This is a genomic window from Pleomorphomonas sp. NRK KF1, from assembly GCF_023721755.1.
Classification (GTDB): domain Bacteria; phylum Pseudomonadota; class Alphaproteobacteria; order Rhizobiales; family Pleomorphomonadaceae; genus Pleomorphomonas.
The window spans coordinates 115344-346029 of the sequence record NZ_JAMDLH010000003.1; the positions used below are offsets into that span (position 1 = coordinate 115344).

Below are 230686 nucleotides of genomic sequence, written 5' to 3' on the forward strand. Positions count from 1 at the left end.
ACCGTCATCTCGGAGAAGTCGTCATTGTAGATCGGCTTTTCCGAGGCCAGAGAATTGTACCACGGACCGTCGATGCCCTGGTCCGGGTCGATGTACCAGAGGGTATCCATCGTCAGCTGCTGCAGGCCGGTCGAAAGACCGCCGCCGCCGTTCACCCAAATGTTGAACCAGCCCGGGTTCTTGACGGTACCCTCCGGGTTTTCGATGATCACGGTCTCCTTGCGCGGCAGGTTGGATATATCCTGCGCCTGAGCCGTGCTGGCCAGAACCGCGAGTGCGGCGCCGGCAAGGAACGTTCTCCAAAGTTTCATGCGGTAAGTCCTCCCTCAAGAATGCCCACGTTGAACGGTGCGTCGCCAAAGCGGCGAACCATGTCCTCCAGACCAGCGGGATTGGGGTCCTCCTTCTGCTCGCCGCCGGGCACGCGGCCGCGTCGGCATGACATCGGAACCGGCCGCCGTTCCTCCGAAGGCGGCCGGTTGGTTCAAATCGATAGACGGATGACGTTGTAGGACAGCGGCGGCAGCTTGCTGCGGAGCGCGCCATCCTGGACGAGCGTTCCTCTAGCCGTTTTCGGGACAACGTTGTCCGGGTTGGCAGCCGAGTTGACGGCCTTGAGGTCGGGATGGGTCATCTGGATGTGCTCGACGACGCGCGCGGCCGGGAAGCCATGGAGCGCGGAGGTGAAATCGAGCGTTTCGGTAAGGTGACGGTTCACCACGAAGAAAGTCAGGGCGTCGCCCTCGTTCGCGCGGACCACCGACACGTCGAGATAGGGGATGTCGCTTCCGACGTCCGCAGTGTAGGTCGGCCCGTCGACGATGGCGCGCAGCGAGGTGCCGCGACCGTAGAGAGAGGCAAACAGGAACGGGTAGTAGATGGTCTGCTTCCAGGCCGGTCCGCCTGTCTCGGTCATGATCGGGGCGATGACGTTGACCAGCTGGGCGATGCAGGCGATCTTCACGCGATCGGCGCGACGAATGAACGTGTTGAGCACGCTGCCGACCTGCAGCACGTCCTCGAAATTGTAGATGTCCTCCAGAAGATGGGGGGCATCGGGCCAATCGTCTCCCTCGAGGATCTTCTTGTCTTGCTCGTTGCTGTGATACCAGACGTTCCACTCGTCGAATGAAATGGTGACGTTCTTCTTGGAACGCTTCTTCGCCTTGATGTAGTCTATGACGCCGGAAACCGACTGAATATACCTGTCGAGCGTCTCTGTCTGGGCGAGGTAATTCAGCGTGTTGTTCTCTTTGTTGGCGAAGTACATGTGCAAAGAGAGGTGGTCGATCGTATCATAGGTGTGATCGAGAACGGTCGCCTCCCAATCCGGGAAGGTCGGCATGTTGGAACTGGAGGAGCCGCAGACGACCAGTTCCACCGACTTGTCGAACAGGCGCATCGCCTTGGCGGTCTCGTTGGCGAGCTTGCCGTATTCGTCGGCCGACTTGTGACCGACCTGCCAGGGGCCGTCCATCTCGTTGCCGATGCACCAGAGCTTGACGTTGTGCGGGTCTTTCCAGCCGTGCTGCCGACGCAGGTCGCTCCAGTAGGACCCACCGGGATGGTTGCAGTACTCAATGAAGTTGCGGGCCGCGTCGAGGCCGCGTGAGCCGAGATTGACGGCCAGCATCGGCTTGGTGCCGGCCTTCTTGCACCAGTCGACGAACTCGTTGACGCCGATATGGTTGTTGTCGCGAGTGCGCCAGGCAAGGTCGAGGCGGGTGGGGCGGCTTTCCCTCGGACCGACGCCGTCTTCCCAGTTGTAGGCCGAAACGAAGTTGCCTCCCGGATATCGCACATAAGGCGTCCTGATGGCGCGCACGAGGTCCAGCACGTCGCCACGGAAGCCGTCGGCATCGGCCGTCGGATGTCCTGGCTCGTAGATGCCGGTGTAGATGGCGCGCCCCAAGTGCTCCAGGAAGGAGCTGTAGACACGGTCGTCGACCTGGGAAATCGTGAAATCCCGGTGGATGGTCACATTCGCTTTCACGTCGGCCCTCATACCCGCTGTAGTTTATATTATGTTTTATGATACATAACGGGTAGTATGTTTCGGACCTGAGAGGTTGTCAATTGGCCTATGGCCGCTCGCGACCAAAGGCTGAAAATGGTTCAAGAAGGCAACAGGGGCGTGTATTTCGTAGATGGGAGAAAGAATATATAAGATAGATCGGCGGACTTCAGCCTGTGCTCCGTGCCGGTCTTTCGGAAAATTAATAAACGTGAAGGTAGAGTAGCCTACTTCTCGGACCTATACAGGCGCATGACGATATCCTGGTCGTAATTTCCAAAGCCGCGACCGAATATGTTTATGCCGCCCGGATGCTTTGCCTCGTCGGAAATGCCAATCCGCATGCGGATGGAATGGTGGTTGTCGAGGTCGAGGTCGGCCAATTTCACATCGGAAATCCTGATACCGTCTATGAACGTCCCGCGTTCCGAGATCGTCCAGGTCTTGAGCTTGCCGTATTGGGAACCCTCGAGCTTCCACCAGCGCGGTGTGTATACGCCGCGCTTGTCGCCATAGTCGCCGGGCGATGTCCACGTGCCGACCAGGGTGTTGTTGACCCAGAGCGTGATGTCGGACGGCCAGTCGGCGTTGGTGCCCGGCACTTCCGACGACAGTTCCATCGAGAATTCGACGGCGCTGATCTCCTCGTTCAAGACTTTGGCATTGTTTGGAAATTTATACTCGACATAGCCTCGGCCGAACCAGATCAGCCCAGCCTGCATGCGGTTGGGGTCGAGAAAGAAGTTCGGCACGTCGAGCAGGCCGATGACGCCGTCGTTCGAGCAGAGACCGCAAGGCGCACGCACGTCGCAGCTGGTGTAAAGGCCGATCGGCATCGACACCTCGATCGTCTCGTCGCGCGGCAACTCTCCCGGATCATCAAACCTGATAACGATCTCGTCGTAGCGCGCCGAGCAGATCTTCTGGTGTCCCTTCTTGGCCTTTACCGTCTTGGTGTCGATCAGCTCCGCTTCCTCGAGCGCTTGTACCGACATGGCGACGGTCGACTGCGGCAATGACAGCTCGGCACTGATTTCATTGACATTCATCGGTCCCTTGCCATGCAGGAGGCGCAGGATGTCGAGCCGGGTCGGCGAGGCTATCCCCTTGAGCGTGGCGTGGCTGTCGGCGGCGTGCAGCGTAAGGAAGTTTCTGTTCAAGGGGAGTACTCGGAAGCAGGGTCTGTTATTTCATATCATCAATCTTGATAGAGTCTATCGCAAATCACCGCGTGCGATGGTCCGTTGGTCGCGGTCCGGTCGGGCGGCAAGTTCCTCCGGCTGGTGGCGCGACTACGGATCGACAGGATAGGCTGGGTCCGCTAGAGGACCCCTCGGTCAGGCTGAGCCGGTCTGCTCGGCGAACACTCCAGGTCGGCTGGGGACTGCCGAGAGAGCGCCCACAGAGGCGCGGCTTGCGCCTTGGCGTTGCGGGAGAAAGACATGCCCTATCGGATGATCGCCCTCGATCTCGACGGCACACTCCTCGATCCGGAAGGGCGCATCCGTCCGAGCACGATCGCCGCGCTTGGGGCCGCCAAGAAACAGGGGCTTGAGGTGGTGTTGGTCACCGGTCGACATCACTCGGTGACTCGCCCTTATTTTGAGGAGCTGAGGCTCTCCGGGCCGGCCATCTGCTGCAACGGCACCTATGTCTACGATTTTCCAACCGAGCGCGTGGTGAGCGGCGAGCCATTCGATCTCGCCGACGCGCGACGCCTCGTCGCATCCTGCCGCCAGCACCACGTCGATATGCTGGTCTATCTGGACGACGTTATGCTCTACGAGGTGCCGACGCCGCATCTTCAGAAGCTCGGCGCCTGGATCGACGGTCTGTCGACCCGCCCAAAGCCGGAGCTGCGACGGATTGAGTCGGTGGAGGCGGTGCTCGATGCAGCTCCCAATGTCTGGAAGTTCGTGGTCACCCACTCGGATGCCGACCGACTGGCCAACTGGTATGCGGAAGCCGAGGCCGTGCCGGCTTACGGCATCGAGTACTCCTGGCACGACCGCATTGATGTGATGCCGGCAGGACGCAGCAAGGGCAACCGTCTGGTCTCCTGGGCCGCCGAGCGTGGGGTCGGTGCGGACGACATCGTCGCCTTTGGCGACAATTTCAACGACCTCGCCATGCTCACCGGTGTCGGTCTCGGCATAGCAATGGGAAACGCTCCTGACGCGGTCAAGGCGAAGGCGGCCGAGGTGATCGGCGGCAATGACACCGACGCCATCGCCGAGCGCATCGAAAGCCTGCTTCGCGCCTGAAACGGGTTGCATCGGCGTTGGGCATGCCTGCCTATTGACCATCTTGTGGTGGATGGTTACGACTTTCCCTTCAGAAACAAGGCCTCCCGTCGCTGGTCGAGGCTTGTCGTTCGCCCCGCTGATCGAGTGGGGCGAGCGTTCGTACGCTGCCATTGGCGGGGTATGCTATGAAGGCGACGGCTCCGCGACTGCTTGCGAGCGGCACCGAGCGACCAAGGTGGAGAAACCACCGGTATATATGAAAAGGGGAATATCGAGATGAACATGCCAATCCTGGGAAAGCATCTGAGATATCTGTCGGCGGGCGCCGCGGTGGCCGTCTTCTTTGCATTGAGCGGACCGTCTTTTGCCGCCACGCCGGCTGACACGCTGGTCGAGGGCTTCGCCATCGACGACATCATCAGCCTGGACCCCGGCGAAGCCTTCGAGCTTTCCACCGCCGAGGTCACTGGTAACTCCTACTCTCTGCTCGTCCGGCTCGATCTGGACGACACGACCCAGGTCAAGGCCGATATCGCCGACAGCTGGACCGTCTCCGACGATGGCCTCACCTACACGTTCAAGCTCAAGCCCGAGCTGAAGTTTGCCTCCGGCAACCCGATCACCGCCGATGATGTCGTCTTTTCGGTCGAACGGCTGATCAAGATGGACAAGAGCCCCGCCTTCCTGTTCGGGCAGTTTGGCCTTACGGGCGACAACGTGACCGAGAAGGTCAAGGCGATCGATCCGCTCACCGTCAGCTTCACCGTCGACAAACCCTATGCCACGTCCTTCGTGCTCAATGTCCTGACCTCGACCGCCGGCGCGGTGCTCGACAAGAAGCTGGTCATGGAGCACGCCAAGGCGGTAACGCCGTCCGACGAGTACAAGTGGGACACCGATTTCGGCAACGATTGGCTGAAGACCAACTCGGCCGGGTCCGGGCCGTTCAAGGTCGTCACCTGGAAGGCCAACGAAGCCGTCGTTCTCGAGCGTAACGACGAGTATTTCGGTGAAGCCGCCAAGATGAAGCGGGTGATCTATCGGCATATGAAGGAAAGTGCCGGCCAGCGCCTCGCGCTTGAGAACGGCGACATCGACGTCGCCCGCAACCTTGAGCCGGGTGATTTCGAAGCGGCCACCGCCAATCCCGATCTCGCCACGATTTCAGCCCCGAAGGGCACGGTCTACTACATCTCTCTCAATCAGAAGAACCCCAACCTCTCCAAGCCCGAGGTGATCGAGGCCTTCAAGTATCTGGTGGACTACGACGCCATCGGCGCCACCCTGATCAAGGGAATCGGCGAGATTCACCAGTCCTTCCTGCCGAAGGGGCAACTGGGCTCCATCGACGACAAGCCCTACACGTTCGATGTTGTCAAGGCCAAGGATCTGCTCGCCAAGGCCGGCCTCGCTGATGGCTTCACCGTCTCGATGGACACCCGCAACACGCAGCCGGTGACCGGCATAGCGGAGAACTTCCAGCAGACCCTGGCGCAGGCCGGCGTCAAGCTGGAAATCATCCCCGGCGATGGCAAGCAGACCCTCACCAAATATCGCGCCCGTCAGCACGACATGTATATCGGCCAGTGGGGCTCGGACTATTTCGATCCCAACTCCAACGCCGAGACCTTCACGGCCAATCCTGACAACTCAGATGAAGGCAAGGTGAAGACGCTGGCCTGGCGCAACGCCTGGGATCCCAAGGACCTCGATGCCGAAACCAAGGCGGCTTTGCTCGAAAAGGATTCGGCCAAGCGTGCCGCCATGTACCAGGACCTGCAGCGCAAGGTGCTCGAGAGCGGGCCGTTCGTCGTGATCTATCAGCAGATCGAGGTGGCCGCCTACTCGTCCAAGCTGAAAGGCTTCAAGCTCGGTCCGTCCTACGACACGAACCTGGTCGCTCCCATCTCCAAGGAATGATTGGCGGGCTCCGCCTCCCCGAGGGAGGCGGAGCGTCCTCCATCCTTGCAAGTGAGGAGCGATCCAACTCGTGTTCCATTCGAGCGCCAAGCAAACCGCGGGGCTAAGGCGCGCCCGCGGCATCATGGTCAACATCGGCCGGTTCGCCGTCATGTTGGCGACCACCTATCTCGGCCTGCTCGCTGTCACCTTCTTCATTGGCCGCGTGGTCCCCATCGACCCGGTGCTGGCGATTGTCGGCGACCGCGCTCCGGCCTCGGTCGTCGAGCGCGTCCGCGAGGAAATGGGCTTCAACCTGCCACTTTGGCGGCAGTTCGTCCTTTACCTCCAGCAGGCCCTGACCGGCGATTTCGGCACGTCGGTGCTGACGACCAATCCGGTACTGGAAGACATCATCAGGGTGTTTCCGGCAACGCTGGAACTTGCCACGGTCGGAACGCTGATCGGCGCCGGGCTGGGTGTGCCGCTCGGTGTCATCGCGGCGGTCCGGCGCGGCTCGATCGCCGATCAGATCGTCCGCATCGTCGGGCTCATCGGTTACTCGGTGCCCATCTTCTGGCTGGGGCTGCTGTCGCTTCTGCTGTTCTATGCCAAGCTGAAGTGGGTCGCCTATCCCGGCCGCCTCGACATAGCCTACGAGTACACCTTTACCCCGATCACCGGTCTTTTTCTCATCGATGCCGCCTGGACGCGGCAATGGGACGTCCTTTGGGACGCCTTCCGGCATATCATCCTGCCCGGTGCGCTTCTCGGCTATTTCTCACTCGCCTACATCAGCCGCATGACGCGCTCCTTCATGCTGAACGAGCTTGGTCAGGAGTATATCGTCGCCGCGCGCGCCAAGGGCCTCAGCGAACGCCGAATCGTCTGGTTCCACGCGCTCCGCAACGCCGCCGTGCCGCTCGTCACCGTCATCGCCTTGTCCTATGCCGGCCTACTCGAGGGATCGGTCCTGACCGAAACGGTGTTCTCCTGGCCGGGCATAGGCCTCTACATCACCAACTCCTTGCAGAATGCCGACATGAACGCCGTGCTCGGTGGCACCATTGTCATCGGTTCGGTGTTCATCACCATCAACATGCTGTCCGACCTGCTCTATCGGCTGCTCGACCCGAGGACTCGCGCAAGATGACCGATCCCTCGTCACCGGCGCCCTCGACGGCGTCGAATGAAAGCTGGCGCGAGTGGCTGCTCACTGCCGAGCCGCATTCCCGCAATCAGGCAAGGCTCGGCCGCGCCTATGTCACATGGCGTCGCTTTTCGGAAAATCGGCTCGCCGTTACCGGCCTTCTGATCATTGTCGCCCTGGTGCTGGTCGCCATCTTCGCCGATCTCCTGGCTCCGCATTCGGCGACTGTCGGCGACCTGGCCGGCGCCCGCTTGCTGCCGCCGGGGTCGCCCGGCTTCCTGCTCGGCACCGACGACCAGGGTCGCGACATTCTGTCGCGCCTGCTCGTCGGCTCGCGCATCACGCTCGCCGTGGTGGCGCTGGTCGCCATCATTGCCGCGCCGGTCGGGTTGCTGATCGGCACCGTCTCCGGCTTCGCCGGTGGCTACGTCGATGCAGTGCTGATGCGTGTCACCGACATTTTCCTGGCCTTCCCGAAGTTGATCCTGGCGCTGGCCTTCGTGGCCGCTCTCGGGCCGGGTATCGAGAACGCCGTCATCGCCATCGCGTTGACGTCCTGGCCGCCGTATGCCCGCCTCGCTCGCGCTGAAACGCTGGGTGTCAGAAACTCCGACTACATCGCCGCCGTTCACCTGATGGGTGCTTCGCCGGCTCGCATCGTCATCCGGCACATCATGCCGATGTGTCTTTCCTCGCTGATCGTCCGCGTCACGCTCGACATGGCGGGCATCATCCTGACGGCAGCCGGCCTCGGCTTCCTGGGCCTTGGCGCCCAGCCGCCGCTGCCGGAGTGGGGCACGATGATCGCCTCGGGCCGCCGTTTCATCCTCGACCAGTGGTGGGTAGCGACCATGCCCGGCATCGCCATCCTCATCGTCAGCCTCGGCTTCAATCTGCTCGGCGACGGGCTACGCGACGCACTCGATCCACGGGGGGCTGGCCGATGAAGCCGCTGCTGACCGTTAGCAACCTGTCGGTCACCTATCCGACACGCACCGGCGTCGTCGAGGCGGTGCGCGGCCTGTCTTTCGAACTCGGGCGGGAGAGGCTCGGCATCGTCGGCGAGAGCGGCTCGGGCAAGTCGCAGACCGGTCGCGCCATCATGGGCCTTACGCCGCCCCCCGGCATTGTTCGCGCTGACGCTCTATCCTTTTCCGGCGTCGATCTTCTGAAGGCCGGGTCGTCCACCTGGCGCGAGATGCGCGGCAGTCGCATGGCGATGATCCTGCAGGACCCCAAGTTCTCGCTCAACCCGGTGATGACCATCGGCCGCCAGATCACCGAAACGCTGCGCCATCACGAGAATGTCTCCAAGCGCGAAGCCCGACGCCGGGCCGTCGAAATGCTGGAGGCGGTGCAGATCGAAGATCCGGAGCGGGTTTTCGCCCTCTACCCGCACGAGGTGTCGGGCGGCATGGGCCAGCGGGCGATGATCGCCATGATGCTGGTCTGTGGCCCCGAACTGCTGATTGCCGACGAGCCGACCTCGGCGCTCGACGTCACCGTGCAGCTCGAAGTGCTCGGCATTCTCGATCGTCTGGTGCGGGACAAGGGTATGGGGCTCGTCTTCATCAGCCACGATCTCCGTTTGGTCTCTTCCTTCTGCGATCGGGTGCTGGTGATGTATGCCGGCCGGATCGTCGAGGAACTCGCGACCGCCGATCTTGCCGGCGCCAAGCATCCCTACACGCGCGGTCTGCTCGACTGCACGCCGAAGATCGGCGAGAGTCGGCATCCCCTGCCGGTGCTCGAACGACAGAAGGAGTGGGCGGCGTGACCATCCGCATCGAAAACCTGTCGGTGACCTTCGACGGCTTTCAGGCGCTGAAGTCGGTGAGCGTCGCCGTCGGCAAGGGCGAGTCCTTCGGTCTTGTTGGAGAGAGCGGATCGGGCAAGTCGACGCTATTGCGCGCTGTCGCCGGCCTTGCGCCCGTCAGCGCCGGCGCCATCGAGGTGAATGGCGAAGCGCTCCTTGGCAATCGGCGCAGTCGTGCCTTCCGCCGCGCCGTGCAAATGGTCTTCCAGGATCCCTATGCATCGCTGCATCCGCGCCAGACCGTCGATCGCCAACTGCTGGAGCCGCTCGCCATTCATGGCATCGGCGACGGCGAACGACGCATCCTGAAGGCGCTCGACGAGGTTGGCCTCGGTTCGTCCTTCCGCTTCCGCTATCCACACCAGCTATCCGGCGGCCAGCGGCAACGCGTCGCCATCGCCCGCGCCCTGATCGTCGAGCCCGAGATCCTGCTGCTCGATGAACCCACCTCGGCGCTCGACGCCTCGGTGCAGGCCGAAGTGCTGAACCTCTTGGAAGACGTGCGGAGCCGCCATGGTCTCACCTACATCATGGTCAGTCATGATCTCGGGGTGGTCACCCATATGTGCAGCCGCCTTGCCGTCATGAAGAGCGGTGAGGTGGTTGAAACGCTCGCCGCGACCGATCTTGCCGGCGGCAGGATGGTGTCCGACTACACCCGACGGCTTATGGTGGCGAGCAAGGGCTTCTCGCGCGAGATGGAGCCGGGCTAGCCCACGCTTTCTTTACCGGTTGCGAGCGACGGTTTACCCTCATCGAGTCGCCTGATCGGAAGCCATCGCGTGGAAACCGACCTATACCTTCCCGTAAAGCATCACCTCGAAAGCCTCGGCCTGACCGTCAAGGGAGAAGTGAAGGGCTGCGACCTTGTCGGACTGTCGGATGACGAGCCCGAGTTGGTGGTGATCGGCGAACTCAAGCGCGCCTTCACTCTGGAGCTGGTGTTGCAGGCGGTGGACCGAACGGCGGCGGCCGACGAGGTGTGGCTTGCGATCGGCGCTTCCAAACGCGGCCGCGGCCGCGAGGGTGATCCGCGCGTCAGGAAGCTATGCCGTTTCCTGGGCTTCGGCCTGATCGCCGTCACACCCACCGGCCTGATCGAGGTGATCGTCGAGCCGGCGCCCTGGAAGCCGCGCCGCGACGGCCGCCGTCGATCGCGCATTGTCGAGGAGTTCCGCCGCCGCAAGGGCGATCCGATCGTTGGTGGTTCGACGCGGCTGCCGCAGATGACGGCCTATCGCCAACAGGCCCTGGCCGTCGCCCTCGCATTGCGAGATGGACCGCAGAGGCCGCGCGATCTCAAGCCGACTGCCCCCGACGCGGCGAAAATCCTCCAGGCCAATGTCTATGGTTGGTTCGAGAGGGTCGAACGCGGCGTCTACAGGCTGACGGACGGCGGCAACGCGGCGCTCGTCACATGGGCAGCCTATCTCGCCGTGGGCAAACCCGCGGCGGCGTAAGCCTCACATCTTTGTGTGGCAGGCAACCGCCCGAAGTCTCTGGCAGTTTAGGGAAGTAACGCCATATTGCCAGAACCTGCCTCCAGGCGCATCGGAGCGATCTTCCCGAATGAACCCCTATTACGATCCCGCCAAGACCCACCACACTCCGGAAGGCTTCCATGATCCGGACGTGGAGGCCGGCCGAGCCACCCTTCGCGACATCTGGGAGTGGAAGCGTGAGGCGCGTCGCGAGGGAAAGCCGCTTCCGCCGAGCAGCCCGACACCGACGATAGATCCCGATCTCGGGCGCATCGCCGGCCCGGAAACCTCGGCCACCTTCATCGGTCACTCCACCATGTTGCTCCGCATGGGCGGCCTTACGGTGATGACCGACCCCGTCTTCAGCGAGCGTGCATCGCCTTTCAGCTTCCTTGGCCCGAAGCGGTTTGTATCGCCGGCCATCGCGCTCGACGCGCTGCCAGAGATCGATGTCGTGCTCATTTCCCACGGACACTACGATCACCTCGACCGATCCTCGGTGCGCCGCATCAACCGACGCTTCGATGGTCGGACGCTGTTCGTCGTCCCGCTCGGTGTCGGTGCCTTGCTGCGGCGTTGGGGCATCAGCAACGTCGTTGAACTCGATTGGTGGGAAAGCCACACCTATCGCGGCCTCGACATGATGTTGACGCCGGCCCGGCACTGGTCCGCACGCAGCTTCAATGACCGAAACCGCATGCTGTGGGGCGCCTTTGCCATCTTTGCTGATGACTTCTCCTGCTATTTTGCCGGCGACACCGGCTATGGTCGTCACTTCCATGAGACGCATGAGCGCCTGAAACCGCGCGAACGGAATGGCGTGCTTTTCGATCTGGCGCTGATGCCGATTGGAGCCTACGAGCCGCGCCGCATCATGAAGGAGCACCACATGAACCCCGAGGAGGCGGTGCTCGCGCATCAAGCCATCGGGGCGCGGCGGAGCATCGCCATCCATTGGGGCTGCTTCCAGCTCACCGACGAGCCGCTCGACGAACCGCCGATGAGGCTTGCAACGGCGCGCGCCGCGGCGGGGTTGGACGATGGCGACTTCGTTGCCCTGCCGGTCGGCGGTTCATGGTGGCGGCCGTCGGCCTGATCAAGCGCCGCCGACCGCCCCAAGTTGCCCCAGCCGCCCCGGCAGAAAGCCAATGGTCTCTGCCGTCGCGTTGGCGAAGGCGAAGCGCAGATAGTCGTCCTGTCCGGGCCCGAAGTAGCTACCGGGCACGGTGACGATTCCGGCCCGCCGAGCAAGCTCTTCCGCAACATGGGCTGATTGTACGCCGGCAAAAGGATGGCGGACGAAGGCGAAGTAAGCCCCGACTGCGCCGATCTCCCAGCCGTCCGTCTCGGCGATGGCTGCTTTCAATGCATTGGCGCGACGGGTGATCTCGGTCCGGTTCGTCTCACGCCAGGCGCCGAGCCTCGGCAATGCTTCGGCAACGGCGATCTGGCCGACGCGTGGCGCACAGATCTGCAGGTTGTCCATGATCTTGGCGATTTCGGCCACGACCGTGGGGCTGGCCGTCACGGCGCCCAGTCGATAGCCGGGAACGCAAAAGCTCTTCGAGAAGGAATAGAGCGAGATGAGCCCATCGCCCCAGCCGGCGCGCAGGAAGAGCTCGTGTGGCCGCCTCGCCTCGGCGGGCAGGAAGTCTCGATAGGTCTCGTCCAGGATCAGCCAGATGCCGCGCCGCCGGCAGAGCTCCAGGATGTCGGCGAGAAGGTCGGGAGGGTAGACGGCGCCGGTCGGGTTGTTGGGCGAGACGACGGCGAAAGCCCTGACATCGGTCGTGATCGCGGCATCGAGCGCTTCGAGGCTCGGCAGGAATCCGCCCTCCGCCGGACAGTCGACCAGACCGATTCCGATGCCGAACATGCGCAGCGATGTCTCGTGGTTGAAGTAGAACGGGTTGGACAGCAGAACGCGGCTGCCCGGTTCGGAGACGGCCAGCACGGCGCAGATGAAGGCCTGATTGCAGCCGGCTGTGATGTGGATGTTGTCGGCGGCGATGGCAGCCCCGTAAAGGGCGCTTTCGTCGATCGCGAGCGCTTCGCGCAGGGAATGGTCGCCCTCGATCGGACCATAGGCGGCCGTTGATGGATTGGCTGCCGCCGCCTTCAACAGGGCGATCAACTCGGGATGGGGCGGATAGCCGGGCACGGCCTGCGACAGGTCGACCGTTGTGCCAAGGCTGCCGTCATAGGCGCGCGCCCAAGCCTGAACCGAGGGAATGGGCGGCGGAGCGAGATCGGCAACGAGCGGGTTGAGACGCGGCATGTCCGGGATCCTGTGGCGGCGCGGAGTTCAGGGGGCGGGCGATGGAGTGGTTGGCCGGCGCTGTGACGAGCGGGCCGACAGCTTGGGTTCGGGCAGGGCGTCGGCATCGAGCGTTGCGAACATCCAGTCGACGAAGGCCTTGACGATCGGAGCGGAGCGCATCTCGTTGCGGCAGGCGATGAAGAAGCTGTCGTTGGCCGCGACGGACAGGTCGAATGGCACCACGAGGTCGCCGTCGGCGATCAGCCGGGCGGCGGTGATGGTATCGCCCACCGCGACGCCTTGCCCGTGCACGGCTGCCTCGGTCGAAAGGCGTGCATCACCGAGGAAGTGCTGGCGGCCACGCGGCAGGTCGGCTGCGTCGGCAGCACTCAGCCAGGTGGTCCATTCGTCGCCGCGGTCGCCGTGCAGCAGGGTATGGTGACGAAGGTCCCGCACGGAGCGCAACGGTCGGCTGGCGATCAGGCTGGGCGACACCACCGGAAACAGACGAAGCGGGCTCCACAGGCGGCTCCAACAGCCCTCGACGTTGCCTCGCCCGTAAAGGATGACGAGATCGACTTCCGGATCGCCGACGCGTGCCGGATCGTTGCCGGCGGAAAGGTTCAGCGTGATGCCGGGGTAGGCGTCGGTGAAGCCGTGAAGGCGCGGCAACAGCCAGAAGGACAAGAGACCGGCAACGCACATGATGGTCAGCGTGCCGCTTGCCTCGGGGCGCTGCAGGCGGGCCGTCGCCGACGCGATGTCGCCGAAGGCCTGGGCGACGGCGGGAAGCAGCAAGGCGCCCTGCGCGGTCAGCCGCATGCGGCGGCTGCCGCGTTCGAACAGCGAAGACCCCAGCGTCTCTTCGAGGGTCCTGATCTGATGGCTGACGGCGCCGTGTGTGACGCCAAGCTCGCGCGCGGCCGCCGACACCGAACCACGGCGGGCCGTTGCCTCGAAGGCGCGCAGCGAGTTGAGCGGCGGTAGCCGGCTGGGAATTCCCTGGTCGCCCATCGGATCCGTCTGTGAGAAAAATTCACACGATTGGATAAATCAATGTGAGTTGCATTTCAAATGGATTTGCCTTTTGATTGGGCAAACAAGGGCGATCAGCGCCCTGGGGAACAGTTCATCAGGTGCACCTGGGCAATCGTGGTTGCACCGACAACCGTCACGAATGCGGTAAACCGCCGTGTGACGTGTCGAGGAGTCGATCATCTATGGTTTGGGATGCCGAGCGGCTCAAGGCGCTGCGGGAGAGATATACCGGCAAGCCGGGTGAAACCTACGACCCCCGTTACGCTCGGGTCGCGGCGCGCATTTTTAACGGCACCACCCGGGCTGCTCCCTTTGCGGGCATGCCTACTTTGCTATCGGCCGCCGCTCGATCCATCGACTGGAGCGCGCCTGACTTCGGCGATCTCGATGTTGCCCTTCTGGGCATGCCGATGGATCTCGGCGTCACCAATCGCCCCGGTTCGCGCTTCGGGCCCCGCGCGCTCAGGGCCATCGAACGCATCGGCCCCTACAACGAGGTGCTCGACACGGCGCCCATCCACGATATTTCCGTCGCGGACATTGGCGATGTACCGTTTCGTGGCCGTTTCCGCCTGGAGCAAAGTCACGAGGATATCGAGCGGACGGTTGCCGCCATTGTCGCGGCCGGCGTGCTGCCCCTGTCCGTCGGGGGCGATCACTCTATCACCCATCCCATCCTCAGGGCGGTCGGCGCGAAGGGGCCGGTCGGGCTGGTCCACATCGACGCCCATTCCGACACCGGTGCCCCGTTTGACGACACAAAGTTTCATCACGGCGGCCCGTTCCGCAACGCCGTTCTCGACGGTGTGCTCGATCCCACCCGCACCATCCAGATCGGCATCCGTGGCTCGTCGGAGTATCTCTGGGAGTTCTCGCGCGATAGTGGCATGACGGTGATCGACGCCAGGGATATCTCCCACCTCGGCATTCCCGCCATCATCGAGACGGCGCGGCAGGTGGTGGGCGACGGCCCGACCTACCTCTCTTTCGACATCGACAGTCTCGACCCGGCCTACGCTCCCGGCACCGGCACGCCGGAGGTGGGTGGCCTTACCAGTCGGGAGGCGCTGGCGCTTCTACGAGGGCTGAAGGGGCTCAACTTGGTCGGCGGCGACGTCGTCGAGGTCGCCCCGCAATATGATGCCACCAGCAACACCGCGCAGATCGGCGCACAGATGCTGTTCGAGATCCTGAGCCTGATGGTGTTCAGCCCGGCGCTGAAAAAGAGTAAATAAGCATTAACGAGGGGAACCGGTCGCGCATGCCGAATACGGTGGCGGCCAGATAAAAGGGGACCAATGAGATGACCAAGCTCACCGATTTGTCCGTCAGCCGGCGCGCCTTGCTAGCGGCCGGTGCTACGGGAGCCGCCGTGCTCGCCATGCCGAACGTGCTCCGCGCCCAGGATCGTTCGCTCAAGGTCGGCGCCTATGGCGGCTACTTCAAGGATTCCTTCGACAAGAACGTCTTCCCCGAGTTCACCAAGGCGACGGGCATCGCCGTGGAGTCGGTTGCCGAGCCGACAGGCGAGGCTTGGCTGGTCCAGCTGCAGCAGGCGGCGAACGCCGGCGAGGCTCCCGCCGACGTGTCGATGATCTCGCAGACCTCGATGCTGAAAGGTCAGGCGACCGAACTGTGGGCGCCGCTCGATGCCGCCAAGATCAAGAACATCGACGCCCTGATCCCGGCCTTCGTCAACAAGTACCCCGATGGCCGCATCGCCGGCATCGGTGCTGTCGCCTGGTACGTGACGCTGGTCTCCAACACCGACGTCTACAAGGAAGCACCGACGTCGTGGGCCTACTTGTGGGACGCTTCCAACGCCGACAAGCTCGGCCTGATGGCGTTGGTCTCGAACTCCTTCCTGCTCGAAGTGACGGCCAAGACCTTCTTTGGCGGCACCAACGCGCTCGATACCGAGGAGGGCATCCTCAAGGTGTTCGACAAGCTCGCCGAGCTCAAGGGCAATGTTCGCCTGTGGTATCGCGACGAGGCGCAGTTCGAGCAGGCCCTGAAGTCGGGCGAAATCCCGATGGGCCAGTATTATCATGACGTGACCGGTCTCGCGATCGCCGACGGCTTCCCCGTTCGCTCCACCTTCCCCAAGGAGGGCGGTATCCTCGATTCCGGCTGCTGGGCGCTTTCCAAGGCATCGAAGAAGGTTGAGGAGGCGCACCTCTTCATCGACTTCATGAGCCAGCCGTCGATCCAGGCGCTGGTGACGCGCAAGGTCGGCACCGCGCCGACCGTCAAGCGCTCGCTGACCGACCTGACGGACGCCGAGTTCGCCGCCGCGTCGTCGGAGATCGATCCGATTATCCCGCGCTACGACATGCAGGTGGAAAAGGCCGACTGGCTGAACGAGAAGTGGACCGAGCTGATCGTCGGCTGATCCACCCAGATATCTCCGGCGCTCCGCTTGCTCGCGGGGCGCCTCTTTTCCTGCCAGCTTGGAAACCTTCATGTCGGGTCTGGTACTCAAGGGTGTCAGCCGGGAGTTCGGCCCGGTCAAGGCAGTGAACGATGTCGATCTTGAGGTGCCCAACGGGCGCTTCGTCTGTCTGCTCGGGCCGTCGGGCTGCGGCAAGACGACGCTGCTCCGGATGATCGCCGGTCTCGACGTACCGACCGCCGGCACCATCTCGATCGATGGCGAGGACATAACCCGCCTGCCCACCCACAAGCGCAACCTCGGCATGGTGTTCCAGTCGCTGGCGCTGTTCCCGCATCTGACCGTCGGTGGCAACATCGCCTATGCGCTCAGGATTCGGGGGCTTTCCAAGGAGGAGCAGGCACGCCGCGTCGAGGAGCTTCTGGCTCTCGTACATCTTCCCGGCTACGCCGACCGCGCAGTTTCCAAGTTGTCGGGTGGTCAGCGCCAGCGCGTCGCCATCGCCCGCGCGCTCGCCGTCAGCCCCCGACTGTTTCTCCTTGACGAACCCCTCTCTGCCCTCGATGCCAAGCTCAGGGAGGCCATGCAGGTCGAACTGCGCCAACTGCAGCAGCAGCTCGGCATCACCACCATCGTCGTGACGCACGACCAGCGCGAAGCCATGACCATGGCCGACACCGTCATCGTCATGCAGGGCGGCGAGATCCGCCAGGCGGCGTCGCCGGTGGAAATCTACCGCAAGCCGGCCGACACCTTCGTCGCCGACTTCATCGGATCCACCAACCTGATCGACATTGCGCGCGACGGGGACCGTGGCGTGTTGCTTGGCCGCCCGGCGGCCATCGCTCTGCCATACGGTGTCTCGAAGGCGACCTTGTCTATCCGCCCGGAGGATGTCGAGCTTACGGCGCCCTCTCCGGATCTGCCGGAAGCGACCGTCACCTTCGTTCGCGACCTCGGCGGCACAATCGAGTTCTTTCTCGATGCCGGAGGCGCGCAGGTGGTCGCCGTCACCAGCCCACGCGCCCGTCCGGAGGTTGCCATTGGCGATCGTGTCGGCTTGCGCCTCGATCCCGGCCGTTCCGTGGTGCTCACCCGATGAGGCGCGAACCGGCCCGAGGCTTTGCCCAGCATATGCCGGTGATCTTTCCCGGCCTCATGCTGACGGTCTTCTTCATCGTGCCGTTCGGCACCATGGTCGTCGTGAGTTTCTTTCGGCGCCAGCAGGGCGGCTTTTATGTGCCGGATTTCGTCCTGGCCAACTACGCCCGCTTCCTGACGCCTTTCTTCGGCAACGTTCTCGCCTTTTCTCTCTACCTTGCCGTCGCCGTAGCGGTGGTATCGCTGGTCGTCGCCGTGCCCTTCACCTATCTGATCGCCCGCTCAAGGCGGCGAACCCAGGTGATCTGGCTGGTGGCGCTCCTCTCCATCCTGTCCCTGTCGGAAGTCATCATCGGTTTCGCCTGGTCGACGCTCCTGTCGCGCACCGCCGGCATCACCAACCTTCTCGTCCGCTTCGGCCTGATGGAGGCGCCCAAGGCACTGGTGCCGGGGTTCGGCGCCGTCCTTACCGGCATGGTCTACCAGGCGATGCCCTACGCGGTGCTGGTACTCTATCCGTCGATGGTTCGGCTTGATCCGACCTTGACCGAGGCGGCGCGCACGCTGGGCGCCTCGCCGCTCAAGGCCTTCTTCACCGTGGTGCTGCCCGCGCTTCGGACCACGCTGATCGCCACGCTGATCATGGCCTTCATCTTCGCGCTCGGCTCCTATCTTCTGCCGCAGATTCTCGGCCGCCCGAGCCACTGGACGCTGTCTGTGCTGATTACCGACCAAGCGCTCTACCAGTCCAACATGCCGTTCGCGGCCGCCATGGCGGTCTTCCTGGTGCTGGTATCGCTGGCGCTCGTCACCTTGACGATGTTCGTCGGCAAGAAGCTGGAGGCCTGAGATGGATCGCTTCCTCTCCCGCCTTTATCTCGCGCTGGTCGGCATCTTTCTCGCCGCGCCCATCGTCGTCGTCGCGGGGGTGTCCTTCAACGAGAAACAGAACCTCGCCTTTCCCCCGCAAGGCTTTTCGTTCCACTGGTTCGCCGAGATCTTCGTCAACCCCGAATGGTTCCGCGCACTCGTGGCCTCGGTGCTGCTGGCCATCACCTCAGCTGCGCTCGCCGTCGCCATCGCGCTGCCGCTTGCCTGGTTCCTCTGGCGTCGCGTCGCGCCCTGGGCGCAGGTCTTTCAGCTTCTCGGCGTCGCCCCCTTCACACTGCCGCCGGTGATCACCGCTCTGGGCTTCCTCACCTTCTGGGCTACGTCCGGCTTCTATGGTCAGGTCTGGACGGCGGTGATCGCCCACGCCATTTTCTTCGTGACGCTGCCGCTCGTCACGCTGACATTGGGCTTCTCGTCAATCGACCGCTCGCTGACCGAAGCCGCCGCCACCATGGGCGCCGACGACCGCACGGTGTTCCGCACTGTCGTGTTGCCGTTGATCCTGCCCTATGTGGTTTCCGGCTACGCCTTCGCCTTCGTGCTGTCGCTCAACGAATACATCGTCGCCTACATGACCATAGGATTCGTGCGCGAGACGCTGCCGATCAAGGTGTTCAACGCACTTCGCTACGGCTACACGCCCACCATGGCGGCGGTGTCGGTGCTGTTCGTGGCCGTCACGGCGGCGGTGTTCGGCTTGATCGCCCGTTTCGGCGACCTGCCGAAACTGATGGGCGCCATGTCTTCGAAGGACTGAGCCTTTCGGGGGGCGCCTATATGACCTTGCCGGGGTTGAGCAGGCCATGGGGATCGAGCGCCACCTTAAGGCTCCGGACCAGCGCTATCTCGGCCTGTGAGCGGCTGTGCCCGAGCCAGTCGCGCTTCAATGCGCCGATGCCATGCTCGGCCGATACCGAGCCCGTGAAACGTCGCGTCACGCCGTAGACCACGCTCTCGACGTCATGATGGCCGGTCGGGCCGGGCTCCTCGACCGATGCCATGACATGAATGTTGCCGTCGGCGGCATGGCCAAAGAAGACGGCTCGGCTTGCCGGTAGCCTTTTCGCCAGCTCCGAACGGCAGGCCTCCACGAACCGGCCGACCTCGCCGGGGGGCAGGCCGACGTCGAAGCTCTCGTGCTCGCCGAGCACCGGCTCGATCTCCGCCGAGGCGTCGCGGATCGCCCAGAAGGCTTCCATGTCCGACAGTGACTGTGCCAGCATCGCGTCCGCCACGAGCCCGGCCTCGAATATGCCCTCGAGAAAGGCCTCGAAGGTGGCCCCGTCGCGGGCTCCGTCGCGGCCGTGCCCCTCGACGAGCAGATAGAGCCCGTGTCTTTCGGCGAAGGGATCGCGGCGGCCGGCCACGTTCTCGGTCACCATCGCCCAGTAGTCCGGCCACATGACCTCAAAGGCGGAAAGCATCGGGCCGAGTTCGGCGCGGGCGCTGGCGAGAACGTCCGCGGCGTCCTCGAAGTCGCGGACGGCGATCAGCGCCAGCCCGGTCCAGCGGGGCAGGGGTTGCAATGCGAAGACGGTCCGCGTCACCACGCCGAGCAGGCCCTCGGAGCCGACGAACAGTTGCTTGAGGTCGGGGCCGGCGTTGTTCTTCAGCATCTTGTTCGGCGAACCGATTACGGTGCCGTCGACGAGCACCGCTTCGAGGCCCAGAACCGAAGCGCGCGTCATGCCGTAGCGTAGGACACGGTTGCCGCCGGCATTGGTCGACACGATGCCGCCGGCGGTTGCCGTGCCGCGAGCGCCAAAGTCGATGGGAAACAGGAAACCCTCGGCTTCCGCGGCCTGCTGCATCGCCTCAAGCGGCGTTCCGGCCCGCGCGGTGAGCGTCATGGCGCGTCCATCGATTTCCTCGATGCCGACCATTCGCTCGAGCGACAGCGCCAGTGAGCCGGGTGCGGGGGTGGCGCCGCCGCAGAGGCCGGTGAGGCCGCCCTGCGTCGTGATGGGAAGGCGGTGACGGTTGGCAATGGCGAGCGCGACGGACACCTCGTCAGTCGTCGCCGGTCTCAGGACGGCAAGCGGCTTCTGCGAACGGAGAACCGAGGCATCGGCGTGATTGCGAACGGGGATGTCGTCATCGGTCAGAAAGCCGACCGGGCCGAGCGCCGCCCGCAGTTCCGAAAAGGCCAATGTCTCGTCCTGTCCACCCATCTCGACGCCCCGTCACTCCGCGAGGACCGGCATAGCATGCGTGCCGGTCCTCGCGACAGCGTGTTCGGGCGTAGGGTCAGGAATAGACGCGCACCAGATGGTTCTCCCGGTGTTCGATCAGGTGTCCACCGGATCGAGCGGTGTCGGCGACGAGCCCCAGGTCCTTCAGCTCCTCCTCGCTCCAGCGCTCGTGCAAATGCGGCACGGCGTCGAGCAGCGAGCGGGTGTAGGGATGTTGCGGGTCGCCGAAAACCCGGTCGGTTGCCCCCATCTCGACGATCACGCCCTTCTGAAGGATGATGATCCGGTCGGAGATGTAGTTGCCCAACGCGAGGTCGTGAGTCACGAAGATGATCGACAGCCCCTGGCGCTTGAGATCGCCGAGGAGGTTGAGGACGTCGATGCGCGTCGAAGCGTCGAGCATCGAGATGATCTCGTCGGCCACGAGCAGCCGGATGTCGAGAACCAGCGCCCGGGCGATCAGCAGGCGCTGCAACTGGCCGCCGCTCATCTGGTGGGGAAACTTGTCGAGCGCCGCGGTTTCGAGGCCGACCGCGTTGAGCGCGTCGGTCAAGCGCGTTTCCCAGGTGGCCGCGTCAAGGTCGGAGAGGAACTCGCGCCGGATGGTCCGGAAGACGCGGCCGACCTTGAAGATCGGGTTGAAAGAGCTGAACGGGTCCTGAAACACGCCCTGGACACGGCGGTAATAGGATTTCAGGCTGGCGCCCTTCAGGGTGGAAATGTCCTCGCCGTCAAAGGTGATGCGACCTTCGCTGACCGACGTGAGGCGCAGGATCATGCGACCGACGGTGGTCTTGCCCGAGCCGCTTTCGCCGATCAGCGACACCACTTCGCCGGGTTTCACCTCGAAGTCGACGTCGTGGATCACGCGCTTCTTCTTGCCGCCGAAGGCTCCGGAGCGGAACAGCTTCGATACGTTCTCAACCTTGAGCATGGGCGTCCGCCTTCCAGCAAGCGACCTGATGGCCGGGAGCGATCTCGATGAAGGGAGGCTCTTCGACGCACTTGCCGAAGGCCAGCGGGCAGCGATCGCGGAAGCGGCAGCCCGTTGGCGGTGAGAGCAGTGACGGTGGCCGACCCTTGATGCCCGGCAGGCGTTGTTCCTCGAAGCGGATGCCGACTTCGGGCAAGGAACCGAGCAGCAGGCGCGTGTAAGGGTGCGCCGGAGCCTCGACGATGGTGCGTGTCGGCGCCTTCTCTGCCAGCTTGCCGGCATACATGATCATGATGCTGTCGGCGACCTGCGCGAGGATGGCGAGGTCGTGGGTGACCACGATCATCGACTTGACGTAGCCACGGTCGCGGAACTCGACCAGCGCCCCCGCCACCTTCTTCTGGGAGGCGACGTCGAGCGCCGAGGTCACCTCGTCGGCGATGAGCAGCGAGGGGTCGAGCAACGTCGACAGGACCATGACGACGCGCTGCTTCATGCCGCCCGAAAGCTCGATCGGGTACATGCCGAGCACGTCGGGCGTCAGCCCGAGAATGGCCAGACGCCGTTCGAGTTCGGGCCGGAGCGTCGACCCCTTGAGGCCGCGCGCATCCAGGAGCTCGTCGATCATCCGTCCGATGCGCCGCGTTGGGTTGAGCGCGCTCATGGCGTATTGCGGAACGATCGAAACCTCGCTGAAGCGATAGGGGTTCATCGCCCTGTCGTCGGCGATCGGCAGCACCTTGTCGTCGAGCACGACCTGCCCGCCGACATATTGCATGCGCTCTTCCAGGCGGATCAGCGCCTTGCCCAGCGTCGACTTGCCGCAGCCGGACTCGCCGGCCAGTCCCATGATCTCACCGTCGGCGACCGAGAAGCTGACGCCGTCGAGGGCTTTGACCGCGCCGGCGAGCGTCCGGTAGTGGATCTTGAGGTCGGATACCGCCAGCATGTCAGAGCGCCCTCAGCTTGGGATTGAATACCTCGTCGAGGCCGACGTTCATGACGTAGAGCGAACCGACGATGGCAGTGATGGCAAGGCCCGGCGGTACGAACCACCACCACATGCCCAGTTGCAAGGCAGCGTTCATCACCGAGAAGTTCATCATCAGACCGAGCGATATGGAATCGGTCGGCCCGAGCCCGATGAAGTCCAGTGTCGCGGCGGTCAGGATGGCGCCGCCGAACAGCAGGATGAAGGTCATCACCAGGTAGGAGCTCATGTTCGGTGCGATCTCGCCGAAGATGATGCGGAACGTGCTCTCGCCATTGAGACGGGCCATGCCGACAAAATCGCGCGAGGTGAGCGAGAAGGTCTGGGCGCGAATGGCGCGCGCCGCCCACGGCCAGGATGTGAGGCCGATGAACATCGCTTCCGTGCCGAGGCCGCGCACGCTGAGATAAGCCGCGACCACAAGCAGGACGGCGAAGGTGGGAATGACCAGCACGACGTTGGTCAGCATGTTCAGGACTTCGTCGACGATGCCGCCGCGATAACCGGCGAAGAAGCCGACCAGCATGCCGATCACCGCCGCGGTGATGCCGCCGAGGGCCCCGACGATGAAGCTGGACCTCAAGCCGTGGACGAACTGCGAAAACACGTCCTGACCGAACAGAGTGGTGCCGAACCAGTAGTCGGCCGACGGCGGCAGACCCGGAGGGGCATCGAAGGTCAGCGGCTCGTGGGTTGCGAGCATCGGTCCGAAGATCGCGCCGAGGAGAAAGATCAGGAAGACGACGGCGCCGATGACCAGCTTGGTGTTGCGAAAGGCGAAGTAGAGGATCTCGTTGCGGCCGCTCTTGGCGGCGGGAGCTGCCGGAGAAGAACTGGTGCTCGTCATGCTGCATCTCCTTGCAATCCGACGCGGGTGCGCGGGTCGACGATCACGTAGACGACGTCGACGATCAGGTTGGCGAGCAGCACGCCGACGATGATGAACAGGAACACGCCCTGGATCACGAAATAGTCCTGGTTCTGGATACCCGACAGCACCAGCCAGCCGAGGCCCGGGTAGGAGAAGACGATCTCGGTGACCAGCGCGCCGCCGACCACTGCGCCGAGCTGCAGGGCAAGACCGGTGATCTGGGGCAGCATGGCATTGCGGAAGGCGTATTTGCGAACGAGCCGCTGCGGAGCGCCCAGCGCCATCAGATAGTTGGCGTAGTCGCTTTCGAGCTCGTAGATGATCATGTTGCGCATGCCGATCGCCCAACCGCCGAGCGCCACCAGGAACAGCGAGGCAAATGGCAGGATCCAGTGGTAGAGAAGACTGCTGATGAACTTCCAGGTCCACTCGGCCTTGAGCGACTGGTCGTAGCCGAAGGCCAGCGGGAACCAGCCGAGCGACGAGCCGAGCACCCACGCCAGCAGGATGCCGAGCCACATGTAGGGCGTGGCGGTGAGGAGATAGCCGAGGGGCAGGACGGTGTTGTCCAGGAGCTTGCGCCGCGCCGCCAGCGCGCCGACGACGTTGCCGACATACCAGGAGAGCAGGATCGACGGCAGCAGCAAGCCCAGAGTGTAGGGCAGGGCGCGGCCGATCAGCGTCGTCACCGGGGTCGGGAACAGCATGATGGAACGGCCGAGGTCGCCGTTCAGCAGTGCCCACCAGAAGTTGAGGTACTGCTGCCAAAGCGGCTGGTCGAGGTTGAAGGCCGCCATGAAGTAGGATGTCAGCGCCGCGTTGGCGTCCGGCATGAGGGCGATGCGCGACACGAGCGCGTCGACGGGATTGCCCGGCATGAAGCGCGGGATAGCCCAGTCGATGGTCACCGCGACGATGAACGTCAGGAGATAGATGAATAGCTTCCGGGCGAGGTAGCGCAGCACGGTCGGGGCTCCGGAAAAAGAACAACGATTCCCCAGCCGGACCCGGGCGGCGACGTTTGTCGTCGTCCGGGTTCTGCGCAAGCGAGTCGTTTGTTCGGTCGGACGGAGGCGTCCCGGCGGCGCTAGCCACCGGGACGGGGAATCGGCGACTTATTCGCCGGCCGGCTCGAGATGGGTAATGGTGTCGAGTCCGGTCATTTGCAGCCAGCCGCGCCACGAGATCGGGATGAACTGACGATCGGTGCCGTCGGCAGGCCAATTCTTCCAGGTCGTGGTGCTCATCTGCGCCCAGGCGCCGTTGTACCAGAGCGGAATCATCGGCAACTGGTCCATGAAGCTGACCTGAAGCTTGGCCGTGATTTCCTTCATCTTCTCGATGTCGGTGCGCGGCGTCTTGGCGAGCTGCACGGTGAGGTCCCAGGCTTCCTTGTCCTCGAAGCGCGCAAAGTTGTAGTTGGTCTGCGAGCTCAGGATGGGCAGCTGGTAGAGGTAGCGGTAGTAGGTGTAAGGCGTGTCGCTGAGCGGCTGGGAATTCTCGATCATCAGATCGAAATTGCCGGTGTTGCGCTGCGACTGGTAGGTGTTGAAGTCAGGATATTTCGGCGTGATCTTGATGCCGACCGCCTTGGCGTCGGCCGAGATCATCTGCACGGCCTGCATCCAGTCCGACCAACCCGAGGGAACTTCGATCTTGAGGTCGATCGGCTCGCCCTTCGGCGTCTGGTAGAAGCCGTCGGGTCCCTTCTTGTAGCCGGCCTCGTCGAGGATCTCGGCCGCCTTCTTCGGGTCATAGCTGAAGCCGTGCTGCTTCACCGCTTCCTTGTCGATGTACTTGTCCCACACTGGCAGAAGGCCGGTCGGGCTCGCCGGCAGCACGACGTTGCCGTAGTCCACCTTGGCGATCTGGTCTGTGTTGATCGAGAAGGCCAGGGCGCGGCGGAAGGCCGCATCGTCGAGCGGGGCCTTCTTGGTGTTCGGCAACAGCCACGACGTCACGGCCGGTAGCATGTACGGCGGCTTGTCGTAGTAGGTGTGCAGGCCATAGCCGCCGCTGATCAGCGTCGCCACGCCCGGCAGGAAGTTGTTGTTGAGATCCTGCTTGCCCGAGAGAAGCAGGCCGAGCGCCACGTTGTTCGAAGAGTTGACGAGATCGATGATGTACTTGGGCTTCGGATCGGGCGAGATGCCCGCCTTGGAGGCCCACCAGCCGTCCGGCGTCTTGGTCCAGACGACGCGCGTCGTCGGGTCATAGCCGGCCTTGTCGAACACATAGGGGCCGGTGCCAATCGGCTCGTCCGGCGTCCAGGACGTGATCTCGGTTTCGTTGGCATGATCCTTCCACTGGGAAGGCTTCATCATCGGGATGTTCCAGAGGGCGTTCTGCCAGGCCTGGTAGTTGGGCGTACCCTCGAAGGTCACCGTCACCGTGTTGCCGGCCGCTTCGACGCTCTTGATGCTCTTGTAGAGGTCGGTCCACCAGATCGTCGGCAGCTTGCCGAGATCGATGTTCCACTTCACGTCGTCGGCGGTGAAGTCGTCACCATCGCTCCACTTGATTCCGGAACGGATGGTCAGCTTGAAGACGGTGGGGCTGTCCCATTCGCCCTTTTCGGCCAGCCAGTCGATGTACTTGTCGGCGATCGGATCGTAGCGGAACAGCGTCTCGTTGACGAGGCCGATCAGGCCGTTGGCGAAGTTGCCGAAGTATGGGTTGAAGCCGACAATGTTGCCCCACTGGGCGCCGCTCATGTAGAGCGTCTCGTTGCGCGGATACTCACCCGACTGCGCCAGGGCCGAGCCGGCCACCGTCGCCATCAGTGCAGCAGCCGACACGACCGTGAAGGTGCGGCGATTGATACCAAACGACATCTCGATCCTCCCTTTCCTCCTGCGGCGACAAGCTCCCCGCCGCGACCAAACGCTTCCCGCACGGCCTGCGCCGTAGGGTTGCACATCTTTCGAGAGGGTCATGGGCAAGTGCGGTCAGGAAAAGGGGACTACCCAAACGATCCGACCGTGCGGCCGATGACGGAACAGCGGCGACTGTTGGCTCCTCTCGCTCCACCCATCAGCAAGTCACTGAAATATCGCGACTATCTCCTCTGGAACTCGCGACATCACAGCTGGCGACCTGCCGGCGCGCCTTCCGCGGTTGCCCGCGGCATTCTTTCCTGTAACGTTACAGTAGCCTTACCCAAAGGCGCAACAATACGCAAGCCTCTGTTCTGTTACTCGCCCAAAGGATGTAGGGTGAGCGATTGGGAGGAGCAGCGCCGTCGGGAACGACCGGGGGATTTGCGCTGATTGGCAACATGGTATCGCACGACGAGACGCGCTCGGAAGACGCGCCCGCTCAGCCGCCCGTTCGGCCGACGCTCAAGACCATCGCCCGGCTGGCCGGCCTTGGCGTGACGACGGTGTCCCGCGCGCTTCACGATGCGCCCGACATTGGCGAGGAGACAAAAGCACGCGTCCGCCGGCTCGCAGAGAGCCTCGGCTACCAGCCGAACCGGGCCGGCGTCCGTCTGCGCACCGGGCGCAGTCACGTGATTGCCTTGGTGCTGGCTACCGAGGCCGAGGAACTGGGCATCAACTCGCAGCTCATCTATGGCATTTCCGAGGCCCTGTCGTCCTTGACCTATCAGTTGGTCGTCATGCTGCATGACCCGAGCGCCGATCCTCTCGGGCCGGTTCGCAGCATTGTCGAGGCCGGGGCCGCCGATGGCATCCTGTTTGCCCGTATCGAGCCGGACGACGCGCGCGTCCGCTTCCTGACCGAACGCGGCGTGCCGTTTGCGACGCATGGGCGAACCGACATGGGCATCGTCCATCCCTACTTCGACTTTGACAACGAAGCCTATGCCGAGAGCGCCGTGAAGCGTCTCGCAAGTCTCGGCCGGCGTCGTCTGGCGCTGGTCGGACCGCCTCCGCACCTTGCCTACGCCCGCCATATGGCGACCGGCTTTTGTCGCGGTATCTCAACCTTGGGTCTCGAGAAAGTATCTGTGGAGGGTATCGATACCGACAGCCCTCATGAGCGGATTCAGGCTGAGGTACAACGTTTGATGCAACGCGCCGATCGACCGGATGGAATCGTCAGTGGCGGTGCCGTGGCGGCTCTGTCGGTAACTGCCGGCGCCGAGGCGGCGGGCCTTGTTCTCGGCGGTGATTTCGACGTTGTCGTGAAGGAGTCGTCCGACCTGTTTCGGAAGTTCCGGCCGGCCATCGAGACGGCGCGCGAGGACTTTCGTGCCGCCGGACGCTGGCTGGCTCAGGCAATCGTCGGCCGCATCGAGGGCACGGCCGACGCCGACATCCATTTCCTGGATGTGCCACGGATCGAAGTGTCCGAGACTATGGACGAAAGGGTGGTTGCCGGCGGTATTCGATGATGCCATCGGCCAGATACGGCAAAGCGCCCGATCCGGTCAGGGAAATCGAGCGCTCGGCGTCGGCCGGGGTGGTCGGCCGGGGTTCGTGGGCCGCGATTGGCCCTGGGCTTCAGCAGCCGAAGGCGCGCTGGCGGCAGAGGCCGCGCGCCGCATGGCGCGTCCGGACCTCAAGATCGTAGCGATCGGCGGCGGTGATGTAGACGAGTTCGCGCTCGGCGGCAGCAGGGGCGCGGAAGGTCTTTGCGAGGTGCTTCAGGGTGCCGAACATGATCTTTGTCCTTTTCCGTTCCGGGCGTCTCCCGGAACCCGTTTCCACTCTTTTTCTTTGCACCTCGAATATAGCCTCGCGCCGCCCTCTCTCCAATGGGCTGAAGCCGCCGCTGCGAGTCGTATTTTCTTTGGGGATGCTTCAGTTTTCCTGAGAAAAGCCTTCCAGCACGATCTTGCCGCGTGCTCTGCCGGTCTCGATGATCGCATGGGCGCGGCGGAGGTTGTCGGCGTTGATCGGCCGCAGCACTTCGGTGAGTGTCGTCCGGAGCCGGCCGGCGTCGACAAGGCTGGCGACTTCGGTGAGCAGCTTCCCCTGTTCCTCCATATCCGGCGTCTCGAACAGTGAACGTGTGAACATCAGCTCCCAGTGAACCGACACCGCCTTGCGCTTGAACCCGATGATGTCGAGGCTGTCGGGATCGTCGATCAATCCGAAGCGGCCCTGCGGCGCGATGAGTTTCGCGATCTCCTGGAGATGGCGATGCGTCTCCGTGGTCGAGAAGACGAAAGCCGGCGCACCGATCCCGAGCGCGGCTACTTCGTCGGCGAGCGGACGCGAATGATCGACGACATGATGGGCGCCAAGCTCGATTACCCAACCTCTCGTCTCGGGACGCGATGCCGTGGCGATGACGGTGAGGTCGGTCAGCGCTCTGGCGAGCTGGATGGCGATCGAACCGACACCGCCCGCTCCGCCGACGATCAGAATGGCGTCGGCGGCGCCGGGAACCTTGCGCCGCACGTCGAGCCGATCGAACAGCATCTCCCACGCGGTAATGGCGGTGAGCGGCAATGCCGCCGCCTCGGCGTCGCTCAGCGTTCCAGGCTTGCGGCCGACGAGACGCTCGTCGACGAGATGGAATTGGCTGTTGGCGCCGGGACGGGCGATCGACCCGGCGTACCAGACCTCGTCGCCGGATTGAAATGTGGTCGCCTCGTTCCCCACGGCGACGACGCGACCCACTGCATCCCAACCGAGCACCTTGAATGTGCCGGGCGCCGGCACGGCGCTCTTGCGCACCTTGGTGTCGACAGGATTGACGGCAATGGCGGCGATCTCGACCAGGAGATCCCGGCCCGCTGCGACGGGCGTCGGCAGATCGACGTCGAGGAGCGAATCCGGGCGGTCGATGGCGCCGGCTTGACGATAGGCGACGGCTTTCATCATGAACTTCCTCTTCTGTTGATATACGCAATAATTGTCCTTACAGACGAAAGGTGCCAATACGCACAACGAACGCAGATACTGCAGAAAAGGATAGTGTCATGGCCAAGGTCCGGCATTCCCGCTTTGACTGCGTGCCGGGGTGTTCGGTTGAAGCGGCCATCGGACTGATCGATGGCAAGTGGAAGTCGGTGATCCTCTTTCATCTTCTGGCGAGGACGCTGCGCTTCGGCGAGTTGAGCCGAATTCTCGTCCTGGTATCGCCGCGCATGCTGACCAACCAATTGCGCGAGCTGGAAGAAGATGGGCTGGTGGTACGCACGGTCTATCCTCAGGTTCCGCCGAAGGTGGAATACTCATTGTCGCCGCTCGGCCGCTCGATGGAGCCGGTGCTGATGGCTCTGAAGACGTGGGGCGATGCGAACATCAGCCGCTTCGGCAAACCGAACGGGTTGGATCCCCGCGAAAGAAAAAACCCACCGGCGTCGGCCGGTGGGCATCAGTGGGCCAGGTTCGATCCGGAGCCGATCGAATAGATCGGCCCGGTTCCTCGCTAGGCCTGTTTCGGGGCGCGATCGAGCAGCGCATAGAGCAGGATGGCGCCAAAGGTCGCGGTGCCGATGCCGCCCAGCGTGAAGCCGCCGATGTTGAGCGTGAGATCGCCGGCACCGGCGATCACCGCTGCCGCGGTGGTGATCAGGTTCTTGGTTTCGGAGAAGTCGACCTTGTTCTCCACCCAGATCCGACCAGCCGTCGCAGTGATCAGGCCGAAGATGACGATGGACAGACCACCGATCACCGGACCGGGGATGGTGCCGATCAGCGCACCGAACTTCGGCGAGAAGCCGAGCAGGATGGCGATCACGGCCGCCACCACGAAGATCAGCGTCGAGTAGATCTTGGTCACCGCCATCACGCCCATGTTCTCGGCATAGGTGGTGACGCCGGTGCCGCCGAAGGAACCCGACAGCATGGTGGCAAGTCCGTCGCCGAGGAACGCTCGGCCGACGTAGCGATCGAGGCTGCGGCCGGTCATGGCGCCGATTGCCTTGATGTGCCCGAGATTCTCGGCGACCAGAATGATCGCCACCGGCGCGATCAGCGCCATGGCGCTGGTCGAGAAGGTCGGCGCGGTGAAGGTCGGCAGACCAAACCAGGGCGCGGCGTCGAGCTTGGCAAAATCGATCGGCGCGTCGCCGAACGAGGCGGCTCCCAGCCAATAGACCACATAACCGACGAGGCCGCCGATCAGCACCGGAATGCGGCGCAGCATGCCCGGCGCATAGACGGCGGCAGCGCCGACGGCGACGATGGTGATGAGGCCGACTGTCCGATCGAAGCCGGTCGCGGAGATGCCTTTGACGGCGATTGGCGCCAGGTTGAGGCCGATCGCCGCGACGATGGCACCGGTGACAACCGGCGGCATCAGCTTCTCGATCCACTGGTAGCCGATCTTGATGACGATCAGGCCGATCAGCGCGTAGAGCGCACCGGCCGCGATAATGCCGCCGAGCGCCACGCCGATGTTGACGTTGGTGCCGGTACCGGCATAGCCCGAGGCGGCCATCACCACGGCGATGAAGGCAAAGCTCGATCCGAGGTAGGAAGGCACGCGCCCACCGACCACGAGGAAGAAGATCAGCGTGCCGATGCCGGAGAACAGCACGGCGACGTTGGGGTCGAAGCCCATGATGATCGGCGCAAGCACCGTCGAGCCGAACATGGCGACAACGTGCTGGAAACCGGCGATCAGGGTCTGCGGCCAGGGCAAGCGCTCTTCCGGCGCGACGCGATCGGCGGTGGTCAGTTTCCAGTGCGGAAACCAGCCTTCGGTTGGGCTTGTTGTCATGATTGTCTCGTCTGTTGTCCCCGGTCCGTCCCCCCGTGGGCGGCCGCATGGGAAAGGCGAGATGGTCACTATCCCCAACACCTGCGCAGGCGAAAGAGCAGCCTTCTACTAGCATGTCGGACGGTCAGGCGCGTGACATGCTGATTTCTAAGACGAAAACGTACATTTTGACCAGATGGTCAGATTTCAACCCATTGACAATCCACAGAAAAATCAGTCTCGGCGATGCCCGGCCGCCAATGTTCCCGGGACCGAATCGGCTTGACAGTCGTTGCCGCTTGTCGGCAGGTGATCGTGTGCAAGGTGTTTCGGCGGCATTCGGCCGCCGAGATGAAACGGGAACGGGGAAGGATCACGATCCGAAACCCCGGCCGCCCCCGCGACTGTGCGCGGTGAGCCTCCGTCCGGAATGCCACTGGGATTTTCCCGGGAAGGCGGACGGCAGGCAGCGATCCGCGAGCCAGGAGACCGGCCTTGGACAAACATTCGGATTCCGTCGGGTGAGACGGAAAAGGAGACCGACATGCATATCGAACCCGGCCTGGTGGCCGATGGTAAACTGTGGCTCAGCTATCTCACGGCGACGGGCGCTGCCGGCTACGGCCTGACGCTCGCCTGGAAGATGGCGCGGGAGACCGGCGTTCTGTCGCTTGGCCTGCGCTCCGTGGCCACGACCGCGCTCGTCTTTTCCTTCTTCGAGGTGTTGCCGCACTATCCGGTCGGCGTCTCCGAGGTGCACCTCATTCTCGGATCGACGCTGTTCCTGCTGTTCGGCGCCGCTCCCGCGGCCATCGGTCTTGCCTTGGGTCTTCTGATTCAGGGGCTGTTCTTCGCCCAGTTCGATCTGCCGCAATACGGCATGAACGTCACCACGCTTCTGGTGCCGCTCTTCGGCCTCTCGGCTCTCGCCAGCCGCGTCATCGCGCCGGCAACGCCTTATGTCGAGCTGAAGTACCGACAGGCACTGGCTCTTTCCACCGCCTATCAGGCGGGCATCGTCGCCTGGGTCGGCTTCTGGGCCTTCTATGGCCAGGGTTTCACCGTCGACAACTTCGCCGCCATCGGTTCGTTCGGCGGAGCCTACATGCTGGTGATCATCGTCGAGCCGCTGGTCGATCTGGCCGTGCTGGCAGGCGCCAAGCTTCTTCATGGTCTGCGTGGCAGCTTCATGGTCGAGCGTCGCCTTTACGACGCCGCCTGACAGCCTCGATCAGAGCCTTTTCGCCGCGCCGTTCCGGACATCTGGAGCGGCGCGGTTTTCATTCGTGGAGCGCCCGGATTGGGGCCGCCGCACGGAGTCCCCCGTCTCCTTACACCGCTTCCGTCAGGTTTCGACCTTTTGGGCGGAACCTGACGGAAGCGGAAGCGCCCGACCGGGCGCCGGCCGGCCAGGCCGAAACCCGTTTGAGCTGGATGCAACCAGAGCAAACGGAACGCGTATTGTCTGTCCTCCCCGACATGCCGCACGGTCCAGGCGACCTCTGGCGGCTTGACAGTGGCAAGCCTTTCCGCATAACGTCGTAAACGTTTACGGGAGCGAGCAGGCAGGGAGGAAAGTCCTGTCCGGGCTGGGGCCTTCGAGCGTCATGACCGTGCTGGCGAGTACGGATGACGAACGCGGAACTTTGTCCTTTTGAGGCCGGACAACCTGTCGGAACGCCACCTGCCTGTCCTGGTCTCAAGGCCATCTTCGGCCCGGACCGGTCGGCCAACTGTGGAGGAGTAGGGAGCATGAAGACATCGGCAATCCTGGGGGCGGTGCTCTACGCCGGCGCCGCGACGTTCGGCATGGCGGCGCATGCCGCCGACCCCGTCACCATCACCATCTGGTGCCAGGACGACGAGCGCCAGCCGGGCCTCAACCTCGCCAAGGAATTCGGCGAGAAGAACCCCGACATCAAGGTCGTTTACCGGCAGATCCATTTCGATGACGTCACGTCCGAGGCCATGCGCGCCTACTCCACCGGTCAGGCGCCCGACATCATCGCCATCGACAATCCCGAGCATGCGCTGTTCGCCTCGCACGGCGTCTTCCTCGACCTCACCGATCGCATTGCCAAGTCCGACGTGATCCACAAGGAAGACTACTTCCCCGGTCCGCTTGCCTCCGTCACATGGGACGGCAAGATCTACGGCGTGCCCAAGGCTACCAACACCATCGCCCTTTACTACAACGCCGACATGTTCAAGGCGAAGGGGCTCGACCCGGACAAGCCGCCGCAGACCTGGGACGAGATGGTCGACGCCGCCCGCAAGCTCAACGACCCCGCCAACAACGTCTACGGCATCGCCTTCTCGGCCAAGGCCTCCGAGGAAGGCACCTTCCAGTTCCTGCCCTGGGCCCAGATGACCGGCGGCGGCTTCGACAAGATCAACACCGATGGCGCCGTTCGCGCGCTGACCATCTGGAAGACGCTGCTCGACGAGAAGCTGGCTTCGCCCGACACTCTGACGCGCGGCCAGTGGGATTCCACCGGCACCTTCAACTCGGGGAATGCCGCCATGGTCATCTCCGGGCCGTGGGAGCTCAACCGCATGTCGCAGGAGGCGAAGTTCGACTGGCGCGTGACGCTCATGCCCGTACCGGAAGCCGGCGCGCCGCGTTCGTCGGCCATGGGCGATTTCAACTGGGCGATCTTCAAGAGCTCCAAGAATCCCGACGCGGCCTTCAAGGCGCTCGAATACTTCGTGTCGCAGGATCCGCGCGTCTTCCCGGACTGGGGGCAGCTCGCCGCTCGCGCCAACATCGAGATCCCCACGACCGGTGACGCCAAGAAGGATGCCGCCGTCAAGGTGTTCATGGAGCAGCTGAAATACGCCCAGCCCCGTGGCCCGCATCCCGACTGGATGAAGATCTCCAAGGCCATCCAGGACGCGATCCAGTCGGCGCTTACCGGCCAGGCGACGCCCAAGGACGCGCTCGATCAGGCCGCCGCCACCATCCAGGGCATCCTGGGCTGAGCGGATTGAAGATTGCGCTTCGGCTTCGGCCGAAGCGCTGCCTTTTGTGTAGACCGCATTGCCCGGCAAGGGCGATGCTCCGTGCCGGCGGTCGGGCCGGACGCGGATGCGGGGAGGACCGATGCGACGCCTCTACTCAAGCCTTGTCGATGGCCGGGGATTCGATCTCTGCCTGATCGGCATCCCGCTCGCCTTTCTCATCGTGCTCTCCGGCGTGCCGCTCATCTATAACGTGGTCATGAGCTTCCAGGCCGTGGACATGTTCAGCCTCGGCAGCTTCATCCGCCCCTGGGTCGGCCATGAGAACTACCGCCAGCTGATCGCCCAGCCCGAGTTCTGGCCGATCATGGGCCATACGGCGACCTTTCTGGTTGCCTCCATCGCCGGCCAGTTCTTGCTCGGCTTTGCGCTTGCCCTTTTCTTCTGGATGAACTTCCCAGGCGCTTCCTGGCTGCGCGGCCTGTTTCTGGTGTCCTGGGTGATGCCGGGCCTCGTGGTCGGCGCAGTCTGGAACTGGCTGCTGTCGGGTGATTTCGGCGTCTTCAACTTCGTCCTGCACCAACTTCACATCATCTCGGACAACGTCTTCTGGCGCTCCGACCCGGCCTTTTCTCTGTGGAGCGTCATCATCGCCAACATCTGGCTCGGCGCCTCCTTCAACATGATCCTGCTGTCGGTTGGTCTGTCGTCGATCCCCGACGATCTCTATGAGGCGGCGGAACTCGACGGCGCCGGAGCCCTGACCCGCTTCTGGACGATCACGCTGCCGATGATGCGCTCGACCATCGGCGCTCTGATCTCGCTCGGCCTGATCTTCACGTTGCAGCAGTTCGACCTGTTCGCCGCCATTACCGCCGGCGGTCCCAACAACTCCTCCAACGTCGCGCAATACTGGGCCTGGGACCTCTCGTTCAAGCAGTACGACTTCGCCAAAGGGGCGGCCATTTCGGTGATCATGATCGTCGTTGTGATGCTCGCATCCGTCTACTACGTCCGGTCGACCCGCCACGAGGTGAGAGGATGAGCGAGACCTTCAGAAACCGGCTGCTGCTCGTCATCGCGCTGCTGCTTGCCGCCATCTACCTCTTTCCGCTCTACTGGATGTACATCACCGCGCTGAAGACCGGCTCGGAGATGTTCGCCACGCCGCCGTCCTTCTGGCCCGACGACCCCCAGTGGTCGATCTTTCCCTTCGTTTTCCAGCTGAAGGGCATGGGTCGGTTCCTGTGGAACTCGGCGGTGATCGCGTCGGGATCGGTGGCGTTGATCGCCGTGCTCGGCACCGGCGCCGCCTATGTGCTCGCCCGCTATCGCAACGCCTGGGTCGATGTCGGCCTGTTCCTGGTGCTGATGCTGCAGGTGCTGCCGGCCTCGCTGATGATCACGCCGATCTTCGTGCTGTTCACGCTGACCGGCATTCTCGACTTTCCTCGCACCGCAGTGATCCTGGCGATCGCCGCCAAGAGCATGCCCTTCTTCATCGTGCTGGTTCGCGCCACCTTCATGAGCGTGCCGATGGAGCTGGAAGAGGCGGCGCTCGTCGACGGCAACTCGCGCGTCGGTGCCTTCTGGTCGATCGTGCTGCCGCTCGCCCGCAACGGCATCCTCGTTTCCGCCATCCTGATCTTCATGCAGGCCTTCGGCGAGTTCGTCTATTCGAAGTCGCTGATCCAGGAGATTGAGCTGCAGCCGAGCTCGGTCGGCCTCAATGCTTTCATGGGCCCGAACACCAACGAATGGAACCGGATCATGGCCTTCGCCTCGATCTACGTGACCCCCATTCTGGCGACCTTCGTGCTGCTGCAGCGGCGCATCGTCTCTGGCCTGACCTCCGGAGCCCTGAAATGACCACGCAGATCGAATTTTCCGGCGTCAACAAGCACTACGGCGCCTACCATGCGCTGAAGGACATCAATCTTTCCATCGGCAAGGGCAGCTTCGTCGCCCTCGTCGGTCCCTCGGGCTGCGGCAAGTCGACGCTGCTGCGCTCGCTGGCCGGCCTGGAAAAGATCACCGGTGGCGACATCTCCATCGCCGGCGAGGTGGTGACGACGCTGCCGCCGCGCAAGCGCGACGTTGCCATGGTGTTCCAGTCCTACGCCCTCTATCCGCACATGACGGTCGAGGAGAACCTCACCTACTCGCTGCGGGTTCATGGCGTCTCTAAGGGCGAGCGCAAGAAGGCTGCTGCCGAGGTGGCCGCGACCACTGGCTTGTCCGATCTTCTGCATCGTTATCCGCGAGAGCTCTCCGGCGGACAGCGCCAGCGCGTAGCCATGAGCAGGGCGATCATCCGCAACCCCAAGGCTTTCCTGTTCGACGAGCCTCTGTCCAACCTCGACGCGGCCTTGCGGGTTCACATGCGCAAGGAGATTCGCGCCCTGCATGATCGGCTTGGCGCAACCTCGGTCTATGTGACGCACGATCAGATCGAGGCCATGACCATGGCCGATCACGTCGTCGTCCTGCGGGCCGGCATCATCGAACAGCAGGGGCGGCCACTCGATCTGTATGATAAGCCGGCGAATAAATTCGTTGCCGGGTTCATCGGCTCCCCCGCCATGAACTTCCTGCCGGCGACGGTGGCGGAGGGGCGCGCCGCGACGATCGATCTGGGCAAGGGGCCGATCCGTCTGACGATCCCCGTTGCCGCGCCCATCGGCTCCAGCGTGCTGATCGGTATTCGGCCGGAACACATCACCTTGACCGCGCCTGGAGAAGGCCGTTTCGACGCTCCCGTCGCCTTTACCGAATCCACCGGCTCCACGACCTTCGTATCCACCGCGACGAACCCAGAACTGATGGTGGTGGAGACCGGCCGCCGGATGGTCGCCAATGGCGATCTCGTCGGTCTGGCGTTCGCCGATACGGCTGTCCATGTCTTCGACGGGGCGACGGAAAAGCGCCTCTGACGGCGATCCTTCTCGATGGACCAAGAAAAACCCCGGAAGCCATGCTTCCGGGGTTCTTGCTTCGGATCGTCGCCGTGAATGGCGCAGCCATCAGGCCGGTGGGAGGGTGATCCGAAGCGAGCCGGCGGCGCGGAGGGTAACGCCGCCGGAACGCTGGTCGAAATCGTCGCTGCCGTCGACGGCGGCGACATGGCGGATGCCGACGAGGCGAAGCGCGTAGGTTTGGTCCCGATCGGGCGTCGCGGTGATCACGTCGCCGTCGCGGCGCACCGTCAGCGCCAGGGCCAGCGCGCCGTTTCGATAGTCCGGAACCGTTGCGGTGACGCTGGCGCCGTCGGCGAGTTCATAGAGGGCAAAGGTGACGCCGTCGGTGTAGTCGTAGTCTGGCCGCCGGTCGTTGCCGCCAAAGGCGACGAGACTGCCCGGTCGCACGTAAAGGGGCAGGCTCATGACGTCATGCGTCTCGCGCCGCCAGACAGGGCCCTCGACGACTTCGCCGGTGAGAAGCTGCGTCCAGCGTCCGGCCGGCAGATAGACGGTGACCTCGCCGTCCTTATCGAAAACCGGGGCGACAAGCAGGGCCGAGCCCAGCATGAACTGCCGGTCGAGCGTCTCGACGCCCGGGTCATCGGGAAACTCCAGCAGCATGGCCCTGAGCACCGGCACACCGGTTTCCGATGCCTCGACGGCGGCACCGTAGAGGTAGGGCATCAGCGAGCACTTGAGACGTGCGAAGTCCCTGAGCACCGCTTCCGCCTCCTGGTCGAACAGCCAGGGCACGCGATAGGATTTGGAGCCATGCAGGCGGCTGTGGCTGGAGAGGAGGCCGAAGGCGCACCAACGTTTGTAGACGTCGGCCTCGGCAGTATTCTCGAAGCCGCCGATGTCGTGGCTCCAGAAGCCGAAGCCGGAAAGGCCGAGCGACAGCCCGCCGCGCAGCGTTTCGGCCATGGCCGGATAGTCGGAGTAGCAATCGCCGCCCCAGTGCACGGGGAACTGCTGGCCACCGACGGTGGCCGAACGGGCGAACAGCACACTTTCGCCCCGCGTCTCGATCAAGGCGTCGTGGACCACCTTGTTGTAGAGGAAGGGGTAGTAGTTGTGCATCTTCTGCGGGTCCGAGCCGTCGTGCCAGACGACATCGGTCGGGATTCGCTCGCCGAAGTCGGTCTTGAAAGCGTCGGCACCCATGGCGACAAGGCGCTTGAGATGGCCGGCATACCATGTCGCCGCCTCGGGATTGGTGAAGTCGACAATGCCTTGTCCGGCCTGCCAGAGATCCCACTGCCAGACGCTGCCATCGGGCCGCTTCAGGAGGTACCCCTTCTCCGCCGCTTCGTCGAACAGCTTCGAGGCCTGGGCGATGTAGGGGTTGATCCAGAGACAGATCTTCAGTCCCTTGTCCCGGAGGCGCTTCAGCATGCCCTCGGGATCGGGAAACACCTCCGGATCCCACTCGAAATCGCACCAGTGGACGCCGCGCATCCAGAAGCAGTCGAAGTGGAAGACGTGGAGGGGAATGTCGCGCTGGAACATGCCGTCGACGAAGGAATTGACGGTACCCTCGTCGTAGTCGGTGGTGAACGAGGTCGTCAGCCACAGGCCAAAGGACCAGGCCGGGGGCAGGGCCGGCCGACCGGTCAGTCGCGTGTAGCGCTCAAGGACGGCCTTCGGTGTCGGACCGTCGATCAGATAGTATTCGAGCGCTTCACCCTCGGTGGCGAACTGCACCTTCGACACCTTCTCAGACGCCACCTCGAAGCCGACGCGGCCGGGATCGTTGACCAGCACGCCCCACCCCCTGTTGGTCAGGAAGAACGGGATGTTCTTGTAGGCCTGCGTGGTGGACGTGCCGCCATCCTGGTTCCAGATGTCGATGCTCTGCCCGTTCTTGACGAAGGGGGAGAAGCGTTCGCCAAGGCCGTAGACCAAGGTGCCGACCTCAAGGTCCAGTCGCTCGAACATATGGGGCGGTTCACCCGCGACGCTCGCGTGGCCCGTCTCGCGGAACCCGGTACCGGTCAGTCGCTTGCCGCCGCGCGTCACCTCGGTGCGCCAATCGCCATCCTTCGACACGGTGAGCGTGAGGCTTCCGGACGTAAAGGAGAGGGCGGTCTCGCCATCGGCGATCATTGGCCGGAATGTGTCGTCGGAAAACAGCTCGAAGGCAGGACCGCGCTTCGCGGCTCCCCTGTGGTGCTCGATGCGCACGCAGATGACGCCTTCCATCGGCGCGCTCAGCGTCAGGGTCAGCGTCGGCGCGTTGATCTGGTCGGCGCGACCGCGACCACGTACGGCAAGGGCCAGAATCTCGGCCTTGCGGGCATCCGTCCGCACCGCATGCACATGATGCGGATTGACGATGCTCATGCCTGCCGGCAGCAGCCAGTTGCCGTCGCTGAACTTCATTGTCTTCCTCCCCGGGCGCTCCGCCAACTGGGGAGCCACACGTCCGCCGCTCGTCGCCAAGACCTTCGTGGGGCTTGCGATTCCACGGCCTTCGTCTATTCCGTAAACGTTTACGACGATAGCGATGAAGGCGTCTTCTGTCAAAGGGCTTTTGTATCGGTGGATTGCCTCCCCTGTCGCTGGAGAACTGGAGGATTGCCTCGACGAAACCGGGCGTTCCGTCTATTGATCGCACGCCGGATTTTTTGCTGAAGACAGGGAAACGATTGGTCGCCCTGTGAGCTGGGCTTGAGCTGCGGGCGGGAGGATGAGGGATTGGGCATCAAGGAGCTGGCGCGCCATCTCAACATTTCCATCGGCACTGTGTCGCGGGCGCTCAACGGCCATCCGGAGGTCAACGCCGAGACTCGCAAGCGCGTGCTGGAAGCGGCGGCGGCGCTTGGTTATGCCCCGGATCAGGCTGGACGCAGCCTCCGCCAGGGCACGCTCAACGTCGTTGCCTTGTTGCTTTCCACCGACCTCACCTCCAAGACCGACACGATGTTCTTCATGGAACTGTCGCGCGGCATTCAGGACCAGTTCGCCGAACACGGCCTCGACCTCGTCATCCATCTGAACAAGCCGGGCATGGATATGCTCGATCGAGTGAAGCGCATCGTCGAGCGCCGGCAGGCCGACGCCATCATTCTTGCCGAGACGCGCGACAACGATCCGCGCCTCGATTATCTCGCAGGTCGCAATTTCCCCTTCGCCACCATGGGGCGGTCGTGGTCGGGTGGCAGCCATCCCTGGATGGATCTCGACTTCGACTTTGCAATGCGCGCCGCCATCGACCGTCTTGCCGGCTTTGGCCATCGTCGCGTGGCGCTGGTCACAGGCGATCCAGGCTACCGTCTCGACACCATGTTGCAGGACGCTTACCGGCGTGAACTCATGGACCGAGGCATCGCCGTCGACGAAGCGCTGATGATCAAGGCCGACACCCATGAAGAGGGCGGCTACAAGGCGATGACGGATTTCCTCGCCATGTCCGAGCCCCCGACGGCGGTGATCTTTCCCCATTATCGGGCGGTGGTCGGCGCTTATGCCTGTCTTTCCGAATCCGGCCTGCAGCCCGGCCGCGACGTGGCGATCCTCAGTTGCTCGGCCGACACGACCATCGCCCAGTTCATGGCGCCACCGCTCACCTGCTTCCGGCTTGACCTTTACGGGCTCGGGCGGCGTCTCGCTCAGGCGTTGCTCGCCTCAATGTCGCGCTTCGCCGAAAGCTATGGCGGCGCACTCGTCCAGGAGATCTGGCCGTGGGAACTGATCGGCCGCGACAGCGACGGCTTCCGCGTCGGCTGAGCATGGCTGTCCTCCAGGTATTCCGGGCGACGGCCGACCGACGTAGATCTGAGCGAGAGGCATCAATTCGATTCGCCCGCTTCCGGAGACGACCATGCGCGAGGAGAGCCAGTCCTTTCCGCCCTATCCGACAGAGACATCCGGACGCGACGAAACGGTCGATGTAAAAGTCGGGGTGTCCGGCGGGAAACGGGTATTCGAGCTGACGACGACGGCCGCCCGGCGCGACAACCCTTCGCGTCAGAGGCGCATCGAGGAACGGTCGACTGATCCACACCTTCTGACGGGGTCGCCGCTGTTCGATGCGCTTTTTGCCCAGGCTGTCGACGATGCAAGGCTCAATGCCGTTTCATCCATTCGCGATGGCGCCTATCGCCATGGCGAACCCATTCCCTGCGAGTGTTACCAGACCGGCGAGAAGTGGACCTACGTCTGGACCCGCGATGCTTCCTACGCCACTCATCTCGGCCTTGCAGTGCTCGACCCGGAGAGGGCAGCCACGACGCTTCTCTACAAGGTGAGCCCGTTTCGTGACGGTCTCGGCCTGCCGGAGGAACTGCCGGTGGGTAGTTTGCAAATCGTCCAGGATACCGGTTCGGGCGGCAGTTGGCCGGTGAGTACCGATCGCGTCTCTTGGGCTTTCGGCGCCGAAGCGCTGCTCGGAACGCTCCACGGCGATGCGCGCGCTGCTTTTGCCGACACGGCCTATCGCGCGCTGTCCGGCACCATCGAGGCCGACCGGCTCGCCGTCTTCGATGCTGCCGACGGACTTTATCGCGGCGAACAGTCCTTCCTTGATTGGCGCGACCAGACCTATGCGCCATGGGCGATCGACGACCTCACCACCATCTCGACATCCAAGGCGCTTTCCACCAACGTTTGCCACTACAAGGCGCTCGACCTCCTCGCTCGGCTTGCCTCAGAACGGGGCGACAAGGCCAAGGCCGATCGTTACGCCGGCTGGGCAGGCGAACTTCGTGCGGCCATCGACCGCGGCTTCTGGCTGGAAGGGAAGGGGCTCTACGTCTCGATCACCACACCCGACAGTCCGGCTCGGCCGGTCGAGAAGTTCGACATGCTCGGCCTCGCCCTTGCCATCCTGACCGGCGTCACCGGACGCGATCGGGCACGGCGCATTCTGGCATCCTACCCGCACGTGCCTTTCGGTGTGCCTGTCTATTATCCGGCTCAGCCCGATATCTTCTGCTACCACAACCGGGCCATCTGGCCCTTCGTCACCGCCTACGAACTGCTGGCCGCCGCTGAGACGCAGGCCGTCGCAGCGTTCGACCACGCCTTCGACTCGCTGGTTCGCGCCGCCGCTCTCAATCTCGACAATGTCGAGAACCAAGAGTGGCTGACCGGCCGCACCTTGTTCGACGATGGCCCGCGCATTTCCTCGGCCCGTCAGCTCTGGTCGGTCGGTGGCTATCTCGGCATGGTGATGAGGGCGATCTTCGGCTATCGACCGGAGAAGGAAGGCTTCCGCCTTGCCCCTTTCCTTACGGCGCACGTCCGGTGTCGACTTGGCGGCGACAGGGCCGTGCTCCATCGCCTTGACCATCACGGTCGGCGTATCGACCTCGTGCTGAACCTGCCGCCGTGCGCCAGCGCGCAGGGGTACTATGCCCTCCGTGAGGTGCATCTCAACGGAACGCTGGTGTCGGACTCCATCGTCGACTCACAACTGGTGGACGCCAATCTCATCGAGCTGTTCTTCGACGATCTTGTCGCCGATAGGTCCGATCTCATGCTGATTCCTGTCGTTGATGCTGCAACCCACGACGACCCGCAGATCTTCTCGCCGCGCGAGCCGGTGATCACTGACCTCGTCATCGAGGACGGGCGAGTACGGTTGAACTTTGAGGGGCAGCTTCCGCGCTCGGGGCGAAGTGATGCGCTCCTCTTCACCGTGCTGCGGGATGGGGAGGCAGCGGCGGTCGATCTGGCGGATGTCGTGTGGCGCGATCCCTTGCCGCTCCGGCCTGGCGTGCGTCGCGCCTATCGCGTGATCGCTCGCTTTGCCGACGGGGGCAACGCCTCGCACCCCTCGCGCGAGGCGGCCATCGAGACCGGCGCGGTTCTGACTGTCGGCATCGATGGTTCCGGCGTGGATCGTGTGGGTGACCGGCTGGTCTTCGCCGACGTCGTTGTGCGAGAGGCCGGCGACTACCGGCTGGCACTTCTCTGCCGGAACCACAGCTTTCACATCCAGACCGGCGTCACCAACGCGGTGAAGCGGGTGGCGGTGTTGGACGACGACGGGCGCCGGATCGCGTCGGGCATCGTCCAGATGCCTCACATGACGCCGGTCAACCCGCTCCGGCGTTCGACGACGCTGCCGCTGCATCTCCAGGCTGGCAGCTATCGGGTGGAAATCGCCAATTTCTTCAACATGAGCTGTCTTTCGGCAAATGAGACCTATATCAGCCCCGGCGGCATGGACGGGCCGCGCAACGAGGCTGATATCCGCGCTCTTGAGCTGATCCGGATCGGCTGATTTTTGGCGCGTATATCCCGAATTTACAGCTGGAAGTGTGTTGCCTCCCTACTTGGCTTTTGATGTGCCTAATTTTGTGCCCAACGATAACTTGACAAAAGTTTAGGCACTGATAGGGCTTTCAAAACACAATCAAAAAGCCAGAGGGGATCTCCATGAACAGGGACTTTCGTCTTTCCCGCCGCGCCGTGCTGGCCTCGGGCCTTGCACTCGGCGTCGGTGGCCTCGTGCTGCCGGTTCGGGCCGCCACGCCGCTGAAGGTGGCCGGCATTCACGCTTCGCCGGTCGAGAATGCCTGGAACTCTTGCCTGCACAAGGCCTTGCAGGATGCGGCCGCCGAGGGCGCCATCGAGTATACTTTCTCCGAAGGCGTTTCGGGCACCGACTATCCGCGCGCCATGCGCGAATATGCCGAAGCCGGCAACAAGCTGATCATCGGCGAGGCCTATGCCGTAGAGAAAGAGGCGCGTCAGGTGGCCGCCGATTACCCCGAAACGGCTTTCGTGCTCGGCTCGTCGGGCGAGGCGGCCGGCGACAACTTCGGTGTTTTCGGCACCTGGAATCATGACGGCGCCTATCTCGCCGGCATGCTGGCCGGCAAGATGACCAAGTCCAACGTCGTCGGTTCGGTCGGCGCCATGCCGATCCCCGAGGTCAACATGCTGATCAACGCCTTCGCCGCGGGCGTCAAGGCGGTCAACCCCGAGGCGAAACATCTCGTCACCTTCATCGGTACCTTCTTCGATCCGCCAAAGGCCCGCGAGGCCGGCCTTGCCCAGATCGATGCCGGCGCCGACATTCTGTTCGGTGAGCGCATCGGCACCGCCGACGCTGCCAAGGAGCGCGGCATCAAGGCCGTGGGGTCGCTGATCGATTACACACCACGCTATCCCGACACCGTCTTCGCCAACGCCCTCTGGGGCTTCCGGCCGATCCTCAACGCCGCCGTTGCCGATGCCGCCGCCGGCAAGCCCGTCGGCAAGGACTACACCGCCTTCGGCCTGATGAAGGAAGGCGGCAGCGATATCGCCTATGCCAAGGGCGTCGCGCCGGCCGATGCCGAGGCGGCGATGGAAGAGGTGAGGGCGAAGATCAAGTCCGGCGCCTTCGAGGTGCCGCGCGACACCGCCGAGCCGAAGTAAGTCGGCCGATGAAGGGCGACGCGACAGCACTGGCCGGGGCGATCCGTGACGGTCGCCTCACTGCCGGCGAGGCCATGGCGGCTTCGCTCGCCGCTGCCGCGTCGCATGCCGATCTCGGCGCGCTTTGCCATGTCGACGCCGAACTGGCGGAACGGGAGGCGAGCGCCGCCGATGCCGAGTGTCTTGCCGATCCAGTACGATTCGCCGCGCGTCCGTTTTGCGGCGTTCCGACACTCGCCAAGGATCTCGGCGGACCATTTGCCGGGCTGCCGGTTGTTGCCGGCTCGCGACTGTTTTCTCGCGATCGGCCCGACGCACCCGACTCCGATCTGGCGCGGCGCTTTCGGGCGGCCGGCCTGTTGCCTTTTGGGCTGACAACCGCGCCGGAGTTCGGTCTGGCGCTGGCAAGCGAGCCGGCGATCGGTCCGCTTGCTCGCAACCCCCTCGATCCTGCGCGTACGCCCGGCGGGTCGTCGGGAGGGGCGGCGGCGGCCGTAGCCGCGGGCATCGTCGCCATCGCTCACGCTACGGACGCCGGAGGCTCCATTCGGGTGCCGGCCGCCTGCTGCGGTCTGGTCGGGCTGAAGCCCAGCCGTGGCGTCATGCCGGCCGGGCCTGCCTTCGGCAACCACCTGGGGGGCATCGCCTCGGAGCTCTGCGTCTCGCGCAGCGTCCGCGACAGCGCCGCCCTGCTCGCGGCGGTCAGCGGCAGGACGCGCGGTCCTTTCGCCGATGTCGGCCTGGCCGAACCGAGGACCGGGGCTCTCAGAGTTGGCGTTCTCTGCGAAACGGGGGCAGACTTGCCGACGACGCCCGAGCGTTCCGCCGCCATCGAAACGGCTGGTCAGTTTCTGGAGACCCGCGGCCACAGGCTCGTGCCCGTCGCCTGGTCGGATGTCGAGGCCATGGTGAAGGCGTCCGCCGCGCTGTTTTACGATCTCGTCTGCACTAACCTCGCAACGCTCTCGGAGACGCCCGGCATCGACATCGCGCTCGCCGAACCTGTAACCCAGGCTTTTGCGGCGCGGGGCAGGGCCCTTTCCGCCGCCGATCTCTGGCGGTCGCAGACCGCGGGCGTTCTGGTGTCGCGCAACCTTTGGCGTCTGTTCGATCGGATCGACGTCCTGTTGACGCCGATGCTGGCGTCGCCGCCTCCGCCGATCGGTTCGTTCCCGTTCGACCACGCCGATACGGATCTTCATCTCAGGCGCATGGTTTCGCTGGCCCCGCTCGCCACGCTTGCCAACATCTCCGGCTTCCCGGCCTTGACGCTGCCGTTCGGCGTCGACGCCGATGGGTTGCCGCTACCGGTACAGATGTTTGCACCGCTTGGTGCCGACCTCCAGCTTCTGGCGCTCGCGGCGACGCTTGAAGCGGATGGCCGCTGGCAGCATGCCTTTCCCATCGCAGGACTGCCGTCATGACCGAAACCGTTCTGGAGATCGACGGCGTCAGCAAGAGCTTCGGTGACAACAAGGCCAACGACGCCATCTCGATGACACTGGCGCGGGGCGAGATCGTTGCCCTGCTCGGCGAGAATGGCGCCGGCAAGACGACGCTCATGAGCATTCTGTTCGGCCACTACATGCCCGACGAAGGGTGCATCCGCTTCTCCGGCGCCGATCTGCCCCCCGGTCGGCCGCGCGCTGCCATCCATGCCGGCATCGGCATGGTCCATCAGCATTTCTCGCTGGCCCCCAATCTGACCGTGCTGGAAAACGTCATGACCGGCACCGAGAAGCTTTGGTCGCTCCGCTCGGAAGCCGGCCGTGCCAGGGCAAAGCTTAAGGCGCTTGCCGAGCGCTTCGGCCTTGCCGTCGATCCCGATGCCCGCCTCGGCGATCTTTCGGTCGGCGAACAGCAGCGCGTCGAGATACTCAAGGCGCTCTATAACGACGCGCGCATCCTGATCCTCGACGAACCGACGGCGGTGCTGACCAATCTGGAAGCCGAGACGCTGTTCGGCACCCTGAAAGAGATGGCGCGGCAGGGCCTGTCCCTGATCTTCATCTCCCACAAGCTCGACGAGGTCATGGCGGCGGCCGATCGCGTCGTCGTGCTGCGGGGCGGCAAGGTGGTGGCCGAGCGTCGTGCGGCCGAAACGTCGAAGGCCGAACTGGCCGAGCTGATGGTCGGTCACAGGGTTGCCCGGCCCATTCGCGAGGCGCATGAACGCGGAGAGCCGGTGCTGGAAGCGGCGGCGGTGTCGGTTCGCATTGACGGCGTCGATCGCCTGAAGGAGGTCAGCTTCCGCCTGCATGCAGGAGAGATACTCGGCATCATCGGCGTCTCCGGCAATGGCCAGGCGGCGTTGGCAAGCCTGCTGTCCGGCACGCTCGCACGCAGTTCGGGCGACATCCTGCTTTACGGGGAAGCCATCGGCAATCTCTCCGTTGCCGACACCGTTGCCTCCGGCATTGGCCGCATTCCCGAGGATCGAACGCGCGAAGGGGCGATCGGCGAGATGGCGGTCTGGGAGAACGCCGTGCTGGAACGCATCGACGAGCCGCGCTTCTCCCGCCGAGGTCTCGTCGACAGGGCGGCGGCCATCGCCTTCGCCGAGACCATCGTCCGCGATTTCGACGTGCGTGGCGGCGGGGCTCGCACCCGTACGCGCCTCCTTTCCGGTGGCAACATGCAAAAGCTGATACTGGGCCGAAACCTTGCCGAGCGGCCGCGCATCCTGATCGCCGCCCAGCCGGCGCGCGGACTTGACGAGGGGGCGGTCGCCGCTGTCCATGCCCGCATTCTCGAAGCCAGAAAGGCGGGTACCGCCGTGTTGCTCATTTCCGAAGATCTCGATGAGGTCATCGGGCTTGCCGACCGTATCCAGGCCATCGTTGGTGGCCGCCTCTCTCCGCCGGTCTCGGCGGACGAGGTGGATGCGCGGGCGCTTGGCCTGATGATGGCCGGCGCCTGGAAGAAAGAGGCGGCCTGATGCGCTTTGAACGCCGCGAGCATCGCCCGCTTGCCCTGATCATTCTGACGCCGCCTCTTGCCATCGCCGCTGCTTTGGTCCTCTCCGGTTTGCTGATTGCCACCGCCGGTGCGCCGGTGATGGAGGCCTATTGGCGCATCCTGGTCGGGGCCTTCGGCTCTCGGCTGTCGGCCACCGAAACACTGACGCGGGCCACGCCGCTGATGCTGACCGGCCTTGCCGCCGCCGTCGCCTTCCGCGCCCGCGTCTGGAACATCGGCGGCGAGGGGCAGTTCTATCTCGGCGCCATCGCTACGGCCGCCGTCGGATCTCAGCTTTTGGCCGGTGCGCCCGGCTATCTGTCCATTCCCCTGCTCCTGCTCAGCGGTGCTGTTGCCGGAATGATCCTCCTGATCATGCCGCTGTGGCTGAGGCTGAGGTTCTCAGTCGACGAGGTGGTGACCAGCCTGCTTCTCAACTTCGTCGCCGTGCTTGTCGTCTCGATGCTGATCGACGGGCCGTTGAAGGACCCGCTGGCTTTTGGCTGGCCGCAGAGCCAGTCCGTCGCCGACGCGGCCATGCTTCCGAAGCTGGTGGCGCGATCGCGTCTGCACTGGGGCTTTGCCATTGCGCTCGTCCTCGCCTTCGTCGTCCACTTCGTCCAGAGCCGCACGGTATTCGGGCTGAAGTCCCGCGCTGCCGGCCTGAGCCCCGAGGGAGCCGTCTTTGCTGGCGTGCCGCTGGCCCGAACCCTCTTCCTGGTCGCCTGTCTGTCCGGTGGTCTTGCCGGGCTTGCCGGCGCTGTCGAGGTTCTCGGCGTCAAAGGATATGTCACCACGGATCTGTCGCCCGGCTTTGGCTATTCCGGCATCGTCGTCGCCATGCTGGCTGGGCTCCATCCCCTTGGCGTCGTACTGGCGGCGCTGTTCACGGCCACCATGTTCGTTGGTGCCGACGGCATGAGCCGGGCGCTGAAAATCCCGACCTATATCGCCGACGTCACCGTGGCCTTGTCGTTGATCACCATGCTGGTGGCGGTATTCTTCGCCCAATACAGGATCCGCCGATGAGCATCGTCCTCGACATCATCGCCTCGGCAGGCCTGTGGGCGGCCGTGTTGCGGATCGCCACGCCGCTGATCTTCGGCACCTTGGGGGCTCTGCTTTGCGAACGCGCTGGCGTTCTCAATCTCGGCATCGAGGGGATCATGACCTTCGGTGCCATGGCCGGTTGGCTCGCCGTCTATCACGGCGCGGATCTCTGGACAGGCTTGTTGGTCGCTGCGCTGGCCGGTGGCGTGTTCGGCCTCCTCCATGCGGCGTTGACTGTGACTCTCGGTCTTTCCCAGCACGTCTCGGGCCTGGGCGTCACGCTGTTCGCATCCAGCTTCAGCTACTATCTCTTCCGTCTGATCGTGCCGCTGTCTGGCAGTCCGCCGACCATCGAACCCTTCGCGCCGGTGACCGTGCCGGGTCTCGCCGACCTGCCGTTCGTCGGACCTATCCTGTCGGCGCAAACGCCGCCGACCTATCTTGCCCTTCTGCTTGCGCTCCTGCTTGCCTATGTCGTCTTCCGCACGCCACTGGGCCTCGCCATCCGGATGACCGGCGAAAATCCGCATGCCGCCGAAGCGCAGGGCGTCAATCCGATGGCGGTGCGTTATGGGGCGGTGATCGTCGGTTCGGCGCTGATGGCCGTCGGCGGCGCTTTCCTGACGCTGTCGGCGTTCAACAGCTTTTTCCCGACCATGGTCCAAGGGCGCGGCTGGATCTGCATCGCGCTCGTCGTCTTCGCGTCCTGGCGGCCGGGACGGGCCCTGTTCGGTGCGCTGCTGTTCGCTTTCTTCGATGCGTTTCAGCTGCGCTTGCAGACTGCGGTCGATGGCGTTCCCTATCAGGTGTTCCTGATGACGCCTTATATTCTGTCGATCGTGGCTCTCTGTGTCATGGCCCGGCGCGCTCGCGTGCCGCAGGCGTTGATGCAACCCTACCGCCGCGGCGAACGCTGACCGGCTCAGGCGTAGTGGTGCAAGGAAATCGTGCGCTTGGGCAGCAGGTAGGTCCAGGCCAAGGCGCTGAACAGGCTGCCCCGACGCTTGCCTTTCCGGAACTGCGGGTAGCTGGCGAAGCTGTAACTGGAGTTCAGACGGCCCGTGCGCGACAGCCAGTCTTCGAAATCGTTGAGGATCAGTCCGCGTGCCACATCTCGGTCACCCTTGGCCAGGCCAAGTGCCACGGTGGCGATCTCGTCAAGTCCATCCAAGAGCGATTGTCCGGTCTGCATGCGAGTCAGGCTGACGTCGATTCTAGCGACGAGTTCCCGGGGAAAAATCATCGGACTCTCCTTTCGCAGGGCCAGCCTACATCTGTGGAAATAGCATGTCTTTGCGTTATGACAACGTGGACATTCGGTCGATTCGACCAAAGCGGTGGCTTCGGTAAGCGAAAGGTTGCCGGCCTGGTCATAACTTCCCAGGCTGAAAGCGCCCTCGGCAGTCGGATGTGGTGCAGTCGATCCCCTCGTGCGAATCTCCGGGAAAGCTCAGCTGTTTTCCAAACGAAAAGGGCGCGGCAAACGCCACGCCCCGAAATCGAACCATGAACTGAAATTCAGAACTTTCCGCTGTCGCGAAGGGAATGCTCGACGCGCAGGATGCGTCGGGTGAGCCCAAACGACAGCACAAGGCCGGGGACTGCCATGATGCCGACGAAGATCAGGAACGTGGTCTCGCCGAGCCCGAGCATGCTGCCGATCGCCCAGGCAAAGGCGACGATGGCCGCAAGCATCTCCGAGACGATCAGCAAGGTCGCACCGACCGCAGAGATGATGGCATCGGTCTTGGTGTAGCGGATTTCGTGGGGCAGATCGTCGGTCTTGGCCAGCATGAATATCGTCCTGGATGCAGCCGCTTCGCGGCGCTCTCGTCGGCGCGCATCAAGGGCCAGCGGCGGCCCCCTGTCAAGTGCGGAAGGCTGCAAAGCACAGCGCGGAGCCGAGGTCAGGCGGCCGCGCATGACCGAATGAAAACGGCCGGTGGGAGATTCCCACCGGCCGTCAATATCCAAACCAGAGGCGAGGTTACTCGTCCTTCGGCTCGGCCTTCTCTTCCGCCTTGATTTCCTGGCCGGTGGCCTGGTCGACCACCTTCATCGACAGGCGCACCTTGCCGCGCTCGTCGAAGCCCATCAGCTTGACCCACACCTTGTCGCCTTCCTTGACGACGTCCTTGACGTTCTGGACGCGCTGCGGAGCGAGCTGGGAGACATGGACGAGGCCGTCGCGGGTGCCGAAGAAGTTGACGAATGCTCCGAAGTCGACGCACTTCACGACGGTGCCTTCATAGATAGCGCCGACTTCCGGCTCGGCGGCGATGCCCTTCACCCAGTTCATGGCGGCGGTGATCGCCTTCAGGTCCGACGAGGCGAACTTGACGGTGCCGTCGTCCTGGATGTCGATCTTGGCGCCGGTCTTCTCGACGATCTCGCGGATGACCTTGCCGCCCGAGCCGATCACTTCACGGATCTTGTCGGGGTTGATCTTCATCACTTCGATGCGCGGGGCATGCTCGCCGATCGAAGAGCGGGCGCCGGTGAGCGCCTTGGACATCTCGCCGAGGATATGCTCGCGACCACCCTTGGCCTGGGCGAGGGCGACCTTCATGATCTCCTCGGTGATGCCGGTGATCTTGATGTCCATCTGCAGCGAGGTGATGCCGGCGGCCGTACCGGCCACCTTGAAGTCCATGTCGCCGAGGTGATCCTCGTCACCGAGGATGTCGGACAGCACCGCGAAGCGGTCGCCTTCCTTGATCAGGCCCATGGCGATGCCGGCGGTCGGTGCCTTCAGCGGAACGCCAGCGTCCATGAGGGCCAGCGATGAGCCGCAGACGGTGGCCATCGACGACGAACCGTTGGACTCGGTGATCTCCGACACCACGCGGATGGTGTAGGGGAACTCGTGATGGGCCGGCAGCTCCGGATGGATGGCGCGCCAGGCAAGCTTGCCGTGGCCGATCTCGCGACGGCCGGGCGAACCGATGCGGCCGGTTTCACCGACGGAGAAGGGCGGGAAGTTGTAGTGAAGCAGGAAGCGTTCCTTGCGGGTGCCTTCCAGCGTCTCGATGAACTGCTCGTCCTCGCCGGTGCCGAGGGTGGCGACCACGAGGGCCTGCGTCTCGCCACGGGTGAACAGGGCCGAACCATGGGCGCGCGGCAGTACGCCGACTTCGGCCACGATCGGGCGGACGGTCTTGGTGTCGCGGCCGTCGATGCGCAGGCCGGTGTCGAGCACGTTCCAGCGGACGATCTTCGCCTGCAGGTCGTGGAAGACGTTGGACACCGTCTCCTTGTCGAAGCGCGGCTCGGCGCCTTCCGGGAACAGCTCGCCCATCACCTTGGCGCGGGCGGCGTCCACGGCAGCGTAGCGCTCCTGCTTGGCGGTGATCTTGTAGGCGTCGCGCAGATCCTGCTCGGCAATGGCCAGCACCGCCTGCTCGACCTCGGACACGTCCTTGGCGGCGAACTCGCGCGGCTCCTTGGCGGCGCGCTCGGCCAGGCGGATGATGGCGTCGATCACCGGCTGGAAGCCACGATGACCGAACATCACGGCGCCGAGCATGGTGTCTTCGTCGAGCTCCTGAGCTTCGGACTCAACCATCAATACGGCATCGCCCGTACCGGCGACCACGAGGTCGAGCTTCGAATCGACCATCTTGTCAACCGGCGGATTGAGCACGTAGGCGCCTTCGATCAGGCCGACGCGAGCAGCGCCCACCGGGCCCATGAAAGGCACGCCGGAGATGGTCAGTGCAGCCGAAGCGGCGACCAGGGCGAGAATGTCAGGGGCGTTCACCATGTCATGGCTGAGAACGGTGACGATCACCTGAGTGTCGCACTTGTAGCCATCGGGGAACAGCGGGCGGATCGGGCGATCGATCAGGCGCGAGGTGAGCACTTCGTGCTCGGCCGGGCGGCCTTCGCGCTTGAAATAGCCGCCAGGGATCTTGCCGGCGGCGAAGGCCTTCTCTTCGTAATTGACGGTCAGCGGGAAGAAGTCCTGACCGGGCTTCGGCTGCTTGGCGGAAACCACGGTGGCGAGGACCGACGTTTCGCCGAGCGTCGCGAGCACCGCGCCATCGGCCTGGCGAGCAACACGGCCCGTCTCAAGGGTCAGCTTCTGGCCGGCCCAGTCGATCTCGACTTTCTGGATATCGAACATGCGTTTGTTCCGTTCTTGTCTGGTCCGGCGCGCGGCCCACGGGCAAGACGACGAGACGCTCCTCTCCAGCCGAGGCGAGCGTCTGGCAATCCTGCCCCAGGGTGCGGAACACGCCGGAGCGGCGCTCGCCCCGGCGGGGCGACGGCGCCTGTCGTTCTTGCCCGCTTCTGCGGGCGGACCCGCGCCCTCGTCTCAGGGCGGCGGGAAACCGGAGCCGCCTCGGAGAAGAACCGAAGCGGCGAAGGGGAAGGGCGGCGGACCGCCCCTCCGGCAAACCGTCAGCGGCGCAGGCCGAGGCGGCTGATCAACGCGGTGTAGCGCGACGCGTCCTTGCGCTTCAGGTAGTCCAGAAGCTGACGACGCTGGCTCACCAGCTTCAGGAGGCCGCGGCGGGAATGGTTGTCCTTGGCGTGGCTCTTGAAGTGCTCGGTGAGGTTGGAGATGCGCTCCGACAGGATCGCGACCTGGACTTCCGGCGAGCCGGTGTCGCCCTCGAGGGTAGCGTATTCCTTGATGAGAGCGGCCTTGCGCTCGGCAGTGATCGACATCGGTGACTCCTTGTCGTTGAATAACAAAAATGGCCCGGCCGGGATGTCGTCCAGCCGGGTCGGCGCAACCTGTATCAGCAGGTTGCGGTTTCTCTACATGAAAACCCTTCCGAAAGCCAGCGGCAATGCGGAGCCGGAAAAGCTCCATTCGCCTATTCAGTCCGGGAGGATGAGCCTGATCGGCTTCAGTTCGCCGTGCTCCACCTTGGCAATCGCCATCAGCCGGCCACGTTCGAATACGCCAACGGCCGCCTCTTCGACGGGTGCATCGCGACCGCGCAACAGAACCGGATTGCCGTTCCTGAGGCGGACGGCCTGGTCGGAGGTGACATCGAGCTGCGGCAGGTTGGCAAGCGCGCCCTCGATCGGCGTCAACAGCGACAAGGCATCGCCGTCGGCCTCGAGCGCCCCCTGCAGCGCGTCGATGGTCACCATGTCTTCCTCGCCGAAGGGGCCGACGACAAGCCGCCTGAGTTCTATCACGTGCCCGGCGGTTCCAAGACGTCGGCCCATGTCGCGGGCGATGGCGCGCACATAGGTGCCCTTGCCGCATTCGGCTTCGAAGACGGCGGTATCCGCGTCGGGGCAATCGATCAGGTCGAGTCGATGAACCGTCACCGGCCGGGCTTCCAGTTCCACCGTCTCGCCAGCACGGGCGAGATCATAGGCGCGCTCGCCGTCGACCTTGATCGCCGAGAAAGCGGGGGGTGTTTGAAGGATCTCTCCCTCGAACTCGTCGAGCACGGCATCGATATCCTCGGCCGTCGGCCGATGATCGGAGGCACGGACCACCTCGCCCTCGGCGTCGTCGGTCGACGTCTCCGCCCCCCAGCGCACGGTAAACCGGTAGAGCTTGTCGCCATCCATCACGTAGGGCACCGTCTTGGTCGCCTCGCCCAGCGCGATCGGCAGCATGCCGGAAGCGAGCGGGTCGAGCGTGCCGGCGTGCCCCGCCTTGGGCGTGCCGAAGATGCGCTTCATGGCGCCGACCGCCTGCGTCGAGGTCATGCCATAGGGCTTGTCGAGCACCACCCAGCCGTGGACCGTGCCTTTTTTCTTGCGTGCCATACCTGGTTCCTGCGCTCGCCGGTCGGGGGTGGAACCCGGCGCGGCGGAAAAGACGGCGGACGTTTCGTCCGGAAGGCGCGCTCCTACACCGCTGGCCGGGGGAAGGCAAGGCCAGAAGATTGCGGCGATGCGGCGGGCGTGAAATGGTGCCGTCGCCGTCACAGGCGATTCTTCAGGAGCTCATATGTCACTCGGGGTCTTCGCAGCCGTTCTTGCCGCTGCCCTGGTGCATGCCGGCTGGAACGTTCTGATCAAGGGTGCGGCCGACAAACTCGCCATGACGGTTTCCGTTGCCATCGGCGCCGCCCTCGTCGCCGCGGTCATCCTGCCATTTCAGCCAATGCCGGCGCCGGAAAGCTGGCCATTTCTCTGCGCATCGGTGCTGCTCCAGAGCGTCTATTTCCTGTTGATCGCCCGTGCCTATCGCGTCGTCGACATGAGCCTCGCCTATCCCCTAATGCGAGGTGCGGCGCCGCTCGTGGTGGCCTTGGTGGGCGCCACGGTTTTCGGCGAGACGCTGAGGATCGGACAGTGGATGGCGATCGGCCTGATTTCGGCTGGTATCGGGGCTCTCGCTCTTGGCGCGTTTCGGCAGCCGTTGGCCACCGCCGGAACCGCCACGGCGCTCTGCAATGCCCTGGTCATCGCTGCCTATACGCTGGTGGACGCCAGCGGCGTGCGCCTTTCGGGGGCGCCGGTTGCCTACGCCTTGCTGCTGGCCATCTTGACCGGCGTGGTCACCACGGCCGTCGTCTTCGCCGGGCGGGCGCGTCCGAAGCTCAGTGTCCGAACGCTGGGGCTCGGGCTCGTCGGCGGGGCGGCGACCACGCTTTCCTATGGGGTCGCCTTGTGGGCAATGACGCGGGCGGCCGTCGCTCCGGTCGCTGCGCTCCGCGAGACGTCGATCATCTTCGCACTCGCGCTGTCGCGGCTGGTGTTTGGCGAGAGCATTGGCGGGCGACGGGTTGCCGCCGCCCTGCTGGTGATGGCTGGTGTTGCCGGCCTTCGGCTGTTCTGACCTTAGCCCGCGCGGTCGCGCGCGGCGACCAACGCCGCTTCGTCGGCCTGGGCCTTTCGGAAGGCGGGACGGCTCGTCACCCGTTCGATATAGGCTGCCACTCCGGGCGTCTTTTCGAAGATGCCGAAATTGGTGACCCAGAACAGCGCCGATCCCCACAGAGCATCGGCGACCGAGAAATCTTCGCCGAGCCAGAAGGACGACGTGCGACCGACATGCTCGTTGACGATGGCCACGACCGTTTCGTAGTCGGCGTAGGGAGAATTGTTTCGCGGCAGCGGCGGCCGCTTCATGGCGTGGTCGACCAGCGCCGGTTCGAAGCAGGAACCGTAGAACACCATCCAGCGCAGATAGTCGCCACGACGAGGATCGTTCAGGCCCGGCGCCAATCCCGCCTCCGCGAACTGATCCCCAAGATAAAGTGCGATTGCGGCCTGTTCCGTCACCACGACGCCTCGATGGCTGATCGCGGGCACCTTGCCCATCGGATTGACGGCGAGATAGTCGGGCTTCAGCTGGTCGCCGACCCGAGTGTCCATGACATGAAGCTCATAGGGCACACCAAGCTCTTCCAGAAGAAATCGGGTACCGAATGCGCGGGTCTGCGGGGCGTAGTGGAACGTGATGCGATCGTCGGTCATGAAGCTCCCTCCTTGCTGCCGCGTTTGCGGCGCACTGGAAGAAGCTTCGACTCGGGACCTGTCAGGATTTGTCAGTTGCACTGCTGACGGGATTTGTCAGTGGTCTGTGCCCGTACCGCCCTTGCCTGCGTCGTCTTGGGACTGTTTGCCCCCATCAAGGTCACGCGCCACGTCCGGCGAATGCAACAGCGCCTCGATATGATCGGTTTCGTCGAAACGGTCGTCGTAGCGGAAGACCAGTTCGGGCGCGAACTTGAGATTGATCCGACGCGCCACCTGGCCGCGCAGCCAGCGCGCGTTGCGGGACATCGACTTTTCCGCCTGTTTCGGATCGCCGCCGCCAAGCGGCGTGATGTAGACGGTGGCGTTGCGAAGGTCCGGGCTCACGCGCACCTCGGGTACGGTGATCATCATCCGGGTCACTTCGTCGTCCATCAACTCGCCGCGCGCCAGGATCTCGGCAAGTGCGTGACGAACCAGTTCGCCCACGCGAAGCTGCCGTTGAGAGGGGGCTCGGGCCTGCCCCTGGCCTTGTCCGTGCTGGACCATGATAGGAACCTCGGTTGGGCGTCTCTCGCTCGGATGACGACCGATCATAGGGATGTGCGTGGACCCGAGGCCATAGGGAATAGGTCCACGACGGTGCGTTTCAGTTCGTGCCGGCCAACCCTCGGAGCGTCCTTGCGAACCCGTCCATGTCGGCTCTGTCGGCAAAGGTCGAACGCGGCAGGATGATCGCCGGTCGGCCGTCGACGACAACAAAGACATGGTCCGCGTCGGTCTCGATACGGGCGCCCGGACTGACAGTGGCATCGATCCGGACATTCCCAATCGTGCCCTCGAACCGGCCGTCGGCATAGTCGACTTGCGCGGCTCCTATCGGGTGTCGCCGCGCCGCGCGGGATCGCTCGGCCTTCAGGGTGAAGCGCGACAATTGCCACGCCGCCAGTCCTGCAATTCCGAAGCTGGCAAACCATACCGGCCACTCGGCGTCTCGGGTCAGCCAGGACACGATGACAAGCGGCGGCAAAGCGAAGGCGTAACCAAGAAGCGAGCGCCAGCCACGATCCGCCGGTTTCAGGAGTGCCTGCAACGCAACTGCGTCTGCCTCCGTCGTCGTGAAGACGAAACGGCGCGATGTCGAGGTGGGGGAGGATGGTTCGGCGGCGTCGGTCATGGCTTACCGTCGAGAAGGCGTCCCCGGCGTCCCTGAGGACGCCGAGGTGGCCATTACAGCGTGCGGGCGATCTCCTCGACGCGGAAGCACTCGATGACGTCGCCGGCCCGCATGTCCTGGTAGGCCTCGAAGTTCATGCCGCATTCCTGGCCGGCATGCACTTCCTTGACTTCGTCCTTGAAGCGCTTGAGCGTCCCGAGCTTGCCCTCGTGGATAACCACGTTGTCGCGGATCAGGCGAACCGAGGCGCCACGCTCCACCATACCCTCGCTGACGCGGCAACCCGCGACCTTGCCGACCTTGGAGATGTTGAACACCTCCAGGATCTCGGCATTGCCGAGGAAGGTTTCGCGCCGTTCGGGCGTGAGCATGCCGCTCATCGCAGCCTTCACGTCGTCGACGAGGTTGTAGATGATGTTGTAGTAGCGGATCTCGATGCCGTCGCGGTCGGCCGCGTCGCGCGCCTGCTTGTTGGCGCGAACGTTGAAGCCGATGATCGCCGCGTCGGACGCGGAGGCAAGCGTGACGTCGGACTCGGTGACGCCGCCGACGCCGCCATGAATGACGCGCGCCGCCACTTCTTCGTTGCCAAGCTTTTCGAGCGAGGCGACGATGGCTTCGAGAGAGCCCTGCACGTCGGTCTTGACGACCAACGGGAACTCCTTCTTGCCGGCTGTCTGAAGCTTGCTCATCATCTGCTCGAGCGAGCCGCGCGAGCCGGAGGCGCGCTTGGCGACGTTCTCGCGCTTCTGACGGATGCGATACTCGGTAATCTCGCGGGCGCGGGCCTCGTTCTCGACCACCGCCACGCGGTCGCCGGCATCGGGCGTGCCCTGGAAGCCGAGAACCTCGACCGGCATGGCCGGGCCAGCGTTGTTGACGTTGGCGCCATGGTCGTCGAGGAGCGCGCGGACGCGACCCCATTCCGAACCGGCCACGATGATGTCGCCGACCTTGAGCGTGCCTCGATCGACCAGCACGGTGGCGACCGGGCCACGTCCCTTGTCGAGCTTGGCCTCGATGACGATACCCTCGGCGGCGCGATCTGGATTGGCCTTGAGCTCAAGCACTTCCGACTGCAGCAGGATGATTTCGAGCAGCTTGTCGAGGTTGGTCTTGGCCTTGGCCGAGACTTCCACTTCGAGCGTGTCGCCGCCCATCGATTCCACCTGCACTTCGTGCCGCAGCAGTTCGGTGCGCACCCGCTCGGGGTTGGCTTCGGGCTTGTCGATCTTGTTGATGGCGACGATGAGCGGAACGCCGGCCGCCTTGGCGTGGCTGATCGCCTCGATCGTCTGAGGCATGACGCCATCGTCGGCAGCCACCACCAGGATGACGATGTCGGTCACCTTGGCGCCGCGAGCGCGCATCGCCGAGAAGGCGGCGTGGCCCGGGGTGTCGATGAAGGTGATCTTCTGACCGTTCTGCTCGACCTGATAGGCGCCGATGTGCTGGGTGATGCCACCGGCTTCGCCGGCGACCACGTTGGCGTGGCGCAGCGCATCGAGCAGCGACGTCTTGCCGTGGTCGACGTGGCCCATGATGGTAACCACCGGCGGACGCGGCTGCGTGTCCGCGGCGTCGTCGGGCACATCGAACAGACCTTCCTCGACGTCGGCTTCGGAGACACGCTTCACCGTATGGCCCATCTCGGTGGCGATCAGCTCGGCGGTGTCGGCGTCGATCACGTCGTTGATCTTCAGCATCTGTCCCTGCTTCATCAGCAGGCGGATGACATCGACGGCGCGCTCGGCCATGCGGTTGGCCAGCTCCTGAATGGTGATCGCCTCGGGCAGGACCACCTCGCGCAACACCTTCTCACGCGGGCCGGACTGCTGGCCGCGCCGCTCCTTCTCGCGCCGGCGCTTCAGCGCCGCGAGCGAACGGGAGCGCTCACCCTCGTCGCCGGACAGGGCTGCGGAAATGGTCAGACGGCCCTTGCGCCGATCGTCCTCGCCAGCCTTCTTGACCGGCGTGGGCGCGGGCACGCGCACCTTCTTGGCGGCAAGCAGCTTGCCGCGCGGATTCTCTTCGTCGTCATCGCCGGCGAGCTTGCCGCGCGGGGCCGTCTCGGCGGCAGGACGCGGCGCACCGGCGGGAGCCGGCTTCTTGTCGGCGACGGGAGACTTGGCGGCAGCGACGGGTTCGGCCGGCTTCGGAGGCGCAACTTCCGCCGGAGCTTCCTTGGCGCGGGCCTCTTCCTCGGCCTTGAGGCGAGCTTCCTCGATGGCGCGGGCGGCGGCTTCTTCGGCCTCGCGCTTGGCGCGCTCTTCCTCTTCGATCTTGCGACGGGCCTCTTCCTCGGCGCGGCGCTTTGCCTCTTCCTCGGCGCGCTTGCGGGCCTCGGCCTCGCGAGCGATGGCTTCGGCTAGCGCGGCCTGGCGGGCCTCGATCTCATCCTGGCTGAGCGTGCGCAGCACCATGCCGCCGGGCGCGGGCCGGCGCTGTTCGCGCGGCGCGGCGGGTGCGGCGTCGCGGCGCGGCTTCAGGCTCTCGGAGATCGACTTCTGAAGTTGCGTCGTCTGCGTCGGCTGACCGCCCTCGGCCGGGCCGCCTTCGCCGTGCTTGCGCGACTTCTTGGTCTCCACCACGACGGCCTTCGTCCGGCCATGGCTGAAGCTCTGCTTGACCGTTCCCTGCTCAACGGTGCGCCGGGAAAGGGTCAGCGTCTTCTTGGGCGCCATGGACGTGCTCTTGTCGTCGGTGTTCTTCGTATCGCTCATGCCGTGCTCTATCCTCGCGGGCCGTCGCGGCACCCTTCAAAGGCGGCGCAATGGCCAATCGTATTGGCGAACCTCATGAAAGGCTCGCTGTCCAGTCCGTGTCCGGCGCTTCGCCCCTGTAGCGGGCCAGCGCTGCAGCGCATTTCAGGAAGCTGGTGCTCGCCCCACCGGCAAGCAGAGCAGCATGTATCACATTTGCGCCGCCGAATGCCAAATCCATTTCGCTCGAGGCGAAGATTCCGGCGATAACCTTTGGTCCGGAAGGTGGCGGTTGTTGCCATAATGCCGCATTTCCGGGCGTTTCATCTTCATCTCCGCCGCTTCCTGCGGCACGCAACCGCCGCCTTATCGCCTGCCCGATCTTGCGCCGTCCGTCGTCGGCCGCCTCGCGTGCATGCAGCACGGCGACCACGCCGCCCTTGCCGACCGCCTCGGTCACCTGGCCGAAACCGGTGACCACGAGGCCGGCCTTGCGCGCCATCGACAGGGCCGACAGCGCCGCCTTGAGCAACAACGCCTCGACCAGCTCCGGCAGGTCGTCTCCCGCCTTCGCCTCTTCCTTGAGGCCGCGCGAGAAGGCTCGCTTGCGCACTGCCTCGGCGACCACGTCGCGGCGACAGGTCACCCAGACGCCACGGCCCGGCAGGTTGCCGCGAACATCCGGCACCACAACGCCGCCCGGCCCGCAGACGAAGCGAACGAGGCCCTCGGGCGGCTGTGCGACGCGCGTCACGATGCAACTGCGCTCCGCCGTCTCAGTCCTCGGTGCCATCGTCCTCTTTCCGACTGGAAGGCCGCTTGTCGCGACCTTCGTCATTGGGTTCACTCCGCCTCTTCGGCGACCTCTTCCTCGGCGACGTCCTCTTCCTCGACCGGGGCTTCGATCCAGCCGGCGGCGACGCGCGCCGCCATGACGATCGCCTCGGCGTCGGCGCGGCTGATGTCGAGGTCGGAAAGGCTGCCCTTGTTGCGGATGGTTTCGCCGTTCTTGCGCTCGGTCCAGCCGACGAGGTCGTCCGTGGCGCAGCCGGCAAGATCTTCCACCGTCTTCACGCCGTCCTTGCCGAGGGCGACCATCATGGCGGTCGTCACACCCGGGACTTCGCGCAGCGCATCGTCGACGCCGAGCTTGATGCGCTCCTCGTCGAGCTCGCGCTCCTTGGCGTCGAGATAATCCTGGGCGCGCGCCTGGATTTCCTCGGCGGTCTCTTCGTCGAAGCCTTCGATGGCGGCGATCTCGTCGCGCTCGACCATGGTGAGCTCTTCGACGGTGGAGAAGCCCTCGGTGGCAAGCAGCTGGCCGACCACTTCGTCGACGTTGAGGGCGGCCATGAACAGCTCGGTGCGTTCGTTGAACTCCTTCTGGCGCCGCTCGCTCTCTTCCTGCTCGGTCAGGATGTCGATGGCCCAACCGGTGAGCTGGCTGGCGAGGCGCACGTTCTGGCCGCGACGGCCGATGGCGAGCGACAGCTGGTCGTCGGGGACCACCACCTCGATCCGCTCGGCGTCTTCGTCGAGCACCACCTTGGCCACTTCCGCCGGCTGAAGCGCATTGACGATAAAGGTGGCCGGATCGGGCGACCAGGGAATGATGTCGATCTTCTCGCCCTGCAGCTCCTGCACCACGGCCTGGACGCGGCTGCCGCGCATGCCGACGCAGGCGCCGACCGGATCGATTGACGAATCCTTGGAGATGACGGCGATCTTGGCGCGAGAGCCGGGATCGCGAGCCACCGACTTCACCTCGATGATGCCGTCGTAGATCTCAGGGACCTCGGAGGCGAACAGCTTGGCCATGAACAGCGGATGGGTGCGCGACAGGAACACCTGCGGCCCGCGCTGTTCGCGGCGCACGTCGTGGATGATGGCGCGGATGCGGTCGCCATAGCGGAAGCTCTCGCGCGGGATCAGTTCGTCGCGGCGGCAGATCGCCTCGCCACGGCCGAGATCGACGATGACGTTGCCATACTCGACGCGCTTGACGACGCCGTTGACCACTTCGCCGGTCCGGTCCTTGAACTCGTCGAACTGGCGGTCGCGCTCGGCCTCGCGCACCTTCTGCACGATCACCTGCTTGGCCGACTGGGCGGCGATGCGGCCGAAATCGATCGGCGGCAGCGGCTCGGAGATGAAGTCGCCGACAAGCGCGGCCGGGTTGCGGCGCTGCGCTTCGACGAGATCGACCTCGGTCGAGAAGTTCTCGACGTTCTCAACCACCTGCAGGAGACGCTGCAGCTTGATCTCGCCGGTGCGCGGGTTGATCTCGGCGCGGACGTCGGTCTCGGAACCGTAGCGCGAGCGAGCGGCCTTCTGAATGGCATCTTCCATCGCCGCGATGACGATCTGCCGGTCGATCGACTTCTCGCGAGCCACCGCGTCGGCGATCTGCAAGAGTTCCAAACGGTTCGCACTGACGGCCATTATCTTCGTCTCCTGCCCTCGATGGGGCTCCTAATCCGTCCTTCGGGGATGCCCCCGGGCTTCCTTCTGGCGGAAGACCGCCTCTCAGCTCTTGCCCGCCTTGAGCGCCTCGCGGATCAGCGCCTCGTTCAACACGAGACGCGCTTCCGACACGGTGTCGAGCGGGAATTCGATATCCTTGGTGCCATCCTCAAGCGCCTGCAGGAGGCGCATGCCGCCCTTGTCGTCCTTGACGCCGGTGAGCCAGCCGCGGAACCGTTTGCGTCCCATCAGGGGAACGGCAAGTTCCAGCTTGGTCTCGAAGCCCGACCAACGGACGAAATCCGACCGCCGCACCAGGATGCGGTCCATGCCCGGCGACGACATTTCCAGGCTGTAGGCCTTGCCGATCGGATCGTCGACATCAAGCAGCGGCGAAATCACGTTGCTTGCCGCCTCGCAATCCTCGACGCTCATGGTGCCGTCGGCCTTCTCGGCGAATATCTGCAGCGTCACGCCGTTGAGACCGGACATGCGCACGCGCACCAGGCGATATCCGAGGTCGATCAACGCCGGCTCGATGATGGCGGCAACCCGCGCCTCGACACCGGTTTCGGTCACGAGACGCGGCTCGTCGAGCGTCGTCTCGACACTCTGACCGCCAAGTGGCGGAAGGGGCGGTTGGTCCTCGGACGTCATCGGTCGGCGGTATCCCTCGCGGCGCATCATCGCGGGCAATAAAAAAGAGCGGGACCTCTCGGACCCACTCCCAACCCGCTTTATGAAGCGCATCAGAACTGATGCACCCCATATAGGCCGCTTTTGCGCGGAAATCAATGGCCGCCGATGATCTCGCCCGAAACGCGGTTTCCGCGCGCCAGACGTCGAAAGGTCAGATAGGCCGAGCCTCTTCCCTCGCGCCGCGCCTTGGCCTCGTAGCGGGTTCCGGGCCAACCCTCCCAAGGCTGGCGCCAGTCGTCGGGTGCCGAGGCGGTCCACAAGAAGTCGGAATTGGCGCGGACGTGACGCAGCGTCCAGTCGACGTAGGTGTCGATATCCGATGCAAACCAGAACTCGCCCCCGTCCTTCAACACGCGTGCGAAGCGGGCAACGGTGTCGGGGCCGACGAACCGTCGCTTCCAGTGGCGCTTCTTCGGCCAGGGATCGGGATAGAGCAGGAGCACGCGGTCGAGCGAGGCCTCTGGCAACCAGTCGAGAACCTTGACGCCGTCTTCGCCGCTGAGGCGGACATTGACGATCTCCTCGGCGGCGATCCGTCCAAGCGCCTTCGTCATGCCGTTGATGAACGGCTCGACGCCGATGAAGCCGACGTCGGGTCGTTCGAGCGAACGATGGATCAGGTGTTCGCCACCGCCGAAACCGATCTCCAGCCGTATTTCGCCCGGCGCATGGGGAAAAAGCTCCGCGAGGCTTTGGGGAGAGGGGGTCGCAAGGTCCAGCGAGAGCCTGGGTAGATCCGCCTCTAGGCGTTCGGCCTGCCCCTTCCGCAGCGTCTTGCCTTTGCGGCGGCCAAAAAAGGCGCTCTCGCGTGGCTCGCCGGGCCGGTGCTCCGGTCTGTGGTCGTCGTCGCTCATCGATGCCCGTTGCATGCATAACTCGGGCGGTCGGACCGCCCGGCAATGAAAAACCCCGGCAGCCGAGCTGCCGGGGCGGTGTCTAGCGTATTTCCGCGCCTCAGGCGAGGGCCGACTTCAAGGCGTCGACGAGGTCGAGCGCCTCCCAGGAGAAGCCGCCGTCGGCCTCGGCCGCCCTGCCGAAGTGGCCATAAGCGGCAGTCCGGGCGTAGATGGGCTTGTTGAGGCCGAGCCGCTCGCGAATGCCGCGCGGCGACAGGCGCACGAAATCGCGGTCGCCGAGCACCTTCTCGATCCGGGCCGGATCGACGTTGCCGGTGTCGTGCAGGTCGACGTAGATCGACAGCGGGTCGCTGACGCCGATAGCGTAGCTGAGCTGGATCGTGGCGCGATCGGAGAGGCCGGCGGCGACGATATTCTTGGCCAGCCAGCGGGCGGCATAGGCCGCCGAGCGGTCGACCTTGGTCGGATCCTTGCCGGAGAATGCACCGCCGCCATGCGGCGCCGCGCCGCCGTAGGTGTCGACGATGATCTTGCGGCCGGTGAGGCCGGCATCGCCGTCCGGGCCGCCGATCACGAACTTGCCGGTCGGATTGACGTGCCAGATGGTCTTCTCGTCGACCCAGCCGGCCGGCAGGGCGGCGATGATGTAGGGCTCGACGATGCGACGCACGTCGGCCGATGTGAGGCCGTCGGTGTGCTGGGTGGAGAGAACGATCTGCGGCGCCCGTACCGCCTTGCCGTCCTCGTAGGCGACGGTCACCTGGCTCTTGGCGTCGGGACCGAGCAACGGCTCCTTGCCGGACTTGCGAACCGCCGCGAGATCGCGAAGAATCTTGTGGGCATAGTAGATCGGCGCCGGCATGAGTTCCGGCGTCTCGCGGCAGGCATAGCCGAACATGATGCCCTGGTCGCCCGCGCCTTCATCTTTGTCGGCCGCCGCGTCCACGCCCTGGGCGATGTCGGACGATTGCTCGTGCAGCAGGATCTCGATCTTGGCGGTTTCCCAATGGAAGCCGTCCTGTTCGTAACCGATGTCCCGGATGGCCTCGCGCGTCAGCTTCTCGATCAGCGCGTTGTCGACGGACAGCGGACCGCGCGTCTCGCCGGCGATGACGACACGATTGGTGGTTGCCAACGTCTCCGCTGCCACGCGCGCCTGCGGTTCGGCGGCTAGGAAAGCGTCAACGATGGTGTCGGAGATGCGGTCGCAGACTTTGTCGGGATGACCTTCCGAGACGGACTCGGAGGTGAAAAGGTAGTTCTGGCGAGACATAGGGTTGACCCCTCAAAGAAGACGTCGACGCGGTCGACGGAAGACTGGTCCGCCGCGGGGTATGGTCCGTCGCGGCGCCTTCTTTTCGCAAGCCTCCGGGAAAAGCGCAAGCTCGGGCCATTCGCTCGCGCGCGTTTGCACGGCGCCGTGCGTTCCGTGCCACGGCAAGCGGGAATCCGTTCGTTGCGAGGGGCGCTCGGCGCCCTCGTTTCCGATGAAACGAGGGCGGTCAAAAAGCAAAACGGATTGTCTCGACCGGCATCGAGACAATCCGTCAGAGCTTGAAACCCAACTGCTCAGGCCTCGCCGTCCTCGGCAGCCAGAGTTTGCACGAGGTCAACGATGCGCCGACGAACACGGGCATCCTTGATGCGCACGAAGGACTTGTTGAGCGAAAGACCCTCGGTCGACGACAGGAAGTCGACGACGTAGGAATGGCTCGGAGTCTCGGCGAATCCGGCGGCCTCCTCCGGCGTACCCGGGGCATCTTCGAAGAAGAACGACACCGGCACCTTGAGGACGGTTGCAATGTGCTGGAGACGGCTGGCGCCGACCCGGTTGGTGCCCTTCTCGTATTTCTGGATCTGCTGGAAAGTGATTCCGAGCGCTTCGCCCAGTTTTTCCTGGCTCATTCCAAGCATCATGCGGCGAAGCCTGACGCGGCTGCCGACGTGCACATCGATGGGATTGGGGGACTTTTTGCTGGCCATGTTGGTCTCGTCTGCGGTTTGTTCCGCGGTTACCGATGAGGCTCGCAAGGCGCGGTCTTTATTTTTTGTCTTGCGGCCCATTCTTGGCAAACGAACCACAAAGGGATCGTTGCGCGCTGAGATTGTTGTCTCTGAACGAGAAGTTGTCAACTCCCGGATCTACGGTTTCCCTTTCCCAGAAGCGACAACAAGATGAAAAAGACGCTAAATATCAAGAGAAACGTCGAACCGCTTCGTTGAAAGTAAGACTTGGGCCGCTCAGATGGGACAAAACCGTCGAGCACCCCTTCCTCGCCAAGTGGTAAACTTGCAACCAGCCTGCCATAGGCATCGATGATTGCCGATACGCCGGTATTCGCGGCGCGGACCATTGGTATGCCCTCCTCGATAGTTCTCAGACGGGCGGCGTCGAGGTGCTGGTATGGACCGGCGCTGTGGCCGAACCAGCCATCGTTGGTGATGTTGACGAAGTAATCGGGACGGTCGCCTTGCGGCAGCACTTCGCCCGGAAAGATCGCTTCGTAACAGATCAGCGCCGAAAAGGATGGATGGCCGGCAATCGCGATGAGGTTGCGATGAGGACCGGGCGAAAATCCGCCGATGCCGCGAAACAGTTCGCCAACACCCAGCCGGCGGACCAGCGATCCGAATGGCATGTACTCGCCGAAGGGGACGAGGTGCACCTTGTCGTAGGCGGCGCGGATGGCGCCGGTGTCGTCTATGGCGAACAGCGAGTTGTAGTATCGGCGCCCCCCCTCGGCCTGATCGTCGGCCGGCTCGATGCGCGGCGCACCGGTAAGCAGGATCGTGCCCGGTGACAGCAGGTCGGCAATGCGGGCGAGCGCCTCCGGTTCCTCGGTCAGGAAAAAGGGCAAGGCCGTTTCCGGCCAGACGATTTCGGAAAACGACATGGCGCCCAGCGTTTCGGGATCGGTCCGCCGGTCGGAGAGCGTCGTCAGCTTGTCCAGCGCCTCCTGTCTCTTGTCGGGAGACCACTTGACGGCTTGATCGATGTTCGGTTGCACGATGCGAATGCGGGCGTCGGCCATCACCGCCTCGCCTGCCGGCGCTGCGTTCGAAAGCCTGTGGAAGCCCCAGCCGAGGTCGGCCACCACGAGTGCCAGGACCGATGCAAGGGTCACGCGCCGCAGCCAGGGTCGGCGCCCTGGTTCATCGACAAGGAGAGCCGGAGCGGCGAACACGGCGATGCCGGCGAACGTCAGCCCATAGACGCCAATCACACTTGCCGCCTGCGCGGTCACGTCGGTGAAGGCGACAGCCTGTCCGAAGAGGTTCCAGGGGAAGCCGGTCAGCACGTGTCCGCGCAACCATTCGGAGGCGCCAAGCCCGAAGGCCAGCGCGAAGATGCGTGTCGGGCCATCGCTCCAAAGGAGACGGGCCACGAGGGCGCCAAGGGCCATGAACAGTGCAAGGCCGGCGGCAAGCCCCACGACGGCGAGCGGCATAAGTGGAATAAGAGCCGACCGTCCCTCGGCGAAGAAGGCGATCCCCACCCAGTGGAGACCGGCGAGAAAATAGCCGAAGCCGAACCACCAGCCGGTAACCGCAGCAGGCCGCAACCGGCGAATGCCGCGCGGTCCCGCCACGACCGCACCGTCGATGAGGAGCACCAGAGCCGGCAGCGTGAGGAAAAGGATCGGCGCGGCATGCACGGGCGCGAGGGCCAGCGCCGAGATCGCGCCGGCCGCGAGGGCGGCAAAACGTCGCGGCCACCCCCAGAGGAGCAGGAGCCGATGGGCAAAGGTATCAAACATCGCGCCTCTTCCCTCGCCGGCGAATCGGTCGTTGCGTCCGAAGCAATAGCCGGTCGCCGTCGGAGAGGGAATGCCGGACGATCACCGGAAGTCGCTTTGGCGACTTCCGGCAACGTGCAATGCACGAGGCGGATTCAGTGGTCGATGCGACAATCGGACGCGGAGGAAATCCCTCAGGCCCCGACTTCGGAAGATTCGACCGTCTCTGCCGGCTCGTCGGGGCGCGCGAAGAGGCGCACCGTCTTGATGCGGCGTGGATCGGCATCGAGCACTTCGACCTCCCAGCCGGGCAGGTCGTCGGAGACGATCACTTCGCCACGCACCGGAATCCGGCCAAGGGCGGCGAACAGCAGGCCGCCGAGCGTGTCGACGTCTTCGTCGTAGTCCGCAAAGGAAAAGCTCGGGCCGATCGTCGCCCTGACGTCGTCGAGATCTGCGCGGGCGTCGGCGAGATAGACGCCGTCCTGCACCGTCTTGACCAGCGGGCCATCCTCGTCGTCGTGCTCGTCATCGATCTCGCCGACGATGGTCTCGACCACGTCTTCGATGGAAACGATGCCGTCGGTACCGCCATACTCGTCGATGACCAGCGCCATCTGGATATGGGTCGCCTGCATCTTCTGCAAGAGATCGGTGGCGGGCATGGACGGCGGCACGAACAGCACGGCGCGGACCAGCTTCGCCGCTTCGAGCGTGATGTCGAGGTCGACCTTGCCGACATCCAGCCGACCCTCGTCCGCCTCGGCGGTCGCATCGCTCCGCGCCTTGCCAGTAATGTGGGTGATGAGATCCTTGATGTGGACCATGCCGATGGCGTCGTCGAGCGTCTCCCGGTAGACCGGCATCCGCGAGTGTCCGGAAGCCTCGAACAGTCCGAGCAACTCGGCCAGCGTCGTGTCGGCGTCGACGGCGGCGATGTCGGCCCGGGGAACCATGACGTCGGCGACGCGCGTTTCCCTGAGACGAAGGATGTTTCGGATCAGCGTCCTTTCCTCGGGCGAGAAGGCGGCGTCGAGCGCATCCTCCTGGCTCAGCGCTTCTTCGAGGTTCTGACGGAGAGTTGCCGAGGTCTTGAAGCCGAAGGCCTCGCGCAAGCGCGCCAGCCAGCTCGATCCGGAACCTGTTGCACCCTCGGCCGAGACGCCCGGTTGGGCCGTCGCGGCCATATTCTGACTGCCCGTACTATGACTGTCGCTGTCGCTCATTGTCCTTCTTCCGCGCCGCCCGCCGGCCCTCCCGGCCGCTGGCGGACGCCCCGATAATGCCGTCCCTCAGCGGCCGGCGCCGCCCATCGGCGCGTCGGCATAGGGGTTGGCGATGCCGAGCCGGGCGAGAATGGCCGTCTCAAGGCCCTCCATCTCCTCGGCTTCGTCGTCGTTCATGTGATCATACCCGACGAGATGCAGGAATCCATGCACGATCATGTGCAGAAAATGGTCGCGGAAGGAAATGCCTTCTTCAACCGCCTCGCGTGCCACCGTCTCGTGCGCCACCACGATGTCGCCGAGCAGCGGTCCGTAGGCATCGGCCTCCGGGTCGTCCTGCGGGAAGGACAGCACGTTGGTCGGCTTGTCCATGCCACGGTGATCGTGGTTGAGCACTCGGATCGCGGCATCGTCGGTGAGCAGGAGCGACAGTTCCGCGTCGTCGGCGATCTCGGCATCGGCCGCCGCCGCCGCCATGGCGACGGCCGCCTCGACATCGGCGCGCCAATCCTCGGCCGCTTCCCACAGTGGGCTGTCGGCGAGGATATCGACGGCGATCACGCTCATGGCTTATCTCCGCGGGCGGCTAGCCGCTCCCGGCTGTCGTCATCATAGGCCTTGACGATGCGGGCCACCAACTCGTGGCGGACGACGTCCTCGTGGCTGAACCGCACCTGCACGATGCCGGGCGTCTCGGTGAGGATGCGGCTGGCCTCGACCAGGCCGGATACCTGTCCCGCCGGCAGGTCGACCTGGCTGGGGTCGCCGGTGACGATCATCTTCGAGCCGTCGCCGAGGCGGGTGAGGAACATCTTCATCTGCATCGACGTGGTGTTCTGCGCCTCGTCGAGGATGACGGCGGCATTGGCCAGCGTACGGCCGCGCATGAAGGCCAGCGGCGCGATCTCGATGGCGCCTGAGGTGAGGGCGCGCTCGACACGCTCGGGCGGCATCATGTCATAAAGGGCGTCGTAGAGCGGGCGAAGGTAAGGATCGATCTTCTCGCGCATGTCGCCCGGCAGGAAGCCAAGCCGTTCGCCGGCCTCGACCGCCGGTCGCGACAGGACGAGACGCGCCACCTCGCCGCGCTCGAGCAGCGCCGCCGCGTGCGCTACGGCGAGGTAGGTCTTGCCGGTACCGGCGGGCCCGAGACCGAACACCAGGGTCGAGCGGTCCATCGCGCGAATGTAGGCATCCTGCGCCGGGTTGCGGGCGACGACCGTCTTTCGGCGGGTGGAAATGGCGGCGAGCTGGAGCCGAGAGCCGGCGTCCATCGTCGGCAATGGAAGCTGGTCGCCGACCGCCAGCGCCATGCGGACCGCCCCCTCGACGTCGGCGGAGGTGATGGTCTGACCGGCCTGAAGTCGGCCGTAGAGCGCTTCCAGCACGTCGCGAGCGCGGCTGGCCGCTTCGTGCGATCCCCGGATCGTCACCTGATTGCCGCGTGCCGTGGCGTCGACGCCGAGCTTCTGCTCGATCAAGGCCAGATGCTGGTCGAACTGACCGTAGAGCGGGCCGATCAACCGGTTATCCTCAAAGACCAGCACCAGATGGGTGAGGTCGGACGCATAGGTCATGGCGTTCCCCGGATAGGTCGCGACAGTCGCGACGGCATGGTCGGTGCGTGTCCCGACGGCCTCATGCCGACCGTCGGGCCGGTACGGGCTCGCCTTCGAGCCGACCGATCAGACTGTGTCCGCCGGTCGCCTCGATGGTCACGTCGGCAATCTCGCCAATAAGCGACGACGGTGCCATGACGGCCACTGGCTGCAGGTAGGGCGATCGCCCGACGATCTGGCCGGGAAGGCGCCCTGTCTTCTCGAACAGCACCGGCAACGTCCGCCCGACAAGGCGCTCGGCAAAGGCCTTCTGTTGCTCTTCGAGCAGGGCCTGCAGCCGGTGCAGACGTTCGCTCTTCACCGCTTCCGGGACCTGATCGGCAAGCCCCGCCGCCGGCGTGCCGGGGCGCGGCGAATACTTGAAGGAGAAGCAGGCGGCATAGTCGACGGTGCGGACGATCTCCATGGTGGCGGCGAAGTCGTCCTCGGTCTCGCCCGGGAAGCCGACGATGAAATCGCCCGATATCGCCATGTCCGGCCGTGCCGATCGGATTCGCTCGATGAGCGCGACGTACTCCGCTGCGGTGTGGCGGCGGTTCATGGCCGCGAGAATGCGGTCCGAGCCCGACTGCACGGGTAGGTGCAGGTAAGGCATCAGTTTGGAGTTGTCGCCATGGGCGGCGATCAGCGCGTCATCGAGGTCGCGCGGATGGCTGGTGGTGTAGCGAATGCGGGCAAGGCGCGGCAGCTCCGACAGGCGCGCGAGGAGGCCTGCGAGGCCAACCGTTCGGCCCTCTTCATCCATGCCGTGATAGGCGTTGACGTTCTGGCCGAGGAGGGTGATTTCGCGCACGCCGGCCGCTACCAGGGTCCTTGCCTCGTCTACGATTCTCTCGACGGGACGCGAGGCTTCCGAACCGCGCGTGTAGGGCACGACACAGAAGGTGCAGAACTTGTCGCAGCCTTCCTGCACGGTAAGGAAGGCCGTCACGCCACGCGAGCGAACGGCTGCTTCGGACGGCGCTGCCAGATGGTCGAACTTGTCCTCCGCCGGGAACTCGGTCTCCACCACCTTCGGTCGGGCCGGCGCCTTGCCTTCGGTGGCCGCCGGTCGTTCGCCGGCACGAACCCGTTCGATCAACTCCGGCAGGCGGTGATAGGTCTGCGGCCCGAACACCATGTCGACGACCGGTGCGCGGGCGATGATCTCCTCGCCTTCCGCCTGGGCGACGCAGCCGGCGACGGCAACCAGCGTCTCGCGCCCTTCGGCGGCACGTTCCGCCTTCAGAACGCGAAGACGTCCCAGCTCGGAGTAAACCTTCTCGGCCGCCTTTTCGCGGATGTGGCAGGTGTTCAGGATGACGAGGTCGGCATTCTCGGGGCTGTCTGCGGTTGCGTATCCGAGCGGCGCCAGCGTGTCCGACATGCGGTCGCTGTCGTAGACGTTCATCTGGCAGCCGTAGGTCTTGATGAAGACAGACTTCTTATCCGTCACCGTTGCTCGCTTTCCCTCATGGGGGACGGCCGATCGGAACCGTCCCGTCAAAGATAACGGCATCTAGTGCATTTTGGGGAGCGGCGAAAGGCGGTTTTCCAACAAATTCGCGTGCAGATTGGCCGGCCGAGCTTTCTTGATGCTGGAACGATTAGTTGCCGGTCCACGTCCTGCTCCGACTTGATCGCTGGCGATCGGGTCTTACAAGTGATCCGGAATGCTTGATCATCACCGCCCGGGAACTCTCTCATGCCGATCTACGAACTCGACGGAATCGCCCCCGAACTGCCCGAAGATGGCGACTATTGGGTTGCCCCCGACGCCCACGTGATCGGTCGGGTAAAGCTGGGCTCGGAGGTGGGCGTCTGGTTCGGGGCGGTGATCCGTGGCGACAACGAGCCGATCGTCGTCGGCGCCCGGACCAACATTCAGGAAGGTGCGACCTTGCACACCGATCCTGGCTTTCCCCTGACCATCGGCGAAGGTTGCACCATCGGCCACCAGGCGATCGTCCATTCCTGCACATTGGGCGACAACGTGCTGATTGGAATGGGCGCCACCATCCTCAATGGCGCGAAGATCGGCGCCAACAGTCTGGTTGGCGCCAACGCGCTCGTTACCGAAGGCAAGGAGTTTCCGGAAGGATCGCTGATCGTCGGCGCGCCGGCGCGGGCCGTGCGGACACTTGATGATGCGGCCATCGAAAAGCTGCGGCGGTCGGCGGAAAACTACGCCGCCAACTTCAAGCGCTTCAAGGCGGGCTGCCGCAAGATCGCCGACTGAGCCGGTCCGCCGCCTCGTTCAGGCATGCGCCGTCTCGGCCGTCTCCGGCGAAAAGGTCGCGCTGAGATAGGGGGCGATGCCGTGAAGCGGCAATTGCCGCTCCACCGCGCCGATCTCGAAGGCGGCGCGCGGCATGCCGTAAACCACCGATGTCGACTCATTCTGACCAATGGTTCGACCACCGCCGAGCCGGATGTCGAGAAGACCCGAGGCGCCGTCGCGCCCCATGCCGGTCAGGATGATGCCGAGACTGTTGATCGGACAGATTCTGGCCATCGAGCGGAAAAGCACGTCGACCGAGGGTGCGTGCCCGGACACGCGTTCCTCGCCGCCGAGGCGGCAGGTGAGGTTGGGTCCGGCGTGGCCGAGCTCGAACTGGCGCCCTCCCGGTCCGACATAGACAGTGCCGGGTCGCAGAACTTCGCGATCCTCGGCCTCCTTCACGCGCAAGGCGCAGAGGCCGTCGAGCCGGCTGGCGAACGAGCCGGTGAACTGGCCGGGCATGTGCTGGACGATCAGGATCGGCGGCATCTGAGCCGGCAGATCGGTCAGCACGGCGCGGATGGCTTCGACACCGCCGGTCGAGGCGCCGATGCCGATCACCGTGCCGTTGCGCGAGCAGCCGATCGGCGGCGGCGAGGTGGACAAGCGGCTCGCTGTCTTCTCCGGCGTTCTCTCCGGTGTCGTGCGATGGGCACCGACATTTGCCGCCGCGGCGACCTTGATCTTGTCGATGAGCTCGGCGGCGATCCTGTCGAGGTCGGAGGCCTTGCTGGGTTTGCCGACGACGTCGATGGCGCCGATCTCGAGGGCGCGAAGGGTGCTGAAGGCGCCGGCCTGGGTCAGCGTCGACACCATCACCACCGGCATCGGTCGCAAAGCCATCAGCTTTTCGAGAAAGGAGATGCCGTTCATGCCGGGCATTTCGACGTCGAGCGTCAGCACATCCGGATTAAGGCGCTTGATCGCATCGCGTGCGGCGAACGGATCGGCCGCGGTGCCCACCACCTCTATGCCGGGGTCGCGGGCGAGGACACTCGTGAGCATGTCGCGTATCAGGGCACTGTCATCGACGATGAGCACGCGGATGGGCATTCCGGGCATGATGGTCCTCAGAAAAGATCAACCTCGCCTTCGACCTTCGTTCGTGCAAGTCGGTCCCTGAAGGAGTGCTCTTCGTCGACGAAAGCGGGGTGGGTGGCGGTGCCGAGCAGAAGCCTGTGCACGACACCGGTCGAGGGGTTGTAGTGGATGCGGCGGCCATAGCAGCCCCCGAGATCCGCGGAGGCAATCGGAAGCCCCTCGGCGCGGAGGTAATCGAGCACGAAGGACACGTTGGACGAGCCGATCAGAGACGGCCCGTCCGTGAGATCGGCGCCGCCGAACAGCTTGATCTCCAGGCCCCTCCGTTCGCAGCCGGACTTCAGGACCTCGTTGATCAGCACCTCCATGGCGTAGTTGCCGTAGCGAAGCGCGGCGCTGGCGCCGTTCCAGATGCCGGAATCGCTCTCTGGCAGCATGAAGTGATTGAGACCGCCAAATCCGGTTGCCGGATTGCGGATGCAGGCGGCGACGCAGGAGCCGAGGACGGTGACGATCATTTCGTCGGCCCGTGCCGTCACGTAGGCTTCGCCCGGCAGAACGCGCACCGCCTGTATGCCCCGCCGCCAGTCGTAGGATCGTGGAGCTTCATGTCGGTGCGAGCCGACGTTTTTCTCCGGAGACGCAGTTGCTTTCGGCTGACCGGCGAAGGACATCGCTCAGCTACCCTTTTGGTAGATCGTCGGACCGCGCAGGCGGAAAACCGTCTTCTGGTCGAGAATGGTTTCGGAATGGCCGATGTAGAGCCAACCACCGGGAGCCAGAAGGTCGGCAAAGCGCTGCACCAGTCGGGCCTTGGTCGGATTGTCGAAGTAGATCATGACGTTGCGGCAGAAGATGGCGTCAAACGGCCCCTTCATCGGCCACGCCTCGAGCAGGTTGAGCTGCTTGAACGCGATGAGCTGCCTGAGTTCGGGACGCACCTGCCATTCGCTTCCGCTGCAGGCCGTGAAATGGCGATAGCGCCTGCCTTTTCCGAGTTCGGCGACCGACTGTCCTCCATAGCGACCGGATGAACCACGTGCCACCACCGAACTGTCGATGTCGGTCGCCAGGATCCGGGTGTCGCATTGTACCCGCGACGCAGCCGTCTCGCGGTAGGTCATGGCGATCGAGTAGGGCTCCTCGCCCGTCGAGCAGCCTGCCGACCAAATGCGAAGGCGTGTTCGGCCGTTGATTCCGTCGGTCGACAGATCGGAGAGCAAGTTTTCTGCAAGATGGTCGAAGTGATGTTTCTCTCGGAAGAACCGGGTGAGGTTGGTGGTGAGGGCGTTGATCAGGTATTCGATCTCGTCTTCGCCCTCGGGGCTTGAGTAGTAGTCGCAGTACTCGGCGAAAGTCGAGAACCCAAGTTCCCGTAAGCGCCGCGTCAGCCGCGAGTAGACCATGTTGATCTTGTGGTCGGGCAGGGTGATGCCCGTCCGACCGTGAACGAATGCGGAGAGGCGCCTGTATTCCTTCAATGTGAAGGGAATCTCGCGATGTTCCGGGGCGGTCGTGCTGAGAGCGGCCATATTTACTCCGGGGGAACTGAGCCGCGGCGCTGCCGCCGCGGCCCGATTTCTCGTCGCGCTCAGAATTCCTTCCAGTCCGCATCGCTCTCAAAGGCCGCGTGCAGCTCCGACTGCAAGCGCTGCGCGGTGCGTCCACCCGCTGCGGCCACCTTCTTGGGCTGGGCCGGGCGAGGCGGGGTCTTGACGGCCGTCCGCGATTCGCGCCGCTCTTCGATGGCAGCCCGAGCCGATCGGGCGGCCTCGGCCAGTCGGAAGGCCGACATGCGGCCGTGCATGGCCTCGGCCTGCTCCTGCAGCATGCGCGTCGCCGAGGCATTCTCCTCGACCAGTGCCGAGTTCTGCTGCGTCATCTCGTCCATCTGGGTGACGGCCTTGTTGATCTCTTCGACACCGGCCGACTGCTCGCGGCTCGCCGCCGCGATGTCGGAGACGATGTCCGCCACCTTCTTGATCGATCCGACGATCTCGTTCAGTGCGGTACCGGCGTCGTTGACCAGCTTGACGCCGTCCTTCACCTGAGCACCGCTCTCGACGATCAGCGCCTTGATATCCTTGGCGGCGCCGGAAGAACGCTGGGCGAGAGAGCGCACTTCCGAGGCAACCACCGCGAAGCCCTTGCCGGCGTCGCCCGCCCTTGCCGCCTCGACGGCCGCGTTGAGGGCCAGGAGATTGGTCTGGAAAGCGATCTCGTCGATTACCGAGATGATGTCGGATATCTTCTGCGACGAAGTCTCGATGCGGCTCATAGCCTCGACCGCCTTGCCGACAACCTCGCCGCCGTCGGTTGCCGTGCCCCGCGCCGAGGCCGCCAGATGGTTGGCCTGCTGGGCGTTGTCGGAGTTCTGCTTGACGGTGGCGGCCATCTCTTCCATCGAGGCGGCGGTTTCCTCGAGGTTCGAGGCCTGCTGCTCGGTCCGCTGCGAAAGGTCGGTGGTACCCGAGGAAATCTCCGCGACGGCGTTGGAGATGGTGGTCGCAGCCTCCATCATGTCGGCGACGACGGTCGACATGGTATCGAGCAGCGTGTTGATCCCCTCGCAGAGACTGGCGATCTCGCCGGTCTTGCCATCGAGCGGCACACGACGGGTAAGGTCATTGCCACGCGCCGCCTCGATCACTTCCTTGGACTCGCGGACTGCCGCCTGGAGCGCCTCGGCGGAACGCACCTGTTCGGTGACGTCGGTGGCATACTTGACCACCTTGAAGGGCTTGCCATTCAAGTCGAGGATCGGGTTGTAGGAAGCCTGGATCCAAATCTCCCGCCCGCCCTTGCCGACGCGCTTGTACTGGTTGGTGTCGTGTTCACCACGACCGAGCTTTTCCCAGAACATCCGGTAATCGACCGACGCGCGATAGGCTGGGTCGACGAAGATGGAGTGATGCTGTCCCTTGATCTCGGCCAGCGTGTAGCCGAGCGTGTTGAGGAAGTTCTCGTTGGCGTCGAGCACCTTGCCGTCAAGCGAGAACTCGATGATGCCTTGGGCCTTGGAAATGGCGGCGATCTGTCCTTCGAAGTCGGCGGACTGCAAGCGCTGGGCGGTCACGTCTGTCGCGATCTGGACGATCTTGAACGGCTTGCCGTCAAGGCCGAGGATCGGGTTGAACGACACTTCGAGCCAGACTTCCCGGCCGCCCTTGGCGATGCGCTTGTACTGGCCGGTGACATGCTCGCCGCGCTGCAATCCCTCCCACATCAGTTTGTATTCGGCGCTTTCGCGGGCAACGGCATCGGCGAACATCGCCGCTGGCTTGCCGCGGATCTCCTCGATCGTATAGCCGAAGATCCGACAGAAGATGTCGTTGGCGTCGATGACGGTACCGTCGAGCGACAATTCCAGCACCGACTGCGACAGACGAATGGCATCGGCCTGTCCCTTGTAGTTGGCGGTGAGTTCGGCAACCTGTTTGCCATTCTCGCGGAAAATCGACACGGCGCCGGCGATGGTGCCGATCTCGTCCTTGCGATCGGTCCCGTCGACTTCGAACTCGTAATCGCCATCGGTGATCCGACGCATGTAGGCGATCATGCGGCCCACGCCACGCGTGATCTGCAGGGAGAAGAAGATGCTGGCGGCGAGAGCAATCAGAACGGCTGCGAGAACCACCGCAAGCGTGGTGAACAGGCCGCTGCGAAGCCCGGCGGCGTGATCGTCAAGCATGGCGGTGAGCGTGCTCGCGCCGCCGTGCCAGAGAGCCTGGCTCGCCTGCGCCTGAGCCTTGGTGGCATCCATGAAGCCGGAGATGCTCACGCTTTGCGGCGTGACGGCCGTCTCGAAGGCGGTCGCGACCGCCTCCGCTTCGCTCACGAAGCGCGGAGCGATTTCGTCGAACGCGCTGATCTGCCCGCCAAGACTCTCGACGCGACCATCGGTGCTGTAGGACTTGGCAACCTGCAGCGCCGCGGCGGCTCCGTCGGATGCCTCCTTGAAAAGGGCGATTTGCGATTTCAGCAGGCCGAGATCGGCGACCGAGACGGACGAGGAGCGCGACATCTCGCGGATCTTGCCGGTGATCGCCACGCGGTACCACAACACGCGCGGAATGCGGCTCATCAACGCCTGGCCGAGATAGTTGTGATCGACCTCGGTGTCGACGGCGATGCCCGATCCATTGGAGATGGCCGCCATGAGATCGAGGCCCGTGTTGACCGACTGGGTCAATCGCGCGTCGAACGCCACGTGACTGCGCGGCCAGTCGTAACTCGCCAGAACGTTGGTGAAGGTCTTGGCGGCTTCCTCGATGCCAAACGCGGCGTCATTTGCGCTTCCAAGGCCCTGCAGGTCGGGAATGCTGGGTAGCACCGTGGCCGGAGTGGCTGCATCGTCCAATGCCGAGACGGCGAGCCCGCGGATCGACTCCCAGACGGCGATCGCATAGGTGACGCCGTTGGCTTCCTTTCTGGCGGCGGCCACGCCCTCCTCGCTCTTGCTGACGTAGAGCCAGCCGAGGATGATGATCGGCAGGCTCATCAGCGCGACGATCAGGCCGATCTTGGTGCGAAGTTTCAGCGAGGTGAGTGACATGATGTCAGTTCCTGGAAAGGCCGTTCAGGCGGCGATGGCGGCGTTGGCCGGACCATGATTGGCGAAGAGGTTCTCGAGGCTGAGGAGCACGACCATGCTGTCGCCGACGGGGATGATGCCGGCGAGGAAGGCGTTGTCGATCGGCTGGTCGACGTCGGGTACCGGCCGGATGTCTGCCGCGTTGACGGTCAGGATGTCCGACACGGCATCGACCAGCAGGCCGAGGAGGCGGCCGCCGATCGCCACGATGATGACGACGTGACTGCGGGTGGCCGTGGTGAGGCCCAGCCCGAAGCGGCAGCGAAGATCGAAGATCGGGACGATCGTGCCGCGAAGGTTGAGGACACCGAGCATGTAGTCTTGCTGGTTCGGCAGGACGGTCGTCTCGGTCCACCCCTTGATTTCGCGAACGGCCATGATGTCGATGGCGAACTCGTCGTCACCGACGCGGAAGGATATGAATTGTCGTGCTTGCGCCGCGGCGGCGTCCGGGCCGACGTTGGGAAGGTCTTGCGGTTCTGCCATGGAGAAGTCTCCGTGAGGTCAGGCGTTTGCTGCGACCGGCAGCCGTGTCGCTTCGGCGATACGGGTAGACCGATCGTATAGGCGGGTGAGTTCTTCGATATCGACGATGAGGGCGACGCGCCCGTTGCCGAGAATGGTGGCGCCGGAAATGCCCGAAACCGGGTCGTAGTTGTCTTGCAACGACTTGATCACCACCTGCTGCTGGCCGATCAGCTCGTCGACGACCACGCCGAGTTTGCTGCCGTTGGCAAGCTCGATCAGCACGACGAGGCCCTGACACGGATCGGAAACGGCCTCGCTGACACCGAACACGCGAGCAAGATGGATCAGACGGACGAACTCGCCGCGAATGGAGACGACCTCGCCACCGCCGGGAACGACGCGGATCTGACCGCGTCCGGGACGGAAGGATTCGACGATCGAGGTGAGCGGCAGGATGTACTTCTCCCAGCCGACGGCCACGACCATGCCGTCGAGGACGGCGAGGGTCAGTGGGATCACCAGCGTAAAGCGGGTGCCCTTGCCGGGCGTCGACACCACCTGCACGCGACCGCCGAGCGCCTGGACATTGCGACGAACGACATCCATGCCGACGCCACGGCCCGACACGTCGGTGACGGCCGCGGCCGTCGAGAAGCCCGGCGAAAAGATCAGCTCGTCGATTTCCTCGGCTGAAAGCTTGGCGCTCGCCGGTACGATGCCTTTGTCGATCGCCTTGGCAAGCAGTCGATCCCGGTCGAGGCCCGCTCCATCGTCCTCGACGTGGATCAGGATGTTCGAACCTGCATGTTGGGCCGACAGGCGAATGACCCCTCCGGCAGGCTTGCCGGCGGCAAGGCGCGTGTCGGCGTCCTCGATGCCGTGGTCGACGGCGTTGCGGATCATGTGGGTGAGCGGATCGGCCAGTTCCTCAATGACCGTCTTGTCGACTTCGGTCTGCTCGCCGGACATTTCGAGCCGTACGTCCTTGCCCGTCTTGTGTCCCACATCGCGAACGAGGCGCGGCATGCGCGAGAACACCGATTTGACGGGTTGCATGCGGATCGCCATCACGCATTCCTGCAGCTCTCGCGTCAGTCCGGCCAGGTGTTCGAAGCCCTGAAGAGCGCCTGGATCGTCCTGCTTGCGGGTCTCGATGAACTGCTGGGCCAGCATCGCCTGGGCAATGACCAGCTCGCCCACCATGTTGACAAGGCGATCGACGCGATAGAGATCGACGCGGATCGACGAGATTGAACCGGTCTTGCCGGCAGTCTTGGCGTCGGCGGGCTTGGTTTCGTACGACTTGCTTTCGGAGGGCGAGTTCGTGGCCTCCGCTTCGGCGGCCGGAGGCGGAGCGACGACCTCCGGCTCGGCCTGAGCGTCGGCGATTTCCTCGATGATCAGTTCACACTCGTCGTCGACGAACTCGAATACCTCGGCGATGGCGGCCGGCGAACAGTCGGCGCGAAGCGTCATCGTCCAGCCGAGATAGGCGTCATCGACGTTGAAGGCCTCGAAGGCCGGCAGGCGCGCGAGATCGCAGTCGATCGTCAACGTGCCGAGCGCCTTCAGCTCGCGGATCAGATAGAGCGGTTCGTTGGCGTGTCGGAACAGCTCGGCATTGGGCCGGAAGACGATACGGTAGCTTCTGTCCACCGGCGGCGCTTCAGGGGCGCTGGCGGTCGGCCGTATGGGGACGGTCGTCTGTGTCTCGCCCTCAAGCAATGCACTGAGTTCCTCGGCGACATCGGCGCCGAAATCGTCGGCCGGGGTTTCGCCCTGGCGCGCGAGATCGACCAGGGCGGAAAAGACGTCGGCGGCGGCGACAAGGGCGGCGAGGGTGCGTTCGTCGAGCTCGGCCTTGCCGTCGCGCAGCCGATCGAGCAAGGCCTCGAAACGGTGCGCGAAGCCAACCAGTACGGTGTAGCCGAAGGCGCCTGCGCCGGCCTTTACCGAATGAACGGCACGGAAAATGGCGTTAAGCCCCTCGACGTCGCTGGAATAGGCAGCGAGCGCCCCGAGGCGTTCCTCAAGGTCGGCAAGCAGTTCCGTGCATTCCTCGAAGAATGTCCTGCGGAACTGGGCGAGTTCGTCGGAGCCGAAGCTGGGAGTTGACATGGCGGCCGTCCGGGAGGGTCAGGCTGGGCAAACCTTGTTGACGACGGAAAGCAGCTTATCCGGCGCGAAGGGTTTGACGATCCAGCCGGTCGCCCCGGCTGCCTTGCCGCTGGCCTTCCTGTCGTCGCCGGATTCCGTCGTGAGGATCAGAATCGGCGTCGATGCGTGGTTGCCACCGGCGCGCACACGCTTGACCAGCGTCACGCCGTCCATGTTGGGCATGTTGATGTCGGTGATGATCAGGTCGACGCGGGTGTTGGCGAGAACACCAAGGGCCTTCACCCCGTCCTCCGCTTCCAAGACCTCGAAGCCGGCTCCCTTCAGTGTGTAGGAGACCATGTCGCGCATGGTCCTGGAGTCGTCAACCGTAAGTATCTTTCTCGGCATTTAAGGGGCTCCGGGCATCGAGTTCGGCAGCAAGGCCGAGGTCGGCATAGGCTTCGCGAAAGGTTGGCGTGGTATTCACGATCGCGAGCCGGCCGCCGTTCATCTCGAGCGCGCGGGCGGTTGCAACAAGAAGCTGGACAGCCTGAGTCCCGAGGCGTTCGACAGCCGCGGCATTCAGGGTCAGGTAGATGGTCTCGGAAACCAGAGGTTCGATCTGCGCATGAAGGTCGCGGACCGCCGAGGCGTCGAGCACCGCGGCCAGGTCGTAAGAAATCTTGCGTGGTTCGAGCGACGGCAACTTAGACTCTCTACAATCTGCAGGCGTTGTTGGACACACCCGTCCGTGGGCCTGACGTATGGCAGTACACGCATGGATAGGTTACCGAAAACTGAAGTGAAATTTCCGCTTCATCGCCAATTCGACTGGGCCGGTCATTAAGGATACCGATTTCTATGAGTCTTCCTTGTCATTTGTTGAATCAAGGATTTCCGCTGCGCTGGGCTTGGGAAGTAGAGAGGCTAACCTATAAATGGCCGGCGGTTCAGTCAGTGGACGAAATAGAGTCTTGAAATGAATCGATGTTTCCGATCGTCTCGTCTGGACGGCGATCAGGCGCAGAGACTCGCTTGCCGATATTGTCGCCTTGAAAGCAACCACAGGTAGAAAATCATACATAAGTATTTGACCGGATCCTCAACCAGAGGGGCCAGGACTCTTCCGGAGGAGCGAGGAGGGCGAATCACGTGCCTGTTTGTGACCCCCAACCGCAGCTTTAGCGCCAAAGTGCCCGCCGATAGTTTCAGTCATGGGCGGACGCGCCGGGCAGCACGAAGACGATTGCAAAGGGATGCACACGCCGGGTCAGGACGCTCTCGTTCGGTCAGTACTCCACCAGGCACGCTTCGGCATGTCAGGCAAGCAACGCTTGACCACGGGGAGGCGGCGCACCATTTCCTCATCAGGATTCGCGGACTTCGCAGTTCTATTGGATGCGATCTCTCAGTAACGGTCGCCGTGCCATCGATGCGTGCGTGGATGGCGGCGCCAATAAAGGGCCAGCATTGAGGCACGTGCTTCGGTCAGGGTTGTCTATTGTTTTAATAGTACAGGCTTGGAGGTTCTAGTAGTTCAATCTGAAAGGTCGGTTATTCCTAAAAGCGCCCGTGCATAACTATGACTATTTCGAAATGGGAAGATATATATGGCGACGGATGAACATGGACTAGAGCGATCTCTTGCCGAAGCCACTCACGTTGCACCGGCGCCAACCATGAATGAGTTTCTGGCGCACACCCGGGACTGGGCAGTTTTCTTTGATGTAGACGGAACGCTTATCGATATTGCAGCCACTCCTGACGGTGTGGTGGTCCCAAACCTTCTACTCGACGACCTTCTGAAGCTTGAACGGATCGTCGGCGGCGCACTGGCACTCATCACCGGGCGCGGCATCGATTTCGTTGACCGGTTGTTCGCTCCTCACCGCTTCGCCATTGCCGGCCTGCATGGCGCCGAATGGAGAGAGCGCGACGGTCATACAATGCGGCCGCCGGCAGATCCTCAGTTTTCCAAGGTCAAGGCCATGCTTCAGCATTGGGCCTCACCGCTCCCTGGCGTTGGCTTCGAGGATAAGGGCGCGGCCGTCGCTCTCCATTATCGGCAGTCACCCGCGGCGGCCGACACAGTCGCAACATTGATGGACCGGGCTCAGGCAATGGCAGGGTCGGCATATGGCCTGCAAACCGGCAAGATGGTGATCGAACTGAGGCCACGGGCCGATAAGGGAGAAGCAGTCGCCCGCTTTATGCAAAGGCAGCCATTCAAGGGAAGATGCCCCATCGTTTTCGGAGACGACGTAACGGACGAATCGATGTTCGAAGCGGTCAACGATCTGGGCGGTCTCTCGGTCAGAATTGGAAATGAGGCGTGCCAGACGAAGGCGACGACCAGGTTGAACTCCCCCGAGCATGTGAGGGAACTGATCAAGGCGGCGACCGTTTGACCTACTCTTGCAGATGAAAGATCAAATGATGAACCGTCTCGTTATCGTTTCCAATCGCGTCCCACTGCCCGACGAGGATGGCAATCCTCCAGCCGGCGGCCTTGCCGTCGCCTTGCACGCCGCTCTCCGGAAACGGGGCGGGGGGCTTTGGATGGGATGGTCGGGCAAGGTGCAGACCGAGGCGGGCACCGAACAGCTCGAAGAAATGGAGATCGAGGGCATAACCTATGCGCTTACCGATCTCAGCGAGACCGATTACAACGAGTATTATGCAGGTTTCGCCAACCGTGTGCTCTGGCCGATTTTTCACAGCCGACTTGACCTTGCAGAATACGCCCGCAAGGAAATGAGCGGCTATTTTCGGGTCAACCGGCTCTTTGCCGATCTTCTGGCGCCGCGGCTTCAGGAGGACGACGTCGTCTGGATCCACGACTACCACCTCATTCCCCTGGCAGAGGAGCTGCGACAGCGCGGTGTTACCTGTCGGATCGGCTTCTTCCTGCACATTCCCTGGCCGCCGTCCGACATTCTGATCGCCATGCCGGTGTATGAGCGGGTGCTGAAAGCGTTGTGCGCCTACGATGTGCTCGGCTTCCAGACTGATCTTGACCTGGCAAATTTCAGCGAGTGCCTCCGTCGCGAGAACGTTGGCGGCCCGGTCGGCGAGCGTACGTTTCGCGCCTATGATCGGACGTTCGAGGCCGGCGCCTTCCCGATCAGCATTGAGACCGCCGATTTTGCCCGTCTCGCCGAGGCGGCCGATAGCGGCGACGAACTGGTTGAGAGCACGAAGAACAGTCTCACCGGCAAGCAGCTGATCATCGGCGCCGATCGCCTCGACTATTCCAAGGGCATTACCCACCGCATCGAAGCTTACGAACGGTTGCTCATCGAGCATCCTGAGCGTCGTGGCAACATCAGCTTCCTGCAGGTGACGCCGAAGTCGCGCTCGGATGTGCCTGAATATGCCGCCATGCAGAAGCAGTTGGCCGAACTGATCGGACGGGTAAACGGCGCGCTGGGCTCTGCCGATTGGGTGCCGACGCGCTACATCAACCAGTCGCTCGGTCGCTCGGTGTTGGCCGGCCTCTATCGCCTGGCCGACGTCGGTCTGGTGACGCCGCTCAAGGACGGGATGAATCTGGTCGCGAAGGAATATGTGGCCGCGCAGGATCCGGAAGATCCGGGCGTCCTCGTGCTGTCACGCTTCGCGGGGGCGGCGCGGGAACTCAAAGGGGCGCTGCTGATCAACCCCTATGACAGCGAGATGACCGCGCGCACCATCGAACGAGCGCTGTCCATGCCGCTCGACGAGCGGCGAGAGCGCTGGCGGGGAATGATGGATCATCTCCTTACTCACGACGTCAACCATTGGTGCGAAGATTTCCTGGCAGCGCTGAACGCTCCAAGATAACGGAGCCTGATGGGTAGCCGGTTGCGCGGTTTGGCGCTTCGAGCAGCTCCAGCAAAAGCGGGAACCGGTTTCTGCGTCCGGAGTCGCGTGAAAACAAAGAAATAGAGCACGTTGGCATGCGGCCTCGGTCATATCCGAGGCCGCGATTGCACCCAGTTTTCCCGCCTCTGACGATTGCCACAGAGACCGTATTACAGGACGCAATCTCAGGGTCGAACCGCCCGGTCCGAACCGCCGCACTCCTCGCCGGAAAGCAAATCCAGGGGATTATGCGATTTCGCGTTAGCGCTTGCATGGGAACGGGAGATAGCGAAGTCCAGAGCACCCGTCGATCAGGTTGAATCGACCTGATCGGCGGGTGCTCCAGCAAATGAATCTGGAGCATTCGCTGGACGACCAAATGTTTCAATTTGGTCGGCGAATGCTCTAGGGTGAACCCGCTGACTCCGAATTGCTCTCGAACGGCCATTGCTCCGGGCACAACGCTGATATGGCGCCTATAGAATTCCTCGTCATCGCTCTTCTGGCCCTCGGCTTCGAAGCCGTGATTGGCTATCCCGATCTCCTCTTCCGGCAGATCGGCCATCCGGTGACCTGGATGGGCGCGCTGATCGGCTTTCTCGACCGCACGCTCAATCGCGAGGATCTTGATGACGACCGGCGGCGGTTAAACGGCGTCTTGACCGCCGTGATCAACGTCGTCGCGAGCGCTCTTGTTGCCGCGGCGATCGGCTCGCTGGCCGGACTTGCCGGCCCCATCGCCGGCCCATGCATAGCCGCCGTCGTCGGCTCGACGCTGCTGGCCGCCCGAAGCCTGCACGTTCACGTTGCCGCTGTCGCCGATGCCCTGCGCCAAGGCGGCCTTGAGGCAGGGCGTCTTGCCGTTGGCCGGATCGTCGGACGCAATCCGGCCCATCTCGACGCCGCCGGCGTCTGTCGTGCCGCCATCGAAAGCCTTGCCGAAAGCTTCTCGGACGGGGTGACGGCGCCTCTGTTCTGGATGGCGGTTCTGGGACTGCCGGGAGCGGCCGCCTACAAGGCCATCAATACGGCCGACTCGATGATCGGTCACAAGACGCCGCGCCATCTCGCTTTCGGCTGGGCATCGGCCAGGCTCGACGATCTCGTCAACCTGCCTGCATCCCGTATCACCGCCTGGGCGATCGTGGCGGCGGCGCTCGCCGACGACGGCGCCTCGGCGGCTGCGGCCGTTCGCGCGATCGATCGTGACGCCCGCCGACACAAGTCGCCGAACGCCGGCTGGCCCGAGGCGGCGATGGCGGGCGCTCTCGGCCTGCGACTCAACGGTCCCAAGGTCTACGGCGAGGCGCGGGTCGAGGATGCCTGGATGGGCGACGGCCGCGCCGAGGTCAATGCCTACGACATCGACCGCGCGCTGAGGCTCTATCGGCGGGCTCTGTTGCTGATCTTCGCCCTGCTGGCGCTGGTCTGGCTTGGCCTCGTCATTCTGGCCTACGGCTGAGGTCGAGAAGACCGTCAGCATCGAGATGGGCGGCGAGATGGTCGGCGAGACCGTCGAGAACCCGATCGACTTCCGCTTCATAGGCAAGCGCCGACGGGTTGGCCCCGATCCAGCGGAGCAACCGCTCCCGTTGTCGATCGCCGGCGAACAGGCCGTGACAATAGCTTCCGGCCACATTGCCGTCCTCTGAGGTCGCACCCTCGTCACCACCATCCGAAAGGCGGGCGAACGGTCTGGAGCGATCCGGGCCGACGGTTGCGCCGACATGCATTTCATAGCCCGAAAAAGGCGTGCCGTCGGGCATCGATGTGCCGCTCACCGGTCGAAGGCGCTTGTCGCCGGTCATCGTGGTCTCGACATCCAGCAGGCCTAGGCCGTCGATGGCTTCGACGTCGCTCTCGATCCGCTCGGGGTCAAGCAGTCTCCGCCCGAGCATCTGGTAGCCGCCGCAGAGACCGAGCACCTTGCCCCCTCGCCGGGCGTGGGCGCGAATGTCGATATCCCAGCCTTCCGCCTTGAGTTCGAGAAGGTCGGAGATGGTTGCCTTGGAGCCGGGCAGAAGCACGAGATCGGCGCTCGGCAGGGAGCGGCCGGCTTCGGCGAGGATCACCTCGACGCCGGGCTCATGACGAAGCGGATCGAGGTCGTCGAAGTTGGCGATACGCGGCAGCACCGGCACGACAATGCGTTTGCGATCTCCGTCGCGGCCGGCCTCGTGACGGCTTTTGAGCCCCAAGGCATCTTCGGCTGGTAAGCGGTTGGCTTTCGGAAAATAGGGAACCACGCCGAAGGAGCGCCATCCCGTATGCCGGGTGATCAGCGTCAGTCCGGCATCGAACAGCGAGACGTCACCGCGAAAGCGATTGATCAGATAGCCGGCAACCAGCGCCGCGTCGTCTTCCGCCATCACTGCCTTGGTGCCGACAAGGCTGGCGATCACGCCGCCTCTGTCGATGTCGCCAATCAGCACGACGGGCGTATCGGTCGCCCGCGCAAAGCCCATGTTGGCGATGTCGCCGGCCCTGAGGTTGACTTCCGCCGGTGATCCGGCCCCCTCGACCAGCACGAGATCGGCGTCCGCTGACAAGCGCGCGAAGCTGTCGAGAACGGCCGGCATCAGGTCGGGCTTCATCGCCTGATAGTCACGCGCTCGGGCGTTGCCGACGACGCGCCCCTGCACCACCACCTGCGAGCCGATCTCCGACTGCGGTTTCAGCAGCACCGGGTTCATGTGGACCGATGGCATGACGCCGGCGGCGCGGGCTTGCAGCGCCTGCGCCCGGCCGATCTCGCCACCGTCGGCTGTCACAGCGGCGTTGTTCGACATGTTCTGCGGCTTGAAAGGCCGCACCCGGAGGCCTCGACGGGCATAGAGCCGGCAGAGGCCGGCGACGATCAGCGACTTGCCGACGTCCGAGCCCGTGCCCTGAAACATCAGCCGGCTGACCATCAGTATTCGATCCCCGGCTGCGCCTTAACGCCAGCCGCGAAATGATGCTTGGTCGCGACCATCTCTGTCACGCAATCGGCCGCCTCGATCAGCTCGGCCTTGGCGTTGCGCCCGGTGACGACGACGGTGAGGTCGGCCCGCCTTGCCTTGAGCCGGTCGACCACTTCAAGGAGGGGCAGATGCTCGTAGCGGAGCGCGATGTTGAGCTCGTCGAGAATGAGCAGGCGAACGGCGGGATCGTCCATCAGCGCCGTCGCCTTTGCCCAGGCGGCTTGCGCGGCGGCGACGTCGCGCGCCCTGTCCTGCGTTTCCCAGGTGAACCCTTCGCCCAGCGTGTGCCAGGAAACGCCCGGAAAGCCCTCCAATATGCGCCGCTCGCCGCTTTCCCAGCCGCCCTTGCCGAACTGCACCACGCCCACCTTCCAGCAATGCCCAAGGGCGCGGACGACAAGCCCGAAGGCCGCGGTCGACTTGCCCTTGCCGGGACCAGTGTTGACGATCAGCAGTCCCTTTTCGGTGATGGTCTTCGAGGCCACCTCCGCATCCTGCACCGCCTTGCGCTTCGCCATCTTCAGCCGGTGGCGTTCGGCATCTGCGTCGCTCATCAATGCGCCTCGTCCCAGTTCTGGGCGGCGCGGGCGTCGACGACCAGCGGGACGTCGAGCTTCACGGCCGGCTCGGCGGCGCCTTCCATCACGGCGCGCACCACGGGGATGGTCGCGTCGACCTCTTCGTCCGGCACCTCGAAAATCAGTTCGTCGTGCACCTGCAACAGCATCAGCGCCGACAGCCTTGCCTCGGCCAGAGCCGCTTCCATGCGCGCCATAGCCCGGCGAATGATGTCGGCGGCCGAACCCTGGATCGGGGCGTTGATGGCCGCGCGCTCCATGAAGGCACGCATCGACGGGTTGGGCGAGCTGATCTCCGGGTAGTGCGCCTTGCGGCCGAAGATGGTGGTGACGTAACCGTTTTCGCGCGCCTGCCGCTTGGTCGCCTCCATGTAGTCGCGGATGCCGGGGAAGCGCTGGAAGTAGCGCTTGATGTAGTCGCCCGCTTCCTCACGCCGAATGGAGAGCTGGTTGGCGAGGCCGAAGGCCGAGATGCCGTAGATGATGCCGAAGTTGATCGCCTTGGCCCGGCGACGGATCATCGGATCCATCCCCTCGACCGGCACGCCGAACATTTCCGAGGCCGTCATGGCGTGAATGTCGATACCCTCGGAAAAGGCGTTCTTCAGCGCGGGAATGTCGGCGACGTGGGCTAGGACACGGAGCTCGATCTGGCTGTAGTCGGCCGACACCAGCTTGCGGCCGGCCGGGGCGACGAAGGCGCGGCGGATCTTGCGGCCTTCCTCGGTTCGTACCGGAATGTTCTGGAGGTTGGGTTCGGACGAAGCGAGACGGCCGGTCGTTGTGGAGGCCAGCGAATAGCTGGTGTGGACGCGTTTGGTCTCCGGATGGATGTAGCCGGGCAAAGCGTCCGTGTATGTCGATTTCAGCTTCGAGAGCTGTCGCCAGTCGAGGATGCGGCGCGGCAGCTCATGGCCTTCGGCGGCGAGGTCTTCCAGCACGTCGGCGCCGGTCGCCCAGGCGCCGGTCTTGGTCTTCTTGGCGGCGGCAAGACCCAGCTTGCCGAACAGGATGTCGCCGATCTGCTTGGGCGAACCGATGTTGAAGGTCTCGCCGGCGACCTCGAAGATGCCGGCTTCCATGGCAGCCATCGACTGCGCGAAGTCGCCGGAGAGGCGCGACAGGATCTGCCTGTCGACGGACACGCCGCGCATCTCCATGCGGGCGATGACGTCGATGAGCGGCCGTTCGGCCGTCTCGTAAAGGGCGGTCATGCCTTCGGCGGCAAGGCGAGGTTTCAGCACGTGCCACAGGCGCAACGTGATGTCGGCGTCCTCTGCCGCGTACTGGGTGGCACGGTCCAGCGGCACGCGGTCGAAGGTGATCATCGACTTGCCCGATCCGCAGACGTCCTTGAAGGCGATCGGCTTGTGCCCGAGCAGCACTTCCGACAGCTCGTCCATGCCATGCCCCATGCGGCCGGCATCGAGCGCATAGGAGATCAGCATGGTGTCGTCGCACGGCGCTACGGTGATGCCGAGGCGCTTGAGGACGACCCAGTCATACTTGGCATTCTGCCCGATCTTCAGGACCGACGGATCTTCGAGAAGCGGCTTCACGACCCTCACGAAGTCGCGAATGGCGATCTGACCGGGGATCAAGCCGCCGCCCAGCAGGTCGCCGGCCCCCGAGACGTGGGCGAAGGGGATGTAGCAGGCCCGGCCCGGCGTGACGGCCAGCGATGCGCCGACGATTTCCGCCCGCATGGGGTCGAGACCGGAGGTCTCGGTGTCGAAGGCGACGCGGCCGGCCTCGTAGGCGTCCGCCACCCAGGCTTCCAGGCGGGCAACGTCGGTGACCGTCTCGTAGGCCGAGTAGTCCACCGGGACCGCCTGCATCCGGGCAAGCGCCTCGGCGGCGCGGCCGGCCGGAGTGAACTCTCTCGAAACAGGGGCGCCCGTCTCGCTCGCCGTCTCGGTCGAGATGAGCGAGGGGCGCGCATCCTCGGACGCGACCGCTTCTTCTCCCGCCTCGGACGAAGCCTCGCCGTCCGGCGGCCAGTGCGTCACCGGCACGACGGCAGGCTCCACCTTCGACGGCTCGACACCGGTCGCCTCCGACACGCGGCGAATGATGGTCGAGAACTCCATCGCCTTGGCATAGGCGATCAGTCGCTCGCCGATGATCGGCCGGACGCCGAGCGTGTCGATCGGCTGCTCAAGCGGCACGTCGCATTTCAGTGTCACCAAGCGGTGCGAGATGCGCGCCTGTTCGGCGAAGGCGATCAGGTTCTCGCGCCGCTTCTGCTGCTTGATGCCTGTCGCGGCGGCCAACAGAGCTTCCAGGTCGCCATACTCGAGAATGAGCTGCGCCGCCGTCTTGAGGCCGATGCCGGGCACGCCGGGCACATTGTCGACCGAGTCGCCGGCGAGCGACTGCACCTCGATCACCTTTTCCGGCGGCACGCCGAACTTCTCGATCACCTCGGGCACGCCGATCCGGCGATCTTTCATCGTATCGAGCAGTACGACGCGCTCGCCCACGAGCTGCATCAGGTCCTTGTCCGAGGAGACGATGGTGACATCGGCGCCCACTGCGGTTGCTTCGGCCGCGTAGGTGGCGATCAGATCGTCCGCTTCATAACCGAGCTGTTCGACGCAGGGCACGTTGAAGGCGCGGACGGCTTCCCGGATCAGGCCGAACTGCGGCCGGAGGTCGGCGGGGGGCTCGGGACGCTGCGCCTTGTAGAGAGGATAGATCTCGTTGCGGAAGGTTACCGAGGAGGCGTCGAAGATCACCGCGAGATGCGTCGGCCTGACGCCGACGGCGGTTTGCTCGGTTTCCTTGAGGAGCCGCCACAGCATGTTGCAGAAGCCGGAGACGGCGCCGACCGGCACGCCGTCCGATTTGCGCGTGAGCGGGGGCAGCGCATGATAGGCGCGGAAGATGTAGCCCGATCCGTCGATCAGGAACACATGGTCACCGGCCCGGACCGGACGCGAGGTGGGGCTCGAAGGGGATTCTGCATTCGACATGGTCGGACTATGCCCGCCCGCCGGCCGGAAGTGAAGACGCGCCTTCATCGCCCGTCGTCACTGCTGACGCTTTCCGGTCGATGTCCACCAGAGCCTGCGTCGGAGGTCGCGTTCGGTTCGGTAGCGAATGCCGATCGACTCATTCGCCGGTTTCTGGCCGGCGTGCGTCGATGCCGAGCCATCCCCGACCATCGACGGGGATGACACCTTGGCTTGTCCGGTCATCATGGGTGGCGATTCGCGGGTTGGGGGCAGCCATGAAGAGTAGCGGCGGCCGGTATTTCGAGGACTTCAGGGTTGGCCAGGTCTTTCGTCACGCCAGTCCTCGCACCGTGACCGACGGCGATGTCGCCTTCTACAGGGCTCTCACAGGCAGCCGTTTCGCCTTGCAGTCGTCGGACGATTTCGCGCGCGCGGTCGGGCATCCAATGGCCCCGATCGACGACATGCTGGTCTTCAACATCGTGCTCGCCCAGTCGGTGCCGGATGTCGGTCTCAATGCCGTCGCCAATCTTGGATATGCCGGCTGCCGTTTTCTCGCACCGGTCTATCCGGGCGAGACGATCTCGGCGGTAACCGAGGTGATCGGCCTGCGCGACACTGGTGGACGAACCGGCGTCGTCTACCTGCGGACCACCGGCCACAAGGAAGGCGGCGTCGAGGTGATCGATTTTGCCCGCTGGCAGACGGTGCGCAAGACCGAGGAAGGTGTGCAGCCCTTCTCCGAGCAGCTGGTGCCGCCCCTGCCGGCCGCGGTTCCCGCCGACGCGCTTGGCGTTCTCCTGCCCGTGCTTGATCTGTCCGCCTGGGATAGCGGGCTTTCCGGCAGCCGCTTCCGTTGGGGCGACTACGAGCTCGGCGAACGCATCGATCATGTCGACGGCGCCCTCGTGGACGAAGGCACCACCATGATGGCCGCCCGCTTCTTCGGCAATCCGGCCCGACAGCATCCGCTGCCCTTCTCCGATGAGCGCTCGCGCGGCCGTTGGCTGGTGTCCGGTGGCCTGGTCATGGCCATCGGTCGGGCGCTGATGTTCAATGGTCTCGGCAACGCCATCCATGTCGCGGCCATCAACGCCGGCCGCTATGTCGGGCCGCTGTTTACGGGTTCGATCATCCATGCCTGGTCGACCATTGTCGGCAAGGAACTGATCGATGGCCGCGACGACCTCGGGGCGCTGCGTGTCCGTCTGGTCGGCACGCGCGATCAGCCGGCGGCCGATTTTCCCGATCGGGACGAGAATGGCGCCTATCTGCCGTCGGTCGTGCTCGATCTCGATCTTTGGCTGCTGATGCCGCGCTGACGCCTGTCCGATCTCGCCTCAGCCCCTGAGTTCCGCGGCCAGCAGGCGGCGAACGGCCGTCTCAGCCTCGAGGGATACCTTCTTCCGATCGGTGTCGCGGTCGAAACGGATCGGCTCGCCGAAGACGATGCTCACGTCGAAGTCGGAGGCTGCGAGGAGCTCCTTTGCGTGTGGCACAAGGTCCTGGTCGCCAACCCAGGATACGACCGAGCGTCCCGAGCGACCGAGCGGCAGACCCAGCATGTGGGTGTAGGCGATGGCGACGGGCTGTACGAACACCGCTTCGATGCCGGCTTCGTTCAAGGCGGCGCGGGCGGCGCCGAACAGCGACGAGCGGAAGGGCAGAACCTGGTTGCCGTCGGACGTGGTGCCCTCGGGAAACAGCACGATGGCATCGCCTTCGGCCAGTCGGCGTCCGATACTGTCCGCCTGATCGGCGGTGGCTCCGCGTCGAGCCCGGTCGACGAAGACCGAATGCTGCAATCGGGCGAAGAAACCGATCAGCGGCCAGGTGCCCACCTCGCGCTTGGCGACGAAAGACAGCGGCATCACCGCGCTATAGGCGGAAATGTCGATCCAGGATGCGTGATTGGCGGCGAGAAGCAGAGGCCGTTCGACCGCCGGCCGCCCGCGGACGTGCAGCCTGATGCCGAGCGTCCACAACGCCAGCCGATGGAACAACATCTGAAGCAAGCCGGCAAGGCGCCAGCGGAATCGCCGAGCCGGCAGATAGAGAAGAATGAGAATGAAAGCGGCCACGGAAAACAGCGGCAGCGTCAACGCCGCCCTGACGTGGCCTGGTTTCACGCCTTGTCCTCCGTGCCGGCTTCGTCGAGCGGCACGCCATAAAGCTCAAGCCGGTGGTCGATCAGCTTGTAGCCGAGCTTGCGAGCAACCTCGCGCTGCAGCGCCTCGATCTCGTCGCTGTGGAACTCGACCACGGCGCCGGTACGGAAGTCGATCAGGTGATCGTGATGCTCGTCGGGCAGCGGCTCGTAGCGCGAACGTCCGTCGCGGAAGTCGAGCCGGGCGATCATGCCCGCGTCGTCGAACAGCTTGACGGTGCGGTAGACTGTGGAGATCGAGATGTTGTTGTCGATCGCCGAGGCGCGCCGATAAACTTCTTCGACATCGGGATGATCGACGGCCTGCTCAAGCACGCGCGCGATGATTCGCCGCTGCTCGGTCATGCGCATGCCGCGCGCCGCACAGGCTTCTTCCAAAGAGAGCGGAGTGGTTTCCTCGGTCATCGCGGGTACCCTCGAACTGTCTGGCCGCCGTCGCCGGCCAAATATGGGTTATTTGAGATCGGCTCGCATGACAAGGGCGTTCGCGGTACCGCCGGCATAGTAGTTGGCGCGGCGGCCGACCTCGCGGAAGCCGAAGCGGCGATAAAGCGCGAGCGCGGCGCCATTGCTCTCGTCCACCTCAAGAAACAGAGAGGCAATGCGCATGAAATAGAGCCGGCGGATCGCCTCGTCCATCATCAGGCGCCCTACGCCACGGCCACGTCGGGCCGGTGCGACGGCGACGGTCAGGATCTCGGCCTCGTCCGCGGCCGCCCTGATCATGACGAACCCGACCGGCCGGCGAGCAAAGGGCGTCCGCCCCTCGCGAGCAACGATCGTGGTCACCGTGGGGTCGGCGATCAGGGCCTCCATTTCCGTGGCCGGCCAGCCATGGCGGAAGGCATGTGCGTGCAAGGCTGCGAGGTCGTCGGCGTCGGTGACACGGCCGGGCTCGCAGATCGGACGAGGGGCGGCGAACAGGCGCGTGAGGTCGCAGAGCTTCATGGCGTCGGAGTTGATGCGAGAAGACCGGGTACGGGCGGCTGCGGCTTGGCGTCGGGCGCCCTGAGGTAGAGTGGGCGGGGCACGGCTGTGTTTGGTTCTGCGACGCTCCCGAGCCGTGCGAGGGCCAGCGGGTTCGTTGCAGACATCGTGTCGACGGGCGGCACTCGCAAACCGGAAATCGCCGCCTGATGCGCAAGGATCGCCGCACCCGAGCCGGCGATGACGGCGGCGCGGGCGCCCAGGCGATCCAGCACGCTCTCCGCATCGGCGGCGAAGGGAGGCTCCAGCACCTCGCCCTTCGGGCCGTAGAGAGCGGCATAGATCTCGCCGCGCCGCGCATCGACGGCGGCGAGTATGGGGCCGTCAGCCGGCTCTTCGAGCGATGCGGCGATGAGACGAAGCGCGTCGATGCCCACCACCGGAACGCCAAGTGCCAGGCCGAGGCCGCGCGCTGCCGCCACGGCGATGCGAATGCCCGTAAAGCTGCCCGGGCCGACATTGACCGCGATTCGCCCAACGCTTTCGATCTCGGCGCCGGCTGTTGTCAGGACGTCGTCGATCAGCGGGAACAGCCGTTCGGCATGGCCGCGCGAGATCGTCTCCGCGCGCATCATGTCCTTGCCTTCGCCCACGAGGGCGACGGCAATCCGGTCATTCGCAGTGTCAAGCGCCAGGGTCAGCATCGGCCCCGTTTATCCCGACCGGCGGTCCCTGTCGAGCAGCGAAGCCGCATCGTCCACCTTCCCATCGTCCAGGGCGCGCGCGGGGCTTGCACCGAAGGACGGGCGCGGCCAAATTAGCTCAGGCCTTAAGGGAGCTTGGGTATCGTGGTGACGACAGGTGGACAGGGCGGCTTGCGGGAACTCGACGCCCGATCGCGCGATATCTTCCGTCGCATCGTCGAGGCTTATCTCGACACCGGCGACCCCGTCGGCAGCCGCAACATATCGCGTCTTCTGGCCGCGCCGCTGTCGCCCGCCTCGGTCCGCAATGTCATGTCCGATCTGGAGGCGGCGGGCCTTCTCTACGCACCGCATACGTCAGCCGGCCGGCTGCCGACCGAACTCGGCTTGCGCTTTTTCGTCGATGCCATGCTCGAGATCGGCGATCTCACCGAGGGTGATCGATCGGCGATCGAAGGCCGTCTCAAGGCGTCGGGCATCGGCAAGAGCGTTGAAGACGTGCTGACGGAGGCCTCGCAGACGCTGTCCGGCCTGACGCGCGGCGCCGGTGTGGTGCTGACGCAAAAGGCCGATCCGCGGCTCCGCCACATCGAGTTCGTGCGCATCGAACCGACGCGCGGCATCGTCGTGCTGGTCGGCGACAACGGCACCGTCGAGAACCGGCTGATCGATCTGCCCCCGGATCTGCCGGCTTCCGCCTTGCAGGAGGCGGCAAATTATCTGAACGCCCGCATCCGCGGCCGCACTCTCAGCGAAACGCGCGCCGAGGTGGAGCGCCAACGCGCCGCCCGAAAGCTCGAACTTGATACCTTGACAGCTCGCCTCGTCGATGCCGGTCTGGCGTCCTGGTCGGGTGCCGACGGCAGCCGGCCACAGACGCTGATCGTTCGCGGGCGTGCCAACCTGCTCGACGACGTCAGGGCCGCCGAGGATCTGGAACGCATCCGGGCGCTCTTTGAGGAGCTGGAGAGTTCCGAGGATCTGATCGAACTACTCGGCCTTGCCGATGCTGGCGAGGGTGTCCGCATCTTCATCGGCTCGGAGAACAAGCTGTTCGGCCTGTCGGGTTCGTCGCTTGTGGTGTCGCCCTATCGCGACACGGAGGCGCGGGTGATCGGCGTCGTCGGCGTCATCGGTCCGACCCGGCTCAACTACGCGCGTGTCGTGCCTATGGTCGATTATACCGCCCGTGTGGTCGGTCGCCTTCTCGGCTAGCCGAGGAGGTTGTCAGTCGGTTGGAAACTCATCGAATTGTGGCAGAGCGTCCGAAATTTCGAACCAAGATGCCTTGGAGCCGGCAAAGATATGCGCGGTCGGCCTGATCGACGGTGGATCGACCAAGGTGCCAAGAGTGACATGCAGATAGGCCCCGTCGCGGACCTGCGAGTAGAGTAGGGAGCCGCAGTGCGCGCAATGGACATCGTGGTTGCCGTCGCCGAAGCGCATGACGTCATCTTGGCCGCGCACCAGGGCCAGTCGATCCGCCCGGATGCCCGCGAAGGGCTTGAAGGCGGATCCGGTGGCTCGGCGGCAGTTCGAACAATGACAGTTCATCGCATATTCGAAGGCGTCGTCGACCTCATAGCCTACCCGACGGCAAAGGCATTCGCCCCGAAGGCGGTTTGTTTCCAGCATCATCCGATCTCGTTCCCGTTCGGCAGAGGGGCGGATATCCTTCGCATGGTAAGGGCCAATCGTGGCATCTCACGCGGCTAGGACTGACATTGTCGCTCTGCCGCAGCATACTTGCAGGTCAGTGCGCGGGGAAAGCGGAGCCAAGGGTTGATTTTCGTGCCCGAAACCCTCAAATCCGGGGCACGTTTGGCGGCGGCAGCCGCGTTGAGATAGTATGAGGACAAGATGGCAGACGAGACAGCACAGACTCCCGACCCGGCCGCTCCCGAACTGGACCCGGTGGTCGACCAGGGGCTCCAGCGTATCGCCGCCCTCGAGAAGGAGGCGGGCGATCTCAAGGATCAGCTTCTTCGCACCCTCGCCGACATGGAAAATCTTCGCCGTCGTACCGAGCGTGAGATCGCCGATGCCCGCACCTATGCGGTGACTAACTTCGCCCGCGATATCGTCGGCGCTGCCGACAACCTGACGCGTGCCATCGCCGCCGTCGACGCCGAAGCGCGCGCGACCGGTGGCGAAGCGCTGATTTCCCTGGTCGAGGGCGTCGAACTGACCGAGCGCGAACTGATGAAGGCGCTCGAAAAGCATGGCGTCAGCCGCGTCGATCCCGCTGGCGAGAAGTTCGACCCCAACTTCCACCAGGCAATGTTCGAAGTGCCAGATCCCAGCGTGCCGAGCGGCACTGTGGTGCAGGTGATGCAGGTCGGCTTCAAGATCGGCGAGCGCGTTCTACGGCCGGCTCTCGTAGGCGTGGGTCGTGGCGGTCCGAAGGCGGCGCCTGCCGAGGAGGCCGCCCCTCAGACCGAAACGCCGGCCGAAAGTGGCCACAAGGTCGACAAGACGGTGTGAGCCGAAGCCGGCCGGAACACAAGAAAGGGCGTCCGTGCGGGCGCCCTTTTCCTTTTCTCAAGGTTGTTTGGACTTCGAGGCCCCCTTATACGCGCTTTCACGTAAAAGGGGCTGGCAATTGAACGCCATCGCGTCTAGCGTCGGACCAGGCCCCAGGAGGGGATGGTCGCCCTCGGGCGGCAATGTCGGAACGGCCCCGCGTCGCGCGCGGGGGACATTGCCAGCCCGGCGGCAGACGCGCCAAGGGCGCAGTCCCGCCGCCGGTGTTCGCTCAGTCGTCCATCTTGAGCGCGGCGATGAAGGCTTCCTGCGGAATTTCCACCTTGCCGAACTGGCGAAGCCGCTTCTTGCCTTCCTTCTGCTTGTCCAGAAGCTTGCGCTTGCGTGTCACGTCGCCGCCGTAGCACTTGGCCAGCACGTCTTTTCTCAGGGCCCGGATGGTTTCGCGGGCGATGATCTTGCCGCCGATCGCCGCCTGGATCGGGATCTGGAACATGTGCTGCGGAATGAGATCCTTCAGCTTCTCGCACATGGCGCGGCCGCGACGCTCCGCCTGGCTGCGGTGGACGAGCACCGACAGCGCATCGACCGGTTCGGCGTTGACGAGGATCTGCATCTTGACGAGGTCACCCTCGCGATAGTCGCTGAGGTGATAGTCGAAGGAGGCGTAGCCCTTGGAGATCGACTTCAACCGATCGTAGAAATCGAACACCACTTCGTTGAGCGGCAAATCGTATTGCACGATGGCCCGGCTGCCGACGTAGGAAAGATCGATCTGGATGCCGCGACGGTCCTGACAAAGCTTCAGGATGGCGCCGAGATAGTCGTCCGGCGTCATGATCGAGGCACGGATCCAAGGCTCGGAGATCTCCGAAATGCGCGTCACTTCCGGCATGTCGGCCGGATTGTGAAGCTCGATCTCCGAGCCGTCCGTCAGCGTCATCTTGTAGATGACCGACGGCGCGGTGGCGATCAGATCGAGATTGAACTCGCGTTCCAGGCGCTCCTGAATGATCTCGAGGTGCAAGAGGCCGAGGAAGCCGCAGCGGAAGCCGAAGCCGAGGGCGGCAGAGGTTTCCATCTCGAAGGAGAAGCTGGCGTCGTTGAGGCGCAGCTTGCCGACGGCGGCGCGCAGATCCTCGAAGTCGGCGGCGTCGACCGGGAACAGGCCGCAGAACACGACGGGCTGCGCCGGTCGGAAGCCGGGCAGCGGTTCGGCGGTCTGCCGGCGCTCATCGGTGATGGTGTCGCCGACGGCGGTGTCGGCCACTTCCTTGATCGACGCGGTGATGACGCCGACCTCTCCGGTCGTGAGCTTGTCGCAGAGCTGGAGCTTGGGCGTCATGTAGCCGACGCGCTCGATCTCGTAGACGGCGCCGGTACGCATCATTCTGACCTTCATGCCCTTCTGCAGCTCGCCGTCGATGATGCGCACGAGCACCATGACGCCGAGATAGGCGTCGTACCAGCTGTCGACCAGCATCGCCTTGAGTGGCGCCTCCGGATCGCCCTGGGGCGGCGGCAGGCGCTTGACGATCGCCTCCAGCACACCCTCGATGTTGAGGCCGGTCTTGGCGGAAATCTCCACCGCGTCGGAGGCATCCAGCCCGATCACATCCTCGATCTGGCTCTTGACCCTCTCGGGCTCGGCAGCCGGCAGGTCGACCTTGTTGAGGATCGGCACGATCTCGTGGTTGTTGTCGATGGCCTGGTAGACGTTGGCCAGCGTCTGCGCTTCGACGCCCTGGCTGGCGTCGACCACGAGCAGCGACCCTTCGCAGGCAGCAAGCGAACGGCTGACCTCGTAGGCGAAGTCGACGTGGCCGGGCGTGTCCATCAGGTTGAGCGTGTAGGTCTCGCCGTCCTCCGCCTTGTAGGCGAGACGGACGGTCTGGGCCTTGATGGTGATGCCGCGCTCGCGCTCGATATCCATCGAGTCGAGGATCTGTTCCTTCATGTCGCGCTGCGCGACGGTACCCGTCGTCTGGATCAGGCGATCGGCAAGCGTCGACTTGCCATGATCGATATGAGCGATGATGGCTAAGTTGCGGATGTGGGAGAGCGGCTTTGTCGTCATGGCCGGCTAGATATCATTACCCTGCTCCACCGCCAAGCACCTGACACTCGGCCGAAGCAAGGTTTTCCGAGCCATCGGTGATCCGGCAACGTGGCCGACGCGACTTATGTCGTGAACGCGATAAGTGTTTTTCTGAGCGGTGCCAGTCGCGGCCTTCGTTTATCAATGAGAAATGGTCGAATTTTCGGTGGCGTGAAGACCTCTTGGCAAAGAGGTACGGGTGCCGGGGAGACGGGGGTATACGTGGAGAAGCATCTGTCGAACAAGTTTGCCGCCCTGTCGCTTGCCGTTACCGATGCGACGATTTCCGGAGATGCCGCTCTGGCGCCGACGGCTGTCGCCGCCTTGATCACCGCCGCCAACAACCCTCCGGCGAGCATTGGCGAGATGGCCGCCATTGTCGGTCTCACCCATTCGGCCACTGTGCGTCTCATCGATCGGCTGGAGGCCGACGGCTTGCTGCATCGCCGTCGCCGGGTCGGACGCGAGGTGTTGGTGGAGATCACGCCGGCCGGACGGCGCCGGGCGGAGGGGTTGCAGGATCACCGCCTGGCCGAGAGCAACGGCTTCCTCGCCTGTCTGTCCATAGAAGAGCGCGTTCTTCTCGACCGGCTCGTCGACCGAATGCTGCGCGCTCATGCCGCGCGCGGTCATGATCGCCGCCGCTTGTGCCGCATGTGTTCGCGGTCCAGCTGCACGTGCTGCTTTGACGAGAACCTTGACGAGACCAAAGAGGCGTCGCCTGACGGCACCGCGACCTGCGAGGACGCCTGATCGCCCGCCGTGCTACGCCAATCCTGCCTTGCGATAGGTCCAGACGCGGGCTGGTGGCAGGTTTCGGACGATCCACCCACTGGCGTCGAGGGTCCATTTCCCGGCCTCGGCGGGAACCGGCGGCACGAGGGCATAAGAGAACTGGATGAAGGGCCGCCCCGGCTCGAGGGCCATCATCCCCTCATCGAGCAGCTGGCGTCGGCGAAGCGGAGGCTGCGTGAACAGGGGGAGCGAGGAGACGATAGCCGCAACCTTGTCGACGCTGGCGCGCCGCACCGTTTCGCCGAACTGGTAGGCATCGCCGACAGTGACGCCAATGCCTGGAAAACGGCTCCGGATATGCTCGGCGAAGTCGGGGTTGTACTCTATGGCCAGCAGGCGTTCGGGTGCGATGCCGCGCTGGAGGAGGGCGGCTGTGACCGCGCCGGTACCCGGCCCCAGCTCGATCACCGTTCCGTCCCAGGAAGGGTCGACGACGCCGGCCATGGCGCGGGCAAGCCATCGCCCCGAGGGACTTACGGCACCGGTCGTCAGCGGCTTTGCGGCCCAGCTCTTCAAGAACTTCAGGTCGTCCGAATACTGGCAACGCACGCGCTTTGCTTCGGCGACGGCCTCGTCCCGCCAACGGTGCACGAACATTCTCCACTCCCCAGTTCGGCGTGCAGACGTTGCGGGCCGCAGCTCGGGCGTCACATGCCGGGATTTTGACAGTGGGCTCAACCGCCCAGGTTGTCAAAGAAATCGCGCACGCGGGCAAAGAAGCCAGCCGACTCTGGATTGTTCTCGCCCGAAGATTCGCGTTCGAACTCCTCAAGCAGCTCGCGCTGACGGCGTGTGAGGCGTTGCGGTGTTTCGACCGTGACATTGATGTACATGTCGCCGACATCGCGCGAACGCAGCACGGGCATGCCCTTCGACTTGAGCCGGAACTGCTTGCCGGTCTGGGTACCCTCGGGCACGCGAACCTTGGTCTTGCCGCCTTCGATGGTGGGGACTTCGAACTCGCCACCCAGCGCGGCCGTGGTCATCGAGATCGGCACGCGACAGTGGAGATCGGCGCCGTCGCGCTGGAAGAAGGCGTGCGGCCGAAGAGAGATGAAGATGTAGAGGTCGCCGGCCGGGCCACCCCTCAAGCCGGCTTCGCCTTCGCCCGAAAGACGGATGCGGGTTCCGTCCTCGATGCCAGCCGGGATGTTGACCGACAGCGTCCGTTCCTGCGTCGTGCGACCGGTGCCCGAGCAGGCGTCGCAGGGGTTGGCGATAGTCTCGCCGCGTCCCTGGCAGGTGGGACAGGTACGCTCGATGGTGAAGAAGCCCTGGCTTGCCCTGACCTTGCCGCTGCCGCCGCACGTGCGGCAGGTCTGGGGGCTGGTTCCCGGCTTGGCGCCAGTGCCTGAACACTTGACGCAGGTGATCGACGTGGGAACGTGGATCTCGACGGTCTTGCCGGCAAAGGCTTCTTCCAGCGTGACGTCGAGGTTGTAGCGCAGATCCGCGCCCCGCTCGCGTCCGTTCGGCCGGCTGCGTCGGCCGCCGCTCATGAACTCGCCGAAAATGTCGTCGAAAATGTCGGCCATCGAGGCGCCGAACCCGGGATCGGCGCCGCGGCCACCCATGCCATTTTCGAATGCGGCGTGGCCGAAGCGGTCGTAGGCGGCCTTCTTCTGAGGATCCTTCAGGACCTCGTAGGCCTCGTTGGCTTCCTTGAAACGGACCTCTGCGGTGGCATCACCCGGATTCTTGTCCGGATGCAACTGCATGGCGAGCTTGCGAAAGGCGCTCTTCAGCGTCTTCTCGTCGGCGTCGCGGGGAACGCCCAGCACGTCGTAATAATCGCGTTTGGCCATCGTCTGTCCCGAGGTGGAGAACCCTGGGCGGCACGTCTCCGCCCGCTCTCAACAGGAAGCGGCTCCCCGGTTACTCGACCGGAGAGCCGGATGCGCAGGAAGCTCGGCCTCAGCCGTTCTTCTTGTCGTCCTTGACCTCTTCGAAGTCGGCATCGAGGACATCGTCACCCTCGGTGCTCGGCTTCTCCTCGGCGCCACCCTGCTGGGCGGCATACATAGCCTCGCCAAGCTTCATGGCCGCCTGGGCGAGGGCATTGGTCTTGGCCTTGATATCCTCGGCGTCGTTCGAATCGATCACCGCCTTGAGGTCGGCAATGGCGCTTTCGATGATCGACTTGTCCGAAGACGAGACCTTGTCTCCATAGTCGGCAAGCGACTTCTCGGTCGAATGGATCAGCGCCTCACCATGGTTCCGCGCTTCGACCGCCTCGCGGCGCTCCTTGTCGGCGGCGGCATTGGCCTCGGCATCCTTGACCATCTTGTCGATGTCGGCGTCGGAAAGACCGCCCGACGCCTGGATGCGGATCTGCTGCTCCTTGCCGGTGCCCTTGTCCTTGGCCGACACGTTGACGATGCCGTTGGCGTCGATGTCGAAGGTGACTTCGATCTGCGGCACGCCGCGCGGCGCCGGCGGCAGGCCGACGAGATCGAACTGGCCGAGCAGCTTGTTGTCGGCCGCCATCTCGCGCTCGCCCTGGAAGACGCGGATGGTCACCGCGCTCTGGCTGTCCTCGGCGGTCGAGAACACCTGGCTCTTCTTGGTGGGGATGGTCGTGTTGCGGTCGATGAGGCGTGTGAACACGCCACCCAGCGTCTCGATTCCGAGCGATAGCGGCGTCACGTCGAGCAGGAGGACGTCCTTGACCTCGCCGGCGAGGACGCCGGCCTGGATGGCGGCGCCAATGGCGACCACCTCATCCGGGTTGACGCCCTTGTGCGGCTCGCGGCCGAAGAACTGCTTGACGGTTTCCTGCACCTTCGGCATGCGCGTCATGCCGCCGACCAGCACCACCTCGTCGATCTGTCCGGCGCTGAGGCCGGCGTCCTTGAGGGCCGCCTTGCAGGGCTCGACGGTCTTCTGGACCAGATCATCGACCAGAGCCTCGAACTTGGCGCGGGTAAGCTTCAGCGTCAGATGCTTGGGACCCTTGGCGTCGGCGGTGATGAACGGCAGGTTGATCTCGGTCTGGGCCGAGGAGGACAGCTCGATCTTGGCCTTTTCGGCGGCTTCCTTCAGACGCTGGAGCGCCAGCTTGTCGCCGCGCAGGTCGATGCCCTGTTCCTTCTTGAACTCGTCGGCCAGATAGTTGACGAGCCGCATGTCGAAGTCTTCACCGCCGAGGAAGGTGTCGCCGTTGGTGGACTTCACCTCGAACACGCCGTCGCCGATCTCCAGGATCGAGATATCGAAGGTGCCGCCGCCGAGGTCGTAGACGGCGATGGTCTTGGAGTGGTCGGACTTGTCGAGGCCGTAGGCGAGAGCGGCGGCCGTCGGCTCGTTGATGATTCGCAGCACTTCAAGGCCGGCGATCTTGCCGGCGTCCTTGGTGGCCTGACGCTGAGCGTCGTTGAAATAGGCGGGCACGGTGATGACGGCCTGCGTCACGCTGGTGCCGAGATAGGCTTCGGCCGTCTCCTTCATCTTGGCCAGCGTCATGGCCGAGATCTGCGAGGGCGAGTATTTCTTGCCGTCGGCATTCACCCAGGCGTCGCCATTGTCGCCCTTGACGATGGCGTAAGGCACAAGATCCTTGTCCTTGGCCACCATCGGATCCTCGAACCGGCGGCCGATCAGGCGCTTCACCGCGAAGATGGTGTTCTCGGGGTTGGTGACCGCCTGCCGCTTGGCCGGCTGGCCGACCAGGCGCTCTCCGCCGTCGGCGAAGGCGACGATCGACGGCGTGGTGCGTGCGCCCTCAGAATTCTCGATCACCTTGGCATTCTTGCCGTCCATGATGGCGACGCAGGAATTGGTCGTCCCGAGATCGATGCCGATAACCTTGCCCATTTCGTCACTCCGTTCAGGCAGACCGTCCGAACCCCCTTGCGAGGCATTCGGCTAAACGCCGGATTCCCGGCCGGTCCCCGTTTTTACCTTGAATGCTGACCGGGGAACTCCCCGAATTCGGCCGGTATATAGGTTGCCGGCGAAGGCGGCGCAAGAAGCTGGATGCTGCGCAAAGGACGGTTGCAGCGAGAAAAGAAGGCTTCTTCCGCGAGCTCGTCATTTGTCATCGAGAGCATCGGGGCTGGGGCACAGCGGCTTCTCAACGGGCGGAGGGGCTGGAGTCGTTTTGTCGACGGCGTAAAGAGCGGCAAAACCGGCATCGGAAATTCTAGTCAACCCGTCTGGCATGACCGATCCGACATACCGGTCGGGATAGTCGGCGTTGACGACCAAAACGTAATCGAAGCGGTCTCTCCAGTCCGCAAGATAGGGCGCGAAGGGCAGGTATGCATTCCTCACGCTTTCACAAAGGAGCGCTCCGGTAGAAACCAGATTGCCTTCCGGCACCGAAATATCGCGAAATTTGTCAGTGACGACGAGAGGCTGTTTGCCGGTGGCCGTGAACAGGGTTGGCACAAATGCCCCCCTTTGAGACGTGGCGAGTGTTGGCAAGTGCCGGATGGTGTCCTGACCCCAGAAGAAGGATCGGCTGGCATGGAGCCAGGCCGTCGGGTTTGGGTGTTGGTGGGCCACGGGAAGAACACTGCTATTCGGCGGCAATGCGGCGATAGCGCGCTGAACGGCGGTGACATCTTGTTCGCCCTGCCACCAGAAGACAGCAACGGCAAGGGTCCTTGCAAACACTGCACTGGCGGTGGCCCCGATCAACCACCGACGCATCGACCCGTGAGCGTCCGGAAAAGGACGCACCGCCGCTGCCCCCGCGAGCAGGGTCATAATTGGAAAGCGCCAACTGATCCAGCCCGTCCCCATCGCATGGCGCGGCGCCAGCAACGACAGAACGAAAAGGAAGGAGACCGAAATGAGAAGACCGAAGTGAACGGCGATTTTGTGCCGACTGCGCGCTTCGACGATTATCAAGGCGATCGGTACGAACAAGGCGACGTCTAGAGGCGTAGAATACGATGTGATCGCGCTGAGGAAGTTGGAGAGAGCGAGAAGCGGGGTATTCCAGGTGAGATTTACTGCTTGGCCATCCCCGGGAAGCCCCTTGGCGCTGAAGACGAGAGCGACAATCGGCGCCAAACCGACGACTCCCGCAAGGACGATCCGCGACGCTGCCGCACCAAGTTTACGGCGGTTGGCGAAGTCACGAAAATGCCGCGGCAACTCAAGGCCCGCCGACAGCACTAGGTAAAATCCGGCCGCGAAAACATGGTCCAATGTCAACACGAAGCAGGCGACGGCTCGCCACAAACTGATGAACAGGAGCCGACGTTGGCCGACTCGCAGATCAAGGAGCGCAAACAGGAAGGCAAGACCGAGGCCTATCTGGAAGTTGATGAATCCCCCGATGAGCGTGGTCGACCATGCGAGAAACAGGATCGCTATTTGGAAGGGATGATCTTTGCCGAACAGCGCCCGATTGAGCATGATGGCCCCGAGCGGCGGTAGGACAATGGCCAAAAAGAGAAGCGACCGAGCCAGCACTTCCGGTCCGATGAGCGGACCTAGCCAATAAGCCAGAAGGTCTATTCCAATGTTGGTGCGAGCCTGACTCCAGTCCACTGCGTAAGCGCTGCTTAAGAATGGCTGATCGAGACCGCCGGCCAGCAGGAAGATTCGAGCAAGATGATTTGGATAGTCGAGTATCGGGGGAACGCGAAAGATCGCAACGAGCACCGCCACCGCCAGAACGAAGAGCGCAACATAGAACCCGGAGTGCATAAGCAGGGAGTTGTACGGAAGCTGCGCGCGAGGCAGGGCAGACTGTTCCTTAATCACGCGTTCCGGTCCGGTCGTCATGTGTATGAAGGTCAGGTTCAACGCCAATTGCCCGCTCCACGGCAGCTCTTCGCTCCGACGGGCGCATGTTTGCGGTCATCAGTTCGAGCGGGCGGCTGACGCCTCCCCGACTGACGGAGTCCACGGCGAACATTGGTCGCTGCTTGGCTTCCTCGACAAGGCGGCCGAGATACTCGCCCATTATGCCCATGCCAATGAACTGGATCGAAAAGAACCCGGCAACTGTCGCCATCAAACTGGACCAGCCTGCAACAGTGTGACCGGCGAACCACTGAACCAGTGTGTAGCCCACGAGGGCGACGGCGATCACAGCGGAAAGGAAGCCCACCCAAGTTGCGATACGCAGGGGCACCGTCGAGAAACTTGTGATGGCGTCCAGCGCGAAGCGAACCATCTTCCGCAAAGGATATTTCGTTTCGCCGGCAAAGCGAGCGTCTCGTTCGTAGGGCAACGCAACTTGCCGACCACCGACCCAACTGACCATGCCTCGAATAAACCGGTCGCGTTCCGGCATGGCGAGAAGGATGTCGACGACTCTACGGCTCATCAGCCGGAAGTCACCAGCGTCCTTGGGAATGGGGACCGACGTGAGACGACCAAGAAGACGATAGAATGCGGCTGCGGTCACCAGTTTGAAGCGTGTTTCTCCGGCGCGGCTGCTGCGTTGGCCATAGACGACATCGGCTCCTCGATCCATGATTGGTGTCATCAAGAGCAAAAGTTCTGGCGGATCTTGAAGGTCTGCGTCGATAAGCAGGACACGTTCGCCCCGCGCGACCGACAAGCCGGCAGTGGCCGCCATCTGGTGACCGTAATTGCGCATCAGCCGCACCCCGATGAGATTGGGCAGATCGCATGAGTGGGCGGTGATCAGGTCCCAGGTTGCGTCGGAAGATCCGTCATCGACAGCGATGATTTCATAATCCTGCCCAACCGCTTCGGTGGCAGCAAGAACCATTCGCCGCACGAACTCATCAAGCCCGTCCTGTTCGTTGAAGCAGGGTACGACAATGGATAGGCGGGGCGAGACGAGGCGGTCGTTCATGATGTGCTCAAGGTCGAGGCGCTGAAGGTTTATGATAGCAGCGACTTCTCAATCCTTGATTAAGGCTGCTCTCTCCTGACGAGGCTTCCGGCCAACTTGGACGTGAGGGGCGGCATGCCGCCGTTTGATGAACAAATTGTCACGAGACCGTCGGCGAAATGTCACTATCCTCGCTGCAAGGATGTGATGGTGGCTATGCATCTTGGCGGAGGGCTCACGATGTTCGGACTTCCCAGCACTTTCCCAGCGACACAAGCGAGGCTCAACCTAACGGACGGGGGCGCGACGCTCGGTCGCATGGGGGCGCTTGAAGTTCGGCTTGCCCGCTCCGCCGGCGAGGTTCGCGCCGCCCAGGCGCTTCGTTACCGCGTTTTCTATGGAGAGATGCAGGCGACCGCCGACCCGCGCACTCTCTTGCGCCGCCGCGATGCCGATGCGTTCGACCGTTACTGCGACCATCTGCTCGTGCTCGATCACGACGATGTCGAAATCCGGCCATTCCGCCGGGCCCGGCCTCGCATCGTCGGCACCTACCGACTGCTCCGCCAGAAGGTGGCCGAGCGTCATAGCGGCTTCTACACTGCCGGTGAGTTTTCCATCGAGCCGCTCCTTGCCCGCCATGCCGGCTTGGAGTTTCTCGAACTCGGCCGATCCTGCGTCATGAAGGCCTATCGCAGCAAGCGCACCGTCGAGCTCTTGTGGCAGGGGATCTGGGCTTACGTGTTGAACAACGGCGTCGATGCCATGATAGGCTGCGCCTCCTTCGAAGGCACCGATCCCAACGCTCTCGCCTTGCCGCTGTCCTTCCTGCACCACCATGCTTCGGCCGACACCGACTGGTTGGTCGAAGCGCGACCCGAACGGGCCGTTTCCATGAACCGGTTGCCGATCGAGGCGGTGGATATGCGCGCCGCTCTCGCCGGAATGCCGCCGCTTATCAAGGGCTATCTCCGCCTTGGCGCCATGGTCGGCCGCGGCGCCGTCGTCGATCGCCCCTTCGGGACCACCGACGTGATGATCGTGCTGCCGGTCGATCGCATCTCCGAACGCTACGTCAAATACTACGGCGCCGACGCCAGCCGCTACGCCGCCTGATCCTCATCGGTCTTGAACACGAAACGCGAGTAGCCGACGAAGTTCATCACCATGCCGACGCTGGTGCCGGCAGCCACGGCCAACACCGGCCGTAGCCCAGGCAGGAGCGCCAGGACCGCAGCAAAGACTAGGTAGTTCGCGCCGATCGAAGCGAGCGATACCGCAAGATAGCGCGCCCGCCGGCCGGATACCCGGGCACGCCGTTCCTTCCAGGTGAAGTTGCGGTTGATGGCATAGGTGACGGTGATGGCTATGGCGACTGCGAGGATACGGCCCAGATAAGGGCTGACACCAAACGCAGCCAGCGCCTCGGTCAAGCCGGCGTCGATGACAAAGCCACTGAGGCCCGCTATCGCGAAGCCGCCGAACCTTCTGACGACGAGGAGCATCTCAGCCAGCCTTGCGTCGGCCAGGTCGATCGCCAATCCGACGCAGAAGATCCCGGAGCACAGCTAGGTTCGCCGCCGTTTCCGCTTCCGCCGGCTCCTCCGTCGGACGGAGCGAGGGAATCGACAAGTAGAGAATACGCTTCTGCTCGACGCGGAAGCGCGCGAGACTGTCGAGCACCAGGCCGGCGGTCGCCAGAAGCGCCGCGAGGATCATCAGACCGGTCGACAGCAAGGCCGTGGGCAAGCGCGGGACCAGGCCGGTCTCGACATAGGTCGCGAAGACCGGTAGGGCGAGGATGAGCGAGGCGACTGCGAAAAGGCTCGAAAGCACGCCGAAGAACAGGCTCGGCCGCGTTTCCTTCACCAGCATGGCGAACATCATGAGAATGCGGAAGCCGTCGCGGAATGTCCGCAGCTTGGACGGTGCGCCTTCGACGCGGCGCCCGTAGTCGAGAGGCAATTCGACCGTGGGGATGTGGAGCTGGCCGGCATGCACCGCCATTTCGGTCTCGATCTCGAAGCCGTGCGATACGGCGGGAAAACTCTTGACGAAACGCCGCGTGAAAGCGCGATAGCCGGAGAACACGTCGCTGAAGTCTGGGCCGAACAGGCGGCGATAGAGGCCGTTGAAAAGACGATTGCCGAAGGCATGCCCGGAGCGACCGGCATCGATGGTGACGTTGCGGCGAACGCCGACGGCCATGTCGGCCCGCTCGGTGATCAACGCCCGCACGAGATCGACGGCGTCGCGAGGGTCGTAGGTGCCGTCGCCGTCGGCCATGACGTAGATGTCGGCGTCAATATCGGCGAACATGCGGCGAACCACATGCCCCTTACCCTGCCGGCCTTCACGGACGACCTCGGCGCCAGCCACGCGCGCCTCAATGGCGGTCCGGTCGGAAGAGTTGTTGTCGAAGACGAAGATGCGGGCCTCCGGCAGAGCGGTTCGGAAACCGAGCACGACGGCTCGGATCGTCGCCCCCTCGTTGTAGCAGGGAAGCACCACGGCGATGTCGAGGCCCGGGAAGGCGGCGTTGGAATCTGTTGCGCTGTCGCTTGCGGTCATGGTGCCATCCGGAGGATGCGGACCGCGACGGGCGGTGCGCCGCCTTTACCTTTTATCCATCGTGTTAAGGCAAAGCTAACGACGCTTCGCATGTGCCGGGCTTTCCTGCGTTCCGTCGTCGGCTTTGGTCAATGAATTCCAAACAAGGCGCCTTTGGCGCCGCACCTGTTCTCTTCGGTTTCGTCCTGCGCGCTCGGTTGGTCTTCGCTGTCGCGTTGGGACTGTTCGTCGTGGGACTCGTCGCGGTCAATCGGCTCGCCGACCTTGGCCCCGCCTGGGACGATCCCGACGCCATGATGCGACTGGTGGAAGTGCGCGATTTTCTTGGCGGCCAGAATTGGTTCGACCTGACGCAGCATCGGCTCGATCCACCCGGTGGCGTGCTGATGCACTGGTCGCGCCTCGTCGATTTGCCGATCGCCGCCATTGTTCTCGCGGCAACCCCTTTTGCCGGTAGTGCCGGGGCTGAACTCTTTGCCGCCACGGTCTGGCCGGTCCTGCTGGTGATTCCCTTCGCCTTCGCGCTCGCCTCGGTCGCCGGTCGTTTCGGCGGCGAGACCGCCCGTCTCGTCACGCTTCTGATGATCTTCCTGTCGCCGCAGGTGAAGGCCGTATTTGCACCCGGCAGCCTTGATCATCACAACGTTCAGGCGGTGTTGCTCGCCTGCGTCCTGATGGGGCTGGTGCGGGCCGACCAGGCCCGCCGCTGGCCGGTCGCCGCCGGGGCTGCGGCGGCTGTCAGCCTGGCGGTCGGCATGGAGACGCTACCCGCCATCCTGCTGGCCATTCTCGGCCTCGCCATAGCCTGGACCGTCAATGCCGATCGTTGGCGGCGCGGTCTGATGCTGTTTGCCGGCGCTTTGATCGCCGGCACGCTGCTGGTCGCCGCCGCGACCATACCTCCCTCGCGCTGGTTGGTGCCGGCCTGCGATGCGCTGTCCTTTGCCTACCTGTTGCCGGTGGTCATCGGCGGCGGCGCCGTGATTGCGCTGGCGGCCTTGCTTCGCGGCCACGGCGATGGTGTTCCGGGTCTCCTGATGCGTGGCGGAGCGTTGGTCGCTGTCGCTTCGCTCCTGGTGGCTGTGGCCGCCGTTTTGTTTCCGACCTGTCTTACCGGTCCCTACGGCGATATTGATCCGGCCATTCGGCCGATCTGGCTGGACCATATTGATGAGGCGCAAGGCTTTCTGTCGACGCTCGAGAACCGGCCCGGACTGGTGATGCCGGCATACTTCGCCCCGTTCGCCGCTCTCGTCCTGGGGGCGAGGGCGCTTCGCCGCATGCCGTCCGCCGACCGGCCGGCTTTCGTCATCGTGCTGTCCATTCTCGGTGGCTCGATCCTGCTCGGCGCGCTGCAGCTGCGCGCGCTCGTTGGCGCTCAGGTGGTCGCTTCGGCAGCCGTTGGCGTCGTCGTGGCCCTGGCCATCAAGGCAACGGCCGGGCGTGACGACGCCCGCGCGATAGCCCAGCGCTGGAGTTGGCTCGCTGCTGTCCCGGTTTTGTGGATGCTTCTCGTCACGGCGGTCGATCGCCTGTCCGGCCAGCCGGACGCAGAAGCGGTCAATGTTGCGACCATGACCGATTGCCGTGCCTTCTTTGGCGACGTGCTCGGCTCGCGCGCGCCGGGTCTCGTCGTGGCCACATCGAACTTCGGGGCCTTCCTGCTCAAGGCGACCCCGCATGCCGTGCTGGCGGCGCCCTATCATCGTGGCGCCCACGGCATCCTGGCTGTCGATGCCGTCTTTACGGGCGCCGATCCCGAGGCCGCGTTCCGGGCCACCGGCGCCACCTATCTTGCAGCCTGTGCCGGCGATCCCGAGCTGAACCAGATGGCCCAGCGCGCGCCGAACGGACTTGCAGCCCGCCTGATCGATGGCGTAAGGCCGCCTTGGCTTGCCGAGGTTGCCTCTGGGCCGGCCGGGATGATCTTTTCGGCAAGGCCGTCTGGGCTCGACGTTACCGGTTCGCTGCCGATGCTGAGGCTTCGCCCATCGATCCGCGATTGACGGGGGCTCCTGACTTGGACTGGGCCCGCCTATGCCGCTCCGTTTTGCGGCTTGGTTAATCTCCGGTTAATCGGCAGGGGCGCAGCATGGTCCGTCAACGAAGCCGGAATAGCCCATGTTCTCTCGTCTTGCCGCACTCGTCCTCCTAGCCACCGTCCTGCCGGCCGCCGCCGAGACGCCGGCCAAGCAGCTGTTCGGTGCCGTCGAGAATCCGGCGCCGCTTGCCGCCCGCTCCATCGGGTCCTATTCGCGCGGTTGTCTCGCGGGTGCGGCGCTCTTACCCGTCAATGGCCCGACCTGGCAGGTCATGCGCCTGTCGCGCAATCGCAACTGGGGCAATCCCGTTCTGGTCGGTTTCCTCGAACACCTCGCGTCCAAGGCGCCTGCGGTCGGCTGGAACGGTCTCCTCGTCGGCGACCTGTCGCAACCGCGCGGCGGCCCGATGTCGTCGGGCCACGCCAGCCACCAGATCGGGCTCGATGCCGACATCTGGCTGACGCCGATGCCGAAGCGCGAACTCACCTACGACGAGAGGGAGCGGGTGAGCGCTGTGTCGATGCTTGCTCCGGACAAGCTGACCGTCGATCCCAAGAAGTTTTCACAGCGTCAGTTCAACATCATTCGCCTGGCGGCAAAGCAGCCGGAGGTGGAGCGCATCTTCGTCAACCGGGCCATCAAGAAGGCGCTCTGCGAAGGCGCTGGCAGTGACCGCGCCTGGCTGTCCAAGGTCCGGCCCTGGTGGGGGCATGACTTCCATTTCCACGTTCGGATGGCCTGTCCGGCCAACTCGCCTACGTGCAAGCCCCAGGCCGCTCCGCCGTCCGGGGATGGTTGCGGCGCCGAGCTTCAGAGTTGGTACGCGCCGCCGCCCAAGCCGACGAAGCCGTCGAAGCCCAAGCCTCCGGCGCCGGAGATCACCCTGAAGGATCTTCCGCCGGAGTGCTCCCAGGTTCTTGTTGCCAAATAACGAAAAAGGGCCGCGACTTGCGCGGCCCTTGCGATGTTGGCTGCTGGCGTGCTTATCCGCGCAGTGCTGCGCCGGTCGCCTTCTGGACCGCGGCGACGATCGCCTTCGATACCTTCTCGATATCTTCGTCGGTCAGCGTGCGATCGCTCGGGATGAGCGTCACGGCGATGGCCACCGATTTCTGCCCGGCGGCCACGTGCTCGCCCTTGTAGATGTCGAACACGTCGACGCCGCCGATCAGCTTCTTGTCGGCGCCCTGCACGGCCTTGACGATCTTCGCCACCTCGACGCCGTCGTCGACGACGAAGGCGAAGTCGCGGCTGACCGGCATGAAGGCGGAGAGCGCAAGCGCCGGCTTGCTGCGGCCCGACTTCGCCTTGGCCACGGGGATGCGGTCGAGGATCACCTCGGCGGCAACGATCGGTCCCTCCGCGTCCAGTGCCTCGATGACGGCCGGATGCAGTTCACCGAAATGGGCGAGCACGGTCTGCGGCCCGAGCTGGATGCTGCCAGAGCGTCCCGGATGGAACCAGCTCGGCGCGGACCGGACGACCTGGACGCGCGAGATGTCGACGCCAAGGGCATCGAGCAGCGCCAACGCATCGGCCTTGGCATCGTAGACGCTCACGGCGGCGGCCGAGCCGTTCCAGTGGCGGCCTGCACCGGCAAGGCCGGCGCTACCTTCGCGCACTGCAGTCGCTGCGACGCTCTGATCCTGGGGGCGATCGCCGGCAAACACCTGACCGACCTCGAACAGGGCGAGGTCGGCAAGGCCTCGATCGGCGTTCCGCTTGACCGCCGCGACGAGGCCGGGGATCAGGCTCGGGCGCATGTCGCTCATGTCGGCGGAGATCGGGTTGGCGAGCTCGAGTTCGGGCGCGCCGCCGCCGAACAGCACGGCGATGGGCTTGGCCAGGAACGACCAGGTCACGGCTTCGACGAGGCCGCGCGCCGCCAGCGTCCGCTTGGCGCGGCGGGTGCGGATCTGCAGCGGCGTCAGCACCTTCTGGGACACCGAGGCGATGCGCGGCAGCGCCGTCGCCTTTACCTGATCGAGACCGACGATGCGCACCACCTCCTCGACGAGGTCGGCCTTGCCGTGCACGTCCGGCCGCCAGGACGGAACGGCAACCGAGCGGCTGTTGCCGGTCCCGCTCATCGAGAAACCGAGCTTCTCGAGCGTGCCGGTGATGGTATCGGCCGGAAGTTCGAGACCGGACAGGCGCTTCACCTCGGAGAGGGGGAAGTCGATGACCTTGTTGAGAAGCGGCTCCTTGCCGGCCACGACGACTTCCGAAGCGTCGCCGCCACAGAGGTCGAGCACCATTCGCGTCGCGAGTTCGAGGCCGGCGACGACGAAGCCGGGATCGATGCCGCGCTCGAAGCGGAAGCGGGCGTCTGAGTTGAGGCCCAGCCGGCGACCGGTCCGGGCCGTCCGCCCGGCATCGAAGAAGGCGCTTTCGATGAAGACGGACGTGGTGGCCTCTGTCGAACCGGTGGTCTCGCCACCCATCACGCCGCCGAGGCCGAGCACCGCCGCGTCGTCGGCGATGACGCACATGCTGTCGTCGACCGCGTAGGTCTTGCCGTCGAGAGCCAGCAGGCTTTCGCCGGACTTGCCGAGACGGGCGTGGATGGTGCCGGTCAGCTTGTCGGCATCATAGACATGCAGCGGCCGTCCCCGGTCGAAGGTGATGTAGTTGGTGATGTCGACCAGCGCGGAAATCGGTCGCAGGCCGATTGCCTTGAGGCGGTCCTGCAGCCACTTGGGCGACGGACCGTTCTTGAGGCCGCGCACCACCCGGCCGGCGAACACCGGACAGGGCGTGTCGTCGCCATCGAATGTCAGTGCAATCGGCACCGGCGAAGGGAACGTGCCCGGAACCGGCGCGAGCGGATCGGGCTTCAGCTTGCCGAGGCCACGCGCCGCGAGATCGCGCGCGATGCCGCGAACGCCCAGGCAGTCGGGCCGGTTGGGCGTGATGGAGATGTCGATCACCGGATCGGCGCCGCCGCGATAGTCGGCGAACGACACGCCAACCGGAGCGTCTTCGGGCAGCTCGATGATGCCGTTGTGCTCGTCGGAAAGGCCGAGTTCGCGCTCCGAGCACATCATGCCACGGCTTTCGACGCCGCGAATGGTGCCGACCTCCAGAACGTCGCCGGTGGCTGGAATGACGACGCCGGGCAGGGCGAACACGCCCTTGAGGCCCGCTCGCGCGTTCGGCGCGCCGCACACCACCTGCACCGGCCCCTTGCCGGCATCGACCGACAGCAGCTTCAGCTTGTCGGCATTGGGGTGCTTGTCGGCGGTGACGATCTTGGCGACGACGAAAGGCTTGAGCGGCGCCGACGGATCGGAAACCTCCTCCACCTCGAGGCCCACCATGGTGAGCGCCTCGACGACTTCGTCGAGCGAGGCTTCCGTTTCGAGATGGTCTTTCAGCCAGCTGAGGGTGAACTTCATTTTGGCAAATCCGTAATCGGAAATTCTGATTGGCTTGGTCCGGCGTGCGGACGGGGGAACATCGCGGCAAGGGCCGCCGACATCACCCCGTCAGGCCGCCGTAGAGGCTCGGCAGGTCGAGCGGACGGAAGCCGTAGTGCTTCAGCCAGCGGGCATCGGCGTCGAAGAAGGCGCGCAGGTCGGGCATGCCGTATTTCAGCATGGCGATGCGGTCGATGCCCATGCCGAAGGCAAAGCCCTGGTAGACGTCGGGATCGAGGCCGGCGGAGCGGATGACATTGGGATGCACCATGCCGCAGCCGAGGATCTCCAGCCAGTCGTCACCCTCGCCGATGCGGATCTCCGACCCCGAGCGACGGCAGCCGACATCGACTTCCATCGACGGCTCGGTGAACGGGAAGAACGACGGACGGAAGCGCGTCTTGACTTCGTCGACCTCGAAGAAGGCCTTCAGGAACTCCTCCAGCACCCACTTGAGATGGCCGAAGTGCGTCGTCTCGTCGATGACAAGCCCCTCCACCTGGTGGAACATCGGCGTGTGGGTGGCGTCGCTGTCGCAGCGATAGGTGCGTCCGGGCGCGATGATGCGGATCGGCGGCTTCTGCGTCTCCATGGTGCGCACCTGCACCGGCGAGGTGTGGGTCCTGAGCAGCAGGCGCGAGCCGTCTTCTTTGGGCTTCAGGAAGAAGGTGTCGTGCATCTCGCGCGCCGGGTGGTCCGGCGGGAAATTGAGCGCGGTGAAGTTATAATGGTCGGTCTCGATGTCCGGCCCTTCGGCCACGGCAAATCCCATGTCGGTGAAGATGGCGGTGATCTCGTCGATCACCTGGCTTACCGGGTGAATGCGCCCCTCGGCGAGCGGACCCGGGCGGACGGGCAGCGAGATGTCCACGGTCTCGCGGGTGAGGCGGGCATCGAGCGCGGCGGCTTTGAGCACGGCCTTGCGGTCGGCGATGGCAAGGGCCACCCGGTCTTTCAAGGCATTGATCGCCGCGCCGCGTGTGCGCCGCTCGTCCGGGCTCATGGCGCCGAGCGTCTTGAGCAACGCCGATACCGATCCCTGCTTGCCGAGGGTGGCGACGCGCACGCCCTCCAGGGCGGGTTCGTCGCTGGCGGCGTGAATGTCGTCGAGAATGGTGGCTTCGAGCTGTTCGATATCGGTCATGACGCGTGTCCTGGCGGATCTGATGGCAGGCTTCTAGCCGGTCTCACCGGCGAAAGCATCCCGGAAACGAAAAGAGCGGCGCACCGATCGGCGCGCCGCTCTCGCAATGTCGGGGCGGCCGATCGGCGATCGGCCCCGCGCTGTCACCAATTAGGCGGCAGCCTGGGCCTTCTCGACGATGGCCTTAAACGATGCCGGCTCGCTGATGGCGAGGTCGGACAGCACCTTGCGGTCGATGGCGATCCCGGCCTTGGCCAGGAGGTCGATGAAGCGAGCGTAGGTCAGCTCGCCACCCGTGACATCGCGAACGGCGGCGTTGATGCGCTGGATCCACAGAGCGCGGAAGTTGCGCTTCTTGGCCCGACGGTCACGCGTCGCATACTGCATCGCGCGATCGACAGCCGCCTTGGCGGTCTTGATGGTATTCTTGCGACGGCCCCGGTAGCCCTTGGCGGCTTCCAAAACCTTCTTGTGCTTGGCATGGGACGTTACGCCCCGCTTGACGCGCGCCATAATTCAGTCTCCTCGATAGTGAGTGCCGTTTGATCGCGCGGGATCAGGCGTAGGGCAGGAAGTTCTTCTTGATGATGATTTCATCCGGCTTTGAGAGCACCGTGGTGCCGCGAGCCTTGCGGATAAACTTGGTGGTCCGCTTGATCATGCCATGGCGCTTGCCGGCCTGAGCGGACTTGATGTGGCCACTGGCCGTCACCTTGAAGCGCTTCTTGGCGCCCGACTTCGTCTTCATCTTGGGCATTTTGCTCGTTTCCGAGTGTTTGGAGATCCCTTGCGGGCTCTCGCTGACCTTGTCTTTCCGGAAGACCCACGGCAATCGCGGAGATTCCGCGGCGGCCAAGACGGTCTGTCCAGGGTTGAGCTTCCACGGTCGCCACGGCATGCCCTTGGACACGGCAGAACCGTCTCCACGCCGGGCGACCTGAAGTGGCTGGGCTTCTAGACCAAAAGGTCGGCCGATGCAAGGCGGATTCGCCTTTTGCGCAGGATAGGCGGCACATCAAAACTCGCGCTGCAGCGCCCACATGCGGCTCTAAAAGAAAAAGCCCCGGCACGGATGAACCGGCCGGGGCCCTTTCAAACGGGATGTCGCTCTCAGCGCGGGGCGAGCAGCATGACCATCTGGCGGCCTTCGAGGCGCGGCTCGCTCTCGACCTTGGCAACGCTTACGGTCTCTTCCTTCACCTGCTGAAGCAGCTTGAAGCCGAGGTCCTGGTGGGCCATTTCGCGACCGCGGAAACGCAGCGTCACCTTGACCTTGTCGCCATCCTCGAAGAAGCGCAGCATGCTCTTCATCTTCACGGTGTAGTCGTTCGTGTCGATGTTGGGCCTGAGCTTGACTTCCTTGATCTCGACGATCTTCTGATTCTTGCGGGCTTCCGACGCCTTCTTCTGGGCTTCGAACTTGTACTTGCCGAAGTCCAGGATCTTGCAGACGGGAGGCGTCGAATTCGGGGAAATCTCGACAAGGTCGAGACCGGCCTCGGCGGCGGCAGCCAGGGCATCGGCGATCGCGACGACGCCGAGGTTGTCACCTTCCTCGCCGATCAACTGGACCTGAGGGACCCGGATTTCGCGATTGATGCGTGGACCTTCCTTGACGGGGGCGGTAGCTCGGAACGGGCGACGAATGGCTGTCAACTCCTCTGAAGTTCATGGAACCAGTCATTCCTCGGGATATGTCGACGCCCGACCATGTCAAGGACCTTGATCGTCGAACCGATCGCACCTTTGAAACAGGGGCGCCACCCATGGATGACCGGCTGTCCTCACGGCGAACCACATCTTGCTGTGAAGCGCGGACTCGCAAACTGGACAACGGCCTGAAAATCGTTGGAGAGTGCGAAAAAGTCAAGGTCGCACACGCCAATCGGCGGGGAAATGGGCTAAAGAAGCGGCATATTGTCCTGAAGGACGGCAAGACGCGACAGTGAATGCGAGGAGCGGAGAGATGGCGGACCGGCCGATCAGTGTCACCATGCCGGACGACGGCCGGATCATTCGCGGTCTCGTCAGCGATGGCGATGGCCCGACGATCGTCTGGCTCGGCGGCTTCCGCTCCGACATGACCGGCGCCAAGGCCGAGGCTGTTGCGGCCTGGGGGCGCAAACACGGCCGCAAGGTGGTGCGCTTCGACTATTCGGGCCACGGCGGTTCGGATGGTTCCTTCGAGGACGGTCGGATCGGCCGCTGGTTCGGTGAAGCGAAGGCCGTGGTCGCCGCCGAGGCCGGTCCTGAGTTCATTCTCGTCGGCTCGTCCATGGGCGGTTGGATGGCGTTGCTGCTCGCCCGAGAGCAACCGGTCGGTCTCAAAGGTGTGGTTCTCGTCGCACCGGCTCCCGATTTCACCGAGAAACTGTTCTATCCGGCGTTGCCTCCAGAGGCGCGCGCCTGCATCGAGGCCGGTGAAACCATCGAGCTTCCCGGCGAGTACGGCAGCCCGGCCTACAGGCTTGCCGCCGATTTCTTCCGCGATGGCGCCAGGCACAACCTTCTTGATGCGCCGCTTCGCCTCGGCGTGCCGGTCATCATCATCCAGGGTATTGCCGATACCTCGGTGCCGCATGCTCACGCGAGGCGCATCGTCGACCGCCTCGTCGACGACGACGTGGTTCTGACGTTGGTGAAAGATGGCGACCATCGGCTGTCGCGGCCGTCCGATATCGCCCTTATCCTCGATGCCGTCGGCCGCGTGACCGAAGAGTGACGCTGAAATCCGCGCCAATACGCGTTTTTTCCAGCATGATCCCGAGGCTTTTTTGCGACTAAAGGATTACCACGCGGCTCTCGCGTGATAGAAGGCCGCCATGGCAACGGTGTTCTCCCCTGAACCGCGAGGTCGGACATGTCGGACATGAAGCTCGTTGTGGTTGGCGCTGGCGGACGCATGGGGCGTACGCTGGTACGCATCATCTCCGAGACGGCGGGTGTTGCGGTCCATGCGGCCATCGAGCGGGAAGGCAGTCCGCTGATCGGAGAGGATGCCGGCGCGTTGGCGGGCATCGGCGAGATCGGCGTTCCCTTGACGACGGACCCGCTGGCCGCGGTGGTCGGTGCCGAAGGCATTCTCGATTTCACGAGCCCGGCCTCCACGATCGAGTTTGCCGAACTGGCGGCCCAGGCGCGCATCGTCCACGTCATCGGTACCACCGGCTGCTCGGCGGACGACGACGCGAAGATCGACGCCGCTGCTCGGCATGCGACCGTGGTCAAATCCGGCAACATGAGCGTTGGCGTCAACCTTCTGGCGGTATTGGTCGAGCGGGCCGCCAAGGCCCTCGGGCCGGATTTCGACATCGAGATCCTGGAAATGCACCATCGCCACAAGGTAGACGCGCCGTCCGGCACGGCGCTTCTGCTCGGCGAAGCCGCCGCGCGCGGCCGCGACATCAAGCTCGACGATTACGCCGTCCGCTCCCGCGACGGCTACACCGGTCCGCGTCCGCAAGGCGCCATCGGCTTTGCCACGCTGCGCGGTGGCTCGGTCGTCGGAGAGCATACCGTCTACCTCGCCGGCGCCGGCGAGCGGCTGGAGCTGAGGCACGTGGCCGAGGATCGGGTGCAGTTTGCCAAGGGGGCGGTTCGTGCCGCGCTCTGGGCGCGCGGCCGAAAGCCGGGCCGCTACGACATGGCCGACGTCCTCGGCCTCAAGGATTGACCAATCCCGTCCCCGCTTCCTGGGGGAGGCGTGGTCGGCTGCAGAAAGATCCGGGACCGACGGTCGGTTCCGGCACGTAACGAAGCGATCAACTGGAGAAAAGCCCATGAGCCGCATTCTGGTCCTCGTCCGCCACGGCCAGTCCGAGTGGAACCTGCTCAACCTGTTCACCGGCTGGAAGGATCCCGACCTCACCGCCCAGGGCGTCAAGGAAGCCACCGCCGCCGGTACCCGCCTCAAGGCCCTCGGCTACAAGTATGACGTCGCCTACACCTCGGTTCTGACGCGCGCCCAGCACACGCTGCGCCTGATCCTCGGCGAAGTTGGCCAGCCCGACCTCGAGACCATCCGCGACCAGGCCCTCAACGAGCGCGACTACGGCGAACTGACCGGCCTCAACAAGGACGACGCCCGCGCCAAGTGGGGCGAGGAGCAGGTGCATATTTGGCGCCGTTCGTTCGACGTTCCGCCTCCGGGCGGCGAGAGCCTGAAGAATACCGCCGAGCGCACGCTGCCCTATTTCAACGCCGAGATCCTGCCGCGCGTGCTGAAGGGCGAGAACGTGCTGGTCGCCGCCCACGGCAACTCGCTGCGCTCGATCATCATGGACCTTGAGAAGCTCACCGGCGACGAGATCGTCGCTCGCGAGCTGAACACCGGAGAGCCGATCGTCTACGAGCTCAACGAAGATGGCTCGATCAAGTCCAAGAAGGTGCTGGCGGCCTGATTTCCGCCCCCTCTGAGAAAAGTTCAGCGCCGCGATGGTTCCCCATCGCGGCGCTTTCTTTTCCTGAAAGAGGTTGGGGCGCTCAGCCTCTTTCCACTTCGGCGCCGCCGAGCCGACGCGCCAGGCCGGTTTCCCAGCCGAGAATGGCCTTCTTGCGTGTGAGGCCCCAATGATAGCCGCAGAGGTCGCCTTCGCGTCCGAGCACGCGGTGGCACGGCACGACGAAGGATAGGGGGTTTCGCCCAACGGCCGAGCCGACGGCCCGCGCCGCATTCGGATTGCCGATGTGGCGGGCGATGTCCGAGTAGGTCGTCGCCTTGCCGAGCGGAATTCGCAGCAGCGTCTCCCAGACCCTGACTTCGAAGTCGGAGCCGATGAACACCAGCCGGATCGGTCGGTCCTGCGACCATACCGTGGGATCGAACACCTGTCGCGCATAGGGTGCGGTCACCACCTCATCCTGAACATAGGTGGCGGCCGGCCAGCGAGCCGACATGTCGCGGAAGGCTTTCTGCTCCTCGCCGGGGTCGGCGAAAGCGATGCCGGCAAGTCCCCGGTCGGTGGCCATGACCAGCGCGGTGCCGAAAGGCGATGAATGGAAGCCGTAGGCGATGGTCACGCCGGCTCCCCGCGCCTTGTAGGCCCCCGGGCTCATCGCTTCGTGCGTGACGAAGAGATCGTGCAGGCGGCCCGGACCGGACAGGCCGACCTCGTAGGCGGTGTCGAGGATCGACGACGACTGGTCGAGCATTCGTCGTGCCTCGTCGAGCGTCAGCGCCTGAACGAAGGCCTTCGGCGTCAGGCCGGCCCAGCGCGTGAACAGGCGATGCAGATGGCCGGCATCGGTGCCGACGGCGGCGGCGATCGTCTCAAGTTCCGGCTGGTCGCGCCAGCGCTCGGAAATGAATCGAATGGTATCCCGCACGAGAACATAATCGCTGTGCTCGCGATCGAGGGATACCTCGCCCGCCATGCGCAGCCCTTCGTGCAGCCAGCTCGCCGACATCGGCGGGCAGGTGAGGTTGTCGGTCAGCGTAATGGCGTCCATCGCGTCCTCCATCAAAGGGTGCGATGCAAAGTTAGGGAGGGGTAGGCGACACAACCACCCGATTCTCGCACGTCGGAGGAAAAAGAGCAAAAAAACGATCCCGACGGCTGGAAAGCGACGCTGCTGACGCCGTCAGGCACCAAATCCGGCTATAGAAGGCGGCATAGCGCCTTGCCCGGAGTATTGCCCGTGCCGAGAAAGCCTGCCGCCGCGTCCGAAGACATCGACAAGCCCATTCCGCCGACTCGTCCCTTGAGTCCGTCGGAAATCGAAGAGCTCTTCGCCACCTTCCAGGCGGCCAACCCCGAACCGAAGGGCGAGCTCCACGCCGTCAACCCCTACACGCTCCTGGTCGCGGTGACGCTGTCGGCCCAGACCACCGACGCCGGCGTCAACAAGGCGACGCGGCCGCTGTTCGAGACGGTCGATACGCCCGCAAAGATGCTGGGGCTCGGAGAAGACCGCCTTCGGGAGGCCATCAAGACCATCGGCCTCTATCGCAACAAGGCGAAGAATGTCATCGCGCTGTCCGAGATCCTCGTCCGAGAGCACGGCGGCGAAGTTCCGCGCGACCGAGCCGCGCTCGAAGCCTTGCCGGGCGTGGGTCGGAAGACGGCCAATGTCGTCCTCAACATCGCCTTCGGCGAGCCGACCATCGCGGTGGATACGCACGTCTTCCGCGTTTCCAACCGGCTCGGCCTCGCGCCGGGGCGCACCCCGATCGAGGTCGAACTCGGCCTCGAACGGCGCGTGCCGAAGACCTATCTCCTGCACGCCCATCACTGGCTGATCCTGCATGGCCGCTACGTCTGCAAGGCCCGGCGGCCGGAATGCGAACGGTGCATCGTTGCCGACCTCTGCCGAAGCCCGGAAAAGCGCCTGCCGATGATGTGACTTTCCGGACGCTCGAAACGCAGAGCCCCGCCGTTGCCGGCGGGGCTCCGTTTTGCCGATTCGAAACAGGTCAGGCGATGCGGGCGTATTCCTCGAAGGCAAGGCGCGGCAGGCGCGGGAACAGCGACGACTTGTCGCCGTAGCCGAGGTTGACAACCAGGAAGGTCTTGATGCGGCTGTCGGGGAAGAAGGCGGCGTCGATGGCGGCGGCGTCGAAGCCGGCCATCGGGCCGACGTCGAGACCCAGCGCCCGCGCGGCCGTGGTCAGGTAGCCGACCTGCAACGAGGCCGAGCGCAGCGCCGAGAACTGCAGCCGCTCGTCCGGCGAGCCGACATACCAGGAACGGGCATCGGCGTGGGGGAAGGTCTTGGGTAGGTTCTCGTAGAAGTCGAGATCGTATCCGGCGATGACGGACACCGGCGCGGTCTTCGTCTTGGCCTGATTGCCCGGCGCCATGGCGGCCAGCAGCTTTTCCTTGGCCTCGGGCGACTTCACGAAAACGAAGCGGCCGGGCAGGGTGTTGGCCTCGGTGGGGCCGAGACTGGTCAGCTCGGCCAGCGTCTTCAGCGTTTCGTCGGTAACCGGCTTGTCGAGGAAGCCATTGTAAGAGCGACCGTCGCGGAACAGGCGGTCGAGGGTGTCGTCGGCAAGGAGAGCGGACATTGGAAAGCCTTTCGGTAGAGAAGCAAATTCGCTCCCGACTTAGGCTCCGCCAACCGGCCGGCATAGTCAGCGATCGACTGACAAATTGTTCGATAAAAGTGACCGATCGAGGAAATCTGCAGCAGATTGCCCTCACATCACGAGCTTCTCACGGCATCTTGAAGGCGGTCTGGAGACGATACCCCGGAAATGACAACGCCGCCGGCGGGACCGGCGGCGTCTGAAGGCTGCTTGATGGGCGACAGATCAGGCGACGGCGCGAACCTCGCGCACGTCCGGCAGGAAGTGACGCAGGAGGTTCTGGATGCCATTCCGGAGCGTCGCCGTCGACGACGGGCAGCCGGCGCAGGCGCCGCGCATGTTGAGATAGACGATGCCGTCCTTGTAGGCGCGGAAGGTGATGTCTCCGCCGTCGGCCGCCACGGCCGGGCGCACGCGCGTGTCGAGAAGTTCCTTGATCGACGACACCGTCTCGGCGTCGGCCGGATCGAAGTCCTCGGCTCCGGCCGTCGTCTCGGTGGTCGTCAGGATCGGCGCCCCGGACATGAAGTGTTCCATGATGACGCCGAGCACCGCCGGCTTCAGGTGCGCCCAATCCTCGTCCCGGCTGGTCACCGTAATGAAGTCCGCGCCGAAGAACACGCCGGTCACGCCGGCGATTTCGAACAGGGCGGCGGCGAGTGGTGAGACCGTCGCCTGTTCGGGGGTCAGGAACTCGCGCGGGCTGCCTTCGAGGACGACCCGCCCGGGCAGGAACTTGAGCGTTGCCGGATTGGGCGTGGACTCGGTCTGAATGAACATCGTATGGGGCTCCTCAGGCTCGCCTGATTGGAACATGTCTAAACTTGATCTTTAGAGGATAGTTCCGACTTTGCAAATGAACAATCGGTGAACCTGCGGACATAAAACGATCAGGCAGGTCAGGCGACGGCGGCGATGTCGTCGTTGCTCATGTCCCCGGGCACGATGGTTACCGGAATGGGAAACGGCGGCCCCGAGCGAGCGCCGATCGACGTGACCAGCGGTCCCGGTCCCTCGCTGCCGGTACCGGCTGCCAGAACCAGGATGGCGATGTCGCGATCCTCCTCGATGAGGCGGTGGATCGCTTCGGCCGCCTGTCCCTCGCGAATGACGAGCTCCGCCTCGATGTCGGCGGCGAAGGCATGCACGCGCTCGGCGGTGGCGGCAAGGCGCTGGCGGGCCTCGTCCATCGCCTCGGCCCGCATCATTTCCTCGACGCCGCGCCAGTGCTGAAAGTCGCCCGGCGGGATGACATAGAGCAGTACGAGACCTCCCGCCGTATGCCGGGCGCGCGTGGCCGCATAGACCAGCGCCCGGTCGCATTCGGGCGTGTCGTCGATGACGCAGAGGAACTTGCGGCGGTGGCCCTCTTCGCGGGCAAGGCGGCGTGAAACCATGATGACAAATTAGCAGAAGGCCGGCGGCGGACAAGCCGCGCCGGCCTTCAAGTTTTCGAGCGTCGAGCGCTTCAGCGCCGCTTGCGGCTCTGGATAAAGCCGACGATGTCGCGCACGTCGTCCATCACCTTGCCGGCGATGGCGCCGGCCCGCTCCGATCCATCGGCGAGGACGGCGTCGATGTGGTCGGGCTCGGCCATCAAGGCCTTCATCCTGTCGTTGATTGGCGACAGAACGGACACGGCGAGATCGGCCAGCGCCGGCTTGAAGGCGGAGAACTGCGAACCGCCATGGTCCTTCAGCACCGCTTCCCTCGTCGTGCCGGCCAGCGCGGCGTAGATGGTGACGAGATTGTCGGCGTCCGGCCGCTCCTTGAGGCCTTCGACCTCCGACGGCAACGGTTCCGGATCGGTGCGCGCCTTGCGGATCTTCTGGGCGATGGCGTCGCGGTCGTCGGTCAGGTTGATGCGCGAATAGTCCGACGGGTCGGACTTCGACATCTTCTTGGTGCCGTCACGAAGCGACATGACGCGCGGCGCCGGTCCCTGCGTCAGCGGTTCGGGCAGCGGGAAATAGCCCTCCTCCGCGCTGTGGCCCTGGGCGACGATCGAGGTCGCGAAGTCGTTGTTGAACTTCGTCGCGATGTCGCGGGTGAGCTCCAGGTGCTGCTTCTGGTCTTCTCCGACCGGCACGTGCGTCGCCCGGTAGACGAGAATGTCGGCCGCCATCAGGCTGGGGTAGGCGAACAGGCCCACCGACACGTTCTCGCGGTCCTTGCCGGCCTTCTCCTTGAACTGTGTCATGCGGTTGAGCCAGCCCATGCGGGCGACGCAGTTGAACACCCAGGCGAGTTCGGCATGCTCGGGCACCTGGCTCTGATTGAAGACGATATGCGTCTTCGGATCGATGCCGGCGGCGAGAAAGGCGGCGGTCACCTCGCGAATCTGGCGACGCAGCTCGAAGGGATCCTGCCACACGGTGATGGCGTGCTCGTCGACGACGCAATAGATGCAGTCGTGCGTCGATTGCATTTCAACGAAGCGCTTGATGGCGCCGAGATAGTTGCCGAGATGAAGATTTCCGGTCGGTTGAACGCCGGAGAACACGAGAGGCTTGAAGGGCATCGGTTTGGACCCGAGGATAGAGTTTCACGCGCGCCGGTGGTGAAACCGGGCGACGGACTTATGGACCCGCCATGCGGTCACCGCAAGGCGCTACAACAGGGCCGACGAACAAATGCGGTGGGTCATGTCTGGATGCCGGGGAGGACGCCGTCAGCGGCGATGCGTTCAGCCGGTCTTGCCGCGGGCGGCAATCGCCTTGACATACCGGCGGACATCGACGGCACCGGTCAGCACGGTCGCCAACCCGTAGACGATCATCCCGAAGGCGCAGAGACCGAGAAGCCAGAGGATCTGGATCACTTCGCGCCCGCTGTGGAGATGCGCGTCCACGAGGCCTTCGCCCAGGAGCAGTGCGGCTCCCATCACGAGGCTGGCAACGGCGAGCAGTACGAGACGGCGGAAGAGCAGGGCGTCGGCCCGGAAGTGACCGCGCCGGTGGAGTTCGATGACCAGCATCAGCGCATTGACCCAGGCGGCGAGCGAGGTCGCCGCGGCAATCCCGACGTGGCCGATGAACGGGAACAGCGCCAGCGAGGCCGCTACGTTGACCGCCACCGATATGCCGCCCTGTATGGTGGGCGTGCGGGTGTCTTCGCGCGCATAGAAGGACGGCTGGAACACCTTGATGGCGACGAAGGCCGGCAGCCCCGCAGCGAAGGCGATGAGCGCGTCGGCGGTCGCCACAGTGTCGGCGGTGGTGAAGGCGCCGCGTTCGAACAGCACGCGCATGATGGAGTAGGGAATGGCACAAAGCGCGACGGTGGCCGGCAGCGTCAGCGCCATGGCGAACTCCAGCGCCCGATTCTGTGTGTGGAAGATGCTCTCGGCATTCTCCGTCCGGACGCGGCGGGTGAGGTCCGGCAGGAGCACGACGCCGATGGCGACGCCGATCACCCCGAGCGGAAGCTGGTAGATGCGATCGGCAAAATAGAGCCAGGACACGGCGCTCGCCTGCATCGAGGCGATGATTGTGCCGACCACGATATTGATCTGGGTGATGCCGCCGGAGATCACGCCGGGGATTCCGAGCTTCACGAAGCGGCGGACATTGTCGTTGTAGCGCGGCCGCTTGAGCGACATCGGAAAGCCGATCCACCACAGCGAGCCACCGACGGCGATCAGTTGCGCAAAGCCGGAGATGCAGACGGCCCAGGAGAGCGCGTACGCGGCGTCCGGCGTGCCGGCCCAGCCCTCCCACCAGATGAGGACAAGGGCGGCGACCAGGACGACGTTGAGCAGCGACGGCGCAAAGGCGGCGACCGCGAAACGCCCGAAGGATTGCAGCATGCCGGCCGCCATGGCCGTCAGCGACATGCAGGCGAGATAAGGGAACATCACCCGCGTCATGAACTCGGCGGCTGAGAACTTCTGCGGGTCGTCGATGAAGCCCGGCGCCAGCACGCCGACGAGCCAGGGGGCGCCAACCTCGGCCAGCGCCGTGACGATGACCAGCGCCAGCAGGAAGACGGCCAGGATGTCCTCGGCCAGCGCCCGCGCCGACGTCTTGCCACCTTCGGTGAGCGCACGGGCGAACAGCGGCACGAAGGCGGAAGAGAAGGCGCCTTCGGCAAAGAGACGACGGAACAGGTTGGGCAGGCGGAATGCCACGAAGAAGGCGTCGGCGATCGGGCCGGAGCCCAGCATGTTGGCCATGAACACGTCGCGGATGAAGCCGAGCAACCGCGAGGACAGCGTGGCGCCGCCCACGGTCACGAAGTTTTTGACCAGACTCATGACCGGTTGCCTTCCTCAGGCTGCCTTCTTGGGCGGATGCGGCTCTTCTCCAGTCACGGCCGCGAGGATGCGTCGGCGGATCGCCGCCTGCTTGGAGCCGGACTGGATCTTCAGCTTGGTGAGATCGGTGACGTAGAACACGTCGACCACCCGCTCGCCGAAGGTGGCGATGTGCGCCGAGGCGATGTTGAGGTTGAGATCGCTCATCGCCGTCGTCACGTCGTAGAGAAGACCCGGCCGGTCGAGGCAGGACACTTCGAGGACGGAAAGGGTCTCCGACAGCGCATTGTCGAACTTGATATCGGTCGGCACGCTGAATGCCTTGGTCGCCTTGCGTTGACCGACACGGCGGGCAACGATCTCGGGCAGTCTCTCGCGCCCCTCGAGTGCCGCCTCGATCATCTTCAGCACGCGGTCGGCGCGGCGGAACTCGTCGGCGTCGTCGGGAAACTCGCGATTGATCAGGATGGTGTCGAGGGCGAGGCCGTCGGTGGTGGTGTAGATCTGGGCGTCGGCGATGTTGACGCCAGCCGCCGCGCAGGCGCCGGTGATGGTCGACAGAAGGCGCGGATGGTCGGGCGCCACCACCACCAGTTCGGTGATCGCCTCGAACTTCTTGGTCGAATACGCGGTCGCAAGACGCCTGCCGGTGCCCTCCATCGATTTCAGAAGGCGGGCGTGCATCACCTTCTCGGGCAGGTCGACGCGCAGCCAGTAGGGCGCGAAATGGCGGCGGCCATAGTCGGAAAGCTCCGCCTCGCTCCAATCGGTCAGCTCGGCGGCAAGTTCCGCCTTGGCGGCGGCGACGCGCTGGTCGCGCGACAGCTTCGAGTGACCGCCGAGGAGATAGGGCTCGGTCTCGTAGTAGAGCGTCCTGAGGAGCTGCCCTTTCCAGCCGTTCCAGACGCCCGGACCCACTGCCTTGATGTCGGCGATGGTCAGCATGAGCAGCATGCGAAGCCGTTCCACCGTCTGCACCACGGCCGCGAAGTCGCGAATGGTCTGGCGGTCGGACAGGTCGCGCGACTGGGCGATGATCGACATCACCAGATGGTTTTCCACCAGCCAGGCGAGCTGGTCAGTCTCTGCCGGCGAGAAGCCGAAGCGCGGTCCGAGGCGGCGGGCGATCTTGGCGCCGGCGATCGAATGATCCTCGACGCGGCCCTTGGCGATGTCGTGCAGGAACAGGGCGAGATAGAGCACGTTGCGGTTGGCGACGGACGGAAACAGCTCCGTGGCGAGCGGATGGTCGCCCTGCTCTTCGCCGCGCTCGATCTGCGCAAGTAGGCCTATGGCCCGCAGCGTGTGTTCGTCCACGGTGTAGTGATGATACATGTTGAACTGCATCATCGCCACGACGCGGCCGAACTCGTTGATGAAGCGGCCGAGTACGCCGGTCTCGTTCATCGCCCTCAGCACCGCCTCGGCATGCCTCTTCGAGGTCAGCACGTCGAGGAAGATGCGGTTGGCTTCCTCGTTGTCGCGCAGGCTGCCGTCGATCAGGCGCAGCGAGCGGGTGATAAGCTTCAGCGCGTCGGGATGGAAGTCGAGGTCCTTTCGGGCGGCGACCGCGAAGATGCGCAGGAGGTTCACCGGGTCGCGCTCGAACACGCTGTCGTCGATCACCGACAGGCGATCGTTGTCGATGATGAACTGCGGGGTTCCGGGAAGCGACTTCTTGCGGCGCCGGAAGGTATGGCGCAGCACCCGGTCGAGCATCGGCTTGGGCTTGGCGTGCGTCTCCTCAAGGGCGGCGCAAAAGATGCGCGTGAGGTCGCCGACATCCTTGGCCACCAGGAAATAGTGCTTCATGAAGCGTTCGACGGGCTCAAGGCCGGGATGAAGCTGATATCCCAGCAGCTCGGCGATCTCTCGCTGGTTCTCGAAACCGAGCCGGTCGTCGGCCCGATTGGTGACGAAGTGGAGATTGCAACGCACCGCCCAAAGGAACTCCTCGCACTTGTGAAAGCGATTGAGTTCCTTGCGCGAGAACACGCCATGCTTCACGAGTTCGTCGGCGGTCGAGGCGCGGTAGAAGTATTTGGCGATCCAGAACAGCGTATGGAGGTCGCGAAGGCCGCCCTTGCCGTCCTTGACGTTGGGCTCGACGAGATAGCGCGAAGTCCCGGCCCGCCGGTGCCGCTCGTCACGCTCGGCCAGCTTGGCCTGGATGAACTCGGGCCCGCTTCCCTTGATCACCTCGTTGTCGAAGCGGGCGATCATCTCGGCATAGAGCTCCTTGTCGCCGAGAATCCAGCGCGCCTCGAGCAGCGCCGTGCGGATGGTCATATCGGCGCGACCGAGCTTGATGCAGTCTTCGACGCGACGGGTCGAGTGGCCGACCTTGAAGCCGATGTCCCAGAGATAATAGAGGATGTGTTCGAGGATCTTGTCGGCGAGCGGCTGCGCTTTCGGCGGCAGCAGAAACAGAAGGTCGACGTCCGACGACGGAGCCAGCGTGGCGCGGCCGTAGCCGCCGACGGCGACGATGGCGATCTTCTCGTCGCGCCCCCCCGGAAAGACGCGCGTCACCGTGTGCTCGTAGATCACGTTGATCAGCGAATCCACGAGCGCCGAGAGGCGACGGGCGCAGGCGACGCCATCCCGGTCGCGGCGGAGAATGTCCCGGGCCGTCGCTCGTCCGTCCAGATTGGCGCGCTTCAGCACGGTGAGCAACTCGGGGCGCGGATCGGTGCCGGCGGCTGCCGCACGATCTGCGATTTTGGCCATTTCCGCGCCGAGCGCCGTCTCGTCGATCAAGATGGCGGTTTCCGGGAGCTTGGTCATCGACGGCAATCACCTTCGGACGAGGGAGGCGCGGCAGTTTGGTGCGAGTACGCAGCCGGCAACAAGATCGAATAGTCGGCGGAAACCGAACAATCAACCATGTGCGCGTCCGATTCCGATCCTGAGGGCCTTCAGCCGGTAGATGGCCTCAAGCGCCTCGCGCGGGCTGAGTTCGTCGGGCGCCAGCGCGTCGATCGCTGCGAGCAGTTCGGCTTCCGCCGGATCGGGCGCTGATTCCGCCGGTGCCGACGGGGTTGGATGACGGGCAAGCGAGAACAACGGCAGGTCGTCCAGCATCGAGGCGGCGTTGTTCCCGCCGGACTTCTCAAGCTCGGCAAGTACGGAGCGCGCCCGCTCGATCACCGGACGGGGCAAGCCGGCGAGCTTGGCGACCTGGATGCCGTAGGAGCGATCGGCCGAACCCGGCACGATCTCGTGCAGGAACACGACGTCGCCACGCCACTCCTTCACCTTGACAGTGGCGTTGACGACGCGCGGCAGGCGTTCTGAAAGCGCGGTCAGCTCGTGGTAGTGCGTCGCGAACAGCGTGCGGCAGCGATTGGCTTCGTGCAGATGCTCGATGGTGGCCCAGGCGATGGACAGGCCGTCGTAGGTGGCCGTGCCGCGGCCGATCTCGTCGAGGATGACGAAGGAACGCGGCCCCGCCTGGTTGAGGATGGCCGCCGTCTCGATCATCTCCACCATGAAGGTGGAGCGGCCGCGCGCCAGGTCGTCGGCGGCGCCAACGCGCGAGAACAGGCGATCGACCACGCCGATATGCGCCGACTTGGCCGGCACGAAGGAGCCGATCTGGGCGAGCACGGCGATCAGCGCGTTCTGCCTCAGGAAGGTCGACTTGCCGGCCATGTTGGGGCCGGTGACCAGCCAGAGCTTGCCGGCCGCCTCGCCACCGACATCGCAGCCGTTGGCGACGAACGATCCGCCGTCCTCGCGCAGAACCTGCTCGACCACCGGATGGCGGCCGCCATCGATGCGGAAGGTGAGGCTGTCGTCGACGCGCGGGCGGACATAACCCTCGGCGGCTGCGAGTTCGGCGAGCGCGGTGGCAACGTCGAGCGCGGCCAGCATGTCGGCCGCCCGCTTGATGGCGGTCCCGGCTTCCATCGTCTCGCGGGTGAGCTCGGCGAAAACCGAGAGTTCCACGGCCAAGGCCCTCTCCGCCGCCGAGGCGATGCGGCCTTCGAGCTCCGACAGCTCCGTGGTCGAGAAACGCATGGCGCCGGCCAGGGTCTGCCGGTGAATGAACAGCCGGTTGAGCGGCTCGCTGGTCATCGCCTGGGCGTAGTTCGGCGCCACCTCGATGAAATAGCCGAGCACGCCGTTGTGCCGCACCTTCAACGACTTGATGCCGGTCGTCTCGGCATAGGTCTGCTGCAGGGCGGCAATCACCTGACGGCTTTCGTCGCGCAGGGCGCGCGCCTCGTCGAGGTCGGCACGGAAGCCCGGCCGCACGAAACCGCCATCACGCTTCAGGAGGGGCAGTTCATCGTCGAGCGCGGCGGTCAGCCGTTCGGCGAGGTCGGCCGGCGCGGCTTGGAGGCCATGGGCGATACGCTCGATCTCTGGTCCCGCGCCGCCGGCCTCCCTGAGATCGCCAGCCAGTTGCGCGGCAGCGGCGAGTCCTCCGGCGATGGCGGCGAGGTCGCGCGGACCGCCCCGGTCGAGGCTGATGCGGGTGAGGGCTCGGGCCATGTCCGGCGCACCGGCCAGATCCCGGCGCAGCCTGGCCCGAAGCGTTGTCTCCGAGACGAAGAAGTCGACCGCATCGAGACGGTCGCGGATGCCGTCGGGGTCGGCGAGCGGCGCGGCGAGACGGTCGGCGAGGAGACGCGCTCCGGCGCCCGAAACCGTACGGTCGATGGCATGAAGCAGCGAACCGCGCCGTTCGCCGGACAGCGTGCGCGACAGTTCGAGATTGGCCCGGCTGGCGGCGTCGATGGCCAGTGCACCGCCCAGACTCTCGCGAGCCGGCGGGTCGAGTAGCGGCCGGTTGCCGACCTGTGTCTTGTCCACATAGGCGACGATGGCGGCGGCGGCGGTCAGTTCCAGCCGAGTGAAGCTACCGAAAGCATCGAGAGAAGCAACGGAGAAGAAGTCGGCGAGCCGGTGCTCGGCGGTGGCGGCGTCGAAGAACGCGCGTGGCAGCGGCACCACGGCCTGGCTTGCCGCCTTGAAGGTTCTGCGGAGTTCGTCGTCGTCAAAAAGTCCGTCGGCGGCCAGGAGCTCGCGCGGCTCGATGCGCGCAAGTAGCGCCGGCAACGCGGCGGCGGTGGTTTCCGCCAGTCGGAAGATGCCGGTCGACATGTCGGCCCAGGCGACGGCGAAGCTGTCGGCGGCGCTCTCGGTTCCCTTCTGGCGGGCGACCGCCGCGAGATAGTTGGAACGGCGCGCGTCGAGAAGGTTGTCCTCGGTCAGGGTGCCGGGCGTGACGAGCCGGACGACGTCGCGTCTCACCACCGATTTGGAACCGCGCTTCTTGGCTTCCGCCGGATCCTCCATCTGCTCGCAGACGGCGACGCGGTGACCGAGCGCGATGAGGCGCTGAAGGTAGTCGTCGGCAGCATGCACCGGCACGCCGCAAAGCGGAATATCCTCGCCGCGATACCTGCCGCGCTTGGTCAGCGTGATGCCGAGAGCCCGGGATGCCACCTCGGCATCCTCGAAGAACATCTCGTAGAAGTCGCCCATCCGATAGAACAGAAGGCAGTCGGGATTGGCCGCCTTGATCTCGATGAACTGCGCCATGGCGGGCGTCGCCCCGTCGGCGGTCCGGTCGTCTGGAAGGGCTTGAACGTCGGTCATGGGGGCGGAAGCTAACAAAGCCCGCGACGCTTTTCACGCGTCAAATGACCGACGGTTCAGGTTATCCAGCCCGTCATTCCGGCACGGGCGACGGGCGCGTCAGGACGCCTTCGCCATAGTTGGCCTTGTCGCGGTTGCGATGAGAGCCGAGGTTCTCGGAGGCAAGATAGGTCCAGATATCCTCCGCCGTCTCGGCGAAGTGGACCAGCCCGATGTCCTCCCGATTGATCATGCCGTAGTCGGCCAGCGCGTCGAAATTGATGACCTTGTGCCAGTATTCGCCGTCCACCAGCACCACGGGAATTCGGGTGCCCTTGTGGGTCTGGGTCAGCGTCAGGAGCTCGAACAGTTCGTCGAAGGTCCCGAAGCCGCCGGGGAAAACCACCAAAGCATTGGCACGCATGGCCAAATGCATCTTGCGCATGGCGAAGTAGTGGAACCGGAAGGTGAGCTGCGGCGTCGTATAGGCGTTGGGTTCCTGCTCGTGCGGCAGGGTGATGTTGAAGCCGATGGTCGGTGCGCCGGCGTCGCGGGCGCCACGGTTTGCCGCCTCCATGATTCCGGGACCGCCTCCGGTGGCGATCACGTTGTCGAAGAAGCCGTCGGTCCGATTGACGGCGCCGCCGCGTTCGGAGGCGATACGGCCGAACTCGCGCGAAGTGTTGTACCAGCGATTGTGCAGGGGATCTCCGTTTTCATGGACACGGGCCGAGCCGAACACTACGAGCGTGGAGCGGATGCCCCAGGCCTTCAACGTCTGCTCGGCTTTCGAATACTCGAGCATGAATCGGACGCCGCGCATCGAGTCCGAAAGAAGGAACTCGTCGTCGATGGCTGGCAGGACGAAGGCCTTGGAGGTCTTCTGGGCGGTGTTGTCGGCAATGTCGGTCATGCGGTCAGTCCAGGATTTCCGGCCAGAAGCGGCGATAGCGAGGATAGGGATAGGCATCTTAAGGAACGCTGAAACACGGCCGCACTGTGGCACGAAGGCGTCTAGGGGCGCCCTGCGTCTGCGTGAGGACCGGCGGCAACGGATATAATCGTTCCCGAATCAGACCGTTCGCTTCATGGAAAGGCGCTTGAACCGACGGCGGCAGCTGGAGCTGAAACTGGACGAAGACCTGACGATCGACGAGGCCCGCCATTCCCAGGCGCCGGATGCCGCCGCATCCTCCCGCCTCGATGCCGCACGCCTGCTGCTCGCTCGCGGGAACTGGGCGGAAGGCTTTGTCGACTTCGAGCACCGGGCCTTTGCATCACCGTCAGACCGGCCGCTTTGGAGCGGCGCGCGCTTGCCGGCGGCCCGTCTCGTCGTGCTCGCCGAGAGCGGCGAATGCGACACGCTTGCCTTTGCTCGCTTCCTGCCCGAACTCGCCGCCCGTGTGCTGTCTCTGACGCTTGCCGTGCCAAGCGAGCAGATGGAGCGGCTCGCGCCCTTCGCCGGCGCCTTCGGCGGCGTGCCGCTCGTCGACGCGGCTTGCCTGCCGCCACACGATCTCGTCCTGCCGCTCGCGTCCGCCCCGATGGTGCTCGGCCTGTCACCGGATGAGGTGCCGCCGCCTCGCCTTGCGCAGCGAACACGGAGGAATGCGGGGGCGATTGGCGTGGCTTTGGCGTCCTCGCCCTGGAGCGCCAGGGACGAGATGGCGCCGGAGCGTGTCGTCGATGCGCTTCGCCAGGCCTTTCCCGGCCAAAGATTGATAGCGCTCGATCAGGCAGCCGCCTCGCAGTTGGGCGACAAGGCTGTCGAAGCCGATCCTGCCGCGCTTGCTGAGCTTGACCTCGTCGTTGCCACCGATGGTCCGGTGGCTCATGCCGCAGGGGTGGTCGGCACACCGCTCTGGCTGCTGCTCGATGATGAGCCGCACTGGATGTGGGGGTGCCAGGGGCTGTTCAGCCGCTGGTATCCCACCGCACGCCTCTTTCGCGCTGATGGGCCGGGTTGGCTGGGCGTGGCCGATGCGCTCGCGGCCGAGGCCAAGGCGCTTGTCATTCCCGGTCTTTCCGACATCGCTGCTCTTGATCGGCTTGCCGCGGCAGCGGAAGGTGTCGACGGCGAGTCGGCAGCCCGTGCCGCTCTGCCGTTTGCCGCCCGTCTGGCGGCGCTCGAGCCGACCGCGCCTGCCCGATGGGCTCGGCTTGCCGGGCTGCTGCTCCGCTTCGGCGACGTGGAAGACCTCGATCGGGTGTTGGGTATCGGCTTGTCCACCGGGCCGCGTCACGCGCCACTGCTGCTGTTTGCCGCCCACCGCGATCTTGATCGAGGCAAACCCGCCGCAGCCCTCCGATACGCCGAACTGGCATTGAGCGCCGACCCTGCTTCGACGGATGCGTTGACGATCCGTGCCGATGCCTTCCTGGCGCTCGGCGATCTTTCCAAGGCGGAGTTCGCACTTCGCCAGGCGGTGCAGGCAGCTCCGCGCCGAGCCAGTCTTCTGGTCGCCTGGGGCGAAATGCTGAGAAAGCTCGGTGACGTTCGCGGAGCCTCCAGGGCCTTCGAACGGGCCGTCATCATCGGTGACGATGCCGATGCGCGACTGGGGCTCGGACGTTTGGCCGAAGCGGCCGGAGAGACCGGACTAGCCCTGCATTTCCTGGGGTCCGCCCTGGCTCGCGATGGCGGCCACACAGAGGCGGCAATGGAGTTTGCGCGCATTCTTGTCGCGGCCGGCCGCATTCGCGAGGCCATCGGTGTTCTGCGCCGCCTCATCGTCCATCGTCCTTCTCCTCCAGTCCGTGCCTTCCTCGGGGAGTTGCTTCTGGCCTCCGGGGACTTTGCGGCCGGTCTTGCCGAGTTCGAATGGCGCAACGGCGTGTCCCGCACGCTTCCAAGGGCAACCGATCTCGTCGACCGGAACGTCGTTCTCGTTGCCGAGGGCGACGTCGGCGCGTTGATTCGCTTTCTGCGGTTTGTTCCTATGCTCAAGGCAGCCGGCGCGGCCGGCGTTCGCCTCTTCGGTGCGGACGAGTTGGCGCCGATCCTCGCCGCTGTCGACGGGCTCGACGGCGTAGGGGAGCCTGAAGAGGGCGATCTGGTGCTGCCGATCATGAGCGTGCCCGCGCTGCTCGGCCTCACCGTGGACGATCTGTCGGTTTCGCGCGCTTATGTCACGGTCGAGTCCGTGGCGGTGACCAATGCGGCGCGGGCGTTCGCCCACCTCGACGGCTTTCGTGTTGGCTTTGCGCTCGATGGCATGAGCGCAGCCGATGCCGCCGCCCTTGCCACCGTCACCGGCGCTGCATTTGTCGCCCTCGACGCGGGAGCGGCGGCACGCTTCCACACGGCCTGGCCGCTTTCCGTCGATCAGGCCGGTCTCGACAGGATTGCCGCCGCGCTGCCGAATCTCGACGCCGTGGTCGCCATGGCGTCGAGCCCGATCGCCGCGCTGGCTGGCGCCATGGGGCGGGCCGTCTTCGTCATTGGGCCGGACCGCGATGATTGGCTCTGGCTGGAGAAGGACGGGCGCACGCCCTGGTTCCCGACCGCCCGTCTCTTTCGCCGGCGGCCCGGCGACGAAAAGGGCGCTTCGCTTTCCCGGCTGACCGATGCGTTTACCTCTTTCGCGGCCGGCGACCGAGCCATTCCGTTTCGTGCCGATCCGGTGCCGACCGCCATGGCATTCTCCGAAAGTGAGGCTTCCCCTCGCCCCAGCGGCGTGCTCGCTCAAGCCGGCCTTGCGGCGTCCAGAAGCCGCGACGACTATCGTGCCGCGCTGTTGCTCGGCGATGCCATTGCGGCTGGGGCCAGCGAGCCGGAGCTGCGCGAGATGCTTGCCGCCGCGCTTCTGAGGATCGGCGAACGTGACCGGGCCGGACGCCTGCTCGCCGCGCTGGTTGCCGAGGCTCCCACCGCCGATCGGCTGGTCGAACTGTCGGAAGTCGATCGCCTGGGCGGCCGGCTCGAAGAAGCGCTCGCTCATGCCGATCGGGCGGTCGAACTTCGACCCGACGCCGCAAGGGGCCATCGAGCCGTCGGCAAAGCCCTGGTGGCGCTCGGCCGTGCAGGAGACGCGCTCGCCGCCTATGGTCGCGCCTTGGCGCAGGCCTCGGCCGACCCCGAGCTCTTGATGGACGAAGCGGAAGCGTTGCTGATTGCCGGCGATTACAAGAACGGCTTTGCCCGCGCAGAAATACGGTGGCAGGCGGCCGAACTGCTGCCACGACGCTTCTCGGCGCCACGCTGGACGGGCGAGGACATCGCAGGCAAGACTCTCCTTGTTCATGGCGAGCGGGACCTGGGGCTCGACATCGCCTTCGCACGCTTCTTGCCGCAGCTTGCCGAGCGTGGTCCGCGACTTGTCTTGGAAGTCCGCCCCGCACTCACGGATCTGTTCCGGAGGCTCGATCTCGGTGGAGACGTGACGGTGGTCGAGCAGGGACGCCGCCTGCCGCCCCATGACCTGGAAGTCCCGCTTCGGAGCCTGCCGAACGTGTTCGGCACCGAGAGGGACGGTTTGCCGCCGTCCGCCCGCTTCCAGCCCGATCCCTTGCGGGTTGATGCTTGGCGTCGACAATTCGCCGGTGGTGACGGTCGGCCCGCCATCGGCGTTTATTGGCGAAACGCCGAGGATGCCGCTCTGTTGGCATCGCTTGCCGACGTTCGCGATGTCCGCCTGTTTGCTCTCGATCGCCGCGCCGGCAGGGCCTCGCTCGCCACGCTGCCGAACGGACTGGGGGTAGAACCGCTCGGCGATCGGCTTGGCGGCTTCGTCGAGATGGCCGCGACCATGACGGCGCTCGACGCGGTGATCGCCCCCGTATCGGCTACCTGCCATCTCGCCGCCTCGCTCGGTCGGCCGACGATCGTCTTGGCTCCGTCGGCCACCGATTGGCTTTGGATGGGAGAGGACCGCACGCCCTGGTATCCCGATGCTCACCTGTTGCGTCGGGAGGGCGATCTCGCCGGGCTCTTGCGCGCCCTGGTTCTCGAAAGGGCGGCGACATGACCGAAACGGTCGTCGATCAACTGCTGGCTCGCGCCGCCGCCGCCGAGGAAGCCCACAGGTGGATCGAGGCGGTGGCTCTCTACGAGGTGGCGCTCGTTCGGTCGCCGGACCATGTACCGGCAATGCTCGGCGCCGCCGCCGCCGCGCGTGCCAATGGTGACCACGCGCGCGCCGTTGTGTTCCTGACGCGCGCCGACCGCACCGCGCCCGGCCGTGCCGACATTGCCCTGGCCCTCGGCGAAGCGCTCGCGGCGACTTCGCGCCTGGCGGAAGCGGCTGCGGCTTTCGAACGAGCTCGTGCCGCCAAACCGCTCGATGCGGGCCTCGCCGCCCGCCTGGGCGCAGCCCGTCTCGCGGCGGGCGATGCTCCTGGGGCGGTCTCGGCGTTCGAAGCGGCACTACGTCTCGATCCTGCCGAGCCCCGCGCCGTTGGTGGCCTCGGTCCGGCGCTGGCCTCCGCCGGTCGCCCTCTGGCCGCGGTCGAGGCATTTCGTCGGTCTGGAGACCCTCGCCCGCGCGTCGAGCGTGCAGCGGCGCTGCTGGCGCTCGGCGACATGGCCGGAGGCTTTGCCGATCTCGATGCCATCGCCGCCCGCCCGGTCTGGGCGACGAAGCTTCAGGCTTGGGACGGCTTTCCGCTCGACCGTCCGCTTCTCGTCTGGGCCGGGGGCGATCCGCTTGATCTCGCCGCTTTCGCCGCGGCCCTGCCGCTCGCCCGGTCGCTGGTGGTCGATCTCGTCCTGGTGGTTCCCAAGCCTTTCGTCCGCCTGGCTTCGGCGCTCGCCGGGGTTAGCCGCGTCGTCGCCGACAATGACGATCTCGGCGGCTTGGTCGAAACGGCCGGCGCAGCGGCCCCACTCGTCGGGTTGCCGCATCGGCTCGGCCTCACCGCCGGTAGTTTCGCCGCAACCAGCCCGCTGCTCGCCGCCGAGCCAATGCTCGCCGATCGCTGGAGTGCCCGGCTCGATCTCGGACGAGGACGACCCGCCGTCGGTCTTGTTTGGGGCGGTGGTTTGCCGCTTGCCGATCTCACGCCGCTTGCCGGCATCGCCGACCTGAGGTTCGTTGCCCTCGAACGATTGCCTTCGGCCACGCTTGCCCGTTCGTCGTCGCCATCGGGATGGGAGGTTGCTGGCGCGCCGATCCGCGTCGAGCATCCCGGGCCCGATTTCGAAGCCGGCATCGACGCCCGCGTCGACTGCGCCGCGCTCATCAGCCGGCTGGATGCCGTGATTGCCGTCGACGGCCTGCCGCTTCGCCTGGGAGGTCTGCTTGGGCGTCCCGGTGTCGCGCTCTTGCCCATGGCCACCAGTTGGATATGGCGGGTCGAGGGTGGCAAGACGCCCAGCTATCCGTCCCTGTCACTGTTGAGGCAGACGTCGGGAGGATCGCTCTCGGCCTTGTTGCCCGAAGCGGTCCAACGCATCCGCAGCATGGTCCATGACTGACCGCGAGAGAAAAATCCCACCGGAAATCAGCTGGTTCCGGGAAGCATGTTGCCGCAGAATGCAAGTCGGACGACAATAGGGGAATGATATTTTACAAACAGGCCATTCCCTAGGGAATGGTATCTCTTGCCAATTGCACTCGTCCTTTTAGGATTTCAACCTGTCGGGAGATGCTGAGGCGCCGGAAAGGCCGCCGAAGCTTCCGGACAGGTGCGATGCCTAGCATTGCCTAGGGCTGGAGACTGGAAGCATGAGAGGCTTTAAACGTCTGGGATTGTTCGCCGCTCTCGTCGCGGCACCCCTGGCCCTTGCCGGTCCCGTCGCGGCGGTGACGCTGACCAACGTCTCCTATGATCCGACCCGCGAGTTCTACGAGGCCTACAACGCCGCCTTCGCTGCCCACTGGAAGGCGGAAACCGGTGAGGACATCGCCATCCGCGCTTCACACGGCGGCTCCGGCAAGCAGGCACGTGCCGTCATCGACGGTTTGCCGGCCGATGTGGTAACCTTGGCCCTCGAAAGCGACATCAACGCCATCGCCGAGAGGACGGGCAAGATTCCGGCCGATTGGCGCGGCAAGCTGCCGCACAATTCCGCGCCCTACACCTCGACCATCGTTTTCATGGTCCGCAAGGGCAACCCCAAGGGCATCCTCGATTGGGGGGATCTCGTCAAGGATGGCATCGAGGTGATCACGCCCAACCCGAAGACATCGGGGGGCGCTCGCTGGAACTACCTTGCCGCCTGGGCCTGGGCCGCCGGGCAGTATGGTGGCGACGAGGCGAGAATCCGCGATTTCGTCGCTACGCTCTACAAACATGTACCCGTACTTGATACGGGCGCCCGTGGCGCCACCGTCACCTTTGCCCAGCGCGAACTCGGCGATGTCCTGCTTGCCTGGGAGAACGAGGCCTTCCTGGCGCTCGACGAGTTCGGTGCCGACAAGTTCGATATCGTGGTGCCACCGCAGTCGATCCTCGCCGAGCCTCCGGTCGCCGTCGTGGAAGGCAATGCCGAGGCCAACGGGGCCGAGAAGGAAGCCCGCGCCTACCTCGAATATCTCTACTCGGCCGAGGGGCAGACGCTCGCTGCCAAGTTCCACTATCGTCCGTCCGAGCCGAAGCTGGTCGACCCGGAGCTCTTGAAGGCCATCCCGGAACTCAAGCTGGTCAGCATCGACGATCCGCTGTTTGGCGGCTGGGCCAAGGCGCAGCCTTACCACTTCGGCGATGGCGGCGTGTTCGACCAGATCTACAGGCCGGGACAGTGAAGGAACCCGCCGGCGACAGCACACGTGCCGGCTATGCCGAATCTGGGGAATGCCATGTGGATCGCGACGGCGCCGCTTGGCTTTCTCTTCCCTTGATCGAATGAGACCTTGCCGCCGGCGGACCGGGATATACCGATCCGCCGGCTTCCCCTGAAAGCGAGGCCGATGACCCTCAACGTGCCTTTCGTCAAACCGAGCATCCTGCCGGGCTTTCGCCTGACGATCATCTTTACGCTCCTCTACCTGACGGCGATCGTGCTCCTGCCACTCGGCGCCCTTCTTTTCAGGGCGTCTTCGCTGGGGGTGCATGAGATCGTCGCCCTGGCGCTCGACAGCCGCACGCTGTCGGCGCTGAAGCTGTCCTTCCTCACCAGCTTCGCCGCCGCCGCTTTCAACGTCCCCTTCGGTCTGCTGATCGCCTGGGTGTTGGTCCGCTACGATTTCCCCGGTCGTCGCTTCTTCGACGCCATCATCGATCTGCCTTTTGCTCTGCCGACGGCGGTAGCCGGCATTGCGCTGACCGCGCTCTATGCGCCGAAAGGTTGGATCGGATCCGTGGCCGCCGTCTTCGGTCTCAAGATCGCCTTCACGCCGCTTGGCGTCTTCCTGGCGCTGGTGTTCGTCGGTCTGCCCTTCATCGTGCGTACGGTGCAGCCGGTGCTGGCCGAGGTCGACCGCGAGCTTGAGGAGGCCGCCGCCACTCTCGGCGCGGGACGGCTCAGAACCGTCGCATCCGTGGTTCTGCCGGTGCTCAGCCCGGCCATCCTGACGGGCTTCGCCCTGGCGTTTGCCCGAGCGGTCGGCGAATACGGCTCGGTCATCTTCATCGCCGGCAATATCCCCTATGTGTCGGAAATCGCGCCGTTGCTCATCGTCATCAAGCTGGAAGAATTCGACTATGCCGGCGCCACGGCCGTGGCCGCGATCATGCTGATGATCAGCTTCGGAACGCTGCTTCTCATCAATCTCATCCAGGCCCGGGCGCGCGCGAGGTATGGTCATGTCTGACGGTTCCATCGCGGCGGCCGTGTCGCTCGATGAGGCGACGTCCACCGGAGGCGCCGCCGCGCGCCCGGCGCAGCGACGCCTGCCGACGGAGGAGGCTCCGTGGGTCAGGCGCCTGCTCATCGGTCTGGCGGTGGGCTTTCTCGGCTTGTTCCTGCTGCTGCCGCTGATCACGGTCTTCATGGAGGCGTTCCGCAAGGGGGGCGGCGCCTTCCTCGCCGCTTTCGCCGATCCTGCGGCCATCGACGCCATCCTCCTCACCTTGATGGTGGCGGCCATTGCCGTGCCCGCCAACCTCGTCTTCGGCATTTCGGCGGCTTGGGCAATCGCCAAGTTCGATTTTCGCGGCAAGGCCTTCCTCGTCACGCTGATCGACCTGCCGTTCTCGGTATCCCCGGTGGTCGCCGGTCTCGTCTATGTCCTGCTCTACGCCAGTCACGGCCTCCTGGGGGGGCTGGTTCAGTCGGCTGGCATTCAAGTCATCTTCGCCCTGCCGGGGATCATCATGGCGACGATCTTCGTCACCTTCCCCTTCATCGCCCGTGAATTGATCCCATTGATGGAAGAGCTCGGCGATACCGATGAAGAGGCGGCGTTGACGCTCGGCGCCTCCGGATGGCGCATGTTCTGGACGGTGACCTTGCCCAACGTCAAATGGGCGCTTCTCTACGGCGTGTTGCTCTGCAATGCCCGCGCCATGGGCGAGTTCGGCGCGGTCTCGGTCGTGTCGGGCCATATCCGCGGCTACACCAACACCATGCCGTTGCACATCGAGATTCTCTACAACGAATACCAGTTCGTCGCCGCCTTTGCCGTCGCCTCGCTGCTCGCCGCCCTGGCGCTGGTGACTCTCGGCATCAAGTCCTGGCTGGAACACCGCTATGCCGGCGATCTCGCCGCCGGCCACCGCCACTGACGGAGTCCTCGATGGAACTCGACATTCGCAACCTCACGAAGACGTTCGGCAGCACGGCGGCTCTTCATGGCGTCGACCTCAAGGTCGCCTCTGGCGAACTCCTGGCGCTGCTCGGACCGTCCGGCTCGGGCAAGACGACGCTTCTGCGCTGCGTTGCCGGCCTCGAAATCCCCTCCGGCGGCCAGATCCTGTTCGGTGGCGAGGATGCCAGCTTCAAGAGCGTGCAGGAACGGCAGATCGGCTTCGTGTTCCAGCACTACGCGCTCTTCAAGCATCTCACCATTGCCGACAACATCTCCTATGGCCTGAGGGTGCGCCCGCGCCGGACGCGACCGTCAGCGGCTGCCATTTCCGACAGGGTCGAGGAACTGCTCGCCCTGATCCAGTTGCCTGGCTATGGTGGTCGATACCCGAGCCAGTTGTCCGGCGGTCAGCGCCAACGGGTGGCGCTCGCGCGGGCACTTGCCGTCGAGCCGCGCGTGTTGCTGCTCGACGAGCCCTTCGGGGCTCTCGACGCCAAGGTGCGCAAGGAGCTGCGCCTGTGGCTCAGGGAATTCCACGACCGTACCGGCCACACTACTCTGTTCGTGACCCACGACCAGGAAGAAGCACTGGATCTCGCCGATCGCGTCGTCGTCATGAGCAATGGCAAGATCGAGCAGGAAGGAACGCCAGAAGACGTCTATGATCGACCGGCGACCCCCTTCGTGTTCGACTTCATCGGCGAGTCGGTCCGCCTCGACATCCGGGTCGACAAGGGGCGTCCTTTTGTTGGCCAGCAGGAGGTCTCGATCCCCCGGCTGCCACCGCTTCTCGTCGACGGGCCGGCAAAACTCTACGTCCGGCCCGAGCACGTTGCTTTCCGCCGCGACGGGGAGGGGCTCTGGGCGACGGTGGTATCGCTGCATCGGTCGGGATCGTCGCGCCGGATCGGTTTTCGCGCCGACGGGACCGACGCGGTGATCGAAGCGCTGACGCCGGCCGACCGCGAACCGCCCCGCATAGGTGACCGCGCAGCGTTGGAAATACGAGCGGCAGGTCTGTTCGCGAACTGAGACCGACGCGGCGCAATTGCCGTTCTCCGCAACCGGTGATACCAGTTACATTCGGAAACATCACGGATGCGCATTGCGCGCATGAATTGCGTCGAGAATCTCATGCGTTCATTTATTGTTGCTGCGGCGCTTCTGCCGCTTGTCACTGCCGTCCATGCCCAAGACCTCGTCTACAACGTCAGGTCCGGCGAGACGGTGTCCGAAGGGTTGTACCTCTCTACCGATCACTGCGTTTCCGTCGGCCAGTACAGGACCAAGGTCCTTAAGGAGCCGTCCCACGGCAAGCTAGTCATCCGCCCCGAGACCTTCGTCATCAATGAGCCGCCCTGCAAGGGGCGGAAGTTCGTCGGCACCAGGTTGTCCTACACCTCGGCCAAGGGCTTCCGTGGCACCGACCATCTGTCGGTCAGCGTCGGCTATCCCATCGATACGTCCCAGATGCAGTACACATACAAGACCTACGACGTCACTCTGAACGTCCGCTGATCAGGCGCCGCGCGGCTTGGCGCGTCGGGTTGGCTCGGCGGCGAGCGGGTTGTCCGGCCAGGGATGCTTGGGGTAGCGCCCCTTGAGATCCTTGGCGACGTCCTTCCACGAACCGCGCCAGAAGCCGGGCAGATCCCTGGTCGTCTGGATCGGTCGGTGAGCTGGCGACGTCAGCACGAGGGTCAGCGGCACACGGCCGCCGGCAATGGCCGGATGGCGATCGAGGCCGAACAGCTCCTGCACCCGTATCTCCACGGCAGGTCCACCGTCGGCCCCATAATCGATGGGGACCCGGCTGCCGGTCGGCGCCTCGAAGTGGCTTGGCATCAGCCGGTCCATGTCCTGCCTGAGGCCATAGGGAAGAAGCCGGTCGAGCGCGGCGCCAAGCAGAGCCGCATCAATGTCGTCGAAGCGGGTCACGCCGTCGACGAACGGACCGAGCCAGTCGTCGAGGCTATCGGCGAGCCCGTCATCGGAAAGATCCGGCCAGGGTTCGCCCACGGTTTGGTTGAGGAAACTGGAGCGCTCTCTAAGCCGCCGCTGGTCCTTCGACCAGCCGAGACGGTCGACGCCGATGCGCCTGACGCCGGACAGAAGTGCGGCCACGGTCTCTGCTTCGGCCGGCGCGGTCACGGGCTCCTCGGTGAGCTTCACCGCTCCAAGTCGACGGATGCGGCGAGCCCGAACGGCGCGGGCCGCCGCGTCGAACAGCACGGTTGTTTCCGCGACGATCCGGGACGCAAACAGCATCTCGATCTCGTCGCGGGAAATGGCCGCGGCCAGCCGGATGCGCGCGCGCTCGGCCTTGCCGGCGAGATCGGCAACGACAATGTAGCCTTCCTTGGCGAGCCGGTCGTGCTCCTCCAGCACCCCTCCTCGACCGCTGGCCAGACGAAAGGCTCCCGGCTGTCCGCGCGCCTCGGCGACACGGTCGGGATAGGCGAGGGCGAGGACGGCGCCCGGAGCAAGCGGCGCCGAGGACTGCGCGAGGGCATCGCCTCCGCTCGCCAGTTTCGCCCACTTGGCCGCCATCGCCCGAGCGTCGGAGGCCCGCTGTCCTCGGTCGGCGCGAAAACGCTGGAGGCGGTCGGCGAGGTCGGTCGCGTCGCCGCCGAGACCCTGCTCGGTCAGGATCGCGGCGATGTCGGCCGCCATCCGCCCCGCGCCAAACTCGGCGGCGCGATGGACCATGTGGGCGAGGCGTGGTGGCAAAGGCAGGCGTGCCAGCGCCTTGCCTTCCGCAGTGATGCGACCGTCCTCATCGAGCGCCTCGAGACCGCGCAGCAGGTCCACCGCCTCGTTCCAGGCAGGCTTTGGTGGCGGGTCCAGAAAGGCGAGGGTGGCCGGGTCGCAGATGCCGACGGCGGCGAGGACGAGGGCTAGCTGGCTAAGATCGGCTTCGAGAATCTCGGGTGTCGAATACGGCTGCAGCGCCGCCGTCTGCCCCTCGTTCCAGAGTCGCCAGCAGACACCCGGCTCGGTGCGGCCGGCGCGGCCGCGCCTCTGGTCGGCCGAGGCGCGGGAGACGCGCACCGTCTCGAGTCTCGTCAGGCCGGTGTCCGGCTCGTACTTTGGTACGCGGGAGAGGCCGCCATCGATGACAAGACGCACGCCGTCGATGGTCAGTGACGTTTCGGCAATGGCCGTGGCGAGCACTACCTTGCGCTCCGGCGCCCAGCACGGACGAATGGCGAAATCCTGTTCGGCGGCGGTCAGCGCGCCATAGAGCGGCGCGAGGCGGATCCCGACCGGCAGGCGACCCTCGAGCCGCTCGGCGACACGGCGTATCTCCGCCTGGCCCGGCAGGAAGACGAGGGCCGAACCATCTTCTTCCCGCAGCGCCCGCAGCGTCACGTCAGCCACTTGATCCTCGAACCGGAGAAGCGGGTCGCGGTCGACATGGCGGGTTTCGACCGGAAAGGCCCGTCCGGCGCTTTCGACAACCGGTGCGCCGCCGAGAAGGGACGCCACGCGTCCACCGTCGAGCGTGGCGCTCATCACCACGATCCTCAGGTCGTCCCTGAGAGTCGCCCCGTCGAGCGAAAGCGCAAGGCCGAGATCTCCGTCAAGCGAGCGTTCGTGAAACTCGTCGAACAGCACCGCCGACACGCGCTCAAGAAGCGGGTCGTCGACGACCATGCGCGTGAACACGCCTTCGGTGATCACTTCGATCACCGTGGTCGCCGAGACCTTCGAGTCCATGCGGACCCGGTAGCCGACCGTCTGCCCGACGCTCTCGCCAAGGCTCTCGGCCATGCGTGCCGCCGCGGCGCGGGCGGCGATACGGCGTGGCTCGACGACGAGCAACTTGCCCTGCCGCCAGGGCGCGTCGAGCAGCGCCAGCGGCACCCGCGTCGTCTTGCCGGCGCCGGGTGCGGCGACAAGAACGAGGCGCGGGTTGGCTTCAAGCGAGACGCGGACGTCATCCAGCACCGCGTCGATGGGCAGCGGTGGCGAGAAACGGTCCGGAATGGAGATCACCTGAGGGCCCGGATCAGCGCCGAGTCCGGCCAGCCGTCGGCCGGCAGGCCAGCCTTCAACTGGAAGCCTCGCACTGCCTCGCGCGTCCGCTGGCCGAGCTTGCCGTCCTTGGGGCCGGCGTCGAAGCCCTGTGCCGTCAGGGCGCCCTGGATGAAGGCGATGTCGGAGGCGCCCAACGCCTCGACCTTACCGCTGCCGGGACCGACCGGCGGCGCGCCGGCGAGCCTTGTGGCGAAGTAGGCGGCGGTCGTCGAGTAGACCAGCGACTCGTTCCAGCCAAGGTAGACATCGAAGTTGTGATAGGCGAGGAAGGCCGGCCCGAAGCGCCCCATCGGCAGGTAGAGCGCGGCAAGTCCGTCGGGAATCGAGCCGTTGGCGGCGCGTACGCCCATCGCTTGCCATTCGGCGACCGGCTTCTTGATCGGCAGGTCGGCCTGATCCCACGGCAGCTGGGCGGGGATGTCGACCTCAACGAGCCAGGGCTGCCCCTTCGCCCAACCGAGCGACTGCAGGTAGTTGGCGGTGGAGGCCAGAACGTCGGGCGCGCTCTTGATGAGGTTGCGGCGGCCGTCGCCGTCGAAGTCGACGGCGTAGCGAAGATAGTTGGACGGCAGGAACTGCGTCTGGCCGAGTTCGCCGGCCCAGGCTCCCTTCATCTCGGCCGGGCTAAGGTCGCCCCGCGCCACGATCTGGACGGCATCGAGCAACTCGTTCTGGAACATGACCGGCCGGCGGCAGTCGTAGGCCAGTGTCGCCAGAGATTGCAGGGTCGGGAAGTCGCCGGTATTGGCGCCGAAGTCGCTCTCCAACCCCCAGACGGCGACGATCACCTGCGGCGGCACGCCATACTGAGCCTGAATGCGGCCGAAAAGATCGCCGTTCGCCTTGATCTTCTGAGCGCCGACCGTCAGGCGATTCTTGTTGACCATGCGGCCGGCGAACTCGGCGAAGGTCTGCGAGAAGACACCCTGCCCCCGATCTTTCCTGATCACCGCCGGATCGAAAGAAATGCCCGAAAGCGACGACCGTACGGCGTCAGCCGGAAGACCGGCCTCTACCAGTGTCTTCGAATAGCCCGCGAGCCACGCTCCAAAGCCGTCGCCCTTGGCGCTGCAGCTTGCGGCGAGACCGGACGTGGCGAATGTCGGCAGTCCGAGAACCAACGCTGCAAGGACGGGAACCGAAGACCGCATGAAGACAACCTCCTGAAAGGACTTGACCTGTTGAAACGGATCATAGCGGCATTCGCCGGCAACCGACAGGGTGTCAGTCGGCATCTGCCCTCGCGCCGTTGTGCCGGTTGCGCCCGCCCACCACCGTCAGCCCGGCGACGACGATGACGGCGGCGCCGACCAGCATCGACGGGTGCGGCCGGTCGCCGAACACCAGCCAGCCGAACAGGATCGCCCACAGCAGAAGCGTATACTGGATCGGCGCCACAACGGCAGCTGGCGCCAGCTTGAGCGAGCGGGCTATGCAGAGGTGGGCCGTCATCGAGATGACGCCGAGGGCCGCGAGCATCGCGAGGTCGACGGGGCTCGGGGTTACCCATCCGAAGGGGGCAAGGACGGCGCCGACGACGAGAGCGCCAACGGTCTGCCAGAACACGAGCACCCGATCGGGCGTGGCTCGGAGCTGGCGGCTTTGCACCACCATCATGGCGTAGCAGAGCGAGCCTCCGATGGAGACCAGCGCCGGCCAGGAGAGACTGCCCGAGCCGGGGCGCAGCACGAGAACGACCCCGACGAAGCCGACCGCGATCGCCAGCCATTGACGGACGCTCACCCGCTCGCCGAGTAGCAAGGGCGACATGGCGGCAATGTAGATAGGCCCGGCCAGATAGAACGTCATGACGTCGGCGAGCGGCAGGAAGCGGACGGCCACGTAGAAGAACACGAGTTCCCCGGTTGCCAACACGACGCGGGACAACTGCAGTCTCGGCTTCTCGACTTTAAAGAGATTCGGCGCGCCACCCTTCAGGAGCAAGGGAGCGAGTATGGCGAGCGCGGCAAGCGACCGAACCAGCACGATCTGCCCGGCCGAATAGGTGTCCGCCAGCCATTTGCCCATGATGTCGTTGACGGCGAACATGAAGTCGCCGAAGAACATCATGAAAATGCCGAGACCGATGGTGGAGCCGACGGTACGGCGAGTCAGAAGCGCGACGGACAATGGGATCTCCGCAGACATCTACGAATGCTGGGATTCGATAGCTGATCCCCATGCTCTTGGCGAGAATGGCCGGGCAATTTCCCGGCACCGTCTCTTATTTGTCCGCTTGGCCAAGCGAGCGTGGCAAGGCTAACCTCGTTTCGATCGTTCCCGTTCTGGAGACATGATGCGGAAGCTCGATATCCTTCTCTACACCCGCGCCTCCGGCGGCGGCGGTGCCGAACGCGTCTGGGCCATTCTCGCCAACGGCCTTGCGGCCCGCGGCCACCGCGTCACCTTCGCTTTCGATGAAACCACGGCCAACGATGGCGTCGATCCGACCGTCGAGACGATCGAGGTCGGCGAACGCCACCCGGTCGCCGTGTTGCGTCTCGCCCGCTTGCTCCGTACCCGCCATTTCGACGTGATCGCTGGTGCCGTATCGGTTTCCTGCGTCAAGCTCGCCCTTGCCAAGGTTCTTGCTCTGTCGCGAACGCCACTCGTCTTTTCCTATCATGGGTTTGAGGAGTACAAGACGGGCCGCCTGTCGGCTGTCGGCTTTTACGCCTTGCCGGCGCTCGCGCCGCTGGTTCGTCGCTTCGTCGGCGTCTCCGATGGCATCGTTCGGGCCCTGGTCGAACGTTGGCACGCGCCGGAGGGGCGGACGGAACGCATCTATAACCCGGTGCCATTGCTCGCCGCCGCCTCCGCCGAGGAGATCGCCGCACGGCCTCCGATTGTCGGCGCCGTCGGCCGCCTGTCGCGGGAAAAGGGCATGGACGTGCTGGTCGATGCCTTCGCCCGTCTGACGACTCCTGGCGCGATTCTCGTCGTCGGCGGCGACGGACCGGAGAGAGAGAGGCTGGCCGAGCAGGTGGCGGCCCTCGGCATCGACGACCGGGTCCGCTTTCTCGGGCGGGTTTCGTCGGCGGCAGAAGTCTACGGTCAGTCGCGCGTCGCGGCCGTGCCATCACGCACCGAAGCCTTCGGCATGACCACCGTCGAGGCGCTTTCCGTCGGTCTCGGGGTCGTCGCATCCGATTGCGAAGGGTCGCGGGAGATTCTGGCCGGACGTTACGGCACGCTCGTTCCGGTCGGCGACGCCGCCGCGTTGGCGACAGCGCTCGACCGGGCGTTGGCAACGGCGCCGGATCCCGGTCCGGGGGTGTCCCGGGCCCGAGAGTTTTCGGCCGAGGCCGGTCTCGATCAGTGGGAGCGACTGTTCACCGGTCTGGCGGCGACGGACTGACGGCGCGGCGCGGCGGCCCGGCCGAGCGCGATATGCCGTTCGAACAGCTTCGGCATCTGCACGGCGACCGAGTAAGGCGTTACCTTGGCGCGGATCGTCGCGGGGTCGAGCAGACCGGCCGCGATGTCCGCCGCCAGCCGCGCAAAGTTGCTGGCCATGGCCTCGGCGGCGGCCTCGCGGTCGTCGGACCGTTCAACGAGGAAGCCGGACACACCCGTTTCGATCAGCGGATCGTACTGCGGCAGCCGGATCGCACCCATCGGACGACCGCTCGAAAGCGTCTCAAGAAGATAGCAAGGCATGCCTTCGAAGTAGGAGGTGAGGATGCCGCTGTGGCAGTTGCGCATGATGGCCGATACGCCGTCGCCCGTCTGGAAGCCGTGGCGAATGGTGAAGGGCTCGATGGCCGCGAACTCCTTGTCGCGGTGCGGATCGGATGTTCCGACGTAGTGAAACTCCAGCTTGCCGTCGAGCTTGGCATGGAGCCGCCGCAACGTCTCGAACATCAGCGGCGGATCCTTGAAGGCGTCGAGCCGGCCGGCGAACACCACGCGAAACACGTCGCTTGAGGGGAAGGGGGCGACCGGGAAGCGCTCGGTGTCGACCGACACGGTCATGAACTCCGCCTTGCGGGCGACCCTCGGCATTTCGCGCTCGTAGCGGGCAATGATGTTGGGATTGACGCCGACGACGCGCGTGGCAAGCGCCAGGCCGATCTTCTCGCTGAGGCGGTGAAGCCAGAAGTGACGGCCGAGAAGGCTGTCCATCTTGTCGCCCTTGGTCTCCTCGTTGTGCACGAGCTGCACCACCGGGTGGCCGAGCAGACGGGCCGGGATCGCCTGTTCGAAGCGCTCGATCTCGGTCGAGGCGGTCTCGCCGGCGGCGAGGCGACGAATGGTCAGGAGATGACGCATGATGCCGAGGGTAAAGCGCAGCGTCACCGAGTCGGTGATCTTCTTCGCCGCCGCGTGCATTGTCTCGCCGGGGATGTGCACCACCGGAAGGAAATCGATACGGCGCCCCTCGAAGTCGATCTGCACCGGCCTGCCGATTTCAAGGTCACCGCGTTCGTCGATGCCGACGAGGAGAACCGATACGTTGTCGGGGTGACGCGACAGCATCAGCCGAACGTGAGTTTCGACGCCGCCGACCTTGCCGCCGCGCGGATCGATCGAGTGGAAGAGCGTTATGCGATGCGTCATCGTACGGTCACCCCTCTCCGATCGTCTTGTCGGGAACCGGCGTCGAGCGCCGCCACGACAGCCGGGCTGCCATCTCGCGGGCGTTGTACCGCATGAGATAGAGCGCCGAGAGCGCATAGCGTTTGCTGAGGCGGCGTGGATCGTGAACGAGTCGCCACAACCATTCGAGACCGATTGTCTGGAGCACTTCCGGTGCCCGGCTCTGGCGGCCACCGATGAAATCGAGCGCCGCGCCGATGCAGACGAAGGTGACGCCGGGCGCCCAACGGCGGGCAAACTCGGCGAAAATCTCCTGCTTGGGGGCGCCAAGCGCCACGAAGCAGATCCGGGCGCCGCTCGCTGCGATGCGTTCGGCGGCGGCTCGGGCGTCCACGCCGAAAGGACTGAAGCCGTAGGGAGGACTCTCGAAGTCGGCAACGATGAGACGCGGGTACTCGCAGCGGAGCACCGCCACGCTGGTGGCGAGCGTCTCCGGACTCGTGCCGAAGAAATGCACGGGAACACGGGCAAGCGCCGCCGCCCCGCAGAGTGGGCGCACAAGATCTGCGCCGGTGACGCGAACGAGGCTCGCCCCCTGTCGGCGCGCCATGGCCACCACCGGAGCGCCATCGGCGGAGACATATGTCGCCTGATCATATGCTGCGCGGAAGGCCGGATCGTGCTCCAGCTTGACGAGATGGTCGAGGTTCAGCGTGAAGACGGTGCCGCCCCGGCCGGTCAATGCGTCGAAGGTGACGAGATGGACGAGGTCGACCTGCTTTCCGATGTTGACGCGTATCGTGTCGATCGTGGCGATCGGATCGGGCGTGCGGCCGGACTCTGCAGATTTTGCGGCTTCGGTCGAAACCGGACGATCGATGAACAGACCTGACATTGGCGACTCTCCGGCGCGTCACGCGCCATCCCGACGCCGGAGACGCGCGACGGACCATCAAGGCCCCATCCCCGCCTCCCAGCGAATTGCGTTTTCCGGCAAGGGCCAAGCTGTCGGCATGGCCTTCCCTTCGACGCAACCTAGACCGGTCGCGGTTCAATACGGATTTATCCGATCCCTCAAATTGTAATGAAATGCCGTTTTGTTTCGAGCGGAAGGAGACGCGCGGCGTGTTTGCAGCCGATCCATCGTCGCCCGAGGTGGGCAATGTCGAAGCGGCGGGCCGGTCTGTCTGCTGCAGGGCGAGCTCAGGCGCGCTCCGCCATGGCGAGGCTGTCCGCGCGTTCGTGAACCAGTACCACGCCGGCGAACGCAGGCAGGATGCCGGCCAGGTCGCGCACCATTTCCGCAGCCTCGTCGTCCTGTTCGATGATGGCGTCGGCGACGATCAGAACGGCGTCAACCCGGCCGAGAAGTGCCTGGAACAGCTCGGGCGAGTGGCGGTGCCCGCAATGCAGGATGATGCGGCCAAAATCCTGGGACAGCTTCTCGACGAAGTCGGCGACGCGGGTGACGTCGGCGGCGATGTCGGCTGCCAAGTCCGGGCCTCCGACGCCGATGAGGGTCAGATCCGGTCCCTCCTCGCAGAGCGCGATGCCGGTCGCGTCGGCTCTGCCGGCTATCACGTCGATAACGCCCGGGATCGCCTCGTCGACATAGGCGCGATGCAACGGAAGCTCATCCCAGGATGCATCGATGAGCAGAACGCCATCCCTGGTCGGCACATGGGCGAGTCCGAGAGCGATGGTCGCCGCCGCCGGGCCGTGGTCGGCACCGAGCACGAGAACCAGACGCGATGCGCCGGCTGCCGCCGTGATCTTGCGAACAAGTGCTCCGAAAGCCTCGGCGGAAGCCTGGCTCGGCAGGCCATCGTCATCGGTCAGGGCGCTGGTCAGGATGGAGTGCGGCGTCCGCTCGGTGGGCCGGCCGCGGTGGTCTGACTCAAACGAGCGCGTGGCCACCGTGAACTCGGCGAGGACCGATGGCGCCGCCGGTTCTTCGGCCGTTGCGCTGCCTGGCAGACTGTCGCTCTCCTCCAGAACGGCCGGTGGCTGCGTGCCGGGAAGGTCCTCTTCCGGTGAGAACGCCGCGTCTTCCCGGGTGCGGAGCGAGCCGGTATCGCTGGGCGCCGCGAATGCCTCTTCGTCGGCTTCCGCATATTCCGGCAAATAACGGCGGCCGCGATAGACTGCGATGGTCAGGGCAAGACCGAGACCGGCGATGCCGCAAAGAGCAAGGATAAGGGTCTGGCGTGGTGCATAGGGAGACAGCGGAATGTTGGCCGGTGCGATGACGCGCGCGTCCGACACCTGCGTGTTGGCCTGCAGGGTGATTTCCTCGGTGCGCGCGACATAGGTCTTGTACATGTCGGCACGGAGCGAGGCTTCGTTCTCGAGTTCGCGCAGCTCAATGGTTCGTTCGCTGGTGTCGGTGACCACGGCGCCGGCATCGTCGAGCGCCTTTCGTGCCGCTGCTTCGGCAGCCGCCGCCACCTGATACTCCGCGTCGGCGCTGACGGAGAGCGTCTTGAGTTCGCCCTCGATCTGGGATTCGGCGCGGACGAGATCGGCGCGCGCCGCCACCATGCGGGGATGGTTCGGGCCGAGATCCTGGCCAAGCTCGCCGACGGTGCGAGCGGCGAGTGCCCGTTCGATCTTGAGACGGCTCAGAACCGTGGAATCTATGCCGGTCAGAGCGGCGTCCGATCCGCCGGCTCGGGCTGCGGCGATCTTGTCGCGGCGGGCCTTGGCATCCTGGGTGCGAACGCGGGCGGCGACATAGGCGTCGTTGAGCTGGCGTAGCGTATCCTCGTCCACCGAACGGCCGTTTGCCGTCAGGATTCCATGATTGCGGCGGTAGGCTTCGAGCTTTTCCTGAGCGGTGCGTGCCTTGGCCCTGAGGTCGTCGAGCTGCCGGTTGATGAGGTTGCTCGCCTCGCGGACCGCCGCCTGCTTCACCTCGACCTGATTGGCGACGAACGCCTCGGCCAGTTCCTGGGCAATGCGAACGGCGCGATCGGCCGATTTGCTGCGAACCGAAATGTCGAGCACGTAGGTCTGGTCGGCGCGCTCCACCTTGATCGCCTTGACGAGCGCCCTCAGTGTCTGGTCGCGGCTACCGCCGAACTCCGGGTCGCTTTGGAGCCCCAGCGTATCGATGACCGTCGAAAGGATCGCGGCGGATGTGACGACGTTGGCCTGGGTATCGATCCATACGGCGTCGACACCCTGCAACGGCTGTGAAAGGCCGGGACCCGCCACGACCTGCTTGTCGCGAGGGTCGAGCAAGACTCTGGCCGTCGATTGCCAAACCCGAGGGGCAAACGTCGCGTAGGCAAAGCCCGCGCCGACAACCAGCAGCGTGACCAACGCGATCAGTCGCCACTGGCGGAACAGGATGGAAAGCAACAGGCCGATGTCGACCTCGCCCGGGCGGCGCGTTTCCTCGGTCATCGGCCTAACGATTCTCTGGTCGTCGGATATGATGAGGCTGTTCAACTTGCTTGTCCGCCCGTGTTTGCAGCTTGTTAACCATAGGGCGGTGCGCTTAAGGAAACGTGAACGATGTCGGTCGAAATAGAGGCACCGATCCTCCTCACGAAGACCGCGAGTTAACCATGCAGTCGCGACGATCCCACTCAGGTTTTCGGAAGGTTTCAGTCTCGGGATCGATCTCGGTATGGCATTGCGGGCATTTCTGCTTCCCGTTTCCTATCGCACCGGCAGCGTCGGCTTTGCGATCGATGTACGTCCGTTTGCGGCCGGCCTGACGGTCCTTTCCGTTCTTGCTCTCTTCCTTCTGTCCGGACCGATGCTCAACCTAATCGGCATCCCCTATGATGCGGCGGGCGGCAGTCCGCTCCTCAAGATCCATCCGGCGAGCTACCTGTCCGTGCTGGCGCTGGCCACCTGGATTGTCGTCGACGGCGGCCTCGGGCCGTTTCTTGGCCGCAGTTGGCGCGACAGCCCTGGCTTGGTGGCCCTTTTCCTCGCCATCGGTCTTCTCGCCTTCCAGGTCATCGGCGTTCAGAAAACGCCGATTTCGCAGGTGACCGACAACTTCGTGATGACCGCCTGCCTGTTCGCGTCTCTTGCTCGTCTGGACTCTCGCGAGATGCGTTTCGTGGCGCTGCTCGTGCAGGCCATCCTTGCCGTCAACAGCACCCTTGGCTATGTCGAGGGGCTCAGCGGCTTCCGTTTGACCCCTCTCTATGTCAACGGCGAGTTGCTAACATGGGAGTGGCGGGCAACGGCACTGCTCGGCCATCCCCTGATGAATGCCATGATCACGACGGTTTGCCTGGTGTCGCTGGCCTTGGGCGCCGGACCGTTCCGACAGGGACCCCGTCTCTTTCTGGTGTTGTTCCACTTCGGAGCGCTGTTCTTCTTCGGCGGCCGTACCGCCATCGTTCTGTCGGCCGCTTCCCTGTTCGCCATCGCCGCCTTCTCGGGCGCCCGCCTGCTGCTGGGGCGCCGTTTCCCGCTCCCGGTGGCCGCCGCCGCCATCTTCGCCGCAACGTTTTTGGTGATCGGCGCCGTGCTCGTCGTCGACGGTGGCATGGTCGACCGTCTGATTGGACGCTTCATCAATGACGACGGCAGCGCCATGGCCCGCGTCGCCATGTTGTCGGTCTTTCGGGACATGTCCTGGCCGGAGGTGGTCTTCGGGCCGGACGTCGCCTCGGTGAAGGCGATGCTGCCGAGGATCGGCACCCCGATCGCCATCGAAAGCGCCTATGTCGGCTTCGTCGCCTACTACGGCGGTTTCGTCACTCTGTTCTTCCTGATGGGGCTCGCCGCCTTTTTCGCCGAACTGATCCGCCGCTTCGGGGCGGCCGTCCTCATGCCGCTCGGCATCTATTTTCTGATATCAACGGCGGTGTCCTCCTTCTCCACCAAGTCGATCGAACTTGGCCTGCTCACCACGCTCATCATCACGGCCTTTGCCAGTCGCCTGCGGACTTCGGAAAGGTCGCCGCCATGCTGATCCGCCAGACTCTTCTCTACCTGCCGGCGCAGTTCCTGTCGCCGGTTTCTCAGTTCCTGTCGGTAATGATCTGGACCTGGTGGCTGCCGCCGGCCGAGATGGCCACGTTCGTGCTCGTCACCTCGACGCAGGAACTGGCCTACATGTTGAGTCGGTCCTGGTTCTCCTTCTACACGCTGCGCTTCCTGCCCCCGCCGGAGGACGTTGCCGGTCGTCGTCGCTACCTTGAGACCGAGACGTCGCTGCTGGTTCTGATGACGCTTCCCGAACTCGCCGCCGCCGCTCTCTCCATGCATTTCTTTAGCGGGCACAGCGACCCGCTTCTCGTCTTCCTGATCATCGCCGCCTATTACGTGACGCGCGGTCTCAACAACCATTTCGGAGAGCGGGCCCGAGCGCAGGATAAGATTCTTGCTTACACGCTTTTGCTGACGTCGGGCCCGGTGGGCGGCCTCGTGGCGGGAGTTGTCTCTACCGAGGTTTTCGGTGCTTCCGCTGGCCAGCTTCTGATCGTTTACGCGGCCATGCAGGCGCTGGGCACCGCCGTGGCGCTCCCGATGATCGGAGCGAGCCTCCGGACGGCGCGCCTCGACCTTGCCATCTTCAAGGACGCCGTCCTGAACGGCGGACCGATGCTGGTGGTCAACGGGATCGGCTGGTTTGGCGAGAACGGCATTCGCTATGTCGTCGATCACATCGGCGGCTCGGCCGCTTTTGGACTGATGGCGGTCGGCTGGGGGCTTGGCCGACGCTCGGCCTCGGTCGCCTCGATGCTGGTGTCCGTGGCCGCATTCCCGATCGCCGCCCGCATGATCAACGCCGGCGACCGGAACGCGGCGCTTGAGCAGCTCAAGGTCAATGCCGCCCTGCTCACCGCCGTATTGCTTCCGTCGGTGGTGGGCCTTTGGCTTGTCACCGACATTCTGGTCGACTTGGCGGTTGCCGAAACCTACCGCGACGTGACCCGCTCCATTCTCGGGCTCGCTGCTTTCGGCGGCATGATTCGCGCCTACCACGCCCACGCCACCGGACAGATGCTGACGCTCGACAGCCGTTATGGCCTGCTCGTCATCATCGGCCTGTTCGAGATCATGGCCACCACCGGCCTTGCCGTCGTCGGCTTCTCCATGAACTATCTCGTCGGGGTGGTGGTTGGCGCGCTGATCGCCTCAGGTCTGACGCTGGCCCTTTCGGCTACCATTGCCATCAGGCTCTGCGGTTTTCGCTTCCCCATTGTCGATACCGCTCGCATTGCACTTGCGACAACCGTCATGGGACTCGTCGTTCATTCGATAGACTGGCCGCATACCGCCCTTGGTCTTGTGGGCGCCACGCTGATCGGCGGTCTTTCCTATGTCTTGGCGCTCGCCGCCGTCTATTATAGGCATCTGCCGCCGTTGGTCGGCCTCATCACGGCAAAAATCGCGGGGACGCGACCATGACCTTCATTTCCCAGGAATTTCTCGACGATCTCTTGGCCCAGGAAGACCGTCTGCAGTTTCCCTCCTTCGACAACGACACGGCCATCGCGCTCGGCCTTCTTCTGGTGGAGCTCGGTCGGTCCCGCAGCCTGCCGATCACCGTCGACGTGAGGCGCGCCGGCCAGCAGCTTTTCCATGCCGCGCTCCCCGGAACCAGCGCCGACAATGACGAATGGGTGATCCGCAAGAGTGCCGTCGTCATGCGCTTCGGCCATTCCTCCTACTACATGGGACGGCGGGCAGCCCTGAAGGACGTGCCGTTTCATGAGGCGATGCTTGTCGATCCACGCGAATATGCCGCCCATGGCGGCGCCTTCCCGATACGCGTGATCGGCACCGGCCTCATCGGCACCGTCACCGTGTCGGGGTTGCCACAGCACGAAGATCACGCCCTCGTCGTCGAGGCCATCGAAGGCTTTCTCGCAAGGCAGGGCTGAACCCCTCCCATCGGCGGGCGACGGATCGGATTTGGCCCGTGGCATCAGGGCCAGCCGGGTCTGATCGGCCGACGGTGCATTCCCGCGATTGCCCCGGCGACGGGGCTCGACTTTGCCTTCCGTCTGCGTACATAACGAGCGTGACCTTTTTTCGGGCGCGCCGTTGGGCGTCGAGGCTGAGAGCCTCGTATGGGAGTGCCAGTTCGTGGAGATCAAGTGGCTCGAGGATTTCGTGAGCCTCGCCAACACGCGCAGTTTTTCGCGCTCGGCGGTGGAACGCCGCGTAACGCAGTCCGCCTTCAGTCGTCGTATCCAGCAGCTCGAGCAGTGGCTCGGCGTGCCGCTGGTCGATCGCTCTACCTACCCGACCACGCTCACCGCTGAAGGCCGCCGTTTCCGCGAGACCGCCGAGGAGGTTCTGCGCCTCATCCTGCTCGAACGCGCCGAACTGCGCTCGGGGCGGGCGCAGGGTCAGGGCATCCTCACCTTTTCGACGCTGCATTCCCTGTCGATTTCCTTCTTCCCCTGGTGGCTCAAGGATGTCGAAGCGGGCTTCGGACCGATCCATGCCAGGCTGATCACCGAGAACTTCCACGACAGCATTCGGATGTTTGCCGAAGGCGACTGCGATTTCCTGCTCACCTACGAGCATCCGCGCGTGCCGGTGCTGCTCGACCCCGAGCGCTTTCCGTCCCTCGACCTTGGCGGCGACCGGGTGATCCCGGTTTCGGCGCCCGATGAAGCGGGGGCGCCGCTGTTCCCGCTGCCCGGTGGGTCCGACAAGCCGGTTCCCTATCTCGCCTACGCGCCCGAGACGTTCCTCGGCCGGTTGGTGTCGGTGCTGCTCGCCGAGCGAGGCGAAGCGCTGAATCTCGCCAAGATCTACGAGAACCCTATGGCCGAGGCGATCAAGACCATGGCGATCACCGGGCGCGGCGTGGCCTGGCTTCCGGCCAACACCATTCGCGCCGAGATCGAGGCGGGAAAGCTAGTGGCCGTCGACCCCGAGGCGGTGATCGAGATGCGCATCCGCATCTACCGCAACATGGACAAGGTTCGCGCGCGCGTCGAGCGCCTCTGGACCTATCTCAAGGACCACACCGACGCGGCTCCGACGGCCAAAACGTCCTCCTGAACTTCGACGAGGCCAGCCATGCTTGATCTGCTCATTGAGAACGCCAATCTCGCCGACGGCCGCACCGGCGTCGACATCGCCGTCAAGGATGGTCGCATCATCGACATCGGGCCGGCCATCGGTGGATCGGCCCACGCGACCATCGACGCGTCCGGGCGGCTGGTCACGCCTCCCTTCGTCGATCCCCACTTCCACATGGACGCGACGCTGTCGCTCGGCCTGCCGCGGATGAACCGCTCGGGCACGCTCCTGGAAGGCATCGCGCTCTGGGGAGAGTTGAAGCCGCTTCTGACCCAGGATGCGGTGGTGGAGCGGGCGCTGCGTTATTGCGACCTCGCCGTCAGCCAGGGGCTGCTCGCCATCCGCAGCCACGTCGACGTCTGCGACGACCGGCTTCTGGCCGTCGAAGCGCTGCTGGAGGTGAAGAAGCGGGTCGCTCCCTACATCGACCTTCAACTCGTCGCTTTCCCGCAGGACGGCTTCTATCGGTCGCCGACGGCCGAACGCAACCTTCTCAAGGCGCTCGACATGGGCGTCGACGTTGTGGGTGGCATTCCGCATTTCGAGCGGACGATGGCCGATGGCGCCGCCTCGGTGCGTCGCCTGTGCGAGATCGCCGCCGAGCGCGGCCTGATGGTCGACCTCCACTGCGACGAGAGCGACGATCCCTTGTCGCGCCACATCGAGACGCTGGCCGCCGAGACGATCCGCACCGGCTTGCAGGGCAGGGTGGTCGGCAGCCACCTGACCTCCATGCACTCCATGGACAATTACTACGTCTCCAAGCTGATCCCCCTGATGCGGGAGGCCGGCGTGCACGCCGTCGCCAATCCGCTGATCAACATAACGCTTCAGGGGCGCCACGATACCTATCCGAAGCGGCGTGGCATGACCCGGGTGCCCGAGCTTCTGAAGGCCGGCGTCAACGTCGCCTTCGGCCACGACTGCGTGATGGATCCCTGGTACTCGATGGGCTCCGGCGACATGCTGGAGGTGGCCTCGATGGCCGTTCACGTTGGCCAGATGACGGCGCTCGACGCCATCGACACCGCCTTCCACTGCGTCACCGACAGGGCGGCGAAGGCCATCGGGCTCGACGACTACGGCCTTGAAGTGGGCAAGGCGGCGAACCTTGTGATGCTGCAAGCCCGCGATACGGTGGAGGCGATCCGCCTGAAGCCGACTCGCCTCGCCGTCATTCGCAACGGCAAGGTCATCGCCGAAACCGAGCCGCGCGTCGCCCGCCTCGACCTTTCCGGTCGTCCCGGGGAGGTCGATCCGTCGGCCTATGCTCCGCCGCGTGGAGAGTGAAGGCTCACCGTCAGCCCTCGTCATCCCAATAGCCGAGACCGGTGCCGTGCCGCCCGATGAAGCGGAACGGCTCGCTGTGTGCGTCGTCGCCGGCCGGCAACCGCCCCTTGACCAGGAATTTGCCCGAATCCGGGTAGTCGATGACGTCGGGTTCGACCATGGTCGATACGGCGAGGTAAATGAGGACCGCGCCTGATGTGTTCTCGATCTGGTGGGCGCTCTCAGGGCCGCCGGGCGGACAGGCAATGATATCGCCGGCGCGAATCGAATGCCGCTCGCTGCCGATGCGGACGGTGCCTTCGCCATCGAGGATCAGGAACATCTCTTCGTTGCATCGGTGATTGTGCAACGGGGAGGCGCGACATCCCGGCGCAACCTCGATCAGCGAATAACCGAGCATCCGGGCGCCGAGGCGCTTTCCGATGGCTGCGAATCGCGCCGCGTATCCCTTGGGAGCGGTCCGATCGAGGTCGTCTTCGGGATCGAAGGCGGTCTCCGTGAGGTTGAGAATTCTCGGCAACCTCGCCTCCCGTCAACCTTGCTTGCGGGCTTCTTTCCAGGTGTTGGTCTGGCTCAGCATCGACTTGAGATAGGCGACATTGGCTTCCGCCTGCGCCGGGTCCAGCTCCTGCCGCGCGATCGCGTCCGCTTCCTTGAACTTGCCCTGCAGCCCCAGGACGAGCGCCAGGTTCTGGCGGATGCGGCTAGTCGCTCCAGGCAGCGCCGCCGCCTTCCGCAACGTCTTCTCGGCGTTGGCGATGTCACCGGCCAGAAGGTAGGACAGTGCAAGGTTGTTGTAGACCGACGCTTCGCCCGGCGCGATCTGCAGCGCCTTCTGATAGGCGGCGCGAGCCTCGGCCGGATTGCCCTGCTGATCGAGGATGGCTCCCTCGGCGGAATAGAGCTTCCAGTCAGGCTGGTCGGGCCGTTGGGTCTGGCGGATGACCCTCAGCGCCTGGTCGAAGTTGCCGTTGGCGGCGAGCGCCTTGCCATAGGCGGCGCTCATTTCCGGATCGTTCTGCGAGGCGACCATGCCCTTTTCAAGGACGGCAACGGCTTGATCGGTACGCCCCCCGAGGCGAAGGGCGGCGGCGTAGTTGAGAATGTTGGTCCGATTCTTCGGATCGGCATCGTAGCGCTGACCCCAGGACGACGCGGCAGCGGTGATCTGCGCATCCGTCATCCGATCTACCGAGCCGGTCACCGAGACGTCGCCACGGGTGGTCAGTACCGGCCGGTTGCTGGAACAGCCGGCGGTGGCGAGGGCAAGCGGCAGCAGCAGGGCGAGAAACGCGGAACGTCGGGCGAAAAGCGGCATCGATCATCACCGTGATGAGGGCGGCTCGGCCGCCTCGGGTCCGGTCTTTGATAGTCTGTTAACCTTACCGCTCAGTTAACCCGGGGCCTCACGAGCTGCCGCGTTTGCCTTGCCGCCACCCGTCCGTCTCTCTACATTCGGGAAAATGCCAACCGGAGTTTGCCGCCTTGCTGTCCGCTTTTGCCGCTGCCGATGAAGCCGCCATTCCCATCCACGCCGTCACCGCCGACGGGCTTGATGTCCGGCTTGCCGAACTCGGCGCCACGGCATGGGCGAAGGCCAACGCCTTCACCGCCGACGAAGGAGCCGTCCTGTTGCTGCCGGACGCCGACGGCAATGTTGCAGCGGTCCTCTTTGGCCTTGGCCGCAAGGAAGCCGCCCGTCCGCCACTGCTTGCCGGCAAGCTCGCGACCGCTCTCCCCGCCGGCACTTATCGCCTCGAAGGCTGGCCGGGCAATGTCGGCGAAGCGGCCCTGGCCTTCGCGCTCGGTTCCTACCGCTTCGAGCACTACCTGAAGCCAAAGACAAATGCGCCACGCCTCGTCCTGCCGGAGGGCGAAGAGGGGGCGGAGGCCGAACGGATCGCCGCCGCCGTCTACATGGTGCGCGACCTTGTCAACACGCCGGCCAATGACCTTGGTCCGGCCGAACTGGCCGCTGTCGCCCGAGAACTGGCAACGGCCCATGGCGCCGTGTTCGAGGAATACCTCGGCGACGACCTGCTCGCCCGCGAATTCCCGCTTGTCGAGGCAGTGGGACGCGGCTCCAGCCGTCCGGCCCGCCTGATCACCTTCACCTGGGGGCGGGCCGATGCGCCGAAGATATCGCTCGTCGGCAAGGGCGTTGTCTTCGATACCGGGGGTCTCGACATCAAGGGCGGCAACTACATGCTGCTGATGAAGAAGGACATGGGTGGCGCGGCCAACGTGCTCGGCTTGGCCCGTCTGATCATGGAAGCCGGTCTCGATCTACGCTTGCGCGTGGTGCTGCCGATCGTGGAAAATGCCGTGTCTGGCTCCAGCTATCGTCCGGGCGACGTTTTCCCGTCCCGCAAGGGGCTCACCATCCAGATCGGCGATACCGATGCCGAAGGGCGTCTGATTCTGGCCGATGCCCTGGCTTTCGCCGATGAGGAGGCTCCGGATCTGCTCATCGACCTGGCAACGCTCACCGGGGCTGCCCGGGTCGCGCTGGGGCCGGACATTCCGCCCTTCTATACCCGCGACGACAAGTTCGCCGCCGACCTCGCATCTGCGAGTCTTGCAGCTGGCGATCCGCTCTGGCGTTTGCCGTTGTGGGCGCCCTACGAGGACGGCCTGAAGTCGAAGATCGCCGATCTCAACAATGTCTCTCCCGGCGGCTTTGCCGGTTCGATCACCGCCGCGCTGTTCCTCGGCCGCTTCGTCGAAAAGGCGAAGACCTGGATGCATGCCGACATCTTCGCCTGGGTGCCGGCGGCGCGACCGGGCCAGCCGGAGGGCGGTGAGGCGCAATCGATCCGTGCCCTATACCTCTACCTCAGGGACTTGTTCGGGCGCGCCTGAGCGCGGTCCAGAAATCCATCGCGGTAAAAAAGCTGTTCGGCGGCGCATACTTATGCCGCTGCCGGGCGGCTCGTCTGCGTCTTGCGCATTGCTCTTGCCCGAGCTATTCCGTGAGTGCGGGGGATAGTTTTTGTTAAAGCCATGAAAAGAAAATATAAATTGGCTTGCGCTAAGGTCGACGATGTTTCGTCGGCATCGGTGGTCGAAATTCCGGTACGGGGTGGGCCGCATACCAAATCCTCCCGATCTCGGATATTCGCCGCAAATCCACGAGATTTGGTATGACGGGGGCGCCGCCGCTCGCCGTATCCTCGGTCAATCCAACGAGAATCGATAGAGTATCGCCGATGTCGACATCCTCCCCCCTGATCCTGGTCATCAACAGCGGCTCGTCGTCGTTGAAGTTCGCCATCTACCCGGTCGGCGAACGCCAGCCGCTGGCCTCCGGCCTTGCCGAACGTCTCGGCCAGAATGATGCCTCGATCCGCTTCGATGTCGACGGCACCAAGAACAAGGCGCCGCTGGCGTCCACCGACCACCAGGGCGCAGTCGATGCGCTGATGGCTTTCCTGAAGGAGCGCGGCTGGTTCCAGCGCGTGGCCGCCGTCGGCCATCGCGTCGTCAACGGCGGTGAGCGCTTCACCGAAAGCCGTATCGTCACCGACGACGCCATGATCGAGGAAATCGGCACCTGCCCCTTCGCGCCGCTGCACAATCCGGCCCACGCCATCGGCATGCGCGCCGCCGTCCACGCCTTCCCGTCGCTGACGCAGGTTGCCGTGTTCGACACTGCCTTCCACCAGACGATGAAGCCGGAAGCCTTCCTCTACGCCCTGCCGCGCAAGTACTATCGTGACCTCGGCGTGCGCCGCTACGGCGCCCACGGCACCTCGCATCGCTACGTTTCCGGCGAGACCATCCGCCTGCTCGGCCTTGACCCGAATGACAGCGGCGTCGTCGTCTGCCATCTCGGCAACGGCTCGTCCGCCACCGCCGTTCTCAACGGCAAGTGCGTCGATACCTCGATGGGCCTCACCCCGCTGGAAGGCCTGGTCATGGGCACGCGCACCGGCGACGTCGACTACGGCGCGCTTGCCTACATCGCCAAGAAGACCGGTCTTGATGTCGACGGCCTTGAGAAGATGGCCAACCGCGAGAGCGGCCTGCTCGGTCTGTCGGAGCTCTCCAACGACTGCCGTACGCTGACCGAGGCGGCCCAGGCCGGCAACCATCAGGCCGAAGAGACGCTCGACGTCTTCGTCTTCCGCCTTTGCCGCTACATCGGCGCCTTGACCGCCGCTCTGCCGCGTCTCGACGCTGTCGCCTTCACCGGCGGCATCGGCGAGAATTCCGCCTATATCCGGGCCAAGACGCTGAAGCGCCTGTCCGCCCTCGGCCTCGACCTCGACGAGGAAGCCAATGCCAAGATCTACGGTGGCAAGAGCGGCATCGTCTCTCTGTCGAAGAAGCCGGTAGCCATTGTCGTGCCGACCGATGAAGAGCGCGTGATCGCCGAGGACACGGCCCGCCTCGCCGGTCTCCTGCCTGCCAACGCCTGATGCGAAAGGGACGAAGACCATGACTCCGAAACCCTCATACCGCACGTTCTTCCTGGCGCCGACGTCCAGTCAGCAAGGCATCTCCTCCGTGGCGCTCGGCCTTGTCCGCGCCTTCCAGCGCGAGGGCTTTGACGTCGGCTTCGCCAAGCCGGTCGCCGATCCCGAGGCCTATCCCGACGGGCTCGACCGTTCGGTTCACTTCGCCCGTACGCTGCTCGGCCTCAACACGCCCGATCCCATTCCGGCCGAACGTGCCGAGGAGATGATCCGCACCGGCAATCTCTTCACGCTGCTCGAAGAGATCGTTGAGCTGGTCGAGGAAGCGCGGGGCAACCGGTCGATGGTCGTCGTCGAGGGGCTGCTGCCCTCGACGACCCATCCGTTGACCATCGACCTCGATATCGCCATGGGTCGCTCGCTGTCGGCCGAGATCATTCCGGTGGTGCCCGGCCTCGATGCCACGGTGAAGTCCATCGTCGGCGATCTCGCCGACGCCCAGCATCGCTTCCTGGCCGAAGGGCGCCCGTTCGCCGGCCTGATCGTCGGTCGCGCTCGCGGTGGCGACGTCAAGGCCGAGGAGTTCGCCAAGGCGCTCGAAGCGGCCAAGATCGGCGTGCCCGTGCTGGCCGTCACCTCCGACGAGCCGGCCCTCAACGCGCCGCGTCTCGTCGACGTCGCTTCGGATCTCGGCTTCGGCATCCTTCGGCCCGGTGATATCAAGAAGGCGCGCGTCGGCGAGATCGTCATCGGCGCTCGCAGCCCGGACAAGGTGGTGAAGGCGCTCAAGCCCGGAACACTGGTCGTCACTCCCGGCGACCGTTCCGATATCATCATCACCACGACGCTGGCCCGTTCGTCGGGCATGCCGATCGCAGGCCTGTTGCTGACCTGCGACGAGCCGATGGCGCCGTCGATCTCCGAGTTCCTGTCGCCGCGCTTTGGCGATCTGCCGGTGCTGACCACCGAGCTCCAGACCTATGACGTCGCCGTCCGCCTCAACTCGATGGACCGTCGTGTCCGTCACGAGGATGCCGAGCGCATGGAGAAGCTGCTCGAGCACGTCGCCGATCATATCGATCTCGGCCCGCTGGCCCCGGCGACGGCGCGTTCCAATGGTGGCCTGATGACGCCGCCGATGTTCCGCCACCGCATGATCCAGGAAGCGCGCGCTGCCAACCGCCGCATCGTGCTGCCGGAAGGCGACGAGCCGCGGACTATCAAGGCTGCCGTCATCTGCACGCAGAAGCGCATTGCTCGCTGCGTTCTGGTCGGCGACCCCAAGGCGATCAACGATGTCGCGGTCAGCCATGGCATCGAACTGCCACCGGAGCTGGAAATCCTCGACCCGGTCAAGGTGCGTGCCAGCTACGTCGGACCGATGGTCGAACTTCGCAAGTCGAAGGGGCTGACTGCGCCGCAGGCCGAAGCGCAGCTGGAAGACAACGTGGTGCTCGCCACCATGATGCTTGCCATGGGCGATGTCGATGGCTTGGTCTCCGGTGCCGTCCATACCACTGCGTCGACGGTGCGTCCGGCGTTGCAGCTCATCAAGACCGCGCCGGGCAATTCGATCGTGTCCAGCGTGTTCTTCATGCTGATGCCGGATCAGGTCCTGGTTTACGGTGATTGCGCCATCAACCCCGATCCGTCCGCGGACGAACTGGCGGAAATCGCCTGCCAGTCGGCCGAGAGCGCCCGTTCCTTCGGCATCGATCCGCGCGTTGCCATGATCTCCTACTCCACCGGCACGTCCGGCACGGGTAGCGATGTCGACAAGGTGCGCGAGGCTACGCTGAAGGTCATGGAGCGCCGCCCAGACCTCTTGATCGACGGCCCGATCCAGTACGACGCCGCCTCGGTGGAAAGCGTCGGCAAGCAGAAGGCGCCGGGCTCGCCGGTCGCCGGCCACGCCAACGTCTTCGTCTTTCCCGACCTCAACACCGGCAACACCACCTACAAGGCGGTGCAGCGTTCGGCCAACGTCGTATCGGTCGGCCCGATGCTGCAGGGTCTCCGCAAGCCGGTGAACGACCTGTCGCGCGGCGCCCTCGTCGACGACATCGTCTACACCATCGCGCTGACGGCCATCCAGGTTAGCCAGAGCGAACAGCCGTCGCAGGCCGCTGCTGCCGAGTAAGGTGGCGGAACCCGTACTGAACAGCAAAACCGGCGATCTTCGGGTCGCCGGCTTTTTGTTGCCGAGCCGATGGTCATGAGCCGAGAGACGGGCAAAAGGCCGGTTTAGATTTTATAGTAAGCCGACTAATTATATAGCTGGTCGCTTGCAGGCGGCCCAAACAAAAGCCGCCGGGAAACGACCCGGCGGCCTTGAACGAGAGACGTTGGATTGCTTCAGTCCGCAACGGCCAGCTCGCCCCTCAGCCGCTCCGTTTCGAACGAGGCGTCGAGGATGCGTTGCAGGTCGGCGGCTCGGCGGAAGCTTGGCTCCATGGTTTGACCGGCTCTCACGGCGTCGACGAACCGCTTGTAGTTCATCGGTACCGGTTTTGCGGTCACCGGACGCCATGTCTGGCTGTTGATGTCCTTCGCGCCCTTGCAGGCGCGCAGCCATGTGCCGTCGGAGCCGTTCTGGATTTCTATGGCGCCCTTGTCTCCGAAAACGCGGACACGCAGCGTATTGGCGTAGCCGGTGGCAAAACGTGAGGCATGGATGACGCCGATGGCGCCGTTCTCGAACTCCAGCGTGCCGGCGAAGCTGTCGTTGGCATCGAGGGTATACTCGCCGATCTTGTCGTCGGGCGCCTTGTGAAAGGTCTTGAGACGGCCGAACAGCCGCGTCACATCGGTACCGGCGCCGTAGGAGGCGAAGTCGAGAATGTGGATGCCGACGTCGCCGATCACGCCCTTGGAGCCGTGATTTTCAGAAAGCCGCCATAGCCAGCGGCTTTCGGTCCGCCAGTCGCCCCAATGGGTTCCGGTTAGCCAGCTCTGGAGATAGCTGGCCTCCACGTGCTTGACGTCGCCGATGGCTCCCGAGGTGACCATCTGGTGCATCTTGTGAATTTCGGGCACGTTCCGATAGCTGAGGTTGACCATGCCGACGAGGCCCGCCTTCTCGGCCGCCTCGGTCATTTCCAGCGCGTGAGCGTAGTTTGTGGCCAGCGGCTTCTCGCACAGCACGTGCTTGCCGGCGGTGAGCAGGGCCATGGTCGTGGGATAGTGGGCGAGATCGGTGGTGACGTTGGCCGCCGAGTCGAACTTGCCCCAGACGATGGCGTCCTCCACCGTGGCGAACGTGCGGGGGATGTTGAAATCCTTGGCGAAGGCGGTGGCCAGCTCGGGGAAGATGTCGACGCAGCCGACGATTTTGACGCCACGAATCTTGGCGAAATGCTGGGCATGATGGCGGGCCATGCTGCCGGTGCCCACGATGATGAGACGCATGTTGAGGGGTCCGATGGGAAGAGGGTGGTCAGAGCTTAGGCCGGCGGGAAACCACCGGCCTTTTCAAAGCGCTCAACGAAGGCCAGGGGCACCCTTGGCATGGATGGTCAAGCCGCGCTCCTTGATCGGCTCCAGCGCCTTGTCGACCGGCACGTTGGGCGCGTCGGTAACCGCCGTCCAGGCCGGACCCGGATTGTAGGCCCATTTGACAGCGTTGCGCAGCACCGTCAGCACGTTCTCGTCATGATAGGTGGGATAGGCCTCGTGACCCGGACGGAAGTAGAAAATCTTCCCGGCGCCGCGCTTGTAGCAAAGGCCGGAGCGGAATACTTCGCCACCCTGGAACCAGGAGATGAATACGGTTTCATCGGGCTCGGGTACCGAGAAGGGCTCTCCGTACATCTCTTCCATGTCGAGTTCGATCTTCTCCGGCAGGCCGGCGGCGATCGGATGGTTGCGATTGATCACCCAGAGGCGCTCGCGCTCGCCCGCTTCGCGCCACTTGAGCGCGCAAGGGGTGCCCATCAACCGCTTGAAGATCTTCGAGAAGTGGCCGGAGTGCAGAACCAGAAGGCCCATCCCCTCCCAGACGCGCTTGGCGACGCGCTCGACGATCTCGTCCTTCACCTCGCCGTGGGCGGCATGACCCCACCAGACCAGAACGTCTGTCGCGGCGAGCTTCTCGACCGTCAGGCCGTGCTCGGGCATCTGCAGCGTAACCCAGCTCGCCTCGATGGACGGGTCGACATTGAGAGCGTCAGCAATGGTGCTGTGCATGCCGTTGGGATACAGGTCGCGCACGACTTGGCTGGTCTGCTCGTGCACATTCTCGCCGAAGACGGTGGTGCGGATAGTCATGGAAGTCCTCCCGGGATGAGCGGCCCGGCGCCGCTGACGTGCGCACCGCCGATTCCGCGGCAAGACCCGGGTCGTCGGCCTTCCTCAAGGCTGGAAACGAGGCGCGGCATCTTGCTTCGGAAGCATTCAAAGCGCTTTTAATGGTGATTGTCAAGAGTCGCCGACCGCAGTGGGTAGTTCTCACAATCGCTTGTTTCGTCAAAGATATTTTGAACGGCGAAATAATAAAAGCGCTTTGAATGAATCGAAGCAAACACTTGATCCGCGCAGGCGTCACCGACGCGTCGTCACGAGGCTGGAATGCCATACGAATTCGGACGGTTACCAGACGTTATGATAGAAAACGATCGCGCGTTGTTCGTGGCGACGATCCCCGGTCGCTATGATCCCGCCCCGGTGGCGACCACGCCGCCACCGGGGCGTTCGGGATTGGTAAGCGCGCAGGCGGTCGAACGCCGTGTCAGTGCTCGATCTGGCTGACGTCCCGCACAGCACCCTTGGCGGCCGACGTAGCCATCGCGGCATAGGCACGTAGCGCGGCCGATACCTTTCGGGGACGCGGGGCAGCGGGCTTCCAGGCTGCCTTGCCCTTGGCGTCCATGGCGGCACGCCGGTTGGCGAGGGTTTCGTCCGACACCAGAAGATTGATGGTGCGGTTCGGGATATCGATGCGGATACGGTCGCCCGCTTCGACAAGGCCGATGGCGCCGCCTTCGGCCGCTTCCGGCGAGGCGTGGCCGATGGAAAGGCCCGAGGTGCCGCCGGAGAAGCGGCCATCGGTCAGAAGCGCGCAGGCTTTGCCGAGCCCCTTCGACTTCAGATAGCTCGTCGGATAGAGCATCTCCTGCATGCCCGGTCCCCCCTTGGGGCCTTCGTAGCGGATCACCACGACGTCGCCAGCGGTGACCTCACCGCCGAGAATGCCCTTCACCGCCGCTTCCTGGCTCTCGTAGATCCTCACCTCACCCTCGAAGACAAGGATGGACTCGTCGACACCGGCCGTCTTCACGATGCAGCCGTCGAGCGCGATGTTGCCGAACAGCACGGCGAGGCCGCCATCCTTGGAGTAGGCGTTCTCCGCCGAGCGGATGACGCCCTTTCTGCGATCGATATCGAGCTCGTCCCAGCGCCGATCCTGGCTGAAGGCCTCGATCGACGGCACGCCGCCGGGCGCGGCTGCGAAGAAAGTGCGGACGGCGATCGAGTTCGACTGGACGACGTCCCACTCGCGGATCGCTTCCTTCAGCGTCGGGGTGTGGACCGTGGGCACGTCTGTATTGAGGAGGCCTGCGCGATCGAGTTCGCCCAGCAGGCCGAAGATGCCGCCGGCCCGGTGCACGTCTTCCATGTGGATGTCGGCCACGGCCGGCGCCACCTTGGACAGGCAGGGCACGCGGCGGCTCAGGCGGTCGATGTCGGCCATGGTGAAGTCGACGCCGGCTTCCTGCGCTGCGGCCAGCAGGTGCAGCACCGTGTTGGTCGATCCGCCCATGGAGATGTCGAGCGTCATGGCGTTCTCGAAGGCGGCGAAAGAGGCCACCGAGCGCGGCAGCACGCTCTCGTCGTTGCCTTCGTAGTAGCGCTTGCAGAGGTCGACGATCAGCTGACCGGCCCTGAGGAACAGCGCCTTGCGGTCGGCATGCGTCGCCAGCATCGAACCGTTGCCCGGCAGGCTGAGGCCGAGCGCCTCGGTGAGGCAGTTCATCGAGTTGGCCGTGAACATGCCCGAGCAGGAGCCGCAGGTCGGGCAGGCCGAACGCTCGTAGGAGCGCACGTCGGAATCCGAAACCTTGTCGTCGGCGGCGGCGACCATGGCGTCGATCAGGTCGACCGACTTGGTGACGCCCGATGACAGCAGGACCTTGCCGGCCTCCATCGGCCCGCCGGAGACGAAGACGGCAGGGATGTTGAGGCGCAGCGCCGCCATCAGCATGCCTGGCGTGATCTTGTCGCAGTTGGAGATGCAGACCATGGCGTCGGCGCAATGGGCATTGACCATGTACTCGACACTGTCGGCGATGAGGTCGCGCGACGGCAGCGAGTAGAGCATGCCGTCATGACCCATGGCGATGCCGTCGTCGACGGCAATGGTGTTGAACTCCTTGGCAAGGCCGCCCGCTTTCTCGATCTCGCGGGCAACCAGTTGGCCGATGTCCTTGAGATGCACATGGCCGGGCACGAATTGGGTGAAGGAGTTGACCACGGCGATGATCGGCTTGCCGAAATCGCTTTCCTTGACGCCGGTTGCGCGCCACAGGCCGCGTGCGCCGGCCATGTTGCGGCCATGGGTGGAGGTGCGGGAACGATAGGCGGGCATGGGTTCGATCCATCTCACTGCAAGGCGTATTACCTGACGGATGGGACCGTTTTGCCGAAAAAGCAAGGGCGGCAGCGGCGCAAAGCGTTCGCTGCCGCCCCTTGAAAGGGCCTGGAGGGGGCGTCAGGCGGCGCGTACCTTGGCCAGGAAACCCTTGATCTCCGACCGAAGGCGGGCACAGGTTTCGTCAAGATCCGCCGTGCCGACCTTCATCCGCTCGGTGGCGACGACGGCGGCGGCATTGGCTTGCGATACGCCATCGATATGTTCGGTCACCTCGGCCGTGCTGGTCGATGCCTGGTTGAGATTGCGCGAGATGTCCAGCGTGGCGGTGCCTTGTTCCTCGACGGATGCGGCAATGACGTTGGAGATCTCGCTGAGGCGACCGATGACGCCGGAAATGGTGTTGATCGCCGCCACGGATTGCTCGGTCGACGACTGAATGCCGTTGATCTGATCGGCGATCGTCGACGTCGCCTTGGCGGTCTGGTCGGCCAGCTGTTTCACTTCGGCAGCGACGACCGCGAACCCCTTGCCGGCCTCGCCGGCCCGAGCCGCTTCGATCGTCGCGTTCAGCGCCAGAAGGTTGGTCTGGGAAGCGATGTTGTCGATGAGGTCGACGACGTCGCCGATCTTCTTGGCGGCTTCCGAGAGGTCCCTGATCTGCGTCGAGGTGCGGGCGGCATCGGCGGCGGCCTCGGCGGCGACGCGGCTCGATTCCTCGACCTGACGGGTGATCTCGGCGACGGAGCCAGTCAGTTCCTCGGTGGCGGCGGCGACGGTGGCAACATTGGCCGACGCCGTCTCGGCACCGCGCGTCACGCTCTTGGCTCGCTCGGCAGCGCTGTCGGTGGCCTGGTCGAGGTCGCGCGTCAGCGCGGCCATGTCCTTGGCAGAGGAGAGAACCTTGTCGGCAATGGCGCCGACGGACGACTCGAACTCCTTGGTGACGTGGTCGATCAGGCTATGGCGCGCCGCGCGCTCGGCGTCGATGTAGACGGAAATGGCGAAGTCCATGTCGACCATGACGGCCTTGCTGAGTGCCTGCAGCAGCTTGAGGCGCGTCTCATCCCGGCCGCCTTTCATGAAGCCGCCGGAGTAGTCCTTGTTGATGCGCGCGATCAGCGTATTGAGCAGGAAGTCGTAGCCGCCGATGTACCAGGTGGGGGACAAGCCGATCCGGTGGTGCGTCTCTCCGATCTTTGAGACCGACTGGAAATAGGCCTCGTCGAAACGAGCTTCCAGCACGCGCTCCCAGTGCTTGATCTGCGCCGCCTTGGCATGGGCCACGTGGTCGGGAGAGCGGAAGAAGCGCTTGGTTTCGGGGAACTCCGCGATATGTCTGTAGAAGGCGTCGATACCCTCGGCAAGTATGCTGGAAATATAGGAGCGGTGTTCGCGAAGGGTCGCGGCGACACTGTCATCGATGGCGTGAAAACCGAGGCGCTGACGCATGTCAGAGGCAATGATCGAGGGAGCGGACATGCCGGTTCCTTTATGCTGCGGGGTCGGCGCATTGGATGCGCCCGACGCCGACTATGTCGCGTCAAACACCTTACCCCTTCGTAAAAGAATTAGGAAAACCATCGATATTTAAGGAACTTACGGCAGATTGAGATGCGATATACTACCTATATGCGCAACAATCATGAGAAATTCTCTCAATATTATACATGCCACCTGCCTCAGGCGCCGGTGGCCTACGACTGGGATGGTTCGTCGACGGAAGCTTCCAGGCTGGCATAGCCCTCCGGGCGGAAGCGCGGATGGCAGAGGCAAAGGAAGACGAGATCGGTGGCCCCGTCGTTTTCGATCCGCTGGGGCACTCCTCGTGGAATGCGGACACTGTCGCCCGGACCGACGCGAAAGCGGTCGCCACCCACCTCCATCATGCCACCCCCCATCTCGATCACATAGGTTTCCTCGACATCGAGGGCGTGTAGCTCGGTGACCACCCCAGGGGTGACGCGGGCTCGTGCCAACGACACATCCGGCCGCGTCGGGTGGTTGAGAAGTTCGGTGATGAAACAGCGCTCCGACGTCGCGAACTCCCGAAGGCCGCCGCTCGGAGCAAGAAATGGATGGGTCATGATGGCCTCGCCGATTGGAGAACGGCGAGTTTGGGACAAGGGACGTGGGCCGGCAACAGTCTCTTTACGAGGCACGGCCCATCGGCGATGAATGGATGCCTCCCGGAGAAAAAGAGAACATGGCCCGTTCCGATCTCGTCATTCGCGCCGACCATGTCGTCACCTGCGACGATGCCATGACCATTATCGACAATGGCGCGGTTGTCGTCCGCGATGGCCGCATCGTCGCCGTCGGGCCTGCGGCGGCGGTTTCGTTGGAAGGTGCCGATGTGCTGGATGCCAAGGGACGCATCCTGATGCCGGGGCTGATCAACATGCATTGCCACGCCGGCGACAGCCTGTTTCGAGGCCTCGTCGAGAACTTGCCGCTGGAGTCCTGGCTTCAGACGGTGTGGAAAGCCGAACGGGCCATCCTCGACCCGGCCACCTGCCGGCTCGGCGCCGAGCTCGGCCTCGCCGAGCTCCTGCTGTCCGGCGTGACCACCGTCATGGACATGTTCTGGTTTCCCGAGGAAACGGTTCGGGCAGCCAAGGCGCTGGGAATTCGCGTTGCCACCGGTGGCATTTTCTTCGATCCGCCCGGCATGGACGGCCATCTCGCCGATCGACGGCTTGCCGACGCCACAGCCTTCTTCGACGCCGTCGAGGACGAGCCGTTGATCTTCGCCGGTTGTTTGCCCCACGGCACCTATACCGTATCGCCGCAGCATCTTCAGAACGCCGCCCGCCTGTCCCGGTCGCGTGGTGGTTTCTGGTGTACGCACGCGGCCGAAACCAAGACGGAACAGGCGACGATCGTCGAGCGCTATGGCCGCCGGGTCATCGCCCACCTTGCTGAACTCGACCTGCTCGGCCCCGACGTGGTGCTCGCCCACTGCGTCCACCTTGATCGGGCGGAGATCGACCTGCTCGCCGCTTCCGGTTCGAATGTCGTGCACAATCCGATGTCGAATCTGAAACTGGCGTCGGGTTTTGCGCCGGTGCCGGCGCTCCTGGCGGCCGGTGTGAACGTGACGCTCGGCACCGACGGCGCCATTTCCGGCAACGATCTCGACATGTGGCTCGCCGTCCGCCTTGCCGCCACCCTGCACAAGGCGACGACCGGGAACGCCGCCGCCGTCACCACCGGTGAGGCGCTTGGCATGGCAACCCGCAACGGCGCTCGCGCGCTTGGCGCCGGTGATCGGCTGGGGTCGATCGAAGTGGGCAAGGAAGCCGACCTCATCCTGGTCGATACCGGTCGCCTGCACGCCGCGCCGCTGTTCGATCCCGTCACCCACCTCGTCTATTCGGCTGGACGCGGCGATGTCACTGATGTTTTCGTCGCCGGGCGGCGTGTCGTCGAGGCCGGGCGGCTTGTCAACGCCGATGTTGGCGCGCTGGTTGCGGCGGCCGACGCCCTTCGCCCGACCATCGCCGTATCGATCGCCTGATTCGCGGCGAGGTCCCTGTCGCTTCGCATCGTCCGGTCTCTTGGCAAAAGGACGCCCTTCAGAGTGTGATCTGGGGTAAAAGTCATTGCCGGTGCGCAGTTTTCGGCCTTTCATCGCCTTCTCAGATGGCGAGTGCTGAGCTACATTATTCTCGCTGCGGTTTCGTCATGAAACCGTCGGGTCGAAGGGTCCAGTTTCTTGTCCCGAACGCCCCTGAGGGGATGCCTTGTGCGGCATCCGCTGGCCGGGTTCCGAACAAAAGAGGATTTCGACATGTCCGATATCGAAGCCAAGATCAGGGAAAAGGCGCGCGAACTGTGGCTGGCCGAGGGGCAGCCGGAAGGCAGGGCCGATCAGCACTGGCTTGAGGCAGAGGCGATCATTCGCGCCGAAGCCGAAGCGGCGGCGAAGCCCAAGGCCGCTCGCAAGCCGCGCACCGCCGCCGCCAAGAAGGAACCCGCCGAGGCCAAGGCTCCGGCTGCCAAGAAGCCGGCCGCCAAGAAAGAGACGGCCAAGAAGCCATCGCTCAAGGTGGTTTCCGGCTGAGGTCGTCGTAGCGAGGCAATGGACAGCTTGTTGACAAGACCGGCCGGCGCCGTTGCGCCGCCCGGACGGGATGCCTAATGTCGCGACCTTCTTGTCTTGGAGCCGTGACATGACCCTTTCCGCAGCCGTCGAAGCCCGCATCGTCGAGGCCATCGCCAGCGAGATCGGCTGCCGGTCGGCGCAGGCCGCGGCCGCCGTCGGACTGCTCGACGAGGGCGCGACGGTGCCTTTCGTTGCCCGCTACCGCAAGGAAGTCACCGGCGGTCTCGACGATACGCAGCTCCGCAAGCTGGAGGAGCGGCTGGCCTATCGTCGCGAGCTCGAGACCCGTCGCGCCGCCGTCCTGACGGCCATCGAGGGGCAGGGCAAGCTGACGCCGGAGCTGTCCGAAAAGATCGTTGCCGCAGTCACCAAGGCGGAGATCGAGGATCTCTACGCGCCCTTCAAGCCGAAGCGCCGCACCAAGGGTGAGATCGCCAAGGAGAAGGGCCTGGAGCCGCTGGCCGACGCGCTCTTTCTCGATCGCACCCTGGAGCCGGCGACGGCTGCCGCCGCCTATGTCAACGACGCCGTGCCGGACATCAAGGCAGCGCTCGACGGTGCCCGCGACATCCTTGCCGAACGCTTCGCGGAAACGCCGGAACTCGTCGGTCGGCTCCGTGCCTATATGCGTGATCGCGCCGTGCTGCGCTCGGCGGTGATCGCCGGCAAGGAAGTGACGGGCGAGAAGTTTGCCGACTATTTCGATCATCGCGAGCGCTGGGCAAACGTACCCAGCCACCGCGCGCTCGCCATGCTGCGCGGTCGCAACGAAGAGGTTCTTGCCCTCGAGCTGGAGATCGATGCCGACGACCCGGCGCCGGTTAAGCCGGTGGAGCGCATGGTGGCGGAGGCCTTCTCGATCAACGTTCCGGCCAAGTTGCCGGCCGAGGGCTTCCTGTTCGACGTCTGTCGGTGGACCTGGCGGGTGAAGCTGCAGCTTTCCCTGTCCCTCGATCTGATGGGGACGCTGAGGGAAAGGGCCGAGGCCGAGGCGATCCGCGTCTTTGCCGACAATCTGAAGGACCTGCTGCTCGCGGCTCCCGCCGGTGCCCGCACCACCATGGGCCTCGATCCCGGCATCCGCACCGGCGTCAAGGTGGCGGTGGTCGATGCCACCGGCAAGCTGGTCGATACGGCCACCGTCTACCCGTTCCAACCGAGAAACGACGTGGCAGGGGCGCTTGCGACGCTGGCTTCTCTGGCCCGCAAGCACAAGGTGGATCTGATCGCCATCGGCAACGGCACGGCAAGCCGCGAGACCGACCGCCTCGCCGCTGCTCTGATTTCGGATCTGCCGGCGCCAAAGCCGACCAAGGTGGTGGTGAGCGAGGCCGGCGCGTCGGTCTACTCGGCGTCCGAGTTGGCTGCCCGTGAGTTCCCCGGTCTCGACGTCTCGTTGCGAGGCGCCGTTTCCATCGCTCGCCGCCTTCAGGACCCGCTGGCCGAACTGGTCAAGATCGAGCCGAAGTCCATTGGCGTCGGGCAATATCAGCACGACGTCGATCAGGGGCATCTCGCCAAGGCGCTGGATGCGGTGGTCGAGGACGCGGTGAATGCCGTCGGCGTCGATCTCAACACGGCCTCGGCGCCGCTCCTGTCGCGTGTGTCCGGCCTTGGCCCCTCGCTTGCCGAAGCCATCGTCGCCTATCGCGATCTCTCGGGCGCCTTCCGTAGCCGCAAGGCGCTGATGGAGGTGCCCCGCCTCGGCGCCAAGACCTTCGAGCAGGCGGCCGGCTTCCTGCGCATCCGCGACGGCGACGAGCCGCTCGACGCCTCCTCCGTGCATCCCGAGGCCTATGGCGTCGCGCGCCGCATCGTCGCCGCCTGCGGTCGCGACATTCGGCAGCTGATGGGCGACAGCGCCACGCTGAAGGCGCTCAACCCGGCGAAGTTCGTCGACGAGCGTTTCGGTCTGCCCACCGTACGCGACATTCTGAGCGAGCTGGAGAAGCCCGGCCGCGATCCGCGTCCCGAGTTCCGGACCGCCAGTTTCGCCGAAGGGGTCGAGGAGATCGCCGATCTCAAGCCCGGCATGATCCTCGAGGGGACGGTGACCAATGTCGCCGCCTTCGGCGCCTTCGTCGATATCGGCGTCCATCAGGACGGTCTCGTGCACGTCAGCCAGTTGGCCGACCGGTTCGTCAAGGACCCGCGCGACGTGGTGAAGGCTGGCGACGTGGTGAAGGTTCGCGTCGTCGAGGTCGACGTCAAGCGCAAGCGTATCGCCCTGTCCATGCGCAAGGACGATGACGGCGCGCCGAAGGGTGCCGGCGGCGGTCGACCGGACCGGCGGAGTCCTCCACCGCCATCGACCGGCAATAACGCCATGGCCGCCGCCCTGGCTGCTGCCATGAAGCGGCGGTGAGGCGGCGTCCGTCGTCAGCGACAGTATATTTCCCGGTGATTGATACAATCTTGCCGATTATGCCGGTGGATTTGGTGTAAGCTCCGCTCCGTTAACCACCGCGGGAGTCCGCCATGGCCAAGCAGTCCACCGGTTACACCGTTCTCCAGCTTTCGCTCCACTGGTTGATCGTGCTTCTCGTCCTGTTCCAGCTGATCTTCGGCGAAGACATGGGACGCTACAACTACTTCTTGCGCTCCGGGCAGGACGTCACCCCGCTCCTGACGGGCTACTATCTGCATGTCGGCGTCGGTATCGCCGTCCTGGTTCTGACGCTGTTCCGTCTCGGCCTGCGTCTGGCGGTCGGCGTGCCGCCGTCGGTGCCCGGTCCAACCCTGCAAGTGAGGGCCGGCGAGGCGCTGCACTATCTCTTCTATCTCATGCTGATCGTCACGCCGATCACCGGCCTGCTCGCCCAGTATGTCGACATGGGTACCTTTGGCGAGATCCATTCCGCCAACAAGCCCGTGTTCATCCTGCTGATCCTGATCCACGCGGCGGCGGCGCTTTACCACCATTTCGTGCTGAAGGATTCCACCCTGCGTCGGATGATGGTGCCGGGAACTCGCTGACAGCCCCGCGCGCAACAAAAAGCCCCGCGGAAGAGGTCTTCCGCGGGGCTTTGCATTCAAGCCGGTTGATCGTGAGATCAGGCAGCCGACAGATTGTCAGCCGAGGACTTGCCGGAACGGCGGTCCTGCACGACCTCGAAGTTCACCTTCTGGCCGTCGTTGAGCGAGCCAAGGCCCGAGCGCTCGACGGCGGAGATGTGAACGAAAACGTCCGGACCACCAGCGTCCGGAGCGATGAAGCCGTAGCCCTTGGTGGCGTTGAACCACTTGACGGTACCTAGAGCCATGATGAGATCCTTTCCTCAGAAAGTCACTTGAAAGAAAGCCGCGCGCCCGCACCGGAGCACGTGACAGGTGGTTACCGAGTTTGGAAAGGTCGTCACGTCGCGGGGGAATGACCCCAGGCGTTCAGGGCCGATGGTCTGGCCAAAATCGATAAGGCTTTATACTACGGGAAGCATCCCTCTTGCAAGCAACTTGTGGATGTAGATCCTAGCCCGGTCGGAATGCCTGACAAATGGCCAGGTCGGTCTCGATGCGTCCGGCGCCGATCAGGTCGAGGCAATAGGGAATGGCAGGGAAAACCGCGTCGAGGCACACGGCGATCGAGGCCGGTTTGCCGGGAAGGTTGACGATCAGCGTCGAGCCGCGCGTCCCGGCGGTCTGGCGCGACAGGATGGCGGTCGGCACCTTCTGGAGGCTGATGCGACGCATCAGTTCGCCGAAGCCCGGCAGCTCTTTCTCCAGCACTACCTTCATCGCCTCCGGCGTGAGGTCGCGCGGCGATGGTCCCGTTCCGCCGGTCGTCAGAATGAGATCGACACGCTCTTCGTCGCAGAGGCGCACCAGTTCGCCGCCGACGCTGTCCACGCCATCGGGGACCACCTGCGTCAGGATCTCGTAGGGCGAGGTCACGGCGCGACCGAGCCAGGCCGCGATCGCAGGCCCCGACAGGTCTTCATACTCGCCGCGCGAGGCGCGGTCGGAAACGGTGAGAAGCGCAATTCGGACCATGGTCGAAGCTCCAGCCTGTGAATCACGGGAGAAGACAGCGTTAGCATCTTGCTTCGCCCTTGGCCAAGGCGGCCGAATCGGTCGACAGAAGATGTGCCCGCGACGGCGGGCCGTGTTTATCGGTGCGTGGGACAAAGATTTCGGGATGACCTTCAGCGTGGACATCGGCAACAGGGCGAACGGCACGCGTGCCGCTTTCGACCTTGAGGAACTGCTGGCCACCCGTCTGCTGGTTCAGGGCAATTCCGGTTCCGGCAAATCGCACCTTCTGCGTCGTCTTCTCGAGCAGAGCGCCGAGTGGGTGCAGCAGGCGATCATCGACCCCGAGGGCGACTTCGTGACGCTCGCCGATCGTTTCGGCCACGTCGTGGTGGACGCCAACTGTTCGGAGCGTGATCTGGCGCTGATCGCAGCCCGCGTTCGCAAGCATCGTGTGTCCGTCGTGCTCAACCTCGAAGGGCTGGACGTCGACGGCCAGGTTCGTGCCGCCGCCGCCTTCCTGAATGGCCTGTTCGACGCCGAGCGTGATCACTGGTATCCGATGCTGGTGGTGGTCGACGAAGCGCAGCTGTTCGCACCGGCCGCCTCCGGCGAGGCTGACGGCGAGGCGCGTCGCGCATCGCTTGGCGCCATGACCAACCTGATGTGTCGTGGCCGCAAGCGCGGCCTTGCTGGCGTCATCGCTACCCAGCGTCTCGCCAAGCTGGCCAAGAATGTTGCCGCCGAGGCGTCCAACTTTCTGATGGGGCGCACGTTTCTCGACATCGACATGGCCCGCGCCGCCGATTTGCTCGGCATGGAGCGCCGGCAGGCGGAAATGTTCCGCAATCTCCAGCGCGGCGAGTTCGTTTCGCTCGGCCCGGCGATCGGCCGCCGGCCGGAACCGGTCAGGATCGGTCCGGTGGAGACCATGGGACGCGGCGGCGGTCCCAAGCTGACTCCGCTGCCCGAGCAGGGCGGCGAGGCGGCGCGCGAGCTGATCTTCCGTCCGACAACGGGGGAGGAGGCGCCGCGCGTCGCCGCCGCGCCGGTTTCCACCGCCGATATCCTGTCGGAACTGTCGCGTTCGCGCGCGGCGCTGGCACCTGCGCCAGAGGACAATCCGGCCCAGGCCGACCTGCTGGGCCGCATTGCCCGTGACGAGGCGATCGAGGATATCCTGGTGGAGATGATGGCCGAGCCGGATGCCGCCTTCCAGCCTGTGTCGATGCTCTATCAGGACTTCCTCGTCCGCTGCCGCATCAAGCGGGTGACCGGCGACAGTCTCGATCTGCAGTCGTTCCGTCAGCGTCTGTCGCTGGCCCGCGCCGGCGTCGAGACGGAGGCGGTCGACGAGGACGCCTGGCAGCAGGCCACGCTGATTTCGGCGTCGCTGCCCGAAGACATGCGCGGCGTTTTTCTGCTGGTCGCCAAGGCGGCGCTCCAGAAGGCGCCATGCCCTTCCGATGCCGAGATCGCACGAGCTTACGGCACCCGCTCGCCATCGCGCGCGCGCCGCCTGCTTGCCTACATGGAGGAGCGCGGTTTTCTCGTCTGCGCGTCCGACCTGCGCGGCCAGCGGATGATCCAGCTTCCCGATCTCGGCTGGCAGACGGCGCCCGGCTCGGCGACGGCGGCGGCCGCTGCCGAATAAGACCCTGACAATACGCTCTATTGCTGTGTCTCCGCCTCTTGGAGCGCCGGCGAAAACGCGACAGACTGCCGCTCCGACGGGTGCCGACTCGGGAGGAGATCGGTCGCCGCGCGGGAGGATGGTATGACATTGGCGAAGTTGGGCGAAGGGGCGGCTGCTGCCGTCGACCTTCGCGGTGTTGCGTTTTCGGAAGCCGAGCGGGTGATTTTCCGCGCCGGACCGCTCTCGGCCTCGGCCTTCCGATTTGCCTCCGGCGTCGACGCCGTCAGGCTGTCGAATGGACACGACGAGGTGGTGGTGCTGCCTTTCCAGGGGCAGCATGTCTGGTCTGCCCGTCTTGGCGGCCGCGACGTCGGCATGAAGTCGATGTTCGACATGCCGCGCCCGACGCAGAAGTTCTTCGAGACTTATGGCGGCTATTTCCAGCACGCTGGCATCACGGCGATCGGCGCTCCCGGCCCGATGGAGCGCCGCGAGCAGCATGGCGAGTTGCCTAACGCCCCCTATCGTGATGCAGCCGTCCTGATCGGCGAGGACGCAAGCGGGCGCTACATCGCCGTCACCGGCCGCTACAACCACACGGTTGCCTTTGCCACCAACTACGAGGCGGTGCCGCTCCTGAAGCTCTACGAGGGACGGTCGCGGATCTCGATTGGCATCACCGTCACCAACCTGAAATCGTCGCCGCTCACGGTCCATTATCTCGGCCATCTCAACTGGCGCGCCCGCGAAGGCGGCCGGTTGGTCGGCACGGTGCATGAGACGGCCGAGAGTTTGCGTGTCCGCCAGGAAATCCCGCCGCATATCAAGCCTGGGCCGGGCTATGTCGAATGGATTGCCGAACTCGCCAAAGATCCCAGCAAGGCCGGCACCCTGACGTCGGACAAGATTTTCGCGCCCGAAGTGGTGTTCGCCTTCGATCCTCTGACCGACGACGAAGGCAGATCGCATTTCATGCAGATCCATCCGGACGGGACGGCCGACTACACCTCCTTCAGGCCCGAGGACACTGGTGCCGCGGCCCGCTGGATCTGCCGGACCGGCGATCAGGAGGCGGTCGGAATGGCCTTCCCCGTGCGATCACCCGACGAGGCGGCGCGCGTCAATGGGCAAGAGGTGACCCACGCCCCGCTGGCCCAAGGGGAACGCTTCACGACGGAGATCATCGCGGCCGTCTTCACACCGGCGGAAGCGGAGGCTATGGCCCGCCATATAGAGGCGGTGAAGCGCCAGCGCGCCTGAGGGAGCGTGGAGTTCAGCTGAAGGCGTCGAGTGTCGTCTTCATCATGTCGTTGGCCACCTTCATGGTCTTGGCGGAGGCCTCGTAGCTCATGCGGGCGGTCATGACGTTGACCAACTCGCTGGTCATGTCGACGTTGGGGGTAGCTACCATGCCCTCGGCGTCGGCATCCGGCGACGACGGGTCATAGCTCGGAACATAGGGATCGCCGCCGGCGTTGACGATGCGCGCGGATACGCCGCCGCCCTTGACGTCTGACTGTTTCACTGTCACCGGCGCATAAGCGGACGTCCCGCCTGAAGCGCTTGGTAGCGGACCCGATGATTGGGCATTGGCAATGTTTTGTGCCGAAGCTTCAAGGCGTGTCGTGGCGGCCTGCATCCCCGACGTGGAAATCGACGATTTGGGCGAAATGGACATCGGGGCGGCTCCAGGCACTCGAAGTCCTACATTATGGGGCGAAGACGCTAAGCCCGCCTTGCCGCGATGGAGAGAATTTGAATCATTGCCCGCTCCAGGTGTCGCCGGGACGATTTATCTCCATTTCCGGGAATCTTTGGACGGCGGTTCCTAGAAGAATGCCCTCTTCCGATGCCAAATGAAGAGGCACCCGGACACGGGTGCGGCGGGATTTGACCAGTAGCTTGCGACCGCCGGATCAATCGCTAAAGCGCCATGCCCTCGGCATGGTGGGGCCTTTTCCAGGAGGCGACCATGACCGTCACTCACCCGACAATGCCTATCCACGCCGCCGGACGATGCTGTCGTCGATTTTTTCGAACGTGGCTGAAACCAAACGCTCTCGAACGGGTTTGATGGGTGGCCGGTGCGCGCCGGCCCTGGAGGCAGGAAATGGATAGCGGATATATCGTCGAACTGGCCGGCGAAGCGGCCGGTGTGTTGGTTGGCGCCGGTGGCGTCTATGAGTTTCACGCGGTGGATCCCCGCTTTCGCTCTCTTGAGGGAGCGGTCTTCGACAATGGTTTTGCTGCCGAGCGCGCAGTACGGCGCCTCGCCCGTCAAGGGGCGGGAAAGACGACGCAACGCGGCCGTCGCCAGTATTCCCTCTTCCGCGATGGACTTGGTCTGTCGGGGCGCCCGACGATCGAGGCTTTCAGCACGTAATCCTAGTCCAGACCTTTTCTTGAATCTCTTCTTAAGTCCTTTAATTGACCTCTGTTTTGCCTTGGTTGTCCTTCTCGGCCGTTACCCTTCCAGACGCGCCGATCAACTTCCCCGGGAGCGTTGGCTCCCGGGGCTTTTTGTTTTCGTTGGTCACACGGACGCGGCCTGGGCCCTGCCGGCGATGAGGTCGCGATACCAGAGGGCCGAGGACTTCGGCGTTCGCACCTGTGTCTCGTAATCGACGTAGACGACGCCGAAGCGCTTCGCATAGCCGTGCGACCACTCGTAATTGTCCATCAGTGACCAGACGAAATAGCCGTCGACGCGGATCCCCTTGTCGCGGGCGTCGGCGAGGACCGTCAGATGCTTGTCAAGGTAGTCGATGCGGCCGGGATCGTCGCATTTGCCGTCGATGAGCTCGTCATACTGGGCGCAGCCGTTTTCCGCGATGTAGATGGGCGGCAGCTTGTAGCGGGCATCGAGGTCGGTAAGCAGGCGATCGAGGGCCGGCGCATGGATCTCCCAGCCCATGGCTGTGCGCGGCACGTTCTCCGCCTGAACGGAACGGGCGCGCGGGAAGGGCAGGGCGGGGTCGGCAACGATCCGCTCGGGCGCGTAGAAATTCAGCCCGAGGAAATCGATCGGCGTCGAGATGATCTTGAGATCGTCCGGCTCGATCGTCGGCATGATCGGGCCGAAGGCGTCCAGGACATCGGCGGGATAGTGGCCGAGAAACACCGGGTCCATGAATACGCCGTCATGGAAGGCGCGGTAGCGCTCGGTGGCGGCGATGTCCTCGGGACGGCCGCTGGCTGGATAGAGAGCCTTGGCGTTATAGACGATGCCGGACGGAAGGTCTGCGCGACGCGCCTTGATCGCCTGCATGGCAAGGCCATGGGCAAGGTTCAGCGTATGAATGGATGCGAGCGCTGCGGTCAGATTGCGTTCCCCGGGGGCATGTTCGCCGATGAGGTAGGACAGATGGCCGGAGCACCAGGGCTCGTTGAGCGTCATGATGCCCGACAGACGGTCGCCGAGGCGGGCCATCACCACGTCGGTGTAGTCGGCGAAGGCATAGGCGGTGTCGCGGGCGCACCAGCCGCCGCGACCGTGCTGCTCGATCGGCAGATCCCAGTGATAAAGGGTTGCGTAGGGCTTTATCTCCGCCTTCAGCAACTCGTCGATCAGCCGATCGTAGAAGTCGATGCCCTTTTCGTTGACCGGGCCGCGACCGTCGGGAATGACTCGTGGCCAGGCGATCGAGAAGCGATAGGCATCTGCCGAAAGGGACCTCAGCAGGCGCACGTCTTCCGGCATCCGGTGGTAATGATCGCAAGCGACGTCGCCGGTGTCGCCATTCCTGACGCGGCCTGGAATGCGGGAAAAGGCGTCCCAGATGCTCGGCTTGCGACCATCCTCGTCGTGGGCGCCTTCTATCTGATAGGCGGCGGTGGCGTAGCCGAACACAAACTCGCGGGGAAAACGTTTCGAAAGCGCGGCGTTGGACATCGGGCTCCTCCTCATCTGACACAACGCATTGCCATGAATCGGTTCACGCCGAAAGCCCCCGTCGTTTCTTTTTGCGTTCGTCCGGAATGGGCTGTATTTGGGCCATCACTGAAGGAGATGATCGCGGGCGATGGATAAGCTGGCTTCGTTCAACTGGGTGAAGATCGCCTCCTATCTGATCGTTGGCATCGCCCTGCTTCTTTGCCTTGAGATGGGGTTGCTCGCTGGCCTCCTGGCGGGGCTACTCGTTCATGAGACGGCGATCAGCGCCTCTCCCTGGCTCCGCAACCGTACCGGCTGGACCCAGCAAATGGGCAAGGCGGTGGCTCTTGTCGTCATCGTGGCAGCGATCTCGCTCGGCATCACGGCCGCCGTCGTTTCGGCCGGCTCGCTGTTCACCAACGGATCCGAGGGACTGTTCGCCCTCATTCACAAGATGGCGCAGGTCCTGGAGACCGGGCGCACCTATCTTCCGCCCTGGATCGGCGATTATCTCCCCGTCAACACCGATGAGCTTCGGCGCCAGGCGGTGAAGTTCCTGCAGGACAATGCCTGGGAGCTACAGCGTTTCGGTCAGGACGTCGGCCGCATCCTCGTCTACATCCTGTTCGGCATCATCATCGGCTCGCTGGTGTTGTTCCGCAGGCCGCCCGATAAGCCGCACGGTCCCCTGTCCATCGAACTGATCGGTCGCGTTCGTCGCCTGACGCTGTCCTTCCGTCGTGTGGTTTTCGCGCAGATCCGCATTTCACTTCTCAACACGACGCTGACAGCCCTCTTCCTCTATGGCCTCGATCCGTTGATCGGCGTTCAATTGCCGTTCCTGAAGACCATGGTGGCGGTGACCTTCATCGTCGGCCTGCTGCCGGTGATCGGCAACATCATCTCCAACACGGTCATCTTCATCGTCAGCCTGGGTGTGTCGGCTCCGGCGGCGATCGCCGCGCTGATCTTCCTGATCGCCATCCACAAGCTCGAGTATTTCGTCAACGCCCGCATCATCGGCACGCAGATCAACTCGCGCGCCTGGGAAATGCTCACGGTCATGCTCGCCATGGAAGCGACCTTCGGTGTGCCGGGACTGATCGCAGCGCCCGTCTTCTATGCCTACGTCAAGGAAGAATTGTCGGCCAACGGCCTGATCTGAGAGTGCCGGTTTCCCGACGCTTGCGCTCTTTCGATGATCGTTATAACCTGATGTATATAACGACCAGACGGGAAACCCATCTTCATGAAAAAGTCGCTCGCCCTCGTTGCCGCGCTTGCGCTCGGCCTCCTGACTTCGGCTGCCTCCGCCGCCGATCAGGTGCGGATTTTCGCCGCCGCCTCGGTGGCGCCGTCGATTCAGAAGATCGCCGATACCTACAAGGTCGGCAAGGACGTCGAGGTACTGGTGACTCCGGCCGCCTCAGGTGCGCTGGCCAAGCAGATCGAGGCCGGTGCGCCTGCCGACATCTTCATTTCGGCCGATCTCAAGTGGATGACCTATGCCAACGAGAAGGGCTTGATGAAGGAGGGCAGCAGTTTCAACCTCCTTGGCAACTCACTGGTGCTGGTTGCCGCCAAGGATGACAAGGTCGCCGTCGACCTTGCCGACACGGCGGCGCTGCAGTCCGTGCTCGGCGACGAGCGCCTTGCCGTCGGTGAGGCCAAGAGCGTTCCGGCCGGCGCCTATGCCGAGGAGGCGCTGAAGTCGCTTGGCCTTTACGATGCGGTGTCGCCGCGTTTTGCCCCGGCCGAAAACGTCCGCGTCGCCCTGCAGATGGTCGCCCGCGGCGAAGCCAAGCTCGGCATCGTCTATGGTACCGATGCCGCCGCCGAGCCCGGTGTCGCCGTCGCCGCCACTTTCCCCGAAACGAGCCACAAGGCCATCGTCTATCCGATCGGCCTGACCAAGGGCGCCGGCCCGAGCGCTGCCGATTTCGTTGCCTATCTCAAGGGGCCGGAGGCAGATGCCGTGTTCGCGGCCGCCGGCTTCATCAAGCCGGCCAAGTGAGTGGCCGCCCTCCGACCGATCTCGGTCGGGATGTTCGCTCGCCGATGACCCCTTGCCGGCCGGGTGCCGATCGACCACTGTGAGCTGATGCCGGATCTCTCCCCAGACGCCTGGACCGCCATTGCCCTGAGCTTCAAGGTCGCCGCCGTGGCGACCCTTTGGGGCGTTCCCGTTTCCACCGTGCTGGCGCTGATTCTGGCGCGCGGTCGGTTTCCCGGCAAGGCGCTGTTCGATGGCCTCATCCACTTGCCGCTGGTGCTGCCGCCGGTGGTTACCGGTTACGCTCTCTTGCTGCTGCTCGGACGCAAGGGGCTGATCGGGGCCTTTCTCGACCAGCACTTCGGCATCGTCTTCGCCTTTCGCTGGACGGGCGCCGTCGTCGCCGCCGTGGTGATGTCGCTGCCGATCATCGTGCGCGCCATCCGATTGTCGATCGAAGCGGTCGACGCTCGGCTCGAGCAGGCATCCGGCGCCTTGGGTGCCGGTCCCTTTGCCACTTTCTTCCTGGTGACGCTTCCGTTGTCGCTGCCGGGTATCCTGGTGGGGGCAACGCTTGGATTTGCCAAGGCGCTCGGCGAGTTCGGCGCCACCATCACCTTCGTCTCCAATATACCCGGCGAGACGCGCACCATCGCGTCGGCCATCTACACCGCGAGCCAAAGCCCGGAAGGCGATGGCGAGGCGCTTCTCCTGTCGGTGATCGCCGCTTGCATCGGTCTTGCCGCGCTGGTCGCATCGGAAGTCATCGCCCGTTGGTTCAGGAGGGCCTCGTCGTGATCGACGTGGAGATCCATCAGCGCCTGGGCGGCTTCCAACTCGATGTCGATTTCTCCGGCGACGGTGGCGTCACCGCGCTGTTCGGTCCCTCCGGCTCGGGCAAGTCGTCGGTGATCAAGTTCATCGCCGGGTTGACGCGGCTTCGTTCCGGCCGAATCGTCGTCGATGGCGCGGTGATGGCCGATGGAGAAGGGCGGCACGTGCGGCCGCATCGCCGCCGGATCGGCGTGGTGTTCCAGGAAGCGCGGCTGTTCCCGCACCTGTCCGTCCGACACAATCTTCGTTACGGCCGATTGTTTACGCCCCGAGGCCAGCGTCACATCGCCGAGGGACCGGTGATCGAGACGCTCGGCATCGGTCATCTTCTCGACCGTCATCCGTCGACGTTGAGCGGCGGCGAACAGCAGCGTGTCTCCCTTGGTCGGGCACTGCTCGCATCGCCGCGCCTGTTGCTGATGGACGAGCCGCTCGCCTCCCTCGACGCACCGCGTCGCCTGGAAATCCTGCCGCTGATCGAAGCCCTTCGCGACGAGTTCGGCATTCCCATCGTATATGTCAGCCACGCCGTCGAGGAGGTGGTTCGGCTGGCCGGCAAGGTGGTGGTTCTTGAGGGCGGCAAGGTGGCGCGCGTCGGCTCGCCCACCGATGTGTTTCGCGTCGCAGCCGACCGCTTCGAGATCATGTCGGTAATCGAGGGGCGGCTTGGGCCGCCGAACGGCCCGTTCCAGTTGACGCCCGTCGAAACGCCGGCGGGTATCGTCTGGCTGAACGGCCTCGTGCGGCCACTGGGGCGCGAGGTGCGCGTGCTGGTTCACGCAACCGACGTGGCGCTTGCCACCCGTCGTCCGGAGGGGGTAACCATCCGGACCGTGCTGGTCGGCACCGTGGCCGATGTGCCCGATGGCTCCGGGCCGAGCGTCACGGTCGACGTGGCGCTTGATGGCGGTTCTCATATCGCCGCCTCGGTCACGCGGGCGGCGGTGGCCGAGCTGGATCTCAAGCCGGGGCGGCCGGTGTTCGCGTTGGTGAAATCGGTGGCGCTTGACGAGCGTCCTTTGTGACAGGCGGCCGACCGTTGGTCGCTTCTGAATGCTTTAGCCTCTTTCCTCAGGAGGCAGGCCAAGCTAACTAGCGTCGATCAAATCGCGACGAGGTTTTCCGACCATGGCCGACGCCAACAAGCGCACTCACATTCTCACCCTCTCCTGCGCCGATCGTCCGCGCATCGTCGCCTCGGTCACCACCATCCTCGCCGGCCTCGGCGGCAACATCGCCGAAAGCGCCCAGTTCTGGGATCGGGTCACCAACCGTTTCTTTATGCGCATCGCCTTCGAAACGCCGGCCGCCTTGAGCGCCGAGACGATCCGCGCCGCCCTGTCCGACACCATCGAGACCTTCGGCATGACCGTCGACCTCGTCGATGCGGCCCGCACGCCGAAGATCGTCATCATGGTCTCGAAGTTCGATCACTGCCTGCAACATCTGATGTATCAGATCCGCGTCGGCTGGCTGAAGGCGGAGGTGGCAGCCATCGTTTCCAACCACGAAGACAGCCGCGCCTTCGCCGAGGCGCAGGGCATTCCCTACTATTGCTGGCCGGTCGACAAGGACAAGTCAAACAAGGAAGAACAGGAAGCCAAGGTCATGGCCCTGGTCGAGGAAACAGGCGCCGAATTGGTCGTGCTCGCCCGCTACATGCAGGTTCTGTCCGACAAGCTGTCGTCGGCGCTGTTCGGCAAGGTCATCAACATCCACCATTCCTTCCTGCCGTCCTTCAAGGGTGCCAGGCCCTACCACCAGGCGCACGAGCGCGGCGTCAAGCTGATCGGTGCCACCGCCCACTATGTGACGCCCGACCTCGACGAAGGTCCGATCATCGAGCAGGAAACCTCGCGCGTTACGCACGCCCTCTCCGCCGAGGATCTGGTCGCCGTCGGTCGCGACAATGAGTCGCGTGTGCTCGCCCGTGCGGTGAAGCTGCATCTTGAGGCGCGCGTTCTGATGCACGGCAAGAAAACCATCGTCTTCGCCTGACGCTTTCGGAAGACGAATTCCCAAAATCCCCGAAAGTCGCTGGTGACCGCAATTTGCCGGCATGCATTGGTGCGGCGTCTTCAGGAGGCAGATCTCGCCGGTCCCTGAAAGACAGAGGGGTCTATAAACATGAATTTCCAGATGCAGGCATCGGCATTGGCCGTTGCCGTTCTTTTTGTGTGCGTGGTCGACGCCAGTGCTTATGATCGGCGTGTCGTTGTGGTCAACAATACATCCACGGCAATCCAGGAGTTCTATGCTTCGAACACCGGCCAAGACGATTGGCAGGAAGACATTCTGGGAGAGGACACGCTGCCGCCAGGCGGTGAAATGACCGTCAACATCGACGATGGCTCGGGTTACTGCAAATACGACTTCCGCGCCGTGTTCGAAGACGCCACGGAAGCCACGAAGGCGGGCGTAAATGTCTGCGAAGTGGGGCGTTTCTCTTTCGAAGAGTGAACAAGGCTCGATCGAACGAGCATCCTTTACTCTGCGCCCAGGCATCCACCCGGTGGTTTGGCCCGAATGGCGAGAAGCTTTTCGGGCCGAGACTCTCGCTGCTTTCGGGCGCCGTTAAGCGTTGTTTCACGCCGGCCTGCCAATGTCGCGCCAACCTCACCTCATGGCATGGTGTTGCGGTGCTGAAAGGCGTGTTCCCCGGAGGCCGGTTCGGCGTATTTGCAGGTTGCGGTCTGCTTTACGCCGGATTGTCCGCGGTGATGATCGCGATCGTCCTGGTGGCCGGCGTGAGAACGCCCGTATGGCCTGCCGACGCCGTGGTCGTCGCCCTCTTGGTCAATCGGTCGACCGGAGATCGGTTGGCCGGCGTGGCTGGCGCCCTTGTTGGGTGGCTCCTGTACGCCTGGTTTCGTGGCGGCGACGCGCATTTCTTCGTCTCCATCCTGTTCGTGCGGGCTCTCTCCATGGGAGTCGGCCTCTGGGTGATCGATCTCGTCCGGATCTGGACGGTACGGTCGCACAACGAGGAACTGTTCGAGACGATTGCCGCGCTCGCCGCCGCCCTCTTTGCACCTCTCGCTAGCCTCATCCTGGCGTTTTCCCTCTCGGAAGCCGGAATCCTCCGTAACCCACCAATGCCGATCGGCGTTTGGTGGGGGGGCGGGACCGCCGCTTTTGCCATCTTTCTTCCGACGTTGCTCTATCTGCAACGCGACGCCGCTTGGCTTGGTCACCGACCGGCCTGGCTGAATGGCTGGACCTTCGCAGCCTTGGTTCTGGTGTTCTCGGCTGGTGCCGTCACCGCCACCGCCACGCTGCCAGAACCGATGGTGTTCTTCGTCGTCCCCCTGTTGCTCGCGAGCTTCGTTCTCCGTCCCATCGACATGGCAGCATTGTCGGGTACGGTCTGGTTCGTGACGATGATGGCAGCCTACGGCATGGTCGAAGCGTCGCACGCCCCCCTGTTGACGCCTCTCGGCGTTTCCATCGGTGCGTTGCTGCCCATCGCCACCTGCGTGTTGCTGGAGCGGCTGCGTCAGCGCAAACGGGATCTGGCGGAAAGCGAAAACCTGTTTCGCCGCTCCATGGATAACGCCAGCATCGGCATGACGATCATCGGCACGGATGGTCGTTACCAGAAGGTCAATTCAGCCTTCTGCAACATGACCGGCTACAGCGAAGAGGAACTCCTCGGCCGGAGCTTCAAGGACATTACCTACGAAGAAGATAAGGAAAAGCTGGCCGGCTTTTGCAAGGGTATTGCGGAAGGCAGGATACGCAACCTCAAGGCCGAGAAACGCTATGTGCGGAAGTCGGGCGAGGTCTTTTGGGCGGAAATCTCCATCATCGTCTTCGACGATGCGATGACTGGGCGGCCGGATCGGTTCATCACCCAAATCGAAGACATCGATCTCAAGAAGCGGACGCTGGAAGCCATAGCGGAGAGCGAAAGCCGCTGGGCTTTCGCCTTGGAGAACGGCCAGCAGGGCGTCTGGGATGTCGACAAGATAGGTGGGCGGCTCTACACCTCGCCCACTTGGAAACGCATGCTCGGCTACGAGCCGCACGATGTGTCGATCGATGGAGGCGATGCCTGGCTCGAACTGATGCACCCGGACGACCGCGACAACTTTCTCAGCGTCAACTATGCGCATGAGCGCGGCGAGACGGAGTGGCTCGAAGCGGAGTTTCGCCTGCGCCACAAGGACGGACACTGGGTCTGGATTCTCGATCGCGGCAAGGTGATTTCTCGCGACGCCGACGGGCGCCCGCTTCGCATCATCGGTACCCATACCGACATTACGCGCAACAAGGCGGCAGAGCTGGAAATTCAGCTTCTCGAAGAACGCGTTCGCCTCGCCGTCGAAGCCGGCGGCATCGGTCTGTGGAGTATCGATCTCGCCACCGGCGCGGCAACTTGGAATGGCGAGACCTTTGGGCAGATGGCCAGCGAGGGCGCCGATCAGCGGTCGATGGAGTGGCTGCGCTTCGTGCACCCCGAAGATCGGCCGGGCCTGTCGGAGATGCTGCGGCAGGCTGCCTTGGACCCGGATGCAAGGGTGAACACCACGTGCCGCCTGCTGAGCCCGACGCGCGGCGTGGTTCACATCCGTGTGCTTGCCGACAGGGTGACATTGTCGAACGGCGATCGTCTGCTGCTCGGCACGGCATGGGATATCAGCGAGCAGGTGAGCTCCGCCCAGGCGCTGCGCGACGAGAAGGAACGCCTTCGAACGACGTTGCACGCCATCTCCGACGGTGTGATCGCCACCGATGCCGACGGTCGCGTCGCGCTGATCAATCCCGCCGCTCAACGAATGACAGGGCTTTCCGAACCGGAAGCCTGCGGTCATCCGATCGAAGAGGTCTTCCAGGCCGTTCATGACGACACGGGGCAGCCGGCGGCCTCATGCGTGCGACAGGTGCTGGAGACGGGCCAGCCGGTCGAGCGGCTCGGAACGCAGGTCATCGATGTGCGCGGCCGCGATGTGCACTACATCCGCGAAGCGGCGGCGCCGATCATCGCCGCCGGCGCCGACGGTCGGGCCGGCGCCGTTCTGGTCTTCCAGGATGTCTCGGCCGAGCGCGCCATGCAGCGATCTCTCGCCCATGCCGCGACCCATGACGACCTCACCGGACTCGCCAATCGCCGTTACTTCGAGACGCGCATCCAGGGCATGATCGCTGCGGCGCGCGAGGATGGTAGCCAGCAAGGTCTGCTGTTTGTCGATCTCGACCGCTTCAAGATCGTCAACGACATGGCGGGACATCTGGCCGGCGACGCTCTCCTGCAGGAAGTGGCACGCACCATGCGGTCGATCGTGCCGATCAGCGATTGTCTCGCCCGGCTGGGCGGTGACGAGTTTGCGGTGCTGATCGAGAACTGCGACCGCCAGTTCGCAGCCTTCGTCGGCGAAAAACTGATCGACGCCATCGAGGCCATTCGCTTTACCTGGGAGGGTAAGGTCTACGAAGTCGGCGCCAGCGTCGGCGTTACCCAGGTCGACGGCACGACTGCGAGCGCCGAGGCGGTGCTGGCCGAGGCCGACGTCGCCTGCTACGCCGCAAAGGCCGCCGGTCGCGGTCGCGTCTCGGTCTTCATGCAAGATACGGGCGAGGCGCAACAGCACATGAGCGACTTCCGTTTGGCCGCTCGTATCCGCGAAACCATCGAGAACGACCGGTTCGTGCTTTATGCTCAGGAAATCAGGCCGATTGGCGCCCCGAGTGCGAGCGGCCGGTCGCTTGAGATCCTCATCCGCATGCTTGACGACGATGGTGGTGTGCAGACGCCGGACACCTTCATCCCGGCCGCCGAGCGCTTCGACCTGATGGGCGCCATCGACCGGTGGGTACTCGCCAGGGTGATCGCGGACTTCGGGCCGGCGATCATGGCGGTGCCCGACCTGCGTGTGGCCGTCAACCTGTCGGCAAACTCGCTCAACGATCCGACACTCTGGCGTTACCTTGCCGACCTCTTCCTCGCGAGTCCCCTGTCGCCCTCGCGCCTGACGCTTGAGATCACCGAGACGGCGGTGATCAACTCCTTCGAAGTGGCACGCGATTTCATCCGCGCCGTGCGCGGCGTCGGTTGCCGCGTCAACCTCGATGACTTTGGGTCCGGCCTGTCGTCCTTTACCTATCTGAAGAGCTTCGACGTCGATGCCATCAAGATCGATGGCAGTTTCGTTCACAACATGGCCAATAGCGCCTACGACCGCTCCGTCGTCCGGGCGATCAACGAAATCGGCCGTCAACTCGGTGTCGAGGTGATCGCCGAGCGCATCGAGGACGAAGCGACACTGAAGGAACTGGCAGCGCTCGGCGTCGGCTACGGTCAGGGCTATCTTTTCAGTGAGCCGAGCGACTTCAACGCAGTGCTCGCCGGCTACGGCGACGAGCTGGGCCTCACTCCTGCCGAGTCGCTGCGTGCCTGAGCTTGTCGGGCTTCGCTTGGACCTAAGCTCAGGTTGTTTCTTCCAAAAAGCCGGCTCATCATGCCCTCGTCGGTGGCCAGCCGGAAGACCGGCCCGATAGAGGAAAGGCGCGCGGCGACCGTCGCGTCGGCCGCGCTTTCGCTGAGGAGAGCGATATGGCCAAGGGACAGATGAGAAAAACCAAGGAAGCGCGCAAGCCGAAGGCAACGAAGCCTGCCGGCGGATCCAAGACCGCTTCGGTGACGGACGTCTTCGCCAAGGCGAGCGACGATGCCACTCACCATGCCGGCAAGAAGAAGTCTGCGGCCTGACGGCCGACCTCAGATGAGATCGAGCGTCGTGCGGCCTTCGCCGTAGGCCTCGGTCCAGTCGGCGGCAAAGCCGGCTATGCCCGAGTCCGTCAGCGGATGGCGGATCAGCGCTTCCAGAATGTCGGGTGGCAGCGTCGCCGAGTGCGCGCCGGCCATGGCGATGTCGTGGACCTGCTGAACGTTCTTGAACGAGGCGGTGAGCAGCCGGGTCGGCAGGGCGTGGATGCGGAAGAGATGGGCTATGTCGGCGACGACCTTGACGCCGTCGCCGCCGATCATGTCGAGCCGGTTGACATAGGGAGCGGTGAAGGCCGCGCCGGCGACCGCCGCCATCAGCGCCTGCTGGGCGGTGACGATGGCTGTCGCAGTGACGCGGAAGCCGAGCCCCGATAGTCGGCGGATCGCCTTGAGACCCTCGGCCGTCACGGGAACCTTGGGATGAAATCCGGTTCCCACGAAGTCGGCCAGCTTGCGCGCTTCGGCCACCATGGTGTTGGCGTCGCGCGCCGTCACCTGAACGTGCAACATGGCCCCGTCGCCGATCACGGCTCGGATGTCCTTGATGACATCCGGAAACGGCCGCTTCTCGCGCGCGATCAGCGTTGGGTTGGTGGTCACTCCGGCGATCGGATAGAGATCGGCCAGGCGGGCGATGGCAGCAGCGTCGGCGGTGTCGAGAAAATAGATCATTGGTCTCTCCCTGTGCCGACAATAGCCTTGGCCGGCCTTGCCGTCACGGGGTCAGAGCGTTGCCATCCGCTGCCACAGACGCGCCGCTTCGGCGCGCGCCTCGGCTTCGATGGCGCCGGCATCGGCACCGACGAGACGACCGTCGCGAACGACGAGTCGGCCGCCGACTACCACCAGCGCCACCTTTCCGTCTTCACGCACCACCACGTCGCCGGCCGCGCCGGTCGCGAGCCCGGTCGCGGAGAAGCCGAAGCGTTCGGCGATCAACCGTTGGCCGGCGTCGAGACGGCCAGTCGCCCGATCGTCGCCTTCGGCTGCGGCGATGCGGAAGAGGGCGGCTTCCTCGACGGCCATGTCAGCGTCCCAGCCGTCACAGCCGAGCGCGACGTTATCCGAGTGGCGGAGATTGGTCGGGTAGCCCACCCGGTTACCCTCGTTGGAGCGCGGGTTCTGGACGAACCAGAGGTCAAGCCTGTCGGCCTCACGCACCTCGTCGGCCGTGAGATGCACGCCGTGGGCGAGGATCGAGCCGGGCGGCAGCGCATCGAGCGCCAGCAGTCGCTCGAGCGGGCCGGCATAGCCACGCGCCCGGGCATCCTCCACGTCGTCAATGGCTTCGGCGACATGGACGTGCATCACCGTGCCAAGCCTGCCGCAAAGCTCGCCCGCTGCGCGGATGGTATCGTCGGACACGGTGAAGCTGGCATGCAGACCGACCAGACGGCGGACGAGCGGCGTCTCCTCGACGTTGCCGCATTCGACAAGCCCGGCCTCGGCTTCTGCGCGGCCGAAGTTGCGCTCGGTGGCGCCGAAGGTGAGAAGCGCCCGCACGCCGAGATCTTCGGCGGCGTCCGCCAGCACCTGAAGCGAGCCGCCAATGAAATGCGGCGACTCGTGATGGTCGACAAGGCTGGTGGTACCGGCGAGCAGCGCCTTGGCGATGTAGTCGCGGGCCGACGCTCTGAGGGCCTGGCGGTCGAGCGCCCGGTCGAGCCGCCACCATACCTTCCGCAGGATCTCGATGAAGTTGGCGGGCGCCGGTTCGGCCGGTGGCATGCCGTAGGGTGCAAGGCCGGAGTAGAGATGGGTATGGGCGCAGACCGCGCCCGGCCGGATTTCTCCATCCGGGCACGCCACGACCGGCGCGGCCGGATCGGCTGTCTCGACGATGGTGCCGTTGACGATGGCGACGGTGCGGCCGGTCCGATCGGGGCCGATGGTGATCGAACGGGTCAATGCCAGTCGCTCCGGTCGAGCTCGGGGTCGAGGCCGACCGATAGCGCCCGCGCCGCCGGGCTGTCGATCATCGGCAGAACCGTGCGCCGCACGCCGTCGAAGGCCGCCAGCGCCGAGGCAACGGCGCCGGCCGTCGGCACCAGGCCGATCTCGCCGATGCCCTTGGCGCCGAACGGTCCTTCCGGCTCGTGCTCCTCGATGATGATCACCTCGACCTCCGGCATGTCGGAGGCCCTGAGCGCGCCGATTTCGCGAACGTTGGCCGTCACCGGCATGCCGTCCTTGCACGGAAGCTGTTCGGTCAGGGCGTAGCCGAGGCCCATGTGCACGGCCCCCTCGATCTGCCCTTCGGCCAGCTTCGGGTTGAGAGCCTTGCCAACGTCGTGAGCGGCGATCACCTTGGCGACGCGGCCGGCCTTGTCGAGGATGGCCACCTGCGTTGCCCAGCCGAAGGCTGTGTGGGTCTTGATCTTGCCGTTCTTGAGCTGCCCCGGCGCCGTCGTGTCGTCGATCAGGATATCACCGGCGAACACCTCGCCAACGAGATCCTTCAGCGTCTTGCCCCCATCGAGAGCGGCGCGGAGCGCTTTCGCCGCCTTGATCACCGCGTTGCCGGCCAACAGGGTGCCACGTGATCCGGTGGTCTGGCCGCAGCCGACGTCGTAGCGGCTGTTGACCTGCGGCACGAAGATGGACGAGGGCAGGCCGGTCACCTCGGCTGCCGACTGGGCGGCGATGGTGAGGAGGCCCTGTCCCATTTCGGTGAAGCCGATGTGGAGGCCGATGCGGTCTTCCGCCTCGATCTCCAGGCGGCACTTGCCCCATTCGAGCGCGCCGTTGCCGATGCCGGAGTTCTTCACCGCGCAGGCGACGCCGACCGCCTTGCCCTCGGCCTTCGCCGCGTAATAGGCGTCCTTGACGGCGAGCAAGGACTTCTCGAGGCCGACCGACTTCTCCAGGATCTGACCCGAGGAGAACACGTCGCCGACGCGAACGCCGTTGCGCCAGCGCATCTCCCAGCCGTCGATGCCGACCTTCTCTGCAAGAAGATCAAGGCAGCCTTCCATCGCGAACGACGTCTGGTTGACGCCGAAGCCGCGCATGGCGCCGCAGGGCGGGTTGTTGGTGTAGGCGGCGATCGAGTGGATGGACAACGTCGGCACCCGATAGGGGCCGCAGGCATGGCCGGCGGCGCGCTCCAGCACCTTGTCGCCCACAGAAGCGTAACAGCCGCTGTCGCCGAGAATGTCGATCTTGGCGGCGGTGATATGGCCATCCGCGTCGCAGCCGACGGAATAGGTCATCTTCATCGGATGGCGCTTGGGGTGGAGGCGAACTGACTCCTCCCGAGAGAGAACGACCCTCACGGGGCGGCCGGTGAGGCGCGCCAGAACGGCTGTCTGCGCCTGCACCGTCATGTCTTCCTTGCCGCCGAAGGCGCCGCCGGTCGGCACCAGTTCTACGAAGATGTTGTCAACTGGCTCACCGAGCACGCCGGCCACCGCCTTGCGGTCCTCGAACACGCCTTGGCCTTGAGAGTAAAGGTGAAGGCGGCCGTCTTCGAGCGGCACCGCCAGTGCCGCTTCGGGCTCCAGGAACAGGTGTTCGATGCGTTGGGTCTGCCACGTGCCGGAGACGACGTGGGCGGAGGCAGCGAGAGCCGCCTCGACGTCGCCACGCTCGATCACGGTCTCGGACAGCAGGTTGGGTTGGCGCGGATTGACCTGCCGCGCGCCGGGCTTCAGCGCCTCTTCCGGCGACAGCGTTGGTTCCAGCACCGTGTAGTCGACGGCGACGAGAGCCGCCGCCGCGCGGGCGGCCCGTGGCGTCTCGGCCGCGACGGCGGCGATGACGTCGCCGACGTAACGCACCTCTTCACCGACCGCGACGAACACGGGCCAGTCCTTCTTGATCTGCCCGACCCAACGGTCGCCGGGCACGTCCTCGGCGGTGGCGATGCGCACCACGCCGGGATGGGCGAGCGCCTTCGAAAGATCGACGGAGTTGACCCGGGCGCGCGCATGCGGCGACAGCACGAAAGCGCCGTGCAACAGGCCCGGCACATCAATGTCGGCGAGGAATGGCCGATCGCCTAGAGCCAGGTCTCCACCGCGGAAGCGCTCGACCGGCCGGCCGACTCCGCCATCGGTCATCGGTTGCGGATGCGGCTTCAAGCCGGCCTTGACGTCGCGGATCAGTTCGACGGCGTCGATCACCTTCTTGTAGCCGGTGCAGCGGCACAGGTGGCCATCGAGGGCGGCGGCGATTTCCTGCCGGTCCGTCGCTTCGCCGGCGTCGGTCAGCGCCTTGATGCGGACCACGAGGCCGGGCGTGCAGAAGCCGCACTGGACGCCGGCGGCGACCTGGAAGGCGTCGGCATAGAGCTGGCGTTCCGCGTCATCCACGCCTTCCAGCGTGACGATCGGTCGCCCCTTCACGGCGGTCGCCTTGAGGGTACAGGTCTTGCTCGGCTTGCCGCCGATCAGCGCCAGACAGCAGCCACACTGACCTTGGCCGGAACAGGCATCCTTCACCGAGGTGATCTTCAGCCGGTCGCGCAACACGGAAAGCAGCGTCTCGTCCGCCTCGACATCGAGCTGATGGTCGCGACCGTTGACGGTAAGGGTGATCATGGGCATCTGGCGGGTCCGTTCAGTCGAAGGCGGCGTTGGCGTAGGTGACGATCGTCGGCGCCGTGACGGCGCGGGCAATGCGGGCGAGAAGGATGATGCGGCCGATGTCGACCGGCTGGTCGGCCGTGCCGGAGACAGCCGTGGGCGAGGACGGATCGACAGAGAGGTCGAACCCGTCGCCGCGACAGGCGAGGCGGGCGCCGTCGTCATCGATCGTGAAGCGTCGGCCGTTGTCGCGAACATGCAGACGCAGGCCTGCCGCCGTCCGCTCGACGGCAAGGCCGTCGCGGTCCGGCGCATCGTCGAGACTTGCGGCCGAGCCGAACAGATTGGCCTTGCGGGCATAGGGGCCGCCAGTTTCCGGACAGGTCACGTCGCAGTTGCCGCAGCGGTTGCAGACGTCGGCGAAGATACCGATCTGCTGGGCACGCGTAACCGGTTGGGCTTCGCTTACGACCACGCCCTCGCCGGGGCGAAACGTCGCAGAGGCGACGGGCTCCTGCGGCAGCGGATAGCGGAAGATGGCGTCGTTGGGGCAGACGTTGACGCACTTGCCGCAGGTCTCGCAGTCCAGAAAGGCGAGCGCTAAGCCTGTGCGGCGCGGCGGATGATCGACCTCGGGGCGGCTGTAGCGGCGGTCATCGGCCACGCGGGCGGCATAGTGGACGGTATTGCGAAGCCGAGTCGCCGATACCCAGGGTTGGAAATCCTGGCCGGCTGTTTCGCGCAGGTCGTCTCCGGCTTCTAGCGCAGCGGCGAGCATCGCCTTTCGCTCTGCTGGAAGGTCGAGATCGTCGAGAGCCTGACCCGCAAGCCCGAAGGCCTTCAGCGCGTAGCTGTCGAGATCGGGCGCCTCCACCTCGGCCATGCGGTCGGCGAGGTCGGCGATATAGTCGGCACCCTTGCCGTAACCGGCGCCCTTCAGAAGGTCAGTGCAGACGCTCACCGGCTTGAGGCCGAGCGCCACCGTGTCGGCAAAGTTGCCGACATCGATGCCGGCCGAGAAGGAGATCGGGAAGCGGTCGCCGAACTCGGCCCTGAACCGCGCGACGAGCTCGATGGCCAGCACATGGAGCGGTGGCCCCGAAAGATACATCTCGCCCGTGCCCTCGGGAAAGAACTGCTTGTGGTTCTGGACGAGCAGCGTGTTGGAGAACTTGACCCCGAAGCCGCGCCCGATCTTCTCCGCCAAGCCGCCTAGCCGGCTAATTATCCCTCTCACGTCCTCCCATTTCGCGTCCTTCTCGAAGGTCGCGTCCGGCACCACGAGGTCGGTATAGCCGAGCTTGTCGTGCAGAAGGGCATTGAGATCGGCCTTGCCGAGCAGCGTCGGGTTGAGCTTGACGACGACGTCGAGCCCTTCCTCGGCCATCAAATGGGCGGCGATCGCTTCGATCTCGCTCGGTGGGCAGCCGTGGAAGGTGGAGATGGTCACGCTGTCGGAGATGCAGGTCGGAAAGGCGAGGTCGCGGAAGCGAGCATAGTTTTCCGGAATCTCAAGCCGCAGCCGATCGATGACCGCGCTGGCATCCTTCATTCCGGCGATGAAGGCGCGAACCTTGTCCGAGCGGATGCCGGCGAGGTCATAGCCGACGCTCATGTCGATGACCGTATCTTCCAGGCCGGGGGCGAGCCCTTCCGCCTTGGCCATCTCGATCAGCATCATCGCCTTGACATACTCCTCGAGCGATTGCTCGAGAGACAGTTCTTGCGACCACTCGATATTGAAGCCGACCGTCTCCATGTCGATGCAGGGGCGGGCGATCTCAAGGTGGTCGAGCACCTGCACCGTCTTGAGCTCGATCACCCGGCCGCCGGCCAGCCAGCTCAGCACGATGTTCTGCGCCAGCTGGGTGTGGGGCCCCGCCGCCGGCCCGAAGGGCGTTGCCGCCCTGCGGCCGAAGATCGAGGTGGACAGATCGCGGCCGCTCGCCGCCTTGGCGAACTTGAAGCGCGGCAGGTGGAAGGCGCTCTTCTTCGCCTCAAGCTCGCGGAACATCCGCTTGACGAGTATCGGCAGCGGAATCGGCGTCAGGTCGGCCATGAAAGTCTATCCCGGGGCGTCAGACCGGCGCCGACAGGAGCGGATACATTTCCGGCCGCCGGTGCTTCTGGAAGTTGAAGATATTGGCGCGAATCTCGGTGCAGCGATCAAGGTCGCAGTCATGCGTAACCAGTTCGTCGCCGAGCGTCGAGGCCATGGCGACGATCTCGCCGGTCGGGGCGATGATGCAGCTCTGGCCGATCAGTACGCAGTTCTCTTCGTTGCCGGCCTTGCCGACGCCGACCACCCACATGCCGTTGGCATAGGCGCCGGCCTGCATGGCCAGGTGATTGTGGAAGCACTGGAGATGATCGTGCTCGGGGGCGAGCGGGTAATGATACGGCGTGTTGTAACCGATCAGCACCATTTCCGTGCCGCGCAGCGCGTGCTCGCGATAAGTTTCCGGCCAACGACGGTCGTTGCAGATCGCCATGCCGAGCTTGCCGCCGAGGCAATCGGCCGGCGTAAAGAAGGTATCTCCCGGCTCGAAATAGCGCTTTTCGAGGTGCTGGAAGGCCCGCCAGGGCTCGTTCTCGGTGTGACCGGGCAAGTGAACCTTATGGTAGCGGTGGACGATAGCCCCCGTCTTGTCGACGATGATGGAGGTGTTGAAGCGCCTGATACGGCCGTCGATCACCGTCTTCTCGGCATAGCCGAAGCTGATGGCGACGCCGAGTTCCCTGACCTTGGCAAACAGTGGCGCGGTGGCCGGGCCGGGCATCTCGGTCTCGAAGAAGGTATCGACCTCCGCCTGGTCTTCCATGAACCAGCGCGGGAAGAAGGTGGTCAGCGCGAGCTCCGGATAGACGACCAGATCGCAGCCGCGCCGGGCGGCTTTCTCAAGCAGGGCGATCATCCTGCTGACGACGACTTCGCGGCTGTCGGCTCGGGCGATCGGACCAAGCTGGGCGGCACCGACGACGATGGTGCGGGACATTCTCTCGATACTCCTCAGACGGGTGTGTTGGCGCGGCCGGCCAGTTCCAGCGCTAGCGTGCCGAGCACGGCAAGACCGTTGGCGATGTCGCTGGGGGCCGTGAACTCGGCAACGTTGTGACTGAGCCCGGCGATAGACGGCACGAACACCATGGCCGCCGGGCAGGTACGGGCGAGCATCTGGGCATCGTGTCCGGCGCCGGAGAACATGCGGCGGGTGGTGAGGCCGAGGCTCTTGGCTGTCTTGTCGACGCGGCCGACCAGTTCGCTGTCGAAGGCGACGGGCTCGAAACGAGCCAGCGGACGGCGGGTGAAGGAAACATGTTCCTCCTCGGCTACGCGGGCGACCAGGGCGGCCAACCGCGCTTCCGCCTCGGCCAGCACCTTCTCCTTGGGATGGCGGAGGTCCACGGTCATCTGCGCCATCTCGGCGACGACATTGACGAGGTTGGGGCGAAGGCGCAACGAGCCGACGGTGCCGACCATGTCGCCGCCGATCGACTTGGCGATGTCGGCAACGCCATGAGCGATGCGGGCGGCGGCAAGCCCTGCGTCGCGCCGAAGACGCATTGGCGTGGCGCCGGCGTGGCTCGCCCGGCCCGACAGCGTGATCTCGGTCCAGGAAATGCCCTGCACGCCCTCGACGACGCCGATGTCGATGCCCTCGGCTTCCAACACCGGTCCCTGCTCGATGTGATACTCGAGATAGGCGGCCGCCTTGATGCCGCCGAGCGGTGCGGTGCCGGCATAGCCGATGTCGGCAAGATCGTCGCCGAGCCGCGTGCCGTCGATGGAGATGGTGTCGAGCGCGTCCTGAAGCGACAGATCGCCGACGTGAACGAGACTGCCCAACATGTCCGGCTGGAAGCGGGCGCCTTCTTCATTGGTGAAGGCGGCGACGGTGACCGGATGAACGGTGGATATCTTGGCGTCGTCGAGGGCCTGCAGCACTTCGAGGCCGGCGAGCACGCCGAGGTTGCCGTCATACAGACCGCCGGTTGCCACTGTGTCGATATGCGAGCCCATCATGACCGACGGACCGTCCTGCGTGCCCTTGCGGGTGCCGAAGATGTTGCCGATCGGATCGATCGCAACATCAAGGCCCTGTTCGCGCATCCAGCCGACCACGAGATCGCGGCCGGCGCCATCTTCGGGCGTCAGGGCGAGGCGGCAGACACCGCCTTCCGGTAAGGCGCCAACCTGACCAAGCGCCTTGAGGCGCGCGACGAGGCGGTCGCCGTTGACGGGCAGGGCGGGAGAAAGGTCTGTCATCTCAGTGCTCCAGCGCGAACCGCGTGGCCGGTGCGGCCGACGACGCGGGCGTAAAGATCCGGATCGGTGTCGCCCTCGCTGCCGATGAGCAGGACACGCGAGGTGCGATCAAGACCAAGCGACCGCCGCCAGTCCGGCTCTCCGGCGGCGACGATCAATCCGGCAAGGCCTGCGACCCCCGATTCGCCGCCGACAATGGTGGCCCCGGCGACGCCAGACGCCAAGAGCCGCATTGTTGCGAGGGCTGCTTCGTCCGGGATGGTCATGAATGCGGACGCCCCGTCCCTGAGGATCGGCCAGGCGATAACGGAAGGTTCGCCGCAGGCCATGCCGGCCATGATGGTGTCGAGATCACCCGTGACGGCGGTCGGCTTTCCGAATCGCACGCTTTCGTAAAGGCAGGCCGCCTTGGCCGGTTCCACCACCGTTACGATGGGCATGTCGGCGCCATAGGCTTCCCAGAGGTGGGCGATGACGGCGGCGGCGAGGCCGCCGACACCGCATTGAAGGAATACGTGGGTTGGCGATGCCTCGCTTGCGCCGAGGGCCTCGGCCACCATCACGGAATAGCCCTGCATGACGTCGCGTGGCACGTCGGTGTAGCCTGGGTAGGACGTATCGGAAACCACGAACCATCCGTTCTCAGCGGCGGCCCGATCGGCCTCGCGCACGGAATCGTCGTAGTTGCCCTGCGTCCTGACAACTTCGGCGCCATAGCGGCGAATGGCATCGACGCGTCTTTCCGAGACGGTGGCGTGAACGAAGATCACCGCTCGCGCGCCAAACATGCGCGCGCCCCAGGCGACGGACCGGCCGTGATTGCCGTCCGTCGCGCAGCAGACGGTGATATCCTTGGCGGCTTCCACGAGCCGGCCGGTCGCCAGCGCCGTTTCGTCGATGTCGCCATGGCGTCGGCGAAGTTCGCTGGCGAGCAGGCGAAACACCGCATAGGCACCACCGAGGGCCTTGAAGGAGCCGAGACCGAAGCGGGAGCTTTCGTCCTTGTAGTGAATGCTGGCAACGTCGAGACGCTCCGCCAGCTTGACAAGCGCGACAAGCGGTGTCGGCGCATAACCTGGCCACGAGGTTATGACCCCGGCCGCCCTGATGTAACCGGCGTGCGACAGCGTCGACTTGAGGGCGGTGGGATAGGCGCCCTTCTTGCGCGAAGGATTGCCGAGAAGGGTCGCCGTGGCAGGCGAGAAAGCCTGTTGTGAGAAAAGGTCGGTCATCGATCCCATGGTCTTGCTGCCGGCTGTCCGGCTTGACAGTGAAGCATATATGAAAGAGAATTTTCATGAAATGGAAAAGATGAAAAAAGAGGCGATTGCCGACGGTGTGAGCGGACGGGGCGGCGTGGCGCAGGGCGATGCGGTCGACGTCCGGATCGCCGCGCTGTTCGACGAGCTGACCGAAAGCGAGAAGCGTCTTGCCGAGGTCGTGCTTGAGGCGGCCAGCGACCTCTCGGCCTTCACGGCCGGCGAGTTGGCGGTGCGCGCCGACGTATCGGCGGCAACGGCCGCTCGTTTCTTCCGGCGCCTCGGTTACGAAAGCTATGGCGACCTGCGCCGTTCGGTTCGCGATGCGCGCACTTGGGGGTCGCCGCTTTACGAGCTCTCCGCCGCGGAGCGGCCGGCAGATTTCGCACGGCATGTCGCTCAGGACATCGAGAATCTCCAACGCCTGATCGCCGACCTTCCACCGGCGTCCCTTGCCGCTGCCGTGGATTTGCTCGCTTCGGCGCGGCGGGTTCATGTCATCGGCTTTCGCAACTCGGCGGCGCTGGCATCTTATGCACGCGGGCTCCTTGCCCACGTGAAACCGGACGTCCGCTTGCTGCCACTGGCCGGGCAGACGCTTGCCGAGGAGCTTGTCGACCTGACTTCCGAGGATGCTTTCCTGGTATTTGGGTTTCGTCGTCGACCACCGGCGCTGCGCGATGTGATGGCGGCCGTTCGCGAAGCGGGCGCGCGCATCCTTCTCGTCACGGATGCATCGGCGGCGCGCACCGCCCATCTGGCGCACGTGACGCTCCGCTGCCCCAATCAGGGCGCGAGTCTGTTCGACAGCTACGTGGCGCCAATGTCATTGATCAGCCATCTCGTCTCTGCAGTGGGCGCGGCGCTCGGCCCGGCCGCCGAGGGGCGTCTGGCAAAGATCGAAGATCTGCATCGACGCCTTGAGCCGTTTTCCCCCGCCGGTCGTCGGTTGCAGCGCGGCTGAGTTGTCAGATCGCTTAACGGCCGGAAGTTGAGAAAACTCTCGCAGAATCAGAAACCTGGAGGCGTGTTCCACCTTGGCGCGCACTTCTTTGCTGTAGAAACTGTCCGCATTAACTCTACTTTCGCACGACTCTTGGTGAAAAAGATGTATACTTCCACCCTATGAAAGCGAGTTAACGCGTCGGATCGGTGCGATTGACTCATCTTTCATTAACCTTCTCCGTGCGAGGCTGAGCTTCAGTCTCGGCGCGGGTCGGGTGAACAGCGAGCGCGCCAGCTCCGTGGCGGCCACCTCACCCAAGCCGGCGGGTTCCGTTTCTCGCGCAAGCGAGTCGGAAGCCCGACAGGTTTATGCGGGTTTGGATAGACCCGGAAAGCGCCCGACGAGCCATCGGTTCGGAGGGATTCTTTTCCATTCCGGTCGATTGTCGGCCGGTAGCATTCGGGTTGGCGCCAATGTTTATTCTCGTTCTTATTGCAAGCTTGGCGTATTTCGCGGTCGGGCTCGGCTTTTCGATGCTGTCGCTTCACGAGCTGGCCACCAACGGGCGCAATCGCCCTCTCAGCCGGCTGGTAGCCTGGTTGGGCGTCTTGTTCTGGTTGCCGATATTGCTTGCCGTCGTCGTGGGTGCCCTTTTCGCGTCACGTCGGCCGACGCAGTCTCCGGTTCCTGCCGCTGCAACGCAATCGGGTGCCATCCTCTCCGAACGGCGTGCCGTGCGCAGGGCAGCCCGTCAGGTCTGAACAGGACACGAAACGCCTGGTTTTGGGGGCGGTCGCGACTTGGCCGGTAGACTGAAAGTTGCGCCGGCCAAGTTTTCCGCATCGTGCCACGCAAACTAACTATCTGAAAAGACGGCAAATCCGCCGGTTCTCAAAAAGCCGCGTCGCTTGGGCAGAAAAGCTCTTGCATTCGTTCGGCCAGTTGGATAGACACTCCCCAGCGATCGGGACCGTCACTTCATCGCGGCGGTGTCCAAATCGTATTGGCTTGCGCTCGTAGCTCAGCTGGATAGAGCATCAGACTACGAATCTGAGGGTCAGGAGTTCGAATCTCTTCGAGCGCGCCATTTTCTTCTCCCATTTTGACTGGATTTGCTAAGGCGGCGACGTCGGCCTGATTGGTCGTCATGCGCGGGCCTATGCGGCTGTGTCCCCTGAAGAGCGACCACCGCGATTGTCCAAACCAGAACTCGATCCTGTCCTCAGCGAAGGACGTCCGGGTGCTCTTGCAGCCAAGTCCTGTGCCGGTTCATGCCGTCTCGATCATGGTGGCTGCTGGTAGCGTCGCCTGAAACTCGGTTGGCGTGCAGCCCAGCTCGCGCCGAAACACGGCGTACATGTAGGGCAGGGAGGTGAAGCCGCTACGCGCTGCGATCTCGGCAAAGGACAGCGTACGGTCGGACAGCATCTGCTTGGCCCGTTCAAGGCGAAACGCTAGCATGTCGTCGTGGACCGTCCAGCCGAAGGCCTTGCGGAAATGGATGTCGAGCGTGGCGCGCGACACGCCGACATAGGCTGCCACCTGCGCCACCTTCACGCCTTGCGCGGCGAACTGGCGGATATAGTGGCGCGCCCTCATGATATAGGGATCGTAGGTCGGCTGGTGGCGGGAGGAAGCCAGCGCGTTGAGCCCTTTGGGAGGGACCAGGATAGGGCTCTGTTCCACGCGATCTCCGATGAGGCGTCGGTGCATCATCTCCGCGGCGATCCGTCCCATCTCGCGGGTTCCCTGACGAACGGAGCTGATGGGAATGCGGGAGAGCATCCTGAGGAGATTATCGTCGTCGATACCGACCAGCGCCACCTCTTCGGGAACCGCGATATTGGCCATGATGCAGGCTTGAAGCACCTGACGGGCGCGGGCATCGGTCACCGCGATGATGCCGATCGGCTTCGGCAGCCCCGCCAGCCAGTCGATGAGCTCCCTCAGAATGCTGTCCCAGTCCAGTCCGTCGTTGAAATGTCCCTCGAACAGCAGCGGGGCGATGCCATCGCGCAGGCAGATCTTGCAGAACGCGGCTTCTCGCTGCTGTGCCCAGCGGTTGGTTCGTGCCGGTGGCTGGCTGTAAAAGGCAAAATGCGTCAGCCCCATCTCGACGAGGTGGTCGTAAGCTGCGGCGACGAGGGCGAAATTGTCGGTGGCGACATAGGGTACGCCGACGGCGTAATCGGCCGCGCGTTCATAGGAGCCGCCGACAGCGACGATCGGCCGTTTGCTGCGGCTAAACAGGCGCTCGAACTCCGGATCGTCGAAGTCGGCGATGATCCCATCGCCAGACCACGCGTCAATGCCGGTGATCGAGCTCCGAAAGTCCTCGAACAGCAAGAAATCCCAGGCAACGCGGGTCGACTGGACATAGTCGCTGACACCCGCGACCACGCCTCGCCCCCAGGCGCCCTTGGCCTTCAGCATCAAGGCCACGCGAAACGAACTCACTCCCGCGGCGACCATGTCAGCCCCAGCTTCTCCGCTCGATCCGGTTGCTTACCAAAAGATTGCGCTCGAGGCTCGGCATCCAACTGAGCAAATAGTCTATCTCGTCTGAGAAAATGCATCATCGTTGCCGAATTATAAAAAAACATAATCCCGATTTTCAAATCGGCTCAACTAGTGTCCTCCCATTCGGCTCGCATCGAAGTGATTGGTATGGAAGTCAATGTATTGCCACCTGAATGCTGCGGGCACGGAAAAGGGAGGAGAATTATGAAACAGTACGCCACAATCGCTGTGCTTGCAGCGACAGTGCTCGCCTCGTTCCCAGCTTTCGCTGAGACCGTAAAAGTTCTTTCGATCGAGCCCAATGTCAAGGAAGGCCGTGATTTTTACGCTGCGGCGATCGAGAAGTTCGAGAAGGCCAATCCGGATATCAAAATTCAGTTCGACTATCTCGACGACACCTCTTTCAAGTCCAAGCTGCCCACACTGCTTCAGTCGGATGCGCGACCGGATATCTTCTTCACCTGGACCGGCGGCGTTTTCCACGAACAGGCCGACGCAGGCGTCCTCAAGGACATCTCCGGCGATGTGGATCCAAAGGCGCTCGAAACCTTCGCGCCCGGCGGCATCAAGGCGCTGACCTATAAGGACAAGCTATACGGCCTGCCCATGTACGCTGGCGTCGTCGTGCTGTTCTACAACAAGGAACTGACCGACAAGGCCGGTGTCGATCCCAAGACCATCAAGACGTGGGATGATTTCCTCGCCGCCGTGAAGACGGTCAAGGAAGCCGGGATCACGCCGATCGTGGTCGGGGGCAAGTCCAAGTGGCCCCTCCAGCACTATTATGGCTACCTTGCCACGCGGATTGCCGGCACCGACGGCATCGCCGCTGCGGCCGCGGGTGAAAGCGATGGTCTTGCCGGGCCGGACTTCGTCAAGGCGGGCGAAGAGTTCAGGAAGCTGGCCGATCTCCAACCCTTCCAGCCCGGCTTCATGGATACCGACAACTCCAAGGCCGGCGGCCTGTTCGGTGACGGGCGCGGCGCCTTCATTCTGTCGGGCAACTACATGATCGGCGCTCAGAAGCGCAACTCCACGTCCGGCGCGGGGATCAGCGACGACAACCTCGGCTTCATTCCCTTCCCTGTCGTCGAGGGAGGCAAGGGCGATCCGGCGGACACGTTCGGCGGCATCAACGGTTGGCTGGTCTCCAAGAACGCCACGCCGGCGGCAGCCAAGTTCCTGGAAAGCCTGATGGATCTCGACAACCAGACCACCAGCGCAAGCATGGACCTCTGGCTGCCGATCGTGAAGGGCGCGGACGCCGGCATAAAGAACGCCAACATCAAGGCGATCGCCAACCTGCTCGCCTCGGCCCCGCACCATCAGCTCTATCTCGACCAGGAGCTCGGCGCCAACGTCGGCGCGGCAATGAACGATGCTTCGGCGCAGCTTGCCACCGGCGACATCTCGCCTGAGGAAGCGGCGGAAATGGTCGAAGAAGCGAACGAGATGCGCTGACCGGCGCTTGAAAAGCTCATTCCGGGTGGCGGCGCTCGCCAGCCATCCGGAATGGCGCCGACTGTTCCTGCCGGGCCGGCAGCCATGAGTGGCTCGCCCCGATCCCCGGGCATCGATGGTCGCCTCCCACGTCTCCGAGGCAGCCTACCAAGAGACCTGTTTCATGACCCTCACAACACCAGCGAGGCCTCCTGCCGCGCGTCGGCGGCCGAGCGGCTTTGCCCGCATGCGCACGGATGGCAGCCTCACCGCCCTGATCCTCTTTCTGCCTCCGGCCCTGCTCCTGTTCACCCTTTTCGTGATCTGGCCGATCTTCAGTGCGGTAGATCTCAGCTTCTACAAGTGGAACGGCTATGGCGACGTCACCAACTTCGTCGGCCTGAGGAACTACGAAATCCTGGTGAAGAACTCCATCTTCCACCAGTCGTTGTTCAACTCGGTCAAGCTGCTTCTGGCCTCGATCTTCCTGCAGATCCCGCTGGCTCTGGTGCTGGCTTTGCTCCTTTACCGCAAGACATCCGCCAACACGGCCTTCCGGCTGATCTTCTTTGCGCCCTATATTCTGGCCGAGATCGCCACCGGTCTGATCTGGAGCTTCATCTTCGACGGCGACTACGGCATTTCGGCAATGGTCGCCGACAAGCTCGGCACTGAGCCATTCTATATCCTCGCGGACAAGCAGTGGGCCTTCTGGACCATCATCATCGTGGTGGTGTGGAAGTACTTCGGCTATCACATGATGATCTTCATCGCCGCCTTGCAGGCGGTACCGTCCGACCTCGTCGAGGCCGCGGAGATCGATGGCGCCAGCTCGCTGAAGACCATCTGGTACGTCAAGCTGCCGATGATCATGCACGCCATCAAGCTCAGCGTGCTGTTTGCCATCACCGGCGCCCTTCAGGTCTTCGACATCATCATTCCGCTGACCAACGGCGGCCCATCGAACTCGACGCACTCGATCGTCAGCTTCCTCTACACCTTCGGCCTCGCCCGCATGAACGTCGGCTTCGGCGCCGCCGTCGGCGTGGTGCTGTTCGCCCTCTGCGTCGGCACGGCCTTCACCTACAAGCGCATGGCGATCGACAAGGGAGGGCAGCTGTGAAGCGCACAAAACTCTTCCCGCAGTTGATGCGCGCGGCCTTCCTGTCCTTCATCGCCGCGCTCGTCATCCTGCCCCTGCTGGCCACCTTTCTCGGCGGCTTCAAAACGCTGGGCGAGCTTAGGGCCGCGCCCTTCGGCATCCCCTCCGAATGGAGCTTCACCGTCTTCGTCGACATTCTGACGGGCTCGGCGTTCTGGACCTACCTGCGCAACTCGCTGATCATCTCGCTGTCGGCGGTTGTCCTGACGGTGCTCTGCGCATCCATGGCGGCCTATGTCTTTGCGCAGATCCGCTTCTTCGGCTCGCGCTATCTGCAGTCCTACATGCTCTTGGGGATGATGTTCCCCTTCGCCACGGCCATCGTGCCGCTGTTCTTCCAGATCAACCGTTTTGGTCTGCTCGACAATCCGCTCGGCATCATCCTGCCTCAGACGGCCTTCTCCATGGCTTTCGCCGTGGTGCTGCTGAGGAGCTTCTTCCAGCAGTTGCCCAAGGAGCTGTTCGAGGCGGCCTATGTCGACGGGTGCGGCTATGTGGGCTTCTTCTTCCGCTTCACGCTGCCGCTGTCGACGCCGATCCTGGCCACGGTCGGTACCTTCGTCTTCGTCCAGAGCTGGAACAACTACCTGCTGCCGCTGGTCGTGCTCAACGAGCAATCCCTATTCACCTGGCCGCTCGGCATCATGCAGTTCCGTGGCGAGTTCATCGTGGAATGGAACCGCATTCTCGCCTTCGTGTCGCTGACGATCCTGCCGGCGCTCATCTTCTTCACCTTCACACAGAAATACATCGTGGCCGGCCTTACGCGCGGCTCGGTCAAGGGTTGAACCATGTCCCGTCCTGTCATCACAAATCCGATTCTCAAGGGGTTCAACCCCGATCCGTCGATCTGCCGCGCCGGCGACGACTACTACATCGCCACCTCCACCTTCGAGTGGTTCCCCGGGGTGCAGATTCACCACTCCCGCGATCTCGTTCACTGGGATCTGGTCTGCCGCCCCCTCGATCGCGCAAGCCAGCTCGACATGCGCGGCGAGATGGATAGCTGCGGTGTCTGGGCACCCTGCCTGACCTATGCCGACGGCATGTTCTGGCTGATTTTCAGCGACATGAAGCGCCGCGACGGCTCGGTCAAGGACGTGCACAACTATCTCGTGACCGCCCCGTCCATCGAAGGGCCCTGGTCGGATCCGATCTATCTCAACTCCTCGGGCTTCGATCCGTCGCTGTTCCACGACGATGACGGTCGCAAGTGGCTGGTCAACGTGTGGTGGGACTACCGTGGGCGTCCGCCCCGGTTCCCGGGAGACAACAGCTTTGCTGGCATCGCTTGTCAGGAATACGACGTTGCCGAGCGCAAGCTGAAGGGTCCGATCACCAACATCTTCAAGGGTACCGAGGCCGGACTGACGGAGGGGCCCCATCTCTATCGGCGCGATGGCTGGTACTACATCATGGTCGCCGAGGGCGGCACCGGCTACAATCACGTGGCCACGGTGGGGCGCTCCCGCTCGCTGAACGGGCCGTATGAGCTGCATCCTGACACCTACGTGGTCACGGCTCGCGGTAACCCGAACGCGCCGCTCCAGCGTGCCGGTCACGCCGACTTTGTCGATACGTCAACGGGCGAGACCTATCTCGTCCATCTGACCGGCCGCCCGATTCCGGGCTTGCGCCGCTGCCCCCTGGGGCGGGAAACCGCCATCCAGAAGATCGAGTGGGGCGCCGATGGCTGGCCTCGCATCGCTGGCGGCAAGTTGACGCCCAAGCTGGAAGTCGAAGCGCCCGACGTGCCGGCTCACCCGTTCGCCCCCGCGCCGGAGGAGTATCGCTTCTCGGCCGACGCTGGCCTGCCCAAGGACTTTCAGTGGTTGCGCACGCCCTTTGGCGAGCGGCTGTTCTCACTTCAGGAGCGTCCCGGTTTCCTTCGTCTCCACGGACGCGAGGCCATGGGGTCCTGGTACGAGCAGGCCCTGGTCGCACGTCGGCAGACGTCTTTCTGCTACGACGCGGAAACGGAGGTCCATGCTGATCCGAAGCTCCACATGCAGATGGCGGGGCTTGCTGCCTACTATAATCGCTTTGCCTACCATTACCTGGCGTTGACCTTCGATCAGGAGGTCGGCACCTGCCTGCAGGTCATCTCCTGCACCGGCACGCAAGGCGGCGGGCAGACCACCATCGGCCTCGCCAAGCCTGTTCCCGTACCCGGCGGAGTGCCGGTGCGGCTCAAGGCTGAAGTCCGGACGACAACCCTGGTCTTCTTCTATGCCGTGGGCTCGGATGATTGGACGCAGGTGGGCGGTGTGCTCGATGCCTCACTTCTCTCCGACGAGTGCGGGGCAGGCGAGCACTCCAATTTCACCGGCGCGTTCGTCGGGATGTCGGCCAATGACTTGAGCGGCCAGGGCATGCCGGCCGATTTCTCCTATTTCCGCTACCGCGATCTCGGCGCGTGAGGGACCATCCATGGCAACGCTCGAATTCAAGCATGTGAACAAGACCTTCGGCGCCGTGGAAGTGATTCCGGATGTGTCGCTGTTCATCCCTCATGGTTCGTTCACGGTCTTTGTTGGCCCGTCGGGGTGCGGCAAGTCGACCCTGTTGAGACTAGCCGCCGGGCTGGAAGAGATCAGCGAAGGGACGCTGGAGATCGATGGGGCAGACGTGACCTTTGCACGGCCGATCGAACGCGGGATCGCCATGGTATTCCAGTCCTACGCGCTGTATCCGCACATGAACGTGGCGCAGAACATCGGCTTCGGCCTCAAGATGGCGGGCAAGCCCAAGGCGGAGATCGCCCGAAAGGTCCAGGCGGCAGCGGAGACGCTGCAGCTCGATGCTCTTCTGGAGCGCAAGCCGGGCGAGCTTTCCGGCGGTCAGCGTCAGCGCGTTGCGATCGGTCGGGCCATCGTGCGCGAGCCCAAGGTGTTTCTGTTTGACGAGCCGCTTTCCAATCTGGACGCGGCTCTCAGGACGCAGATGCGTGTGGAGCTCGCCGAGCTGCACAAGCGGCTTGGCGCGACGATGATCTACGTGACCCACGATCAGGTGGAAGCGATGACGCTGGCCGACCAGATCGTGGTTCTGAACAAGGGCACGATCGAGCAGGTCGGAAGTCCGCTCGAACTCTACAACAGGCCGAAGACCCTGTTCGTCGCCGGCTTCATTGGTTCGCCGAAGATGAACTTCATCACGGGCGAATATGCTTCACGCCTGGGCGTTGCGACCTTCGGGGTCCGGCCCGAGCACATCGAGATCGTCACCTCGTCTCCCCACTGGACCGGAACGGTGCAGTTCAGTGAAAGGCTGGGCAGCGACACCTACCTGTATGTGGATGTTCCCGAGATTGGCCGTCTGACGGTGCGCGCCGTTGGCGACGCGGCCCTCACTGGCGGCGAAACCATCGGGCTCGCGCCGCAGGCGGCGGTGTCACATGGCTTCGATTCGGACGGAGAGTCTTGTCCGGTTCGCTGGAACACGCATTGAAACTGAAGTGCATTCCCCCGGGGCATCTTTGATGCCCTGGGGCATTCTTCTATCCTTGAGCTCGCGATCTCGATGACGGCTGGGCCGAAGTCTTGGGCCGAGCTTTCCGAGAAGTGTCCTCTTTCCTCCCGTTTGCAGCTTTGGCGCATTTGAAGTATCAGAGCGGTCTGAAATGATAGTGCGCGTTTCGCGGGATATTCGCAGGCGGCAGGGAAGGGAGGCGACATGGAGAACGGCACCCGGATCGTCGTCGTCACAGCCTGCCCGACCGGTGTTGCGCTCACCTACATGGCCGCCACGCGCCTGCTGGCCGCTGCCCAGCGGCTCGGCTACCTGATCAAGGTCGAAACCCAGGGCGCCCTTGGCAGTGAGGATGTCCTGACGCGCAAGGACATCGGTCGTGCTCACGCCGCCATCATTGCAGCCGATGTCGACATCGAGGGGCTCGACCGCTTCCAGAGCGTGCCGGTGCTTACAGTCGGTACTGCGCGGGCCATCGCCGACCCCGAAGCGGTTCTGGCCGAAGCCTTGGCGTTGCCCAGGCCCTGATTTCAGGACGGCTGGCAAGAATTCTGTAAAATTTGGCAACTATTGTTGACTTGTCGCCAGTTATTCGGCGTGACACGGTCGCCTCCCATGAAAGGCGCGGTCGTCAGGGCGAGTTTCGCTTGATAGATCCGCCTCCGGGACAACAATGGGTTAGTTCGTCAATGTGCGGAATTATTGGAATCGTCGGACGCGATGGTGTCTCTGAACTATTGCTCGAAGGGTTGAAGCGCCTCGAATACCGTGGCTATGACAGCGCCGGCATCGCAACGCTGGTGGGAGGCTCGATCGAGCGCCGCCGCGCCGAGGGCAAGCTCGTCAATCTGGAACGGCGCCTCGCCGAAGAGCCGCTCGCTGGTTCCATCGGTATCGGCCATACGCGCTGGGCAACCCACGGCGGCCCCACCGAAGGGAACGCCCACCCGCATGCCACCGACAGGGTGGCAGTGGTTCACAACGGCATCATCGAGAACTACCAGGCGCTGACCGCCGAGCTCACCCAGAAGGGCCATGTCTTCGTCACCGAGACGGATACCGAGGTTGTCGCCCATCTGATCACCGACTACCTCCAACAGGGCAAGGCTCCCGTCGAGGCATGCCGTCTCGCCTTCCATCGCCTCGAGGGCGCCTTCGCATTGGCCATTCTGTTTGCCGGCGAGGAGAACCTGATGGTGGGCACGCGGCGGGGTACGCCACTCGCCGTCGGTTACGGCGACGGTGCCATGTATCTGGCCTCCGACGCCTTTGCCATGGCCCCGCTCACCAACCGCCTCGCCTATCTCGAGGATGGCGACTGGGTTGTGCTGACGCGCACCACGGCCGAGATCCACTCCGCCGACGACGCAGTTGTCGAGCGCAAAATCCATGTCTCCAACGTCTCGGCGGCGCTGATCGGCAAGGCCGGCCACCGCCACTTCATGCTGAAGGAGATTTTCGAACAGCCTCAGGTCATCGGCGACACCATCAACGCTTTCGTGTCCGCTTCCACCGGGGCCATCGCGCTGCCTGAACTGCCCTTCGATCCCGCCAAGGTGCCGCGTCTGACCATCGTTGCCTGTGGCACCGCCTATTACGTGGCCATGGTCGCCAAGTACTGGTTCGAACAGGTGGCGCGGCTGCCGGTCGAGGTGGATATCGGTTCCGAGTTCCGCTATCGCGACACGCCGTTCGAGAAGGGCGGCGTTGCCGTCTTCGTGTCGCAGTCCGGCGAAACGCTGGATACATTGGAGGCCCTGCGTCACGCCAAAAGGGCCGGGCAGCACATCGTTTCCATCGTCAACGTGCCCGAGAGCACCATCGCCCGCGAAAGCGACCGCGTGCTCTACACCCTGGCCGGGCCGGAAATCGGCGTCGCCTCCACCAAGGCCTTCACCACCCAGCTCACCGTCATGGCCTGTCTGGTGCTGGCCTTCGCCCGAGCTCGCGGCACCATCTCCCACGAGCGGGAAGCCGAACTGGCGCTTGCCTTGCGCGAGGTGCCTGCCCGCGCTGCCGAAGTGCTTCGTCACGACGATGCCATTCAGGCGCTGGCAGGCATGGTGGCCGAAAGCCGCGATGCCCTTTATCTCGGGCGCGGTACCGCCTACCCGATCGCCCTCGAGGGAGCGCTGAAGCTGAAGGAGATCAGCTACATCCACGCCGAGGGTTACGCCGCCGGCGAGATGAAGCATGGCCCCATCTCGTTGATCGACGATGGTGTGCCGGTGATCGCGCTCGCTCCGTCGGACGCTCTCTTCGAGAAAGTGCTGTCCAATGTCCAGGAGGTGGCGGCACGCTCCGGCCGGGTGCTGCTGATCTCCGATGCTGACGGCGTAGCCCGCCTTGGCGGTAAGGTGCGCTGGTCGATCGAGCTTCCAAAGGTCGATCCGTTCGTGGCGCCCATCCTCTACTCGTTGCCGGTACAGCTCCTCGCCTACCACACGGCAGTGGCCAAGGGGACGGACGTCGACCAGCCGCGTAACCTCGCCAAGAGCGTCACCGTCGAGTAAGTGCTGAACCGGCTGATTCCGGTTGAAACAAAGGCGGCGCGCCGGTCTCTCGGGATCGGCGCGCCGCTTTTCCCATGGGCAAAAGGTATAAGCCGGGGAGCCGGAGTGCTCCGTATGTCGACTTAAGTATGGTTTTGAGCGGGGCTCAATCATACAATTTTCAAGTCGCGGATATTATCCCAAATCAATGGATTTCATGGCCTTTTCGTTGTGATGAACGAAGGTCGGCGCCATGTCGCGTCAACGTAGGATACATTTTTACAGTCGTGTTTATATCTTTCCACTTTAACTCATAGTGATGTCATGTTTTCATCATAATCGAACGAGGACCCGTAAGAACAATTATTCAAGTGTGCTGGAGTCCGAGTGTCGTCAGACGCTCGGGGCGGTGTTTTCGTATCTCCTGGACCGTGGAATACGGGGCTGGGATGGAGGGAGCGGAGAGGCTTCTGAGATAAACGACATGACTGGCTCATCCCGAGGGCCAGTATTTCTTCGACGCAACTCGATTGCGGCGGCTAGATCGTTTGTCTTTCGGTCTGTCGGTTTCCCTCTGGGGCGTGACAGGACTTCGTGGAGGAGTTTCCAAGACATGGCATATACCGGAACCGCAGGGGGCGACGGGTCGTCGTCCAACCTCAAGGTACGCGTCCAGCAAGTGGGCCGCTTCTTGAGCAGCATGGTGATGCCCAACATCGGCGCTTTCATCGCCTGGGGCATCATTACCACTCTCTTCATTCCGACCGGCTGGTTGCCCAACGAGTTTTTCGCCAAGCTCGTCGGCCCGATGATCACCTACTTGCTGCCGCTCCTTCTGGGCTACACCGGCGGCAAGCTGGTCTATGGTGAGCGCGGCGCCGTCGTCGGCGCCATCGTTACGGCGGGCGTCATCGTCGGTACCGACATTCCGATGTTCCTCGGCGCCATGCTGGTGGGTCCGTTCGGCGGCTGGTCGATCAAGCAGTTCGACCGGATGGTGGATGGCAAGATCCGCCCCGGCTTCGAGATGCTGGTCAACAACTTCTCGGCCGGTATCCTTGGCATGATCCTGGCTATGATCGCCTTCGCGATCGTCGGTCCGATCGTCGAGAATCTGTCGGCGGCCCTCGGCGCGGGCGTCAACGCCCTGATCAACGCCGGTCTCATCCCGCTGGCTTCGATCCTGGTCGAGCCGGCCAAGGTGCTGTTCCTCAACAACGCCATCAACCATGGCGTCTTCACGCCGCTCGGTATCCAGCAGGCCGCTGAGCAGGGCAAGTCGCTGATCTTCCTGATCGAAGCCAATCCGGGCCCGGGCCTCGGCCTGTTGCTCGCCTACATGGTCTTCGGGCGTGGTAACGCGAAGGAATCGGCTCCTGGTGCCGCCATCATCCACTTCTTCGGCGGTATCCATGAGATCTACTTCCCCTACGTGCTGATGAAGCCGCGCCTGATCATCGCCATGATCGCCGGTGGCGCCACCGGTGTGGCGGCCAACATGATGCTCGGCGGCGGTCTGCGCGCTCCGTCGTCGCCCGGTTCGATCTTCGCCGTGCTCGGCATGACCCCGGCCGATGGTTTTGTCGGTGTCATCTCCGCCGTGGTGCTTGGTGCCGTCGTGACCTTCCTGGTTGCCTCGGTTCTGCTCAAGACGGACAGGACGGAGGAAGCCTCCGAGGACCTCGATGCCGCCACCGCTCGCATGAAGGCCCTGAAGGCTGAATCGAAGGGCATGGCTGCTCCGGCCGCCGCCTCGTCGGCTGCCATCTCCGGTCCGGTCCGTTCGGTCATCGTCGCCTGCGACGCCGGCATGGGCTCGTCCGCCATGGGCGCTTCCATGCTGCGCAAGAAGCTGGACCAGGCAGGCCTTGGTGCCGTCAGGTCGAGCAACGTCGCCATCAACGCGTTGCCGGCCGATGTGGATGTCGTCATCACCCACAAGGACCTGACCGAGCGTGCTCGTCGGGCAGCTCCCCAGGCGACGCACATCTCCATCACCAACTTCCTCGACGGCTCGGCCTACGACCGTATCGTCGCTGACATCAAGGCGAAGGCGGGTTCCGCCGCGGCTCCGGCCGCCGGCAAGCCCGAGGGTGGCGCATCTTTTAATCTCGGTGAGGAAAATATCTTCCTCGGCCTCACCGCGTCCACCAAAGAGGAAGCCATTCGCTTCGCCGGCTCCAAGCTTCTGGAGATGGGCGCGATCACCCCGAGCTACATCGACGCCATGCTCCAACGCGAGACCATCGTGTCGACCTATCTCGGCCAGTCGCTGGCCATGCCGCACGGCACCAACGAAGCGAAGAACGAGGTCCTGAAGACCGGCATCGTCGTCTGCCAGTATCCCGACGGCGTGTTCTTCGGTCCCGAACCCGAGAATGTGGCTCGTCTCGTCGTCGGCCTCGCGGCCAAGGGCAACGAGCACATGGACGTCATGTCGGCCCTTGCCAGGGTTCTCGAGAATCCCAAGGTGGTCGCCCACCTTGCGACGACGAAGAACCCGGCCGACGTGCTGCGCATCCTCGATCTCGGCTGACCTCGGCTTCTGAGAACCGGGGGCTGCCTGAGGGCAGCCCCCTCCCAAGACAAGCTTTGGAGACGACCATGCGAGCCATTCACTTCGGCGCGGGCAATATCGGCCGCGGTTTCATCGGCAAGATCCTCGCTGATGCCGGATGGGCAGTCACCTTCGCCGACGTCAACGAAACACTGGTCGGCCAGATTGCCAGGGATGGGCGCTATCCGGTCGACATCGTGGGCAACGGCAGTCGCCGCGAGGAAGTAACCGGCGTCAGCGCCGTCTCGTCGATCGGCGACGATATCGTCAACCTCATTGCCTCTGCCGATCTCGTTACCACCGCCGTCGGGCCTGCGGTTCTGCCTAAGATAGCGCCGACGATCGCTCGCGGTCTCGAGGCTCGCGTTGCGGCTGGAAAGCATGCGCCGCTCAACATCATTGCTTGCGAAAATACCATTCGCGGCACCACGCAGCTCAAGGAGGCGATTTTCGGTCACCTGCCGGCGGCCGTCGCCGCCGTGGTGGAGATCGAGGTCGGTTTCGCCGATAGCGCCGTCGATCGCATCGTGCCGCCTGCTCCGCCGGTCGAGGGCGAACCGCTCGCCGTGACCGTCGAGGAGTTTTCCGAGTGGATCGTGGACCGTGGGCAGCTCAAGGGCTGGACGCACGACATTCCCGGCATGGAGCTGACCGACAATCTGATGGCCTTCGTCGAGCGCAAGCTGTTCACGCTCAACACCGGCCACGCCATTACCGCCTATCTCGGTTTCGAGAGGGGGCTGCCGACCATTCGCGATGCCATTGAGAACGAGGGCATTCGCGCCATCGTCAAGGCCGCCATGGAAGAGAGCGGCGCCGTCCTGATCCGCCGCTACGGTTTCGATCCGGCCAAGCATGCCGCCTATATCGAGAAGATCCTCGGCCGCTTCGCCAACCCCTTCATCCGCGACGACGTGGCTCGCGTTGGCCGAGAGCCCTTGAGAAAGCTCGGCAAGGGCGACCGGCTCATCCGGCCGCTCCTCGGTACGCTCGAACACGGCCTGCCGCATGCGAACCTTGTCAAGGGCATTGCCGCCGCTCTGCATTATCGCAACGACGGCGATCCCCAGGCCGTCGAGATGCAGACGGCCATTACCGAAGTTGGTGTCGCGGCGGCGGTGGATCGCTTCTCCGGCAACGCACTTCCCGCCGAGGTTCTTGCCGAGATCGCCGCCGCGGCCCAGATTTAGTTCCCACGAGGCGTGACCGGAGCGCTGCAAGCGCTCGTCCTCCTCGCATCACCGATCGCTGCCGGAACTTGGCGGCGGAGGGGGAGGCTTTGCCTCGACACAAGGTATTGGGAGACAAGCGCATGACCACCTCCACCATCTCCGTCCGGGCTCCGCTCAAGGGCCGGATCGTGCCTCTCGGCGACGTTCCCGATCCGATGTTTGCGCTTGGCATGATGGGCGATGGTCTCGCCATCGAGCCGGAAGTCGGCGAAGTGCATGCGCCGGTTGCCGGCACGGTCACCTCCGTGCATCGTCGCGGCCACGCGGTGAAGGTCATGACCGACGAAGGCGCCGAGTTTCTGGTGCACGTCGGCCTCGAAGCCGTGGCGCTGCGTGGCGCCGGTCTTGAGGCCATGGTGGCGGAGGGTGATCATGTCGCGGCCGGCGATCTTCTCATCCGTTTCGATCTTGCTGCGCTCGCCGAGAGCTGCGGCATCGTGACGACGCCCGTCCTCGTCACCAACGAGGACGCCTTTCACGTCACGGCGCGCAAGTCGGCCGGCATTGTCGGCCTGGGCGACGAGATCATGACGGTGATGCCGATTGGCGTCGAGGCTCCACCACCGGTCGAGCGTGCCGAGCGGAGCGTCATTCTGGAAATGAGCGAGGGGCTGCACGCCCGCCCGGCGGCCTTGCTCGCGGCCAAGGCCAAGGAATACGCGAGCGCGGTCGAGGTCGTGCTCGGCGAGCGCAAGGCCAACGCCAAGAGTCCGGTTTCGCTGCTCACGCTGGGCAGCCGCTGGGGGAGTCGTCTCTTGGTTGCGGCCGAAGGTGCCGACGCCGAGGCGGCTGTGGATGGCGTGGTCGAGGCGATCGCGTCCGGCCTCGGCGATCCGGTCGTGCCCTATGTCGATGCGGGGCAGGACAGTCTGCCCGGTGTCGATGAGGCCGGTTCCGCCGCCGAGGCGCCCGTCGATCTCACGCCGTTCGGTCCTGAGGACCGTCCGCAGCTGACCGGCGTGGTCGCAGCGCCCGGCCTTGCCATCGGTCACGCCGTCCATCTCAAGGAGAAGGTCGCCCGCCCGGTCGAAGAGGGCGGTGACATGGCGGCCGAGAGCGCGGCGCTGGACGCTGCCATCGCTCGCGTCCACCAGCACCTCACGGAGCAGGCGACATCGGGCCGTACGCAGCAGCAGCGCGAAATCATGGCCGCGCACGCGGCGCTTCTTGAGGACACCGAGCTGCTCGAAGGCGCCCGCGACCGCATTGCGCGCGGCAAGAGCGCCGGCTGGGCCTTCTCCGACACCATTTCCGCCCAGGCGGCCCTGCTCCGCGGGCTCGACAACGCTCGCCTCGCCGAGCGCGCCGCCGACCTTGTCGATCTTGAGCAGCAGGTGTTGACGGTGCTGGCCGGCGGCTCGCCCGAAAGCCTCGCGCTGCCCGAGGACGCCATCGCCATCGCCGACGATCTCCTGCCGTCGCAGTTCATGGCTTTCGGCGACCGACTGCCGGCGGCTTTCGTGGTCGCCAAGGGCGGCCGTACCTCGCATGTCGCCATCCTCTCGGCGGCGAGCGGCGTACCGATGCTGGCTGCCGTCGGCCCCGACGCCCACCGCATTGCCGAGGGTGCGCCGCTCATCATCGACGCCGAGCGCGGTGAGATCCTGGTGAACCCGACCGAAGCGACCGTCGAGGCCACGCGCAAGGCGGCCGCCGAACGCGAGACACGCCGCGCCGCCAATCGCGCGGCGGCGGCGACCGACTGCGTGATGGCCGATGGCACGCGTGTACCCGTCTACGCCAACGTCGGATCGGTGGCCGACGCGGCACGCGGCCTTGCTTTCGGGGCCGAGGGCTCCGGGTTGCTCAGGACCGAGTTCCTGTTTCTCGACCGGCCGACAGCTCCGACCGAAGCCGAGCAGCAGGCCGAGTACCAGGCCATCGCCGACGCGCTGCGCGGCAAGCCGCTGACCATCCGCACGCTCGACATCGGCGGCGACAAGCCGTTGCCCTATCTCAAGCAGGCGGCCGAGGAAAACCCGATCCTCGGCGTGCGCGGCATCCGCGTCTCCCGGCGGCGGCCCGACCTTCTGCGTCAGCAGTTCCGCGCCATCCTCAAGGTCACGCCGGTATCGGTCGTCCGCATCATGATGCCGATGATCGCCGACATCGGCGAACTCCGCTGGGCCAAGGCGATCTTCGAGGAGGAGAAGGCGGCGCTCGGCGTGACCGCCGATGTGCCTCTCGGCATCATGATCGAGGTGCCCGCCGCCGTTGCCATGGCCGACAAGCTGGCAAAGGAAGCCGACTTCTTCTCGATCGGTACCAACGACCTCACGCAGTACGTGCTGGCCATGGATCGCGGCAACACCGAGCTCGCCCCGGAGATCGACTCGCTGCATCCGGCGGTTCTCAAGACGATTGCCGATACGGCGGCGGCTGGTGCGCGGCACGACTGCCCGGTGGGTGTCTGCGGCGGCCTCGCTTCGGAACTGCCGGCCGCGCCCATCCTGATCGGTCTCGGCGTCACCAGTCTGTCGGCCACCCGTTCCGGCATCCCGGACCTCAAGGCCTTCATCCGGACACTCGACAAGGACACCTGCCGCGCCGTGGCGGAGGAGGCGCTGACCCTCGATTCCGCGGCCGAGGTGCGGGCGATGGTGGCACGGCGCTGGCCCGGGCTTTGATCTCTTTCTGCGATCCACTTCTTCGATCCTCGAAGCAAGGAGGAGGCGCTCCATGTTGAATGCCAATGTGACGCTCGACGATTTTTCCCGTGGGAATGCGCTTGCCGCCGAAACCGGTTGGCCGCAGCGCATCGTCTTCGGCCTCGACGCGGCCGCTCCGCCGCTTGGCGCGCTGCAAGTGCAGTTTGCCCGCTTCGAAGTCGTGATCGCCGGCACCTACACCAACGTTCTCTGCGACCGAAACGCGCGGATCGTGGAAACCGAACTCGGCCCTGGCGAAGCGTTGGTCGTGCCGGGCAACTGCTGGAACCAGCCGCTCTGGGACAAGGACGTCGAGGTGCTGAGCCTCCTGTTCGGTGCCACCCATCTCGGCGTCAGCCTGGTGCGCTGGAGTGCGGGCGAGAGGCGCTTCCTGTCGGTCGAAAAGCGAAGCTGCCTGATTCCCGGCAACGGCCCCCTGCAGCACTTGGTGGAGGCCATGACGAGCCACCGCGACGACGCGGGGGCAAACAGCCTGGACGCCCGCCTTCTGGCCCAGTCGATCCTTGAGTACGCCCGTCGCCTGATTGCCAATCCCGTGCCGGAGGAAGATCGGCAATCCTCGGCCTTCTTCCGCGCCGCTTGTCTCTACATTGAGGAGAACTTCGATCGTCTGATCACGCGGGACACGGTTGCCGCCCACCTGCGCATCAGTCCCAACTATTTCTCGCGCGTCTTCCGGGAACAGGGTGCCATGACCTTTTCCGATTACCTGACGCAGGTCAGGATCGGGAAGGCCAAGTTCATGCTGGAGAAATACGATCTGCCGCTGTCACAGATCGCCCAGCGCTGCGGCTTCAACGACTTCAACTATTTCTACAAGGTGTTCAAGAAGGTGGTGGGCCGGACGCCGACCGAGTATCGAAACTCCGTGCAGGCCGGAGCCGTCGCCAAGACGTAAGTGTTCGACACCGTGCGTCGGGGCTGTGAAACGGCGGTTTTGGGTGTATGGATCGATCCCGTGACGCTCCCAGGGAGACTTCCGGCCCGATGATCCCAGACGATACCGCAACGCCGGTGCTGCGCCAGATCTCGGTGCGCGCCGTCATGGACGTGCTCCTCAACTCCGGCGCCACCTCTCGGGCTGCCCTTGCAAAGATCACCGGCCTTTCCAAGCAGACCATGTCGGAAGTCATCCGCGTGCTGGAAAGCGGCGGGTTCGTCCGCATCAAGGGGGTCACGTCGGGCAAGGTCGGCCGCGCCGCGGTCATCTATGAGGTCGATCCCTCGGCCGGCTATGTCATCGGTGCCGAACTCGGCGTCACGTCGCTGCGCCTGTCGCTCGCCAACATTGTCGGCGACATCCTCGCATCGGAGGAAGCGCCGTCGGACGATCTCACGGGCACGGCGCTGGTGTCGGCGCTCGGTCGTCTGTCTGCGGAACTGATCGCCAAGGCTGGTGTCGATAGGCAGAAGGTCCTGGTGGCGGCGGTGGCCATGCCGGGCGTCGTCGAGCCGGTGAGTGGACGGCTGTCGCTGTCGCCCAATCTCGAGGGACTGGGCGATGTCGATGTCCGTACCCTGCTGTCGGCCGAACTCGGTTGCGCGGTGGTGATCGAGAACGACATCAACGCGGCAGTGATCGGAGAGTCCTGGACAGGCTGCGCCGTTGGGGTCGACGAGGTGGCCTTCGTCTCGTTGGGGACGGGCATCGGCCTTGGCGCGCTCACGGGAGGACGACTGATCCGGGGTGCCAGCGGGGCTGCCGGCGAAATCGGCTTCCTGCCGATCGGTGGCGATCCGACCGCCTCCGACAGCCTGGAGCGCGGCGCACTTGAAAGCACCATCGGCAGGCGTGGCATCCGCGAACGCTACCGGGCACTCGGCGGCGCGAAGACATCGAGCCCGTCCGACATTTTTGCCGCGGCCCTGGAGGGGCAGGACGAGGCTGCCGTCACCGCAGCCCGCGACCTGGCTCGTACCGCGGCGCTGGCGATGGTCGCCGTCCACGCGTTGCTTGAGCCGAGGAAGATCGTGGTCGGTGGCATCGTCGGCTGTCTGCCGGGCGTGGTGGACTGGATCAGGGCCGAGCTGCCGCAGGTCAGCCGCCGGCCGATCGTCGTCGAGGTGTCGGCGCTCGGTGCCCGCGCCGCGCTGACCGGGGCCGTCGCCATCGCTCTCAATCAGGCACACAATCTCCTGTTCAGTCCGGCGGACTTGCCCATGCCGTTGCGTTTGCCGTCCGCCGCCCACGGCTGATCGTCATCGAAATTTTATGTTCGGCATCTTGACGAACTAATTATCCGTCGCCATCATCTCATCAAGAGATGACGATTGCCGTGCTGCGGCCGGTCGATGGAGTACGAGATGTCGATCAACCAATTTTCCACCACCGTCGCGGCGGCCCATGCCGTGGCCGACCGCATCGCCGAACGCCTCAAGGCCAAGCCGAAAATCGTTCTGGGGCTTGCCACCGGCGCCACCATGGAGCCGGTCTACGAGCGACTTGTCGCGCTGCATCGTGCCGGCGAGGTCAGCTTTGCCGGCGTGACGTCCTTCAACCTGGATGAGTACGTCGGCCTGCCGCCGGAAGACCCGCGCTCCTATCGGTCGACGATGGACAGCCAGTTGTTCGATCTCGTCGACATCGACAAGGCCAGAACCTTCGTGCCCGACGGTCTTGCCGACGATCCCGCCGCCTTCGCCAGCCGCTATGAGGCGATGATGCGCGAAGCAGGTGGTATCGACCTGCAGCTTCTCGGCATTGGCCGCAATGGTCACATCGGCTTCAACGAGCCCGGCGCCGACTTTGCTGCCCGCACGCGCGTTGTCGATCTCGAAGCGTCGACCCTGGAAGCCAACTCGGCCTTCTTCGACGGCAAGCTGCCGCCGACCAAGGCCATGACCATGGGTATCGGCACAATTCTCGACTCCCGGGAAATCATCGTGCTGGCCACCGGCGCCTCCAAGCGCGACGCGGTGCGTGCGGCACTCACGGGCCCCATCGGCCCCGATTGTCCGGCAACGGCCTTGCGTCGCCATGCCAACGTCACTTGGTGGCTGGATGCGGAGAGCGGAGCCGGCGTGACAGGTGAGAGTCTGGCTGCGGAGTAAGGCGTCGCATTGACGACCATTTGGGCGGCGGCGCTTTCAGGGCGTCGCCGCTTTTGCATGTTCAGGCGGCGAGAGCCGGCCGGTCCGGGATATCGATGACGAACGTGGCTCCCGGGCCCCCGTCCAGGCAGGAAATCGTGCCGCCATGCGCCCTGACCAGCTCGGCGACGATGGCAAGACCGAGACCCGTGCCGCCGGTGCGCACCGAGCCGGAAAACGGCTTGAACAGCGACTCGCGCGCCTTCTCCGAGAGGCCTGGACCGGTATCGGAAACCCGGATGCTGACCTTGGTGCCGTCGCGCTCGGCCGATACCGTGAGCCGGCGAACCACCACGTCGTCCTTGCACTGTTCGAGCGCCTGCGCGGCATTGCGCACAAGGTTGAGCAGCACCCGGAACAACTGGTCCGAATCGGCATCCACCTCGAGATCTTCAGGCACCGCGTTCACCCACTCGATGCTGGCATGCTGAACGAGGCCTGTCATTTCCGCGACGTCGGTGCAAAGCCGCGATAGCGACAGCAGCCGGCGCGAGGGAGGCGCTTCCTGCGCCTTGCCGTAGGCGAGCACGGACTGGCAGTAGTTGATAGCCCTGTCGATCGCCGACACCAGCTTGGGCGCGAAGCGCTGGACCGACGGGTCGGGGATCATCGTCAGGCGGTCGGAAATGAGCTGGGCCGAGGCGAGCAGGTTGCGTAGGTCGTGATTGATCTTGGATACGGCGAGCCCCAGCTCGACCAGTCGCTTCTGCTGCTTGAAAAGCTCCTGGATGCGCTGCTGCATGGCGGCGGCGGCAAACTCGGCGCGGCCGATCTCGTCCGTCCGCCCGCCATAGCGCACCAGATAGGCGTCGCTCTCGGGCTCCTGCGACCACTTGTAGATCGACTTGCCCAGGCGCCGCATCGGAATGACCATCAGATACTGGATGGAGAAGAAGACGAGCACGCCGACGAAGGCCGAGATCAGGAACGACACCAGAAGCAGTCGTCCGGCGAAGTGCAGGATCTCGTCTCTCAGGTGGGTCTCGGAAAACACCACCTCGACCTGTCCCTCGCCGTCGTATGTGCCGGTGACGCGAATGGTGCGGTCGCCGCCGAACAGCATGGTGTCCATCGCCTCCATCACGATGCCATGCGTCTGCTGGCTGTCGAAATCGATGCTGCGCGTGACCGTCGGCGGCGTGTCCGCCATGGCGACAAGCTGTTTCATGCCCTCCGACCGCACGGCGACGGCATACGCGTCCAACCGGTCGAGCAGATCGGCCTGTATGGTGCGGGGCAGCGCCGTCTCCGGGTAGGTCGTCAGCGTGTGCGCGACGATTCCGGCGGTCCGGATCTTCGATTCGATATAGGTGCGCTGGAAGTTGGCGATGGCCGGAACGAACAGGAGCACTTCCGCGAACATCACGAACAGGATCGTGAAGATCAGGAGTTTGAAGGACAGACTGAATGTGTGCTTGGTCGGGAAGTGCGGCTTGGTGCCGCTGTCGGAAGTGTCAGTCTGGGCCATGCTGGGAGATTCCGAAAAAAGAATGCTCTCTATCTGTCGCTTCGCGCAGAAATTGGAAGAGGCCCGCGTCCGAAATAAGGTAAAATTCTGTCGCGTCGCCATATTTGCCCATATCCTAGCGCGGTGGAGTGCCCGCAGCTGTCAGTAGTCGTCGAAATGGTTCGCGAACGGGCGGTCCCGCTGCGGTTTGCTTGGCATTGATGCGTTGACGATCCTCCGTCCGTCCCGTATAAGCCCCTCCGATCGGAAGGGCGCCACCGGTCTTTCGGCCGGCTTGGCCGCATGTGCCGTGGCCGATTTCCCTGTTGAGACACAAGAGCTGTCCGAAGACGTCGTGCAAGACACGACGAGGCCGGAGAGCCTAGAGAACGAGGGGCCCGCCAGGCGGGCAAACGACCATGAAGCGGACTTATCAGCCGTCCAAGCTCATTCGCAAGCGCCGCCACGGCTTCCGTGCGCGCATGGCCACCGCCGGTGGTCGCAAGGTGATCGCCCGCCGCCGGGCCCAGGGGCGCAAGCGTCTGTCGGCGTAATCGGCCCTCGTCCATGGCGGACGCCGGCCGTCTGGCTCGCGAGGCGCCTGACATGCAGCGGCTGAAGAAGCGAAAAGACTACGTGAAAGTCGCCCGGGGTGCCAGAACGCCCCGGCGCGGCTTTTTGCTGCAATCACTCCGCCGCTCCGATGTGGCGGGGGAAGACGCCGGGGCGGACGCCCGCTTCGGCTTCACGGTGACCAAGAAGATGGGAAATGCCGTGGTGCGCAACCGCATCCGGCGCCGTCTCAAGGAGGCGGTACGACTCGCCGGTGCCGCGGCCGCCGATCCTGGGCGCGATTTCGTGCTGGTTGGCCGTCGTCCCGCACTTGAGATGCCATTTTCCGATCTGGTTGCCGAAGTGGTCGGCGCCGTTCGCGCTGCGGCCTCCGGGAAGACGGGGCCGCGCGGCGGCAAGGAGGCGCTGAAGCCGGCGCCGAGCGAGGAAGAAAAAGGTCCATGACCGAAAACCGCAACATGATCCTGGCCATTGCGCTGTCGCTGGCCGTGCTGCTCGGCTGGCAGTATTTCGTCGCCGGCCCGCAGATGGAGAAGGCGCAGATCGCCCAGCAGGCGGCTCAGCAGCAGGACGGCCAGGCCACCATGGCTCAGGCCGACGGCAACGCCGAGGGCGCTGCGACCGATGGCGCGGCGCCGACGGTCGGTCTCAATACCACCGCAGCTTTCGTCTCCCGCGAGGAGGCGCTTGCCAGAAGCCCGCGCGTGGCGATCGACACGCCGGAACTCGTAGGCTCGATCAGCCTTGCCGGCGCCCGCATCGATGATCTCTCGCTGAAGCTTTATCGCGAAACCATCGAGCCCGACTCGTCGCTTGTGAAGCTGCTCAATCCCTTCGGGACCGACCACGCCTATTACGCCGAGTTTGGCTTCATGGGCCCTGCCGGAACCGGCGTGAAGCTGCCGGGCGCCGAAACCGTGTGGACCGCGCCCGATGGCGCCCGCCTGACTCCTTCGACTCCGGTGACGCTGACCTGGGATAACGGCGCCGGGCTCGTTTTCACCCGCGAGATTTCCGTCGACTCCCATTCCATGTTCACGGTGAAGGACAGCGTCGCCAACGCATCCGGTTCCGCCGCCACCATCTACCCCTACGGCCTTGTTACCCGTTATGGTACGCCGCAGGTGCCGGGAACCTGGGTGCTGCACGAAGGGCTGCTCGGCGTCTTCGGCGACGAAGGGCTGACCGAGACCACCTATAGCGATCTGAAGGATAGCGAAGGGGTGAAGCCCGATCCGGTCACGTCCGGCTGGCTTGGCATCACCGACAAGTACTGGGCCACCGCGCTGATCCCCGAGGGGGGCACTACCTTCCAACCCCGCTTCTCCTGGGCTCTCGCCGGCAGCATCGACACCTATCAGGCGAACTATCTTCGCGACCCGCTGGTCGTTCCTGCCGGGGGCGCCGCTGCGACCGAGACGCGCCTGTTCGCCGGCGCCAAGACGGTGGCTCGCGTCGACGCCTATGAACGGGACCTCGGCATCGTCAAGTTCGATCGTCTGATCGACTGGGGCTGGTTCTACTGGATCACCAAGCCGATGTTCCTGCTGATCGACTGGCTCTATGTCCTGGTCGGCAACTTCGGTATCGCCATCCTGCTGGTCACCCTGATCGTAAAGGCCATCTTCTTCCCGCTCGCCAACAAGTCCTACGCGTCGATGAGCAAGATGAAGATGCTGCAGCCGGCCATGGCCGACATCAAGGCCAAGTACCCGGACGACAAGGTCAAGCAGCAGCAGGAGACCATGGAGCTGTACAAGCGGGAGAAGATCAACCCGCTGGCCGGCTGCCTGCCCATCCTTGTGCAGATCCCGGTGTTCTTCTCGCTCTATAAGGTGCTCTACGTGACCATCGAAATGCGTCACGCGCCCTTCTTCGGCTGGATCCACGACCTGTCGGCAGCCGATCCGACGACGATCTTCAATCTGTTCGGTTTGATACCCTGGACGCCGCCGCACATGCTGATGCTCGGCATCTGGCCGATCATCATGGGCATCACGATGTTCGTCCAGATGAAGCTCAATCCGGCGCCGCCCGATCCGACGCAGGCCATGCTGTTCACCTGGATGCCGATCGTCTTCACCTTCATGATGGCGTCCTTCCCGGCCGGTCTCGTCATCTACTGGTCGTGGAACAACCTGCTGTCGATTCTGCAGCAGTCGCTGATCATGAAGAAGCACGGCGTCAAGATCGAGCTGTTCGACAATCTGAAAAGTACCTTCGCCAAAAAGCCGAAAGCTGGCTGAAACGGCTGCCAAAGCTTGTAAGATCGGCGGACCGGCTACAACAAGCCGGTCCGTTTCCGTTATGAGGGCGAGGTTGCCCGCCGTCGACAGCCCAGGATTTCCGTAATGGAAGAAGCCCGCACTGTGATCGATCCCGAGGCGACGCGCCTCCTGTTCGCCCGCCCCTGGACCTTCGTCCGGGGCATGGCGCAGGCAAACGACCTGCCGCCGATCGCGGGCACCATCGAGGTCGCCTTCGCCGGACGCTCCAACGTCGGCAAGTCCAG

The 230686-nt window shown here is 64.5% G+C and carries 192 protein-coding genes, 1 tRNA gene and 1 riboswitch (2 of these 194 only partly in view); of the genes, 93 read left to right on the forward strand and 100 right to left on the reverse strand.

The window, feature by feature from the left end; translation table 11 throughout:
• The 4 genes from M4J39_RS09990 to M4J39_RS10005 form a co-directional block, all read right to left on the reverse strand.
• Window positions 1-311, reverse strand: the start of a protein-coding gene (locus tag M4J39_RS09990) for an ABC transporter substrate-binding protein (protein WP_251727699.1). Its footprint begins 1582 nt before the window's first position; 311 of the gene's 1893 nt are visible here — the first part of the coding sequence; it begins with the start codon at window positions 309-311; its stop codon lies off the left edge, out of view.
• Window positions 308-445: a hypothetical protein gene (locus M4J39_RS09995; protein WP_251727700.1), complete on the reverse strand. Its 138-nt coding sequence runs from the start codon at window positions 443-445 to the stop codon at window positions 308-310. Before M4J39_RS09995 ends, M4J39_RS09990 begins: the two co-directional genes overlap by 4 nt.
• Before the next feature lie 39 nt (window positions 446-484).
• Complete coding sequence (locus M4J39_RS10000) at window positions 485-1993, reverse strand: alpha-N-arabinofuranosidase (RefSeq protein ID WP_251727701.1); 1509 nt, start codon at window positions 1991-1993, stop codon at window positions 485-487.
• 248 nt (window positions 1994-2241) lie between these two features.
• On the reverse strand, window positions 2242-3174 hold the full coding sequence (locus tag M4J39_RS10005) for a transcriptional regulator (protein WP_251727702.1): 933 nt from the start codon (window positions 3172-3174) through the stop codon (window positions 2242-2244).
• Between the two features lie 282 nt (window positions 3175-3456).
• Here M4J39_RS10005 and M4J39_RS10010 point away from each other — a divergent pair, with 282 nt between their 5' ends.
• From M4J39_RS10010 to M4J39_RS10045, 8 genes are all read left to right on the forward strand, one after another.
• Window positions 3457-4278: a pyridoxal phosphatase gene (locus tag M4J39_RS10010; protein ID WP_251727703.1), complete on the forward strand. Its 822-nt coding sequence runs from the start codon at window positions 3457-3459 to the stop codon at window positions 4276-4278.
• Between the two features lie 264 nt (window positions 4279-4542).
• The gene (locus M4J39_RS10015; protein ID WP_251727704.1) at window positions 4543-6180 is read left to right on the forward strand and encodes an ABC transporter substrate-binding protein; all 1638 of its coding nucleotides are present in this window, start codon (window positions 4543-4545) and stop codon (window positions 6178-6180) included.
• Between the two features lie 124 nt (window positions 6181-6304).
• Window positions 6305-7312, forward strand: coding sequence for an ABC transporter permease (locus M4J39_RS10020; protein WP_251727976.1), 1008 nt, complete (start codon window positions 6305-6307; stop codon window positions 7310-7312).
• Entirely contained in the window at window positions 7309-8256 is a 948-nt protein-coding gene (locus tag M4J39_RS10025; RefSeq protein WP_251727705.1) for an ABC transporter permease, read from the forward strand. Before M4J39_RS10020 ends, M4J39_RS10025 begins: the two co-directional genes overlap by 4 nt.
• Window positions 8253-9086, forward strand: a complete 834-nt coding sequence (locus M4J39_RS10030) for an ABC transporter ATP-binding protein (RefSeq protein ID WP_251727706.1) — start codon at window positions 8253-8255, stop codon at window positions 9084-9086. The genes M4J39_RS10025 and M4J39_RS10030 overlap by 4 nt, the downstream gene beginning before the upstream one ends.
• The gene (locus M4J39_RS10035) at window positions 9083-9838 is read left to right on the forward strand and encodes an ATP-binding cassette domain-containing protein (protein ID WP_251727707.1); all 756 of its coding nucleotides are present in this window, start codon (window positions 9083-9085) and stop codon (window positions 9836-9838) included. Before M4J39_RS10030 ends, M4J39_RS10035 begins: the two co-directional genes overlap by 4 nt.
• A gap of 69 nt (window positions 9839-9907) precedes the next feature.
• On the forward strand, window positions 9908-10585 hold the full coding sequence (locus tag M4J39_RS10040) for a DUF2161 family putative PD-(D/E)XK-type phosphodiesterase (protein WP_251727708.1): 678 nt from the start codon (window positions 9908-9910) through the stop codon (window positions 10583-10585).
• 109 nt (window positions 10586-10694) lie between these two features.
• Window positions 10695-11702, forward strand: a complete 1008-nt coding sequence (locus M4J39_RS10045) for an MBL fold metallo-hydrolase (protein WP_251727709.1) — start codon at window positions 10695-10697, stop codon at window positions 11700-11702.
• Here M4J39_RS10045 and M4J39_RS10050 read toward each other — a convergent pair whose 3' ends face one another.
• The gene (locus M4J39_RS10050; protein ID WP_251727710.1) at window positions 11703-12884 is read right to left on the reverse strand and encodes an aminotransferase; all 1182 of its coding nucleotides are present in this window, start codon (window positions 12882-12884) and stop codon (window positions 11703-11705) included. It abuts the gene before it with no gap.
• Window positions 12885-12911: 27 nt separating this feature from the next.
• A complete protein-coding gene (locus tag M4J39_RS10055; RefSeq protein WP_251727977.1) occupies window positions 12912-13865 on the reverse strand; it encodes a LysR substrate-binding domain-containing protein in 954 nt (317 codons plus the stop codon).
• Between the two features lie 221 nt (window positions 13866-14086).
• Between M4J39_RS10055 and speB the strand changes: the two genes are divergently transcribed.
• The 5 genes from speB to M4J39_RS10080 all read left to right on the forward strand — a co-directional run bounded on the left by speB (window position 14087) and on the right by M4J39_RS10080 (window position 19045).
• Window positions 14087-15139 (forward strand): agmatinase, encoded by a 1053-nt coding sequence (gene speB, locus M4J39_RS10060; RefSeq protein ID WP_251727711.1) that lies wholly within the window; start codon window positions 14087-14089, stop codon window positions 15137-15139.
• A 68-nt stretch (window positions 15140-15207) separates the two neighbouring features.
• Window positions 15208-16296, forward strand: a complete 1089-nt coding sequence (locus M4J39_RS10065) for a PotD/PotF family extracellular solute-binding protein (RefSeq protein WP_251727712.1) — start codon at window positions 15208-15210, stop codon at window positions 16294-16296.
• Between the two features lie 70 nt (window positions 16297-16366).
• On the forward strand, window positions 16367-17398 hold the full coding sequence (locus tag M4J39_RS10070) for an ABC transporter ATP-binding protein (protein ID WP_251727713.1): 1032 nt from the start codon (window positions 16367-16369) through the stop codon (window positions 17396-17398).
• Complete coding sequence (locus M4J39_RS10075) at window positions 17395-18246, forward strand: ABC transporter permease (protein WP_251727714.1); 852 nt, start codon at window positions 17395-17397, stop codon at window positions 18244-18246. The genes M4J39_RS10070 and M4J39_RS10075 overlap by 4 nt, the downstream gene beginning before the upstream one ends.
• Before the next feature lies 1 nt (window position 18247).
• Window positions 18248-19045, forward strand: coding sequence for an ABC transporter permease (locus M4J39_RS10080; RefSeq protein WP_251727715.1), 798 nt, complete (start codon window positions 18248-18250; stop codon window positions 19043-19045).
• A 16-nt stretch (window positions 19046-19061) separates the two neighbouring features.
• On the opposite strand, the gene M4J39_RS10085 is transcribed toward M4J39_RS10080, so the two are convergent.
• The 6 genes from M4J39_RS10085 to M4J39_RS10110 form a co-directional block, all read right to left on the reverse strand.
• A complete protein-coding gene (locus M4J39_RS10085) occupies window positions 19062-20459 on the reverse strand; it encodes an FAD-binding oxidoreductase (protein ID WP_251727716.1) in 1398 nt (465 codons plus the stop codon).
• Between the two features lie 76 nt (window positions 20460-20535).
• Window positions 20536-21414: an ABC transporter ATP-binding protein gene (locus tag M4J39_RS10090; RefSeq protein WP_251727717.1), complete on the reverse strand. Its 879-nt coding sequence runs from the start codon at window positions 21412-21414 to the stop codon at window positions 20536-20538.
• On the reverse strand, window positions 21401-22363 hold the full coding sequence (locus tag M4J39_RS10095; protein ID WP_251727718.1) for an ABC transporter ATP-binding protein: 963 nt from the start codon (window positions 22361-22363) through the stop codon (window positions 21401-21403). The genes M4J39_RS10090 and M4J39_RS10095 overlap by 14 nt, the downstream gene beginning before the upstream one ends.
• A 1-nt stretch (window position 22364) precedes the next feature.
• A complete protein-coding gene (locus tag M4J39_RS10100) occupies window positions 22365-23252 on the reverse strand; it encodes an ABC transporter permease (protein ID WP_251727719.1) in 888 nt (295 codons plus the stop codon).
• The gene (locus M4J39_RS10105; protein ID WP_251727720.1) at window positions 23249-24241 is read right to left on the reverse strand and encodes an ABC transporter permease subunit; all 993 of its coding nucleotides are present in this window, start codon (window positions 24239-24241) and stop codon (window positions 23249-23251) included. The genes M4J39_RS10100 and M4J39_RS10105 overlap by 4 nt, the downstream gene beginning before the upstream one ends.
• Window positions 24242-24391: 150 nt before the next feature.
• Window positions 24392-26110, reverse strand: coding sequence for an ABC transporter substrate-binding protein (locus M4J39_RS10110; RefSeq protein ID WP_251727721.1), 1719 nt, complete (start codon window positions 26108-26110; stop codon window positions 24392-24394).
• Between the two features lie 434 nt (window positions 26111-26544).
• Here M4J39_RS10110 and M4J39_RS10115 point away from each other — a divergent pair, with 434 nt between their 5' ends.
• A complete protein-coding gene (locus M4J39_RS10115) occupies window positions 26545-27633 on the forward strand; it encodes a LacI family transcriptional regulator (RefSeq protein WP_371875443.1) in 1089 nt (362 codons plus the stop codon).
• A 109-nt stretch (window positions 27634-27742) separates the two neighbouring features.
• Here M4J39_RS10115 and M4J39_RS10120 read toward each other — a convergent pair whose 3' ends face one another.
• Both M4J39_RS10120 and M4J39_RS10125 read right to left on the reverse strand, forming a co-directional pair.
• Window positions 27743-27901 (reverse strand): hypothetical protein, encoded by a 159-nt coding sequence (locus tag M4J39_RS10120; protein ID WP_251727723.1) that lies wholly within the window; start codon window positions 27899-27901, stop codon window positions 27743-27745.
• 141 nt (window positions 27902-28042) lie between these two features.
• Complete coding sequence (locus tag M4J39_RS10125; protein ID WP_251727978.1) at window positions 28043-29068, reverse strand: zinc-binding alcohol dehydrogenase family protein; 1026 nt, start codon at window positions 29066-29068, stop codon at window positions 28043-28045.
• Between the two features lie 101 nt (window positions 29069-29169).
• On the opposite strand from M4J39_RS10125, the gene M4J39_RS10130 reads away from it, so the two are divergent.
• Window positions 29170-29604: a helix-turn-helix domain-containing protein gene (locus M4J39_RS10130; protein WP_251727724.1), complete on the forward strand. Its 435-nt coding sequence runs from the start codon at window positions 29170-29172 to the stop codon at window positions 29602-29604.
• Window positions 29605-29621: 17 nt separating this feature from the next.
• On the opposite strand, the gene M4J39_RS10135 is transcribed toward M4J39_RS10130, so the two are convergent.
• The gene (locus tag M4J39_RS10135) at window positions 29622-30917 is read right to left on the reverse strand and encodes a solute carrier family 23 protein (protein WP_251727725.1); all 1296 of its coding nucleotides are present in this window, start codon (window positions 30915-30917) and stop codon (window positions 29622-29624) included.
• Between the two features lie 284 nt (window positions 30918-31201).
• A riboswitch (cobalamin riboswitch) is annotated at window positions 31202-31409 on the forward strand.
• 31 nt (window positions 31410-31440) lie between these two features.
• Here M4J39_RS10135 and M4J39_RS10140 point away from each other — a divergent pair.
• From M4J39_RS10140 to M4J39_RS10160, 5 genes are all read left to right on the forward strand, one after another.
• Entirely contained in the window at window positions 31441-32118 is a 678-nt protein-coding gene (locus M4J39_RS10140) for an energy-coupling factor ABC transporter permease (RefSeq protein WP_251727726.1), read from the forward strand.
• A 530-nt stretch (window positions 32119-32648) separates the two neighbouring features.
• The gene (locus M4J39_RS10145; protein WP_251727727.1) at window positions 32649-33878 is read left to right on the forward strand and encodes a sugar ABC transporter substrate-binding protein; all 1230 of its coding nucleotides are present in this window, start codon (window positions 32649-32651) and stop codon (window positions 33876-33878) included.
• A 121-nt stretch (window positions 33879-33999) separates the two neighbouring features.
• Entirely contained in the window at window positions 34000-34902 is a 903-nt protein-coding gene (locus tag M4J39_RS10150; RefSeq protein WP_251727728.1) for a carbohydrate ABC transporter permease, read from the forward strand.
• On the forward strand, window positions 34899-35726 hold the full coding sequence (locus tag M4J39_RS10155) for a carbohydrate ABC transporter permease (protein ID WP_251727729.1): 828 nt from the start codon (window positions 34899-34901) through the stop codon (window positions 35724-35726). Before M4J39_RS10150 ends, M4J39_RS10155 begins: the two co-directional genes overlap by 4 nt.
• Window positions 35723-36790 (forward strand): ABC transporter ATP-binding protein, encoded by a 1068-nt coding sequence (locus tag M4J39_RS10160; RefSeq protein ID WP_251727730.1) that lies wholly within the window; start codon window positions 35723-35725, stop codon window positions 36788-36790. The genes M4J39_RS10155 and M4J39_RS10160 overlap by 4 nt, the downstream gene beginning before the upstream one ends.
• A gap of 90 nt (window positions 36791-36880) precedes the next feature.
• Here the strand turns inward: M4J39_RS10160 and yicI are convergent, their stop codons facing one another.
• The gene (gene yicI, locus M4J39_RS10165; RefSeq protein WP_251727731.1) at window positions 36881-39199 is read right to left on the reverse strand and encodes an alpha-xylosidase; all 2319 of its coding nucleotides are present in this window, start codon (window positions 39197-39199) and stop codon (window positions 36881-36883) included.
• Between the two features lie 315 nt (window positions 39200-39514).
• Here yicI and M4J39_RS10170 point away from each other — a divergent pair, with 315 nt between their 5' ends.
• From M4J39_RS10170 to M4J39_RS10200, 7 genes are all read left to right on the forward strand, one after another.
• On the forward strand, window positions 39515-40546 hold the full coding sequence (locus M4J39_RS10170) for a LacI family DNA-binding transcriptional regulator (RefSeq protein ID WP_251727732.1): 1032 nt from the start codon (window positions 39515-39517) through the stop codon (window positions 40544-40546).
• 94 nt (window positions 40547-40640) lie between these two features.
• Complete coding sequence (locus M4J39_RS10175; RefSeq protein ID WP_251727733.1) at window positions 40641-43046, forward strand: hypothetical protein; 2406 nt, start codon at window positions 40641-40643, stop codon at window positions 43044-43046.
• A gap of 155 nt (window positions 43047-43201) precedes the next feature.
• Complete coding sequence (locus M4J39_RS10180) at window positions 43202-44188, forward strand: BMP family protein (RefSeq protein WP_251727734.1); 987 nt, start codon at window positions 43202-43204, stop codon at window positions 44186-44188.
• Window positions 44189-44196: 8 nt separating this feature from the next.
• Window positions 44197-45612, forward strand: a complete 1416-nt coding sequence (locus M4J39_RS10185; RefSeq protein WP_251727735.1) for an amidase — start codon at window positions 44197-44199, stop codon at window positions 45610-45612.
• The gene (locus tag M4J39_RS10190; protein ID WP_251727736.1) at window positions 45609-47126 is read left to right on the forward strand and encodes an ABC transporter ATP-binding protein; all 1518 of its coding nucleotides are present in this window, start codon (window positions 45609-45611) and stop codon (window positions 47124-47126) included. The genes M4J39_RS10185 and M4J39_RS10190 overlap by 4 nt, the downstream gene beginning before the upstream one ends.
• Window positions 47126-48175, forward strand: coding sequence for an ABC transporter permease (locus tag M4J39_RS10195; protein WP_251727737.1), 1050 nt, complete (start codon window positions 47126-47128; stop codon window positions 48173-48175). Before M4J39_RS10190 ends, M4J39_RS10195 begins: the two co-directional genes overlap by 1 nt.
• Entirely contained in the window at window positions 48172-49113 is a 942-nt protein-coding gene (locus tag M4J39_RS10200) for an ABC transporter permease (protein ID WP_251727738.1), read from the forward strand. Before M4J39_RS10195 ends, M4J39_RS10200 begins: the two co-directional genes overlap by 4 nt.
• Before the next feature lie 5 nt (window positions 49114-49118).
• On the opposite strand, the gene M4J39_RS10205 is transcribed toward M4J39_RS10200, so the two are convergent.
• From M4J39_RS10205 to truB, 5 genes are all read right to left on the reverse strand, one after another.
• The gene (locus M4J39_RS10205) at window positions 49119-49439 is read right to left on the reverse strand and encodes a hypothetical protein (protein ID WP_251727739.1); all 321 of its coding nucleotides are present in this window, start codon (window positions 49437-49439) and stop codon (window positions 49119-49121) included.
• Window positions 49440-49714: 275 nt separating this feature from the next.
• Complete coding sequence (locus M4J39_RS10210; RefSeq protein ID WP_251727740.1) at window positions 49715-49990, reverse strand: hypothetical protein; 276 nt, start codon at window positions 49988-49990, stop codon at window positions 49715-49717.
• Between the two features lie 193 nt (window positions 49991-50183).
• A complete protein-coding gene (gene pnp / locus M4J39_RS10215) occupies window positions 50184-52322 on the reverse strand; it encodes a polyribonucleotide nucleotidyltransferase (protein WP_251727741.1) in 2139 nt (712 codons plus the stop codon).
• Window positions 52323-52600: 278 nt separating this feature from the next.
• Window positions 52601-52870, reverse strand: coding sequence for a 30S ribosomal protein S15 (gene rpsO / locus M4J39_RS10220; RefSeq protein ID WP_251727742.1), 270 nt, complete (start codon window positions 52868-52870; stop codon window positions 52601-52603).
• Window positions 52871-53026: 156 nt separating this feature from the next.
• Entirely contained in the window at window positions 53027-53938 is a 912-nt protein-coding gene (gene truB, locus M4J39_RS10225) for a tRNA pseudouridine(55) synthase TruB (RefSeq protein ID WP_251727743.1), read from the reverse strand.
• Between the two features lie 184 nt (window positions 53939-54122).
• On the opposite strand from truB, the gene M4J39_RS10230 reads away from it, so the two are divergent.
• Window positions 54123-54956 (forward strand): SMR family transporter, encoded by an 834-nt coding sequence (locus M4J39_RS10230; protein ID WP_251727744.1) that lies wholly within the window; start codon window positions 54123-54125, stop codon window positions 54954-54956.
• Window positions 54957-54958: 2 nt separating this feature from the next.
• On the opposite strand, the gene M4J39_RS10235 is transcribed toward M4J39_RS10230, so the two are convergent.
• The 15 genes from M4J39_RS10235 to miaB all read right to left on the reverse strand — a co-directional run bounded on the left by M4J39_RS10235 (window position 54959) and on the right by miaB (window position 71575).
• Window positions 54959-55597 (reverse strand): glutathione S-transferase family protein, encoded by a 639-nt coding sequence (locus M4J39_RS10235; RefSeq protein ID WP_251727745.1) that lies wholly within the window; start codon window positions 55595-55597, stop codon window positions 54959-54961.
• 96 nt (window positions 55598-55693) lie between these two features.
• The gene (gene rbfA / locus M4J39_RS10240; protein WP_251727746.1) at window positions 55694-56146 is read right to left on the reverse strand and encodes a 30S ribosome-binding factor RbfA; all 453 of its coding nucleotides are present in this window, start codon (window positions 56144-56146) and stop codon (window positions 55694-55696) included.
• A gap of 100 nt (window positions 56147-56246) precedes the next feature.
• Window positions 56247-56774 carry a hypothetical protein gene (locus M4J39_RS10245; protein WP_251727747.1) on the reverse strand — a complete coding sequence of 176 codons (528 nt, stop codon included), beginning with the start codon at window positions 56772-56774 and terminating at the stop codon, window positions 56247-56249.
• 53 nt (window positions 56775-56827) lie between these two features.
• Window positions 56828-59497 (reverse strand): translation initiation factor IF-2, encoded by a 2670-nt coding sequence (gene infB / locus M4J39_RS10250; protein WP_251727748.1) that lies wholly within the window; start codon window positions 59495-59497, stop codon window positions 56828-56830.
• 73 nt (window positions 59498-59570) lie between these two features.
• Entirely contained in the window at window positions 59571-60269 is a 699-nt protein-coding gene (locus M4J39_RS10255) for an RNA-binding protein (RefSeq protein ID WP_251727749.1), read from the reverse strand.
• 50 nt (window positions 60270-60319) lie between these two features.
• Window positions 60320-61918, reverse strand: coding sequence for a transcription termination factor NusA (gene nusA / locus M4J39_RS10260; protein ID WP_251727750.1), 1599 nt, complete (start codon window positions 61916-61918; stop codon window positions 60320-60322).
• A gap of 84 nt (window positions 61919-62002) precedes the next feature.
• Window positions 62003-62596 (reverse strand): ribosome maturation factor RimP, encoded by a 594-nt coding sequence (gene rimP / locus M4J39_RS10265; protein ID WP_251727751.1) that lies wholly within the window; start codon window positions 62594-62596, stop codon window positions 62003-62005.
• A gap of 134 nt (window positions 62597-62730) precedes the next feature.
• Window positions 62731-63492, reverse strand: a complete 762-nt coding sequence (locus M4J39_RS10270) for a tRNA (guanosine(46)-N(7))-methyltransferase TrmB (protein ID WP_251727979.1) — start codon at window positions 63490-63492, stop codon at window positions 62731-62733.
• Window positions 63493-63592: 100 nt separating this feature from the next.
• Window positions 63593-64768, reverse strand: coding sequence for a methionine adenosyltransferase (gene metK, locus M4J39_RS10275; protein ID WP_251727752.1), 1176 nt, complete (start codon window positions 64766-64768; stop codon window positions 63593-63595).
• Window positions 64769-65064: 296 nt separating this feature from the next.
• Window positions 65065-65478, reverse strand: coding sequence for a helix-turn-helix domain-containing protein (locus tag M4J39_RS10280; RefSeq protein WP_101288846.1), 414 nt, complete (start codon window positions 65476-65478; stop codon window positions 65065-65067).
• Between the two features lie 146 nt (window positions 65479-65624).
• A complete protein-coding gene (lnt, locus tag M4J39_RS10285; RefSeq protein WP_251727753.1) occupies window positions 65625-67253 on the reverse strand; it encodes an apolipoprotein N-acyltransferase in 1629 nt (542 codons plus the stop codon).
• Between the two features lie 173 nt (window positions 67254-67426).
• Entirely contained in the window at window positions 67427-68458 is a 1032-nt protein-coding gene (locus M4J39_RS10290) for a hemolysin family protein (RefSeq protein ID WP_251727754.1), read from the reverse strand.
• A 66-nt stretch (window positions 68459-68524) separates the two neighbouring features.
• Complete coding sequence (gene ybeY, locus M4J39_RS10295; RefSeq protein WP_251727755.1) at window positions 68525-69025, reverse strand: rRNA maturation RNase YbeY; 501 nt, start codon at window positions 69023-69025, stop codon at window positions 68525-68527.
• Window positions 69022-70035, reverse strand: coding sequence for a PhoH family protein (locus tag M4J39_RS10300; protein WP_251727756.1), 1014 nt, complete (start codon window positions 70033-70035; stop codon window positions 69022-69024). The genes ybeY and M4J39_RS10300 overlap by 4 nt, the downstream gene beginning before the upstream one ends.
• 61 nt (window positions 70036-70096) lie before the next feature.
• Window positions 70097-71575: a tRNA (N6-isopentenyl adenosine(37)-C2)-methylthiotransferase MiaB gene (miaB, locus tag M4J39_RS10305; RefSeq protein WP_256469731.1), complete on the reverse strand. Its 1479-nt coding sequence runs from the start codon at window positions 71573-71575 to the stop codon at window positions 70097-70099.
• Between the two features lie 186 nt (window positions 71576-71761).
• Here miaB and M4J39_RS10310 point away from each other — a divergent pair, with 186 nt between their 5' ends.
• A complete protein-coding gene (locus tag M4J39_RS10310) occupies window positions 71762-72295 on the forward strand; it encodes a gamma carbonic anhydrase family protein (RefSeq protein WP_251727757.1) in 534 nt (177 codons plus the stop codon).
• A gap of 18 nt (window positions 72296-72313) precedes the next feature.
• Here the strand turns inward: M4J39_RS10310 and M4J39_RS10315 are convergent, their stop codons facing one another.
• Genes M4J39_RS10315 through M4J39_RS10350 form a run of 8 tightly spaced genes read right to left on the reverse strand, consistent with a single transcriptional unit; the run spans window position 72314 to window position 81243 of the window.
• Entirely contained in the window at window positions 72314-73399 is a 1086-nt protein-coding gene (locus M4J39_RS10315) for a chemotaxis response regulator protein-glutamate methylesterase (RefSeq protein WP_305884126.1), read from the reverse strand.
• An 8-nt stretch (window positions 73400-73407) separates the two neighbouring features.
• Window positions 73408-74052 (reverse strand): chemoreceptor glutamine deamidase CheD, encoded by a 645-nt coding sequence (locus M4J39_RS10320; RefSeq protein WP_251727758.1) that lies wholly within the window; start codon window positions 74050-74052, stop codon window positions 73408-73410.
• Window positions 74053-74055: 3 nt separating this feature from the next.
• Window positions 74056-74910 (reverse strand): protein-glutamate O-methyltransferase CheR, encoded by an 855-nt coding sequence (locus M4J39_RS10325; RefSeq protein ID WP_251727759.1) that lies wholly within the window; start codon window positions 74908-74910, stop codon window positions 74056-74058.
• 59 nt (window positions 74911-74969) lie between these two features.
• Complete coding sequence (locus M4J39_RS10330; protein WP_251727760.1) at window positions 74970-77933, reverse strand: methyl-accepting chemotaxis protein; 2964 nt, start codon at window positions 77931-77933, stop codon at window positions 74970-74972.
• Window positions 77934-77957: 24 nt separating this feature from the next.
• On the reverse strand, window positions 77958-78458 hold the full coding sequence (locus M4J39_RS10335) for a chemotaxis protein CheW (RefSeq protein WP_251727761.1): 501 nt from the start codon (window positions 78456-78458) through the stop codon (window positions 77958-77960).
• Between the two features lie 18 nt (window positions 78459-78476).
• Window positions 78477-80558: a chemotaxis protein CheA gene (locus M4J39_RS10340; protein WP_251727762.1), complete on the reverse strand. Its 2082-nt coding sequence runs from the start codon at window positions 80556-80558 to the stop codon at window positions 78477-78479.
• An 18-nt stretch (window positions 80559-80576) separates the two neighbouring features.
• Entirely contained in the window at window positions 80577-80945 is a 369-nt protein-coding gene (locus tag M4J39_RS10345) for a response regulator (RefSeq protein WP_251727763.1), read from the reverse strand.
• Complete coding sequence (locus M4J39_RS10350) at window positions 80920-81243, reverse strand: STAS domain-containing protein (RefSeq protein WP_251727764.1); 324 nt, start codon at window positions 81241-81243, stop codon at window positions 80920-80922. The genes M4J39_RS10345 and M4J39_RS10350 overlap by 26 nt, the downstream gene beginning before the upstream one ends.
• 973 nt (window positions 81244-82216) lie before the next feature.
• On the opposite strand from M4J39_RS10350, the gene otsB reads away from it, so the two are divergent.
• The 3 genes from otsB to cbiB all read left to right on the forward strand — a co-directional run bounded on the left by otsB (window position 82217) and on the right by cbiB (window position 85842).
• On the forward strand, window positions 82217-82945 hold the full coding sequence (otsB, locus tag M4J39_RS10355) for a trehalose-phosphatase (protein WP_251727765.1): 729 nt from the start codon (window positions 82217-82219) through the stop codon (window positions 82943-82945).
• A gap of 28 nt (window positions 82946-82973) precedes the next feature.
• Window positions 82974-84359: an alpha,alpha-trehalose-phosphate synthase (UDP-forming) gene (gene otsA, locus M4J39_RS10360; RefSeq protein WP_251727983.1), complete on the forward strand. Its 1386-nt coding sequence runs from the start codon at window positions 82974-82976 to the stop codon at window positions 84357-84359.
• 490 nt (window positions 84360-84849) lie between these two features.
• Complete coding sequence (gene cbiB, locus M4J39_RS10365; protein ID WP_251727766.1) at window positions 84850-85842, forward strand: adenosylcobinamide-phosphate synthase CbiB; 993 nt, start codon at window positions 84850-84852, stop codon at window positions 85840-85842.
• Here the strand turns inward: cbiB and M4J39_RS10370 are convergent.
• The 3 genes from M4J39_RS10370 to polA are packed head-to-tail and all read right to left on the reverse strand — an operon-like array spanning window position 85823 to window position 90896.
• Window positions 85823-87292: a cobyric acid synthase gene (locus tag M4J39_RS10370; protein ID WP_251727767.1), complete on the reverse strand. Its 1470-nt coding sequence runs from the start codon at window positions 87290-87292 to the stop codon at window positions 85823-85825. The two genes, cbiB and M4J39_RS10370, sit on opposite strands and share 20 nt — an antisense overlap.
• Window positions 87292-87897, reverse strand: coding sequence for a cob(I)yrinic acid a,c-diamide adenosyltransferase (gene cobO / locus M4J39_RS10375; protein ID WP_251727768.1), 606 nt, complete (start codon window positions 87895-87897; stop codon window positions 87292-87294). Before cobO ends, M4J39_RS10370 begins: the two co-directional genes overlap by 1 nt.
• Window positions 87897-90896, reverse strand: a complete 3000-nt coding sequence (gene polA / locus M4J39_RS10380; protein ID WP_251727769.1) for a DNA polymerase I — start codon at window positions 90894-90896, stop codon at window positions 87897-87899. Before polA ends, cobO begins: the two co-directional genes overlap by 1 nt.
• 257 nt (window positions 90897-91153) lie before the next feature.
• Between polA and M4J39_RS10385 the strand changes: the two genes are divergently transcribed.
• Window positions 91154-92200, forward strand: a complete 1047-nt coding sequence (locus M4J39_RS10385; RefSeq protein ID WP_251727770.1) for a MaoC family dehydratase — start codon at window positions 91154-91156, stop codon at window positions 92198-92200.
• 18 nt (window positions 92201-92218) lie between these two features.
• Here the strand turns inward: M4J39_RS10385 and M4J39_RS10390 are convergent, their stop codons facing one another.
• The 4 genes from M4J39_RS10390 to tsaB are packed head-to-tail and all read right to left on the reverse strand — an operon-like array spanning window position 92219 to window position 94676.
• Window positions 92219-93007 carry a 1-acyl-sn-glycerol-3-phosphate acyltransferase gene (locus tag M4J39_RS10390; RefSeq protein WP_251727771.1) on the reverse strand — a complete coding sequence of 263 codons (789 nt, stop codon included), beginning with the start codon at window positions 93005-93007 and terminating at the stop codon, window positions 92219-92221.
• Complete coding sequence (locus M4J39_RS10395) at window positions 93004-93450, reverse strand: Fur family transcriptional regulator (RefSeq protein ID WP_251727772.1); 447 nt, start codon at window positions 93448-93450, stop codon at window positions 93004-93006. Before M4J39_RS10395 ends, M4J39_RS10390 begins: the two co-directional genes overlap by 4 nt.
• 48 nt (window positions 93451-93498) lie before the next feature.
• Window positions 93499-93993 carry a ribosomal protein S18-alanine N-acetyltransferase gene (rimI, locus tag M4J39_RS10400; protein ID WP_251727773.1) on the reverse strand — a complete coding sequence of 165 codons (495 nt, stop codon included), beginning with the start codon at window positions 93991-93993 and terminating at the stop codon, window positions 93499-93501.
• On the reverse strand, window positions 93990-94676 hold the full coding sequence (tsaB, locus tag M4J39_RS10405; protein WP_251727774.1) for a tRNA (adenosine(37)-N6)-threonylcarbamoyltransferase complex dimerization subunit type 1 TsaB: 687 nt from the start codon (window positions 94674-94676) through the stop codon (window positions 93990-93992). Before tsaB ends, rimI begins: the two co-directional genes overlap by 4 nt.
• Window positions 94677-94820: 144 nt before the next feature.
• Here tsaB and hrcA point away from each other — a divergent pair, with 144 nt between their 5' ends.
• On the forward strand, window positions 94821-95891 hold the full coding sequence (hrcA, locus tag M4J39_RS10410; RefSeq protein ID WP_251727775.1) for a heat-inducible transcriptional repressor HrcA: 1071 nt from the start codon (window positions 94821-94823) through the stop codon (window positions 95889-95891).
• A gap of 12 nt (window positions 95892-95903) precedes the next feature.
• On the opposite strand, the gene M4J39_RS10415 is transcribed toward hrcA, so the two are convergent.
• Window positions 95904-96314 carry a GFA family protein gene (locus M4J39_RS10415; RefSeq protein ID WP_251727776.1) on the reverse strand — a complete coding sequence of 137 codons (411 nt, stop codon included), beginning with the start codon at window positions 96312-96314 and terminating at the stop codon, window positions 95904-95906.
• 222 nt (window positions 96315-96536) lie between these two features.
• Here M4J39_RS10415 and grpE point away from each other — a divergent pair, with 222 nt between their 5' ends.
• Window positions 96537-97160, forward strand: a complete 624-nt coding sequence (gene grpE, locus M4J39_RS10420) for a nucleotide exchange factor GrpE (protein WP_251727777.1) — start codon at window positions 96537-96539, stop codon at window positions 97158-97160.
• Between the two features lie 271 nt (window positions 97161-97431).
• Here grpE and lepA read toward each other — a convergent pair whose 3' ends face one another.
• Window positions 97432-99237, reverse strand: coding sequence for a translation elongation factor 4 (gene lepA / locus M4J39_RS10425; RefSeq protein WP_251727778.1), 1806 nt, complete (start codon window positions 99235-99237; stop codon window positions 97432-97434).
• A gap of 243 nt (window positions 99238-99480) precedes the next feature.
• Here lepA and M4J39_RS22910 point away from each other — a divergent pair, with 243 nt between their 5' ends.
• A complete protein-coding gene (locus tag M4J39_RS22910; protein ID WP_251727779.1) occupies window positions 99481-100011 on the forward strand; it encodes a MarR family transcriptional regulator in 531 nt (176 codons plus the stop codon).
• A 12-nt stretch (window positions 100012-100023) separates the two neighbouring features.
• Here the strand turns inward: M4J39_RS22910 and M4J39_RS10435 are convergent, their stop codons facing one another.
• The 5 genes from M4J39_RS10435 to M4J39_RS10455 form a co-directional block, all read right to left on the reverse strand.
• Window positions 100024-100650 (reverse strand): class I SAM-dependent methyltransferase, encoded by a 627-nt coding sequence (locus M4J39_RS10435; RefSeq protein ID WP_251727780.1) that lies wholly within the window; start codon window positions 100648-100650, stop codon window positions 100024-100026.
• A 77-nt stretch (window positions 100651-100727) separates the two neighbouring features.
• Complete coding sequence (gene dnaJ / locus M4J39_RS10440; protein ID WP_251727781.1) at window positions 100728-101858, reverse strand: molecular chaperone DnaJ; 1131 nt, start codon at window positions 101856-101858, stop codon at window positions 100728-100730.
• A gap of 109 nt (window positions 101859-101967) precedes the next feature.
• Entirely contained in the window at window positions 101968-103866 is a 1899-nt protein-coding gene (gene dnaK / locus M4J39_RS10445) for a molecular chaperone DnaK (RefSeq protein WP_251727782.1), read from the reverse strand.
• A gap of 216 nt (window positions 103867-104082) precedes the next feature.
• The gene (locus tag M4J39_RS10450; RefSeq protein WP_251727783.1) at window positions 104083-105819 is read right to left on the reverse strand and encodes a hypothetical protein; all 1737 of its coding nucleotides are present in this window, start codon (window positions 105817-105819) and stop codon (window positions 104083-104085) included.
• Entirely contained in the window at window positions 105764-106837 is a 1074-nt protein-coding gene (locus M4J39_RS10455) for a glycosyltransferase family 2 protein (protein ID WP_251727784.1), read from the reverse strand. The genes M4J39_RS10450 and M4J39_RS10455 overlap by 56 nt, the downstream gene beginning before the upstream one ends.
• Before the next feature lie 219 nt (window positions 106838-107056).
• Between M4J39_RS10455 and M4J39_RS10460 the strand changes: the two genes are divergently transcribed.
• The gene (locus M4J39_RS10460; protein WP_371875440.1) at window positions 107057-107932 is read left to right on the forward strand and encodes a GNAT family N-acetyltransferase; all 876 of its coding nucleotides are present in this window, start codon (window positions 107057-107059) and stop codon (window positions 107930-107932) included.
• Here M4J39_RS10460 and M4J39_RS10465 read toward each other — a convergent pair.
• Both M4J39_RS10465 and M4J39_RS10470 read right to left on the reverse strand, forming a co-directional pair.
• Window positions 107920-108357 carry a GtrA family protein gene (locus M4J39_RS10465; protein ID WP_251727786.1) on the reverse strand — a complete coding sequence of 146 codons (438 nt, stop codon included), beginning with the start codon at window positions 108355-108357 and terminating at the stop codon, window positions 107920-107922. The two genes, M4J39_RS10460 and M4J39_RS10465, sit on opposite strands and share 13 nt — an antisense overlap.
• Window positions 108323-109387 carry a glycosyltransferase gene (locus M4J39_RS10470; protein WP_251727787.1) on the reverse strand — a complete coding sequence of 355 codons (1065 nt, stop codon included), beginning with the start codon at window positions 109385-109387 and terminating at the stop codon, window positions 108323-108325. Before M4J39_RS10470 ends, M4J39_RS10465 begins: the two co-directional genes overlap by 35 nt.
• A 131-nt stretch (window positions 109388-109518) precedes the next feature.
• Here M4J39_RS10470 and M4J39_RS10475 point away from each other — a divergent pair, with 131 nt between their 5' ends.
• Window positions 109519-111393 carry a hypothetical protein gene (locus M4J39_RS10475; protein ID WP_251727788.1) on the forward strand — a complete coding sequence of 625 codons (1875 nt, stop codon included), beginning with the start codon at window positions 109519-109521 and terminating at the stop codon, window positions 111391-111393.
• Between the two features lie 115 nt (window positions 111394-111508).
• A complete protein-coding gene (gene mepA / locus M4J39_RS10480) occupies window positions 111509-112360 on the forward strand; it encodes a penicillin-insensitive murein endopeptidase (protein ID WP_251727789.1) in 852 nt (283 codons plus the stop codon).
• 52 nt (window positions 112361-112412) lie between these two features.
• Here mepA and pheT read toward each other — a convergent pair whose 3' ends face one another.
• The 5 genes from pheT to infC form a co-directional block, all read right to left on the reverse strand.
• On the reverse strand, window positions 112413-114827 hold the full coding sequence (gene pheT / locus M4J39_RS10485; RefSeq protein ID WP_251727790.1) for a phenylalanine--tRNA ligase subunit beta: 2415 nt from the start codon (window positions 114825-114827) through the stop codon (window positions 112413-112415).
• 82 nt (window positions 114828-114909) lie between these two features.
• Entirely contained in the window at window positions 114910-115992 is a 1083-nt protein-coding gene (gene pheS / locus M4J39_RS10490) for a phenylalanine--tRNA ligase subunit alpha (RefSeq protein WP_251727791.1), read from the reverse strand.
• 150 nt (window positions 115993-116142) lie between these two features.
• Window positions 116143-116505: a 50S ribosomal protein L20 gene (gene rplT / locus M4J39_RS10495; RefSeq protein ID WP_100080005.1), complete on the reverse strand. Its 363-nt coding sequence runs from the start codon at window positions 116503-116505 to the stop codon at window positions 116143-116145.
• 43 nt (window positions 116506-116548) lie between these two features.
• Window positions 116549-116749 carry a 50S ribosomal protein L35 gene (gene rpmI, locus M4J39_RS10500; protein ID WP_026789928.1) on the reverse strand — a complete coding sequence of 67 codons (201 nt, stop codon included), beginning with the start codon at window positions 116747-116749 and terminating at the stop codon, window positions 116549-116551.
• A 353-nt stretch (window positions 116750-117102) separates the two neighbouring features.
• Window positions 117103-117639, reverse strand: a complete 537-nt coding sequence (gene infC, locus M4J39_RS10505) for a translation initiation factor IF-3 (protein WP_251727984.1) — start codon at window positions 117637-117639, stop codon at window positions 117103-117105.
• Between the two features lie 319 nt (window positions 117640-117958).
• Between infC and M4J39_RS10510 the strand changes: the two genes are divergently transcribed.
• The 3 genes from M4J39_RS10510 to M4J39_RS10520 all read left to right on the forward strand — a co-directional run bounded on the left by M4J39_RS10510 (window position 117959) and on the right by M4J39_RS10520 (window position 120392).
• Complete coding sequence (locus tag M4J39_RS10510; RefSeq protein ID WP_251727792.1) at window positions 117959-118714, forward strand: carboxylesterase; 756 nt, start codon at window positions 117959-117961, stop codon at window positions 118712-118714.
• Window positions 118715-118852: 138 nt separating this feature from the next.
• Window positions 118853-119665, forward strand: a complete 813-nt coding sequence (gene dapB, locus M4J39_RS10515; protein WP_251727793.1) for a 4-hydroxy-tetrahydrodipicolinate reductase — start codon at window positions 118853-118855, stop codon at window positions 119663-119665.
• A 106-nt stretch (window positions 119666-119771) separates the two neighbouring features.
• Window positions 119772-120392: a 2,3-bisphosphoglycerate-dependent phosphoglycerate mutase gene (locus M4J39_RS10520; protein WP_251727794.1), complete on the forward strand. Its 621-nt coding sequence runs from the start codon at window positions 119772-119774 to the stop codon at window positions 120390-120392.
• Between the two features lie 82 nt (window positions 120393-120474).
• On the opposite strand, the gene M4J39_RS10525 is transcribed toward M4J39_RS10520, so the two are convergent.
• Window positions 120475-121365 (reverse strand): methylated-DNA--[protein]-cysteine S-methyltransferase, encoded by an 891-nt coding sequence (locus M4J39_RS10525; protein WP_251727985.1) that lies wholly within the window; start codon window positions 121363-121365, stop codon window positions 120475-120477.
• A 264-nt stretch (window positions 121366-121629) separates the two neighbouring features.
• Here M4J39_RS10525 and nth point away from each other — a divergent pair, with 264 nt between their 5' ends.
• The gene (nth, locus tag M4J39_RS10530; RefSeq protein WP_251727795.1) at window positions 121630-122334 is read left to right on the forward strand and encodes an endonuclease III; all 705 of its coding nucleotides are present in this window, start codon (window positions 121630-121632) and stop codon (window positions 122332-122334) included.
• 70 nt (window positions 122335-122404) lie between these two features.
• On the opposite strand, the gene M4J39_RS10535 is transcribed toward nth, so the two are convergent.
• The 8 genes from M4J39_RS10535 to M4J39_RS10570 form a co-directional block, all read right to left on the reverse strand.
• Window positions 122405-122998 (reverse strand): malonic semialdehyde reductase, encoded by a 594-nt coding sequence (locus tag M4J39_RS10535; RefSeq protein ID WP_251727796.1) that lies wholly within the window; start codon window positions 122996-122998, stop codon window positions 122405-122407.
• A gap of 246 nt (window positions 122999-123244) precedes the next feature.
• The gene (locus tag M4J39_RS10540; RefSeq protein WP_251727797.1) at window positions 123245-123799 is read right to left on the reverse strand and encodes a NifU family protein; all 555 of its coding nucleotides are present in this window, start codon (window positions 123797-123799) and stop codon (window positions 123245-123247) included.
• Between the two features lie 119 nt (window positions 123800-123918).
• The gene (locus M4J39_RS10545) at window positions 123919-124416 is read right to left on the reverse strand and encodes a universal stress protein (RefSeq protein WP_251727798.1); all 498 of its coding nucleotides are present in this window, start codon (window positions 124414-124416) and stop codon (window positions 123919-123921) included.
• Between the two features lie 71 nt (window positions 124417-124487).
• Window positions 124488-125540, reverse strand: a complete 1053-nt coding sequence (trpS, locus tag M4J39_RS10550) for a tryptophan--tRNA ligase (protein WP_251727799.1) — start codon at window positions 125538-125540, stop codon at window positions 124488-124490.
• A 165-nt stretch (window positions 125541-125705) separates the two neighbouring features.
• Entirely contained in the window at window positions 125706-127274 is a 1569-nt protein-coding gene (murJ, locus tag M4J39_RS10555; RefSeq protein WP_251727800.1) for a murein biosynthesis integral membrane protein MurJ, read from the reverse strand.
• Window positions 127275-127289: 15 nt separating this feature from the next.
• On the reverse strand, window positions 127290-130061 hold the full coding sequence (locus tag M4J39_RS10560) for a [protein-PII] uridylyltransferase (RefSeq protein ID WP_251727801.1): 2772 nt from the start codon (window positions 130059-130061) through the stop codon (window positions 127290-127292).
• Window positions 130062-130154: 93 nt separating this feature from the next.
• A complete protein-coding gene (gene mutS, locus M4J39_RS10565) occupies window positions 130155-132884 on the reverse strand; it encodes a DNA mismatch repair protein MutS (protein WP_251727802.1) in 2730 nt (909 codons plus the stop codon).
• A 73-nt stretch (window positions 132885-132957) separates the two neighbouring features.
• A complete protein-coding gene (locus M4J39_RS10570; RefSeq protein WP_251727803.1) occupies window positions 132958-133776 on the reverse strand; it encodes an LOG family protein in 819 nt (272 codons plus the stop codon).
• Window positions 133777-133963: 187 nt separating this feature from the next.
• Between M4J39_RS10570 and M4J39_RS10575 the strand changes: the two genes are divergently transcribed.
• The 7 genes from M4J39_RS10575 to M4J39_RS10605 all read left to right on the forward strand — a co-directional run bounded on the left by M4J39_RS10575 (window position 133964) and on the right by M4J39_RS10605 (window position 144010).
• Complete coding sequence (locus M4J39_RS10575) at window positions 133964-137830, forward strand: tetratricopeptide repeat protein (protein ID WP_251727804.1); 3867 nt, start codon at window positions 133964-133966, stop codon at window positions 137828-137830.
• Complete coding sequence (locus M4J39_RS10580) at window positions 137827-139278, forward strand: tetratricopeptide repeat protein (protein WP_251727805.1); 1452 nt, start codon at window positions 137827-137829, stop codon at window positions 139276-139278. The genes M4J39_RS10575 and M4J39_RS10580 overlap by 4 nt, the downstream gene beginning before the upstream one ends.
• A gap of 250 nt (window positions 139279-139528) precedes the next feature.
• Window positions 139529-140548 (forward strand): sulfate ABC transporter substrate-binding protein, encoded by a 1020-nt coding sequence (locus M4J39_RS10585; protein WP_251727806.1) that lies wholly within the window; start codon window positions 139529-139531, stop codon window positions 140546-140548.
• Window positions 140549-140713: 165 nt separating this feature from the next.
• Complete coding sequence (gene cysT / locus M4J39_RS10590) at window positions 140714-141556, forward strand: sulfate ABC transporter permease subunit CysT (RefSeq protein WP_251727807.1); 843 nt, start codon at window positions 140714-140716, stop codon at window positions 141554-141556.
• Window positions 141549-142469, forward strand: a complete 921-nt coding sequence (gene cysW, locus M4J39_RS10595; RefSeq protein WP_251727808.1) for a sulfate ABC transporter permease subunit CysW — start codon at window positions 141549-141551, stop codon at window positions 142467-142469. The genes cysT and cysW overlap by 8 nt, the downstream gene beginning before the upstream one ends.
• An 11-nt stretch (window positions 142470-142480) precedes the next feature.
• Window positions 142481-143524 carry a sulfate/molybdate ABC transporter ATP-binding protein gene (locus tag M4J39_RS10600; RefSeq protein WP_251727809.1) on the forward strand — a complete coding sequence of 348 codons (1044 nt, stop codon included), beginning with the start codon at window positions 142481-142483 and terminating at the stop codon, window positions 143522-143524.
• 102 nt (window positions 143525-143626) lie between these two features.
• Entirely contained in the window at window positions 143627-144010 is a 384-nt protein-coding gene (locus tag M4J39_RS10605) for a hypothetical protein (RefSeq protein WP_251727810.1), read from the forward strand.
• On the opposite strand, the gene hrpB is transcribed toward M4J39_RS10605, so the two are convergent.
• From hrpB to M4J39_RS10620, 3 genes are read right to left on the reverse strand one after another with little or no spacing between them, the layout of a single operon-like run.
• Window positions 144011-146491 (reverse strand): ATP-dependent helicase HrpB, encoded by a 2481-nt coding sequence (hrpB, locus tag M4J39_RS10610; RefSeq protein ID WP_251727811.1) that lies wholly within the window; start codon window positions 146489-146491, stop codon window positions 144011-144013.
• A complete protein-coding gene (locus tag M4J39_RS10615; RefSeq protein ID WP_251727812.1) occupies window positions 146488-147768 on the reverse strand; it encodes a lytic murein transglycosylase in 1281 nt (426 codons plus the stop codon). The genes hrpB and M4J39_RS10615 overlap by 4 nt, the downstream gene beginning before the upstream one ends.
• Entirely contained in the window at window positions 147758-148663 is a 906-nt protein-coding gene (locus M4J39_RS10620) for a DMT family transporter (protein WP_251727813.1), read from the reverse strand. Before M4J39_RS10620 ends, M4J39_RS10615 begins: the two co-directional genes overlap by 11 nt.
• A gap of 163 nt (window positions 148664-148826) precedes the next feature.
• Between M4J39_RS10620 and M4J39_RS10625 the strand changes: the two genes are divergently transcribed.
• Window positions 148827-149891: a glycosyltransferase gene (locus M4J39_RS10625; protein WP_251727814.1), complete on the forward strand. Its 1065-nt coding sequence runs from the start codon at window positions 148827-148829 to the stop codon at window positions 149889-149891.
• Here the strand turns inward: M4J39_RS10625 and M4J39_RS10630 are convergent.
• From M4J39_RS10630 to M4J39_RS10640, 3 genes are all read right to left on the reverse strand, one after another.
• Window positions 149849-151093, reverse strand: coding sequence for a glycosyltransferase (locus tag M4J39_RS10630; RefSeq protein ID WP_251727815.1), 1245 nt, complete (start codon window positions 151091-151093; stop codon window positions 149849-149851). The genes M4J39_RS10625 and M4J39_RS10630 overlap by 43 nt on opposite strands.
• 7 nt (window positions 151094-151100) lie before the next feature.
• Entirely contained in the window at window positions 151101-151967 is an 867-nt protein-coding gene (locus M4J39_RS10635; RefSeq protein WP_251727816.1) for a WecB/TagA/CpsF family glycosyltransferase, read from the reverse strand.
• 308 nt (window positions 151968-152275) lie between these two features.
• The gene (locus M4J39_RS10640; protein ID WP_251727817.1) at window positions 152276-154480 is read right to left on the reverse strand and encodes an exopolysaccharide transport family protein; all 2205 of its coding nucleotides are present in this window, start codon (window positions 154478-154480) and stop codon (window positions 152276-152278) included.
• A gap of 226 nt (window positions 154481-154706) precedes the next feature.
• Here M4J39_RS10640 and M4J39_RS10645 point away from each other — a divergent pair, with 226 nt between their 5' ends.
• The 5 genes from M4J39_RS10645 (at window position 154707) to M4J39_RS10665 (ending at window position 160378) form a co-directional block, all read left to right on the forward strand.
• Entirely contained in the window at window positions 154707-156014 is a 1308-nt protein-coding gene (locus M4J39_RS10645) for a VpsF family polysaccharide biosynthesis protein (protein WP_251727818.1), read from the forward strand.
• Window positions 156008-157456, forward strand: coding sequence for a lipopolysaccharide biosynthesis protein (locus M4J39_RS10650; RefSeq protein ID WP_251727819.1), 1449 nt, complete (start codon window positions 156008-156010; stop codon window positions 157454-157456). Before M4J39_RS10645 ends, M4J39_RS10650 begins: the two co-directional genes overlap by 7 nt.
• Entirely contained in the window at window positions 157453-157932 is a 480-nt protein-coding gene (locus tag M4J39_RS10655) for a heme-degrading domain-containing protein (protein WP_251727820.1), read from the forward strand. Before M4J39_RS10650 ends, M4J39_RS10655 begins: the two co-directional genes overlap by 4 nt.
• A gap of 205 nt (window positions 157933-158137) precedes the next feature.
• A complete protein-coding gene (locus M4J39_RS10660; RefSeq protein WP_251727821.1) occupies window positions 158138-159067 on the forward strand; it encodes a LysR substrate-binding domain-containing protein in 930 nt (309 codons plus the stop codon).
• Window positions 159068-159085: 18 nt separating this feature from the next.
• Window positions 159086-160378: an amidohydrolase family protein gene (locus M4J39_RS10665; RefSeq protein WP_251727822.1), complete on the forward strand. Its 1293-nt coding sequence runs from the start codon at window positions 159086-159088 to the stop codon at window positions 160376-160378.
• 10 nt (window positions 160379-160388) lie between these two features.
• On the opposite strand, the gene M4J39_RS10670 is transcribed toward M4J39_RS10665, so the two are convergent.
• Together M4J39_RS10670 and M4J39_RS10675 are read right to left on the reverse strand one after the other, a co-directional pair.
• A complete protein-coding gene (locus M4J39_RS10670; RefSeq protein WP_251727823.1) occupies window positions 160389-160898 on the reverse strand; it encodes a cupin domain-containing protein in 510 nt (169 codons plus the stop codon).
• A 12-nt stretch (window positions 160899-160910) separates the two neighbouring features.
• Window positions 160911-161696: a tetratricopeptide repeat protein gene (locus tag M4J39_RS10675; protein ID WP_251727824.1), complete on the reverse strand. Its 786-nt coding sequence runs from the start codon at window positions 161694-161696 to the stop codon at window positions 160911-160913.
• A gap of 167 nt (window positions 161697-161863) precedes the next feature.
• Here M4J39_RS10675 and M4J39_RS10680 point away from each other — a divergent pair, with 167 nt between their 5' ends.
• From M4J39_RS10680 to pta, 3 genes are all read left to right on the forward strand, one after another.
• A complete protein-coding gene (locus M4J39_RS10680; RefSeq protein WP_254004866.1) occupies window positions 161864-163240 on the forward strand; it encodes a M17 family metallopeptidase in 1377 nt (458 codons plus the stop codon).
• A gap of 347 nt (window positions 163241-163587) precedes the next feature.
• Entirely contained in the window at window positions 163588-164799 is a 1212-nt protein-coding gene (locus M4J39_RS10685; RefSeq protein ID WP_251727825.1) for an acetate/propionate family kinase, read from the forward strand.
• Between the two features lie 19 nt (window positions 164800-164818).
• Window positions 164819-166936 (forward strand): phosphate acetyltransferase, encoded by a 2118-nt coding sequence (gene pta, locus M4J39_RS10690; RefSeq protein WP_251727826.1) that lies wholly within the window; start codon window positions 164819-164821, stop codon window positions 166934-166936.
• A gap of 215 nt (window positions 166937-167151) precedes the next feature.
• Here pta and M4J39_RS10695 read toward each other — a convergent pair whose 3' ends face one another.
• The 5 genes from M4J39_RS10695 to M4J39_RS10715 all read right to left on the reverse strand — a co-directional run bounded on the left by M4J39_RS10695 (window position 167152) and on the right by M4J39_RS10715 (window position 173469).
• A complete protein-coding gene (locus M4J39_RS10695) occupies window positions 167152-168204 on the reverse strand; it encodes a Gfo/Idh/MocA family protein (protein WP_251727827.1) in 1053 nt (350 codons plus the stop codon).
• Window positions 168205-168276: 72 nt separating this feature from the next.
• Window positions 168277-169062, reverse strand: coding sequence for a ThuA domain-containing protein (locus M4J39_RS10700; protein WP_251727828.1), 786 nt, complete (start codon window positions 169060-169062; stop codon window positions 168277-168279).
• A gap of 460 nt (window positions 169063-169522) precedes the next feature.
• On the reverse strand, window positions 169523-171379 hold the full coding sequence (gene ilvD, locus M4J39_RS10705) for a dihydroxy-acid dehydratase (RefSeq protein WP_251727829.1): 1857 nt from the start codon (window positions 171377-171379) through the stop codon (window positions 169523-169525).
• A gap of 123 nt (window positions 171380-171502) precedes the next feature.
• Window positions 171503-172864, reverse strand: a complete 1362-nt coding sequence (locus tag M4J39_RS10710) for a globin-coupled sensor protein (RefSeq protein ID WP_251727830.1) — start codon at window positions 172862-172864, stop codon at window positions 171503-171505.
• Between the two features lie 215 nt (window positions 172865-173079).
• Entirely contained in the window at window positions 173080-173469 is a 390-nt protein-coding gene (locus M4J39_RS10715) for a cupin domain-containing protein (protein ID WP_251727831.1), read from the reverse strand.
• Window positions 173470-173588: 119 nt separating this feature from the next.
• On the opposite strand from M4J39_RS10715, the gene M4J39_RS10720 reads away from it, so the two are divergent.
• The 4 genes from M4J39_RS10720 (at window position 173589) to M4J39_RS10735 (ending at window position 178466) form a co-directional block, all read left to right on the forward strand.
• Window positions 173589-174902, forward strand: coding sequence for an amidohydrolase (locus M4J39_RS10720; protein WP_251727832.1), 1314 nt, complete (start codon window positions 173589-173591; stop codon window positions 174900-174902).
• 273 nt (window positions 174903-175175) lie between these two features.
• Window positions 175176-175448, forward strand: coding sequence for a DUF2934 domain-containing protein (locus M4J39_RS10725; protein ID WP_251727833.1), 273 nt, complete (start codon window positions 175176-175178; stop codon window positions 175446-175448).
• A gap of 109 nt (window positions 175449-175557) precedes the next feature.
• Window positions 175558-177855, forward strand: a complete 2298-nt coding sequence (locus M4J39_RS10730; protein WP_251727834.1) for a Tex family protein — start codon at window positions 175558-175560, stop codon at window positions 177853-177855.
• A gap of 113 nt (window positions 177856-177968) precedes the next feature.
• Complete coding sequence (locus M4J39_RS10735) at window positions 177969-178466, forward strand: cytochrome b (RefSeq protein ID WP_251727835.1); 498 nt, start codon at window positions 177969-177971, stop codon at window positions 178464-178466.
• Between the two features lie 77 nt (window positions 178467-178543).
• On the opposite strand, the gene M4J39_RS10740 is transcribed toward M4J39_RS10735, so the two are convergent.
• Both M4J39_RS10740 and mog read right to left on the reverse strand, forming a co-directional pair.
• Window positions 178544-178753 (reverse strand): cold-shock protein, encoded by a 210-nt coding sequence (locus tag M4J39_RS10740; protein WP_026781928.1) that lies wholly within the window; start codon window positions 178751-178753, stop codon window positions 178544-178546.
• A 205-nt stretch (window positions 178754-178958) separates the two neighbouring features.
• Window positions 178959-179480 carry a molybdopterin adenylyltransferase gene (gene mog / locus M4J39_RS10745; protein ID WP_251727836.1) on the reverse strand — a complete coding sequence of 174 codons (522 nt, stop codon included), beginning with the start codon at window positions 179478-179480 and terminating at the stop codon, window positions 178959-178961.
• Between the two features lie 145 nt (window positions 179481-179625).
• Between mog and M4J39_RS10750 the strand changes: the two genes are divergently transcribed.
• Both M4J39_RS10750 and M4J39_RS10755 read left to right on the forward strand, forming a co-directional pair.
• Window positions 179626-181113, forward strand: a complete 1488-nt coding sequence (locus M4J39_RS10750) for an ATP-binding protein (RefSeq protein WP_251727837.1) — start codon at window positions 179626-179628, stop codon at window positions 181111-181113.
• Window positions 181114-181236: 123 nt separating this feature from the next.
• Window positions 181237-182355: a DUF4432 family protein gene (locus M4J39_RS10755; protein WP_251727838.1), complete on the forward strand. Its 1119-nt coding sequence runs from the start codon at window positions 181237-181239 to the stop codon at window positions 182353-182355.
• 13 nt (window positions 182356-182368) lie between these two features.
• Here M4J39_RS10755 and M4J39_RS22915 read toward each other — a convergent pair whose 3' ends face one another.
• Window positions 182369-182620 carry a flagellar basal body rod C-terminal domain-containing protein gene (locus M4J39_RS22915; RefSeq protein ID WP_251727839.1) on the reverse strand — a complete coding sequence of 84 codons (252 nt, stop codon included), beginning with the start codon at window positions 182618-182620 and terminating at the stop codon, window positions 182369-182371.
• Window positions 182621-183205: 585 nt separating this feature from the next.
• Here M4J39_RS22915 and M4J39_RS10765 point away from each other — a divergent pair.
• Window positions 183206-183478 (forward strand): hypothetical protein, encoded by a 273-nt coding sequence (locus tag M4J39_RS10765; protein WP_251727840.1) that lies wholly within the window; start codon window positions 183206-183208, stop codon window positions 183476-183478.
• Window positions 183479-183628: 150 nt separating this feature from the next.
• On the opposite strand, the gene M4J39_RS10770 is transcribed toward M4J39_RS10765, so the two are convergent.
• Entirely contained in the window at window positions 183629-184987 is a 1359-nt protein-coding gene (locus tag M4J39_RS10770) for a GH1 family beta-glucosidase (protein WP_251727841.1), read from the reverse strand.
• 130 nt (window positions 184988-185117) lie between these two features.
• On the opposite strand from M4J39_RS10770, the gene M4J39_RS10775 reads away from it, so the two are divergent.
• From M4J39_RS10775 to M4J39_RS10810, 8 genes are all read left to right on the forward strand, one after another.
• The gene (locus M4J39_RS10775; protein ID WP_251727842.1) at window positions 185118-186134 is read left to right on the forward strand and encodes an AI-2E family transporter; all 1017 of its coding nucleotides are present in this window, start codon (window positions 185118-185120) and stop codon (window positions 186132-186134) included.
• Between the two features lie 84 nt (window positions 186135-186218).
• Window positions 186219-186983 (forward strand): molybdate ABC transporter substrate-binding protein, encoded by a 765-nt coding sequence (gene modA / locus M4J39_RS10780; RefSeq protein ID WP_251727843.1) that lies wholly within the window; start codon window positions 186219-186221, stop codon window positions 186981-186983.
• 87 nt (window positions 186984-187070) lie between these two features.
• On the forward strand, window positions 187071-187760 hold the full coding sequence (modB, locus tag M4J39_RS10785; protein WP_251727844.1) for a molybdate ABC transporter permease subunit: 690 nt from the start codon (window positions 187071-187073) through the stop codon (window positions 187758-187760).
• Window positions 187757-188821 carry a molybdenum ABC transporter ATP-binding protein gene (gene modC / locus M4J39_RS10790; RefSeq protein ID WP_251727845.1) on the forward strand — a complete coding sequence of 355 codons (1065 nt, stop codon included), beginning with the start codon at window positions 187757-187759 and terminating at the stop codon, window positions 188819-188821. The genes modB and modC overlap by 4 nt, the downstream gene beginning before the upstream one ends.
• A gap of 103 nt (window positions 188822-188924) precedes the next feature.
• Window positions 188925-189794 (forward strand): formyltetrahydrofolate deformylase, encoded by an 870-nt coding sequence (gene purU / locus M4J39_RS10795; RefSeq protein WP_251727846.1) that lies wholly within the window; start codon window positions 188925-188927, stop codon window positions 189792-189794.
• Between the two features lie 129 nt (window positions 189795-189923).
• Window positions 189924-190256 carry a hypothetical protein gene (locus M4J39_RS10800; protein ID WP_251727847.1) on the forward strand — a complete coding sequence of 111 codons (333 nt, stop codon included), beginning with the start codon at window positions 189924-189926 and terminating at the stop codon, window positions 190254-190256.
• A 260-nt stretch (window positions 190257-190516) separates the two neighbouring features.
• Window positions 190517-194194, forward strand: coding sequence for an EAL domain-containing protein (locus tag M4J39_RS10805; protein WP_251727848.1), 3678 nt, complete (start codon window positions 190517-190519; stop codon window positions 194192-194194).
• A 155-nt stretch (window positions 194195-194349) separates the two neighbouring features.
• Window positions 194350-194505, forward strand: coding sequence for a hypothetical protein (locus M4J39_RS10810; RefSeq protein WP_251727849.1), 156 nt, complete (start codon window positions 194350-194352; stop codon window positions 194503-194505).
• Between the two features lie 9 nt (window positions 194506-194514).
• Here M4J39_RS10810 and M4J39_RS10815 read toward each other — a convergent pair whose 3' ends face one another.
• From M4J39_RS10815 to M4J39_RS10845, 7 genes are read right to left on the reverse strand one after another with little or no spacing between them, the layout of a single operon-like run.
• Entirely contained in the window at window positions 194515-195195 is a 681-nt protein-coding gene (locus tag M4J39_RS10815) for a transaldolase family protein (RefSeq protein WP_251727850.1), read from the reverse strand.
• Window positions 195196-195246: 51 nt separating this feature from the next.
• Complete coding sequence (locus tag M4J39_RS10820; RefSeq protein ID WP_251727851.1) at window positions 195247-196431, reverse strand: amidohydrolase family protein; 1185 nt, start codon at window positions 196429-196431, stop codon at window positions 195247-195249.
• Window positions 196428-199070 (reverse strand): selenium-dependent xanthine dehydrogenase, encoded by a 2643-nt coding sequence (gene xdh, locus M4J39_RS10825; RefSeq protein ID WP_251727852.1) that lies wholly within the window; start codon window positions 199068-199070, stop codon window positions 196428-196430. The genes M4J39_RS10820 and xdh overlap by 4 nt, the downstream gene beginning before the upstream one ends.
• Window positions 199071-199083: 13 nt before the next feature.
• Window positions 199084-201108 carry a 4Fe-4S dicluster domain-containing protein gene (locus tag M4J39_RS10830; protein ID WP_251727853.1) on the reverse strand — a complete coding sequence of 675 codons (2025 nt, stop codon included), beginning with the start codon at window positions 201106-201108 and terminating at the stop codon, window positions 199084-199086.
• A gap of 19 nt (window positions 201109-201127) precedes the next feature.
• Window positions 201128-202045, reverse strand: a complete 918-nt coding sequence (locus M4J39_RS10835) for an N-carbamoyl-D-amino-acid hydrolase (RefSeq protein ID WP_251727854.1) — start codon at window positions 202043-202045, stop codon at window positions 201128-201130.
• Between the two features lie 14 nt (window positions 202046-202059).
• Entirely contained in the window at window positions 202060-203316 is a 1257-nt protein-coding gene (locus M4J39_RS10840; protein ID WP_251727855.1) for a Zn-dependent hydrolase, read from the reverse strand.
• A complete protein-coding gene (locus M4J39_RS10845; protein WP_251727856.1) occupies window positions 203313-204548 on the reverse strand; it encodes a diaminopropionate ammonia-lyase in 1236 nt (411 codons plus the stop codon). The genes M4J39_RS10840 and M4J39_RS10845 overlap by 4 nt, the downstream gene beginning before the upstream one ends.
• Before the next feature lie 70 nt (window positions 204549-204618).
• Here M4J39_RS10845 and M4J39_RS10850 point away from each other — a divergent pair, with 70 nt between their 5' ends.
• Entirely contained in the window at window positions 204619-205539 is a 921-nt protein-coding gene (locus tag M4J39_RS10850) for a MurR/RpiR family transcriptional regulator (protein WP_251727857.1), read from the forward strand.
• A gap of 992 nt (window positions 205540-206531) precedes the next feature.
• Window positions 206532-206608, forward strand: a tRNA-Arg gene (locus M4J39_RS10855).
• Between the two features lie 182 nt (window positions 206609-206790).
• Here the strand turns inward: M4J39_RS10855 and M4J39_RS10860 are convergent.
• Window positions 206791-207993, reverse strand: coding sequence for a DNA-binding transcriptional regulator (locus M4J39_RS10860; RefSeq protein WP_251727858.1), 1203 nt, complete (start codon window positions 207991-207993; stop codon window positions 206791-206793).
• 252 nt (window positions 207994-208245) lie between these two features.
• Between M4J39_RS10860 and M4J39_RS10865 the strand changes: the two genes are divergently transcribed.
• From M4J39_RS10865 to nagB, 13 genes are all read left to right on the forward strand, one after another.
• Window positions 208246-209502, forward strand: coding sequence for an ABC transporter substrate-binding protein (locus M4J39_RS10865; protein ID WP_251727859.1), 1257 nt, complete (start codon window positions 208246-208248; stop codon window positions 209500-209502).
• A 163-nt stretch (window positions 209503-209665) separates the two neighbouring features.
• Window positions 209666-210604 carry a carbohydrate ABC transporter permease gene (locus tag M4J39_RS10870; RefSeq protein ID WP_251727860.1) on the forward strand — a complete coding sequence of 313 codons (939 nt, stop codon included), beginning with the start codon at window positions 209666-209668 and terminating at the stop codon, window positions 210602-210604.
• 26 nt (window positions 210605-210630) lie between these two features.
• Entirely contained in the window at window positions 210631-211431 is an 801-nt protein-coding gene (locus tag M4J39_RS10875; protein ID WP_251727987.1) for a carbohydrate ABC transporter permease, read from the forward strand.
• Window positions 211432-211434: 3 nt separating this feature from the next.
• Window positions 211435-213063 (forward strand): glycoside hydrolase family 43 protein, encoded by a 1629-nt coding sequence (locus M4J39_RS10880; RefSeq protein WP_251727861.1) that lies wholly within the window; start codon window positions 211435-211437, stop codon window positions 213061-213063.
• Between the two features lie 10 nt (window positions 213064-213073).
• On the forward strand, window positions 213074-214093 hold the full coding sequence (locus tag M4J39_RS10885; RefSeq protein ID WP_251727862.1) for an ABC transporter ATP-binding protein: 1020 nt from the start codon (window positions 213074-213076) through the stop codon (window positions 214091-214093).
• Window positions 214094-214318: 225 nt separating this feature from the next.
• Window positions 214319-214642, forward strand: coding sequence for a PTS fructose transporter subunit IIB (locus M4J39_RS10890; RefSeq protein WP_251727863.1), 324 nt, complete (start codon window positions 214319-214321; stop codon window positions 214640-214642).
• Between the two features lie 161 nt (window positions 214643-214803).
• Window positions 214804-216627 carry a glutamine--fructose-6-phosphate transaminase (isomerizing) gene (gene glmS / locus M4J39_RS10895; protein WP_251727864.1) on the forward strand — a complete coding sequence of 608 codons (1824 nt, stop codon included), beginning with the start codon at window positions 214804-214806 and terminating at the stop codon, window positions 216625-216627.
• 592 nt (window positions 216628-217219) lie between these two features.
• Complete coding sequence (locus M4J39_RS10900; protein WP_251727865.1) at window positions 217220-219142, forward strand: PTS mannitol transporter subunit IICBA; 1923 nt, start codon at window positions 217220-217222, stop codon at window positions 219140-219142.
• Window positions 219143-219210: 68 nt separating this feature from the next.
• Complete coding sequence (locus tag M4J39_RS10905) at window positions 219211-220353, forward strand: mannitol-1-phosphate 5-dehydrogenase (RefSeq protein ID WP_251727866.1); 1143 nt, start codon at window positions 219211-219213, stop codon at window positions 220351-220353.
• Between the two features lie 122 nt (window positions 220354-220475).
• A complete protein-coding gene (gene ptsP / locus M4J39_RS10910; protein ID WP_251727867.1) occupies window positions 220476-223022 on the forward strand; it encodes a phosphoenolpyruvate--protein phosphotransferase in 2547 nt (848 codons plus the stop codon).
• 52 nt (window positions 223023-223074) lie between these two features.
• The gene (locus M4J39_RS10915; RefSeq protein WP_251727868.1) at window positions 223075-223962 is read left to right on the forward strand and encodes a helix-turn-helix transcriptional regulator; all 888 of its coding nucleotides are present in this window, start codon (window positions 223075-223077) and stop codon (window positions 223960-223962) included.
• A gap of 89 nt (window positions 223963-224051) precedes the next feature.
• Window positions 224052-225260, forward strand: a complete 1209-nt coding sequence (locus tag M4J39_RS10920; RefSeq protein ID WP_251727869.1) for an ROK family transcriptional regulator — start codon at window positions 224052-224054, stop codon at window positions 225258-225260.
• A gap of 108 nt (window positions 225261-225368) precedes the next feature.
• Window positions 225369-226115 (forward strand): glucosamine-6-phosphate deaminase, encoded by a 747-nt coding sequence (gene nagB, locus M4J39_RS10925; RefSeq protein ID WP_251727870.1) that lies wholly within the window; start codon window positions 225369-225371, stop codon window positions 226113-226115.
• Between the two features lie 61 nt (window positions 226116-226176).
• Here nagB and M4J39_RS10930 read toward each other — a convergent pair whose 3' ends face one another.
• Entirely contained in the window at window positions 226177-227622 is a 1446-nt protein-coding gene (locus M4J39_RS10930; protein WP_251727871.1) for a HAMP domain-containing sensor histidine kinase, read from the reverse strand.
• 398 nt (window positions 227623-228020) lie between these two features.
• Here M4J39_RS10930 and rpmH point away from each other — a divergent pair, with 398 nt between their 5' ends.
• The 4 genes from rpmH to yihA all read left to right on the forward strand — a co-directional run.
• Complete coding sequence (rpmH, locus tag M4J39_RS10935; RefSeq protein WP_026781973.1) at window positions 228021-228155, forward strand: 50S ribosomal protein L34; 135 nt, start codon at window positions 228021-228023, stop codon at window positions 228153-228155.
• Window positions 228156-228207: 52 nt separating this feature from the next.
• Window positions 228208-228618, forward strand: coding sequence for a ribonuclease P protein component (gene rnpA / locus M4J39_RS10940; RefSeq protein ID WP_251727872.1), 411 nt, complete (start codon window positions 228208-228210; stop codon window positions 228616-228618).
• Window positions 228615-230420 carry a membrane protein insertase YidC gene (gene yidC / locus M4J39_RS10945; RefSeq protein WP_251727873.1) on the forward strand — a complete coding sequence of 602 codons (1806 nt, stop codon included), beginning with the start codon at window positions 228615-228617 and terminating at the stop codon, window positions 230418-230420. The genes rnpA and yidC overlap by 4 nt, the downstream gene beginning before the upstream one ends.
• A gap of 105 nt (window positions 230421-230525) precedes the next feature.
• On the forward strand, window positions 230526-230686 hold the start of the coding sequence (yihA, locus tag M4J39_RS10950; RefSeq protein WP_251727874.1) for a ribosome biogenesis GTP-binding protein YihA/YsxC. Its footprint extends 490 nt past the window's final position; only the first 161 of its 651 coding nucleotides appear in the window; its start codon is at window positions 230526-230528; its stop codon lies off the right edge, out of view.

Coding starts and splice junctions, on each gene's coding strand:
- M4J39_RS10470 (WP_251727787.1), bottom strand. CDS start 109,387: ATGACCGCAAGCGACAGCGCAACAGATTCCAACGCCGCCTTCCCGGGC.
- M4J39_RS10080 (WP_251727715.1), top strand. CDS start 18,248: ATGGATCGCTTCCTCTCCCGCCTTTATCTCGCGCTGGTCGGCATCTTT.
- M4J39_RS10290 (WP_251727754.1), bottom strand. CDS start 68,458: ATGAGCGACAGCGACAGTCATAGTACGGGCAGTCAGAATATGGCCGCG.
- M4J39_RS10875 (WP_251727987.1), top strand. CDS start 210,631: ATGCGCGCGGCCTTCCTGTCCTTCATCGCCGCGCTCGTCATCCTGCCC.
- M4J39_RS10015 (WP_251727704.1), top strand. CDS start 4,543: ATGCCAATCCTGGGAAAGCATCTGAGATATCTGTCGGCGGGCGCCGCG.
- M4J39_RS10810 (WP_251727849.1), top strand. CDS start 194,350: ATGGCCAAGGGACAGATGAGAAAAACCAAGGAAGCGCGCAAGCCGAAG.
- mepA (WP_251727789.1), top strand. CDS start 111,509: ATGTTCTCTCGTCTTGCCGCACTCGTCCTCCTAGCCACCGTCCTGCCG.
- M4J39_RS10510 (WP_251727792.1), top strand. CDS start 117,959: ATGGCGGACCGGCCGATCAGTGTCACCATGCCGGACGACGGCCGGATC.
- pheT (WP_251727790.1), bottom strand. CDS start 114,827: ATGAAGTTCACCCTCAGCTGGCTGAAAGACCATCTCGAAACGGAAGCC.
- M4J39_RS10230 (WP_251727744.1), top strand. CDS start 54,123: ATGTCACTCGGGGTCTTCGCAGCCGTTCTTGCCGCTGCCCTGGTGCAT.
- M4J39_RS10605 (WP_251727810.1), top strand. CDS start 143,627: ATGCGTTCATTTATTGTTGCTGCGGCGCTTCTGCCGCTTGTCACTGCC.
- M4J39_RS10315 (WP_305884126.1), bottom strand. CDS start 73,399: ATGCCCGGAATGCCCATCCGCGTGCTCATCGTCGATGACAGTGCCCTG.
- M4J39_RS10675 (WP_251727824.1), bottom strand. CDS start 161,696: ATGCCGCTTTTCGCCCGACGTTCCGCGTTTCTCGCCCTGCTGCTGCCG.
- M4J39_RS10135 (WP_251727725.1), bottom strand. CDS start 30,917: ATGACAACAAGCCCAACCGAAGGCTGGTTTCCGCACTGGAAACTGACC.
- M4J39_RS10090 (WP_251727717.1), bottom strand. CDS start 21,414: ATGCTCAAGGTTGAGAACGTATCGAAGCTGTTCCGCTCCGGAGCCTTC.
- M4J39_RS10545 (WP_251727798.1), bottom strand. CDS start 124,416: ATGGTTTCACGCCGCCTTGCCCGCGAAGAGGGCCACCGCCGCAAGTTC.
- M4J39_RS10030 (WP_251727706.1), top strand. CDS start 8,253: ATGAAGCCGCTGCTGACCGTTAGCAACCTGTCGGTCACCTATCCGACA.
- M4J39_RS10475 (WP_251727788.1), top strand. CDS start 109,519: ATGAATTCCAAACAAGGCGCCTTTGGCGCCGCACCTGTTCTCTTCGGT.
- M4J39_RS10205 (WP_251727739.1), bottom strand. CDS start 49,439: ATGATTTTTCCCCGGGAACTCGTCGCTAGAATCGACGTCAGCCTGACT.
- M4J39_RS10645 (WP_251727818.1), top strand. CDS start 154,707: ATGGCATTGCGGGCATTTCTGCTTCCCGTTTCCTATCGCACCGGCAGC.
- M4J39_RS10435 (WP_251727780.1), bottom strand. CDS start 100,650: ATGTTCGTGCACCGTTGGCGGGACGAGGCCGTCGCCGAAGCAAAGCGC.
- yidC (WP_251727873.1), top strand. CDS start 228,615: ATGACCGAAAACCGCAACATGATCCTGGCCATTGCGCTGTCGCTGGCC.
- M4J39_RS10415 (WP_251727776.1), bottom strand. CDS start 96,314: ATGATGCTGGAAACAAACCGCCTTCGGGGCGAATGCCTTTGCCGTCGG.
- rnpA (WP_251727872.1), top strand. CDS start 228,208: ATGCAGCGGCTGAAGAAGCGAAAAGACTACGTGAAAGTCGCCCGGGGT.
- glmS (WP_251727864.1), top strand. CDS start 214,804: ATGTGCGGAATTATTGGAATCGTCGGACGCGATGGTGTCTCTGAACTA.
- M4J39_RS10700 (WP_251727828.1), bottom strand. CDS start 169,062: ATGACTATCCGCACCACCGTCTTCGGCGAGAATGTGCACGAGCAGACC.
- M4J39_RS10160 (WP_251727730.1), top strand. CDS start 35,723: ATGACCACGCAGATCGAATTTTCCGGCGTCAACAAGCACTACGGCGCC.
- M4J39_RS10075 (WP_251727714.1), top strand. CDS start 17,395: ATGAGGCGCGAACCGGCCCGAGGCTTTGCCCAGCATATGCCGGTGATC.
- M4J39_RS10920 (WP_251727869.1), top strand. CDS start 224,052: ATGATCCCAGACGATACCGCAACGCCGGTGCTGCGCCAGATCTCGGTG.
- cysW (WP_251727808.1), top strand. CDS start 141,549: ATGTCTGACGGTTCCATCGCGGCGGCCGTGTCGCTCGATGAGGCGACG.
- M4J39_RS10880 (WP_251727861.1), top strand. CDS start 211,435: ATGTCCCGTCCTGTCATCACAAATCCGATTCTCAAGGGGTTCAACCCC.
- M4J39_RS10580 (WP_251727805.1), top strand. CDS start 137,827: ATGACCGAAACGGTCGTCGATCAACTGCTGGCTCGCGCCGCCGCCGCC.
- rbfA (WP_251727746.1), bottom strand. CDS start 56,146: ATGGTCCAGCACGGACAAGGCCAGGGGCAGGCCCGAGCCCCCTCTCAA.
- M4J39_RS10045 (WP_251727709.1), top strand. CDS start 10,695: ATGAACCCCTATTACGATCCCGCCAAGACCCACCACACTCCGGAAGGC.
- M4J39_RS10520 (WP_251727794.1), top strand. CDS start 119,772: ATGAGCCGCATTCTGGTCCTCGTCCGCCACGGCCAGTCCGAGTGGAAC.
- M4J39_RS10850 (WP_251727857.1), top strand. CDS start 204,619: ATGGAAAAGATGAAAAAAGAGGCGATTGCCGACGGTGTGAGCGGACGG.
- rpmH (WP_026781973.1), top strand. CDS start 228,021: ATGAAGCGGACTTATCAGCCGTCCAAGCTCATTCGCAAGCGCCGCCAC.
- M4J39_RS10655 (WP_251727820.1), top strand. CDS start 157,453: ATGACCTTCATTTCCCAGGAATTTCTCGACGATCTCTTGGCCCAGGAA.
- M4J39_RS10600 (WP_251727809.1), top strand. CDS start 142,481: ATGGAACTCGACATTCGCAACCTCACGAAGACGTTCGGCAGCACGGCG.
- M4J39_RS10395 (WP_251727772.1), bottom strand. CDS start 93,450: ATGACCGAGGAAACCACTCCGCTCTCTTTGGAAGAAGCCTGTGCGGCG.
- M4J39_RS10300 (WP_251727756.1), bottom strand. CDS start 70,035: ATGACCTATGCGTCCGACCTCACCCATCTGGTGCTGGTCTTTGAGGAT.
- M4J39_RS10185 (WP_251727735.1), top strand. CDS start 44,197: ATGAAGGGCGACGCGACAGCACTGGCCGGGGCGATCCGTGACGGTCGC.
- ptsP (WP_251727867.1), top strand. CDS start 220,476: ATGACCACCTCCACCATCTCCGTCCGGGCTCCGCTCAAGGGCCGGATC.
- M4J39_RS10175 (WP_251727733.1), top strand. CDS start 40,641: ATGCGCGAGGAGAGCCAGTCCTTTCCGCCCTATCCGACAGAGACATCC.
- M4J39_RS10140 (WP_251727726.1), top strand. CDS start 31,441: ATGCATATCGAACCCGGCCTGGTGGCCGATGGTAAACTGTGGCTCAGC.
- M4J39_RS10900 (WP_251727865.1), top strand. CDS start 217,220: ATGGCATATACCGGAACCGCAGGGGGCGACGGGTCGTCGTCCAACCTC.
- M4J39_RS10120 (WP_251727723.1), bottom strand. CDS start 27,901: ATGTTCGGCACCCTGAAGCACCTCGCAAAGACCTTCCGCGCCCCTGCT.
- M4J39_RS10930 (WP_251727871.1), bottom strand. CDS start 227,622: ATGGCCCAGACTGACACTTCCGACAGCGGCACCAAGCCGCACTTCCCG.
- M4J39_RS10100 (WP_251727719.1), bottom strand. CDS start 23,252: ATGACGAGCACCAGTTCTTCTCCGGCAGCTCCCGCCGCCAAGAGCGGC.
- trpS (WP_251727799.1), bottom strand. CDS start 125,540: ATGCCCTTCAAGCCTCTCGTGTTCTCCGGCGTTCAACCGACCGGAAAT.
- M4J39_RS10765 (WP_251727840.1), top strand. CDS start 183,206: ATGGATAGCGGATATATCGTCGAACTGGCCGGCGAAGCGGCCGGTGTG.
- M4J39_RS10345 (WP_251727763.1), bottom strand. CDS start 80,945: ATGCCGAGAAAGATACTTACGGTTGACGACTCCAGGACCATGCGCGAC.
- dnaK (WP_251727782.1), bottom strand. CDS start 103,866: ATGGGCAAGGTTATCGGCATCGATCTCGGGACGACCAATTCCTGCGTC.
- M4J39_RS10180 (WP_251727734.1), top strand. CDS start 43,202: ATGAACAGGGACTTTCGTCTTTCCCGCCGCGCCGTGCTGGCCTCGGGC.
- M4J39_RS10460 (WP_371875440.1), top strand. CDS start 107,057: ATGTTCGGACTTCCCAGCACTTTCCCAGCGACACAAGCGAGGCTCAAC.
- dnaJ (WP_251727781.1), bottom strand. CDS start 101,858: ATGGCCAAACGCGATTATTACGACGTGCTGGGCGTTCCCCGCGACGCC.
- M4J39_RS10210 (WP_251727740.1), bottom strand. CDS start 49,990: ATGCTGGCCAAGACCGACGATCTGCCCCACGAAATCCGCTACACCAAG.
- modB (WP_251727844.1), top strand. CDS start 187,071: ATGCCGGATCTCTCCCCAGACGCCTGGACCGCCATTGCCCTGAGCTTC.
- M4J39_RS10145 (WP_251727727.1), top strand. CDS start 32,649: ATGAAGACATCGGCAATCCTGGGGGCGGTGCTCTACGCCGGCGCCGCG.
- M4J39_RS10070 (WP_251727713.1), top strand. CDS start 16,367: ATGTCGGGTCTGGTACTCAAGGGTGTCAGCCGGGAGTTCGGCCCGGTC.
- cysT (WP_251727807.1), top strand. CDS start 140,714: ATGACCCTCAACGTGCCTTTCGTCAAACCGAGCATCCTGCCGGGCTTT.
- mog (WP_251727836.1), bottom strand. CDS start 179,480: ATGGTCCGAATTGCGCTTCTCACCGTTTCCGACCGCGCCTCGCGCGGC.
- M4J39_RS10245 (WP_251727747.1), bottom strand. CDS start 56,774: ATGACCGACGCCGCCGAACCATCCTCCCCCACCTCGACATCGCGCCGT.
- purU (WP_251727846.1), top strand. CDS start 188,925: ATGGCCGACGCCAACAAGCGCACTCACATTCTCACCCTCTCCTGCGCC.
- M4J39_RS10640 (WP_251727817.1), bottom strand. CDS start 154,480: ATGACCGAGGAAACGCGCCGCCCGGGCGAGGTCGACATCGGCCTGTTG.
- M4J39_RS10735 (WP_251727835.1), top strand. CDS start 177,969: ATGGCCAAGCAGTCCACCGGTTACACCGTTCTCCAGCTTTCGCTCCAC.
- M4J39_RS10385 (WP_251727770.1), top strand. CDS start 91,154: ATGAAGAGTAGCGGCGGCCGGTATTTCGAGGACTTCAGGGTTGGCCAG.
- M4J39_RS10725 (WP_251727833.1), top strand. CDS start 175,176: ATGTCCGATATCGAAGCCAAGATCAGGGAAAAGGCGCGCGAACTGTGG.
- M4J39_RS10125 (WP_251727978.1), bottom strand. CDS start 29,068: ATGAAAGCCGTCGCCTATCGTCAAGCCGGCGCCATCGACCGCCCGGAT.
- M4J39_RS10755 (WP_251727838.1), top strand. CDS start 181,237: ATGACATTGGCGAAGTTGGGCGAAGGGGCGGCTGCTGCCGTCGACCTT.
- otsB (WP_251727765.1), top strand. CDS start 82,217: ATGAATGAGTTTCTGGCGCACACCCGGGACTGGGCAGTTTTCTTTGAT.
- lnt (WP_251727753.1), bottom strand. CDS start 67,253: ATGTTTGATACCTTTGCCCATCGGCTCCTGCTCCTCTGGGGGTGGCCG.
- M4J39_RS10730 (WP_251727834.1), top strand. CDS start 175,558: ATGACCCTTTCCGCAGCCGTCGAAGCCCGCATCGTCGAGGCCATCGCC.
- M4J39_RS10905 (WP_251727866.1), top strand. CDS start 219,211: ATGCGAGCCATTCACTTCGGCGCGGGCAATATCGGCCGCGGTTTCATC.
- M4J39_RS10270 (WP_251727979.1), bottom strand. CDS start 63,492: ATGAGCGACGACGACCACAGACCGGAGCACCGGCCCGGCGAGCCACGC.
- M4J39_RS10280 (WP_101288846.1), bottom strand. CDS start 65,478: ATGGCCAGCAAAAAGTCCCCCAATCCCATCGATGTGCACGTCGGCAGC.
- grpE (WP_251727777.1), top strand. CDS start 96,537: ATGGCAGACGAGACAGCACAGACTCCCGACCCGGCCGCTCCCGAACTG.
- M4J39_RS10650 (WP_251727819.1), top strand. CDS start 156,008: ATGCTGATCCGCCAGACTCTTCTCTACCTGCCGGCGCAGTTCCTGTCG.
- rimP (WP_251727751.1), bottom strand. CDS start 62,596: ATGACGTCCGAGGACCAACCGCCCCTTCCGCCACTTGGCGGTCAGAGT.
- nagB (WP_251727870.1), top strand. CDS start 225,369: ATGTCGATCAACCAATTTTCCACCACCGTCGCGGCGGCCCATGCCGTG.
- M4J39_RS10560 (WP_251727801.1), bottom strand. CDS start 130,061: ATGACCAAGCTCCCGGAAACCGCCATCTTGATCGACGAGACGGCGCTC.
- M4J39_RS10870 (WP_251727860.1), top strand. CDS start 209,666: ATGACCCTCACAACACCAGCGAGGCCTCCTGCCGCGCGTCGGCGGCCG.
- infB (WP_251727748.1), bottom strand. CDS start 59,497: ATGAGCGATACGAAGAACACCGACGACAAGAGCACGTCCATGGCGCCC.
- cbiB (WP_251727766.1), top strand. CDS start 84,850: ATGGCGCCTATAGAATTCCTCGTCATCGCTCTTCTGGCCCTCGGCTTC.
- M4J39_RS10865 (WP_251727859.1), top strand. CDS start 208,246: ATGAAACAGTACGCCACAATCGCTGTGCTTGCAGCGACAGTGCTCGCC.
- M4J39_RS10525 (WP_251727985.1), bottom strand. CDS start 121,365: ATGGCGGGCGAGGTATCCCTCGATCGCGAGCACAGCGATTATGTTCTC.
- murJ (WP_251727800.1), bottom strand. CDS start 127,274: ATGAGTCTGGTCAAAAACTTCGTGACCGTGGGCGGCGCCACGCTGTCC.
- truB (WP_251727743.1), bottom strand. CDS start 53,938: ATGGCACGCAAGAAAAAAGGCACGGTCCACGGCTGGGTGGTGCTCGAC.
- M4J39_RS10335 (WP_251727761.1), bottom strand. CDS start 78,458: ATGGCAGAACCGCAAGACCTTCCCAACGTCGGCCCGGACGCCGCCGCG.
- M4J39_RS10750 (WP_251727837.1), top strand. CDS start 179,626: ATGACCTTCAGCGTGGACATCGGCAACAGGGCGAACGGCACGCGTGCC.
- rplT (WP_100080005.1), bottom strand. CDS start 116,505: ATGGCGCGCGTCAAGCGGGGCGTAACGTCCCATGCCAAGCACAAGAAG.
- M4J39_RS10130 (WP_251727724.1), top strand. CDS start 29,170: ATGGCCAAGGTCCGGCATTCCCGCTTTGACTGCGTGCCGGGGTGTTCG.
- ilvD (WP_251727829.1), bottom strand. CDS start 171,379: ATGCCCGCCTATCGTTCCCGCACCTCCACCCATGGCCGCAACATGGCC.
- yicI (WP_251727731.1), bottom strand. CDS start 39,199: ATGAAGTTCAGCGACGGCAACTGGCTGCTGCCGGCAGGCATGAGCATC.
- M4J39_RS10155 (WP_251727729.1), top strand. CDS start 34,899: ATGAGCGAGACCTTCAGAAACCGGCTGCTGCTCGTCATCGCGCTGCTG.
- M4J39_RS10885 (WP_251727862.1), top strand. CDS start 213,074: ATGGCAACGCTCGAATTCAAGCATGTGAACAAGACCTTCGGCGCCGTG.
- M4J39_RS10190 (WP_251727736.1), top strand. CDS start 45,609: ATGACCGAAACCGTTCTGGAGATCGACGGCGTCAGCAAGAGCTTCGGT.
- tsaB (WP_251727774.1), bottom strand. CDS start 94,676: ATGCTGACCCTGGCGCTTGACACTGCGAATGACCGGATTGCCGTCGCC.
- M4J39_RS10710 (WP_251727830.1), bottom strand. CDS start 172,864: ATGTCCGCTCCCTCGATCATTGCCTCTGACATGCGTCAGCGCCTCGGT.
- M4J39_RS10915 (WP_251727868.1), top strand. CDS start 223,075: ATGTTGAATGCCAATGTGACGCTCGACGATTTTTCCCGTGGGAATGCG.
- dapB (WP_251727793.1), top strand. CDS start 118,853: ATGTCGGACATGAAGCTCGTTGTGGTTGGCGCTGGCGGACGCATGGGG.
- pnp (WP_251727741.1), bottom strand. CDS start 52,322: ATGTTCGATATCCAGAAAGTCGAGATCGACTGGGCCGGCCAGAAGCTG.
- M4J39_RS10840 (WP_251727855.1), bottom strand. CDS start 203,316: ATGACAGACCTTTCTCCCGCCCTGCCCGTCAACGGCGACCGCCTCGTC.
- M4J39_RS10635 (WP_251727816.1), bottom strand. CDS start 151,967: ATGTCAGGTCTGTTCATCGATCGTCCGGTTTCGACCGAAGCCGCAAAA.
- speB (WP_251727711.1), top strand. CDS start 14,087: ATGGTTTGGGATGCCGAGCGGCTCAAGGCGCTGCGGGAGAGATATACC.
- polA (WP_251727769.1), bottom strand. CDS start 90,896: ATGTCGAATGCAGAATCCCCTTCGAGCCCCACCTCGCGTCCGGTCCGG.
- M4J39_RS10095 (WP_251727718.1), bottom strand. CDS start 22,363: ATGCTGGCGGTATCCGACCTCAAGATCCACTACCGGACGCTCGCCGGC.
- M4J39_RS10320 (WP_251727758.1), bottom strand. CDS start 74,052: ATGTCCTTCGCCGGTCAGCCGAAAGCAACTGCGTCTCCGGAGAAAAAC.
- M4J39_RS10025 (WP_251727705.1), top strand. CDS start 7,309: ATGACCGATCCCTCGTCACCGGCGCCCTCGACGGCGTCGAATGAAAGC.
- M4J39_RS10540 (WP_251727797.1), bottom strand. CDS start 123,799: ATGTTCATTCAGACCGAGTCCACGCCCAATCCGGCAACGCTCAAGTTC.
- miaB (WP_256469731.1), bottom strand. CDS start 71,575: ATGCCGTTATCTTTGACGGGACGGTTCCGATCGGCCGTCCCCCATGAG.
- M4J39_RS10455 (WP_251727784.1), bottom strand. CDS start 106,837: ATGAACGACCGCCTCGTCTCGCCCCGCCTATCCATTGTCGTACCCTGC.
- M4J39_RS10585 (WP_251727806.1), top strand. CDS start 139,529: ATGAGAGGCTTTAAACGTCTGGGATTGTTCGCCGCTCTCGTCGCGGCA.
- M4J39_RS10835 (WP_251727854.1), bottom strand. CDS start 202,045: ATGTCCCGCACCATCGTCGTCGGTGCCGCCCAGCTTGGTCCGATCGCC.
- M4J39_RS10535 (WP_251727796.1), bottom strand. CDS start 122,998: ATGTCCGCTCTCCTTGCCGACGACACCCTCGACCGCCTGTTCCGCGAC.
- M4J39_RS10775 (WP_251727842.1), top strand. CDS start 185,118: ATGGATAAGCTGGCTTCGTTCAACTGGGTGAAGATCGCCTCCTATCTG.
- M4J39_RS10010 (WP_251727703.1), top strand. CDS start 3,457: ATGCCCTATCGGATGATCGCCCTCGATCTCGACGGCACACTCCTCGAT.
- M4J39_RS10330 (WP_251727760.1), bottom strand. CDS start 77,933: ATGTCACTCACCTCGCTGAAACTTCGCACCAAGATCGGCCTGATCGTC.
- M4J39_RS10625 (WP_251727814.1), top strand. CDS start 148,827: ATGATGCGGAAGCTCGATATCCTTCTCTACACCCGCGCCTCCGGCGGC.
- M4J39_RS10370 (WP_251727767.1), bottom strand. CDS start 87,292: ATGGTCAGCCGGCTGATGTTTCAGGGCACGGGCTCGGACGTCGGCAAG.
- M4J39_RS10325 (WP_251727759.1), bottom strand. CDS start 74,910: ATGGCCGCTCTCAGCACGACCGCCCCGGAACATCGCGAGATTCCCTTC.
- M4J39_RS10770 (WP_251727841.1), bottom strand. CDS start 184,987: ATGTCCAACGCCGCGCTTTCGAAACGTTTTCCCCGCGAGTTTGTGTTC.
- M4J39_RS10845 (WP_251727856.1), bottom strand. CDS start 204,548: ATGACCGACCTTTTCTCACAACAGGCTTTCTCGCCTGCCACGGCGACC.
- M4J39_RS09995 (WP_251727700.1), bottom strand. CDS start 445: ATGTCATGCCGACGCGGCCGCGTGCCCGGCGGCGAGCAGAAGGAGGAC.
- M4J39_RS10310 (WP_251727757.1), top strand. CDS start 71,762: ATGCCGATCTACGAACTCGACGGAATCGCCCCCGAACTGCCCGAAGAT.
- M4J39_RS10740 (WP_026781928.1), bottom strand. CDS start 178,753: ATGGCTCTAGGTACCGTCAAGTGGTTCAACGCCACCAAGGGCTACGGC.
- M4J39_RS10695 (WP_251727827.1), bottom strand. CDS start 168,204: ATGCGTCTCATCATCGTGGGCACCGGCAGCATGGCCCGCCATCATGCC.
- modA (WP_251727843.1), top strand. CDS start 186,219: ATGAAAAAGTCGCTCGCCCTCGTTGCCGCGCTTGCGCTCGGCCTCCTG.
- M4J39_RS10150 (WP_251727728.1), top strand. CDS start 34,000: ATGCGACGCCTCTACTCAAGCCTTGTCGATGGCCGGGGATTCGATCTC.
- M4J39_RS10235 (WP_251727745.1), bottom strand. CDS start 55,597: ATGACCGACGATCGCATCACGTTCCACTACGCCCCGCAGACCCGCGCA.
- M4J39_RS10685 (WP_251727825.1), top strand. CDS start 163,588: ATGTCGACATCCTCCCCCCTGATCCTGGTCATCAACAGCGGCTCGTCG.
- nusA (WP_251727750.1), bottom strand. CDS start 61,918: ATGGCCGTCAGTGCGAACCGTTTGGAACTCTTGCAGATCGCCGACGCG.
- pheS (WP_251727791.1), bottom strand. CDS start 115,992: ATGACCGATATCGAACAGCTCGAAGCCACCATTCTCGACGACATTCAC.
- M4J39_RS10830 (WP_251727853.1), bottom strand. CDS start 201,108: ATGGCCGACCTGACGCCGATTCCGCTGCCGATACTCGTCAAGCGGATG.
- M4J39_RS10020 (WP_251727976.1), top strand. CDS start 6,305: ATGGTCAACATCGGCCGGTTCGCCGTCATGTTGGCGACCACCTATCTC.
- otsA (WP_251727983.1), top strand. CDS start 82,974: ATGAACCGTCTCGTTATCGTTTCCAATCGCGTCCCACTGCCCGACGAG.
- M4J39_RS10665 (WP_251727822.1), top strand. CDS start 159,086: ATGCTTGATCTGCTCATTGAGAACGCCAATCTCGCCGACGGCCGCACC.
- M4J39_RS10860 (WP_251727858.1), bottom strand. CDS start 207,993: ATGGTCGCCGCGGGAGTGAGTTCGTTTCGCGTGGCCTTGATGCTGAAG.
- rimI (WP_251727773.1), bottom strand. CDS start 93,993: ATGAAGCTCTGCGACCTCACGCGCCTGTTCGCCGCCCCTCGTCCGATC.
- M4J39_RS10630 (WP_251727815.1), bottom strand. CDS start 151,093: ATGACGCATCGCATAACGCTCTTCCACTCGATCGATCCGCGCGGCGGC.
- M4J39_RS10200 (WP_251727738.1), top strand. CDS start 48,172: ATGAGCATCGTCCTCGACATCATCGCCTCGGCAGGCCTGTGGGCGGCC.
- M4J39_RS10195 (WP_251727737.1), top strand. CDS start 47,126: ATGCGCTTTGAACGCCGCGAGCATCGCCCGCTTGCCCTGATCATTCTG.
- M4J39_RS10050 (WP_251727710.1), bottom strand. CDS start 12,884: ATGCCGCGTCTCAACCCGCTCGTTGCCGATCTCGCTCCGCCGCCCATT.
- M4J39_RS10890 (WP_251727863.1), top strand. CDS start 214,319: ATGGAGAACGGCACCCGGATCGTCGTCGTCACAGCCTGCCCGACCGGT.
- ybeY (WP_251727755.1), bottom strand. CDS start 69,025: ATGAGCGTGATCGCCGTCGATATCCTCGCCGACAGCCCACTGTGGGAA.
- pta (WP_251727826.1), top strand. CDS start 164,819: ATGACTCCGAAACCCTCATACCGCACGTTCTTCCTGGCGCCGACGTCC.
- M4J39_RS10255 (WP_251727749.1), bottom strand. CDS start 60,269: ATGGCACCGAGGACTGAGACGGCGGAGCGCAGTTGCATCGTGACGCGC.
- M4J39_RS10570 (WP_251727803.1), bottom strand. CDS start 133,776: ATGACCGACATTGCCGACAACACCGCCCAGAAGACCTCCAAGGCCTTC.
- M4J39_RS10615 (WP_251727812.1), bottom strand. CDS start 147,768: ATGCCGACTGACACCCTGTCGGTTGCCGGCGAATGCCGCTATGATCCG.
- metK (WP_251727752.1), bottom strand. CDS start 64,768: ATGTCTCGCCAGAACTACCTTTTCACCTCCGAGTCCGTCTCGGAAGGT.
- M4J39_RS10340 (WP_251727762.1), bottom strand. CDS start 80,558: ATGTCAACTCCCAGCTTCGGCTCCGACGAACTCGCCCAGTTCCGCAGG.
- rpsO (WP_251727742.1), bottom strand. CDS start 52,870: ATGTCGATCACTGCCGAGCGCAAGGCCGCTCTCATCAAGGAATACGCT.
- M4J39_RS10085 (WP_251727716.1), bottom strand. CDS start 20,459: ATGGGTGGACAGGACGAGACATTGGCCTTTTCGGAACTGCGGGCGGCG.
- M4J39_RS10715 (WP_251727831.1), bottom strand. CDS start 173,469: ATGACCCATCCATTTCTTGCTCCGAGCGGCGGCCTTCGGGAGTTCGCG.
- M4J39_RS10110 (WP_251727721.1), bottom strand. CDS start 26,110: ATGTCGTTTGGTATCAATCGCCGCACCTTCACGGTCGTGTCGGCTGCT.
- M4J39_RS10800 (WP_251727847.1), top strand. CDS start 189,924: ATGAATTTCCAGATGCAGGCATCGGCATTGGCCGTTGCCGTTCTTTTT.
- rpmI (WP_026789928.1), bottom strand. CDS start 116,749: ATGCCCAAGATGAAGACGAAGTCGGGCGCCAAGAAGCGCTTCAAGGTG.
- M4J39_RS10720 (WP_251727832.1), top strand. CDS start 173,589: ATGGCCCGTTCCGATCTCGTCATTCGCGCCGACCATGTCGTCACCTGC.
- lepA (WP_251727778.1), bottom strand. CDS start 99,237: ATGACGACAAAGCCGCTCTCCCACATCCGCAACTTAGCCATCATCGCT.
- M4J39_RS10805 (WP_251727848.1), top strand. CDS start 190,517: ATGATCGCGATCGTCCTGGTGGCCGGCGTGAGAACGCCCGTATGGCCT.
- cobO (WP_251727768.1), bottom strand. CDS start 87,897: ATGAGCGACGCAGATGCCGAACGCCACCGGCTGAAGATGGCGAAGCGC.
- M4J39_RS10065 (WP_251727712.1), top strand. CDS start 15,208: ATGACCAAGCTCACCGATTTGTCCGTCAGCCGGCGCGCCTTGCTAGCG.
- mutS (WP_251727802.1), bottom strand. CDS start 132,884: ATGACCGACGTTCAAGCCCTTCCAGACGACCGGACCGCCGACGGGGCG.
- xdh (WP_251727852.1), bottom strand. CDS start 199,070: ATGCCCATGATCACCCTTACCGTCAACGGTCGCGACCATCAGCTCGAT.
- M4J39_RS10815 (WP_251727850.1), bottom strand. CDS start 195,195: ATGATCTATTTTCTCGACACCGCCGACGCTGCTGCCATCGCCCGCCTG.